Source organism: Agarivorans sp. Z349TD_8 (assembly GCF_050870825.2).
Lineage (GTDB): Bacteria > Pseudomonadota > Gammaproteobacteria > Enterobacterales > Celerinatantimonadaceae > Agarivorans.
The window spans coordinates 3,342,192-3,572,877 of record NZ_CP194037.2; the positions used below are offsets into that span (position 1 = coordinate 3,342,192).

203 protein-coding genes, 12 tRNA genes, 3 pseudogenes and 1 riboswitch (2 of these 219 only partly in view) are annotated in these 230,686 nt (G+C 44.7%); of the genes and pseudogenes, 107 read left to right on the forward strand and 111 right to left on the reverse strand.

Annotated features, from left to right (window positions below; genetic code table 11):
- The 12 genes in view from ACRRS1_RS15045 to ACRRS1_RS15100 are tightly spaced (at most 21 nt apart) and all read left to right on the forward strand, a layout consistent with a single transcriptional unit that may run on beyond the window.
- Positions 1-186 carry the 3' end of a BMC domain-containing protein gene (locus ACRRS1_RS15045; protein WP_432467469.1) on the forward strand. It extends 471 nt beyond the left edge of the window, so 186 of the gene's 657 nt are visible here — the last part of the coding sequence; its start codon lies off the left edge, out of view; it ends in the stop codon at positions 184-186.
- Positions 183-812 carry a phosphate propanoyltransferase gene (locus tag ACRRS1_RS15050; RefSeq protein ID WP_432452373.1) on the forward strand — a complete coding sequence of 210 codons (630 nt, stop codon included), beginning with the start codon at positions 183-185 and terminating at the stop codon, positions 810-812. Before ACRRS1_RS15045 ends, ACRRS1_RS15050 begins: the two co-directional genes overlap by 4 nt.
- Before the next feature lie 14 nt (positions 813-826).
- Positions 827-1,333, forward strand: a complete 507-nt coding sequence (pduM, locus tag ACRRS1_RS15055) for a PduM family microcompartment protein (RefSeq protein WP_432467468.1) — start codon at positions 827-829, stop codon at positions 1,331-1,333.
- A 3-nt stretch (positions 1,334-1,336) separates the two neighbouring features.
- Complete coding sequence (locus tag ACRRS1_RS15060; protein ID WP_432452371.1) at positions 1,337-1,624, forward strand: EutN/CcmL family microcompartment protein; 288 nt, start codon at positions 1,337-1,339, stop codon at positions 1,622-1,624.
- A gap of 6 nt (positions 1,625-1,630) precedes the next feature.
- On the forward strand, positions 1,631-2,668 hold the full coding sequence (locus tag ACRRS1_RS15065; protein WP_432467467.1) for a cob(I)yrinic acid a,c-diamide adenosyltransferase: 1,038 nt from the start codon (positions 1,631-1,633) through the stop codon (positions 2,666-2,668).
- A gap of 2 nt (positions 2,669-2,670) precedes the next feature.
- The gene (locus ACRRS1_RS15070) at positions 2,671-4,071 is read left to right on the forward strand and encodes an aldehyde dehydrogenase family protein (RefSeq protein ID WP_432452369.1); all 1,401 of its coding nucleotides are present in this window, start codon (positions 2,671-2,673) and stop codon (positions 4,069-4,071) included.
- Between the two features lie 21 nt (positions 4,072-4,092).
- Positions 4,093-5,208 (forward strand): 1-propanol dehydrogenase PduQ, encoded by a 1,116-nt coding sequence (locus ACRRS1_RS15075; protein WP_432459775.1) that lies wholly within the window; start codon positions 4,093-4,095, stop codon positions 5,206-5,208.
- Complete coding sequence (locus tag ACRRS1_RS15080) at positions 5,205-6,602, forward strand: 4Fe-4S dicluster domain-containing protein (protein WP_432463606.1); 1,398 nt, start codon at positions 5,205-5,207, stop codon at positions 6,600-6,602. The genes ACRRS1_RS15075 and ACRRS1_RS15080 overlap by 4 nt, the downstream gene beginning before the upstream one ends.
- A gap of 3 nt (positions 6,603-6,605) precedes the next feature.
- Positions 6,606-7,154 (forward strand): BMC domain-containing protein, encoded by a 549-nt coding sequence (locus ACRRS1_RS15085; RefSeq protein ID WP_432459778.1) that lies wholly within the window; start codon positions 6,606-6,608, stop codon positions 7,152-7,154.
- A 19-nt stretch (positions 7,155-7,173) separates the two neighbouring features.
- The gene (gene eutS, locus ACRRS1_RS15090; protein ID WP_432452365.1) at positions 7,174-7,521 is read left to right on the forward strand and encodes an ethanolamine utilization microcompartment protein EutS; all 348 of its coding nucleotides are present in this window, start codon (positions 7,174-7,176) and stop codon (positions 7,519-7,521) included.
- 1 nt (position 7,522) lies between these two features.
- Complete coding sequence (locus ACRRS1_RS15095) at positions 7,523-7,960, forward strand: EutP/PduV family microcompartment system protein (protein ID WP_432452364.1); 438 nt, start codon at positions 7,523-7,525, stop codon at positions 7,958-7,960.
- A gap of 11 nt (positions 7,961-7,971) precedes the next feature.
- Positions 7,972-9,153 carry an acetate/propionate family kinase gene (locus ACRRS1_RS15100; RefSeq protein WP_432463607.1) on the forward strand — a complete coding sequence of 394 codons (1,182 nt, stop codon included), beginning with the start codon at positions 7,972-7,974 and terminating at the stop codon, positions 9,151-9,153.
- Between the two features lie 281 nt (positions 9,154-9,434).
- Here ACRRS1_RS15100 and ACRRS1_RS15105 read toward each other — a convergent pair whose 3' ends face one another.
- The 6 genes from ACRRS1_RS15105 to ACRRS1_RS15130 all read right to left on the reverse strand — a co-directional run bounded on the left by ACRRS1_RS15105 (position 9,435) and on the right by ACRRS1_RS15130 (position 16,314).
- Complete coding sequence (locus tag ACRRS1_RS15105) at positions 9,435-9,959, reverse strand: phosphoribosyltransferase (RefSeq protein WP_432463608.1); 525 nt, start codon at positions 9,957-9,959, stop codon at positions 9,435-9,437.
- A 714-nt stretch (positions 9,960-10,673) separates the two neighbouring features.
- Entirely contained in the window at positions 10,674-11,081 is a 408-nt protein-coding gene (locus ACRRS1_RS15110; RefSeq protein WP_432452361.1) for a GFA family protein, read from the reverse strand.
- 281 nt (positions 11,082-11,362) lie between these two features.
- Positions 11,363-11,989, reverse strand: coding sequence for a DJ-1/PfpI family protein (locus ACRRS1_RS15115; RefSeq protein WP_432463609.1), 627 nt, complete (start codon positions 11,987-11,989; stop codon positions 11,363-11,365).
- A gap of 344 nt (positions 11,990-12,333) precedes the next feature.
- The gene (locus tag ACRRS1_RS15120; protein ID WP_432467466.1) at positions 12,334-13,308 is read right to left on the reverse strand and encodes an alpha/beta hydrolase family protein; all 975 of its coding nucleotides are present in this window, start codon (positions 13,306-13,308) and stop codon (positions 12,334-12,336) included.
- Between the two features lie 1,038 nt (positions 13,309-14,346).
- Positions 14,347-15,339, reverse strand: coding sequence for a transposase (locus ACRRS1_RS15125; protein WP_432467465.1), 993 nt, complete (start codon positions 15,337-15,339; stop codon positions 14,347-14,349).
- 93 nt (positions 15,340-15,432) lie between these two features.
- Positions 15,433-16,314, reverse strand: a complete 882-nt coding sequence (locus tag ACRRS1_RS15130; RefSeq protein WP_432467464.1) for a LysR family transcriptional regulator — start codon at positions 16,312-16,314, stop codon at positions 15,433-15,435.
- 141 nt (positions 16,315-16,455) lie between these two features.
- Between ACRRS1_RS15130 and ACRRS1_RS15135 the strand changes: the two genes are divergently transcribed.
- Positions 16,456-17,715, forward strand: a complete 1,260-nt coding sequence (locus ACRRS1_RS15135; RefSeq protein ID WP_432463612.1) for an adenylosuccinate synthase — start codon at positions 16,456-16,458, stop codon at positions 17,713-17,715.
- A gap of 228 nt (positions 17,716-17,943) precedes the next feature.
- Here ACRRS1_RS15135 and ACRRS1_RS15140 read toward each other — a convergent pair.
- Positions 17,944-19,028 (reverse strand): IS3 family transposase gene (locus ACRRS1_RS15140; protein ID WP_432462919.1). Its coding sequence is split into 2 segments (ribosomal slippage): positions 17,944-18,779 and positions 18,779-19,028, totalling 1,086 coding nucleotides; the frame shifts between segments, so codons are not numbered across the junction.
- A 378-nt stretch (positions 19,029-19,406) separates the two neighbouring features.
- On the opposite strand from ACRRS1_RS15140, the gene ACRRS1_RS15145 reads away from it, so the two are divergent.
- Entirely contained in the window at positions 19,407-19,562 is a 156-nt protein-coding gene (locus ACRRS1_RS15145) for a hypothetical protein (RefSeq protein WP_432467463.1), read from the forward strand.
- 66 nt (positions 19,563-19,628) lie between these two features.
- On the opposite strand, the gene ACRRS1_RS15150 is transcribed toward ACRRS1_RS15145, so the two are convergent.
- The 4 genes and pseudogenes from ACRRS1_RS15150 to ACRRS1_RS15165 all read right to left on the reverse strand — a co-directional run bounded on the left by ACRRS1_RS15150 (position 19,629) and on the right by ACRRS1_RS15165 (position 23,606).
- Positions 19,629-20,081 carry a hypothetical protein gene (locus tag ACRRS1_RS15150; protein ID WP_432467462.1) on the reverse strand — a complete coding sequence of 151 codons (453 nt, stop codon included), beginning with the start codon at positions 20,079-20,081 and terminating at the stop codon, positions 19,629-19,631.
- Positions 20,082-20,208: 127 nt separating this feature from the next.
- A complete protein-coding gene (locus tag ACRRS1_RS15155; RefSeq protein WP_432467461.1) occupies positions 20,209-20,697 on the reverse strand; it encodes a hypothetical protein in 489 nt (162 codons plus the stop codon).
- A 797-nt stretch (positions 20,698-21,494) separates the two neighbouring features.
- Complete coding sequence (locus tag ACRRS1_RS15160) at positions 21,495-22,136, reverse strand: GIY-YIG nuclease family protein (RefSeq protein ID WP_345857423.1); 642 nt, start codon at positions 22,134-22,136, stop codon at positions 21,495-21,497.
- Positions 22,137-22,376: 240 nt separating this feature from the next.
- A pseudogene (locus ACRRS1_RS15165) lies at positions 22,377-23,606 on the reverse strand (ISL3 family transposase).
- A gap of 246 nt (positions 23,607-23,852) precedes the next feature.
- Here ACRRS1_RS15165 and ACRRS1_RS15170 point away from each other — a divergent pair.
- A complete protein-coding gene (locus ACRRS1_RS15170) occupies positions 23,853-24,098 on the forward strand; it encodes a phage integrase N-terminal SAM-like domain-containing protein (protein ID WP_439036016.1) in 246 nt (81 codons plus the stop codon).
- Positions 24,099-24,260: 162 nt separating this feature from the next.
- Here the strand turns inward: ACRRS1_RS15170 and ACRRS1_RS15175 are convergent, their stop codons facing one another.
- Positions 24,261-24,800 carry a hypothetical protein gene (locus ACRRS1_RS15175; RefSeq protein ID WP_432467460.1) on the reverse strand — a complete coding sequence of 180 codons (540 nt, stop codon included), beginning with the start codon at positions 24,798-24,800 and terminating at the stop codon, positions 24,261-24,263.
- On the reverse strand, positions 24,797-25,153 hold the full coding sequence (locus ACRRS1_RS15180) for a DUF805 domain-containing protein (RefSeq protein ID WP_432452348.1): 357 nt from the start codon (positions 25,151-25,153) through the stop codon (positions 24,797-24,799). Before ACRRS1_RS15180 ends, ACRRS1_RS15175 begins: the two co-directional genes overlap by 4 nt.
- A gap of 218 nt (positions 25,154-25,371) precedes the next feature.
- Between ACRRS1_RS15180 and ACRRS1_RS15185 the strand changes: the two genes are divergently transcribed.
- Positions 25,372-26,427, forward strand: coding sequence for a helix-turn-helix domain-containing protein (locus ACRRS1_RS15185; RefSeq protein ID WP_432463617.1), 1,056 nt, complete (start codon positions 25,372-25,374; stop codon positions 26,425-26,427).
- 87 nt (positions 26,428-26,514) lie between these two features.
- Here the strand turns inward: ACRRS1_RS15185 and ACRRS1_RS15190 are convergent, their stop codons facing one another.
- The 4 genes from ACRRS1_RS15190 to ACRRS1_RS15205 form a co-directional block, all read right to left on the reverse strand.
- Entirely contained in the window at positions 26,515-28,008 is a 1,494-nt protein-coding gene (locus ACRRS1_RS15190; RefSeq protein ID WP_432467459.1) for a sensor histidine kinase, read from the reverse strand.
- Positions 27,998-28,699, reverse strand: a complete 702-nt coding sequence (locus tag ACRRS1_RS15195; protein WP_432467457.1) for a response regulator transcription factor — start codon at positions 28,697-28,699, stop codon at positions 27,998-28,000. The genes ACRRS1_RS15190 and ACRRS1_RS15195 overlap by 11 nt, the downstream gene beginning before the upstream one ends.
- Positions 28,700-28,760: 61 nt before the next feature.
- Positions 28,761-29,459 carry a spondin domain-containing protein gene (locus tag ACRRS1_RS15200; RefSeq protein WP_439035998.1) on the reverse strand — a complete coding sequence of 233 codons (699 nt, stop codon included), beginning with the start codon at positions 29,457-29,459 and terminating at the stop codon, positions 28,761-28,763.
- A 9-nt stretch (positions 29,460-29,468) separates the two neighbouring features.
- Positions 29,469-30,167, reverse strand: a complete 699-nt coding sequence (locus ACRRS1_RS15205) for a spondin domain-containing protein (protein WP_432459795.1) — start codon at positions 30,165-30,167, stop codon at positions 29,469-29,471.
- 469 nt (positions 30,168-30,636) lie between these two features.
- Between ACRRS1_RS15205 and ACRRS1_RS15210 the strand changes: the two genes are divergently transcribed.
- The 7 genes from ACRRS1_RS15210 (at position 30,637) to ACRRS1_RS15240 (ending at position 36,041) form a co-directional block, all read left to right on the forward strand.
- The gene (locus tag ACRRS1_RS15210) at positions 30,637-31,422 is read left to right on the forward strand and encodes a transporter substrate-binding domain-containing protein (RefSeq protein WP_432452342.1); all 786 of its coding nucleotides are present in this window, start codon (positions 30,637-30,639) and stop codon (positions 31,420-31,422) included.
- A 13-nt stretch (positions 31,423-31,435) separates the two neighbouring features.
- Positions 31,436-32,104: an amino acid ABC transporter permease gene (locus ACRRS1_RS15215; RefSeq protein WP_432452341.1), complete on the forward strand. Its 669-nt coding sequence runs from the start codon at positions 31,436-31,438 to the stop codon at positions 32,102-32,104.
- Between the two features lie 11 nt (positions 32,105-32,115).
- Positions 32,116-32,766 carry an amino acid ABC transporter permease gene (locus ACRRS1_RS15220; RefSeq protein ID WP_432452340.1) on the forward strand — a complete coding sequence of 217 codons (651 nt, stop codon included), beginning with the start codon at positions 32,116-32,118 and terminating at the stop codon, positions 32,764-32,766.
- Entirely contained in the window at positions 32,759-33,481 is a 723-nt protein-coding gene (locus ACRRS1_RS15225) for an amino acid ABC transporter ATP-binding protein (RefSeq protein WP_432468976.1), read from the forward strand. The genes ACRRS1_RS15220 and ACRRS1_RS15225 overlap by 8 nt, the downstream gene beginning before the upstream one ends.
- A 39-nt stretch (positions 33,482-33,520) precedes the next feature.
- Positions 33,521-34,348: a MurR/RpiR family transcriptional regulator gene (locus ACRRS1_RS15230; RefSeq protein WP_432459796.1), complete on the forward strand. Its 828-nt coding sequence runs from the start codon at positions 33,521-33,523 to the stop codon at positions 34,346-34,348.
- Positions 34,349-34,524: 176 nt separating this feature from the next.
- Positions 34,525-35,529 (forward strand): allantoicase, encoded by a 1,005-nt coding sequence (gene alc / locus ACRRS1_RS15235; protein WP_432467455.1) that lies wholly within the window; start codon positions 34,525-34,527, stop codon positions 35,527-35,529.
- An 8-nt stretch (positions 35,530-35,537) separates the two neighbouring features.
- Complete coding sequence (locus ACRRS1_RS15240; protein WP_432467453.1) at positions 35,538-36,041, forward strand: ureidoglycolate lyase; 504 nt, start codon at positions 35,538-35,540, stop codon at positions 36,039-36,041.
- Positions 36,042-36,098: 57 nt separating this feature from the next.
- Here the strand turns inward: ACRRS1_RS15240 and ACRRS1_RS15245 are convergent, their stop codons facing one another.
- From ACRRS1_RS15245 to ACRRS1_RS15255, 3 genes are all read right to left on the reverse strand, one after another.
- Positions 36,099-36,635 (reverse strand): NUDIX hydrolase, encoded by a 537-nt coding sequence (locus tag ACRRS1_RS15245; RefSeq protein ID WP_432461126.1) that lies wholly within the window; start codon positions 36,633-36,635, stop codon positions 36,099-36,101.
- A 103-nt stretch (positions 36,636-36,738) separates the two neighbouring features.
- On the reverse strand, positions 36,739-37,602 hold the full coding sequence (locus ACRRS1_RS15250; RefSeq protein ID WP_432452336.1) for a hypothetical protein: 864 nt from the start codon (positions 37,600-37,602) through the stop codon (positions 36,739-36,741).
- Between the two features lie 114 nt (positions 37,603-37,716).
- Positions 37,717-38,580, reverse strand: coding sequence for a hypothetical protein (locus ACRRS1_RS15255; protein ID WP_432452335.1), 864 nt, complete (start codon positions 38,578-38,580; stop codon positions 37,717-37,719).
- Between the two features lie 827 nt (positions 38,581-39,407).
- On the opposite strand from ACRRS1_RS15255, the pseudogene ACRRS1_RS15260 reads away from it, so the two are divergent.
- Positions 39,408-39,542: pseudogene (locus ACRRS1_RS15260) on the forward strand (hypothetical protein); the annotation flags it as partial.
- Positions 39,529-40,074, forward strand: a complete 546-nt coding sequence (locus ACRRS1_RS15265) for a nidogen-like domain-containing protein (RefSeq protein ID WP_439035999.1) — start codon at positions 39,529-39,531, stop codon at positions 40,072-40,074. The pseudogene ACRRS1_RS15260 and the gene ACRRS1_RS15265, both read left to right, overlap by 14 nt.
- A gap of 211 nt (positions 40,075-40,285) precedes the next feature.
- Here the strand turns inward: ACRRS1_RS15265 and ACRRS1_RS15270 are convergent, their stop codons facing one another.
- Positions 40,286-40,759 carry a DUF1348 family protein gene (locus ACRRS1_RS15270; RefSeq protein WP_432459799.1) on the reverse strand — a complete coding sequence of 158 codons (474 nt, stop codon included), beginning with the start codon at positions 40,757-40,759 and terminating at the stop codon, positions 40,286-40,288.
- Between the two features lie 362 nt (positions 40,760-41,121).
- Between ACRRS1_RS15270 and ACRRS1_RS15275 the strand changes: the two genes are divergently transcribed.
- The 5 genes from ACRRS1_RS15275 (at position 41,122) to ACRRS1_RS15295 (ending at position 47,691) form a co-directional block, all read left to right on the forward strand.
- Entirely contained in the window at positions 41,122-41,706 is a 585-nt protein-coding gene (locus tag ACRRS1_RS15275; RefSeq protein WP_432459800.1) for a TetR/AcrR family transcriptional regulator, read from the forward strand.
- Between the two features lie 263 nt (positions 41,707-41,969).
- Positions 41,970-44,423 (forward strand): EAL domain-containing protein, encoded by a 2,454-nt coding sequence (locus tag ACRRS1_RS15280; protein WP_432467451.1) that lies wholly within the window; start codon positions 41,970-41,972, stop codon positions 44,421-44,423.
- A gap of 200 nt (positions 44,424-44,623) precedes the next feature.
- Positions 44,624-45,832, forward strand: coding sequence for an IS256 family transposase (locus ACRRS1_RS15285; RefSeq protein WP_432467449.1), 1,209 nt, complete (start codon positions 44,624-44,626; stop codon positions 45,830-45,832).
- 136 nt (positions 45,833-45,968) lie between these two features.
- Positions 45,969-46,670, forward strand: a complete 702-nt coding sequence (locus ACRRS1_RS15290) for a hypothetical protein (protein ID WP_432467448.1) — start codon at positions 45,969-45,971, stop codon at positions 46,668-46,670.
- A gap of 187 nt (positions 46,671-46,857) precedes the next feature.
- Positions 46,858-47,691 (forward strand): N-acetyl-ornithine deacetylase, encoded by an 834-nt coding sequence (locus ACRRS1_RS15295; protein ID WP_432467446.1) that lies wholly within the window; start codon positions 46,858-46,860, stop codon positions 47,689-47,691.
- A 320-nt stretch (positions 47,692-48,011) separates the two neighbouring features.
- Here ACRRS1_RS15295 and ACRRS1_RS15300 read toward each other — a convergent pair whose 3' ends face one another.
- Positions 48,012-50,726 (reverse strand): bifunctional acetate--CoA ligase family protein/GNAT family N-acetyltransferase, encoded by a 2,715-nt coding sequence (locus ACRRS1_RS15300; protein ID WP_432467444.1) that lies wholly within the window; start codon positions 50,724-50,726, stop codon positions 48,012-48,014.
- 519 nt (positions 50,727-51,245) lie between these two features.
- Here ACRRS1_RS15300 and ACRRS1_RS15305 point away from each other — a divergent pair.
- Complete coding sequence (locus tag ACRRS1_RS15305; protein ID WP_432452327.1) at positions 51,246-51,650, forward strand: CBS domain-containing protein; 405 nt, start codon at positions 51,246-51,248, stop codon at positions 51,648-51,650.
- Between the two features lie 68 nt (positions 51,651-51,718).
- Here the strand turns inward: ACRRS1_RS15305 and ACRRS1_RS15310 are convergent, their stop codons facing one another.
- From ACRRS1_RS15310 to pomA, 4 genes are all read right to left on the reverse strand, one after another.
- On the reverse strand, positions 51,719-52,222 hold the full coding sequence (locus ACRRS1_RS15310) for a glycine cleavage system protein R (RefSeq protein WP_432467443.1): 504 nt from the start codon (positions 52,220-52,222) through the stop codon (positions 51,719-51,721).
- A gap of 195 nt (positions 52,223-52,417) precedes the next feature.
- Entirely contained in the window at positions 52,418-53,875 is a 1,458-nt protein-coding gene (gene thiI / locus ACRRS1_RS15315) for a tRNA uracil 4-sulfurtransferase ThiI (protein ID WP_432467442.1), read from the reverse strand.
- A gap of 296 nt (positions 53,876-54,171) precedes the next feature.
- Positions 54,172-55,083, reverse strand: coding sequence for a flagellar motor protein MotB (locus ACRRS1_RS15320; protein ID WP_432452324.1), 912 nt, complete (start codon positions 55,081-55,083; stop codon positions 54,172-54,174).
- Positions 55,084-55,093: 10 nt separating this feature from the next.
- Complete coding sequence (gene pomA / locus ACRRS1_RS15325; RefSeq protein WP_432452323.1) at positions 55,094-55,858, reverse strand: flagellar motor protein PomA; 765 nt, start codon at positions 55,856-55,858, stop codon at positions 55,094-55,096.
- Positions 55,859-56,082: 224 nt separating this feature from the next.
- Here pomA and ACRRS1_RS15330 point away from each other — a divergent pair, with 224 nt between their 5' ends.
- The 3 genes from ACRRS1_RS15330 to dxs are packed head-to-tail and all read left to right on the forward strand — an operon-like array spanning position 56,083 to position 59,123.
- Positions 56,083-56,328: an exodeoxyribonuclease VII small subunit gene (locus ACRRS1_RS15330; RefSeq protein ID WP_432452322.1), complete on the forward strand. Its 246-nt coding sequence runs from the start codon at positions 56,083-56,085 to the stop codon at positions 56,326-56,328.
- Positions 56,325-57,209, forward strand: coding sequence for a (2E,6E)-farnesyl diphosphate synthase (ispA, locus tag ACRRS1_RS15335; protein WP_432459807.1), 885 nt, complete (start codon positions 56,325-56,327; stop codon positions 57,207-57,209). The genes ACRRS1_RS15330 and ispA overlap by 4 nt, the downstream gene beginning before the upstream one ends.
- A gap of 30 nt (positions 57,210-57,239) precedes the next feature.
- The gene (gene dxs / locus ACRRS1_RS15340) at positions 57,240-59,123 is read left to right on the forward strand and encodes a 1-deoxy-D-xylulose-5-phosphate synthase (RefSeq protein ID WP_432467441.1); all 1,884 of its coding nucleotides are present in this window, start codon (positions 57,240-57,242) and stop codon (positions 59,121-59,123) included.
- Positions 59,124-59,199: 76 nt separating this feature from the next.
- On the opposite strand, the gene ACRRS1_RS15345 is transcribed toward dxs, so the two are convergent.
- From ACRRS1_RS15345 to glyA, 15 genes are all read right to left on the reverse strand, one after another.
- Positions 59,200-60,735, reverse strand: coding sequence for an ABC transporter substrate-binding protein (locus tag ACRRS1_RS15345; protein ID WP_432459809.1), 1,536 nt, complete (start codon positions 60,733-60,735; stop codon positions 59,200-59,202).
- Positions 60,736-60,835: 100 nt separating this feature from the next.
- Positions 60,836-61,870, reverse strand: coding sequence for a peptide ABC transporter ATP-binding protein (locus tag ACRRS1_RS15350; protein WP_432467440.1), 1,035 nt, complete (start codon positions 61,868-61,870; stop codon positions 60,836-60,838).
- Positions 61,867-62,847 (reverse strand): dipeptide ABC transporter ATP-binding protein, encoded by a 981-nt coding sequence (gene dppD, locus ACRRS1_RS15355; protein ID WP_432467439.1) that lies wholly within the window; start codon positions 62,845-62,847, stop codon positions 61,867-61,869. The genes ACRRS1_RS15350 and dppD overlap by 4 nt, the downstream gene beginning before the upstream one ends.
- Before the next feature lie 11 nt (positions 62,848-62,858).
- Positions 62,859-63,761, reverse strand: a complete 903-nt coding sequence (gene dppC, locus ACRRS1_RS15360; protein WP_432467438.1) for a dipeptide ABC transporter permease DppC — start codon at positions 63,759-63,761, stop codon at positions 62,859-62,861.
- Between the two features lie 13 nt (positions 63,762-63,774).
- Positions 63,775-64,785 (reverse strand): ABC transporter permease subunit, encoded by a 1,011-nt coding sequence (locus tag ACRRS1_RS15365; protein ID WP_432467437.1) that lies wholly within the window; start codon positions 64,783-64,785, stop codon positions 63,775-63,777.
- Between the two features lie 58 nt (positions 64,786-64,843).
- On the reverse strand, positions 64,844-66,433 hold the full coding sequence (locus tag ACRRS1_RS15370) for an ABC transporter substrate-binding protein (RefSeq protein ID WP_432467436.1): 1,590 nt from the start codon (positions 66,431-66,433) through the stop codon (positions 64,844-64,846).
- Between the two features lie 532 nt (positions 66,434-66,965).
- Positions 66,966-67,445 (reverse strand): phosphatidylglycerophosphatase A family protein, encoded by a 480-nt coding sequence (locus tag ACRRS1_RS15375; RefSeq protein ID WP_432467435.1) that lies wholly within the window; start codon positions 67,443-67,445, stop codon positions 66,966-66,968.
- Between the two features lie 9 nt (positions 67,446-67,454).
- On the reverse strand, positions 67,455-68,444 hold the full coding sequence (gene thiL, locus ACRRS1_RS15380) for a thiamine-phosphate kinase (RefSeq protein ID WP_432467434.1): 990 nt from the start codon (positions 68,442-68,444) through the stop codon (positions 67,455-67,457).
- A gap of 4 nt (positions 68,445-68,448) precedes the next feature.
- Positions 68,449-68,865, reverse strand: coding sequence for a transcription antitermination factor NusB (gene nusB / locus ACRRS1_RS15385; RefSeq protein ID WP_432452311.1), 417 nt, complete (start codon positions 68,863-68,865; stop codon positions 68,449-68,451).
- A 15-nt stretch (positions 68,866-68,880) separates the two neighbouring features.
- Positions 68,881-69,351: a 6,7-dimethyl-8-ribityllumazine synthase gene (gene ribH / locus ACRRS1_RS15390; protein WP_432452310.1), complete on the reverse strand. Its 471-nt coding sequence runs from the start codon at positions 69,349-69,351 to the stop codon at positions 68,881-68,883.
- A gap of 104 nt (positions 69,352-69,455) precedes the next feature.
- A complete protein-coding gene (ribBA, locus tag ACRRS1_RS15395; protein ID WP_432452309.1) occupies positions 69,456-70,568 on the reverse strand; it encodes a bifunctional 3,4-dihydroxy-2-butanone-4-phosphate synthase/GTP cyclohydrolase II in 1,113 nt (370 codons plus the stop codon).
- Positions 70,569-70,636: 68 nt separating this feature from the next.
- Positions 70,637-71,293 (reverse strand): riboflavin synthase, encoded by a 657-nt coding sequence (locus tag ACRRS1_RS15400; RefSeq protein WP_432452308.1) that lies wholly within the window; start codon positions 71,291-71,293, stop codon positions 70,637-70,639.
- A 5-nt stretch (positions 71,294-71,298) separates the two neighbouring features.
- On the reverse strand, positions 71,299-72,426 hold the full coding sequence (gene ribD, locus ACRRS1_RS15405) for a bifunctional diaminohydroxyphosphoribosylaminopyrimidine deaminase/5-amino-6-(5-phosphoribosylamino)uracil reductase RibD (RefSeq protein WP_432467433.1): 1,128 nt from the start codon (positions 72,424-72,426) through the stop codon (positions 71,299-71,301).
- Between the two features lie 3 nt (positions 72,427-72,429).
- On the reverse strand, positions 72,430-72,879 hold the full coding sequence (gene nrdR, locus ACRRS1_RS15410; protein WP_432452306.1) for a transcriptional regulator NrdR: 450 nt from the start codon (positions 72,877-72,879) through the stop codon (positions 72,430-72,432).
- 1,123 nt (positions 72,880-74,002) lie between these two features.
- Entirely contained in the window at positions 74,003-75,256 is a 1,254-nt protein-coding gene (gene glyA, locus ACRRS1_RS15415) for a serine hydroxymethyltransferase (protein ID WP_432452305.1), read from the reverse strand.
- A gap of 928 nt (positions 75,257-76,184) precedes the next feature.
- Here glyA and ACRRS1_RS15420 point away from each other — a divergent pair.
- The gene (locus ACRRS1_RS15420; protein ID WP_432452304.1) at positions 76,185-76,448 is read left to right on the forward strand and encodes an Lpp/OprI family alanine-zipper lipoprotein; all 264 of its coding nucleotides are present in this window, start codon (positions 76,185-76,187) and stop codon (positions 76,446-76,448) included.
- 45 nt (positions 76,449-76,493) lie between these two features.
- Here ACRRS1_RS15420 and ACRRS1_RS15425 read toward each other — a convergent pair whose 3' ends face one another.
- Positions 76,494-77,405: a L,D-transpeptidase family protein gene (locus ACRRS1_RS15425; protein ID WP_432459814.1), complete on the reverse strand. Its 912-nt coding sequence runs from the start codon at positions 77,403-77,405 to the stop codon at positions 76,494-76,496.
- A gap of 262 nt (positions 77,406-77,667) precedes the next feature.
- Here ACRRS1_RS15425 and ettA point away from each other — a divergent pair, with 262 nt between their 5' ends.
- A complete protein-coding gene (gene ettA / locus ACRRS1_RS15430; RefSeq protein ID WP_432452302.1) occupies positions 77,668-79,332 on the forward strand; it encodes an energy-dependent translational throttle protein EttA in 1,665 nt (554 codons plus the stop codon).
- 448 nt (positions 79,333-79,780) lie between these two features.
- Here ettA and ACRRS1_RS15435 read toward each other — a convergent pair whose 3' ends face one another.
- From ACRRS1_RS15435 to ACRRS1_RS15455, 5 genes are all read right to left on the reverse strand, one after another.
- Positions 79,781-82,594 (reverse strand): tetratricopeptide repeat protein, encoded by a 2,814-nt coding sequence (locus ACRRS1_RS15435; protein ID WP_432467431.1) that lies wholly within the window; start codon positions 82,592-82,594, stop codon positions 79,781-79,783.
- Positions 82,595-82,729: 135 nt separating this feature from the next.
- Positions 82,730-83,485, reverse strand: a complete 756-nt coding sequence (gene xdp1 / locus ACRRS1_RS15440) for an exosortase-dependent surface protein XDP1 (protein ID WP_432459816.1) — start codon at positions 83,483-83,485, stop codon at positions 82,730-82,732.
- A 245-nt stretch (positions 83,486-83,730) separates the two neighbouring features.
- The gene (locus tag ACRRS1_RS15445) at positions 83,731-84,468 is read right to left on the reverse strand and encodes a ferredoxin--NADP reductase (protein ID WP_432456159.1); all 738 of its coding nucleotides are present in this window, start codon (positions 84,466-84,468) and stop codon (positions 83,731-83,733) included.
- Between the two features lie 105 nt (positions 84,469-84,573).
- Positions 84,574-85,098, reverse strand: coding sequence for a lipocalin family protein (locus ACRRS1_RS15450; protein WP_432459817.1), 525 nt, complete (start codon positions 85,096-85,098; stop codon positions 84,574-84,576).
- Between the two features lie 15 nt (positions 85,099-85,113).
- A complete protein-coding gene (locus ACRRS1_RS15455) occupies positions 85,114-85,875 on the reverse strand; it encodes a sulfite exporter TauE/SafE family protein (RefSeq protein WP_432467430.1) in 762 nt (253 codons plus the stop codon).
- Between the two features lie 156 nt (positions 85,876-86,031).
- Between ACRRS1_RS15455 and lhgO the strand changes: the two genes are divergently transcribed.
- From lhgO to ACRRS1_RS15480, 5 genes are all read left to right on the forward strand, one after another.
- Positions 86,032-87,228, forward strand: coding sequence for an L-2-hydroxyglutarate oxidase (gene lhgO, locus ACRRS1_RS15460; RefSeq protein ID WP_432467428.1), 1,197 nt, complete (start codon positions 86,032-86,034; stop codon positions 87,226-87,228).
- A gap of 65 nt (positions 87,229-87,293) precedes the next feature.
- A complete protein-coding gene (locus ACRRS1_RS15465; protein ID WP_432467427.1) occupies positions 87,294-88,355 on the forward strand; it encodes a CobW family GTP-binding protein in 1,062 nt (353 codons plus the stop codon).
- A gap of 47 nt (positions 88,356-88,402) precedes the next feature.
- Complete coding sequence (locus ACRRS1_RS15470; protein ID WP_432467426.1) at positions 88,403-88,876, forward strand: peroxiredoxin; 474 nt, start codon at positions 88,403-88,405, stop codon at positions 88,874-88,876.
- Positions 88,877-88,936: 60 nt separating this feature from the next.
- Positions 88,937-89,692, forward strand: a complete 756-nt coding sequence (locus ACRRS1_RS15475) for a S1/P1 nuclease (RefSeq protein ID WP_432467425.1) — start codon at positions 88,937-88,939, stop codon at positions 89,690-89,692.
- Between the two features lie 95 nt (positions 89,693-89,787).
- Positions 89,788-90,747, forward strand: a complete 960-nt coding sequence (locus ACRRS1_RS15480) for a YbgA family protein (protein WP_432452293.1) — start codon at positions 89,788-89,790, stop codon at positions 90,745-90,747.
- A gap of 115 nt (positions 90,748-90,862) precedes the next feature.
- On the opposite strand, the gene pelA is transcribed toward ACRRS1_RS15480, so the two are convergent.
- The 5 genes from pelA to ACRRS1_RS15505 form a co-directional block, all read right to left on the reverse strand.
- A complete protein-coding gene (gene pelA / locus ACRRS1_RS15485; RefSeq protein WP_432467423.1) occupies positions 90,863-92,401 on the reverse strand; it encodes a pectate lyase in 1,539 nt (512 codons plus the stop codon).
- Positions 92,402-93,171: 770 nt separating this feature from the next.
- Positions 93,172-93,300: a hypothetical protein gene (locus ACRRS1_RS15490; RefSeq protein ID WP_432452291.1), complete on the reverse strand. Its 129-nt coding sequence runs from the start codon at positions 93,298-93,300 to the stop codon at positions 93,172-93,174.
- 166 nt (positions 93,301-93,466) lie between these two features.
- On the reverse strand, positions 93,467-93,772 hold the full coding sequence (locus ACRRS1_RS15495; protein WP_432452290.1) for a YkgJ family cysteine cluster protein: 306 nt from the start codon (positions 93,770-93,772) through the stop codon (positions 93,467-93,469).
- A 130-nt stretch (positions 93,773-93,902) separates the two neighbouring features.
- Positions 93,903-94,859 carry an MBL fold metallo-hydrolase gene (locus tag ACRRS1_RS15500; protein WP_432452289.1) on the reverse strand — a complete coding sequence of 319 codons (957 nt, stop codon included), beginning with the start codon at positions 94,857-94,859 and terminating at the stop codon, positions 93,903-93,905.
- 348 nt (positions 94,860-95,207) lie between these two features.
- Positions 95,208-98,387: a diguanylate cyclase gene (locus ACRRS1_RS15505; protein ID WP_432467422.1), complete on the reverse strand. Its 3,180-nt coding sequence runs from the start codon at positions 98,385-98,387 to the stop codon at positions 95,208-95,210.
- Positions 98,388-98,922: 535 nt separating this feature from the next.
- Between ACRRS1_RS15505 and ACRRS1_RS15510 the strand changes: the two genes are divergently transcribed.
- Both ACRRS1_RS15510 and ACRRS1_RS15515 read left to right on the forward strand, forming a co-directional pair.
- Positions 98,923-100,863, forward strand: coding sequence for a TonB-dependent receptor domain-containing protein (locus ACRRS1_RS15510; protein ID WP_432467421.1), 1,941 nt, complete (start codon positions 98,923-98,925; stop codon positions 100,861-100,863).
- Positions 100,864-100,952: 89 nt separating this feature from the next.
- Positions 100,953-102,572, forward strand: coding sequence for an alpha/beta hydrolase (locus ACRRS1_RS15515; RefSeq protein ID WP_432467420.1), 1,620 nt, complete (start codon positions 100,953-100,955; stop codon positions 102,570-102,572).
- Between the two features lie 119 nt (positions 102,573-102,691).
- Here ACRRS1_RS15515 and ACRRS1_RS15520 read toward each other — a convergent pair whose 3' ends face one another.
- The 6 genes from ACRRS1_RS15520 to ACRRS1_RS15545 form a co-directional block, all read right to left on the reverse strand.
- Positions 102,692-104,020, reverse strand: a complete 1,329-nt coding sequence (locus ACRRS1_RS15520) for an anaerobic C4-dicarboxylate transporter (RefSeq protein ID WP_432452285.1) — start codon at positions 104,018-104,020, stop codon at positions 102,692-102,694.
- A gap of 307 nt (positions 104,021-104,327) precedes the next feature.
- Complete coding sequence (oppF, locus tag ACRRS1_RS15525; protein ID WP_432452284.1) at positions 104,328-105,317, reverse strand: murein tripeptide/oligopeptide ABC transporter ATP binding protein OppF; 990 nt, start codon at positions 105,315-105,317, stop codon at positions 104,328-104,330.
- Positions 105,310-106,293 (reverse strand): oligopeptide ABC transporter ATP-binding protein OppD, encoded by a 984-nt coding sequence (oppD, locus tag ACRRS1_RS15530; protein ID WP_432452283.1) that lies wholly within the window; start codon positions 106,291-106,293, stop codon positions 105,310-105,312. The genes oppF and oppD overlap by 8 nt, the downstream gene beginning before the upstream one ends.
- A 15-nt stretch (positions 106,294-106,308) precedes the next feature.
- Positions 106,309-107,217 (reverse strand): oligopeptide ABC transporter permease OppC, encoded by a 909-nt coding sequence (oppC, locus tag ACRRS1_RS15535; RefSeq protein ID WP_432467418.1) that lies wholly within the window; start codon positions 107,215-107,217, stop codon positions 106,309-106,311.
- A gap of 9 nt (positions 107,218-107,226) precedes the next feature.
- Positions 107,227-108,147, reverse strand: a complete 921-nt coding sequence (gene oppB / locus ACRRS1_RS15540) for an oligopeptide ABC transporter permease OppB (protein WP_432452281.1) — start codon at positions 108,145-108,147, stop codon at positions 107,227-107,229.
- A gap of 96 nt (positions 108,148-108,243) precedes the next feature.
- On the reverse strand, positions 108,244-109,872 hold the full coding sequence (locus ACRRS1_RS15545; protein ID WP_432452280.1) for an ABC transporter substrate-binding protein: 1,629 nt from the start codon (positions 109,870-109,872) through the stop codon (positions 108,244-108,246).
- Between the two features lie 551 nt (positions 109,873-110,423).
- Between ACRRS1_RS15545 and adhE the strand changes: the two genes are divergently transcribed.
- Together adhE and ACRRS1_RS15555 are read left to right on the forward strand one after the other, a co-directional pair.
- Complete coding sequence (adhE, locus tag ACRRS1_RS15550; RefSeq protein ID WP_432452279.1) at positions 110,424-113,084, forward strand: bifunctional acetaldehyde-CoA/alcohol dehydrogenase; 2,661 nt, start codon at positions 110,424-110,426, stop codon at positions 113,082-113,084.
- A 293-nt stretch (positions 113,085-113,377) separates the two neighbouring features.
- On the forward strand, positions 113,378-114,109 hold the full coding sequence (locus ACRRS1_RS15555; RefSeq protein WP_432452278.1) for a DUF3108 domain-containing protein: 732 nt from the start codon (positions 113,378-113,380) through the stop codon (positions 114,107-114,109).
- Between the two features lie 24 nt (positions 114,110-114,133).
- On the opposite strand, the gene ACRRS1_RS15560 is transcribed toward ACRRS1_RS15555, so the two are convergent.
- A complete protein-coding gene (locus ACRRS1_RS15560) occupies positions 114,134-115,081 on the reverse strand; it encodes a LysR substrate-binding domain-containing protein (protein WP_432459831.1) in 948 nt (315 codons plus the stop codon).
- Between the two features lie 96 nt (positions 115,082-115,177).
- Between ACRRS1_RS15560 and ACRRS1_RS15565 the strand changes: the two genes are divergently transcribed.
- The 6 genes from ACRRS1_RS15565 (at position 115,178) to ACRRS1_RS15590 (ending at position 120,006) form a co-directional block, all read left to right on the forward strand.
- Positions 115,178-115,417 (forward strand): DUF1127 domain-containing protein, encoded by a 240-nt coding sequence (locus ACRRS1_RS15565; RefSeq protein ID WP_432452276.1) that lies wholly within the window; start codon positions 115,178-115,180, stop codon positions 115,415-115,417.
- A 463-nt stretch (positions 115,418-115,880) separates the two neighbouring features.
- Positions 115,881-116,714 carry an SDR family oxidoreductase gene (locus ACRRS1_RS15570; RefSeq protein WP_432452275.1) on the forward strand — a complete coding sequence of 278 codons (834 nt, stop codon included), beginning with the start codon at positions 115,881-115,883 and terminating at the stop codon, positions 116,712-116,714.
- Between the two features lie 44 nt (positions 116,715-116,758).
- Complete coding sequence (locus ACRRS1_RS15575) at positions 116,759-117,634, forward strand: TraB/GumN family protein (protein ID WP_432452274.1); 876 nt, start codon at positions 116,759-116,761, stop codon at positions 117,632-117,634.
- A 68-nt stretch (positions 117,635-117,702) separates the two neighbouring features.
- A complete protein-coding gene (locus ACRRS1_RS15580) occupies positions 117,703-117,846 on the forward strand; it encodes a DUF3149 domain-containing protein (protein WP_432452273.1) in 144 nt (47 codons plus the stop codon).
- Positions 117,847-117,918: 72 nt separating this feature from the next.
- A complete protein-coding gene (gene smrA, locus ACRRS1_RS15585) occupies positions 117,919-118,494 on the forward strand; it encodes a DNA endonuclease SmrA (protein ID WP_432452272.1) in 576 nt (191 codons plus the stop codon).
- 24 nt (positions 118,495-118,518) lie between these two features.
- Positions 118,519-120,006 carry a carboxypeptidase M32 gene (locus ACRRS1_RS15590; protein ID WP_432452271.1) on the forward strand — a complete coding sequence of 496 codons (1,488 nt, stop codon included), beginning with the start codon at positions 118,519-118,521 and terminating at the stop codon, positions 120,004-120,006.
- A 188-nt stretch (positions 120,007-120,194) separates the two neighbouring features.
- Here ACRRS1_RS15590 and ACRRS1_RS15595 read toward each other — a convergent pair whose 3' ends face one another.
- Positions 120,195-120,524 (reverse strand): hypothetical protein, encoded by a 330-nt coding sequence (locus ACRRS1_RS15595; RefSeq protein WP_432452270.1) that lies wholly within the window; start codon positions 120,522-120,524, stop codon positions 120,195-120,197.
- Between the two features lie 223 nt (positions 120,525-120,747).
- Between ACRRS1_RS15595 and ACRRS1_RS15600 the strand changes: the two genes are divergently transcribed.
- On the forward strand, positions 120,748-121,845 hold the full coding sequence (locus ACRRS1_RS15600; protein WP_432459832.1) for a ketoacyl-ACP synthase III: 1,098 nt from the start codon (positions 120,748-120,750) through the stop codon (positions 121,843-121,845).
- 157 nt (positions 121,846-122,002) lie between these two features.
- On the opposite strand, the gene cobT is transcribed toward ACRRS1_RS15600, so the two are convergent.
- Complete coding sequence (gene cobT / locus ACRRS1_RS15605; RefSeq protein WP_432452268.1) at positions 122,003-123,043, reverse strand: nicotinate-nucleotide--dimethylbenzimidazole phosphoribosyltransferase; 1,041 nt, start codon at positions 123,041-123,043, stop codon at positions 122,003-122,005.
- A 297-nt stretch (positions 123,044-123,340) separates the two neighbouring features.
- On the opposite strand from cobT, the gene ACRRS1_RS15610 reads away from it, so the two are divergent.
- On the forward strand, positions 123,341-123,802 hold the full coding sequence (locus tag ACRRS1_RS15610) for a YchJ family protein (RefSeq protein WP_432452267.1): 462 nt from the start codon (positions 123,341-123,343) through the stop codon (positions 123,800-123,802).
- 28 nt (positions 123,803-123,830) lie between these two features.
- On the forward strand, positions 123,831-124,667 hold the full coding sequence (gene purU, locus ACRRS1_RS15615) for a formyltetrahydrofolate deformylase (protein WP_432452266.1): 837 nt from the start codon (positions 123,831-123,833) through the stop codon (positions 124,665-124,667).
- Here purU and ACRRS1_RS15620 read toward each other — a convergent pair.
- Positions 124,664-125,194: a VC2046/SO_2500 family protein gene (locus tag ACRRS1_RS15620; protein ID WP_432452265.1), complete on the reverse strand. Its 531-nt coding sequence runs from the start codon at positions 125,192-125,194 to the stop codon at positions 124,664-124,666. The genes purU and ACRRS1_RS15620 overlap by 4 nt on opposite strands.
- 164 nt (positions 125,195-125,358) lie before the next feature.
- Here ACRRS1_RS15620 and ACRRS1_RS15625 point away from each other — a divergent pair.
- The 4 genes from ACRRS1_RS15625 to ACRRS1_RS15640 all read left to right on the forward strand — a co-directional run bounded on the left by ACRRS1_RS15625 (position 125,359) and on the right by ACRRS1_RS15640 (position 129,489).
- Positions 125,359-125,442: transfer RNA gene (locus ACRRS1_RS15625), tRNA-Tyr, on the forward strand.
- A 381-nt stretch (positions 125,443-125,823) separates the two neighbouring features.
- Positions 125,824-125,910: riboswitch (cyclic di-GMP riboswitch) on the reverse strand.
- 168 nt (positions 125,911-126,078) lie between these two features.
- A complete protein-coding gene (locus ACRRS1_RS15630) occupies positions 126,079-127,734 on the forward strand; it encodes a response regulator (protein ID WP_432452264.1) in 1,656 nt (551 codons plus the stop codon).
- A 141-nt stretch (positions 127,735-127,875) separates the two neighbouring features.
- Positions 127,876-128,856 (forward strand): ion channel, encoded by a 981-nt coding sequence (locus ACRRS1_RS15635; protein WP_432452263.1) that lies wholly within the window; start codon positions 127,876-127,878, stop codon positions 128,854-128,856.
- A 156-nt stretch (positions 128,857-129,012) separates the two neighbouring features.
- On the forward strand, positions 129,013-129,489 hold the full coding sequence (locus ACRRS1_RS15640) for an FKBP-type peptidyl-prolyl cis-trans isomerase (RefSeq protein WP_432452262.1): 477 nt from the start codon (positions 129,013-129,015) through the stop codon (positions 129,487-129,489).
- Positions 129,490-129,584: 95 nt separating this feature from the next.
- Here ACRRS1_RS15640 and ACRRS1_RS15645 read toward each other — a convergent pair whose 3' ends face one another.
- From ACRRS1_RS15645 to ACRRS1_RS15665, 5 genes are all read right to left on the reverse strand, one after another.
- Complete coding sequence (locus ACRRS1_RS15645) at positions 129,585-130,820, reverse strand: cystathionine gamma-synthase family protein (protein ID WP_432452261.1); 1,236 nt, start codon at positions 130,818-130,820, stop codon at positions 129,585-129,587.
- Positions 130,821-131,753: 933 nt separating this feature from the next.
- Positions 131,754-132,473, reverse strand: a complete 720-nt coding sequence (locus ACRRS1_RS15650) for an ABC transporter permease (RefSeq protein ID WP_432452260.1) — start codon at positions 132,471-132,473, stop codon at positions 131,754-131,756.
- 10 nt (positions 132,474-132,483) lie between these two features.
- The gene (locus ACRRS1_RS15655) at positions 132,484-133,182 is read right to left on the reverse strand and encodes an ABC transporter permease (protein ID WP_432452259.1); all 699 of its coding nucleotides are present in this window, start codon (positions 133,180-133,182) and stop codon (positions 132,484-132,486) included.
- Between the two features lie 55 nt (positions 133,183-133,237).
- The gene (locus tag ACRRS1_RS15660) at positions 133,238-134,002 is read right to left on the reverse strand and encodes a transporter substrate-binding domain-containing protein (protein WP_432452258.1); all 765 of its coding nucleotides are present in this window, start codon (positions 134,000-134,002) and stop codon (positions 133,238-133,240) included.
- A gap of 55 nt (positions 134,003-134,057) precedes the next feature.
- The gene (locus tag ACRRS1_RS15665; protein ID WP_432456158.1) at positions 134,058-134,828 is read right to left on the reverse strand and encodes an ABC transporter ATP-binding protein; all 771 of its coding nucleotides are present in this window, start codon (positions 134,826-134,828) and stop codon (positions 134,058-134,060) included.
- 851 nt (positions 134,829-135,679) lie between these two features.
- Here ACRRS1_RS15665 and ACRRS1_RS15670 point away from each other — a divergent pair.
- The 4 genes from ACRRS1_RS15670 to rlmA all read left to right on the forward strand — a co-directional run bounded on the left by ACRRS1_RS15670 (position 135,680) and on the right by rlmA (position 141,289).
- Positions 135,680-137,221, forward strand: a complete 1,542-nt coding sequence (locus ACRRS1_RS15670) for a DUF3360 family protein (RefSeq protein WP_432452257.1) — start codon at positions 135,680-135,682, stop codon at positions 137,219-137,221.
- Between the two features lie 127 nt (positions 137,222-137,348).
- Positions 137,349-139,631: a formate C-acetyltransferase gene (gene pflB, locus ACRRS1_RS15675; protein WP_432452256.1), complete on the forward strand. Its 2,283-nt coding sequence runs from the start codon at positions 137,349-137,351 to the stop codon at positions 139,629-139,631.
- A gap of 92 nt (positions 139,632-139,723) precedes the next feature.
- Positions 139,724-140,464, forward strand: a complete 741-nt coding sequence (gene pflA, locus ACRRS1_RS15680) for a pyruvate formate lyase 1-activating protein (protein ID WP_432452255.1) — start codon at positions 139,724-139,726, stop codon at positions 140,462-140,464.
- Positions 140,465-140,491: 27 nt separating this feature from the next.
- Positions 140,492-141,289 carry a 23S rRNA (guanine(745)-N(1))-methyltransferase gene (rlmA, locus tag ACRRS1_RS15685; protein WP_432467417.1) on the forward strand — a complete coding sequence of 266 codons (798 nt, stop codon included), beginning with the start codon at positions 140,492-140,494 and terminating at the stop codon, positions 141,287-141,289.
- Here rlmA and yfbV read toward each other — a convergent pair.
- Entirely contained in the window at positions 141,277-141,738 is a 462-nt protein-coding gene (gene yfbV / locus ACRRS1_RS15690; RefSeq protein WP_432452253.1) for a terminus macrodomain insulation protein YfbV, read from the reverse strand. The genes rlmA and yfbV overlap by 13 nt on opposite strands.
- Positions 141,739-142,042: 304 nt before the next feature.
- On the opposite strand from yfbV, the gene ACRRS1_RS15695 reads away from it, so the two are divergent.
- Both ACRRS1_RS15695 and pta read left to right on the forward strand, forming a co-directional pair.
- Entirely contained in the window at positions 142,043-143,242 is a 1,200-nt protein-coding gene (locus ACRRS1_RS15695; protein ID WP_432452252.1) for an acetate kinase, read from the forward strand.
- A gap of 73 nt (positions 143,243-143,315) precedes the next feature.
- Entirely contained in the window at positions 143,316-145,451 is a 2,136-nt protein-coding gene (gene pta / locus ACRRS1_RS15700) for a phosphate acetyltransferase (RefSeq protein ID WP_432452251.1), read from the forward strand.
- Positions 145,452-145,934: 483 nt separating this feature from the next.
- On the opposite strand, the gene ACRRS1_RS15705 is transcribed toward pta, so the two are convergent.
- The 5 genes from ACRRS1_RS15705 to ACRRS1_RS15725 all read right to left on the reverse strand — a co-directional run bounded on the left by ACRRS1_RS15705 (position 145,935) and on the right by ACRRS1_RS15725 (position 149,837).
- Positions 145,935-146,297 carry a P-II family nitrogen regulator gene (locus tag ACRRS1_RS15705; protein ID WP_432452250.1) on the reverse strand — a complete coding sequence of 121 codons (363 nt, stop codon included), beginning with the start codon at positions 146,295-146,297 and terminating at the stop codon, positions 145,935-145,937.
- 1 nt (position 146,298) lies between these two features.
- Positions 146,299-147,069 carry a DUF1538 domain-containing protein gene (locus tag ACRRS1_RS15710; RefSeq protein WP_432467416.1) on the reverse strand — a complete coding sequence of 257 codons (771 nt, stop codon included), beginning with the start codon at positions 147,067-147,069 and terminating at the stop codon, positions 146,299-146,301.
- The gene (locus ACRRS1_RS15715) at positions 147,069-147,803 is read right to left on the reverse strand and encodes a DUF1538 family protein (protein WP_432467415.1); all 735 of its coding nucleotides are present in this window, start codon (positions 147,801-147,803) and stop codon (positions 147,069-147,071) included. The genes ACRRS1_RS15710 and ACRRS1_RS15715 overlap by 1 nt, the downstream gene beginning before the upstream one ends.
- Positions 147,804-147,910: 107 nt before the next feature.
- Positions 147,911-148,795: a class I SAM-dependent methyltransferase gene (locus ACRRS1_RS15720; RefSeq protein WP_432467414.1), complete on the reverse strand. Its 885-nt coding sequence runs from the start codon at positions 148,793-148,795 to the stop codon at positions 147,911-147,913.
- 7 nt (positions 148,796-148,802) lie between these two features.
- Positions 148,803-149,837, reverse strand: a complete 1,035-nt coding sequence (locus ACRRS1_RS15725) for an AI-2E family transporter (RefSeq protein WP_432452246.1) — start codon at positions 149,835-149,837, stop codon at positions 148,803-148,805.
- Positions 149,838-149,936: 99 nt separating this feature from the next.
- Between ACRRS1_RS15725 and ACRRS1_RS15730 the strand changes: the two genes are divergently transcribed.
- Positions 149,937-150,446, forward strand: coding sequence for a 2-amino-4-hydroxy-6-hydroxymethyldihydropteridine diphosphokinase (locus ACRRS1_RS15730; RefSeq protein ID WP_432452245.1), 510 nt, complete (start codon positions 149,937-149,939; stop codon positions 150,444-150,446).
- Here ACRRS1_RS15730 and ACRRS1_RS15735 read toward each other — a convergent pair.
- Positions 150,372-151,085, reverse strand: coding sequence for an SDR family oxidoreductase (locus ACRRS1_RS15735; protein WP_432452244.1), 714 nt, complete (start codon positions 151,083-151,085; stop codon positions 150,372-150,374). The genes ACRRS1_RS15730 and ACRRS1_RS15735 overlap by 75 nt on opposite strands.
- Before the next feature lie 86 nt (positions 151,086-151,171).
- Between ACRRS1_RS15735 and ACRRS1_RS15740 the strand changes: the two genes are divergently transcribed.
- Positions 151,172-152,074, forward strand: coding sequence for a TIGR01777 family oxidoreductase (locus ACRRS1_RS15740; protein ID WP_432467413.1), 903 nt, complete (start codon positions 151,172-151,174; stop codon positions 152,072-152,074).
- A gap of 58 nt (positions 152,075-152,132) precedes the next feature.
- Here ACRRS1_RS15740 and ACRRS1_RS15745 read toward each other — a convergent pair whose 3' ends face one another.
- A complete protein-coding gene (locus ACRRS1_RS15745) occupies positions 152,133-152,819 on the reverse strand; it encodes a DNA-3-methyladenine glycosylase I (protein WP_432452242.1) in 687 nt (228 codons plus the stop codon).
- Between the two features lie 607 nt (positions 152,820-153,426).
- On the opposite strand from ACRRS1_RS15745, the gene ACRRS1_RS15750 reads away from it, so the two are divergent.
- From ACRRS1_RS15750 to ACRRS1_RS15770, 5 genes are all read left to right on the forward strand, one after another.
- Positions 153,427-153,870 carry a MarR family winged helix-turn-helix transcriptional regulator gene (locus ACRRS1_RS15750; protein WP_432452241.1) on the forward strand — a complete coding sequence of 148 codons (444 nt, stop codon included), beginning with the start codon at positions 153,427-153,429 and terminating at the stop codon, positions 153,868-153,870.
- Positions 153,871-153,885: 15 nt separating this feature from the next.
- Complete coding sequence (locus ACRRS1_RS15755; protein ID WP_432452240.1) at positions 153,886-154,974, forward strand: DUF4405 domain-containing protein; 1,089 nt, start codon at positions 153,886-153,888, stop codon at positions 154,972-154,974.
- A 327-nt stretch (positions 154,975-155,301) separates the two neighbouring features.
- Positions 155,302-155,391 (forward strand): hypothetical protein, encoded by a 90-nt coding sequence (locus ACRRS1_RS15760; RefSeq protein WP_439022902.1) that lies wholly within the window; start codon positions 155,302-155,304, stop codon positions 155,389-155,391.
- Between the two features lie 577 nt (positions 155,392-155,968).
- Complete coding sequence (locus tag ACRRS1_RS15765; RefSeq protein ID WP_432452239.1) at positions 155,969-156,949, forward strand: acetylxylan esterase; 981 nt, start codon at positions 155,969-155,971, stop codon at positions 156,947-156,949.
- Positions 156,939-157,667, forward strand: a complete 729-nt coding sequence (locus ACRRS1_RS15770; RefSeq protein ID WP_432463631.1) for an esterase family protein — start codon at positions 156,939-156,941, stop codon at positions 157,665-157,667. Before ACRRS1_RS15765 ends, ACRRS1_RS15770 begins: the two co-directional genes overlap by 11 nt.
- A gap of 3 nt (positions 157,668-157,670) precedes the next feature.
- Here the strand turns inward: ACRRS1_RS15770 and ACRRS1_RS15775 are convergent, their stop codons facing one another.
- Positions 157,671-159,530, reverse strand: coding sequence for a TIGR00341 family protein (locus ACRRS1_RS15775; protein WP_432463632.1), 1,860 nt, complete (start codon positions 159,528-159,530; stop codon positions 157,671-157,673).
- 577 nt (positions 159,531-160,107) lie between these two features.
- Here ACRRS1_RS15775 and ACRRS1_RS15780 point away from each other — a divergent pair.
- From ACRRS1_RS15780 to ACRRS1_RS15795, 4 genes are all read left to right on the forward strand, one after another.
- Positions 160,108-160,902 (forward strand): transporter substrate-binding domain-containing protein, encoded by a 795-nt coding sequence (locus ACRRS1_RS15780; RefSeq protein ID WP_432452236.1) that lies wholly within the window; start codon positions 160,108-160,110, stop codon positions 160,900-160,902.
- A 108-nt stretch (positions 160,903-161,010) separates the two neighbouring features.
- Positions 161,011-161,958, forward strand: coding sequence for an amino acid ABC transporter permease (locus tag ACRRS1_RS15785; protein ID WP_432459837.1), 948 nt, complete (start codon positions 161,011-161,013; stop codon positions 161,956-161,958).
- Between the two features lie 19 nt (positions 161,959-161,977).
- Positions 161,978-162,703, forward strand: a complete 726-nt coding sequence (locus tag ACRRS1_RS15790; RefSeq protein ID WP_432468975.1) for an amino acid ABC transporter ATP-binding protein — start codon at positions 161,978-161,980, stop codon at positions 162,701-162,703.
- A gap of 375 nt (positions 162,704-163,078) precedes the next feature.
- On the forward strand, positions 163,079-163,873 hold the full coding sequence (locus ACRRS1_RS15795) for a transporter substrate-binding domain-containing protein (RefSeq protein ID WP_432452234.1): 795 nt from the start codon (positions 163,079-163,081) through the stop codon (positions 163,871-163,873).
- Between the two features lie 95 nt (positions 163,874-163,968).
- On the opposite strand, the gene ACRRS1_RS15800 is transcribed toward ACRRS1_RS15795, so the two are convergent.
- The 6 genes from ACRRS1_RS15800 to gltX form a co-directional block, all read right to left on the reverse strand.
- A complete protein-coding gene (locus tag ACRRS1_RS15800) occupies positions 163,969-165,423 on the reverse strand; it encodes an HDOD domain-containing protein (protein WP_432452233.1) in 1,455 nt (484 codons plus the stop codon).
- A 241-nt stretch (positions 165,424-165,664) separates the two neighbouring features.
- A tRNA-Ala gene (locus ACRRS1_RS15805) sits at positions 165,665-165,740 on the reverse strand.
- Between the two features lie 21 nt (positions 165,741-165,761).
- Positions 165,762-165,837 (reverse strand) — tRNA-Ala (locus ACRRS1_RS15810).
- 145 nt (positions 165,838-165,982) lie between these two features.
- On the reverse strand, positions 165,983-167,680 hold the full coding sequence (locus ACRRS1_RS15815; protein ID WP_432467411.1) for an ATP-binding SpoIIE family protein phosphatase: 1,698 nt from the start codon (positions 167,678-167,680) through the stop codon (positions 165,983-165,985).
- A complete protein-coding gene (locus ACRRS1_RS15820) occupies positions 167,680-167,991 on the reverse strand; it encodes an STAS domain-containing protein (protein ID WP_432452231.1) in 312 nt (103 codons plus the stop codon). The genes ACRRS1_RS15815 and ACRRS1_RS15820 overlap by 1 nt, the downstream gene beginning before the upstream one ends.
- Positions 167,992-168,613: 622 nt before the next feature.
- On the reverse strand, positions 168,614-170,101 hold the full coding sequence (gene gltX / locus ACRRS1_RS15825; protein WP_432459840.1) for a glutamate--tRNA ligase: 1,488 nt from the start codon (positions 170,099-170,101) through the stop codon (positions 168,614-168,616).
- Between the two features lie 228 nt (positions 170,102-170,329).
- Here gltX and ACRRS1_RS15830 point away from each other — a divergent pair.
- From ACRRS1_RS15830 to ACRRS1_RS15850, 5 genes are all read left to right on the forward strand, one after another.
- Positions 170,330-170,405 (forward strand) — tRNA-Val (locus ACRRS1_RS15830).
- Positions 170,406-170,453: 48 nt separating this feature from the next.
- Positions 170,454-170,529, forward strand: a tRNA-Val gene (locus ACRRS1_RS15835).
- Between the two features lie 48 nt (positions 170,530-170,577).
- Positions 170,578-170,653, forward strand: a tRNA-Val gene (locus ACRRS1_RS15840).
- Positions 170,654-170,701: 48 nt separating this feature from the next.
- Positions 170,702-170,777, forward strand: a tRNA-Val gene (locus ACRRS1_RS15845).
- Between the two features lie 48 nt (positions 170,778-170,825).
- Positions 170,826-170,901: transfer RNA gene (locus ACRRS1_RS15850), tRNA-Val, on the forward strand.
- 377 nt (positions 170,902-171,278) lie between these two features.
- On the opposite strand, the gene ACRRS1_RS15855 is transcribed toward ACRRS1_RS15850, so the two are convergent.
- From ACRRS1_RS15855 to smc, 6 genes are all read right to left on the reverse strand, one after another.
- Positions 171,279-171,770 carry a DUF523 domain-containing protein gene (locus ACRRS1_RS15855; protein WP_432467410.1) on the reverse strand — a complete coding sequence of 164 codons (492 nt, stop codon included), beginning with the start codon at positions 171,768-171,770 and terminating at the stop codon, positions 171,279-171,281.
- Positions 171,771-172,033: 263 nt separating this feature from the next.
- Positions 172,034-173,344: a hypothetical protein gene (locus ACRRS1_RS15860; protein WP_432452228.1), complete on the reverse strand. Its 1,311-nt coding sequence runs from the start codon at positions 173,342-173,344 to the stop codon at positions 172,034-172,036.
- A 261-nt stretch (positions 173,345-173,605) separates the two neighbouring features.
- Entirely contained in the window at positions 173,606-174,445 is an 840-nt protein-coding gene (gene focA / locus ACRRS1_RS15865; RefSeq protein WP_432452227.1) for a formate transporter FocA, read from the reverse strand.
- 124 nt (positions 174,446-174,569) lie between these two features.
- A complete protein-coding gene (gene ligA / locus ACRRS1_RS15870; RefSeq protein ID WP_432467409.1) occupies positions 174,570-176,579 on the reverse strand; it encodes an NAD-dependent DNA ligase LigA in 2,010 nt (669 codons plus the stop codon).
- 71 nt (positions 176,580-176,650) lie between these two features.
- On the reverse strand, positions 176,651-177,616 hold the full coding sequence (gene zipA, locus ACRRS1_RS15875; RefSeq protein ID WP_432467408.1) for a cell division protein ZipA: 966 nt from the start codon (positions 177,614-177,616) through the stop codon (positions 176,651-176,653).
- Between the two features lie 18 nt (positions 177,617-177,634).
- Positions 177,635-181,060: a chromosome segregation protein SMC gene (gene smc / locus ACRRS1_RS15880; protein ID WP_432467407.1), complete on the reverse strand. Its 3,426-nt coding sequence runs from the start codon at positions 181,058-181,060 to the stop codon at positions 177,635-177,637.
- 101 nt (positions 181,061-181,161) lie between these two features.
- Between smc and cysZ the strand changes: the two genes are divergently transcribed.
- Positions 181,162-181,929 carry a sulfate transporter CysZ gene (cysZ, locus tag ACRRS1_RS15885; RefSeq protein WP_432452223.1) on the forward strand — a complete coding sequence of 256 codons (768 nt, stop codon included), beginning with the start codon at positions 181,162-181,164 and terminating at the stop codon, positions 181,927-181,929.
- Positions 181,930-181,948: 19 nt separating this feature from the next.
- On the opposite strand, the gene ACRRS1_RS15890 is transcribed toward cysZ, so the two are convergent.
- Positions 181,949-183,427: an HD domain-containing phosphohydrolase gene (locus tag ACRRS1_RS15890; RefSeq protein ID WP_432467406.1), complete on the reverse strand. Its 1,479-nt coding sequence runs from the start codon at positions 183,425-183,427 to the stop codon at positions 181,949-181,951.
- 390 nt (positions 183,428-183,817) lie between these two features.
- On the opposite strand from ACRRS1_RS15890, the gene cysK reads away from it, so the two are divergent.
- From cysK to ACRRS1_RS15935, 9 genes are all read left to right on the forward strand, one after another.
- Positions 183,818-184,786: a cysteine synthase A gene (cysK, locus tag ACRRS1_RS15895; protein ID WP_432452221.1), complete on the forward strand. Its 969-nt coding sequence runs from the start codon at positions 183,818-183,820 to the stop codon at positions 184,784-184,786.
- Positions 184,787-185,205: 419 nt separating this feature from the next.
- Positions 185,206-185,463, forward strand: a complete 258-nt coding sequence (locus ACRRS1_RS15900) for an HPr family phosphocarrier protein (protein WP_432452220.1) — start codon at positions 185,206-185,208, stop codon at positions 185,461-185,463.
- A gap of 50 nt (positions 185,464-185,513) precedes the next feature.
- The gene (gene ptsI / locus ACRRS1_RS15905) at positions 185,514-187,241 is read left to right on the forward strand and encodes a phosphoenolpyruvate-protein phosphotransferase PtsI (protein WP_432452219.1); all 1,728 of its coding nucleotides are present in this window, start codon (positions 185,514-185,516) and stop codon (positions 187,239-187,241) included.
- Positions 187,242-187,279: 38 nt separating this feature from the next.
- On the forward strand, positions 187,280-187,789 hold the full coding sequence (gene crr, locus ACRRS1_RS15910; protein WP_432452218.1) for a PTS glucose transporter subunit IIA: 510 nt from the start codon (positions 187,280-187,282) through the stop codon (positions 187,787-187,789).
- Between the two features lie 187 nt (positions 187,790-187,976).
- A complete protein-coding gene (locus ACRRS1_RS15915; protein WP_432467405.1) occupies positions 187,977-188,342 on the forward strand; it encodes an ArsC family reductase in 366 nt (121 codons plus the stop codon).
- 5 nt (positions 188,343-188,347) lie between these two features.
- Positions 188,348-189,487 carry a succinyl-diaminopimelate desuccinylase gene (dapE, locus tag ACRRS1_RS15920; protein WP_432452216.1) on the forward strand — a complete coding sequence of 380 codons (1,140 nt, stop codon included), beginning with the start codon at positions 188,348-188,350 and terminating at the stop codon, positions 189,485-189,487.
- Positions 189,484-190,173, forward strand: a complete 690-nt coding sequence (locus ACRRS1_RS15925) for a M15 family metallopeptidase (protein WP_432452215.1) — start codon at positions 189,484-189,486, stop codon at positions 190,171-190,173. The genes dapE and ACRRS1_RS15925 overlap by 4 nt, the downstream gene beginning before the upstream one ends.
- Positions 190,173-190,874 carry a hypothetical protein gene (locus tag ACRRS1_RS15930; RefSeq protein ID WP_432452214.1) on the forward strand — a complete coding sequence of 234 codons (702 nt, stop codon included), beginning with the start codon at positions 190,173-190,175 and terminating at the stop codon, positions 190,872-190,874. Before ACRRS1_RS15925 ends, ACRRS1_RS15930 begins: the two co-directional genes overlap by 1 nt.
- A gap of 16 nt (positions 190,875-190,890) precedes the next feature.
- Entirely contained in the window at positions 190,891-191,061 is a 171-nt protein-coding gene (locus ACRRS1_RS15935; protein WP_432467404.1) for a DUF2897 family protein, read from the forward strand.
- A gap of 281 nt (positions 191,062-191,342) precedes the next feature.
- On the opposite strand, the gene bamC is transcribed toward ACRRS1_RS15935, so the two are convergent.
- Positions 191,343-192,527 carry an outer membrane protein assembly factor BamC gene (gene bamC / locus ACRRS1_RS15940; protein WP_432467403.1) on the reverse strand — a complete coding sequence of 395 codons (1,185 nt, stop codon included), beginning with the start codon at positions 192,525-192,527 and terminating at the stop codon, positions 191,343-191,345.
- Between the two features lie 234 nt (positions 192,528-192,761).
- On the opposite strand from bamC, the pseudogene ACRRS1_RS15945 reads away from it, so the two are divergent.
- Together ACRRS1_RS15945 and bcp are read left to right on the forward strand one after the other, a co-directional pair.
- Positions 192,762-192,923: pseudogene (locus ACRRS1_RS15945) on the forward strand (glycine cleavage system protein R); the annotation flags it as partial.
- A 387-nt stretch (positions 192,924-193,310) separates the two neighbouring features.
- The gene (bcp, locus tag ACRRS1_RS15950; RefSeq protein WP_432456155.1) at positions 193,311-193,775 is read left to right on the forward strand and encodes a thioredoxin-dependent thiol peroxidase; all 465 of its coding nucleotides are present in this window, start codon (positions 193,311-193,313) and stop codon (positions 193,773-193,775) included.
- Positions 193,776-194,047: 272 nt separating this feature from the next.
- Here the strand turns inward: bcp and ACRRS1_RS15955 are convergent, their stop codons facing one another.
- Both ACRRS1_RS15955 and ACRRS1_RS15960 read right to left on the reverse strand, forming a co-directional pair.
- A complete protein-coding gene (locus ACRRS1_RS15955; protein ID WP_432467402.1) occupies positions 194,048-195,124 on the reverse strand; it encodes an AI-2E family transporter in 1,077 nt (358 codons plus the stop codon).
- Positions 195,125-195,134: 10 nt separating this feature from the next.
- Positions 195,135-195,362, reverse strand: a complete 228-nt coding sequence (locus tag ACRRS1_RS15960) for a sulfurtransferase TusA family protein (RefSeq protein ID WP_432452210.1) — start codon at positions 195,360-195,362, stop codon at positions 195,135-195,137.
- Positions 195,363-195,486: 124 nt separating this feature from the next.
- Here ACRRS1_RS15960 and ACRRS1_RS15965 point away from each other — a divergent pair, with 124 nt between their 5' ends.
- Genes ACRRS1_RS15965 through ACRRS1_RS15975 form a run of 3 tightly spaced genes read left to right on the forward strand, consistent with a single transcriptional unit; the run spans position 195,487 to position 197,686 of the window.
- The gene (locus ACRRS1_RS15965; protein WP_432467401.1) at positions 195,487-196,926 is read left to right on the forward strand and encodes a M48 family metalloprotease; all 1,440 of its coding nucleotides are present in this window, start codon (positions 195,487-195,489) and stop codon (positions 196,924-196,926) included.
- A gap of 21 nt (positions 196,927-196,947) precedes the next feature.
- Positions 196,948-197,298 (forward strand): arsenate reductase (glutaredoxin), encoded by a 351-nt coding sequence (arsC, locus tag ACRRS1_RS15970; RefSeq protein ID WP_432467400.1) that lies wholly within the window; start codon positions 196,948-196,950, stop codon positions 197,296-197,298.
- Positions 197,291-197,686 (forward strand): DUF2069 domain-containing protein, encoded by a 396-nt coding sequence (locus ACRRS1_RS15975; RefSeq protein ID WP_432452207.1) that lies wholly within the window; start codon positions 197,291-197,293, stop codon positions 197,684-197,686. Before arsC ends, ACRRS1_RS15975 begins: the two co-directional genes overlap by 8 nt.
- A gap of 275 nt (positions 197,687-197,961) precedes the next feature.
- On the opposite strand, the gene ACRRS1_RS15980 is transcribed toward ACRRS1_RS15975, so the two are convergent.
- From ACRRS1_RS15980 to upp, 4 genes are all read right to left on the reverse strand, one after another.
- A complete protein-coding gene (locus ACRRS1_RS15980) occupies positions 197,962-198,234 on the reverse strand; it encodes a hypothetical protein (protein WP_432452206.1) in 273 nt (90 codons plus the stop codon).
- 398 nt (positions 198,235-198,632) lie between these two features.
- On the reverse strand, positions 198,633-199,337 hold the full coding sequence (gene hda / locus ACRRS1_RS15985; protein ID WP_432467399.1) for a DnaA inactivator Hda: 705 nt from the start codon (positions 199,335-199,337) through the stop codon (positions 198,633-198,635).
- Positions 199,338-199,407: 70 nt separating this feature from the next.
- Positions 199,408-200,403: a DUF2066 domain-containing protein gene (locus ACRRS1_RS15990; RefSeq protein WP_432452204.1), complete on the reverse strand. Its 996-nt coding sequence runs from the start codon at positions 200,401-200,403 to the stop codon at positions 199,408-199,410.
- A 46-nt stretch (positions 200,404-200,449) separates the two neighbouring features.
- Positions 200,450-201,076 carry a uracil phosphoribosyltransferase gene (upp, locus tag ACRRS1_RS15995; RefSeq protein WP_432452203.1) on the reverse strand — a complete coding sequence of 209 codons (627 nt, stop codon included), beginning with the start codon at positions 201,074-201,076 and terminating at the stop codon, positions 200,450-200,452.
- Positions 201,077-201,247: 171 nt separating this feature from the next.
- Between upp and purM the strand changes: the two genes are divergently transcribed.
- Both purM and purN read left to right on the forward strand, forming a co-directional pair.
- Positions 201,248-202,288, forward strand: a complete 1,041-nt coding sequence (gene purM, locus ACRRS1_RS16000; RefSeq protein ID WP_432452202.1) for a phosphoribosylformylglycinamidine cyclo-ligase — start codon at positions 201,248-201,250, stop codon at positions 202,286-202,288.
- Positions 202,289-202,296: 8 nt separating this feature from the next.
- A complete protein-coding gene (gene purN / locus ACRRS1_RS16005; protein ID WP_432463636.1) occupies positions 202,297-202,938 on the forward strand; it encodes a phosphoribosylglycinamide formyltransferase in 642 nt (213 codons plus the stop codon).
- Positions 202,939-202,961: 23 nt separating this feature from the next.
- On the opposite strand, the gene ACRRS1_RS16010 is transcribed toward purN, so the two are convergent.
- Together ACRRS1_RS16010 and lpcA are read right to left on the reverse strand one after the other, a co-directional pair.
- A complete protein-coding gene (locus ACRRS1_RS16010; protein WP_432459855.1) occupies positions 202,962-203,726 on the reverse strand; it encodes a class II glutamine amidotransferase in 765 nt (254 codons plus the stop codon).
- A 33-nt stretch (positions 203,727-203,759) separates the two neighbouring features.
- A complete protein-coding gene (lpcA, locus tag ACRRS1_RS16015) occupies positions 203,760-204,335 on the reverse strand; it encodes a D-sedoheptulose 7-phosphate isomerase (protein WP_432452199.1) in 576 nt (191 codons plus the stop codon).
- Between the two features lie 212 nt (positions 204,336-204,547).
- Between lpcA and fadE the strand changes: the two genes are divergently transcribed.
- Together fadE and ACRRS1_RS16025 are read left to right on the forward strand one after the other, a co-directional pair.
- The gene (gene fadE / locus ACRRS1_RS16020; protein ID WP_432467398.1) at positions 204,548-207,019 is read left to right on the forward strand and encodes an acyl-CoA dehydrogenase FadE; all 2,472 of its coding nucleotides are present in this window, start codon (positions 204,548-204,550) and stop codon (positions 207,017-207,019) included.
- 121 nt (positions 207,020-207,140) lie between these two features.
- Positions 207,141-208,667: a DUF3369 domain-containing protein gene (locus ACRRS1_RS16025; protein WP_432452197.1), complete on the forward strand. Its 1,527-nt coding sequence runs from the start codon at positions 207,141-207,143 to the stop codon at positions 208,665-208,667.
- 184 nt (positions 208,668-208,851) lie between these two features.
- On the opposite strand, the gene ACRRS1_RS16030 is transcribed toward ACRRS1_RS16025, so the two are convergent.
- From ACRRS1_RS16030 to dnaQ, 6 genes are all read right to left on the reverse strand, one after another.
- A tRNA-Asp gene (locus tag ACRRS1_RS16030) sits at positions 208,852-208,928 on the reverse strand.
- A 39-nt stretch (positions 208,929-208,967) separates the two neighbouring features.
- A tRNA-Asp gene (locus tag ACRRS1_RS16035) sits at positions 208,968-209,044 on the reverse strand.
- A gap of 23 nt (positions 209,045-209,067) precedes the next feature.
- Positions 209,068-209,144: transfer RNA gene (locus tag ACRRS1_RS16040), tRNA-Asp, on the reverse strand.
- Between the two features lie 32 nt (positions 209,145-209,176).
- A tRNA-Asp gene (locus ACRRS1_RS16045) sits at positions 209,177-209,253 on the reverse strand.
- A 125-nt stretch (positions 209,254-209,378) separates the two neighbouring features.
- Positions 209,379-210,629, reverse strand: coding sequence for a TIGR03503 family protein (locus ACRRS1_RS16050; RefSeq protein WP_432452196.1), 1,251 nt, complete (start codon positions 210,627-210,629; stop codon positions 209,379-209,381).
- Positions 210,626-211,357, reverse strand: a complete 732-nt coding sequence (gene dnaQ / locus ACRRS1_RS16055; protein ID WP_432456154.1) for a DNA polymerase III subunit epsilon — start codon at positions 211,355-211,357, stop codon at positions 210,626-210,628. Before dnaQ ends, ACRRS1_RS16050 begins: the two co-directional genes overlap by 4 nt.
- Positions 211,358-211,462: 105 nt before the next feature.
- Between dnaQ and rnhA the strand changes: the two genes are divergently transcribed.
- Positions 211,463-211,972 (forward strand): ribonuclease HI, encoded by a 510-nt coding sequence (gene rnhA / locus ACRRS1_RS16060; protein ID WP_432452195.1) that lies wholly within the window; start codon positions 211,463-211,465, stop codon positions 211,970-211,972.
- Here rnhA and ACRRS1_RS16065 read toward each other — a convergent pair.
- Positions 211,932-212,648, reverse strand: a complete 717-nt coding sequence (locus tag ACRRS1_RS16065; RefSeq protein WP_432459858.1) for a class I SAM-dependent methyltransferase — start codon at positions 212,646-212,648, stop codon at positions 211,932-211,934. The two genes, rnhA and ACRRS1_RS16065, sit on opposite strands and share 41 nt — an antisense overlap.
- A gap of 71 nt (positions 212,649-212,719) precedes the next feature.
- Between ACRRS1_RS16065 and gloB the strand changes: the two genes are divergently transcribed.
- Together gloB and ACRRS1_RS16075 are read left to right on the forward strand one after the other, a co-directional pair.
- Positions 212,720-213,490 (forward strand): hydroxyacylglutathione hydrolase, encoded by a 771-nt coding sequence (gene gloB, locus ACRRS1_RS16070; RefSeq protein ID WP_432452193.1) that lies wholly within the window; start codon positions 212,720-212,722, stop codon positions 213,488-213,490.
- Positions 213,491-213,550: 60 nt separating this feature from the next.
- Entirely contained in the window at positions 213,551-215,149 is a 1,599-nt protein-coding gene (locus tag ACRRS1_RS16075) for a LysM peptidoglycan-binding domain-containing protein (RefSeq protein ID WP_432452192.1), read from the forward strand.
- Here the strand turns inward: ACRRS1_RS16075 and ACRRS1_RS16080 are convergent.
- Positions 215,124-216,017 (reverse strand): endonuclease/exonuclease/phosphatase family protein, encoded by an 894-nt coding sequence (locus tag ACRRS1_RS16080; protein ID WP_432467397.1) that lies wholly within the window; start codon positions 216,015-216,017, stop codon positions 215,124-215,126. The two genes, ACRRS1_RS16075 and ACRRS1_RS16080, sit on opposite strands and share 26 nt — an antisense overlap.
- A gap of 111 nt (positions 216,018-216,128) precedes the next feature.
- On the opposite strand from ACRRS1_RS16080, the gene ACRRS1_RS16085 reads away from it, so the two are divergent.
- The 3 genes from ACRRS1_RS16085 to ACRRS1_RS16095 all read left to right on the forward strand — a co-directional run bounded on the left by ACRRS1_RS16085 (position 216,129) and on the right by ACRRS1_RS16095 (position 220,798).
- The gene (locus ACRRS1_RS16085; RefSeq protein ID WP_432452190.1) at positions 216,129-216,998 is read left to right on the forward strand and encodes a patatin-like phospholipase family protein; all 870 of its coding nucleotides are present in this window, start codon (positions 216,129-216,131) and stop codon (positions 216,996-216,998) included.
- A 107-nt stretch (positions 216,999-217,105) separates the two neighbouring features.
- Positions 217,106-218,767, forward strand: coding sequence for a methyl-accepting chemotaxis protein (locus ACRRS1_RS16090; protein WP_432452189.1), 1,662 nt, complete (start codon positions 217,106-217,108; stop codon positions 218,765-218,767).
- Positions 218,768-219,136: 369 nt separating this feature from the next.
- Positions 219,137-220,798, forward strand: a complete 1,662-nt coding sequence (locus ACRRS1_RS16095; RefSeq protein WP_432452188.1) for a methyl-accepting chemotaxis protein — start codon at positions 219,137-219,139, stop codon at positions 220,796-220,798.
- 73 nt (positions 220,799-220,871) lie between these two features.
- Here ACRRS1_RS16095 and purL read toward each other — a convergent pair whose 3' ends face one another.
- Positions 220,872-224,765 (reverse strand): phosphoribosylformylglycinamidine synthase, encoded by a 3,894-nt coding sequence (gene purL / locus ACRRS1_RS16100; RefSeq protein ID WP_432467396.1) that lies wholly within the window; start codon positions 224,763-224,765, stop codon positions 220,872-220,874.
- Positions 224,766-224,945: 180 nt separating this feature from the next.
- Here purL and mltF point away from each other — a divergent pair, with 180 nt between their 5' ends.
- Positions 224,946-226,415, forward strand: a complete 1,470-nt coding sequence (mltF, locus tag ACRRS1_RS16105; protein ID WP_432452186.1) for a membrane-bound lytic murein transglycosylase MltF — start codon at positions 224,946-224,948, stop codon at positions 226,413-226,415.
- Positions 226,416-226,507: 92 nt separating this feature from the next.
- Positions 226,508-226,642: a hypothetical protein gene (locus ACRRS1_RS16110; protein WP_432452185.1), complete on the forward strand. Its 135-nt coding sequence runs from the start codon at positions 226,508-226,510 to the stop codon at positions 226,640-226,642.
- 1 nt (position 226,643) lies between these two features.
- Here ACRRS1_RS16110 and tadA read toward each other — a convergent pair whose 3' ends face one another.
- The 4 genes from tadA to truB form a co-directional block, all read right to left on the reverse strand.
- Positions 226,644-227,132, reverse strand: coding sequence for a tRNA adenosine(34) deaminase TadA (gene tadA, locus ACRRS1_RS16115; RefSeq protein WP_432452184.1), 489 nt, complete (start codon positions 227,130-227,132; stop codon positions 226,644-226,646).
- Positions 227,133-227,505: 373 nt separating this feature from the next.
- Positions 227,506-229,620, reverse strand: coding sequence for a polyribonucleotide nucleotidyltransferase (gene pnp, locus ACRRS1_RS16120; protein ID WP_432452183.1), 2,115 nt, complete (start codon positions 229,618-229,620; stop codon positions 227,506-227,508).
- A gap of 186 nt (positions 229,621-229,806) precedes the next feature.
- Positions 229,807-230,076, reverse strand: a complete 270-nt coding sequence (gene rpsO / locus ACRRS1_RS16125; RefSeq protein WP_432452182.1) for a 30S ribosomal protein S15 — start codon at positions 230,074-230,076, stop codon at positions 229,807-229,809.
- Between the two features lie 101 nt (positions 230,077-230,177).
- Positions 230,178-230,686: the 3' portion of a tRNA pseudouridine(55) synthase TruB gene (gene truB, locus ACRRS1_RS16130; RefSeq protein WP_432467395.1), read on the reverse strand. Its footprint extends 439 nt past the window's final position; 509 of the gene's 948 nt are visible here — the last part of the coding sequence; its start codon lies beyond the right edge, outside the window; the stop codon is at positions 230,178-230,180.

The following is a 230,686-nucleotide window of genomic DNA, read 5'->3' on the forward strand; positions in this document are numbered from 1 at the left end:
GCCGCTACAAACACTGAACAGCCTGAACAAGCGCCAGAATTAGCAGCAACGGAATTCGATGCCGAACAAAATCAACAAACCGAGTCGGCACAAATCGCCAGCTGTAACTTATGTCACGACATCGCTTGTCCAAGAAAAAAAGGCGAGCCAAGACGAGACTGTATTAATGGAGGAAAAGTGAAATGATTGACGAAATACTCGTCAGAAAAACCATTGAAAATGTGATGCTTGAAATGCGCAATCGGCCAATTCCGGTCGGTATTTCTAACCGTCATATTCATCTTGCAGCAGCCGATTTTCAACAACTATTTCCTGGCCGTGATTTAACGGTCAAAAAGATGTTACTGCAACCCGGTCAGTATGCCGCCGAAGAAATCGTCACCCTTTGCGGTCCTAAAGGCTGTATTGAAAGGGTACGAGTACTCGGCCCATTGCGCAGTAAAACTCAAGTGGAATTATCGGCCACCGATGCCCGTAGCATTGGGGTAAAAGCGCCCTTGCGTTTATCTGGGCAGCTCAAAGACACGCCTGGCGTCAAACTGGTCAGTGAATTCGGCGAAGTAATGCTGGAACAAGGTGTCATTGTGGCCCTACGCCACATCCATATGTCGCCAGTCGATGCCCTGCTCTATCAAGTAGAAGACGGCGATTCTGTGAAAATTGCCATTGAAGGCACCCAGCGCAAAGCCATCTTTGATGACGTAGCCATTCGCGTTTCTCCCGATATGAAGCTTGAAATGCATATCGATACCGATGAGGCCAATGCCGCCGATGTTGGCAGTGGTTCCGCCTTCGCGATTTTGCTCAAATAAGCATGGAGTCTAGTGTGAGTACTCAAGCCTTAAACATAAGCCACTTGGTCGATGCCGTGCTGCAACAACTTCAGCAAAGGGAAGGCTCAATCTATCAAGTCGACCTCGATATCTTAGCCAAGGGCCTATCGGCGTCTACTTATGCTTGTCACAGCCATTTAGCCTTGTGCTTAGCCGATTTACAGTTTTTGCAACAACTGGCATCCGCGGGCAAACGCCAAGTGACGCCAGCAGCCGTGATGACTCTGTTAGATGCCTTTGCCTATGGCATCAAACTCAACATCAGCGTGCATCAACAGCTGCTCCCAGCACTGCCGATCCAAGGCTTAAGTGTATTGCCAGTTGCGCTGAGTGATCAGCACGGCGCAACCATTCATCTAGACACTCGGGCACTAATTAGTTACCAGCATGTCGCGCAACTCAACGGAAAATGGCTGGTCACGCCCAAGCTGAGTTTAGTCACGCAGTTAGCCAAGGACTACTTGGTTCAACGTCATATTCAACTGATTAAAACGGAGTAAATCATGCAATTAGCAAAAGTCGTCGGTTCCGTTGTTTCGACTCAAAAATCACCGTCTTTAGTGGGTAAGAAGTTGCTAATCGTACGCCGAGTGAATGGTGACCAACAACAGCGAGCGAATCCCGAATGGTCAGATGAAATCGCCGTGGATTGTGTTGGTGCAGGCGAAGGTGAATTGGTATTTGTCACCCGCAGTTCATCCGCCAGAATGATTGTGGATGGTGCCAACGAAGCGGTTGATTTAGCCGTTTGCGGCATCGTCGACTCCCTCAGTTATCAACAAGGAGCCTAGCCTGCGATGAGTATTTACACCAAACAAGGCGATGCTGGTTCAACTTCATTAGTGGGCGGCGTGCGAGTGCATAAATCAGACATCAGAGTCGATGCCTACGGCACCGTAGACGAACTGAATGCGAGCCTGAGCCTGGCCAGCAAAGCGATGCGAGATGCCAGTAACATCCAGCTGATAGAAGCGATTGAACACCAACTATTTTACTTAGGTGCCGAAGTTGCTAGTGCCGATAACAGTCCAATAAAAGCCAATCAACGCTTGCTGGAGGCCGAACATATCACGGCTATGGAACAAGCCATTGACCGCTGTATGTCTGCCCTCCCCCCAGTCAACAGTTTCGTATTGCCCGGTAGCTCTGAAGCAGGTAGTCGACTTCATGTTAGCCGAACCATTGCACGCCGCGCCGAACGACGTTTGGTTGAGCTTGCCCAATTCACCGAGCTACGACCACTGTTGCTGAAATACATCAATCGCTTGTCTGATCTCTTGTATGCCATCGCTCGCTTCGAAGATCAGCAAGTTTTATACAGTGAAGTGGTTGAACGAGTGATTGCTGAATACCTCAAGGCCAGTACCAACACATCGACCCCCGACACTCTGCCAGAAAATGCATCGGTTAAGCTGGCTGAACATTCTCTAGGATTTGTTACCGTGCATCGCATCATGCAGCAAGCCGTTGCTGCTGCCTTGAAACATCAAGTGCCGATCGTGATTGCCGTTGTGGATCAACACGGCAACATGATTATGAGCTACCGGATGCCTGACGCCCTATTGGTGAGCAGCGAATTGGCACCAAAGAAAGCCTATAGTGCGATCGCCCTAAAAAGCCCAACCCATCAGCTTTCCGCCCTAGTTCAACCGGGCCAAGATTTGTATCAATTGGAAACCATTTGCGATGGCAAAATCGTCACCTTTGGCGGTGGTTTCCCTTTGTATCAAGCACACCAATTAATCGGTGCCATCGGCATTAGCGGTGGCAGCGTCACACAAGACATAGATATCGCTCTCGCAGCGATCCGTGGTTTAGATTTAGAGGATAAATAACAATGGACACAATGGAATTAGAAAACATCGTTCGCAGTATTATCAGCGAAAAATTTGCGCAAGCGCCAAGCCCAGAATCGAACGACAGCGGAAGCATCGCGCTATTTGATGATGTTGACTGTGCCATTCAAGCTACAAGTCAAGCTTACAAGCGCTACCAACAATGCCCGCTAAAAACCCGTAGTGCGATCATCGATGCCTTTCGCAAAGAGCTTGCACCGCTGATCCCTAAACTATCTGCTGATGCGGCGGCCGAAACCGGCATGGGTTGTAGCGAACACAAGATCCTAAAGAATCAAGCAGCCTTAGATAATACCCCAGGGGTGGAAGATTTAACAACTCAAGCGCTCACTGGTGACGGCGGTATGGTGTTATTTGAATACTCACCTTTCGGTGTCATTGGCTCTATTTCTCCCAGTACCAACCCTACCGAAACCATTATCAATAACTGTATTAGCATGCTGGCAGCGGGCAATACCGTGTACTTCTCGCCTCACCCCGGAGCCAAACAAGTATCACTGTGGTTAATTCAAAAAATGGAAGCGATTGCCTTTAAAGCTTGTGGTATTCGCAATCTGGTGGTGACCACCAAACAGCCGAGCATTGAAGCGACTCAAGCCATGATGGCCCACCCCGATATCGCCTTATTAGCAGTCACCGGTGGCCCAGCGATTGTCGCCTCAGCCATGAAAACTGGTAAAAAAGTGATTGGTGCAGGTGCCGGTAACCCTCCTTGTTTGGTAGACGAAACCGCAGAAATTATTAATGCGGCTCAAAGTATCGTAGCGGGCGCTTCTCTGGACTACAACCTGCCTTGTATTGCAGAGAAATCGGTGGTGGTGGTAGACAGTGTTGCCGACCAATTGATCCAACAAATGCAGGCCTTTGGCGCTTACTTGGTGAGCAAGCCTGAAGATATTCAGCGTTTGCACGATACCTGTTTTAAAGGGACCACCGTGAATAAAGCGTTTGTTGGTAAAAGCCCTGCAGCTATTTTGCAGGCTGCCGGTATTCATTGCCCCGAAAAAGAACCAGAACTGGTAATTTTTGAAGCCGAAGCAAATGACTTATTTGTGCTGGAAGAACAGTTAATGCCAGTGATGCCAGTAGTTCGTGTGAAAGACTTTGAAGCGGGCTTAGCGCTTTCTCTGCGCATTGAAAACAACTTACATCATACCGCGATCATGCATTCACAAAATGTCTCTCGCTTAAACAAAGTTGCCCAGATGATGCAAACCTCTATTTTCGTTAAAAATGGTCCTTCTTACGGCGGGATTGGAGTCGGCGCAGAGGGTTTCACCACCTTTACGATTGCCACTCCAACGGGTGAAGGAACCACTTCGGCAAGAAGCTTTGCTCGCAGTCGTCGTTGTGTGTTGCATAACGGATTTTCCATTCGCTAATTGATGTTAAGAGATAGGCTCATGAAAAAGTTTTCGGTTAAAACTCGGGTATACAGTGGCATTGGCAGCCTCGAATATCTAAAGCGTTTCAAAGATAAAAAGATCTGGATTGTCTGTGATGGCTTTTTAGCCACCAGCCCTTTGTATACACGTTTAGCCGGGTTGTTGGAGCAGCATAATCAGCTCTTTCTATTTTCAGAGATCACTGCCGATCCGGATATCTCGACCATCGTCAAGGGGATCGCTGAACTACAGAAAATACAACCTCAAATCATTATTGGCTTTGGTGGCGGCTCGGCGATTGACGCCGCCAAAGCGATCCGCTTTTTTGTGGAACAAAGCCAGAGCCTGCCTTTGGAAGCTTGCATCGCGATCCCAACGACTAGTGGCACGGGCTCGGAGGTGACTTCGGCAACCGTGATTAGCGACAAGCAAAAAGGGATAAAATATCCACTATTTCATCCCAGTATTTTCCCAACCATTGCGATCCTCGATCCCGAATTGGTGCTAACCGTCCCCGCTGAGATCACCGCCAATACCGGCATGGATGTACTCACTCACGCCATTGAAGCCTATGTATCTAAAGATGCCAACGATTTTGCCGATGCCTTGGCTGAGAAAGCAGTACAAACCATCTTTCAATACTTACCAACGGCCTATGTGAACGGCCAATGCATCGCCACTCGGAACAAGGTGCATAACGCCTCTAGCATGGCTGGTATGGCATTTAGTCAGGCCGGACTGGGACTGAACCATGCTATTGCTCACCAATTGGGCGGTCAGTTTAAGCTGGCGCATGGTTTAGCCAACGCAATTTTACTGCCGCATGTGATCCGGCATAACGCCAAGGACATTCGTGCCCGTAAGCGCTACGCCAGACTGGCGAAACATTGCCAACTCAGCCCCAAATCACTGAACGATATGGCAGCCGTCAATCAGTTGATTTTTCATATAAATCAACTTCTTCAACAGCTTAAAATAAAATCGTCGCTGCGCAAGTTGGGGATCTATGAAAGCAAAGTGAAGGAAAAACTAGCCACCATCATTAGTGCCACCCATGCCGATAGTACACTCAGTACTAATCCTTGTGCGGTGAGCGATAAAGACATTCGACATATTGTAGAGGCGATCTTATGAGTAATGCTTCCACTACGATTGCTGAAATGACCGACACCAATCAGCAGATCGTCGAAAAAACGCTTGCTCAAACTAATTCAGAGCAGATGCTAAAACAAGTTCGTCAAGCAGGTATCGTGGGCGCCGGCGGCGCGGGCTTTCCAACTTACGTGAAGCTACAAGCCAAGGCAGAGATCTTCTTAGTGAATGCGGCAGAATGTGAGCCGATGTTAAAAGTAGATCAACAATTAATGGCACAACACCCAGACAAGCTGATCCGAGGCCTGCTCTACGGGATGTTTCTGACTGGCGCCAAACAGGGCATTATCGCTCTCAAACAGAAGTATCAAGCTGCCATTAATGCACTCACACCGCAACTGCCGGACAACATTCGGATCCACATCTTGCCCGATGTTTATCCCGCAGGGGATGAAGTGATTACCATCTGGTTTGCTACCGGACGGCGAGTGCCACCTGCGGCATTGCCAATTAGCGTTGGGGTATTGGTGAATAATGTGCAAACCCTGATGCAAGTCGCGGATGCCTTGGAACAAGATAAAACCGTGACTCAACGTACTTTAACCGTGAATGGCGCCGTAAACAAAGCACTCACGGTGACCGTGCCGATTGGGATTAGTTTGGCCGAAGTGCTCAATTTGGCTGGAGGCACGAGCATCGCCAATCCAGCTTACATTGTTGGCGGCCCAATGATGGGCAAAATGATTGAAGATCTCAATCAACCAGTCACTAAAACCACTGGTGGCCTGCTAGTACTACCGCAAGATCATATTCTCATCCAACGCCAAACCCGGTCTTTAGACGCCATTATGAATATGGCTCGAAATGTATGTGAGCAATGCCGGATGTGTACCGAGCTTTGCCCAAGACACTTGGTGGGCCATGAATTATCACCTAGCGAAATCGTTAAAGCCGTGTGTTATGAAAAAGTGGCGCAACCTTCGGTCTTATTATCTGCATTGACCTGTTCTGAATGTGGTATTTGCGAAGCCTATGCCTGCCCGGTTGAGATTTCACCAATGCGAGTCAATCGGATGCTCAAGCAGCAATTTAGACAACAGGGGATGAAATATGAGGGCGAACTTCACCCAGCAGACCCAATGATTGACTATCGTTTTGTGCCGATTAAACGTTTGGTCTCACGATTAAACTTAGAGGCCTACAATCACGACGCGCCACTGCAGCCTTTAAACTGGCAGCCTAAGCAAGTCATCATCCCAGTGCAACAACATATTGGGCAACCTTCAACCCCCATTGTTCAGGTTGGCGATAGTGTCAGCCAGGGCCAATGCATCGCCATGCCTGATGAGCAAGCCTTAGGCGTCGCCATTCATGCCAGCCTAGCGGGTACCGTTCGTCAGGTTTCGACCAGCAGCATTCACATCGTAGGGGAGTAACACATGTATCACGCAATTGGCTTAGTTGAACTCAGTAGTATCGCCAAAGGCATAGAAGCCAGCGACCTTATGCTAAAAAGTGCCAATGTTGAATTATTGTTGGCCAAAACCATCTGCCCCGGCAAATACATCGTATTGGTGGGCGGGGAAATTGGCGCAGTCAAACAAGCGGTAGAAAACGGCAAACATGCCAGTGGCCATCTTTGTGTCGATAGCTTTGTGATCGCTAACGTACACGCTTCGGTCTTGCCCGCCCTGAGTGGGGTGAGTGAAGTGAATCATAAAAAAGCCGTGGGAGTGGTTGAAACCTACAGTGTTGCAGCCTGTATCACCGCCGCCGACAGTGCGGTGAAATCGGCCAATGTACAACTGGTAAGGATCCATATGGCCTTTGGTATTGGCGGAAAGTGCTACATGGTGCTCAACGGCGAAATTGCCGATGTAAAAACCGCAGTGACCTCGGCTTCCCAAGATGCCGGCAGTCAGGGTTTACTGGTACAAAACTGCGTTATACCTAAGCCCGATAAAGCCCTATGGCAAAGCTTGCTGTAAACGCAAAAGGATTTCCATCATGCAAAACGATAGCAAAGAGCGCGTCATTCAAGAGTATGTACCGGGTAAACAAATCACCCTGGTGCACCTCATCGCGAACCCCAATAAAATGCTTTATAAAAAATTGGGCTTAAACAATCAGTCTAATGCCATTGGTATTATGACCATCACGCCCAGTGAGGCCGCCATTATCGCAGGAGACATCGCCACAAAATCTGGGGCCATCGAGCTCGGCTTTGTCGACCGATTCACCGGTTCGGTGGTGATCACTGGTGATGTCTCATCAGTAGAGTATGCCTTAAAACAAGTCATATACACCCTTGGTGACATGATGAAATTCAGTGCTTGCCAACTCACGCGGACTTAAAATGATGCCGAAACGATTGATGTTAATCGGCCAAAGTGAATGTGGCAAAACCACGTTGATCCAAAGCTTACAGCAACAACCACTGCACTATCAAAAGACTCAAACCTTAGACTTTGTGTCGAGTGCCATCGATACGCCCGGTGAATACTTGGAGAACCCACGCCTCTATAGCGCCTTAATCAATGCTTCTTACGATGCTGATGTGATTGCCTTTGTCCAAAGCGCCAGCAACCCCTACAGTATTTTTGCGCCCCAATTTGCCTCCGCTTTTAATAAGCCGGTGATAGGCGTGGTGACTAAAGTTGACACCTTAGCGACCTCTGCCACTGAAGCAGCCCAACAACAACTGGAAAATGCCGGTGTTAGCTGCCTATTTAAAACATCCTCTTACCAGCATGTTGGTATTCACCAACTTCGCCAATACCTCAACTGGAGTTAACGGAAAGAACCATGAAGCACAACATAATCGCGATTAATGCGGGTAGCTCAACCCTAAAGTTTCAACTTTATTCAATGCCAGAAGAGCGGATCATCGCCAAAGGCATGATTGATAAAATAGGCAAAGAAGATGCGCTATTTGTCATGGAATACCATCAACAAAAACTTGAAGCGAACAATATCCAACTCGACGATGCTCAACAAGCCATCGACTATTTACTGGAACAACTATTAAGTCTCAAAATATTGACCGGTTTAGATGACATTGATGGGGTTGGCCATCGAGTTGCGCATGGCGGAGACCATTTCAAGCAATCGGTACGTATCGATCAAGAAGTAATCGCAAAACTCACTGACTTATGTGAGCTAGCGCCGCTACATAATCCAGTAAACCTTGCTTTTATTAAAGCGATGCGCCTGCGTTTGCCCAATTGTAAACAAGTGGCAGTATTTGATACTTCCTTTCATCAAACCATGGCAAAACCGCAATACTTGTATGCGCTGCCTTATCGCTTCTACCAAGAAGACCAAATCCGCCGCTATGGTTTTCATGGCACCAGCCATCACTACGTGAGCCAAGAGTGTGCCAAACAACTGCAACGCCCAGTTGAGCAACTTAAAATTATCAGCTGTCATTTAGGTAGCGGCGCTAGCATTTGCGCCATCGAAAATGGTCAATCGGTAAATACTTCAATGGGCTTTACACCACTAGCGGGGCTTGCCATGGGGACGCGCTGCGGTGACATAGACCCGTCCATTCTGCTTTATATTGCTAAAAAGCATCAACTTAGTCTGGATGAGGTGAATCACATCATGAATAGTGAGTCCGGCTTATTAGGGATCTCTGGGGTGTCCAATGACTGTCGCAGCGTTCAACAAGCTGGGGCGCAGGGCAATCAACGCGCCCAGCTAGCCATCGATATTTTTGTACAGCGGATCCGTGATTTTATTGGGGCTTACATGATTCAGATGGGGGGCGTGGATGTGATCTTATTTACTGGTGGCATCGGCGAAAACTCGGCATCAATACGCCAAGCCGTGTGTCAAAACCTGCAAGCCCTCGGAATGAAGCTAGACCCAGAAAAAAATGCCAGTAGCCAACGCTTTATCCATCAGGCTGATTCAAAGGTTGCCTTAGCCGTGATCAATACCAATGAAGAACTGATGATGGCGCGACAAACCATGGCCTTATAAGAACCTAAGATCTTAATACCAGCCAGCCTTTTGGGGCTGGCTGCCAACCTTCACACATCGCTTGAGAGTACGTTTGGCGCTCTGACTTTTTTGCTCACAAAACTTCAACAACAGCGTTTAGGTAAACAGGCATACCTTCCAGCGCCTTGGCATAGCGATAAATCGCAAAAATAACCATGGGGTTTTAGCCTGTTTTGATGAAAGCATGGCACTTACGACCCAACCGTCGATTCAGCTCCCAGACATTATCAGCACAGTCCACTAAGCCCTAGCAGATAGCTTTAGTGTCCTTTCACCAACTTGGACAAATAAGGCACATTTCTTAATTTATCTTGCCAAGGCAAGCCGTATCCAACCAGTAAATCATCATTTGGCATTTCATAAGCAAAATATTGCGGCACCGCGATAGTTTCTCGACCCGGTTTAACAAACAGCGTAGCGATGGATAAGGACTTCGCTTTATAGTGATCCGATAAATGCTGGATCAAGCGTTTCATGGTACCGCCAGATTCAATCGCATCATCGATAACAATTACATGCTTGCCTTCAATACGAATATTCTGATGATAAACAATTTTTGAGGCATTACTGCGATCACCGGGTGTATGCGGGCAAGAAATATAATCCATACTCAGCTCAAACATTAACTGCCGCACTAAATCAGCCGTAAATAAAATGCCGCCCGGAACAACGCTGATTATCACCGCATCTTGAAATTGAGCATTGAGTTTACTCGCCACAATTTTAACGCCGTCTTGGATCTGAGCCTCGTTTAATACCAACTCTCCAATATGTTCGCTTTTCATCTGAAGTACGCTCTCTGTTTTGTTAGACAGAACTGCAACAATAGCGTTAGGGTTTAGCCCTATGTTATACCGGTCTAACTCATTATCTGTTGATTATTACTGACCTAAATCAGCGCTAACTGGGTGATGTATCTTGTCATTAGAGCCACTAGTTACAGCACTTCATGCCTCGTTATCTACAGATTTATTCTGCGCAGCAAGTTGATCATATAATGGATCAGATTGCTATTACCTGAGTAAATTGCTGGGTAAATTCAAATCAGCATCATACAGAAGTAGCCCTCCCATTGATTTTGGAATTGAGTGAGCTATTGATTCGAGAACTTCGCAGGTAATCAATGGAATATGCTCACAGCTCAATCCTTTTGAGTCAATCAACTCAGCTAGAATAGCTTGATGCTCGTTAAATATGTTATGGAAATATACGCCTAATAGTAAAACGTGCTGGCAATAGTCTCTGTTAGATGCAAGTTTGCTAGCCTCGGCAAACCGTCGAGTAATATGCGCCAATCCATGCATACTGTCTTTATTATCATAGAAGTCTTTTACAGACTTTGAAGTGCAACTCGATCAAACATGATACTCCTATAAAATTAACGCTCAACGTCAGGTCATCACAAAGGAACAAAGAAAAAGCAGCCATGGTAAGCTGTATCCAAACCGCTCACTTAAGATTGTCTTATGCTAGGTATCGTTAATCTTTTAGCTACATTTTTATGAGAAATAAGCCATTATTTCAGCGGTTGTCATTTCTTTAGTTTCATTTGAAAAACAGTAGTAACTCGGCCGCATATCACTAAAGTACTGCATATCCATTTCCAGCCCTTCCAATTCAGAGAACAAACCTAGTGACATATTGTATTCACCAGTTTCTTTAAATTTGTAGAACAAGTGAGTACCACACTCAGTACAAAAACCCCGAGATGCCCAAGAGGACGACGCATACATTTTTACTTTATCTTCCCCTTCAATTTTAACTTTCGTACCGCACTTAACAGCAAAGAACGGAGCCCCACCCCAAGTTCGGCATGATTGGCAATGACACACCGTGAATTTAGGATTGATTTCCTCCGCGGTAATTTTTACAGCACCACAAAGACAGCTAGTTTCTGAATGCGACATTTTGATATCTCTAATCAACCAAAGAAAAGGCAGTAATATTAGCAGTAATATAAATAACCCACCATTTACGATGACTATATACGCAGCAGTGGCTCACTTTAAAACCAATCGCTCTGCTGCGAGATGTAGGACACCTCAACGTGTTATGTAGACAAAAATGCCACCCTAAAAATATCGCTCAAACTTTTGATCTGTTTTATAAGCGGGCATAAACACCTCATCTTATTTGAATGAGGTGTCTACTCAACCGGAGCTACGACCAAGTCCGAATTAGCCATTTGTTAGTTTTTTCTTAGATATCCGGGCGCTTTTTCGTGGTTCTCAAACCCCCCGTACTTGACCGAAGAGGGGTAATATTCTGCGGCAAACTGTATTTGTCCCGCGGTGGTTTCACCAGCGACATTTGCGATGAAAGCCAGCATTAAATCTGTGCCAGCGGAAACCCCCGCAGAAGACCAGACATTACCGTCTTGCACGTAGCGCTGTTCAACCACGGTAACATCACCAAGTGCCCGTAAACGTTCCAATGATTGCCAATGAGTGGTTGCCTTTTTGCCAGACAAAAGCCCCGCGGCATGCAGCACAAAAGATCCTGTGCAAACCGATAAAACCGCCTTGCAGTTCTTTGCTTGATTGGCAACGAAATCGATTAGCACCGGGTTATCAACTTCAGTTCGTGTACCTTCACCTCCAGGAATAAGTAAATAATCAAGCGGCGGGCAAGATGAAAATGAAGCATGTGGGTTGATCGACAAACCCTTTGCACAAGTAACGGGGTCAAGCGTTTCATTCACAATGATGCAATTTTCTGGACCGTTGGCATTTTTTCGCCACATCGTGAGCATTTCCCACGGTCCGACAAAATCGAGTTCTTCTACCTGATCAAATACAAGAATGCCAAAATTCATAATTATCTCCTATACATCTAGACATAATGCCCGCTCGAGGTGCTAGCCTCCATATTCGGGGGTTTAGTTTGAAGCCAGAGCCATGACTCGTGTGCAAACGACTAATCATGTAGGCAATCTGAACAACGATACCATGATTTTCATAGGCTTAGATACGCGCAAGAGCTTTATTCAAGTTGCCGAATGACTGAAGCATAGCAGTTCACAAGCTCAGATCTTCGACCGTGTTAAATCCAACAAGGCAGGGTTTTAGTCACTACGAAAGTGACGATCACCAGTTAGAAGCTGGGTATTATTTAGTTATATATGCACTTAGAGGGCTTGGTCGTTTTTCCAAACATGAGTTACGGGACTTTAATTAGATTTTTACGAAAAAAATAAATCATATCGGTGTTAAATTTTTTGTGGAAAGCGGCTCGGTCAAAATTTGGTTTGTCTATACAAAGCTCTGGTAATGTTTTAGCTAACTTGGGGGGACATGTGGTCAAAAAAGAGAAATGGCCTGCATTGGGAACAAGATGGAAAGTTGGCTTCATGGGCAGATTATGCGCGATAGCGGGAACATCTTTTGGGGACACACCATGCCCCCCTTCTTGAGATGCCCAGAGCTCGATTGGCTTAGTGATATGTTTCAAACTGTCTGATGTTACAAAGACATTGCTCAAAGGATCGGCAATCACATAAGCCATGATCCGAGGATCGCTGCTGGGGGGTAACATAGGCAATTGCTTTATGTTTGCATGGTCACACGTTGCGCCGGTCCTGTCGGAACATGGAATGAGCAGTTTCTCAAAATCAGGAGCCGCCCCTGCTAGGACAAGACCGGTATAACCACCACGTGAAAAGCCAAAAAAACCAATAGAATTTGGGTTTATTGATGCCACGTCTGGTGATGAGGTTAGCATGAAGTTAATGAGCCGTTTGACATCCATCGGGCGAGTAATCAAAGCTTTAAGATTATGAAATCTTGTTTTATTTGTAGATGTATCATCAGGATGGTTGAGTGACACCACTATAAAGCCTGCATTAGCGAGAGCTGTTGCTGTGTCATGATGGCTGAGGCTCGACCCGCCAAACCCATGTGAAATAATAATGAGAGGCAAGTGTTCTCCAGCAACGGGACAATCACGAACCCCAAGAAGAACAAACGGTCCGGCCAGTATTTCACCTGAGGCGCTAGAGCATGGTGACCATTGCACGGCGTTTATTGCAGGGCCTTTGTTATCAGCAGGAACTACTATTTTTTTTATACCAACGGAATGCGCGATGGATGCTGTAAAACAGAGTACAACAGCGAGGAGCATCATTGTAAATTGCATTGCTCTTTCCTAAAGACGATATCCAACCAAGCGAAGTATGGACATCCAAAAGAGCGAAGTATGGACATCCATGATAAAAACTATAGGACAGTAACAGTATTAGTGAAGTGAACACAACTGCAATCATTTAGTCCTCAGGCGTTAATCATGCTGATTGGTGGCTGAATTCAAGCGAAGCATGAGCAAGCGAAGCATGGACATCCATGATAAAAAACACAAAGACAGTAACAACGTTAATGAACTGAACACCACTGCAATCATTTAGTCCTCAGGCCGTTGTCATGCCAATTAACGGGTAAGTTTGCAAAAATGGCTCATTTCGATGATTTTTGAACCAATGCACGCCTCAGCAAGGCTGATGGAGAATGAATGGTTCGAAAGTAAGCTCGCACTTAAGTGCGATTTAGCAAACGTCTGCAGCAACTTAAACCGGCCGTTCGTTTGTGCCCCATATGCTGATGATATTGCCTGAGCAAGCTTTCTTGACCGACTGCCCCAGAAAAGTGCCGTTCACACGAAGTATGGACATCCATGATAAAAACTACAGGGACAGTAACAGCGTTAGTGAAGTGAACACCACTGCAATCATTTAGTCCTCAGGCTATTGTCATGCCGATTAATGGGTAAATTCACAGTAGGTGACTCAGTTTGGTGATTTCTGGGCCAATGTGCGCCTCAGCAAGGTATCACCACCGATACAATACTGATGATTAAGACATAGTTCGAAAGTAAGCTCGCGCTTAAGCGCGGTTTAGCAAACGTTTGCTGCAACTTAAACCGGCCGTTCGTTGACAAGCGAAGTATGGACAAGCACGAAGTATGGACATCCATGATAAAAATAATAAGACAATAAAACCGTTTGTAAATTAATTCCACCGTAATTATTTAGTCCTCAGGCGATTGTCATGCCGATTAACGGCTAAATTCACACTAGGTGGCTCAGTTTGGTGATTTCTGGGCCAATGTGCGTCTCAGCAAGGCAAGGTATCCCCCCATACAAGGCTGATGATTGAGGGTGGTTCGAAAGTAAGCTCGCGCTTAAGCGCGGTTTAGCAAACGTTTGCTGCAACTTAAACCGGCCGTTCGTTGATGCCCCATATGCCGATGATATTGTCTGAGCAAGCGCTCTTGACCAACAGCCCCAGAAAAGTGCCGTTCAAACTCACCGCTTAAAGTCAGCCACTGCGCTTCATTTATCCCTAAGCGTTGGATGATGGAACTTTCTCCACTGTCGATGTAACCCCGTTTATCTTCTCTTACCATGCGTCCGGTCATATCGACTAACTCAAGGTAGTCTTTCAGCTCAAAGGGTAAGCCTTGGGGCATCGGCTCTCTTGGGTTACCCACAAAGGGAAACAGGTTTGTTGCCTGGGCTTGTTTTAGCTGAGCTGCTTTTGCTCGTCGCTGTACGCTGGTATGGGCCGAGTCCTCTGGTGTACTTGCCATCTTGGCTCTGATGGGGTTTAAGTCTACGTAAGCCATACACGCCATGAGGGCGGCTTCATCCAAAAGCGCTTGGGATTTAAAGCGTCCTTCCCAAAATCGACCGGTACATTGGTCTTCTTGATTGGCGGCTCGCGCAATGTGTTCGTTTAAATGGCGCATAAACCAGCTTAAGTCATACAGGCGAGTCCGATACACTTCGGCGGTGGCGCGAATGGCTTGTAGTTGCACCTCACTCAACTGCGGACGTAACTCAAGGTTGAGATACATCTGAGTCAGTAAGGTGCCCTGATGCAAGCTATGCCAACGCGCTAACACTTCATCCATTGACCAGGCTTCTGCTTGCGGCTGATTAACATGTAGCACGAGGTGGGTATGATTACTCATGACAGCATAAGCACAAACATCAATGGCGAACACCGACGCTAATTTGAGCAGATAATCCTCGACCCACTGGCGGCGGTGCTCATAGCTTTTACCGGTTTGTTGGTCTTCGCCACACAGAAACGCCCGTCGAACACAACGCGAAACACAATGATAGTAGAGTGTATCCGATAAGCTCACCTGCGAGCGTCTTGGCCGAGGCATAATAATAACTCCCCAAATAAACCACTATTGATATTTTAGACTATTAAAAGCGTTTCGTTAGTTGAGGTGGGTGTCATGATTATTCCATAGTTATTAATATTCGTTTCGATTCTCTTGCAACAAGGTAATCCCTTGATTCACCCAATGAAGAAGTTGCTTGATGGCTTTCGATAAAATCTGGTTTTGCCGAACAATGTAACCTAGCTCTGTCGTAGGAAAATCAGCTAAAGGTGTGACTAATGACTTGAGATAACGCGGCGTTGACAGTGCAAACTCTGGAACAATAGCCACTCCGAACCCCGCTTCTGCCCAATCAATTTGCGCATCTACGCTGCCAACCTCCATCACTCTATAATTAGTTAGATTGAGCGTAGGTAATGCGTTATCAATGAGATCTCTGGTACGGGTATCATGACCGAGCAAGATCAAGGTTAACTCTTTGTCTTGCTCTGTATCTCGTTCAAACCCAAAACCTAATGCAACCCACTTTACCTGCTGTAATTCAACAAAATGCAATGGTTGCGTCTGTTTTTGGGAGATAACAAACCCTAGGTCAGCCTCAGCATTTCTAACAAGTTCAGAAGCTTGCGATGACGTGGTATTTAATAACACGATATCGATTCCTGGGTACTCACCTTTAAACAACTTAAACGCTTCAATGAGTAACATACGAGAGATAATGTCGCTGGCCGCGATAGTAATCGTACCTTTATTCAGATCATTGAGAGCATTAAGATCAGCTTGGCAAACCTGTAATTCTTGTAGCGTTCTTTGGCTACTTTCAAGTAAGCGTTCACCCGCTTGAGTTAAGTGGAATGGGCTACGTTCAATGAGCTTAACGCTAGTAGCTTGCTCTAATTGTTTAAGGTGTAAACTGACATTTGGTTGAGTCATATGCAATGCAATTGCAGCTTTGCCAAAATGCTTGCATTCCGCCAACGTAACAAAAGTTTTAAGCCAATGGATATCCAGCATCGTTTCACCTTTTATGTGGGCTAAGCTAAGCGATATGAATATTAATCATATGAAATTATTATCAAGTTAATCACTATAATTAATTTCTCTTATTAGATCGACAAGTTTAAGATGATTTCACAATCAAATCGGAGATATATTATGTCGTCTATTGTCGTTGTGGGTGCCAATTGGGGAGATGAAGGTAAAGGCCGTATTGTTGACTTTTTAGCATCAGATGCTTCTGCCAGTATTCGTTTTCAAGGTGGCAATAATGCCGGACATACCGTTGTTAATGACTTCGGCACGTTCAAACTGCACCAGCTGCCAAGCGGAATTTTCAATCCGAACTGTATTGCTGTTCTTGGCCCTGGCATGGTGATTAGCCCAGCGGCACTAACTGAAGAGATTGAAGAAGTTAAGGCAACGGGAGTGGATGTGAATTTGTGTATCTCCGATCGTGCTACCTTGTGTCTACCTCTACATGCACTTGAAGATACATTAGAAGAACAAAGACTCGGTGATGCAGCCTACGGCTCTACTCGTCAGGGTATTGCACCGGCTTACGGCGATCGTGTAATGAAGAAAGGCATTTTAGTTGGTTGGTTGAATCAGCCAGACGTACTAGAGCAGCGAATTCAATTTATGCTAGATTGGAAAATTCCTCAGTTAAAAGCCTTATACCCAGATTGCGATTACTCGCAAAGTGCAGCAGAACTTACGGCATGGTTATTAGACATAACGAAATCTTGGCGTCCATTTATTTGTAACGTCACCGAGCCTCTTAAAGCACTGCAAGCAACCAAAGCACAGCTATTATTTGAAGCTCAATTGGGTGCTGGCCGTGATCTCGTTTATGGGGAGTACCCTTGGACAACGTCATCAAATGTGACCGCTGCCTATGCCGGTATTGGCAGTGGTTTACCAGCATTGAGGCCAGAGCGTGTTATCGCTGTCGCTAAGTCGTTTAGTTCATCAGTGGGTACAGGAACCTTAGTTACAGCGATGGAAGAACAAGATAACTTCCGAGAAAGTTCGAATGAGTACGGTGCGGTTACAGGCCGCCCACGAGATATGGGGTACTTTGATGCGGTGGCGACTCGAAATGGGGTTGAACTGCAAGCCGCAACTGAGATTGCATTAACTAAAATAGACTGCTTAAGCGGTATGAAGGACCTTAGAATCTGTATTGCTTACAATGGCGAACACAGTGAAAATCCAATTTGGCCTCAAACTGCAGAGCTGCAACCTGTTTATGAAAAAATGCAGGGATGGGATGAAGATATCACCGCTTGCCGTACTTTCGAGAGCCTTCCTCAAAGCGCGCAGGATTATATAACTCGCATCGAGGCGTTAATGGGAGTTCCGATCGTCATGGTTTCGGTTGGACCAGAACGAGAGCAAATGATCGTTCGTAGATAACGGTTTATTTAGCTAAGCCATTCAATAAAAATCTAAGCTAGAACTAGCTATAGTAGCTTAGATTTTTATCTTCTTAGTATTACGACGACTTTAAAACACACTTCTGAATATAAATGAGTTTGGACAGGAACAAATACCGCTAGTTAACGATGGGTGTCTTAGATATAGCACTAATAGCCGTGCACAAACGGTAATCCTCCCATTATTAACCGCATTTATTCGTAGAATTCATGCTGCCGTTTTTAGTGGTGGGAACCCTCCATTTGCAAGGTGTGGTCGTTGATGATTGTAGAACCATAACCATTGGGTCGCCCGATCTTGAACCTCTTCAAGTGTGTCAAACAAATACTTACTCACTAAGCCAAACCTCATAGTACGGTTGAACCTTTCTATATACGCGTTTTGTTGTGGGTTCCCTGGCTGAATATAATCGATTCGAATGTCGTGGTTGTTGGCCCATTTAATAAACGCATGGCTAATGAACTCAGGACCATTGTCGCAGCGGATCGCAACAGGTTTGGTTCGTTGTTCGATGAGCTGCTCTAAGATCCGAGTGACTCGTACTGTGGGCATTGAAAAATCAGGTTCTGACGCCAGACCTTCACGTTTGTAATCATCTATCACATTGAATAAACGGTACTTCCGGCCATCAGATAGCTGATCATGCATAAAGTCCACGGACCAAACTTGGTTTGTTTTAATCGGCTCTTTAAGAGGCTCTGGCGTATGGCGATTCAGGCGTCGTTTTGGCCTAATACGTAAGTTTAGAGCCAATTCGCAGTAGATCCGATAAACCCGCTTATGGTTCCATGTATACCCTTTAACGTTCCGCAAATGGTGAAAACACAGGCCAAAGCCCCAGTCAGAGCAGTCTTCACTGTTGCACAGCGTTACTAACTCTTGAGCTATCAACTCATTCTCAGGTTGAAGCTTCGATTTATAGCGATAGCAGGTCTCGCTGATCCCAAACCAATAGCATGCACTTTTAATGCTGATGTGATAGTTCGCCACCGAACGCTGAGCCATCAATCGACGCTCACAGGGCTTCACCACTTTTTTGCCATCGCCTCTGAGATCACCTCTGCTTTAAGGCGTTCTTCCGCATACATCTTTTTAAGCCGTCGATTTTCATCTTCGAGTTCTTTCATCCGCGCCATAAGGGATGCGTCCATACCACCGTATTTCGAACGCCACTTGTAAAAGGTTGCGTTGCTCATTCCATGCTCACGACAGAGCTCAGGAACAGGTGTACCAGCCTCAGCCTGCTTGAGAATAGATAAGATCTGACTGTCCGTGTAACGTGACTTTTTCATGTTGAATCTCCTGTATTTACTATACGAGAAAATTCTACTTTTGCATGGGATTAATTTTCGGGGGGATTACCAAACTATCAAGCAGTTAAAGATAGTTTTGTCTGGGGATGTCTAATGAATTCTTTATTCTAATCAAATTTTGATTTGATTAAGGCTGCTAATCGAATCACACATGTAGATGAAATCGCACTCCGGTTGGATGTTGTTCAAGTTGATTTCCGCGTAATTTACACACATATAGAAATGATTCATCAGCAAATTGTCTACTGAATGTGTAAACGAGGGGTTGCAACCTGATTGCACTTTGCCTGCGATTTACGCCAAACAGAGCCAGATGCAAGAGCTGATTCTTACAACGATGCTGATTGGCGATGAGCAATGCCGAAACCCAAAGCCGACAACGCCATTGCCGCAGACTTACCAAAAAAGCCAATCGCAACACCCACTTTAAAACAACTGAATTATCTTGGCTGGCAGCTAACGCCCGCTTACAGTGGTGAGCAATGCAATACGATGCTTCCACATACCACCTAAATCACTAAAATCAACGCATGACAAAAATGCCACGCGCTACAGAATCCGTCTTAAAGCGCTTGTTAGCTATAGCCCCAACAGTTGCCACTGACCAACAAACTTACCTTCTAAGTCTTCAAACTTTCGCATAGTGCTATCTTTTCGAGGTGAGCCATCTTTTTTGGTTCCGGATAACCAATTTTGATGACCAACTTTGATTGTTTTAGCCACATGCTCACTCGGTACTACATGATATATAGGAGGCTGATCTGATAATGGTTTGAGCGATACAAAAATGTAAAAATGATTAGCAGAATAGAAGTCTTCAGATTTCCTATTTACTACCCACTTAGCAGAACCATCACTATTTGTTTTTACTTGGACTGTGATTGACTTTGAAGCATTCGAGTTACTCGCCACAATATCAATGCCTCGGCTATTCCTAAGTGTAATTGACGCTATATAACCTCTACGACTCAGTTCGGCAGCAACGTAATACTCTCCTGTAACTCCAACTAAATTAGACTCTAACTTTTCCATCTTACCTCAAATTTTCCTCGCTATAGCTAACGCCTCAAACACCGGCTTGGTGAAGTTGGCGGCTTTTTTGCGCAAGCGAAAAAGGTGACAGCTTTACCAAGTCCGCATGCTTTGACTTAGGAGTATTTTAACTCTTCAGCGCACCTAACCACTCATCAATTATCGGAAGTAAGTATTTTAGTTTGATTTCTTTATTGTTGGACAATGCATACAGGAAGTTTGAAAGTTGATAATGACTAGTTTCTGCGACAGTGGCAACATGTCTTCTTACTTTGGGGTTGGGGTTATTTAATGTATCTAGATCTTTCCACCACTCCGCTTCATGCTTCCAATAATTAGCAGCTGAATCTATTGCCTTAATATAAGAAATGCCTGATTTATGACGAGGACCTAACTTATAAGCTTTATCTTTATCTATACCTGAAAAAGTTGCCGCTTCGGCTAGATATTGTTGAGCTGCGACTAAACCAACACCAACATAATATTCAGACTGGTCGAATAATCCATCTGTATCGGGATCGTTTGATTTATCGATTGCACATTCTATTTCAGTTAGCTTTACATCAAGAATCTCGTAAAGCTCATCCAACCTAGACAAACATTTTAATAGACTCATTATGAATGATGCACTCCATGTTGCGTATGCGCATAACGCCGTGCTCTGCGGCAAATTTGGAGCGCAGCGGAAAATTTGTCCGGTAGCAGCACTTTGTGTACGCCCAGCATGGGCATGAACTAATGAGGTGAAAGTCCTCTGTAGGAAGGTCACCGTTTAATAACACTTTGATTATTAAACGCTAACTACTAGCGAATGGCAAGGGCATAACTGCGAGGGAATGTCTGAAGGAAGCCGGACGCAAACCTGCGAGCTGATGAACTAGAACATCATATGAGGCGTAGGCTGGAGGCGAGTTGGCACAAGACAACGAAGCCATGTGATCTAACGGCCACCGTAAATGATGCAGCAGTGCAGAGACAGTGCATGTTCTTATCTGGGGAGATCTGCTTAACTTGCGATCGTTTAACTCACTAGCTTGGCCGCTAGTTCAACAGGCCCGGCACTTAAGCCTCATCAACTTAAGTGAGCAAACTCGATGAACAACGATAGCGCTAGTTGGGGCAACTCAATTGGTGATTAAGTAGAAGTCAGCAGACGGCATAGTAGCCCAACGCCCATCGTAATGGTTGGGACATGGTGAAGGCCTGAACCTGAAAATCAATGAGGAGCCTGTGCAGCTCATTGTCTCCGTATCCGACCGGACTGAGGAGTCATGGCGCAAAAACAGAAGCCATCATTGGAATGCAAAGGAGCTAATCGGCCGTTGTATTTTAACCGTTTTCAGGAAACGCCCTGTGCGGAGCCGCATGCAGGGTGTTGTGGGGGCTGGAGGTTAGATACCTCCGGCTACCCGATTAGCCACGTTCGTGTCTTTGTGCTATATCAACGCATGCATCATGTGTGAACAAGTCCGTACAGTGAATCATTGAATATTCATCTAATTGATGAACAAATAATCTCGCATTGTCTGTTGGATCTCTGGAAATTTGAAACATATCGTCATCCTCATCAACGATGAAGCTCAAGTCGGTCCGCTCAACAATTTCGTCTTTCAAACCCGCATGTCGATAACGAACGGACTCAAGGTAAACCACTCCACCACTATGTGTAATCTTGATTGAGTGAAAATCAGGTTTTAGATAACTTGGGTATTTTTTCTTAAGATCAGGAAGAATCTCCACACCTCCGTCCGCTCCTACACGAGGAACAATAAACCCAGCAGACTCTTCCATTAAGCCTCGAATGGCTTCTCTAATAGGAATCTGAAAAAACTCTCTGTTTGGCTTATAACGATACTCATCGAATCTTTTGTGAAGTCGTTTTTCAATTAACTCACAATCTGTAAGAAGCTCATCGTAAATAACTATAAAATCGTCTGGAACTCCTGTTCCTCTCAACCCCTTTGTACGTTCATTAGGTGATTTCTTGGTTAATCCGATTTTTACTAGCCCCTGCATTGCTGGGTTGATCATCACATAAACAAAACCTGTACTCATACTATTCCCTGGCTAACGCTAAGTAGGCCGCACGTGCGGTCTATCCCATTCAATGAGCGCGCGTCCTATCACAAAAAACATGATCTTCATCACGTTCGCTCATCAATTTATGATTTGACATTAACCCATTGTCTACCTTAGTTTTTTACTCGGAATCAATCAATCGTCGATCCATTTCTATCATTGATTACTTTGACGAATGACGCAAACGAAACTAAAACACTGTGCAAATACGGCTCTTCACCGTTCTTGGTGGAAAGTCATATCAAGCCCTCCAAAGTGAAATAAAATAGCTCGCTTAAAGCGTTCTTTATTTCTAAAACCCATCGAACGTATTTTTAGGCGCTGAATGTTTCCATTTATCGCTTCTGCCAAGCCATTTGATACCTTATAACGCATCGCATTGATGATGCCCTTTAAGTGCGTTTTCACGGTTTCTGCTGCTGTCATCATCGGCCTGATTTGACTGACCTTTATGAGTGCCAACCAATCATTCCAAGCCGCTTTGGCGTTACCTGCATGGCCATACCAAATGGCCCTTGCTTGCTCTTTGAATATCCAGCTCAAGCCTGTGTTTTGCATCATCTTGGCCAGCGCATTCACTCTTTCTCTCAATGTCCCATGTAGGTGGCTGTTTCGTTTTAACCATCCATACCGTGTTTGGTGGCACTCTCTTTTTAAATGCTGGGGCAACGCCATGAGTTCGCTTTTTCTCACTTCATTCACCGCTTTAGTGAGCACCTTTGCGATATGAAAATGGTCTATGGCTATCATTTGCTTAGCCCGCTCACCGAAGTAGTCATATGCTGCGTTTATATATGCTCTGCTCATGTCCATCGATATGGAACGTGTAACCATTGTTGACTCAGGGGGCAATGCCTTAAAGCAAGCTGATAAGCTCAGGCCTGTTCGACCGTCTTCAACCGATATCACCTGACCATCACGATTGGATAATACCGTGACATAGTCATGGCCTTTCTTAAATGCCGTTTCATCGACCAACAGGTCTTGGTAGTTGATGGTGGTTCTGGCTGTCAGACCGCGTTGAACGGCTCGTGCCATAATACGGTCGATGGCTCCCCAGCTAAGCCGATAGGTTTTACTCACCGCGTATCATGAACTGACTTTAAGCATCTCTATAACGCGAGCCTCAAACAGCTCTGTGTAGCGACTATGACTGGTAGCCCAAGGCACTTGAAGTGTTTGTACCCCATGCTCTGGGCAATCAGCCCTAGGTACTTCAGCCTCAATGCGCGTTTCAAACTGACAGGTATCTAAGTGTCGCCAAGCCCGCCGCCGAGTATCGTGTCGACGAACAGCCTTACCGCAAGAGGGGCAAGCCGTTAATGAAGCTCGGTCATAGTCAACGCGTACGGTGATGGTTTGGGTTGACTCATTGAGTTCAACAGATGAAACAGCCCAAGGATGAGTTAATCCAAGAATGGATTGATAAAGCGTCGTGTCTTGCATAGTCGCGAGGTATTAATGAACGTTTACTTATTATCTCGCTCATTAATGTTTGTTGAAAGTGTTTCCACTACATTCGGTGAAGAGCCATATAATCACAGTATAAAGGTCGACATATGAGCCCATCATATCTCGCGTTTATCGAGGATAAAAATACGTTTAATACGCTTTAGAGAAACAACAATTCGAAGGGACTTAGCATGGATATAGCGCTTTATTTTATTCAACCCAAAACGCCATCCCAAAGACATACACAACCGAGAAGTTGAGCGTTTTTTGAGCGAGCTCGCTAACCAAAGGGAGCTCGCACCACAAAGTCAGGCCCTTGCCTTAAATGCACTGGTATTTTTGAGCCTGTCATTTGCCAGCCAGCTATTGCAAAGCCCATCTATAGCAACGCCCATCTATTGCAACGAGGCTCCGACATTAGAACCATTCAAGCGCAACTGGGGCGTAGCGATATCCGACCCACCCAAATCTATACTCATCTATTAAATACCGGGTCGATGACCTCGCTAGCCCCTGAGACTCGATTTAAATCGGCTTTAGCTCAAATGAAAACGAGCGCAGTCCCGTATGACTGCGCCGATGCGATGCCAACAAACTAAGCCGGTTTATTTGCCAGTCGCCACTGCCGCGGTAAAATGCGCTGCCACCTTACAAATGCGCTGCCGCCTTACAGCTCGCTTGACGCCAACGGCTGCTAAACCACGAGCTCCAAAACTTTCGCGGATGTAAGATAAAACCCTGTTGCAAACTTAGCCCTGACTCGATCCCAATATCGCCTCGCACAGCACTATTGGGCTGGCTCAGGACCCAATCTTCACTAACCACTTGCTCGCCAGCTTTCAAGCGCTCAGATACCGCTTTACTGTAAACCACCAAGCGGATCGGCTTGGCTTTGGCAATCTCGATCCCCTGACCATCAAAGCCACCCGCAATCACTGGAAATGATGGGATCACGCACACTTCGCCGGGCTCGCCTTTGGCCACATAGATCCCTTTGCCACTGATCCCATGCAAGTACAACAACTGTCCTTCGCTGGCATTTTCAACATAAACCACACCCTGTGCGCCAGCAGGAATGCTTAGCAAGTCGACTTCTTTCGCCACAATAAAGGGAATATGCGTTAATAAATAAATCAAGCTGAATAGCAACGATAAGTTCACTCCAACATTCATCAATTTGTGATTCATAAATGGCTCCCTTGTAACGGAAATTGATCAAATGCATGGCGACCCGGTAATCCGGGCTGGGCCAAAAGAAACAATAGCAACAAGGGCCCAACCAGCGGAATCACCATCAATAACAAGTACCATCCCGAACGCCCAGTATCATGTAAACGTCGAACAGTTAGCGCAAGCATCGGGAGAAAACAGCTCAAACTATACACAATATCGACCCAAGCGGGCGTCACTCCAGTGAGCTCCAAAATCAGTACGCTTAGCCCCACCAACAGGTTTACCGCAAAAAACATCCAAAATGCTTCTCTGGAACTTCGCCCACTAAACACCAACGCATATTTCCATGCTTGCCAATACCATTTCATGATTCATTCTCCACAATTAAACGCTAAGCGATACGCAGCAAATGTGCTGCTAAACCACCCTAGAATGCGGTAATTGGGGGAATGAAGCGTCCTAGAACAGGTTCGAGGACGCCCTAAAACGGGTTTAAGGACGCGGGGCGCTTCTCCCCACCGCTGAAGCTAGGTATGCTTGCCTAATGAAAATGACAACTTAGCCTTGAAAGGAAAATGGAATTGTTATGTTGGCTATCCCCTTACCCATGGTGGTATCTCTGTTATTGGTGATGCTGGCGCTGAGCCTGATGGTGCAAAACCCCGAGCAAGCAAAAAATGGTGGCTTATTTTTACTGCTGTGTGCTTTAACCACCGCGGTGGTTGGCTTACGTTGGACAGTTGATGCGACGATTTTGCATTTCCTAGCCCCCATTTTGGCGTCTTTGATCCCGGTTGCCGCTTGGTATTGTTTTAGCAAAGCCCATCACGCCAAAGGTTTATCACGATTACATGCCTTGGGCCCAATACTGGTGACCCTCGCCTGGTTTATTCATAGCTGGCTCCCCCTATTAGATATCGCCTTAACCACACTTTACCTGGCTTATGGGCTTGCATTGCTGCGAAGCTCCCTAGCCAAGGATGAACTGCCGGAACAAGTACAATTATCGGCGATTGAATGGGCAAGAAAGTCAGAGCGCATCGCCGGGCTGATGTTGTTATTTTCGGCGATGATCGATACCAGTATTTCCTTAGATTTTGCCTGGTACCAAGGACAACATGCTCGCTATATTCTGAGCCTTGGGCACGCATTTTTGTTACCGATGCTGTCGTTGGCGGTGGTTTTTGTGAGCCTGAGTACCCGCGCCAGTGACCAGCAAACTGGTGCAGCAGTGCTTAAGCCCAGCGATTTGCAAAGCGCGGCTAAAGACCAAAACGCGCCTCCCTTAAGCCAGCAACAAGCCCAGCAAATAGTGCAACAGCTCGATCAACTGATGCTAAATAAACAAGCCTTTCTCGACCCCGATTTAACCCTTGATCGCTTATCTCGTAAACTGGGGATCCCGGCGCGAAAAATATCGATTGCAGTAAATCAAATATACGGCCGCAACGTGTCCAAGGTGGTTAACGAATACCGTATCACCCAAGCCAAAAACTTAATGGCGAATAGCCATGACACCCTCACTCAAATTTACCTGAATGCCGGTTTTCAAACTAAATCTAACTTTAATCGTGAATTTAAACGGGTGACTGGCCAAAGCCCCAGTCAGTTTCGAGACTCACTCAATCACGCCAAGCCTTAAACCGCTAGTTTCCAAGTCCCCCGCCAAGCTTAACTTTGGGCACCGTGCTTAACAGTGCCAGTGCTTCGCCATCTGGCCGAGCCCCAGTTAAGCCGGTTTATCCAGCGCAAAACTAAATTGGGTTCCCTCACCTAAACAAGAATCAACGGTAATGCTGGCGTGATGCAATTGCACAATCCGCTTCGCAATGGCCAGACCCAGGCCACCGTGAGCGCTGCGATCCTGAGTTCGGTTTTCCGCCCGATAATGGGCATCAAAAATATACGGTAGATCATCGGCGGGAATGCCTGAGCCGGTGTCACTCACCACAATATTGAGTTTGTGTGGCTCTTGGTGTTGCTGAATGCGCACGCTAATTCGATCGCCGATACTGCAATGACGAATGGCGTTTTCCAGCAGGTTAGTAAATACTCGCTCGATCCGTTGAATATCGGCGTTTACCATTAACGATGGGTCCTGGGGCTCTACCTGCATCAGCAGCTGCTTGGCTTGCGCAGCTAAATGTAATTTTTGCATCACATCTTGCGCCAATTCGGCAATCGCCACCGGCTCTTGATTGAGCGTCGCCGATTCGCTGTCCAGATGGGCAAGTTCAAACAGCTGCTCCACCAAGGCACTGGTTTTACGGGCACTACTCAGTGCTACCTGAATCAACTTTTCGCCTTCGTCGATGCTTAAATCGCGATGTTTCAATTGCCAGGTTTCTAGGTAACCCTGCAAGGATGCCAGCGGCGTTCTTAAATCATGCGATACATAAGAGACTAACTCACGGCGCAATTGGTCGGTATCCTTCACCTTTTGATATTGACCTTGAATGGTGGTGGCCATATGACTAAAGGCCGCACCCAGCTTTTGCACCTCGTCGTGGGAGTTATTTTGCCAATGCTCGGCAATGTTGGCGTTTTTCTCTAAACCCTCTTGTTGGAATTGATCGATATCTTTGGCGAGGCGACGCAATGGCTTGGTGAGCAGCCCAAATACCAACACCACCACCAACAAACTAAAGCCCAAAATGAAAAACAAACCAAGCAGGCTGAGCTTCATAATATGACTACTTTGTAAAAGCTCAGCCACACTGTCGTAGATCTCGCCACCAATAATGATATATAGGTAAGCTTTTAGCCCGCTTGCATCGCGTATTTCTGCCGCCGAAAATATTTTACTCCGGCTGTTAGAACGAGGATCTTGACCAACAATTGGCACCACATGCCCCCCTTGGATGAAAGCCCGGATCGGGCTTAAGTCAATTTGGGTGCGTTTAATTTTTTGCGGGTCGGCTGAATAAGTCAGCACCTTACCTTGCGGATCCAGAATATAAAATTCGAAACTTGGCCCCAGGATCATCATCGAATGAAAAGCTGCCTCAATCGCCTTGGAATCGAGCTGACCATCTTGAAACAACTGTTGATCGTTCACCAGGTATTCAGCCAACTTTAGGTGTAACTTCTGCTCGATTTCATTTTGATACTGTTGTGAGCTTTGATGGGCCAAGCCAAGCAGCAAGATCCCCGCCAAGATAAAACAAGCCACAACCGCCAACACTAATTTGCTATAGAAAGAGCTGAGCAAGCTAAACATCATTAAATTTATACCCCACGCCCCATACGGTGAGAACATACTGAGGATGAGAGGGATCGCTTTCCAACTTTGTGCGCAAGCGATTGATGTGCGAATTCACCGTGTGCTCATAGCCGCTGTGTTGATAACCCCACACTTCATCTAATAATTGAGTGCGGCTAAACACTAAACCCGGCGATTTAGCCAGATAATAAAGCAAGTCAAACTCGGTGGAAGTAAGCTCCACCACTTGCTGAGCCACCGATACCTGACGCCGCGCCACGTCGATGCTTAAGTCTTGGTGCTGCATTAACTGCGGTTCGGGGTGATTCTGCGATTGCTGCAACAGGTCAACTCGGCGCAGCATCGCCTTCACCCGCGCCTGTAACTCACGCACACTAAAAGGTTTGGTAAGATAGTCATCGGCTCCCATCTCTAAACCCACCACCCGATCGGCTTCAGAATCCCGTGCGGTCAGCATTAATATCGGGGTATTAATCTGTCGAGCCCGCAATTGCTGGCAAATATCCAGGCCATTCATCCCCGGCAACATCAGATCTAATACAATTAAATCGAAGGCTTGTTGGCTGGCCTGGATAAAACCTTGGCCCCCATGATCACAACTTTCCACCTGATACAGCAGGTCACCGAGGTTCATAACGATTAAATTATTGATATCGTGGTCATCTTCAATCACCAAGATCCGTGCTGACATAAATGCTCCATAGCAGCTTAAATAGGTACGTCCGCAAAGTTGCGGACGTACCCATGGGGGCTTAATCGATGCGAGTGATCACCACCCGCCCGACCTGATTCGATAAACGATGTTGGGGCATTAATACCGATGCTGCATCGTCTGCTTGAGTCACTAGACCGGGATGACGGGAAACTTTATTCATCACATCGTCACGAATTGCCGAAAATCCCTCACCGCCGTCGGCTGGACCGGGAATGGTGCCAGCCGCTTCGCTATTGGCTTCGGTGCCAGCATCATAGGCGGGCAAAGGATAAGTCAGGGTTTCACCCACCATCACCTTGGAGATATCCAAAGCATTCAATCCGCTAAAGGCATCATTGCTGTTCACCAACATACTTGCCAATGACAAGCGCATATCGTGGCGCGCCGCTGCAGTAATCATCAAACTATCTGTGTCGCCGGGGCCAACCGCCCCAGCGCCAAGCATGGCCACATCCTTGCCATTAAACATCGCTACTAAAGCACTTGCATCGCCTCCTTCAGCCAAGGTTTCTAAAGCCAAACTTGCCGGTGCACCAATGCTCCACAGCTGTATCGCGCTATCGTGGATCGCTAACATAACTGGCGATAAAGCCTGCGCTGCGGTATCGTTGTATATGGTAACTTGATAACTTTGCATCGCAGCGCTGCTGCTTACATCGTCAGTGCCGCAGGCGCTTAAGCCTGCTGCCAGCAGCCCGATGGTCAAGGCTCGCTGAGTAAATTTTAAGATAGCCATCATTGCTCCTTACTTCACGGTAACCTGTACTTTAGCTACTGGGTTTAACCAGCGATGAATACGGCTATCTACATCACTGATGCCGCCGCTGGCATCACTATCGCCCACATTACCGGGGTGAATATGAATATTGCTGTTGCTAGAAACAGTCGTCACGCCGCTAGCCCCCGTTCCGCCATGCATTCCCGGATCGGCCGGAATTCCCGGAGTCCCCGGTGCGCCGCCGCCATTAATGATTTCATCGTTAGCTTCGGTTCCCGCATCATAAGCGTTCATATAAAAGGTATAGGTTCCCGCTTCGCTGGGAATTTGCCAGCTGTCGATGCCAACAAAACCATCATTGGTCGGCAACATCATCGCCACAATGCTCAACTGAGTATTGGCACCTGTATCCATATCGCTCAGCATGGCTTGGCTAGTTGGCGCTAATAAACCGCTGGCCGGATTTTGCACCGATACCGCAGCAATACCATCGGCAATGCTAACTAAGCCGGAAATATCTCCGCCTTCGGCCATCGCTTGCAGTGCACTTGAAGCCGCTTGACCCACCTCAAACAGATGGCTATCGGCAGCGTGTGCGGTCACGAGTAATGGGGTGAAGTAAATGCCTTGTGTTAGGTTAGTAATTTTTACATCGAGCATTGCGGCGTGGCTTAAGCTGCTTACCGCAAGCAGTGGCAGTGCCAATAAAGATGACTTGAGATCCATGATTCGCTCCTTTTGTGGTCCTAAATTAACAGTCGCACTCAGCTTAAACAGCAGCTATCCCAAGCAGCTCACGAACTTATCACGTTTTTATCACAGGCCATAAAATCCTTATTTAACAATCAATTAAAGATAAAAGTAATTGACTCACCTCACTTAAAACCTACCCTCTGCCCAATATTAGTCACGCTCAACGCTTCATTAGGCGTTTCGTTAATCGCTTGATGCGCTAACAGAGCTGCACCGAAGTGCAACATTTGCCCTCAAAATGTGCAATTCGTCATACAAACCAAGCTAAAAATCTCCGCGAGCGACCGTTTCCGTCTCATCAACACCGAATTAAGCCCTTGTAATCTATTACGAATTAAAATTTTAAATGGATATTTTGGTGACTGGCTCAGTTGTTGCAAAACCAAACCCACAAGATTCAATCGTTTCAACTTTATTTCAATACACTCGCAAAGGAAGCACTATGTTTAAAATTAAATCTCTACTCGCTGGCGCCGCAATTGCGCTTAGCATGTTCAGCTCAACTTTGGTTCAAGCCAATCAGCTTGACACTTTAACCCAGCGCGGCGTACTAAAAGTGGCGGTTCCACAAGATTTTCCGCCATTTGGCTCGGTAGGTAGTGACCTGCAACCTCAGGGCTATGATATCGATATGGCCAGTTATCTTGCGAAAGAACTGGGGGTGAAATTAGAGCTTGTGCCCGTCACCAGCGCGAACCGCATTCCTTACTTACAAACGCGTAAAGTTGATTTGGTTATTTCGAGTCTGGGTAAAAACCCAGAACGCCAAAAAGCCATCGACTTTAGTGATGCTTATGCGCCATTTTTCTTGGGTGTATTTGGTAGCGAAGACGTGAAAGTGACCAGCGCCGCTGATCTCGCTGGAAAAACCATTGGGGTAACCCGAGGTGCAGTAGAGGATATTGAACTAAGCAAGTTAGTCGATAGCTCGACCACCATTAAGCGCTTTGAAGATAATAACACCACCTTATCGGCCTACTTATCCGGTCAAGTGGAGCTAATCGCTACCGGTAACCTAGTGGCTACCGAAATTGCCAAACGCGTCCCAGATCGTAAACCGATGACCAAATTCATGCTGAAGAATTCGCCTTGTTATGTGGGTGTAATGAAGGGTGAAGACGCCTTAGTTGCCAAGGTGAACAGCCTGATAGCCAAAGCTAAAAGCCAAGGTGAACTAGAAAAACTATCACTAACTTGGTTTAAAACCTCCCTTCCTGCAGGCCTTTAAATCGGAGAGACTAATGAGCTACCAGCTGGATTTTGCGGGCCTAGTGCCCTATTTACCGGAGTTAAGCAAAGGTTTACTCACCACCGCCGAGCTCACCTTATATTCCACTGTTGCCGGTATTTTACTTGGCACCGCTGGGGCTGCTGGCCGTGTGAGTCAGAAACCTTGGCTGCGGTGGCTCATTAGCAGCTACGTTGAAGTAATTCGTAATACTCCATTTATTGTGCAGTTGTTTTTTATTTTCTTTGGTTTGCCCGCACTGGGTTTTAAGCTGAGTGCTTGGCAAGCGGGTTGTTTAGCGATGGTGATCAACCTGGGTGCCTACCTGACCGAAATTATTCGAGCAGGCATAGAAGCCACTCCCAAAGGTCAGTGGGAAGCTGGTAAAACGCTCGGGCTAAGCCATTGGCAAATTTTTAGCCGGGTAGTCTTACCAACGGCTTTTCAACGGATTTATCCGGCGCTGGTCAGCCAATGCATCATTGTGATGTTGGGATCGGCTGTGGTGTCGCAAATCTCGGTTGAAGAACTCACTTTTTCTGCCAACTTTATTCAGTCTCGAAACTTTTTAAGCTTCGAATCGTATTTGGTCACCGCACTGATCTATTTGCTGCTAGCTATTGCAATGCGTCAGTTATTCGAACTCGGTGCTCGACGCATGTTCAAAAACCCAAGCTTATAGGAAGCCCAATAATGACGCAATTTACCGATTGGGACATTTTACGTAACTTATTATTGGCAGCACGCTGGACCCTTTTATTATCGCTAATCGCCTTTGCCAGCGGTGGTTTAGTGGCCCTGCTGCTTACCTTTATGCGGGTCAGCCGTAACCCAGTATTGGGGGCAATTGTAAGAGGCTACGTAGAACTCTTTCAAGGGACGCCTCTGCTGATGCAGTTATTCCTGATCTTTTTTGGTTTGTCCCTAGTCGGGGTCGATGTGAACGCTTGGACGGCGGCCATTATTGGCTTAACCCTGTTTACCAGCGCCTTTTTATGCGAAATATGGCGTGGTTGTATTGAGTCGCTCAACAAAGGTCAGTGGGAAGCGGCTCGCACCCTGGGTTTAAGCTTCTTACAAACCATGCGCTATATTATTCTACCGCAAGCGCTCAAGGTGGCCGTGGCGCCAACCGTTGGCTTCTCGGTACAAGTGGTTAAGGGCACCGCCCTCACTTCCATTATCGGCTTTGTTGAACTGACCAAAGCAGGCACCATGCTGAACAATGCCACCTTTCAACCCTTTAAGGTATTTGCCTTAGTCGCCGCCCTATATTTCCTACTGTGTTTTCCACTGTCGCTGTACAGCAAGTATCTGGAGAAAAAACTCAATGTCGCTGGTTAGTATTGAAAAAATTCATAAATATTACGGTCAACACCACGTTTTAAAAGGCGTCGACTTAAAAGTGAAGGCCGGAGAGGTCATTTCGATCATCGGTCGTAGTGGCTCTGGTAAAAGCACACTATTGCGCTGTATTAATGGCTTGGAGCCTTTTCAAGGTGGCGCTATTATTGTCGACAAACAAGCCGTGGGCGATGATGAAAGACAGCTGCGTTTACTGAGTCGTAGTGTGGGCATGGTGTTCCAAAACTTTAATTTATTCCCCCATATGACTACCGGGGAAAACATCATGTTAGCGCCGAAATTGGTATTAAAGAAAAATGAGGCCGAATGCCGCGCCCTGGCCGAGTCGGTATTAGCCAAAGTTGGCCTGGCCGATAAGTTTGACCAATACCCCACCAGCATGTCGGGTGGTCAGCAACAACGTGTGGCAATTGCCCGCTCGCTGGCAATGTCGCCCAAGGTGCTGTTGTGTGATGAGATCACCTCAGCGCTTGACCCGGAGCTGGTCGGAGAAGTTCTCAAAGTGCTGGAGCAGCTCGCCGCCGAGGGCATGACCCTTATTTTGGTGACCCACGAAATGAACTTTGCCCGTGATGTGGGTGATAGAGTGGTATTTATGCACCAAGGCAAAGTATGGGAAACAGGCGAGAGTAAGGCCGTTTTTGCCAATCCTCAGACCAGCGAATTACAAAGCTTTATTTCGGCGGTGCTGTAATCGCATCAAGCCATAGCGAAACCAAGGAGTGAGTGGCCAATGAGTAAATCGGTTTGTCCGTTTAACCAACGGATTGTAGAGCATTACCAACAGCTATCTGGCACCGCCCGAGTGGTGGCCGATTACTTACAGCACCACCCGGACAAGGTTTTAATTTTATCCACTGCAGAAATTGCTCAGGCCTGTAAAGTTTCAAAAGCCAGCGTTAGTCGATTTTTTCGCCAGCTCGGTTATCAAGACCATCAGCAAGTTTGCGATGAACTGCGCCAGCAGCGCGAATGGGGCCAACCGCTGCTCACCAATCAGCCGGGCAGCCATGGCGATAAAGAGGATATTCAGAGCATCAATCAGCTCTATCAACAACTAGAGCCTCTCGATTTCCATTTACTAGTCGAACAAATTAGTCACGCCAAAGCGGTCACCATTATTGGCTACCGCAATAGCTACCCTTTAGCGATGCACCTGCGCGAACAACTCACCCAATGTCGGCCAAACGTGAATTTGCTACCGCTGCCAGGGCAAAGTATTGGTGAAGATCTCAGCCAGCTTAGGGCTGATGACTTAGTCATCGTGATTGGGATCCGCCGTCGCCCCAAATTGTTCTCCGCGCTAATTGAGCAAATTAGTCACTGTAATAGTGTGCTGATCACTGACCAATCGGGACAACGCTATGCCAAAGACGTAAAACACCTATTAGTTTGTCCGATGAGCAACCATACAGCACTCGACAGTTATGCGGCACCGATGAGTTTATTGGCACACTTAAGTAATAAAATTTACGACTATTTGGGCACTGCTGCGCAGCAACGTAGTGCCGCAATCAGCAAGCAATATCAGTTGCTGGATGAACTAGAGCATTATAACTAAGGCAAGTTTTACTCAATCTAGACATCGGGCCTATGCGCCGATGTCATATTAGTAATCAAACTTGGAACTGCTTAACATCGACCATGAAACGATTGCCTCTAGTTATGCTAAATTAGATGCATTTGACTCAAATCTTGAGTCTGTGAACACAACATACGAGAACGATAAGGACAATCATGAGCCAAGTAATCACCGCCAGCGCCAACACCGATGCGCCAGAGTTTAGCCGTCAATTTATCAACTTAGCCGATCACCGCCTCGGCAGCACTGTGGTTGCAGTCAGTGATGACTTTTTTGCCAAAGCCGACCGCATGCTGAATCACCTACCAGCGGTTTTTTATCCCGACAAGTATGACGATAATGGTAAATGGATGGATGGTTGGGAAAGCCGTCGTCGCCGCGATGCGGGCCATGATTGGAGCATTGTGAAACTGGGCGTAAAAGGTATTGTGAAAGGTGTACAAGTAGATACCCATTTTTTCACCGGCAACTTTGCCCCCGCCGTAAGTTTGGAAGTTTGTCATAGCGAACAGGAACAACCCGACAGCGAAACCCAATGGCAAGCCCTGCTCCCTGCCAGCGCGCTCGCAGGCGACAGTAGCCAGTTTTTTGAAGTGAGCACAACTCAGGCCGTGACCCATATACGAGTGAATATTTTTCCCGATGGCGGGATTGCTCGCTTAAGAGTATTTGGCCTGCCACAAGCCGATATTCAAAGTGGCGAGAAAATCGATTTGGTCGCCTTAGTTAATGGTGGCCGGGTGGTTGGCTTTAACGATGCCCACTACGGTACCCCCAGTAATTTGCTGGCACCAGGCAAAGGCGTCAACATGGGAGATGGCTGGGAAACCCGCCGTCGCCGTGAACCCGGTAACGACTGGTGTATTATCGCCTTGGGTCAAGCTGGCAGCGTTGAAGAAATTGAAATCGCCACCACCCACTTTAAAGGTAACTTCCCCGATAAGTTATCGATTCAAGCGGCGCACATTAGTGACCCGAACGATTTAAGCCTAATTAGCCAGAGTATGTTTTGGCCGGAACTATTGGCAGCTCAGCCACTCAGCGCTGATCATGATCACCACTTCAGCCAAGTAAATCCACTGGGTCCGATCACCCATATTCGAGTTAACATCTATCCCGATGGTGGGATCAGTCGCGTCAGATTGTGGGGTAAGGCATAGGAAGTCATATGGTAAATCACATTGATTTATATCTGGAGCCTCTCAGCCAAAGCGCATTTAGCACCTTTGGCGAGGTGATACAAACCGATGGCAGCGAGCATTTCAGCATCAATGCTGGCAGCACCGAGCGCTATCACAACTTAGCCGACCTACAATGCAGTGGTCGCCACAGCAAAATGATTGCCTCAATCTTCAGAGGGCAAGCCTTTGACTTGCCTCTCAGCATCAAGATGATGGAGCACCATCCTTACGGGAGTCAGTTATTTATGCCCCTGCAACAACGCCCCTATGTGGTGGTGGTTGCCCCCGCAGGCGAGCTAAAAGAAGGGCAAATCAAAGCCTTTTTGGCACAGGGTAATCAAGGGGTGAATTATCACAGCGGTGTATGGCACCATCCGCTGATTAGCCTTGAACAAGTTAGTGACTTTTTAGTGATTGACCGCAGTGGTGAAGAAGCTAATTGTGTCGAACAAAACTTAAGCCAATCCATCAGGCTATTGTTTTCTGAGTAAGCTCTTTGAATTCGGGCGGCAGCGTATCACGGCTGTGCCCGAGTGCAAGCCAACCACTTAAGCGCTAAGGCTGCAAGCACAGACTAACTCATCACGTATTCGCTGTAATAAGTAGCTTTCGCGCTCAATCGACATGCCTGCTTTGGGGTTATTAGCCAGCGTATCCAGATTATGGGCAATCGCTTGTTCGATGTTCACCCAACGCGGCTGCATCCCGTTGTTCACTTCATAATCTTCTAATGATGTTTTGCCAAGCTTTGGATCAATGTTGCAGGTATAGCAATAAGACCGCATATGCAAGTAGTCGGCGTCTTCTTTATACCAGGGGCGGTACTCTTCGTAGCAACCAAAGGGCACAATGTCACGAATGTTTTGCGCACCAGTTTCCTCTCTCAACTCCCGCCGCAATGCCGCAACTAATGTTTCATTAGCGTCGACGCCTCCGCCAGGTAAGCTGTAGTCATGATAACGCTCGGTATACATTAGCAAAATATCATCGCCGTTTAATACAATCGCACGTGCCGCCAAACGCTCGAGGCTACGACCTTCAAGACTGGCAATTTGAGGATGAACGGTAGATTGAAGAAGACGCATCGAAACAGCAAACCAGCAAACTAAAAATGAGGCGGCAAAATTACCAAACAAAATCGCTGTCCGCAAGCGGCAAGCGCTGCTCAACTCGCAGAGACCATGTGCATTAAGGCTGGTAAATATACTGCTGATAGCTAGGGTCGATGCCCTCGATATAGGGATTATCTAGTCGGAATATTTTACGATGTCGAAGATCCACAAAATCGAGACTTTCGCCATAGTATTTTTTCCATAACGCCATTAGAGAGCCATCGTAATAGGCCTTAAGCAAGCCTTGTTTAATTCGATTAGCCGCATCAGCATTTGCTTTATTGGTGAAAAAAAATCGAGGCAAAGGATAATAAAGCGCAATATGTTTATCGTATAGCAGCCCTTCAATGTTTTGGTGTGCTTGATACTCAGCTAAGAGCTCGTTACTACCCCGAGAAAATAAATCAAAGCGCCCTTTGGCGACCATTTTAAATAGCGCTTGATAAGTACCACCAAGCACTACCTTAAAATTATGATATTTTAAGATTTCACTATCAAGCCACCCAGCCCCCTGCCCAATCGTAAACTCTTTTAATTGCTCAATATTATCCACTGCCTGAAGCGCTTGCTGAGATTGAGCAGAAACAAAAAATACACGATAACCCACGATGCCCAAATCAACGGGGAAATCTGCATAACTATATTGCTTAAGATTTTCAGTTGAGACCGACAACTTAGTAAAAAAATTACTAAACAAATTCCCCTCAACGGACTTCAAGGCTCGACTAGAATTCATTCGAGGCACGAGATCTAGTTTATAGCTGCCATGAGAACTCACCGTTTTCTCTAAAGCAAGCCGAAACAAGGCGATACTATATTCACTACGCGTATCATTCACATGCTCTTTTCCCCGATAAGTAAAGGTTGTGAGCGCAAAAGAAGGTAATGATAATATCAGTAAACAAAGGCCAACTAGGCCATTGCGCAAAAAATAGCCCACGCATACTCCTCAATACATATTAACTATGCTTAAGTGTAATGTTTCACTCAGCGTTATCTTTTATCTCTATCGCAAGTTATAAAATTTCTGGGAGCAATAAATTGTATAAATCAATTAGGGTTGATAAATATACTGTTGATAACTGTTATCAATCCCTTGTAAAAATGGATTTTCAATCTGAAAAATCTTTCTATTCTTCAATTCGACCAAGCGAATACTGTCTGCATAATACTGGTTCCAAAGCTTCATCAAAGAGCCATCATCATAAGCCATTAATAATCCTTGTTTGATTCTTTGAGTCGCTTCAACATTCGAATGATGGCTAAAGAAAAATCTTGGCAAGGGGTAATATAGGGCAAGCCGTTTATCAATCAATAAATCGCCTATCGACTGGTGTACCTGATACTCTGCATAGATCTCATTACTACCGCGAGAAAATAGATCGAAACGACCTTTAGCAACCATCTTAAATAAACTCTCATAGGGACTGCCCAGAATCACGCGAAAACCATTGTGTTTAAGAATTTCGCTATCCAGCCAACCAATACCTTGCCCAATCGTAAAAGACTTAAGCTGCTCTATATTTTCGACTTCATCCAATTTATCTTTTGCTTGCGGCGAAACAAAAAATATCCGATAGCCAACAACTCCTAAGTCCACAGGAAAGTCGACATAACTAAGTTGCTCTAAACGCTTCTTTGAGACCGACTGCTTGGTAAAAAAATTAGGCCAAGTATTCGCTAATGCAGCTTTTAATCCTCGAGATGTATTCATGTTAGGAATAATATTTAACTGATATTCACCATGTGTCGAGACGGTTTTATCTAATGCCAGACGAAACAGTGCAATATCGTACTCTGCGCGAATATCATTGGGGCTTTCCTTCCCACGGCAGGTGTAAATGGTGGTCGCTAAGCTAGAAAATGATAAGCCAACAAAGTACAGCGTAAGCACCACATACATAAGTAAAGATTTCACAGCGCCTCCTAGTGCCAGTGAAGCCATTCGCTTATTTGAGTATAAGTCAAAAATACAGATATTATTTTTGCCATATTCTCGCCTGATCGCGGTTCAAACAAAATCGCGCCAGCGCTAAGCTCTAGTGCGCTTTGACGGTCCATTTTTAATCTCGACCCGCACCTTGCCAATCAAAGTGAGAAGCAAATATGGCGCGCCTTTCTTACCGAAGAAAAAGAGTTTTTAGCCGTCTCGCCGCTCGTTCCTTTAAGCTTAGCCAGGCTTAGTCGGTAACTGACACATTGGAACGCTTCGCAACCCTCTTCACTAGATGGGTAGCAAAATGCTACTGAAGGATATCAAGAAGGCCTCAGCAGCTATCAAACCGCAAAGCTGTCGCTGAAATAAAACCTTACAAACTCATCAATTCATCACACCACATTACAAACGAATGTATCAGTAAAGTTTACAAAAAGTAACTCTATTATCAACAGAAATACCTAAGCGAATGATATTAAATGCATTACTACTTAGAGCGTTTTTACTTAAGAACTTGAAAATAATAAGACAGTAACGGAACTCTTCTTTGAGCATATTAAAAGAAATTAACAAGTGAATAAGAAAATTCTGGCCTTGACCGCTATTACAACGATTGTTATCCAAGCGAGTATGTTGACCAGTTTTGGCGGAGACGCTGGTTATGGCGAGCTTGCCATGCCTGCAACGATGATAGCTCGTCTAATCGACTCGACCTTCCCTTCGAGGTTAACTATTTTGGAAATCATGACCAAAGCTTCTTCGTTAATCATAATGGTAAGCTCACCTTCGAAAGCTCACTCGAAGGTTGTACGCCGCAACCCCTTCCGCTTGCGAACCAAGCGATGATTAGGCCATTTTGGGCCGACATAGACAACGTTGTGGCGATTGCGGCTCGGTCTATGTTGGTAGCCCATCCGATGGGTTGTGGCCGTGACCAGGGATAATGTTGGCTACGATGAAAATCATGACAATAAAACCAATAGCTTCCAAGCAGTGCTGATCGACCGATCTGATAAGGGTACAGGCAACTTTAATGTTGAATTTCGCTACGATCACCTAGACTGGACCACTAGTGATGCCTCTGATGGTAGCGGTGATTTTGGTGGAGCACCAGCGCAAGCAGGCGACGATGCAGGAGATGGCAAAAACTACTTTGCCTTATCGAGCTCATTCAGTGCCGAAATTGGTAATTTGGCCACCACTTCCAATACCGATGAAGACAGAGTGTGGCGCTTTGCGATTCGCGAGGGCGCGCTACCCGGAGCCACTCCCGAGAACCCAATTATGCCAGTGGTGGTTGACGGTGGTTGGTCATTTGACTTTAATGTTGGCGTCAATGAACCGATTTTTATCGTTCCAGATGTGGCGGTCGGTCATGACTATATTGTTGACCAAGGCCCTAATATGATGCAACGCTCTGGCCTTCTTAAAAGTTTAGCGAGGCCAGAAGTCTTCGATTTTAGCGCTGTCATCTAAATACCTAGTGCCGAGAGGTTCATCTTGCACTAAATCATATTTTAGAAGTGACCCCCTCCGCCGACCTCAGAGGTTTCAGCGGAGTTCCACAGACAAACCCGCCAAAATTCACTTTGCAGGTAACACTTGTCGGCTGACCAACTCGGCTCGGGATTGTGCATCCTGCTGTTCCTTACTGAATGATCACGCCTCAATTGTCGATACCATAAACCTACAAACCAAGCTCACTTAGCCCGAGATGCTCGTCTGGTCGACGCCCTAAGGGCCAGTGAAACTTTCGTTCCGTTTCATCAATGGCCAAATCATTAATACTGGCAATACGAAGTTGCATCAAACCATGCTCATCAAACTCCCAGTTCTCATTCCCGTAAGCCCGGTACCATTGGCCATCGGCAGCACACCATTCATAAGCAAAACGCACCGCAATTCGATGATCGCTATACGCCCATAGTTCTTTAATCAAACGATATTGCTGTTCTTTCTCCCACTTGCGCTGCAAAAATGCTTCTATCTGTTCTCGGCCCGTCACAAACTCAGCGCGATTACGCCATTGACAATCTTTAGTATAAGCCGAGGCCACCTTAACCGGATCTTGAGAATTCCAGCCATCTTCAGCCATCCGAACCTTTTGTGCTGCGCTCTGCGCGTCAAATGGTGGTAGTGGTAAACGTTGTTCAGTGCTCATTGTCATCCTTCAATATTAGAGATTCATTAGAGTAAAAAATAAATAGCCTGTTGGTGATTTTTCCCTTAGCAAAATTTAAGGCCACGCTTTGATAAGACAAGATCAAGAATAACAACATCAAGCGAACTCGATGGACCTTCTCTCGCAATTCAAAGTCGTACAATTTCAACATGCTTATTTCCCTTGCTGCACCTTTAAGCGCCAGCCAAAGTATACAGATCTGTCTACTTCGAAACTAGTCTAGGAGACAAATCTGTCTACGTCAACTAAATTTTCACGCCACCTAAATGAAAAGAGGTGCTCAAAATCAACTTGTCGAAATGAGAGACAGAACGGTATACTAAAGAAAAACAGGACTTACGATGGCGAGCAGCAAACGAGACCAGCTTATCGATACCGCACAACGACTATTTTACCAACATGGCTTTCGTGCCACTGGTATCGATGCGGTATTAGCTGAGTCGGGGGTCGCAAAAAAAACGCTATACAATCATTTTAAATCTAAAGAAGAGCTAATCATTGCCACCTTAACAAGGCGTGACCAGCAATTTATGGATTTACTACAAGCAGAAGTGAAACGCTTAACGAGCAAGCAAGATTGTGCTCCACAGTTGGCCCCTATCATGGCCTTTTTTGATGGTTTAAATCACTGGATTAATTCTGATAGTTTTTTTGGCTGCATGTTTATTAATGCCTCAGCTGAATATCCACGTCACAATGACCCGGTCCACATCACCTGCGCCACTCACAAAGAACAAGTTATAAACTTCATTGAAGATCTACTCAGCGATTTACAACTCAATCACTCAGCAGCCATCGCTCGCCAGCTCTCAATCCTTGTGGATGGGGCGATTGTTGGCGCGCACACTACTGGTGATTATCATTCGCCACTCGATGCCAAAGCCATTGCTCAAGTGATACTCACTGCTCACCTCCAGTTGGCATAAAAATGCACCTATCACAACACCGACCTGCAAGCCATTTAAAACAACAACCATAGCACTCGATAGCGCAGCGGATAAAATAATAACAAATCGCTTATTTATTCTATTAACCATTTGATAAATTGGTTAAAAATACTTATTTAAACAAGTTTAATCATTTTTATTACGACTAACTGATAAAAACGTTACTTACTTCCATTCAAACATTGTTAAAACTAGCTATAATTTACTTCATTAATACTAATTTGAGCTAAATTCAAAGGAATATGATGGTTGTCGATGATGTTTTATTTCAAAAAGTTAAAGACTTTAGCCCACAGCCTTGGTCAATTGACCTCGATAACCAACGATTAAACTGCTCTCGTCAACTCATGAGCGCTCTGGGTTACCCAAAGCAAAACATGCTCACTTTATCCCAACTTTATGCCGCCTTTGAAACTCAACAGTTACAGCTATTAAAACAACATATCGCTGAAGTTCGAGAAACCGGGATTGGACTGAACCAAACCACCGTCATCAATACATATAAACATCGTTATATCGCCGAAATAATGATTTGCGACATGCCTAAAAACGGAAGTATGGTGAAAGGAAGCATTCAATTTACGCAGTATTTTCTAACCAAACAGCAAGAACTTGAGTTTCTTAAAAAACTATTTTCTAAGTCTAGCGAAGCATTCATGATTGCCGATGCAAACCATAGTATCTTGATTGTGAACCAAGCGTTTTGTGATGTTACTGGCTACGCCGAACATGAGCTGCTTGGCAAGCCAGCATCGATACTCAAAAGTGGTCGCTACACGTTCTCCTTTTATGAAAAACTATGGCAATACGTCGATGAACATAAAATATGGTTTGGTGAACGATTAGCTAAAACCAAACAAGGTGAAATTTTTGCTCATGAGGGCAGAATACAACGCATCGACTTAGAAGACTCTTCCCATGTATATGTCTCGGCGAGCCACAAACTCGATGTATCAACACATATGTGGCAACACGATAATCTCGAAGAAGTCTCTAAGGTTCATATTCCCGATAAACAATCCTTTATTAGCCTACTAGACGAAAGCTTTAAACAGCTGAGTCATGACATGACCATAATTTGCATTACTTTCGACCTTCAAATGCTACAAACACTCAGTAAACTCACACAACACTGGTTGATATCTCAACGCTTTGCTCGCTTAACCTTTACTGGTCACTTAGGCTTAGTCAACGAAAGTATGTATGCAGCCTATTTTGTTGTAAGCAAGCAAGTCGAGCCGATTGACCAAACCCTAAAAAAAGTCATATTCGTCTTAGAAGGCAATGATGAAAGCAATAACATGGGTTTATCAGCCAACATTACCGCTGGAGTATCAGTACTCTATATCGATGCCAAAAGTCCAACTCAGTTACTCAGTCACTCGGTCCAAGCCTTAATCGCCAACAGCCGTCTGGCAAAGTCCTCACTGTATTATTTTGACCGACGCCTAACCAAACGTTTTGATCGGAAAAATACTTTAGCCACCTTGTTAAAGCAGGCCTTAGCAAAAAAAAATATTGCGGTTTACTATCAACCCATTGTCGATATATCTGAGCTTAAAATAGTCAAGTTTGAAGCGTTATTCCGGGCACAATTAGAAACAGACATAAACTATTCCACCCAAGAACTTATCGAAATTGCCGAAGAATTTAATTGGATAGACAAAATTGATGACTTAGTCACAACACAAGCCTTAAAAGTTTTGCCCTTGCTACAAAAACACTACGCGAACGACCAAATAGGCTTGTCGATCAATCGTTCGGTCAACAATGATCGCATTGCTCACTGCTGCTTAGAAGATACGCTTAAGATCTTAGAACAAAGTAAAGTTGATTTAAACCTAGTCACCCTCGAACTCACTGAATCCGCATATTTCGAAGATTCAAACTATCATGCTAAATGGATTAATAAACTAAAAGCTCATGGCGTTTCTATCGCTCTCGATGATTTTGGTACCGGCTTTTCTTCTCTCTCTTATTTACGTCAGCTTCCAGTAAGCATTGTAAAAATAGACCGCTCCTTTGTGTCTGGCCTTACCAAGCAATCCAATGAATATGAAATGATTAATATGTTGTGTAGGCTAACACATAAAATTGGCGGAAAAATTATTGCTGAAGGCGCTGAAACCGAACAAGAGCTTCACCTATTATCCAGCTTAGGGGTTGATATGATCCAAGGTTATATATTTGATAAACCAAAGAGCTTACAGGACATACTCAGTACCCCAACTCATGGAACTTTCCTACAGTTTCAGACGCTACTGTCTCGCGCTAATGCTGAGAATGCACAGGCAATCATGCGGCGTGACTTTCCCAAAATATCCACCGATGACAAACTAAAAAAAGCACTCGAGTCATTTACCAAACACAAGGTAAAGCAGCTCATCGTTATCGAACATAGTCAGTGTCGAGGGATATTACATATCTGTGATGTGAATGCTGCAATTAGCCCTTACCTCAATACCAAAGGAGAGCAACATAGAGATTTAGTCACACTCAATAAAAGAGTTCATCAAGTGATGAGTAAAAACTTTTTAGAAGTTTCGATGGATACCCCAGTTAAACATTTCTATCCTAAACTCATCGAGGATCCTGATATGGTGGTGGTGGTGGTCGGCTCTAGCGGTGTTTGCGTTGGCGTAATTGCACTTAAAGATATATTAATCCAACAAAGTGAAATACTTACATGCATCTAGACTTCAGACCTTATTCAAATATTGGCGTCCACTTTCATACAAATTAACGGATCAATCATCGATTCAATTGAATGGTTATTTTGCCGACAAAGCAACCCCTGCGCAAAACCATATCATTCAACATAGAGTTCAGACCGAGCCTGTAAATTAAATTGTGTAATTGCTTATAATTAGGCCTGAACAGGCTAAGGATAAGCAACATGGATAAGAAAGCTCTCGAAGCATTTGCTCGTGAAGCCGCTAAGTCAATCAAGACCCCTTCAGATCTAGATGACTTTCGTAAAATGTTAACCAAGGTGACTGTTGAGACAGCGTTAAATGCTGAGCTTGATGACCACCTCGGTTATCAGAAACACGCTGAAAAGCCCGATAAGAATAGTCGTAATGGTTATTCATCCAAGACCTTGATCACCGACGATGGTGAGATTGAACTGGATGTACCTCGAGACCGAGATGCCTCGTTTGAACCGAAGCTTGTTCGTAAGCATCAAACTCGATTTCAATCGATGGATGACAAGATATTAAGCCTTTACGCCAAAGGCATGACAACTCGTGAAATCGTCGCTACGTTCAAAGAAATGTACGATGCTGATGTCTCTGCAAGCCTCATATCTAAAGTTACCGACTCAGTTCTAGAGCAGGTTGTTGAATGGCAATCACGGCCACTGGATGTAGTCTATCCCATCGTCTACCTTGATTGCATCGTGGTGAAAATCCGCCAAAACAAACAGGTCGTCAATAAGGCGATTTACTTGGCTCTGGGCGTAAATATCGAAGGTCAGAAAGAACTTTTGGGGATGTGGATATCTGAAACGGAAGGTGCGAAGTTCTGGCTCAGCGTTCTCACTGAACTCCAGACTCGAGGTATCAACGACATTCTTATCGCTTGTGTTGATGGCTTGAAGGGCTTTCCAGATGCTATTAACGCCGTATTCCCAAAAACCCAAATACAGCTCTGTATCGTCCACATGGTGCGCAATTCAATGAAGTATGTCCCTTGGAAAGACTACAAGGCTGTAACGGCAGATCTCAAAGGTATTTACCAGTCGAATACCGAGGAAGAAGCGCTTCTGGCCCTCGAACAATTTGGTGACCAGTGGGATGATAAATACCCACAGATAAGCCGCTCTTGGACAGCGCATTGGGATAATTTAAATACATTGTTCAGCTACCCTCAGGACATTCGTAAAGCCATTTACACGACGAATGCGATAGAGTCCTTGAACAGTGTGATACGCAAAGCGACAAAGAAGCGTAAGCTATTCCCCACGGATGAATCAGCGAGGAAAGTTGTCTATCTTGCAATTATGGATGCATCGAAACGCTGGTCGATGCCAATAAGAAACTGGCGACAGGCTCTCAATCGCTTTATGATTATGTTTGAAGACCGACTTACTGATTACTTGTAACCCAAAGCAGTTACACAGAATTATTTACAGGGTCTTCAGACCTTCAAACAAGCAACTCACCAAACAATAGTTCTTCTTGATAAATAAGTGCTAGAAACCCGAACCTGTATTCTATACTCATGTAATGAAAACAGGATTGAAAATACCTCTTACCATTTTGCTGGTAAGTCTTTTACTCCCTATCGGGCAGGCCTACGCAGAGACAATAATTCAAGTAGGGGTGGTCGACCTCGACCTCGATAATAATAAAGAAGAGCCTCATCTACTTAATCTTAAGCAAGCCGCTAAGACCTTAAACGTACAACTAGAACTAATACAACTCCCCGATGCGCGCTCGCATCATCTGGCAGAAGAAGGTCAATTAGGAGGAGAAGCATTTCCCTACGACCTGCCGAACCGTCAAGCGAGCAGCATGATGAAAGTAAATGTGCCCATCGAAAAAACAGAGCTTTGGGTATGGGTTCACAAAAGTAACTCATGCCTTAGCGATCATCGTCGACTCAACCAACTGAAACCCGTTGGAGTCAATGGGATCCCCTACTTTGAACTGTTTTATCAGCTTTCCAATGTTGGTCATGCAAAAGTACAACATGCAGAGTCAATGCTAGAAATGTTGAACCGTCAACGAGCTGACTACTTTCCAGCATCGAAAAAAGCAGTAGCTTACTTGTTTAACGAAGTGCAACGCACCGATCTTAAAGCTTGTTTTGAACATCCCTATATAGAAATTCAAAGCTACTTCTATTTAAATAAACAATACCAACATCTAATTGAACCATTTGAGCAGCAACTACGAAAAGTCATTCAGCAACATACCGATGATGACACTTTGAAATAACGCCCCCGACCAAGAAATTAACTTGATTTAAGCGGACTAAACGAGCATTGAAATAGAAAAAACTTAATCATGAGACACTAACAGCCGCCTAGCCTAATTAACTAATTTTCTAAAGTTAGTAGTGCCGCAATTCAACTGCTGCTACTGTTATGCTTCAATGATGCAAAACCACAGCAGGAGGATAGGTTTGAGTCGCTCTTCTTTCCAACAATTTCACTGGCATTCGAAACAATTTGCCTTAGCCAGTAATGACATTCATGCTTTTTACCACTTACTCGCCGAACAGATGCAAGGTTTAGCCTTGACCAAAAAGACCCTGGGTCATATTGAAGGCTATCCGCTGGAATTATATCAATCTGCTAATCCTCAACCGAAACTGGCAAATGTTTTGATTAGCGCTGGTTTTCATGGCGAAGAAGCAGCCGGCCCTTGGGGAATGCTCAAGTTTTTATCCACACTTGAACCCAGTATCACTGAGCAACTCAACCTGAGCCTGTTGCCCTTGGTGAATCCCACCGGATTTAAAGCCGGTCATCGTTTTAATCAATTTGGCGAGAACCCTAACCGAGGTTTTCTTGTCGACAAAGGCCGTGCTAAACCAGCAGAAGATTGCTCGCGGGAAGGACAGCTATTAATCGCGCAACAAGCCCTGCTCAAAAACTTAAGCCAAGATGGGATCCTCACTTGTCACGAAGATGTATTACAACATAATTGTTATGTTTACTCTTTTGAGCCGGAGGCCGCAGCAGGTCCATTCAGCTATACCTTACGCGATAGCTTAGCTGAATATTTCCCAGTTGCCGCCGATGAAAGTATCGATGGTTGCAAGCTTGAAGATGGTTTGATCCATAATCATTACGACAGCTCGTTCGAATCCTGTTTAGTTAAGCTAGGAGCCAAACGCGGTGCTTGTAGTGAGACACCAGCCTTAGAAGATTTTGATCAGCGCATCAATGCGAACTGCGCAGTGATGCAGCAATTTGTTAGTGCATCGATCGAATATCACACCAAACAAGTCTGAATATTGCCAGACTGAGGGGGATGAATCGTCGAGGATAAGTGTGGACAATATACTGATGGTGGATGTCTGCCAACCAGCCCCATGAAAGTTCGTCATCGACATAGTTCATGGGGCGAACCCGACTGTAAAACTGCCAGTAACAACAGGATTGCGTCGGCACTTAGATGTCGTAGCTTAGACGCTTATTCTTGCCGACAAAAATTCATCCGGTTCGCTTCCTTAAGTCAGCACCTAGCACTCGCTTCGATGATAAGTACACGTTTATCTCGAACTAAAATAAACCACTAAAATAAACCACGAAAACGCAATAACCGCCACGCTTATTCAGGCTTATTATCAGACTCTGACTGCAAATCAAGATGCATTTCGATGACCCCTTCTTCTAATTCAAATTTAACTCGAAACCCTAGATGTTTAGCCAATCCAGCCATGCCTCGATTTTGCATCATCGTAATACCACTTAAGGTCTGAGTTCCCATACTTTGATAATAACGAATTAATTTTTGTAGCAATTGCTTACCAATTCCCTGCCCCTGTAAATCACTCCTAACCGCCATGGCAAATTCTGCTTCTAGGTTATCGGGATCAATAGAGGCTCGAACCACCCCTAAAATGGCTCGGTTATCACAGGCTTGTTCATCGACAGCAATAAAAGCCATTTCTCTGGCATAATCAATTTGAGTGAGCAAGGCCATTTCTTCGTGGGTCATTTGTCCACGAGCGCCAAAATAGCGTTTATAACGATCCTCTTCACTTAAAGAAGAGTCGAACGCTAAATGATTCGGCTCATCCTCAGGCAAAATAGGCCGCAGCAATACCCGAGTGCCACTCTTTATTTGGCAGTATTCTTCCAGCTCCTTAGGATAAGGACGAATCGCTAAACGTTGTACGCTCGGTTGCTCAGCATTCTGTAAGCGCATATTAACATCGAGTAAAATAATGCTATCTCCAGCAGCAAGAACCGGATTTAAATCTAAACGAGCAATTTCTGGACAATCGATGATCAAATTAGAGAGTCGAGTCAGCATGGTACATAAAGCCTCCATTTTCAGGCCATTGGGCAATTTTCGGTCTCGGATCTTTTGAGTCTTTAAGGCACTAATGACTAAGTAACGCGCCAAGCTCATATTTAATGGTGGCAGTGCTACGGCAGCATCTTTGGTTTCGTCCCATTCCGAGCCGCCTTCGCCTAAGAAAATCGCAGGGCCAAACACCGGATCGGTAATCACCGCAACTCTCAGTTCTTGAGCGCCTGCGGTCAGCGCCATTCGTTGCAAAATCATACCTTCCATTCTGGCGTCAGGAAAAGCCAGCTTCACTCGCGCCAACATCGATTCGGCTGCAATTGCCAACTCCTGTCGATTATTGATATTTAGGCTCACACCATGCACATCCGACTTATGTAGAATGTCCGGTGATTGTATTTTTAAGGCGACAGGGTAACCGATATCGTCAGCACACCGCACCGCTTCTTCAACGTTAGGCACCAACCAGGTATCAATGGTTTGCAAGCCATAAGCTTGTAGTAATTGCTTCGCATCATGAGTTTCCAAGACCATTTTCTGTTGCTCTAAGGCTTGATGCAGTACCGCTTTGGCAGAACCATCGGGATCGAAAATGGGATCGTCCATCGTACTTGGAGTTTCCGATAACAGCTTTTGATTGCGCCTAAATTCGACCATATGCATGAACGCCCCCACGGCACCCTCAGGTGTTCGATAACTTGGGATCCCAGCTTCGCTAAACGCTAAACGACCAGGATAAGCCGTTTTCTCCCCCATCCAATTGGTCAAAATATTAAGCCGTCGAGCGCGGCTATCTTGTTTAATTACCTCGATTAAAGCCGTAGCGGTGGCTTCCGCTCCCGCCAAGGCCGAGGGCGCATACATCAATAACAAAGCATCCGCTTCGCCACTACCAGCAACTATATCTAAGGCCTTCGCGTAACGACTCGGATCTGCATCACCAATAATATCTAAGGGATTTTGCCCAGACCAACCAACAGGTAACACCTTGGCCAAGTGAGCCAGAGTAGCGCTAGAAAACTGAGCGAGCTTTCCCCCCCGCTCCAATAGCGCATCAACCGCTAACACTGCAGGCCCACCACCATTACTAATGATCGCTAAACGTTCACCCTTTAAAGGATTGGCATAAGTTAATGTTTCAACAGCGGCGAACAATTCATGTAAGTCATTGACTCGTAACATCCCCGCGCGCTTAAACGCCGCATCATAAACCGCATCATTCCCCACGGGCCCGCCAGTGTGCAACGCCGCAGCCTGTGCCCCTAATCGACTACGACCAGACTTAATCACCAATATGGCCTTGTTACGCGACGCAGCACGTGCCGCCGACATAAAGCGCTGGGTATCCTTGACCGAATCAATATATAGCATGATCACTTGGGTTTTCGGATCTCGTGAAAGATAATCCAGTAATTCGCCAAAATCGATATCTAAGGCATCTCCCAGAGAGATAAACGATGAAAAGCCGATCCCTTTGTTATTCGCCCAGTCTAAGACCGTGGTACATACCGCAGCAGACTGTGAAACAAACGCAATTTTTCCAGATCGGCAGTAAGTGTGAGCGAAAGAAGCATTTAGCCCGATATTTGGTAACATAATACCAAGGCTATTTGGTCCTAATATTCGCATCCCATAGCGCTGGGCAAACATTCGTAACTGCTCAAGAACTTTTAACTCATTTTCGTCTTCAGCACTGTCCAAAACTCCTGCCGTAATAATTGCGGTTTTGCAGCCAAATTGGCCTAACTTTTCAATCTGCTCTGGAAGTCGCGCGGCATTCACACACAGAATGGCTAAATCGGGGCGTATAGGTAATTTCTCAATACTGGGATAAGCAAGCACCCCGAGCACCGCCTTATATTTTGGCGTCACTGGCATCACGGGTCCATTAAAGCCAGCGCTCATTAAATTTTTCATAACCACATTACCCGAGCGTAAACTTCGATTCGAGGCGCCAATAACCGCTATCGATTGAGGAGAAAACAGATCGTGGAGCTTTCGCTGACTCATTCTTTAATTCTCACATTAAATAATTTAACTAGGGCCTGTTGAACTAATACGATCAATATTAGCTCAAAATAAAACTACGTTAATCGTGTAGAAAGATATAAAACTTGGTTTAATAAGCCATTCCCTTGCAGACTTCCTTTAAAAGAGAAAATTCTAAAAAACCGTTGAGCGCGATTAGCGAAGAATCAATACCCCAGAATCATCCGGAAATCACCTCACCCATTGGCGTAATTAGAACTCTCTTTGTCGTTTGCCAAACTCAAGCCATCCACTAGCGCCATCCAACATTTATAGCTGAAAAATCGAGAAAATTTTAAATTTGCCACTGGCTCAATAGATGCCGCCTGATGAAAATCGAAGCCACCTTGCAACATAGCAACTACAATAAACACAAAACAACTTAAGTTTTTTTAAGTTGAGCTACTTTTTCAAACAAATAACTAGACAAAAAAGTGTTTTTTATTCATACCTAGGGCATGTTGATACAAAACAAACCCTGCAATTTTAAGGAAAAAAAGCATGGCCTTAAGTTCTATGAGAGCAATCGACCACATGACCAAAAATCCGGTAACAGTAAAACCGGCGACCTCACTTTTTGAAGCTATTGATATCATGTTAGCTGCTAAGGTATCGGGTGCAACTGTGCTCAACGAACAGCGTGAAGTCGTAGGGGTAATTTCTGAGATAGACTGTTTACAAGCCATCCTAAAAGGCACCTATCATGGAGAGATCGGTGGCATGGTAAAAGAATTTATGACCGAAGAAGTGGATAGCGTGAGCCCAGATATGGATATCCTCGCCGTTGCCGAAAAACTCATCAACGATAAGCGCCGCAGATTACCAGTCGTAAAAGACGGCAAATTTATTGGTCAGTATAGTATCCGCAGTATTCTGAATGCAGTAAAAGACTTTAATATAAGCTAGCAGCAATTCGCACTTATATACCAATAGGCAGCAAACCGTTGCCTATTGGTGACGTTTAAAGCAAGCTTCTAAGCAGTTTGGTTCACCACCATTTGCTCTTGTAAACCTTCAATCTCAGCAATGATGTTTAGAGTGTTTTCACTATCAGGGATCATCAAGTCAAGCTCTGCGGTAAATACGTTTTCTCCAGCATCTGGCACACTCATACGATGACACTCTAACTTATTGACGCTCACCCCATGCCCCATCAATAAACGGGTTATATCATTAATCAAACCAGGGCGGTCCTCCGCATCAATCACTAAGCTCACCGCATCAGCACGACTAAGGTGGGCAGCCTTACACTCACGAATACTTAATTGTACATCGGGCAGATCTTGAAGGGCTTGTTGCAAGGCTTGATTATTCTTTTGCGGTACTTGCACTTTAAAGATGCACGCAAGCTGGCCATCAAGGTTCACCACTCGACTACTCAACCAAGTTCCTTGGTAGGAGTGGGTCAAATCAGCCAAGTTATTGAGTGTGCCTGGTTTATCTTCACCAATAACAGAAACTAAAAATAGCGCGCTCATACGCCTACCCCTTTTGCTATAAACCTAATTTAAGTCTATACCAAATAGGGGCGAACAGTGTGACCAAAGCCATTTTTTGATGGTGTATCTAGTAAAAGCCTTCAAAAATACCAAATAAGGACAAAATACTTTATTTTTTAATTACTTTTATATTTCACTCACAGAAATAGTTTGTGCTGCTCAAGCACAAAGCGACTATTGTTGGTAGACGCCTACATTGCTAAAACCAGCATCTTGTAAGTACAAAGCTTGCAGTTTACTCATGACGCCACGATCGCAATACAGCAGGTAATGTTTGCTCTGATCTAAGTCGCCAAATTGAGTGGCCAGTCTAAAGAAGGGAAGATGAATCACCGCCACCTTATCCATGGTAAAAGGTTTGAGCTCTTGCTCCTCTGGTGAGCGAATATCTAATACAACCGCTTCTTTGTCATTTTCAAGTTCAACAATATCAACTTGGTGAATTTGCGCATCGGATTCTTTCACAATGTCTCGAATATCGGTGATCCGGCATGCTTCGACAACCTGCTCCAAAATGCCAAAATCGAACTTTTCTTCTTCTGCCAATAATTTTGACTCAACCGCCTTCACGGTCGGTTTATTCGAAATTACCCCACAATACTCTGGCATTGTTTCAGCAAAATCACCGGTGCCAATACGCTTGGCAATATCGATAATATCTTGTTTATCGGTTGCAATCAGTGGCCGCAGGATCAATGTTTCGGAAACTCGGTCAATCATGCCTAAATTCACTAAGGTTTGGCTGGAAACTTGGCCCACAGCTTCACCTGTCACCAAGGCAGGGATATCGAGTTGTTGAGCCACCTTGGAGGCTGCGCGTACCATCATCCGTTTCAGTACCACCCCCATTTGGCCGTTTTCAACTTTTTCCAAGATCTCATTCACCACCGGATCAAAATCAACGGCAACAAATTTAACCCGATGTGAAGAGCCAAAGCGTTTCCAAAGATGATGGGCAACTTGCTTCACGCCTAATTCGTGGGCCCGGCCTCCCAAATTAAAGAAACAATAATGAACCTTCGCCCCTCGCTTAATCAGCTGGTAGCTGGACACACCAGAATCAAAACCACCAGAAATTAAAGATAATACGCTTTCTTGAGTGGCAATTGGAAACCCACCCAAACCTTGATGTTTTGCCTGCACTAGGTAAACACAATCATCGGTTACTTCCAATTTCACGGTCACGTCTGGGTTTTTAAGCCGAACCCCATTACTCTCACAATGTTGATTTAAACCACCACCAACATAACGCTCCACTTCAATCGATGAGAAGTCTTGTTTGCCACTGCGCTTTACTCGCACGCAAAAGGTTTTATCTTTGAGCCGATCTTTCCACACGTCGTAAGTGAGTTCATACAAACTATGTAAATCGGTATAACTTTGCTGAGACACTTCTAAGAAATGGACAATACCGGGGGTCGACGACAGAGCTTCAATCAAGGCCTCTCGGTTTTGTTCGCTATCGTTACGAGAAGTAACAACCATCCGATCCCAATCTAAGCGCACCCGAATCGTTTCATCAATAGGACTGAGTACGTTACGAATATTACTTTGAAGGATCTTACTAAAGCGCTTGCGCACCGGCTTACTCTTCATAGCAATTTCAGGGAATAGTTTAACGATAAACTTCATAACTCAGGGCCTCGACAAATTTGGCCGCGAATTATAACGCGAGTTCAGCCAACGAGCCAATTTTGTTTAATGTAGACCCAAACTTAAACGCGCAGCCAAACAGGGAGATAACATGCAAACAAGAGATGACAAGAAAAAGCCCCCTTAACAGGGAAGACTTCGTTCACCAAGAACGACAGAAAATATGCTTGGAATTGAAAACAGACACTCGCCAAGCGGCAAACAAAACACGATTGCCGCGATTCGTTTCAAGACGAAATTAATCACGGCTATTTACCAAATACGCTATAAAAAGATTATTGCTCGGAGACCGCAATCTCACCCGATTGCGCCGCTTTCCCCTGCATAATACCTATTTCCACTCGACGATTACGTCGACGATTCTCTTCGGTGTTATTTTTAACCAAAGGTTTGGTATCGGCCATACCGCTAACAATCAGACGATTTTCGTCAAACCCTTTCACTTTAATCAATTCATGAGCCACCGAAACCGCTCGCTGGCTAGAGAGATCCCAGTTAGAACGATACAATTCCGACTCAGTTTGTTGATTATCCGTATGCCCAGAGACTGTGACAACCCCGGGGATATCTTTAATCACTTCCCCAACCCGCTGGATCACTGGACGGAACTTAGGTTGTAAGAATGCCGAACCCGAAGGAAAGGCTCCTTTTTCTCGGACCCGAATGATAATCTGTTGGCCCAGAGACTCAACTTCAATCGCCCCGTCTTCAATTTGATCGCGCAGTTGTTGAGCAATCCGCTTAGCCGTTTGATTCTGCTGACTCTGCTGCTGAGCCTGACTTTGTGCAGACTGCGCTTGAGTGGCCGTGGCCCGTCCACCGCTTTGTTCCCCAGTCTTATTTTGGCCCCCGGCATCGGCTTCTTCACCATCATGAAATTCAAGCTTTGCCTGAGTCATATCAATGGTTTGTTGCATAATGGTCTCAATCGGAGTTGGCTCTGGCCGACCAGGGCGAAACTCCTGAGCGATCACCGAAGTCCCTTTGGGAATATCCTTCACTTCAAGTAAGTTTTGTACCCCAAAGGCATATTTCATCGAGCCTGCAATCTGCTTGAACTTCATTACGTCCATTTCAGAGAATGCCAAAAGCAATACAAAGAAACACATTAATAAAGACATTAGATCAGCGAAGGTACCCATCCATGCAGGCAGACCAGGAGGAGGACATTTGCAAGGTTCTTCCATACTCAATCACCTATTCGTCAGTGGTACCCAAAGAACGCTTGCCTTCAGGAAGGTAATTTTTCAGAACACCTTCAATGACCCGCGGGTTTTGGCCATCTTGAATTCCCAAAACCGCATCCAAAATTAAACTACGATTGAGCTTTTCTTCACCCGCTCGTAAGCGCAACTTATCGGCAATCGGTATCGCGACCATGTTAGCTAAAACCGCACCATAAAGCGTGGTTAACAGCGCGACCGCCATCGAAGGTCCAATCGATTTTGGATCATCCATATTGGATAGCATCGCCACCAAACCAATCAGAGTACCAATCATCCCCATCGCTGGCCCTACATCGCCAATGGCCGTAAAAATCCCAGCACCAAACTCATGCCGTTCGGTGGTTAGCGCAATGTCTTTTTCCATGGTAGCGCGCACCACGTCCGCATCATGCCCATCAACTAACATATCGATGCCTTTTTGCATGAAGGGATTGGTAATTTCTGCTTCTTCTAAAGCTAGAAAACCACCTTTACGAGCTGCATCAGCCATCTCCACCGAGCGCTCAATTAAGTCATCAGGCTTATCGGTCTTAAACATAAAAGCCTTTACAGCTATTTTCACAGCCCCCAGAAACTGTCCTAAATTGTATTTCATCAATACAACAAACAAAGAGCCACAAAAAACAATTAATATCGAGGGGACATCGACAAAAATCCCAATCCCGCCCCCCATCACCATCGCCATTACAACGAACGCGAATGCACCAATAATCCCGATCAGCGTTGCTAAATCCACTACTTATTCCTTTTAACCGGTAGCCTGGAAACTCTAATTAAACTAATACTAGTCTACTCTCAAAACAGAATCGAAGGTATTTTTGTGTTCGTTTATCAATATCTTGAAAAAGTCTATCGTTCTTTATTTATCGACCGAAATTAAAATACTTGAATCACAAGTTTGACCTACCTAAACGCCTAGGGTAAGTTTGCGCCAGCAGAAGCATCATGGAGGCCTTAGCAATGGTTGCCAAAAAACCCGAAAAAATGAAGTTTGAAGAGACCTTAGACGAACTCGAAGATATTGTTCAACAACTAGAACAAGGTGAACTGAGCCTTGAAGATTCTCTCAAGCAATTTGAACGCGGCATTAGTCTAGCCAATGCAGGACAAAGTAAGTTGCAGCAGGCTCAACAACAGGTCGAGATTCTCCGCCAACAACACCATGGAGATAGCTTAGAGCCCTTAACACAGGAGCCCACTGAGTGAATCACAAATTGGCTCATGTTCTCGGCCACTATCAAACACAAATCAATACCTATTTAGAACAGGTATTACAGCAGCAGCCCGTCAGTGATCCCCGTTTATTAGCGGCGATGCAGCATGGTCTATTATTAGGTGGAAAAAGGATCCGTCCTCTATTGGTCTATTTAGTGGGCCAACTCAATCAAGCCCCAATGGCGGCATTGAATGCCGCGGCGGCCGCAGTTGAATGTATTCATGCCTATTCCTTAATTCATGACGACTTGCCAGCCATGGATGATGATGCATTACGTCGCGGCCAGCCGACCTGTCATATCAGCTTCGATGAAGCAACCGCCATCTTAGCTGGAGACGCCTTACAAAGCCTCGCGTTCAACTTACTCGCCGAAGCCCCCGTGAATGATGCGCAAAAAGTGGCGATGTTAAAAGTATTGAGCCAAGCGGCAGGTTACAATGGCATGTGTGGCGGACAAGCCTTAGATATTGCGGCGACCGACCAAACGGTTACGCTGGCACAGTTAGAAACCGTGCATAAACATAAGACTGGTGCATTGATTCAGGCAGCGGTCATGATGGGCGCAATTTGTGCCAATATCAGCCATGCTGAACAGCAAGCCTTGCTTCGGTACGCCGACGCGTTAGGCTTGGCATTTCAAGTCCGAGATGACATTTTAGATATTATTAGCGATACCGATACCCTAGGTAAACCACAGGGCTCAGACCAAGCTTTAAATAAAAGTACCTACCCCAGTTTATTGGGTATCGAGGGCGCTATCGCAAAAGCCGAAACTCTTGGTAAAGAAGCACTTCAAGCCTTAGAGACTTTGCCTTACAATGGCGAACAGCTCGCCCTTTTGGCGGATTATGTCGTGCATCGAGACAACTAGTCGCAGACGATAAAAAACGATAAGCATTTTATGACACTGAATATAAAAAATTACCCAACTTTAGCCTTAGCCGATTTGCCAGAACAATTACGTCAACTAGAGCTACAACAGCTTCCTCAGCTGTGTGATGAACTTCGCCAATATTTGCTTAACAGTGTCAGCCAATCGAGTGGCCATTTGGCCTCAGGACTCGGTGCAGTAGAACTCACCGTTGCGCTACATTATGTCTACAATACTCCCTTCGATAAACTGGTATGGGATGTCGGCCATCAGGCTTACCCGCATAAGATCCTCACTGGTCGCCGTGAGCAAATGTCGACCATTCGCCAATTCAAGGGACTACACCCTTTCCCTTGGCGCGAAGAAAGCGAATATGATGTGCTCAGCGTGGGGCATTCCAGCACTTCGATTGGTGCAGCCCTAGGCATCGCCATAGCGGCCGAGAAAGAACAATTAGACCGTAAAGTAGTCGCGGTCATTGGCGACGGCGCAATTACCGCCGGCATGGCCTTTGAAGCCCTCAACCACGCGGGAGCCGCTCACAATGACATGCTGGTGATCTTAAACGACAACGAGATGTCGATTTCTGAAAATGTCGGCGCATTAAACAATTCCTTAGCAAATATTTTATCCGGATCGCTGTATTCTTCACTTCGAGAAGGAGGGAAAAAAGTACTCAGCGGCATGCCACCCATTAAAGAGCTCGCCCGCCGCGCCGAAGAACACCTGAAAGGAATGGTTGTCCCAGGCACCTTATTCGAAGAATTTGGCTTTAACTACATCGGCCCTATCGATGGACACGACGTCAAAGGCTTGGTGAGAACCTTAAGCAATATGCGCGACCTTAAAGGTCCGCAGTTGCTACATATTATGACCAAAAAAGGCAAAGGCTACTTACCCGCAGAGCAGGATCCGATTGGTTATCACGGGGTTCCCAAATTTGACCCGAGCCAAGATAACCTACCTAAAAGCAAGGGCTCTGCCCCCACTTTTTCAAAGGTATTTGGCGACTGGTTATGCGACATGGCGGCAATAGACGATAAGCTGATGGGCATCACTCCTGCCATGCGAGAAGGCTCAGGTATGGTGCGCTTCTCCAAACAATTTCCCGAACAATACTTCGATGTTGCGATTGCAGAACAACACGCGGTAACCTTTGCAGCAGGTTTGGCAATTGCTGGCTACCAGCCTGTGGTCGCCATTTATAGTACCTTTTTACAACGTGCCTATGACCAAGTCATTCATGATGTAGCCATTCAAAACTTACCGGTATTATTTGCTATCGACCGCGCCGGAATTGTTGGTGCTGATGGCCCAACCCATCAAGGAGCCTTCGATCTGAGTTATCTCAGAGCCATTCCAAATTTAGTGATTATGGCTCCAGCCAATGAAAATGAATGCCGACAAATGCTTTATACTGGCTATCAACATCAAGGCCCGGCAGCGGTGCGCTATCCTCGAGGAGGGGCAGATAACAGCCCCATCAACCCAGAGATGCAGGCGCTAGAAATTGGCAAGGCGCGTAGCATCCGAAAAGGTCGCTCGATTGCGATACTGAACTTTGGCAGTTTATTAGCCAAAGCCCTGCCCGTTGCGGAAGCCTTAGACGCCAGTTTAATCGATATGCGTTTTATCAAACCTCTCGACCAAGATTGTATTCGTAGCCTCGTGGGTCAACACCAACTACTGGTCACCTTGGAAGAAAATGCGATTCAGGGCGGTGCCGGTTCAGCGGTCAACGAGTTTTTGTTCGCTGAGCAGCTCAACCAAGTGCAGGTGTTAAATATCGGTTTACCCGATCATTTCATCGAACAAGGCAGCCAAGCAGAAATCTATCAGCTGTTAAAACTAGACAGTGACGGGATCCGTCAACAAATTGAAGCTTTTAGCCTAAAATCTCAAGGCTTTAACTAAGCGCCTTACAAAGTCGACATCAGTGATTGAGTCACTCGCCCCAGCGCGTGTTGCTTAGTCACTTGATGATTGACGATTAATTAAACTGTTCTAGATGTTCAAATAAAGGAACTGGACTCGCAGGATTAATACTTTCAAAGTTAACCTGCTGATTTATTGCCCAAATAGTGCGTTGCCAATAAAGTGGCACAAACACCGCTTCTTGATAAAGTTGTCGCTCTAGAACTTGAACAATCTTCGCCCGTTTCACTTCATCCAACTCTTGTTCGCCAGCTAAGATAAGCTGTTCAACTTTATCACTTTGATAGCTGGCACATCGACTGGGCTCTGCATAGCTTTCAGGATCTTGCAAAAACATCGAGCGAGCGATGCTTAAAACATTTCCTGCATCACTCTGACGACGCGTTAAAATTACATCACTACTGCAGTGCTCAATACTTTGCTGATATTGCTGCTCATCCAGCCATTCCGGCTGCAAATTAATATTGACTCTATCCAGCATCGTCACTAACTGCTGAACCACCTTGGCGTTATCTTCAAAGATCCATTTTGGTACTGCCATACTCAATTGAAAACCTTTTGCATAGCCAGCTTGCTGCAATAATTGATGCGCCAGCTGCAAGTTATAACGTGGCACTAAATTCGAGTTATAACCCAGTTGCCCAGGAATACTGAGTTGAGTGGAAGCCACAGTATAAGGCCCAAGTACCTCCGCTAGATGAACATTATCAATGGCTAGATTAAGCGCTTGGCGCACCACCCGATTGGCCAAAGCGGGATGCCTTTGATTCAGTTCAATAGCCAGCCATTTCAATCCTTCGGTTTGGATCACCCGTAATTGCTTATCTTTATTTAGCATATCGACATAACTATCTGGCACATGATCAACTATATCAACATCACGAGAGAATAGACTCGCCATACGCATTGTTGCCTGCTTGATCGGCACCACTTTAACTTGAGTAATGTTGCCTCGATTCGCCCGCCAATAGTCAGAGTTAAGACTAAACTCCGTCACAATTCCTGGCACATAGCGACTTAACTTAAATGGTCCAGTGCCCGATACAATTGGTAACTGCTCTGATGATTCAGAACCTTCCTCTAAATGGGATAAATAGAACTGTTTATCCGCCGGAAAAATAAAACTAAGCCTTTGTATAAGTTCTGAAAATGGTCGATAGGTGCGAACTTCAAACTGTAATTGGTTAAGCGCAGTGATGCTCTTAATGGGGGCAAATAGTGCTTGTAGGTGGGGCAGATAACGTAATTGTTCAAAGGTCCATGCTACATCCTCTGCGCTTAAGCGGTTTCCAGAATGAAAATCCACATTTTCCCGTAACTGAAATTGGATCTGGGTTGGCGAAATAACTTTCCATTTAGTCACCAAACGCGGGGTTACTCGGCCCTGTTGATCGAGTAAAAAAAGTGGATCAAATAATAGATGATTCATGAAGTTACTATTGGCGTCAACTTCGTCCACGATAGCGCTTGGCCTTGTCTGAAACGCGGTCCCCCAAACTAATAATTTGGCTTCTACCTGAGTCAGCCCAATACAGCTTAACACTAGCATCAAGCCTAAATGCTTTAATCTTGCTTTGTAACGACTACGCAATCGGAGATCCTAATGGCTTTCTTAGCTTTCTGGCTAAGTTACACCGGATTAAGCAATAAAAAAAGCGGGACTCGCCCGCTTGTCATGGTTTTCAAATAACTTAGGCTATTCGCCCCTCTTCTCGAGCAAAACAAGCTACCTGAGCTAGACCATCAACAACCAACGACGGTTGCTCGGCGTAACAACGTTCCTTAGCATAACGACAACGCGCATGGAAAGCGCAGCCCACAGGCGGATTTAGCGGTGAGGGTAATTCCCCTTCCAGCTTTATCTTCTCTCGACGATGCGCCGGGTTTAGCCGCGGTGTACTCGACAACAAAGCCTGAGTATAGGGATGTTTGGGATTGGCAAACAACTCTTCACAACTAGCATATTCAACCGCTTTCCCAAGGTACATCACCATCACTTCATCAGCGATGTGTTCCACTACCGATAAGTCATGAGAAATAAAGATATAACTTAAGCCCATCTCCTCTTGCAGATCCATCATCAGATTAAGTACCTGTGCCTGTACCGACACATCTAAGGCAGAAACTGGCTCATCGGCAACCACCACCTTTGGATCGAGCATTAAACCACGAGCAATCGCGATACGTTGCCGTTGTCCACCCGAGAACATATGCGGGTAACGATCGTAATGCTCGGGACGTAAACCAACTTTAGCAAGCATTGCTTGTGCTTTTTGTTTACGTTCAGACTTGCTCATACTGCTATTAATCAATAACGGTTCTTCTAAGATCGTTCCAACCTTCTTACGCGGATTGAGCGAACCATAGGGATTCTGAAAGATGATTTGGATCTTCTGCCGTAGCGCCTTCGCTGCATCTTTACCTAAGCTTAAGATGTCTTTACCATCAAAACACAACTCACCAGCAGTGGGAGTTTCGATCATGGTCAATACTCGGGCTAAGGTCGACTTACCACAGCCCGACTCTCCCACCACCGCCAAGGTTTTCCCTTTCGCTAATTCAAAGCTTACACCATCGAGGGCTTTCACCGTCGCATCGGGCTTAAACATCCCTGCTTTCACGTGATAATGTTTTTTCACAGCATTCACTGACAACACTGGCTCCAATACTTCACGCTTAGTGTTCACAGTACTCAGTGCTGCGGCTTTCATAATACTGTCACTCATGCACTTGGTCTCCCAGCATCATCTAGGGGGGTGAAACAACGCACCTGACGCTCGCCATCGTGCTGCATCGTCGGTCGTTCATTGCGGCAACGATCGCTCGCATAGGCGCAGCGAGGATTGAGCAAACAGCCAACCGGACGATCAAAGGCACCGGGAACCACTCCGGGTAAGGCATCTAAACGCGCCTTACCAGCAGAGGACTCCGGCAACGAGCGAAGCAAGGCCTGCGTGTATGGGTGTTTAGGATTCGAAAAAATAGCATCGGCAGGACCAGTTTCGACCACTTGCCCTGCATACATCACAATCACCCGATGGGCTGATTCGGCGACTAAAGCAAGATCGTGAGTAATCAACACTAGGCCCATATTTTTTTGTTTCTGTAGATCTAATAACAGATCAACAATTTGCGCCTGAATTGTCACATCTAATGCGGTAGTGGGTTCATCGGCGATTAACAATTTGGGATCACAGGCAATCGCCATCGCAATCATCACTCGTTGGCTCATCCCACCAGAGAGTTGGTGAGGGTAAGTTTTTAAACGTGACTCGGGATCAGGGATCCCCACCTGCTCCAACAGTTCGATTACCCGCTGGCGACGCCACTTCTTATTACCACTTTGGTGAATTTTCAGCGCTTCGCTAATCTGGTATTCAACCGTATAACAAGGGTTGAGACTCGACATTGGCTCTTGAAAGATCATCGCGATCTCAGCCCCGGTAATCGCTCGGCGCTTATTTTCCGATATCGCTAATAAGTCTTGGTCTTCAAACTTCAAGGTATCAGCACTCACTTTTCCTGGGTAATCAATCAGCCCCATGATCGACAAGGAACTAACACTTTTACCGGAACCTGATTCCCCTACAATCCCAACAATTTCACCTTTTTCAACACTGTAACCCACTTGGTCGACCGCACGAAAGGGATTGGGGCCATCACCGAATTCAACAGTGAGGTTGTTCACTTCTAATAAAGACACGGATTTATCTCCTACTGCTTCAGTTTTGGATCGAGGGCATCACGTAAACCATCGCCCATCAGGTTAAAGGCTAACACCGTCAGTAAGATCACCAGTCCCGGGAAGGTCACCACCCACCAGGCCCGCTGCACAAACTGCAAGGCATCCGCCAACATGCTTCCCCACTCTGCCATCGGAGGCTGCGCCCCTAAACCAAGGAAGCCTAAAGCAGCCATGTCTAAAATAGCATTTGAAAAGCCCAACGTTGCTTGCACAATCAACGGTGCCAGGCAATTGGGCAGAATAGTGATAAACATTAAACGAAAAGAGCCTGCGCCCGCAACCCGCGAAGAAATCACATAATCTTTATTGATCTCAGCAATGGTTGAGGCGCGAGTCAAGCGAACATAGTGAGGCATCGAGACAATCGCGATGGCCATCGCCGCATTAAAAATGCTGGGACCTAAGATCGCCACAATCGCAATCGCTAACAATAAACTGGGCATGGCCAGCATGATGTCCACGGCCCGCATGATGATCGTTTCGACAACACCGCGATAGAAACCAGCAATTAAACCAAGTAGTACACCAAAGCCCAAAGAGAGCGTCACCACCAGACCACCAATAAATAACGACAACCGAGCACCGTGAATTAAACGCGATAAAATATCTCGTCCCAACGCATCGGTTCCTAACAGATAAGTGCTATTGCCGCCTTCTGCCCAAGATGGGGGTATTAATAAGGCATCCCGATATTGCTCGATAGGCGAATGGGGAGCAATCAGCGGCGCGAATATCGCAAGCAAGATCATCGAGACAATGAAAATCAAACCAATCACCGCACCGGTATTCTGGCTAAAATAGCTCCAAAATTCCTGTAAGGGGGTTTGTACTTTTGGCCCTGTCACTTCAGGGCGAACAGTTTGTTCAGACATTAACAGTACTCCGCTATTTGCCGTGACGGATCCGTGGGTTTACCACGCCGTAAAGAATGTCGACCAACAAGTTGACCAGAATAATGATCGTCGCCACGATTAGAATGCCCCCTTGAACGACAGGGTAATCACGTCGACCGATCGATTCGATGAGCCATTTTCCAATCCCCGGCCAAGCGAAAATAGTTTCGGTTAAAATCGCTCCTGAGAGTAAGATCCCCACCTGCAAGCCAATCACGGTAATCACCGGAATCAGTGCATTACGTAAAGCATGAACCACGATCACCCGCATCGGTGCCATTCCCTTGGAACGGGCGGTTCGAATATAGTCTTCACCTAATACTTCAAGCATTGACGAGCGAGTCATCCGGGCTATCACCGCCATCGGGATGGTGCCAAGTACAATACTAGGTAAAATTAAATGATGCACAGCAGAAGCAAAAGCCCCCTCTTCACCCGACAACAAGGTATCAATTAACATGAAACCGGTGACTTCATCAATCCAATAGGTCACGTCAAGCCTGCCGGAGACTGGGGTAATGCCGAGGTTAACCGAAAAAACCAGCATTAATAGTAAGGCCCACCAAAAAATCGGCATCGAATAACCGGTTAAGGAAAAGGTCATCACCGAGTGGTCAAATATCGACCCTCGTTTGACCGCCGCTATAATTCCGCAGGGCAGCCCCACAAAAATAGCGAACAAGGCTGCACAAGAAGCTAATTCCACAGTCGCTGGAAACAGCGTAAGAAATTCTTCGGTAACGGGTGTCTTGGTAATTAATGAACGGCCAAGGTCACCACTCGCAATGTTTTTTACATAATCAAAGTATTGGACCAACAAGGGTTGGTCTAAGCCTAATTCGGCACGCAAGGCTGCGTGACGCTCAGGTGACACGCCTCTTTCCCCTGCCATCACTTCGATAGGATCACCAGGTATCATCCGGATCAGCGTGAAAGTAAGAAGAGTAATGCCGATGAAAGTGGGAACCACCAACATCAATTTTTTTATAATAAATTGGAACATAACTACAGCTCTGTGTCTGAAGGAAGGAAAGGGGCTGAATCCAGCCCCTTCGATATGGCTATTTTAGTGACACGCCATAGAAGTAATGACCGCCAAGTGGGTCAACTTTAAAGCCTTGAACTTCTTTACGAATTGGCTTGTAAGCCACCGAGTGGGCGATGGTTAACCACGGCGCCTGCTCTTTGAAGATTTTCTGCGCTTGTTTGTAAAGTTTAGCACGATCCGCTTGAACCGATAGTTGCTTAGCTTTGTTGATTATATCGTCAAAGGGTTTGTAACACCACATGGCACGGTTACTACCGCCAACCGCATCACAGCTTAACAACACACCTAGGAAGTTATCTGGGTCACCATTATCGCCAGTCCAGCCTAGTAAGGCAGTATCATGCTCACCTTGCTTGGTACGCTTGAGGTATTCCCCCCACTCGTAACTAACAATGTCAGCCTTGACACCAATTTTCGCCCAGTCGGCTTGGATAATCTCAGCCATACGACGTGCATTAGGGTTATATGGACGCTGAACAGGCATCGCCCAAATATTAGTTTTTAGATTAGTAACACCTGCTTCCGCCAACAACGCTTTCGCCTTCACAGGATCATATGGATAATCAACGGTGTCTTCGTCATAAGACCACATTGTTGGTGGAATTGGGTTCTTCGCGATTTTACCGCTACCTTGGAAGACCGCATCGATAATCGCTTGTTTGTTCACTGCAAGACTTAGAGCCTGACGAACTTTCACATTATCAAACGGTGCTTTTTGAGTATTAAAGGCCAAGAAACCAATGTTCAAACCTTCCTGACTTAACAGATTAATATCCGGATCTTTCTTCATCTGCTCAACATCAGCAGGGTTAGGATAAGGCATCACATGACACTCACCCGCTTTTAGCTTAGCGTAACGCACTGAGGCATCAGGCGTAATGGAGAAGACTAAACGGTCGATAGCCGGTGCGCCGTTCCAGTATTCTTTATTACCAACGTAACGAATTAACGAGTCTTTTTGATACTGTACTTTTTGGAAAGGACCGGTGCCTACAGGGTCAAGATCCAGTTTTTCTGGCGTTCCCGCCTTCATCAGCGCATCGGCTTGCTCAGCTGAGAAAATTGACGCGAAATCCATCGCAAGGTTAGCGATGAATGGTGCTTCTGGTTTGCTTAGTACAAACTTCACGGTGTAATCATCTACTTTGACGATTTCTTTCACCAATTCTTCCATGCCCATACCGCTGTAATACTCATAAGAGCCACCGGAGACTTTATGGTAAGGATGATTTGGATCATCCTGACGCTCGAAGCTAAAGACCACATCATCAGCGTTAAAATCGCGAGTCGGCTTAAAACCTTTCTTCTGGGTATGGAATTTCACACCTTTGCGTAAATGAAAGGTGTATTCCAAACCATCTTCCGACACATCCCATGATTCAGCCAAAGCAGGGATCACATTGGTTGTACCGTTCTCAAACTCAACCAAACGGTTAAAAATGGTCTTAGACGACGCATCAAACGTAGTTCCTGCAGTATATAAACTGGGGTTAAACCCTTCTGGACTGCCTTCAGAACAGAAGACAAATGTTTGAGCTTGTACGCTCATAGCTACTGCGCCAGCAACTAATGCTAAAGACAGCTTCGCTAATCCTTTCTTCATTATGATTCTCCATGTGACATCATGTCATAGCAGTGACCTTTATGGTCACATTTCAGTGTGTTTGCGAATAGACCAATAATTTTAGTTTTTGTTAAACCTAATCCTTAGCTCACAAAAAAAATTCATTTTATGGTAAGGCTAAGCTTAAACAAGCCCGATCCGCTTTTTTGCCATATTAAACTAGTATTTTTATCTGCCGCTGTAAATAGCATATACAGGATTTTATATAGTAAAAGCTAAAACAAACAGATAAAGTGATTATAGATTCGATATATCATCATATTTATGCAATGCGGAATATAGTTATGCGGTTTTGATATAAAAATAAACTGAATATTGGTTTGGAAAAATTGAAATAAATATGAGATTTTACGAGTGACTTCGCGCCATAGTTATCGAACAACTAACTTCCAAAATAGAGTATATACTCAAATCTTAGGAAGAATGTAGATTTTATGCGCATGCTACTTTACTTGTCTGCTTCGGTTCAACAATCGCGATAGGTGGCACAAGAAGTATGGCTGAAAGCGTATTAAGCGAATACAGGGAGTATAAGTTGTAAACAAATGGCCGCAAAAATACCCGCTAACACATCATCAATCATGATCCCAAAGCCACCGTGTACCTTTTTATCAAGTAGTTTAATCGGCCAAGGTTTCCATATATCGAAGACTCGAAATAGCACAAACCCTAAACCCACCGCCAGCGGAGAAAGTGGTACTGCAGTCATGGTAATCCAGTAGCCGACAAACTCATCCCAAACAATAGCGCCATGATCATGCACGCCCATTGCTTGACTCGCCTTATTGCAACACCAAATACCAAAAATAAACGACAATAACAATACAGCCAAATATAGCCATAACGGTAATTGGGCTAGCAATAGGTAGAAAGGAATCGCCGCCAAGGTACCAAAAGTACCGGGTGCTTTGGGGGCAAGACCACTGCCTAAACCCACCGCACACAAATGTAAGGGGTGACGTAAATTTAATTTAGCAACAGGATTATCCATTAGTACGACTTATTTGTTTTCATGACTAAAATGATCCCAACCCAGCCCTTCCAAATGATAGGGTTGCTCTTGGTAGTGCAGTCTAATTTCACCTGTACCGGGAGCTAATTGGCCAATCACCGTGTAGGGAACACCACTATAGGCTAAAGCGGTTTCTAAGGAGCCCTTGTTAGATTCTGGCACGGTAAAGCATAACTCGTAGTCTTCTCCGCCAGTTAAAGCAAATTGTAAACCCCGATCGACCCCAACCGCTTCGCTAAGCGTTTCTGACATAGGGATATGCTCCAAATTCAAAGTCGCTGAACAGTGACTCTGTCTAAGAATATGTTGCAAGTCATTATATAAACCATCAGAAATATCGATCGCTGCGCTAGCTACATCACGTAAACCATAACCTGCTAATACCCGAGGAAGAGGATAATAATGTCGTTTTAAACTCAACTCTAATTGTTGAGGCGTCAAAGACAATTGCTGCTGTAAATGCGCTAATGCAAGGCCCGAGTCACCCAGACTCCCGGTAACATAAACTCGGTCTCCGGGCTTAGCACCACTGCGATATAAGGCTTTTCCGGCAGGAACAATACCATGAACAGTCACCGTAATACTTAATGGCCCCTTGGTCGTATCACCACCAATTAAACTGACATTAAAGTATTCGGCCAAGTCAAAGAATCCGCTGCAAAACTGCTCTAACCAAGTTTCATCTACACCCGGTAAAGTGATAGCCAGAGTCACCCAACGCGGTTCTGCTCCCATCGCTGCCATATCACTCAAATTCACAGCGAGAGCTTTATGGCCGAGAGCATGCGGAGGAATATCAGAGAAAAAATGTACGCCTTCAACCAAGGTATCGGTTGAGATTGCAATCTGACTGTTTTCTGCGGGTATCACCAGCGCCGCATCGTCGCCAACACCAAGCAATACATCTTGGCGCAACTTACTTTGCTGGAAATACTTTTCGATAATATCAAATTCACCAAGAGGTGACGAAGAACGCATAAAACTATGACTTAAATTGTTGTAAACGAAGTACTTTATCTAATACGCCATTCACAAATTTATGGCTATCTTCGGCAGCAAAAGACTTTGCGAGTTCAATCGCTTCATTGATGACCACTTTGGGTGGAACATCGGTTACCATCAACAACTCATAAACACCAATCAATAAAATTGCGTGTTCAACTAAATCTAACTCTTCTAACTTACGCGATAACGATGAACTCATCGCTGCATCCAGCTTATCACTATTGCCAACAACACCAGCAATTAAAGTAGAAAAATAAGGAACATCGGCTTTACTCATATCCTGTTCGGTTAAGAACTGATGTTCGATAGTAGCAACGCTGTCCTTGGTCACTTGCCATTGATAAATTGCCTGAGTAGCAAATTGCCTAGCTTTACGACGTGCAGCTGGTTTCACAGAGAGATCCTCAATTTAAACTTCTATCTGATTAACTAAGTTAATCATTTCTAAAGCGCTTAGGGCGGCTTCAGTACCTTTATTACCCATTTTAGTACCAGCGCGTTCAATCGCCTGTTCAATAGACTCGGTAGTTAACACTCCAAACGATACCGGAATATCAAACTCCAACATCACTTGAGCCAAGCCCTTATGACATTCATTAGACACCAGTTCAAAGTGGTAAGTACCGCCACGAATCACGGTACCTAAAGCAATAATTGCATCGTACTTTTTAGATGCGGCGATACGCTTGGCTGCTAAAGGAATTTCTACAGCGCCCGGGACGCGAACAACGGTAATATTATCGTCATTCAAACCACCTTGGCGGGTCAATGTGTCCACAGCCCCTGATAACAAATTCTCATTAATAAAGCTGTTAAAACGAGCAATAACAATCGCGACTTTAGCATTCGGAGCCGCTAAATTTGCCTCTATTACTTTCATAAATCTTTTGCCTTTTCTTTGAGTCCATCAAAAAAATCGCGCTATTCTAGCACAACAATAAGGATAGACTGGTAATTTAATTCATTTGCTCAAATTTGTGCGAGCTATTCTTGGTCGATATATTCAACCACCTCAAGGCCAAACCCAGAGAGGGCGTGATAACGCTTAGGTGAACTCAACAAGCGCATTTTACTTACCCCAAGATCAGCTAAAATCTGCGAACCAACGCCCACCATTCGCGAAGCACTTTGAGCTTCTTTTGGGGCTGGTGTTTCACCGATATCTTGCAAAGCAAAAGCTTTCACCTGTTCAAGCAAATTATCACCATTATCGTCGGTACTCAGTAATACTAATATCCCTTTCTCATCGGCGATTTTGGCTAAGGCTTTATCAAGTGGCCAACTCATTTTTCCGGCCCGGTCACTTGCCAGTAAGTCGCTGAAAGGATTATGTAAATGAACTCTCACTAGGCTTGCTTGCTCGGCTTGTACTTCACCCGCTTGCATCACAAAATGAACTTTGTTGTCGATGGTATCTCGGTAGCTAATCAATTTGAAATTACCGTAACGGGTTGGCATTTCACACTCAGCTACTCGCTCAATGGTGGTTTCATGATTGTTACGATATTCGATTAAGTCAGCAATTGTGCCTATTTTTAAACCATGTTGCTGGCAAAAAACTTCTAGATCTGGGCGACGCGCCATGCTGCCATCTTGATTCAAAACCTCAACAATCACTGCTGCTGGTTCTCGCCCGGCTAAACGCGCAAGATCAACCCCCGCTTCAGTATGCCCGGCACGGGTTAGCACCCCACCTTCTTGAGCCATTAAAGGAAAGATATGCCCAGGCATCACGATGTCCGCAGGCCCAGCATTTGCAGCCACGGCGGCTTGTACAGTGCGAGCACGATCGGCGGCTGAAATGCCGGTAGTTACACCTTCTGCCGCTTCAATAGAAACGGTAAAATTAGTTGAAAATTGTTCGGTGTTTACATCTACCATCAGTGGCAATTTGAGTTGCTGACAACGCTGTCTCGTCATGGGTAAACAAATTAGACCGCGACCATGGGTGGCCATGAAATTGATCGCTTCTGGGGTCACCATGTCTGCGGCCATAATAATATCGCCTTCGTTCTCACGATCTTCATCATCCATGAGCACCACCATTTTTCCATGGCGTAAATCTTCAATAATTTCTTCAATACTGCTTAATGACATAACAAACCTTCTAAACTTAATAAGGGGGCCTATTTAGCGTGCTAGCCTTTGGAGCACTAGGCACCGCTTTATTTCACAAAACCATGTTGCGCTAGAAATGCAGCATCGATCTTCGATGATGATTTATTCTCTTCTGCGTAACCAAATAATCGCTCCACATAGCGAGCGATGACATCGACTTCCAAGTTAATTTTTTGACCTACAGACCAATTTGCAATGGTTGTTTGTTCAGCTGTATGCGGAATGATAGTCAGGCGCAACTGTTGCTGATTGACCTCATTAACCGTGAGACTAATGCCATCGACAGTGACCGAACCCTTATGGGCAATATAACGCGCGAGATCCTTGGGGACTTGTAGCCAAATGTTCACCGCACGGGCACTAGGACTAATGCTAAGTACTTCGGCTAAACCATCCACATGTCCACTAACAATATGTCCCCCAAAGCGACTTGTGGCTAACATCGCCTTTTCCAAGTTCACTTTATCACCCTGCTTACAACCAGCTAAAGAAGTTAGACTCAAGGTTTCAGTTGAGACATCTGCACAAAAATATTGTCCGCCATACTCAACCACAGTTAAACAAATCCCGTTAACTGCAATACTATCCCCTAAACAAACATCTTCCATATTTAGCTTGGCGCAGGCAATTCTCAAACGTACATCACCCTGACGATGCTCCAAGCTCTTTATTTCACCGAGAGCTTCAATGATACCAGTAAACATTATTATTACGCTTCCTCATTCTGGGGAACCCAGATGGTTTTTGTGTCTGGACCAATACGACGAATATCTAGGCAACGCCAAGATTGAAGCTGCTTCATCTGTTGGTATCCGTTAAGAGCCACCAAACTTTGAGCATCCGCGCCCATCAGTAGCCCCGCCTGATAAACAATCAACTGGTCAACCAAATTTGCTTTGAGTAAAGCTGCCGCCAAACTGGCCCCAGCTTCGACCCACAAGTCATTAATCTCCGCGGAAGCTAAAGCTGCCATAAGGCGCTCTAACCAATGCTCACCCTTAGCAATTGTGAATTGTTTCGCCACATCAAGTTGGTTTTGCTCAGCAAACCCAGCCAAGCATAGCGATGATGGGTCCTTAAAAATATCCAGTGTTTTTGGCGCAGAGTTCAAGCGTTGCTGACGATCGATAATCACCCTAAGCGGCTGGCGTAAGGTCGATCGATCGAGCTGTTCAGCCAAGCTGCCCAGTTGATGATGACGTACATTTAAACTTGCGTTATCCCGAATGACAGTTGTTGCAGTGGATAATATAGCGTGACTAGCAGCCCGCTCTCGTTGCACATCACTGCGGGCATGAGTCGAGGTAATCCACTGACTTTCACCATTGGCTAATGCCGTTTTAGCATCGATAGAACCCGCTAGCTTTAAGCGTACAAAGGGTCGCTTTCGCTCAACTCGGCTCAAGAAGCCAGGATTTAACGCACGAGCCGCCGATTCCATTAAGCCAAGACGAACCTTAACGCCTGCCTGTTCGAGCATGGCAATTCCCTTGCCCGCCACTTGTGGGTTGGGATCAATCATAGCAATTACCACTTCCGTGATCCCTAGCTCGACGATCATGGCAGCACAAGAACCAGTTCGACCTACATGGCTACAAGGTTCTAAGGTGACATAACAACACGCGCCATCAAGGCTGAAACCGGCTTGTTTTGCATCCGTAACTGCGTTTACCTCAGCGTGTTCTTGACCCGCTTGTCGATGGTAACCTTCACCGATGATACGACCATCTTTAACAATGACACAACCAACGTTAGGATTTGGTGCCGTGGTATATCGGCCCAGCTTCGCTAAGGCTATCGCCCGAGCCATAAATTGACAATCAAGTGCAGAAAACATTCGCTACTTTTCCAACTTAGCAATCTCTTCGCTAAACTCTTTAATGTCTTCAAAAGAATGATAAACCGATGCAAACCGCACATAAGCGACTTTATCCAACATGATCAACTGCTCCATCACCACCTTACCAATCAGTTTGGTCTCGACTTCTCGCTCACCAGTGGCTCGAAGGTGAGACTTTATTTTGTTCACCGCTTGTTCAACCTGATCAACACTCACAGGACGCTTTTCTAGCGCGCGCATCATACCTGAGCGCATTTTCTCTTCATTAAAAGGTTCGCGAATACCGTTGCCTTTGATAACTCGGGGCATCACCAGTTCCGCGACTTCAAATGAGGTAAAACGCTCATGACACTCTAAACATTCTCGACGTCTGCGCACTTGGTGGCCATCAGCAACCAAACGAGAATCAATAACTTTAGTTTCATGAGCGGAACAAAATGGACAGTACATGCGCATAACCTTTAAAAAACCTGCCGTGATTTTATCCGGTTAGGCAACGAAGGTACAGGCTCGCTATAAGCTAAGTGAGGAATATTTTGCAGCTTAAAATCATTCGCACTGATGAATCACACCATACATAGTTTATCAGCTCGTTCCAAAATAGCGCTCATCTACAACAGTAAATACCTATATTTAGCCAAATAATAATGCTCACAACTCAACGATTCCAAGCACAGTATCAACTAACTAGATATATTTAGAATATGCTTACCGCTATTACGAGTATATTTGACTATAAGCTTTGCTCACTCCAGTTCGACCAAAAGTAATCCTCTTATCAAAAGAATCACCAAGGAGGAAGCCAACTTTATTGGAGCTGACTCTGATCGATACTCAAACAGTAGTTGCACACTAAATGGATGATTTACACACTCGTTTGGCAACACCATCACCTTGCTCAATGAATCGGCATTCACGCTCTCGCCCGCCCTGAGAAGGATAAAAATTACATGTTTATAAAGAGCAACAAACTCTGGTAGTAAGGCCATTGGGATAGCGTAGCTTTGCTCACGGCAAAATAATTACCCGGCTAAAAATATCACCGCATGATTAATTCTAAATACGAGGCATTGATACAATGAAGATGCATAGTTTAACCTACGAGACATAAACCTGTAAGGCTCGAACCCGAAGACTGAGAGTTAAAGAGTAGGATAGCGAACGCCGCCGTATGCAAGCAGCTCGACGAAAATAGCTAGACTGCACATATAAAAATGCACGATAGCGGTTTACCTTCGCTAATTAGCAAGCACTAACAACATAAAAGCCCCCCAAATAAACAACTGTAGGATCACCAAACGCTTTGCATTTTTTAAAGTGCTCATATCCATTACATTTCTCTCTCTTAGAATTGACCAACCACGGTAGTAATTTGACTGTTCCTTACTATTTGAGATAACAAGCAAAAATAGCACCAATAATAAAGTAGTATCATTACTGAACTCAACCCACTAGTAATAAATAAAACAATAGTAGTTATTGACAACAAAGTCTATTTTACACACCAATAAAAAAAGGAGGCTCAAAGCCTCCTTTTTTAACACTGTTAGTCCCTAACTATTTCACTGGCTACTTAACCATAGACAGGGAAACGTTGGCAAAGTTCTAACACTTGGCCTTTGACACGCTCAATAACAGTATCATCTTGTAAATTATCCAGTACATCACACATCCAGCCCGCAAGCTCTTTTGCAGCTGCGACATCAATACCGCGACGAGTAATTGCTGGAGTACCAATACGTAAACCACTGGTCACAAAAGGTGAACGAGGATCATTTGGCACCGAGTTTTTGTTCACCGTAATATTGGCGCGACCCAGAGCTGCGTCAGCATCTTTGCCCGTAATATCTTTGTCGATTAAATCGACCAAGAACAAATGGTTTTCAGTACCATTTGACACGATTTTATAACCACGCTCTTGCATCACCGCAACCATCGCTTTAGCGTTATCTAAGACGCGCTGTTGGTATTGCTTGAACTCTGGCTCCATCGCTTCTTTAAAAGCGACCGCTTTAGCAGCGATCACATGCATCAAAGGACCACCTTGACCACCGGGGAATACCGCTGAATTTAGCTTTTTCTCAATGGCTTCGTTAGCACGAGCCAAAATCAAACCACCGCGTGGACCCGCTAAAGTTTTATGCGTTGTGGTTGTCACCACATCAGCAATTGGCACTGGGTTTGGATATAAACCTGCAGCGACCAAACCAGCAATGTGGGCCATATCTACAAATAGGTAAGCACCGACTTGATCCGCGATATCACGGAAGCGTTGCCAATCAACGACCCCTGAATATGCAGAGAAACCAGCTATAATCATTTTAGGTTTATGTTGTTTTGCTAAGCGCTCAACTTCTTCATAATCTAACTCACCAGTTTCTGGATTAATGCCATACTGAACAGCATTATAGATTTTACCAGAGAAGCTAACGCTCGCACCGTGAGTTAAATGACCACCGTGCGCTAAGCTCATTCCTAAAACCGTATCACCCGCATTCAGTAAAGCCATAAAAACAGCTGAGTTTGCTTGTGAACCAGCGTGAGGTTGAACGTTAGCATAATCGGCACCAAACAATTTTTTTGCACGCTCAATCGCGAGCATTTCTGCTTGGTCAACATACTCACAACCACCATAGTAACGCTTACCAGGGTAACCTTCAGCGTACTTGTTAGTGAGGTAAGAGCCTTGTGCTTCCATTACACGTGGGCTGGCATAGTTCTCAGAAGCAATCAATTCGATATGCTCTTCTTGGCGAACTTCTTCTTTCGTAATGGCTTGCCATAGTTCGGCATCGTAATCGGCGATATTCATATCACGCTTTAACATCAGTATCTCCTGACTCTTATATAACATGTTGGTGGGTGATTTTGCGAAGGCGCATTCTAACCTGAGTCCCTTACAGATCACAGTAAAATTTTAGCTTATAAACGGTCACCACAAAGGAGCATTCAAGCCAATACTTCACTCATCTTCACCGAAGTATGATGAGATTTCTAGCGAGAATAAGCAATTTTTTACTCACTTGCTTTAAAGTTTATGAAATTTATTCACCTTTAAAAAACTTCTAACAAAAGCTAATTAGCTATACCCGCTCAGACTATTTAAGGACGATTAAGCATCTGTCATGATGGCATTTAAACAAAGCAGATGATGCAAATCATCGGCATTGTCGATCAATCTACGCACAACGGCAATCAGCCGAAACACGAGTAAACTGCAGTAGCAACCTTTTTACAAGGAACAGCGACCAAGGTTAACGCAAATGAAGCAAGCTACATATCTCCTAGCTCAATAAAAATACACTTAGCTCAACCAGCAAGGGGAACAAGCGGGCATTTCAGTGCCTGCAACTCAGTAGCAGAACGCTTGCGACTTAACTTTTACGCCAATAAACATTTTTCATCTTGCTAAGCACAACGCAGTGCGTGGCTTAGCGAATACTTGATGTCTATGCTTAGAAAGTTGATAAAGCTGCTTAAATAAAGTTGCCAATATTCACACAATCTGAACAATGCGTTTGTATTAACATATTTTTTGAAAGGTTCCACCAACATGTTAATAAGTTGTTACCGAAAGACTTAAATACCTGTATTACACACAATTTTCTTTTGCTTTTATCAACAAAGGCTTGCAGCTTGATATTATTGAGCCATAATCATAGCAGCGGCTCACTGCTCGCAGTGAATGGCTTTGCATAAACAAATCGACGATCTAATATCGATCGCTAGAATTGATAAAAAAGGACGGACTTACCATGAATAAGTTTTTAGTTGCAGGCGCTATTGCTTCTACTATTTTACTAGCGGGTTGTACTAACACCACAGCTCTAGAAAACAACGTACAATCTTTAAGCGACAAAGTAGACGCCTTGTCTAACGAAGTTGCAGCTCTTCGTACTGAGCAAAGCTCTTTAAGTGGCGACATCAAATCAGCTCAAATGAGTGCTGATCAAGCAAAAGCTGAAGCGATGCGTGCCAACGAACGTATTAATAACATCGCATCTTCTTACACTAAGTAAGTAACTGCTGATGTAGTCAAAGGTGATGCTTAGCATCACCTTTTTTTATCCGCGTTTTTCGCCGACCAACAGGGCAATCCCTTGCTGATTTTTCAGCGCTTGATTCACAATGGCACTATCCACGCCAGTTTGCGTCACAAACTTTATATCTTCGCGAGTCAGCTTCAAAGAAGTAGCTTGATGTACTTCTTCTATCGAACGATTTAAAGGTTGGTGTACTTCAAGTAAATATTCGCCATTGGGCTCAGCAGAGTGTTTGATAGATTGATCAATAATCCTGACTGGTGTGTTTAGCGCGACCTGCTTAAATAAATACTCGATATCCTTAGGAAATAAACGAATACAACCTGAGCTCACTCTTAAGCCCACACCAAACTCTTTGTTAGTTCCATGGATTAAATACTCGCCGCTTCCATAGGCAAGCCTTAATGCATATTCACCGAGAGGATTTTCGGGCCCAGCTGGCACCACTTTTGGCAAAATCACCCCTTTCGCTGCATATTCATTACGGATATTTTGGGTTGGAGTCCAGGTTGGTTTTTCACGTTTTTGGCTAACCACGGTTTTCATCTCCGGCGTTTCTCTGCCGATCCGACCGATACCAATAGGAAAAACATCTACTTTGCGCGAATCAGGATGAAAATAGTACAAACGTAATTCAGCCAAGTTAACCACCACCCCTTGATATTCTGCATTCGGTAACAGAATTTGGGTGGGGATCAACAACTTGGTACCCGGTTTGGGGAGAAAGGGATCCACCTTTTTATTGGCAGCCATCATCGCTAAAAAACCGACTTGATAATGTTCGGCAATCATCGCAACAGTTTCACCTTTTTGTACCGTATGCCACTGATTTCCGCCAATCAATCGGCTTCCTTCGTTTGGTAAGTCATAGGTGAGAGCAGCAGCAGAAAATGCTAAGCATAGAGCCAAGCAAGCAAACAGCATTCGTTTCATGAGTAACTTTAGTCTGATAAATGTATGACAAACATAACACTAAATACCGATAAATTGGAACACGCTTTAAATGAATAAAGAAAATGATAAAGCTCAGAACATCGTGAAGGATCCATCATGTCACTTCAAAAACTTAAACAATAAATTATTCTTCCCCTAGTATCCCTTAACGAAGCCAGTATCATAGCGTCCTATGGTATTGAAGCTGTTTATATCTTTACAAAACACAGCAAATTATTAAGACATCTTAAAGGAAAGGCGAATGGCCCAATTTATTTATACGATGAACCGTGTTGGTAAAATCGTTCCCCCTAAAAAGCATATCCTAAAAAATATTTCCTTAAGCTTTTTCCCAGGCGCAAAAATTGGCGTATTAGGTTTAAATGGCGCAGGTAAATCTACCTTGTTACGCATTATGGCTGGGGTCGACACTGAAATTGAAGGTGAAGCCCGTGCTAACCCTGGGACCAAAATTGGCTACCTTCCTCAAGAACCGCAAATGGATTTAAGCAAAACGGTTCGCGAAGTTGTAGAAGAAGCGGTTGCGGTGGTTAAAAACGCCCAAGTTAGACTCGATGAAGTGTACGCAGCTTACGCCGAACCCGACGCTGATTTTGATGCGCTCGCCCAAGAGCAAGGAGAATTGGAGGCTATCTTAGCCACTCATGATGCGCATAGCCTCGACAACCAATTAGAGCGTGCCGCCGACGCATTACGCCTCCCTGATTGGGACGCAAAAATAGCACAACTTTCCGGTGGTGAGCGACGTCGCGTCGCCTTATGTCGACTATTACTAGAAAAACCAGACATGCTGTTACTCGATGAACCAACCAACCACTTGGATGCTGAGTCCGTCGCATGGTTGGAGCGTTTCTTACATGACTATGAAGGCACCGTTGTTGCCGTAACCCACGATCGGTACTTCCTCGACAATGTCGCTGGCTGGATCCTTGAACTCGATCGCGGTGAAGGTATTCCTTGGGAAGGAAATTACTCTTCTTGGCTAGAACAAAAAGAAAACCGCTTAAGCCAAGAAGCATCTCAAGAAAAAGCACGTATGAAATCGATTCAGAAAGAGTTGGAATGGGTTCGCTCTAATGCTAAAGGTCGCCAAAGCAAGAGTAAGTCTCGTATGGCTCGTTTTGAAGAACTAAATAACCAAAGCTTCCAAAGTCGTAATGAAACCAATGAGCTATTCATCCCTGCCGCCCAGCGACTCGGCGACAAGGTGATTGATGTTACCAATCTCAGTAAGTCCTTCGATGGTCGAGTCCTGATTAACGACTTATCGTTTAGCATTCCAAAGGGAGCTATTGTTGGGATCATTGGACCGAATGGTGCAGGTAAGTCGACTCTGTTTAAAATGATTACCGGTGTTGAACAAGCAGATTCTGGGAATATCGAGGTGGGAGATACCGTACAAATTGCCAGTGTTGATCAGTTTCGTGATGACATGGACAATAAAGCAAGCGTTTGGCAAGAGGTCTCTGGAGGCTCCGATATTCTCAAGATCGGTAATATCGAAATCCCAAGCCGAGCCTATGTGGGACGTTTTAACTTCAAAGGCTCCGACCAGCAAAAACGGGTTGGAGAACTCTCTGGTGGTGAGCGCGGGCGTTTACATTTAGCCAAGTTATTACAAGCGGGTGGCAATGTATTGCTGCTCGATGAACCGACCAACGATTTAGACATTGAAACCCTACGTGCGCTGGAGAATGCACTGCTAGAGTTTGCCGGCTGTGCCATGGTAATTTCACATGACCGTTGGTTCCTAGACCGCATTGCTACCCATATTCTCGACTACCGAGATGAGGGACAGGTGAACTTCCATGCTGGTAACTTTACCGAGTATGAAGCGTGGCTCAAAGAAACCATTGGTGAAGCTGCGGCTCAACCGCACCGTATCAAGTACAAACGGATCAACTAGCAACCTCACCAAGCAAGTCATGCCGTTCATAGCTCTTGAACGGCATTTTTATTTCTAGGCCTGCTTCGTTTGGCCGAATCAAATTGTCGATTTACGCCAACCGATCCTTGGGCTGTGCTTATTGGGACTTGCTAAGCCTTTTCCCGTTTAATTTCGAAGAGTAAATGGCATAGCAAAACGGTTTTTCTTGTTATCAAAAACCCGTAGACAAGCGAAAAATCTACTTTTGCGAAGTAAAGCTGAAAAACTTACAGCGTCTTCAACAGACAGATCCCGCGCAACAGGCTGCATATTCGACAGCGCCAAGAATGTACTAAATAGTGCGATTAATGGCCCCACTCGCATGGCGAATATTCACTGTTACGGCAAAGGAGCAGCAATAAAAAATCCGAGAGGGTATTATCTCTCGGATTATGAGTATAAGACGCTCCCAGATGACTTTTGTTTATTAGGCTTTATTCTTTTCTAAATCGCTGAGCAATTGTTTTGCGTCTTCATATTCCGCAAAATTTTGCGCAATAGCCAAAGCCGCTTTCAATTCAATTTTGGCCTCTGTGACACGACCTAGCTTGGCTAAAACATAGGCAAGGTGATAACGAATCGTTGGATCCGAGGAATCGGTGGTATAAGCTTCCCGCAAATACAACAAGGCTTGGTCGAAGTGACTTCGCTGGGCTTCTATCCAACCAATTGTATCCAGCGTCGCTGAACTTTTACTACCTTGTTGAAGGCTAATTTCAATCAAAGCAAAAGCCTTATCTAAATCACTCTTCGCATAAATATTAGCCAAGTTATTAATTAAACTAGGCTCATCTTTTAGGCTTGGGAATTTACGCAAGGCTTCATAGTGCGATTGGGCCTTGGCATAATTTTTTTGCCGCATATAAGTATCGGCTAACAAGCGGCGATGCCAAGCCATTTGCGAACTATTATCAAGTAAACCTTCAAACTGTTCAGTGAACTCATCAACTGCTATATTTTGTTGCGCCAGTTGATATAGATGAATTGCAGCACCTCGATTAAATTTATTTAGAGTCAAGGCTTGGCTATAAGCTTTCTGGGCTGCCAAGGGATCATCTTTAGCGAGAAATATGCCACCTTGCAAAGCATATAATTCGCTGCTTTCACCAAATTGTTCTGTCAATTGGCTCACCACAACTTCAGCACTGGCGATGTTTGCTTGAGCCAAGTCGATTTGCCCTTGCATGAGCAAGGTTGACATATCTTCTGGGGCTAAAGCGCGGGCTTTTGCCAAGCTCGCTTTCGCCCCATCAAGATCCTTCGCTCTTACTTGCAAGCTTGCAAGCAACTTCAGTTTAGGGGCTTGTTCCTTCCATAAACTATCTAACAAACCTAAAGGGTAGGCTGTATCTTGATAGCGCTCTAATTGTATCAAGATCTCGGCATAACGAGTCAGGTAAGCCTCATTTAGAATATATTCTCTATTCAACTTTTCCACTAAAGTTAAGGCTAAAGGCCATTGTTGAGTTTGCATATAAATATCTAATTTCAACTCTTTCGCTACACGATTATCCGGCTCATATATCAATACTTTATCTAGCTGAGCTGTCGCATCAGCATAGGCTTGTTGTTGGAAGTAAATACGGGCGGCAACTAAGTGACTCGGTGAATGCTGAGGTTCAATTTTTAGAATTTGTTGAAAGATGGTCAAGGCTTGGTCAAGATCATTATTCGTTTGAAAAATCAGCGCCTTATTAAACATTGCACTGATATTCTCTGGACTTTTCGCTAATACTTTATTTAGATATTGAAGAGCTAAATCAGCTTGATTCATCTTAATATAATAGGCGGCAATCAAATTTTGGGCCTGAGTCGTTTTCACCTTACGTTTAATCAGGCTATCGATGCTTAGTTTCGCCGCATCTATATCATCAATTTCTAAAGCCAACTCTCCTTTGAGTTGCAACCATTTTAAAGGCGATTGATCATCACTATAAGGCAAAGACGTGAGCTGCAAAAATGCTTGTTGAGGCTCCCCACTCGCGCGTAATAACTCAGCTTCTAAAATACCAATATAATTAGATTTACTATGGTACGCCCGCATCTGTTCAAAAGCTTGTTGCGCCGCCCGAATTCGTCCGGATTCAATATACAAATAGACCAACTGTGCTGATAAACCCAGATCGGGAAGAATGTATTCGAAATTATCTTGTAGCAATAATTGCAACTTATAAGCCTGATCTGAGCGAAGGTAAACCTTGGCCAACATTCGAGTCGCCCCTAAGTCACTCGGTTTTGCCTTTAAATACTGACTCAAATACTGTTGCGCTTTTTCATCATTCTGGCGAATAAACTCCGATGCGCCTTGAATAAACAGCAGCATACTGGGGTCAGTTAACTCACTCCCTTCCGCTGCAGAAATTTTCTGGGATAACTCGGCCAGGCTTTGCTCTGCAAGCTCAAATTCGTCTTGCTTCGCGAGTAAGGTCGCATTGATCAGAATGGCAGTCGGATCATTGGGGGTTTGTTTTTGAATACGCTGTAGGTAATGCTTAGCTTGCTCAAGACGATTCAACTTAAGATTGGTCATCACCAAACTACGCAATATCTTAGGATCCTCTGGATCAATGGAAATAGCATGTTCATAACTCACCAAAGCTTGCTCGAGCATGCCTTGAGCCGCGACCAGATCACCCTTCAACTTCCAGGTTCGTTCATTATTATTGTTAATTGCTAAGGAGTGAGTGACTAATTTATCCGCTAAAAGGTATTCCTTTTGAGCTAAATAAAGGGTTGCCAGCGTATTGATTGCACTCGATTGATTCGGCGCTAACTGCAGTGCTTGTTCAAATTCTAACTTCGCGAGCTCAACTTGTGATTTGCGTAAATAGATGCGTCCACGTAATAGCTTCCATTCAAATTGACTATTTTTTGAAAACTCAGCAGAACGTTGCTCTAGCGCCAACACAGCGTCAATTTTCCCTTGCAGCAATAGCACGTTACCGAGCAAGGGGAGAACCAGATTAATATCCGCACCTAGAGATAAAGCTTCTTCTAACTGCTCCTCTGCTGCAGCTAAGTTATTTGCATTAAAATACACTTTAGCTAATAACAATTTAGAAGAGAGATGTTGTGGATTTGCTTTTAAGGCATTTTTCAAATGAATGAAGGCTTCATTCTCGTCACCTAATTGATAAGCCTTAACTGCCAGTTCATAGTTATTGGTTTGTTCATCGGCAAAGGTAACGTTTCCCATTAACAGCAGCGTGAGAGCAATAATCGTTTTATTCATTCTTAACATGCATTTCCTTTACTTCGCGTGAACAATCAATTGATTCAACAAGCAGTATCTAATGAACAAGCAGCAAAAAAAAGACAAAAAAATACGAAATACAGCGTATTTCGTATTTTTAAACTAAAAAGGAGTTCAGTTAAATTATGCTTGGCGCTTGTTCTTACGTAAAGCAAGTCCAAATAGACCCATGGCTAACAACATCACCGTGCCAGGTTCAGGAACACTGGTTGCTGGTTGTAAAGGATCTTCACCTGGAGTCGCCTTAGCCCCCGCTAATTTAAAGGCATCGTTGTTATCAGACCAACCGAAGCTTCCAAATATCGGATTGTATGCCCCAATCAACCAGTATTTAGAGCTAGCACTGGAGTCAATGGCCTGATAGGCAAATTCATCTGCATCCGCAACTTCCGCTTCGGTGGTCCAACCCAAGCCAGCCAAATCGTCCCAAGTTTGGCCATATAAAACTGGCGTATCACTACCGGAATAGGCGAGAACGCTAACATCGGCACTACTTGATGAACTATAACCGTAGTCTTCATAGGCCCAACCAAGCGTAAAACCAGACAGGTTAACTGACTGATCAAAGCTTAATAGCACCATGTCATGGTCATTACCAAAGCTGTCGATAGCATGGCTCGGTGACCCAGAGCGTTCGTCCTGATTTTTAGACATCAGGCCCCAATAATCGCTATAACTCAATCGAGTATTCGCTAAGGTTTCATCTTCGCGACGAGTCCCGGTATCGGACCAACCTTGAACACTCAAACCATCTAAATCTAGCGTATTGCCATAATTTGTTCCGGACAGAGTTCCATCATCGAAATCCCACACTTGCTCTGCAGCAACAGCCGACAAAGATAAAGCACAACTTGCTACTAACAAAATATGTTTAAACACAACGCCTCCCAACTAGCATCCTGCTATTAAAATTTAATCTTTTACTGCCTCATACAAAGCAAATTTCAAGCCAACTATAATTAATCTATTTAAACAATAACTTACAAACCAAACCTGATATTTTAAACGCTAAGTGTAAAAAAAGCTGACAAATGATTCCTTTGCTTTACATGCCGCAAAACTGAATGCAGCTGTAAACGCAGTGTAATTTTCAAGCGATTCTATCACAATAAAGTCAATCCACACTACCAATAGCGCTCTACGGTGATCTGTCCGGGCTTCCTGCGCAGGTTTTTAATCAAAGCTTTATGCTCTAGCTCTCGCTGTGCATCCGCGATCATCTCAGGATTTCCACAGATGATCACTTGCGAATTGTCTACCTTAAACTCTAAACCAACGGCGCGCTCCAGAGCCCCATTGGCGATCGCCAAAGGAATACGACTCTTGAGTGCATCAGGATAAACTTCGCGAGTCACCATTGCTTGAAAAATAAATTGCTCTGCATATTGAGCTTTATATTTATCAATCAACGGTTGATAGGCGATATCTTGAGCGTAACTGACGGCATAAACTAATACAATTTTTTCAAAGCGCTGCCATACCGCAGCAGTTTCTAACATTGAAAAATATGGACCAATCCCCGTCCCACTGCCGAGCAGCCATAGATGCTTCCCCTCAGGGACTTCATCTAAAACCATAAAGCCTGAGGCTCTGCTGGATACTTCGATACAATCGCCAAGCTGCAGGGAATGTAGATTGGGCGACAATAAACCTTGCTCAACTTTAATGGCTAAAACCTCTAAATAATCACTGTCAGGAGGATTCACCAAAGAATAAGCTCGAGCGATACGTTTTCCATCTCGCATTTCCGATAACTTAATGAACTGGCCGGCAGTGAATGGTTCAATATCGGCTTTTATCCGTAAGCTAAATAATTGTTCATTCCAATCAATACGTTGTATAACCAAACCTTTAGTCCACATCATGGTTCCCTCGTGACTAAATCAAAATATGCAACACTGTTATATTGCTCATAAAGCGCATAACTCTCAGCTCAGGAATAGCACCAAATTTGATTCAACAATGATTTATCGTCGCCGGCGTTGTTCGACAAAAATCAATTGACTGGTATCAAAACCATAGCTTTTGGCTTTCTTTAATAAATCAATTCGAAGCTGAGGGGAGATCTCGGGATTACGCGCCAAAATCCATAAATAATCTCGATTGGGTCCAGCAACCAACGCATATTGATAGTTTTTATCTAATACAAAAACCACATAGGCTCCGTAGAAAGGACCAAAGAAAGAGACTTTTAAATGCGCAACCTTTGGTGAATCGACAAACTTGGCGATGCCCTTCGCCTCAGACCAAGTTTGTTTTTGCTCAGAGAAGCCTTTGTTGAGCACTCTCACTCGGCCATCCCTAGCTAAACTGTAAGTCGCAGTCACTTGGCTTAAGCCTCGCTCAAAGGAATGATCGAGGCGCGCAATTTCGTACCAAGTCCCCAGATAACGAGACAAATCAAAGTTGTCTACAGGCTCTATACCCTCAGGCTTAGCAGTGCAAGCAGACATCAACAGCAGACTAAAGCAAACCAGTAACAAACGATTCATGAGCATGCTTCCAAATTAAAACCAAAGCGCCGCAATACAGCCCACTAAGGTCATCGCAAATAAAAACCACTTCAAAGTTGTGGGGGCAGCCTTAATGGCAAATTTAACCGCATAATGCGCGCCAATGATATAACCCACCGCTAATACGCTCCCTGGTAACCACAACACTTGGTCACGAACAATAAAGATCACCAAGGCAATGCTAGTAAATGCCAAAGTGCAAACTAACTTAAGTGCATTTGCTCTCACTAAATCGTAGCGTAGACTGCCAGCTAAGGCCGCGACCAATATGAAACCGACTCCCGCTTGAACAAAGCCCCCGTAAAAACCAGACAAGGCCAGACTCCATTTGGCGGCGGGCGTCTGCCTTACTTTTTTAGCTTGGGTTCCCGGTTCCGCAGCAACGACACTGGGTTTAATCAGTATCAGTCCAGCCATCGTCAACATCGCACCCAGCAACAAATATTTAATGATCCAGCTGGGAGCATAAGAAGCAGCAACGGCCCCAAATAATCCCCCCACCATGGTTGGCCACAAGATAGGAACCACATCTTCGATATCTAATTGACCATGTTTCTTGAAACCTAAGGCTCCCGTGAGACATTGTAAAAAAATACCAACACGGTTAGTGGCATTGGCGATTTCGGCGGGCATTCCCATGACCATTAAGGCTGGTAGCGTTAAATTTGAGCCGCCCCCCGCTAAAGTATTGATGACCCCTGCTACCAAGCCAACTCCCAACAGCAACAAACCATGCCAAATCGTAAAGTCGATCATTAAACGAAACTCCTCATCGATAAATTCACCTTAGCATTGCCTTAAACAATAATCATTAACATCTTGTATCCTTTAATCTTGCTCACACTAATTTTGTATCAACAGCAGTGCTCGGGCACAATGACAGCATGATGCTCGAAACGGAAAGTAACTAAAATGTACAATTACATCATTATCGGCGGCGGTATTGTTGGACTTTCTACCGCTTGGCAGCTTCAGCAACACCACCCGCAAGCCAAGATCCTGCTAATCGAAAAAGAAACTCAATTGGCGCAGCATCAAACGGGCCATAACAGCGGCGTGATCCATGCGGGTGTGTATTACCAACCGGGCAGCCTGAAAGCCAACTTTTGTAAACAAGGCCACCAGCAAACGCTCGCGTTTTGTAAGCAGCATCATATTCCGGTAGAACAATGTGGAAAACTGTTAGTTGCCAGTAATCCCCTAGAACTCAGTAGAATGCAGGCACTCGAACAACGCTGCCAAGCGAATGGCATTCAAGTTGAACGACTCGATGGCCAGCAGCTCAGGGAATTGGAACCGAACATTTGCGGCTTAGCCGCTCTCAAAGTAGCCGCCACAGGGATTGTCGATTACCAACAAATTTGCCTTAAAATAGCGCAACTATTTCAAGACTTAGGCGGTGAAATAAAGCTCGCTCAGCAAGTAATAAAATTAAACGAAGATCCCCACAGGATCCGCGTTACGACCCAACAAACGAGCATTGATACCCAGTATCTAGTCGTATGTGGTGGTTTAATGGCCGACCGCTTATGCCAAATGTTAGACATAGACATCGATTTTCAAATCATTCCCTATCGCGGTGAGTACTATCAATTGACTGCGCGCCATAATCAACTCATTAAACACCTGATCTACCCGATCCCCGATCCAGAACTTCCATTTTTGGGCGTACATCTGACCAAGATGATCAACGGTTCCATTACGGTGGGGCCTAATGCAGTTCAGGGTTGGTCTCGCGAAGGCTATCAAAAAGGCGCATTTAATCTTTGTGATATCAAGCAAATGCTAGCTTTCAGTGGGTTTTGGAAGGTCGCCAAACAACACTTTCGCAGTGGCTTGAGTGAAACCAAAGACTCATTCTTTAAATCTGGATATTTGCAGCGTGTACGTAAATACTGCCCGAGCCTACAGCGCCATGATCTTGGCCCCTACCCAGCCGGGATCCGCGCCCAAGCTGTACTTCGTGATGGCACCTTAGTACATGACTTTTTATTTGCCCAAAGCGCACGTAGCTTACATGTTTGTAATGCCCCCTCACCTGCGGCAACCTCAGCATTTCCAATTGGCGCGCACATCTGTGATAAATTAGCGGCATTGAGTCAGCCCTAATGAAAGAATAATCGACTAAACGCTGCATTATAAATTGGCGCAGTCGATCTCTAGGTAAAAGTTATATGCAAATCATCACTAAAGCTGTGCCAACCAATCTTATCTCTGGATTTTTAGGTGCAGGAAAAACCACCTTAATTAAACATCTGCTGGCCAACAAGCCTCCAGAGCAACGTTGGGCCGTTTTAAGCAATGAATTTGGCGAAATAGGTCTCGATGCCGACTTCATTTCCGCCGCAGACCCCGACTCAAAGGTATTCATCAAAGAAGTCCCCGGAGGATGCCTATGTTGCGCTGCAGGGGTGCCGTTTCAGGTGGCGCTGACACAACTATTACGAACGGCAAAACCAGACCGTTTATTAATCGAACCGACCGGCCTCGGCCATCCCAAACAAATTCGGCAACGCCTGCAAAGCTTAAGTGCTCAAGCACACTTACAGCTCGCGGCGACACTCACCTTAGTAGATGCTCGAGTAATTACCGACCCCCGCTATACCTCACACCCCAATTTTGCAGCACAGTTGGCAATTGCAGATCTGATCCTTGCCAGCAAAAGCGAAAGCTATCAATCGAAGGACCTAGAAGAACTGCAAGCTTTTCTTCGGCAGCTCGGGCTATCTGCCACCCCCTTACTCGCAATCCGTAGAGGAGAGTTAGCTCTAAACTATTTAGATGTAAACGGGTCTAAAGCAAAGGAACCAGAGCCATTCAGTCTAGGCTCAAATTCACTCGATGGGTCTCTACAAGAGCAAGCGCTCACAGCCGTAAACGATCAACAAGCCCCGCTAACTAAAGCTATCTGCAAGGTTCAGCACCTTGAAGGATATACCAGTATCGGCTGGCATTTGCCTGCACAATATCGTTTTGAAGCGCAACAACTAGCTGCATTTATTAACACATTAGAGTTACTTCGAGCCAAAGTCCTATGCCAATGTGACCAAGGAAGCTTGTTACTGAATCGCCTTGGACAACACACTCACATCGAATACTTACCTGCCAATACCATCAACAAACTAGAACTGATTGGTCAAGACCTGCCCCAACTCGAACAACTTAATCATCAGTTACTGGCCTGCTGTCTCAATCCCAGCCAAGACTTGCTTGCCCAACTCAAGAATAGGCTCTAGTCTTAGCAATCGAGTATTCACCTGATTCAATCTAAAAGGAAGTCTGCATGATCGAAGTTGGACAAAAGTTACCCGAAGCTAGCTTAAGCGAATTAACCGCCGACGGTATGAAAACCCATAAGCTGAATCAATTGTTTGCTGGCAAAAAAGTGGTCTTATTCGCGGTACCCGGTGCTTTTACGCCCACCTGCTCCGAAGCCCATCTACCAGGTTTTGTGATCTTAGCCGATCAAATCAAGGCTAAAGGTGTGGATATTATCGCCTGTGTCGCAGTGAATGACGCTTTTGTAATGCAAGCCTGGGGAACAGCGCAAAATGCTGAGCAAATAATGATGCTAGCCGACGGAGATGCGAGCTTCACCAAGGCGCTAGGTCTAGAAATGGACACCGCTAGTTTTGGCGGTATTCGTTCACAACGCTATGCCTTGATTATCGACGACTTAACGGTCACAACGGTGAATGTTGAACAAGCAAAAAGTTTTGAGCGAAGTAAAGCAGAAACCATTTTAGACTTGCTGTAAATCCTAATCACGCTCGCTAACAGCTTTCGAGTGAACTGTTAGCGACATTGAGGTCGCAACTTGAAACGTTTTCATCTGCTATTGTGCTGTTGCTTGATTTCTTTTCCCTGTTTTGCTTTTGGTCATTTGGGCCATCAGTTAGTGGCTTATATTGCCCAACAGAATTTAACGCCTACCGTCACTCAACGGGTGAGCGATATTCTCGATGGAAAGTCACTGGTCGACGTCGCAAGCTGGGCCGATAAAATTCGTGACCAAAAACAATGGCAACATACCGGACCTTGGCATTACCTGAATATAGACAAGGGGAAAACTCTTGCTCAACAACGGCGCTCAGCAAAAGGTGATGTGCTCAGCCAGCTCGAGTATTTCGAGCGACAACTCGCTCAAGCAGCGAGCCACAACAAACAACAGCAAGCCTTAAAGTTTTATGTACACCTACTCGCCGATCTTCACCAACCCTTACACCTTGGTTATGCCCAAGATCGCGGCGGAAATACCCGCAAAATTAGCTGGTACGGTAAACCCTCAAACCTCCATCGAGTCTGGGATAGTCAGCTATTAAATACCCGCGACGACTCCCCTGAGAACTATGCCAAGTGGCTCATCAAACACTATTCCAAACAAACTTTCGAGATTCATTTAAGTTATCCTCAGTGGATAGCCGAGACTCGTCAACTGGTGCCACAGGCCTATCAATTTTCTAGTCCTCGACTTGGCCAGTCATATGTTAATCGTCACCGGGCAAGCCTAGAATTACAAATCGTCAAAGCTGGCCTCCGGCTCGCAGCCAAACTGAATCAACAACTAGGATAGACAGACACGACCAAAGATCGAATTTTTTTCAGCGTAAAGTGATCGCCCCACGCTCACTTGCGTATTAAGAATGAAGACAACCAGGGGAAAGCATCATGAACCGATTCTCTAGCGACAAAATTTCCGTCGGCATCAGTAGCTGCTTATTAGGCCAAGAAGTTCGTTACGACGGCGGACATAAGCAATCACGCTTCTGTCGTGTCGAGTTGGCTGAGTTTTTTAGCTTCGAGCCCACCTGCCCAGAGATGGCGATTGGCATGGGTAGCCCTCGCAAAGCGATTCGCTTAGTTCAGGATGACCAGCGGATCAGTCTGCAGGCCAGTGATGGCAGCTTCGATGTCACTGAAAAAATGCATGATTATACCGAGCGTCGCTTGCCGCAACTCGGTCATCTTAGCGGTTATATCGTCTGCGCTAAATCACCAAGCTGTGGCATGGAACGAGTCAGTGTTTATCATCCGCAGAAGAACAACGCAACTAAAGATGGCAGCGGCCTATTCACCGCTAAATTAATGCAGGCCTATCCCTTGCTTCCTGTAGAAGAAGATGGCCGGCTGAATGACCCCTTACTTCGGGAAAACTTTATTAACCGAGTGTTTGCTTACCATGAGTGGAAAAGCTTGGCCGACGAGGGCCTGAGTGTCGCGAAAGTACAGCGCTTTCATGCAAAATTCAAGTACCTATTGATGGCCCACCACCCAGAAAAATATCGTCATTTGGGTCCCTTAGTCGCGAATTTAAACGGTAATCATGACCAGAGCGGTTTTAACGCCTACATCGCTCAGTTTATGGCAATTCTTAAACACAATTGCAGCCGTAAAAATCACTGTAATGTATTGCTGCACTTGCAAGGTTATTTCAAACGCGAATTAAATCCGGAACAAAGACAAGAGCTGAGTGAACGGATCCACCAGTACCGTGAAGGCTTACTTCCCTTACTGGTTCCGATTAGTTTAATTCAACACTACTTGCGCGAGCACCCTAATCACTATGTTGCGATGCAGGCTTACCTAAATCCGCATCCAAATCAGCTGAAGTTACGCTATAGCCTTTGAAAATAAGGCCCATCACAGCGCTTTATTTCACAAAAAAAAGCTTTAAGCCTTTCGGCTTAAAGCTTTTACTTAACACAGGAACAAGGATTAAAGAACAGGATTAAGGTCTTTCTATTTACTCAGCTAAAACGTTCACCTTAGGCGAGTATTTCGCTTGCCATTTAGGATAATTATTTTTAATTAATTTACCCGGTGACGTTACCAACCAACTATATTTCACCCGACGCTCGTAGCTTACTTTTTCGTAAGCATCCAAGTGATCGCCTTGGCGATTAGAGAATAGCGGTTGCAGAGTTTCGGTATTGATAAAACGTGGCCATACGGTGCTACCTTGTTTATCAATCACAATTCGGTTGCGACCAAATTCAAGAGTGTCGTCTTTGGTCTTCACTAATTTTTTATCTTTAATGCTCTGAGACTTCAAGAAAGCCACAGAACTATTAATCGCATCAACAACTTCTGATGATGGTTTATCAATGCTCATCAAAAATTTGATCACTTTCACGCTCTCATCACCACTAATTGATGCAAGCTCGTATGAGCGACCGCGTTCACAGGCAAGCGTATCCACATTATATTGGGCACACCATCCGGTCTTCACGCCATTCACGACCACTTGGTTATCGAGAATAAAGCGGATCCCTTTATTCATTGAGGCTTTCGCGCGGGTCGCTAGGTCATCAGAAACAAAAGCAAAATCTTTAGTTTTATTCGCCACTTCTTCTAAAATATTGAGCGTATTAGAAATAGCATTATCATTGAACGTCACATGACGATGATAGCCTCGAGTTTGTGGGAAGAATTGTGGCCAACCCCCGTTGTCATATTGCCCATTAATTAAATACTCAACCCCACGAATGATGCTTTCTTGTAAACGTTGATCTGAATGCTGTTGGTTAATCTTCGCCAACACTTCAATTTGCAAGTTCGTGGCATCGTTATCAATCGTAGATTTCTGACGATAAGTGGGAAAAGTATCACGATCATAAGCAACCGATAAATCATTAGAGCTACCAATCTTAAACCAGCCGCCATCTACATTTTGGTTAGCTAGCATAGCCTCTGCCACATTCTTCGCTTCTTTAGAGGCAAACCACTCTGGTTTTTGTTTGAGAATAGTCTTGGCCGAAATTTTGCCCTTATGCGCTTTAAAGATGGTACCGCTAGGGCGTAGTAGCGTTACTTCGGCAATGTGTCTAGATGAATTCCAAGTATATTTAGCGCCGAGTCCTTCAAATACAAAGCGAAATGGCACATACAAGGCCCCCTCTATGATCTGGGGTGCGGCTGGAGCCTTGACCGTTTTACCATTCACTACAGCATCAGCAGAATCAAGCACCATCGACACAACTTTTTTATTTAAACGATACTCAACCGTCTTACCATCAAAAGACATTTCACCGTTTAATTCATCAAAAATATCGTCTAACGGCGCTATCACCACCTTCTCTTTAGTCATCAGTGGTTTTAGATAATAAGCATCCAGTAGCTCATGATAACTCCCGTCGACTTTCATCATCGGCTCACTCATGATCAATGAAACCGTATGTAAGTCACTATTTTCCCAAGTCACGGCTTGTTCTGCATAAGCCGAACTTGCAGTGCAAGCGGCTGCCAGCATCAGGGCTAAATAAGTTTTTTTAACCAACTTCATTCTGCTTCTCCAAATACTTATGTTTAGTCGTCGACAAGCTTCTCTGCTTTACCACAGCCAATGAAATAATCGACAAATGCTCTGTACAAAATAAAACATCGCTAGCACTTTTACGGTTGGCCATTGAATGACCAATGACGACCCAGTTCAGCTAACTATATCGGTACAGCTTTAAGAAACGATGGTTGTATATTATTAAAAAGCAGTTTTAAAAAAGAAGATCGAAGTCTGGTTTTTCTATATATGATTTGAATTGATTCACAAAAACAAACTTCCGTAGCAAAAAATATCCTTTATTTTAATAAACTTACCCATCATTACTAACTCCCCCAAAAAAGTTGACTCACTCCAGGAACCACAAGCTGGCATAGGGCGGTCGTCATCGAGAACCGATCACTCTAATTAGATAAGCTCTTACTGAGATAAAGGCTTAATTCATATGATGGGCAAAGGTATGGAAACAGCGTTTTAACTCACCGAATGCCACGCCTAAGAGCAAACACTTTGGCTATCGCCTGTTTATAGGGACCACATACGCTAGATTAAGTAAAAATTAGCCCTTGTTGGTGCGACATTACGGGCTATTTGTTCGAGATATTTTTATTGCGCAGCGCTAACCACGCTTGCTCACTTGGCATCTCTTAAATTTGGGTACAGAATCCCCCCAAAAAAATCAGAATTCCAATCAGCTCTTGAGTCAACATAAACATAAGCTGCAACGTCTGCCTTGATCCGTGTGGAGAATAAACCAAGCAGCCCCCAAACGAACTTTAAATCCGATGAAGTATTTGGACCCGAGCTTCCACAACAACGACAAAAATCGCAGGTAACTCTCCAGACAAGATAAATGAGACTTCACTACACAAACAGCTTTCTTTCATTTCATCTCCATACCACATTCACGCTCCATCGCTCGAAGCGAAATGGTGCATCCTGCGGAATGTTTTAACATCATCCTTTGTAACTGAAATGCCGACATAAACTTCGAATGGACTATCCAGCAAGGCTTCTGTCGTGAAATGCTTGATAAAATAAATGAACTTTGTGTTCTAGCTCGATGGGAAATCAAGTGAGCATCGATAGCGCTCTCTCATTTCGACACTGATAGGATCCCATTTCAAATTCGCGACAGATCCAAGGCCGGTTTTCATATATAGAACACAGTAAAGTCTCACGATCCAACGCTGAGCACCAGCCATCATCTAAACGTAGCATGCTTTCACCGCCCCATTCATCAACAACAATATGATGGTCGGGAACCCCTGTGTCGCTAATAATCATAACTTCTAATCGACAACAGCAAGCATGGCAATTAGAACAGCTGACTTCAGTTTCGGATAATATTTTAATATTAATCGCCACATATCTCATCTATTGGAACAGCAGGGGATTTTACCCTAAGAGACGGAAACTCGAAATCAATTTGGATGATTGACTTCGCCCCTCTATAGGGCCACCAGCAGCACACCTAAAATCAAGGCAACAAATCTCGGCAAGCAAATCACTCTCGCTCAAAGACTCGGGTTTCACCAATCGCCATATGGATAAACTGGCTATTATCATCCAATTGCGTTTGAGTCAGTTTATCCAGCAGTTCAGCAGGCTCCATCACTGGTTCGGCAGTCAATGGATAAGTCCCCCAATGCATGCCAATGGATAATTTTGAACGCACATCTTGATGCACTTTTATCGCCTCTGCCACATCAACATGTTGATCTTTCATAAAACCCCTAGGGGAATAGGCCCCAATAGGAATCAAGGCTACGTCAATTTCGCCTGCCCATTGGCCAATCTCTTTAAAATCATAAGGGTTATAACCGGTGTCACCAGCAAACCATAAACGTTTGCCGCCCAGTTCAATTAGCCAACTTGCCCAATGGGTTTTATTTCGATCAAATACCCCCCTTCCAGACCAATGCTGGCTCGGGGTTGCGGTAATACTCGCCGCACCAAAGGTTTGATGGTCCCACCAAGCAAGTTCATTGACTCGCTGAGCATCGATTCCTTGTTTTTCAAACCAGGGTTTTAGGCCTTCAGGCACAAAGTAATTGGTCCGATTCCCCAAATGTTTAATGGTATTTTCATCTAAGTGGTCATAGTGATTATGCGATATCAACACAAAATCAATATTGGGTAGATCTTCTAAATCGAAGGTAAGTGGGACAAGGCGCTTCGGTCCAGCAAAAGACATCGGTGAAACTCGTTCACTAAACACCGGGTCGGTCAAAAAATTCACTCCAGCAACTTGAATCAAAAAACTAGAGTGGCCTAACCAAGTAATTTTGGTCGCCTCATCAACACGATTAATTAATTGGCTATCGACAGACTGGCGCGGTATATCTGCTGCCTGGGCCGCTTGGTCGGCCCACTTGGGTTCACCAAAGTAGCGAACATAGAAGAACTTTAATGGGTTTTTTTCTATCGCTGGAATATGATTATTTTTGAATTGCTTACTCATGCTAACACTACACGCAATGAGCGCTACTGCACCAATTCCAACAAGCAAAGTTTGTACAACTGTCACTGCCACAAGATTCCCTATGTTCAAACACATGAATGGTCGATGACTCACTATCCCCCAAAAGATGAGTAATGACTATCACAAACCTTCATAAAAATAATGAGATAATCAACAGTTTAAAGATGGGCTTAGGCAAATACAAGGTTGGCAGCACCACGCTGTTTGAACAAACTAAGCTTATGTTTCATTTATGGTAAATGAAGCGAGCGATAAGCGACCAATATATTGCCAAACTTTGAGTGGCGTTAGTCCGCAATGAAAGCGTTGCTTATCGCCTAGCCGACTTCATCGACTGATCACTTTCACCCGGCCTTTTCCTTCGGCCTTGGCTTTATACAAAGCTTTATCTGCTTGTTTTAACAACCACGCTTCATTTAAGTCCGTATGCACCATACCACCGCAATCGGTAATCCCGATGGAGCAGGTTAAATCAGGTAGATTCTCCACTAACTCAAGGCTGTCGGCCCACTCAATTAATTGTGGTTTTAAATAATGGTGTAATTGTAAGTTATCTAATAAACGCTCTGCGCTTATCTTCGCTTGGCTGTGACTCACATTTGGGAATACCACCACAAACTCATCCCCGCCCCAACGCGCAACAATATCACTGGCTCGCATCGTTTGAATCAGTATCTCGGCAAACGCACAAAGTACGCGATCCCCCACATCGTGACCAAGCAAATCATTCACAAGTTTAAAGTTGTCTAAATCTATATAGGCTAAAGAGCAATAGTAACTGCCAGATTGCTGCGCACAAATGACTAACTCTTGTTCAAGGCGAGCCAATAGGGCTTGACGATTAAACAAGCCCGTTAAAGGATCGGTGGTCGACATTTTTAACAGATTTTCTCGATGCCTTAGCTGCTGTAATTGACTGCCAAGCTGTCGGCTCACCAATTGCAGGGTATCTTGATCCTGACGATCGAAGTAGCGATTACTATTGACGTTACACAAAGTCATTGCCGCATAAAGGTGCCCATCCACAAAAATAGGTAAACACACCAGCGAGTTATAGGTGGCACGCTTGCCATCTTCTCCCTTAGAGAAGAAACTATTTTCGACCCAAATGTTCTGGTGTTCTTTAATCTTATGAAGATATTGCTGTACCTGAGAGTCTGGCAAACTATGACCGACCTCGGTCCACGCCTGCCACTGGTCAACGTTTAGGTAATGGATCATGCCTCGCTGTACCGTGAAATTACCACAAACTAATTTCAAGCTTTCGTTGACTAGATCCTGACTATTGTCAAAGCGCTCTGGAAGAGATTGCATTCGACTAATCAATTGCATCTCTCGCAAACGCTGTTGCACTTGGCGTAACTGCATCCCTTGCTTCGCATTTCGCACCAAGTCTTCGAGATAAAGCTGTACCGGTAATAAACGGACCGCTTTAATCTGTCGAGAATAAAAGACGTTTCGCTGACTGATAACTTGCTGAATATCGATAAAAATTTGGGAAAAATGAGGTAAGTCTAATAACTCACACATCGCTAAGCTTTGGCTTAATAGCCGTTCACAGCCTAGCCAATCCCCCTGACGACTATACACTTCTAGCAATTCACAGCTACATTGCGGCAATAAACGAGTATCCATATCCACGACGTCCCCCAAAATGGCGGGGGCAGCTTCAAATACTTGCCGAGCTTCATCTAAGCGCTCATCTGCCACATATAAAGCGCCTTGTAGCAAGCTCATTAAAAACTCACCCGTGCTAGAGGGTTTAAACGGTAGCCCCTGCATCCGCTCTAGACATTGCTGAGCTCTTGCTAACTCACCTAACTTCGCATGACAAAAACCTTTCAGACTAAATACATCATAGAGGTTACGAAATGGGAAGTGAGTCATTTGCCTAATCCGACACACCCGAACCAACTGCTCAAGCACGTCACTGGCTTGCTGATAATCTCGAGTACAAAAATACAACCAAGCAAAATTGTAAAGAGTTGCCACCAGCTCTGAATAATCGCCACTATGGCGAATAATATTATAGGCGGCCAAATACTGTTGTTGCGCTTCGGGATACTTCTCAAGCAAGGTGTTAAAATAACCAGTCCCATTATACATTCGCACCCGTTCACTGGCCTCCCCCAATGCTTCCCGGATCCGAGAGCTAATCGCAAAACATCGAAAAGTCGCATGATAACGGCCCACATAGGAATAGATGATCCCCTTACTATGATAACTGGCGGCAATACCTTGATGATGGCCAATTTTACGCGCTAAATTAACCGCTTTCTGAGTAAACTCCAGTGCCAGCGTTGCCTCCAGCTCCTCATAAAAACGTAAATAGGTATAGTAATTACGTAGAGCATATAATCGGGAGCAGTTCATCTGATAACGATGCAATGTTTTATCAAGCAGCTCAAACTGCTTTAGCTGTACAGGTGTCGAAGACTTATCATGGGCGTAATAATTCACAAACCAAGATTGAGCCAATAGCCGCCCATGACCCGCCTGCTCTGCGACTTCGATAGCGGCTTCTGAATACTGCATTGCCTCTTCAAAACGCTGCTGTTGGACTAAACTTAGGCTCAGTAAGTTAAGCTGCTTTACCCTATCATCCGTGCGACAGGGAGACGCTTCAGAAACCGATACTAACTCTAATTCCGTCACCGCCTCATTCAATTCTCCCTGATAAAGTAAGGCTTCAGCAAGTTGTAACTGTAACTGTTCAACAGCCGGGCTTGCTACGTCCCCCGCATCGAGCAACACCCTTGCAGCAGCTTCAGCTTCTGGCCACGCCATACTCTGGATATTCTCTGCCACTAATTGCATCGAGACTTCACCCTGTTCCCGATAGTGCCAAATCGGCTTTAATAAGGCTTGACTCGGAGGAACCCGATACAACAAAGTCATATCATCCAACCAATCAAGAAAACCTTCCCATGCTTCGTCATCTTGGCGATGACTAAGTGCATACTGGGTATCCACCTCTATCATCACCATAATTGGATTTTTCAGTTGATGATTGACTAAGCCGATTAAAGTTTGAATCGCGGAAGCAGAAGCGAAATGCCAACCCGTCATCACCAAAATACAAGGTTCATCCAACAACAATTCGACTAAACGTAAAATAGCCTGCTGTAAAGCTCGCTGCTCAAAATACAAATCATCCATTAACAATAATTCAGTTCGAGGATTAATCTTTCCGGTTAATAGCCCACTTAAGCACTGCTGTAAGGGAACAAAATCAGTTGCAAGCTTCACTAAGGCTGCCACTGAATAATTAGATTGTGGCAACTGATGCATAAACAAGGCAAACAAGGCTCGGTAAGGAGAGTAAATACTTTGCTGATTCAGGCTAATCAGTTTCAACGATAACTGTTGTTGCTCGGCAAATGCAGAAGCCCAACGAGCAAGACTCTCTGCGTCGCTACTTTGATAAAAACTAAAACTCGCTTGACGGCACTGGGCTCTCTTCCATTCGGTCTCGATACGTTGTGAAAAATGATCGACTCGGGGCATGTTGTTTAATCGCCTCCTCAGGCTATTCAAGGTTGAAGATGATGATCCCTTCTGCTTGCATGTTTATCCACGGAAGTTTCGGTGCAGTGCGTGATATCTCAAGAACAAGCAATTCAACCAAACTTTACACTCAAAACGGCTTAAGCAATACCGCAGAGGTTAAGCTCAACTTCTATATTCTTTCGAACAAAATGAACCACGAAACATGAAGCGACCCTAGTCTTCTTCACATTTCATTCTCATGCGAATTGTAAAGTAATGACTAAAATAACTATATTGTCAGCGTCACATAAACTCGTTCAGCCGATTTATTTAAACGGTACGATTAAATAAATCTGGCGAAAATGATCTAAAAACTCCTTTTTTAAGATCCACTACAAATATCAAATAAAAATCATTCTTATTTGTATTCAATATTGATACTATTACGAACACTGAGTAATAGTCTGATTTCATGAATGAATTTTTCAATTGGATGACCTTCCCAAAATCAGCAACAAATTTTAAAACTAAACTTTATGCTACAAGGAGCGTTATGAATAACTCACTTCCCCCGATCCTCTCCCTCACTCAAAGTAAACTGGCATTGCTGGTCGCTGCTGTCTTACTTAATTCTCACAGCAGCATCGCGGCTGATGCCCCGCTTGATAACCCGGTGATGGTGGTGACCGCTTCGTCAACCGAACATACAGTACAAACTGCCCCCGCGTTCACCACCGTAATTACCGCTGAAGATATTAAAGCTTCACCGGTTAACGGTTTACCCGATATCTTGGAAAAATACGCAGGCATTATCAATAACAGCGATAGCAGTGGCCGCAATGCCATTTACATTCGGGGAATGGATCAAGGTTACACCCTTATTTTGGTCAATGGTAAGCGGGTATCCTCTTCTGCTTCACTATGGCGGGGCGGTGATTTTGATTACAGCTCAATCCCCTTAGATGCGATTGCTCAAGTAGAAATTGTTCGTGGCCCGATGTCTGCCCTATATGGCTCCGATGCCATTGGAGGCGTGATCAATATCATCACCAAGGCACCAGGTAAAGTTTGGGGAGGAAGCATTCGTCAAGATAATGTTGTGATGACATCCGGTGACGAAGGCGCTCAGAGCCGAACCAACCTGTACGCTTCAGGACAGCTCAATGATCGGCTCAGCTTATCAATTGCTGGTGAAATCTACGACCGAGATGCTTGGTACTTAGATGAAAATATGGGGACAGAAGCACCCGCCCTAGAAGCCAAAAATAGCCAAAATATTTACACCACTTTGTATTGGGATATCAATAGCCAACAACAAGCAGAATTTGATTTCAACTATAACCATGATGAGCGGCCCTATTCAAGCTATGGCGATATTAGCTCGCTTCGTGCTCAGGCGATTGATCGCATGACCTTTGGCGCAACACACCGCGGGCAATGGGCCTGGGGTAGTTCAACGCTCTACGCAAATTATGAAACCAGTACCATCGATGATTACAACAATCGCTACGACGCCCCGCAACAACGCCAAGTCAAAGAAAATAACTTGCTCATTAACGGCTCTATAAATACCGAGCTCGGATTCAACAACATCACTACAGGTGGAGAGTTACAACAGCAGCAAATCAAAGATCCAGTTGGTTACCAACCCAGCGGAGAAGCCAATACCACCATGTATGCAGTCTACCTGCAAGATGAGCTGAGCTTAGGTGATAAATTAACCCTAACTTTGGGCGGACGCTACGATGATCATGAAGTATTTGGTGGTCATTTTACACCTCGTTCCTACCTGGTTTATCAAGCAAGCAATGCCTTAACTCTAAAAGGTGGGGTAAGCAAGGCCTACAAAGCACCACAAACCTATCAAACCAATCCTGAATATCAGATTATTAGCTGTGGTGGTGGTTGTTCAATCTCAGGAGATCCTGACTTAGCAGCCGAAACCAGTGTCAACTATGAATTAGGTTTTGAGTATCTTCAAGCGTCTTGGGATGTCAGCGTGGCACTTTATCGCAGCGAAGTTGAAAACTTAATTGAAGCACAATATGCGGTCATCAATGGTACGCCAAGCAGATGGTGGGACAACGTTGGCGAAGCAACACTACAAGGTGTCGAACTGTCGGGTGCGGTAGATATCACCCAAGATATTAGTTTATTGGGTAACTACACTTATCTAGATGCTGAAGACAACGCAGGCAACCCATTAAGTAATCGCCCTGAACATGTGGCCAATGCCAATCTAAACTGGTGGGTGAGCGAACGACTCAATAGCATCGTTTCAGCGGTATACACCGGCAAACAATATAATTCGGGCTCCGAGCTGCCCGCTTACACCACCGTGGATTTAGGCCTTGCCTTCCAGGCAACCACTGCGCTAAACCTTAAAGCTGGTGTTAAAAATCTGTTTGATCTTCGTTTAGACGAAAAATCGCAAGACTTTAGCGGTCATGAGTTAGGGCGAAATGTCTACTTAAGTGCTAATTACGACTTCTAAATTAACGCACTTTTAGCCATACCAAAGTCAGTCAAAGGCTTCCTGAAAGCCTTGCTGGCTTTGGTATTCCTTGTCAATTTGGAGCCTTTATGCCTCTTTCTCGAAAAAAAACATCCCGAAAACTCGTGAAACAATTGCCCAGCTTATGTTGCTTATTAAGCTTAAAACTCGCCGCGGCCCCCCTTCCCATCGAGCAAACGATTTCCTTAGATGCACATCAATCCCATTCTTGGTCCATCGCACTTCAGTCTGGGGATTATCTCAGCGGTAAGTTTTCGGCCACCAATAAACTCGAACAAGCCACCCTAGATGACCCAAATGGCAAGCGGATAAAGCAATTATTACTCAGCCCGAGTCAAGGACAAAGTCTTCACTTAGTCGCCCAGCAAAGTGGCAATTATCAGTTAACACTCACCAATGCCGCAGTCCCGAATCAGCTGACCCTAAAATTACGTAAACCTGCTTTAGCGATGAAAACTGCTCAAACCACACTCGCCAGCCAAACCCTGCAAGAGCTGATCGATCAATATGTCAAAGCGGGCAATACCGAATTATTTTGGCAACAGATATCGCATATCGGCAGCCCACTCATCGAAGCCATTGCGCCCCATCGCATCGATGAGCCAAAGGGCAGTTCCTTAGTCACCTTCCTCTGGCGAGGTGCCAAACACAATGTCAAACTGCTCGGCGGACCCGGTCACGAACATCACACCTTCAAGCAAATTGAGGATAGCGACATTTGGTATTTAAGTCTAAGCTTGCCCAACAACAGTCTATTTTCCTATCAAATTGCCCCCGATGTCCCAACCCTTGCTGAAAGTGGCCGAGCACAACGCGTTGCGATTTTAAGTACTGCGCAACGGGACCCCTTCAATCCGAACACTTGGCATTTTTCTGAACGACAAGATAAATATACCAGTAAATCGATATTACGCCTGGCTGCGGCCCCCGCAGAGCCTTGGCTAACACCCGTAGCAACACATCAGGGAACGCTAAGCCAAAGCCAAATAAGCAGCAAAATATTAAACAATAGCCGCGATGTTTATCTATATCGCAGTGCCAATCCCGCTGCTGATTCTAGCCTGCCCTTAGTTATCTTTTTCGATGCCGAGAGTTATCTTCAGCAAGCGCAAACGCCACAACTGCTGGATAACTTAGTCAATGCTAAAAAAATACCGGCGCTGAACGCAGTATTTATCAGTAACCCCAGCGCCCAAAGCCGCGCAACAGAATTAGCCTGCAACCCTCAGTTTTCATCTTTTTTAGCAAAAGAATTACTGCCATGGCTCGCGCAGCAAAACATTACGGCACCTGCAAAACAAACCATTTTAGCAGGTTCTAGCTATGGAGGTTTAACAGCAGCATGCACAGCAACCCTATATCCCGAGTTATTTGGCGGCGTTCTAAGCTTGTCCGGTTCATTTTGGTGGGGGCCAAAGATGGACCCGAGTCGCCAGCATCAACCTGAATGGCTCACTCAACAGCTTGCGCTCAAACCAACCAGCACAGTACGCTGGTATCTTAGTGCTGGCTTGTTTGAAGAAACATGGATATTGCCCCCAAACCGACGTTTAAAAAGCCTGTTAGATGCCAAAGGGTATCAAAGTCAGCTCAGTGAAATAGCTGGCGGTCATGACATGTTGGCTTGGCGAACCCAATTACCGGAAGGACTTATATATTTACTCGACCCGCAACAACCGCAACGCTAAAAGCGGTATCGTTTGCTTTATCGGGCGACTCATCCCCCAAATAATAGGGAGGCTTAAAGCCTCCCTATTATTTTTGGCTTGAACAAGGGTCACTCAAGATGAGCCCCCCAATCAAACCGCTAACCAATAATAATTTGTCCCAGTACGTATCCCAAGCAGCTCGCACCAATCACGCCAATTAAGCCAACCGACATAAACGAGTGATTGAAATACCACTTGCCAATCTTAGTGGTTCCAGACGTATCAAAATTAACCGTTGCAATATCGGATGGATAATTTGGAATAAAGAAATAACCATATACCGCAGGCATTAAACCAATCAGTAATGCCGGTTCTAAGCCCAGACCCAAGCCAACTGGTAACATCATCCGCGCGGTAGCAGCTTGAGAATTCACCACCACAGACACAATAAAGAGCGCCAATGCAAAGGTCCATGGATAATTAGTCACCATCTCCACAATACCACTTCTAAATTGGGGCATGGCGTATTGGAAATAGGTATCCGACATCCAGGCAATCCCAAAAATAGCAATGGCTGCAACCATGCCCGATTTAAATACCACACCATTAGGAACATCACGTGGGTCAGTCTTGGTTGCGAGTAGAATCACCCCACCAAAAGCCAACATCATCATTTGAATAATCACCGACATTTTAATCGGCTTATCACCATCAACGATGGTGCGGATCTCTGGCACCATGGCGATAATCACAATCGTTACAATCGCAGCTAGAAATAACAGAACGGCATTTCTGGCTTTGCTCGGTAAGACCTCATCTAAAGAAGTCGCTGTGGTATTGAGTATTTTTTCACGCCATACCGGATCCTTTAAGCGCGCTTGGTATTCTTCATCCTGATCTAATTCTTTACCGCGTTTTAAGCTATATAAAGACATCAATAGTGTGCCAAACAAGGTTGCCGGTACGGTCACCATCAAGATAGATAGCAACGTAATATCGGCCCGAAGATCAGCTAGCTGAGCCAAATAATAAACCACTGCAGCAGAAATCGGCGATGCGGTAATCGCGATTTGCGAAGCCACCGATGAAGCCGCCATAGGTCGTTCAGGCCGGATCCCATTTTTTAAAGCCACATCACCAATAATCGGCATGATGGAATACACTGCGTGACCCGTGCCTAAAAGAAAAGTCATCGTATAAGTCACAAAAGGGGCAATAAGAGTCACCCGTTTAGGGTTCTTTCTTAACAATTTCTCGGCCACCTGCAACATATACTTTAAGCCGCCGGCAGCTTCCAAAATTGAAGCGCAGGTCACCACCGCCAAGATGATTAACATCACGGTGACTGGCGGTGAGGTTGGTGGCATCTTGAAGAAGAAGACTTCAATCGCCAAACCAATCCCCGAGACAACCCCTAATCCAATCCCACCGTAACGAGAGCCGGTATAGAGCATGAGCAACAGAAATAGAAACTCAAAATACAGCATCAATAGATCCCTTAAAATGATAGCGTTAGCGCTATTTTCCACTGAGTGTCGATGTGGTTATGCCAAATACTTCACACTCTACTAACACAAAATAAGCAGTGACAAATAGTCAGAGTCAGCTCACGCCACACGCCTAAAAAGTAAATAAACTAAACCTAAAATGTAAGTAGCAAGTTAGCTAAGTTGAACAGCTAAGTTAAATTAATAGCTTGCGCCACTCCCCTATTGAAGAGACAGCTTATGAGGGACCTTATCCAATAAAAAAGCTAGGCTTATTAGCCTAGCTTTTGATACCAACCAAGGCGTTTTACACGCTGGTATGAAGACAACTGACCGAGTGCTGGTCATTGCCAAGCAACTGCGGTTTAGTTTTCGCACACTGTTCCGTCGCAATAGGACAGCGAGTGCGGAAAACACAGCCCGAAGGAGGATGAATTGGCGAAGGTAGATCGCCTTCCAATAGTTGAATTGTTTTACTACGCTCCAACTTCGGATCCGGGATTGGTACTGCTGACATCAGGGCTTTGGTATAAGGATGACTTGGCTTATTAAACAAGGCATCGGAGGTGCCTAGTTCAACCGAATTACCTAAATACATTACCAAAACGCGGTCAGAAATATGTTTAACCACTGATAAGTCATGGGCAATAAAAATAAGGCTCAAGCCCATTTCCGCTTGTAACTCTTTCAGCAAGTTAACCACTTGCGCTTGAATAGAAACGTCCAGCGCCGACACTGGCTCATCACAAATAATCATCTTTGGTTCGAGGATCAGCGCGCGCGCAATTCCAATTCGTTGACATTGTCCGCCAGAAAATTCATGTGGATAACGGTTAATCACGTTAGGCAACAAGCCGACCTTCATCATCATTTTTTGAACCCGCTGCTTGACTTCTTGCTTGTTCAATTTGGGATAAAAGGTTTCTAATGGCTCGGCGATGATGTCGCCAATCGTCATCCGCGGGTTAAGCGAGGCCAATGGATCTTGGAAGATCATCTGAATTTCTTTGCGTTTCTCACGCAGCTCTTTATGTGGCAAGCGAGTTAAATCCTGGCCTAACCACACCACTTTGCCTGCTTCGGCCGGAACCAAACCAATCACCGCTCGAGCAAAAGTCGATTTACCACAGCCCGATTCTCCAACCACCCCTAAGGTTTCACCCTGATAGAGTTTTAATGACACACCATCAACCGCTTTCAAGGCAGCTGCGGGAGTCCAAGGCAATGCTTTTGCATCTTTAATGCGGAAGTATACTTTCAAGTCTACGACATCAAGCAACAAGTTTTTTTCACTCATGCGATTGTCCTCCCGATAAATGAAAATCGTTATGACAAGCACGCTGACGTTGTCCACCAAAATGAGTCAGGATCGGACTTTCATCTAAACAGCGTTGACTAACACGATGACAACGCTCTTGGAAAGGACAACCTTGCGGTAAGCGAAGTAAGTTAGGCGGATTCCCAGGAATGGTCGGTAAAATTTCGCCCTCTGTATCTAAACGAGGGATCGCTTTTAGCAGACCTTCGGTATAAGGGTGGCTTGGGCGATAAAATACTTCTTCTGCAGTGCCATATTCCATGGTACGACCGGCATACATCACCAGTACTTTCTCGCATAGACCAGCCACAACCCCTAAATCATGGGTAATCATAATAATGGCGGTATTAAATTCACTTTTCAGCTCATTCAGTAAGGTCATGATTTGCGCCTGCACTGTCACATCTAAGGCGGTGGTAGGTTCATCGGCAATCAATAACTGTGGTCGACAAAGTAGTGCCATTGCAATCATCACCCGTTGACGCATCCCACCAGAAAACTCATGGGGATACATCGCCATACGCTTTTCAGCCTCGGGCATTTTAACCGCATCTAACATTCTCAGCGCTTCAACATGCGCTTCTTTATTATTCATCCCTTTATGCAGGCGTAATACTTCTTTAAGCTGCTCCCCCACCTTCATGTAAGGATTAAGAGAAGTCATCGGATCTTGGAAAATCATCGCGATTTTCTCTGCCCGGATGGCATTCAGCTTTTTCTCTGGCAAGTTCAAAATTTGCTGGCCATTAAATAGCGCTTCACCAGTAATGATGCCATTTTTCGCCAACAACCCCATTAAAGCAAAAGCGGTTTGGCTTTTACCCGAGCCTGACTCACCGACAATCCCTAAGGTCTGCCCTGCTTCCAGTGAAAAGGTTAAATCGTTCACCGCGGTTACACTGCCTTCTGGAGTTGAGAACTCCACCCGAAGGTCTTTCACATCTAATAAACTCATTGTTCTACCCTTGCCTTAACGATCTTTAGGATCTAAGGCATCACGTAAACCGTCGCCTACATAGTTAAAACTAAATAAAGTCACTACCATGAATCCAGCTGGATAAAGCAGCTGCCAAATAGCGATTTCCATGGTTTGTGAACCATCTTGTAATAAGGCGCCCCAAGAAGTCATCGGCTCTTGTACCCCTAAACCAAGGAAGCTTAAAAATGACTCGGTTAAAATCATCTGTGGTACCAATAAAGTGGCGTAAACCGCAACGATACCCAATACATTAGGAACAATGTGGCGAGTAATAATTTTCCACTTAGAGACACCGCAAACTTCAGCAGCTTCGATAAACTCTTTATTTTTTAAACTCAGCGTCTGACCTCGAACAATCCGCGCCATGTCTAACCATGACACCGCACCGATCGCCACAAATACTAAGAAAATATTGCGGCCAAAAAAGGTCACCAGTAAAATCACAAAAAACATGAAGGGGATGCCATAAAGAATTTCCAGCAACCGCATCATGACTCGGTCAACCGTGCCGCCCAAAAAGCCGGAGGTTGCACCATATAAAGTGCCAATTAACACCGCAACAAAAGCGCCCATCACCCCGACTAACAGCGATATTTGCCCCCCAAGTAAAGTCCGAACAAACATGTCTCGACCCAAGGCATCGGTGCCAAAGTAATGGCCGTTTTCAATCGAAGGGCCTTGGTGCATCGCCCCCCAGTCGGTGTCATCAAACACAAAGTCACTGAGGTGAGAGCCAAAAATAACCAATAAGGTAATTACAACTAATATGGTTAAACTAACCATCGCAGCGCGGTTGCGCATAAAGCGTATCCGGGCATCTTGCCATAGGCTACGACCTTCAATTTCCAAATTTTGAGCAAACTCGCTAATTGCGTCGCTATTTTGTTTATTGTCTAACATAACAGCCTCTTAGTAGCGAATTTTAGGATCGATAAAGGCATACAGGATGTCTACGATCGCATTAAATAAAATGGTAAAAGTACCAATCATAATGGTTAAGCCTAATACCAAAGAGTAATCACGATTCAGTGCACCATTTACAAACAACTTGCCAAAACCAGGCAAACCAAAAATGGTCTCAATCACCACCGATCCGGTGATAATTCCCACAAAAGCGGGCCCCATGAAAGAGACCACAGGCAGCAAAGCGGGGCGCAGCGCATGCCGTAATACGATATAACGAAATGGTAAACCCTTCGCTTTGGCCGTACGAATAAAGTTAGAGCTCAAGACTTCAATCATGCTACCGCGCATAATTCGGGCAAAAGATGCCACATACAACAACGACATCCCCAACATTGGTAAAATGATGTACTGGATCGCCCCTCCATTCCAGCCCCCTGCAGGTAACCACTGTAATTTAATTGCAAAGATATAAACTAGGGTTGGCGCAAGCACAAATGAAGGCATCACCACCCCCGCCATTGCGGTGGACATGATACTAAAATCCATCCAGGTATTCTGTTTGAGAGCAGCCAGTGTGCCAACCGACACGCCCATCAACACCGTAAAAACAAAGGCGATGGAACCAATCTTGGCAGAGACAGGCAAAGCTTGTGCAACCAGCTCATTCACTGAGTAATCTTTGTATTTGAATGATGGGCCAAGATCGCCTTGAACTAAATTACCGAGGTAAGTCAAATATTGCTCTAACACCGGTTTATCTAAACCGTACTTCGCCTCAATATTGGCTAAGACTTCAGGCGGGAGTGAGCGCTCACCAGAGAAAGGACTTCCTGGAGCAAAACGCATCATGAAAAAGGTAACGGTGATCAATACCAACAAAGTTGGTATTGATTCTAATATTCTTTTAAAGATGAACTTAATCATACTATTTCCAACTATTAAACTCTGTTGTCGCGACTAAGTTCTAGCCACAACAAAATAAGGCACCTTAAGAAAAGGTGCCTTATTATTAATCATCAATTACTGAGCAATGATGTATAGGTCTTTGCTGTACACTTTGTCTTCTGCGTTGTTCATCGGGTAACCACCAACAGTCGGTTTAACCAAACGCGCATTCACGTAGTGATAGATAGGAGCTAAAGGCATATCTTTTGCCAATTGCGCTTCAGCTTGACGGTAGTTGTCACTCCGTACGGCAGGATCAACCGCTACCATTGCCGCATTCATGAAACCATCATAGGCAGGACTATTATAAAACTGGTCGTTATTACCATTGTTACTTTGCATCAACGACAAGAAAGTAGACGCTTCATTGTAATCACCACACCAACCCGCACGAGTCACGTCGTAATTACCGTTGCGACGGTTATCCAAGAAAGTTTTCCACTCTTGGTTTTCTAAGTTAACTTTTACTCCGAGGGTTTTCTTCCACATCGACGCGACTGCAATTGCAATCTTCTTATGGTTATCACTGGTGTTATATAACAAGCTAAACTCTAGAGGTTTGTCTTTGGTGTAACCCACTTCTTCCAACAAAGCTTTAGCTTTCGCATTGCGCTCTTTTTGAGTCCAGGTTGCATATTCTGGTTTGTCGAAATGTAGGCCAGCGACTTTCTGGTGGGCGAAGTTGTAAGCGGGCAGTTCACCCTTACCGACGATATATTTTGCAACCGCGTCCCGGTCAATGGCGTAAGACAACGCTTTACGAACACGAACATCGTCAAATGGTGCTTTCTTGTTATTAAAACCATAGTAGTAAGAACAGAGGTAAGGCGTCACCTTCAAAGATTCAGGTTGTTCTTTTTGCATCCGTTTAAAGTGTTCGTTAGCCATCTCGTAAGTCATGTCGATTTCACCCGCTAAGAAACGGTTCATATCGGTTACTTGGCTTTCGATAGGTAAATAAGTCACTTTGTTAATCACGGTATGCGCGTTGTCCCAGTAATTTTCATTACGGACCATCACGATTTTTTCGTTCACCACCCACTCAGATACTTTGTAAGCCCCATTACCAACGAAATTCGCAGGTAGTGTCCATTTATCCCCGTATTTTTCAACAGTCGCTTGATGGACTGGCTTCATGGTGGTGTGTGAGGTCATTGCCACAAAATAAGGCAATGCTTCCGTCAGCTGGATCTGTAAAGTGTAATCATCAAGTGCTTTTACTCCTAACTCAGAAGCCGGTTTTTTACCGTCAATGATGTCTGCAGCGTTAACCATAGTGGTCATTTCTAAAAACCACGAATAAGGTGCAGCTGTTTTAGGATCAACTGCACGTTTGAAGCTATATTCAAAATCGTGAGCTGTCACTGGGTCACCATTTGACCACTTAGCATTGTGACGCAAATGAAACACAAATGTTTTGTTGTCTTTTGTTTCCCATGACTCCGCTGCACCTGGCACCAGATTACCCTGACCATCTTGGTTAACTAAACCTTCTAAAAGCTCACGGATCACATTCGATTCAGGGACGCCTTCGGTTTTGTGGGGGTCAAGAGACGCTGGTTCTGAACCATTGCCACGTACTAACTCTTGTACAGGTGCCAATTTTACACCAGCAGGAACATTGGCAGCATAAGTAGTCATGGCGAATGAGCCGAATATGGCCGCGCCAATTAAGCTACCAATAAGGGTTTTAGCAGTTTTCATTTTAATCTCCATCTCCACACGGTGAGCTACAATGAGCCTAACCATGTAATTTCCATTCACTTTTCATGAATATTAAATCAGTATAATGTTCTGAAAAAACGTACAATCACGCAAGATGCTACACCCGAAGAAACAAAACAACAAATAATAAGTTGATTTTTGTGATTGGCTCAAACTAACTATTTACATAATATGTATGAATTAGTTTATCGCTCCAAGCCTAAGAATTAAGGTGGTACCGAATCAATTCAACATGAAAGCATAACTGAAAGACAAACAGAACAAATGAGATGAAAACAGTAAATAAATTACATTATTTGTATTAAATAATACAAATAGGCCACTATATAGGTAAATAAAACGTTATTTATTTACATTTGTAACTTAGTAACACATGATCTGGATCAAGCTAAAGCAACGAATGGCTATTATAATCGCTGGTGAAAGTTAATTACTAAACCACTCAAGCGTCTATTTAGGGTCTATAATGTGGCAGTTTATTTGACCATTTCGGTTTACTAATTAATTTTAGTTTAAATGAGGAGAACAGGATGCCTGTAGGTAATATAGATGAGTTAAACGCAATGGTTGCTCGAGTGAAGGCAGCGCAAGCTATTTTCGCAACATACAGCCAAGAGCAAGTGGATAAAATTTTCCGCGCCGCGTCACTCGCAGCTTCTACAGCCCGTATTGAACTCGCTCGCATGGCCGCTGAAGAGTCTGGCATGGGCATTATGGAAGACAAAGTGATTAAAAACCACTTCGCTTCTGAGTTCATCTACAACAAATATAAAGATACTTTAACTTGTGGTGTCATTGAACGTAATGAAGAAGGTGGTACCATTACCATCGCTGAACCAGTAGGGATCGTTTGTGCTATCGTACCGACTACCAACCCAACCTCTACGGCAATCTTCAAAGCTTTAATCAGCTTGAAAACCCGCAACGGTTGTATTTTCTCTCCACACCCTCGCGCTAAAAACTCAACCAACTTTGCCGCACAGCTGGTACTAGATGCAGCAATTAAAGCTGGTGCACCTAAGGATATCATTGGCTGGATTGATCAACCTTCTGTTGAATTGTCTAACGCACTAATGAAGCACGATGACATCTCTTTAATTCTTGCTACTGGTGGTCCAGGCATGGTTAAAGCAGCTTACTCTTCAGGTAAGCCAGCAATCGGTGTTGGCGCGGGTAATACACCGGTAGTGATCGATGAAACAGCTGACGTGAAGCGTGCTGTTTCTTCAATTCTGATGTCTAAAACCTTTGATAACGGCGTAATCTGTGCCTCTGAGCAAGCAGCAATCATCGTTGAATCAAAGTACGACGAAGTATTGGCGCGGTTCGCTAAATATGGCGCAGCAGTACTGAGCAAGTCAGACGCAGACAAAGTCCGTAAAGTACTAATGATTAACGGCGCTCTTAACGCAAAAATTGTTGGTCAACCTGCTTATAAAATTGCTGAATTAGCCGGTGTAACCGTACCTAAGTCAACTAAAATTCTAATCGGCGAAGGCTTAGAAGCTTCTTTCGATGATGAGTTCGCTCACGAGAAACTATCTCCGACTTTAGGTGTGTTCAAAGCGAAAGACTTTGAAGATGCGGTTCGCCAAGCGGGTATCGTGTTAGATATTGGCGGTGTAGGCCATACTTCTGTTCTTTATACCGACCAAGATGCAAATGCCGAGCGTATTGCTTACTTTGGCGACAAAATGAAGACGGCACGTATTTTAATTAATACCCCTTCTTCACACGGTGGTATTGGTGACCTTTACAACTTTGAACTTGCACCTTCATTGACTCTTGGTTGTGGTTCATGGGGTGGTAACGCGATTTCTGAAAACGTGGGTCCAAAACACCTAATTAATAAGAAAATTGTTGCTAAGCGAGCTGAGAATATGTTGTGGCATAAACTTCCTAAATCAATCTACTTCCGCCGCGGTTCATTACCTGTTGCCATGGACGATTTAGATGGCAAGAAACGCGCAATGATCGTGACTGACAAATTCTTGTTCAACCACGGTTACATCGACGATCTACGCTCAATCCTTAAAGAAAAAGGTATGGAAGTAGAAATATTCCATGACGTAGAAGCAGATCCAACATTAACCATCGTGAAAAAAGGTGCTCAAGCCTGTCACAGCTATCAACCAGATGTAATCTTAGCGGTTGGTGGTGGTTCACCAATGGATGCTGCGAAAATCATGTGGGTAATGTACGAGCACCCAGAAACTGATTTCGAAGATCTATCAATGCGCTTTATGGACATCCGTAAACGTATTTATAAGTTCCCTAAAATGGGGTCAAAAGCTGAACTTGTCTGTATCACTACAACTTCAGGTACTGGTTCAGAAGTCACACCTTTCGCAGTGGTAACCGACGATGCAACGGGTCAAAAATATCCATTAGCTGATTACGAGTTAACACCGAACATGGCTGTAATCGATGCTAACTTAGTGATGGATATGCCTAAGTCACTCTGTGCCTTTGGTGGTTACGATGCGGTAACGCACGCCATGGAAGCTTATGTTTCTGTTTTAGCGAACGAATACTCAGACGGTCAAGCTCTGCAAGCACTTAAGATGCTGAAAGAATACCTACCAAGCTCTTACAAAAATGGTAAGTCTGACCCTATCGCTCGTGAAAAAGTACACAATGCTGCAACCATCGCTGGTATCGCGTTTGCGAACTCTTTCCTAGGTGTGTGTCACTCAATGGCTCACAAATTGGGTGCAGAATTCCACGTACCGCACGGTTTGGCAAATGCTTTGTTGCTTACCAATACCATTCGTTACAATGCAACCAATACACCAACCAAACAAACCGCATTTTCACAATACGACCGTCCGAAAGCACGGGCTCGTTATGCTGAAGTTGCTGAGCACTTGGGCTTCCGCGAAGGGAATACTGAAGACAAGCTTAATGCATTGTTAACTTGGTTAGACGAACTTAAAGTTGAAATCAATATCCCATTATCAATTCAAGCTGCGGGTGTTCCTGAAGCAGAGTTCCTTGCTAAAGTTGACGAGTTAGCGGTTGACGCGTTTGATGACCAATGTACTGGTGCAAACCCACGTTACCCATTAATCGCTGAATTAAAACAAGTGCTACTTGATTCGTACTACGGTCGTCCTTACGTAGAAACCGAAGAACGTGAAGCAGCTGAAAAAAAAGCGCCCGCTAAAAAAGCAAGCAAAGCAAAAGCTTAATTTTATTAAGTTAATTTCAAAGTGATCATAAAGCCCCGCTGATGCGGGGCTTTTTATTTTTGGTTTCACTCGAAGCTTTGTCATACTTAGCTCAGTATAATACCAATTTGATTCATTATATGATCAACCTATTGCGCAGAATAAATCTGCCGATAACTAGGCATGAAGTGCAGTAACGAATGACTCTGATGACACGATACATAACGCAGTTAGCGCAGATTTAGCCCAGCAAGAATCAACAGATAATGAGTTAGATAGGTATAATAAGCATGTCACCCTTTGGATGAATTGTTATGTCGTTATTAAAAACCGTAAGCTTTGCAAGTTTGTTATTGAGTACCACCACCGTGGCACAGATCCTTCCCTTTGAAGCTGAATATGCAGCAAGCTTTAAAGGGATCCCAATCGCTACTGGCTACCGACAGCTCATAAAACTCAATCACAATGTGTTTCAAATAAAAAGCCGTGCCAGTGCTTTAGGCGGGGGATTTTCCTACGATGATACCTCGCGCTTTTCCTATCAACAGGAGCAGGTGCAAACCTTAGGTTTTGTTCATAAGCAAAAAAGTTTATTTAGTCACTTACAAGCAATTGGTCACCCAGACCGTAAAGGTGGATTAATCGTTGAAATTAATGGCAAGAGTCATCACTTTGAAGCGCCCGAAGACGTAAAACAATTAATGGATACCGCTGGCTTTTCGGTGCAACTACAAAATGACCTAAAAAATGGCCTCACCGATATGAATTATCATTACAACGCCATTGATGAAATTGAAAACTACCGCTTCAATGTCATCGGAAAAGAAACGATCAACACCGAACTAGGTGAATTCAAAACGCTTAAGCTTGAACAAAAAAAGCGGGAAGGCCGCAAAACTTGGTTATGGCTTGCACCAGCGCTTGATTATCAACTGGTGAAAGCAGAGATTATTCGTAATGACAAAAGCTGGGCAACCTTAGAAGCCACTCGAATTACGATTGAACAAAGTTCACCACCAGAGCAGCAAACGGCAAAATCGCTGTAAACAATCGAGCACCTCAACGACGAACTAACAGCACTCTTTGGCTTGTACCAGCTTTATATCAGTAGATTTAGCTTGGCTGTCAAACCAAAAACTTTCCACTTCAGCACTGATCCAATGGCTGAATTGGCGCACCTTTTCTCGCTTTAAATAGGGCTCTGGAGCGACTAAGAAATAGCTATAACTGGAACGCACCGCAATATTCCCTAATTGAACTAAAGTCCCCTGCTGAATGTATTTCCAAGCCAGACTATGTCTCACTAAAGCTATCCCTTGCACAGATAAAGCTCCTTCTAACACCACGTGGGCGCCTTGATAGATTAAGTTGGCTTTGGTAGGACTTTGTTTATAACCCGCCAATTGTAACCAATACTGCCAGTTCATATCTGGGCGAGCATCATCTATCACCGTATGTCCACTTAAGTCATCAAGGGATAAACCCGGGTGTTGCTCAAAGTAAAGCGGATGACAAACTGGATAAATATGGTCATCCATTAGCTTTTCGGATGCTAAACCAGGGTATTCCCCCAACCCGTAACGCACACATAGGTCCACAGGCTCTTGGCGAAAATCAATCAAGGTATCTTTCGGCATCAACATCACCGACAAGTCGGGATGTTGCTGACTAAAATCACCCAAGCGTGGCACTAACCAGTGTTGAGCAAATGAAGGTAGTACCGAAATCGATAAAGTATTTGGGTTAGGATCTTGACTCAGCTGCCTAACTCCATCCTGTAAACTCACAAAGGCTTGTTTCGCATAGTGATATAAAGTGACCCCTTCAGCGGTTAACACGACCTTACGATGCTGCCGCTCGAATAACTTAACCTCAAGTCGCTCTTCCAACTGGCGGATCTGTTGACTCATCGCCGCAGCCGTTACATATAGCCTAGCCGCAGCTTGCTTAAAGCTGCCTAATTCAGCCGCCATATAGAAGCAATATAGCCCTTGCAAAGGGGGCAAACGCTCACTCACTTAAGCTCTCCTTAACTCACAGTCTGTTTAAGTCGTTTGTCAGCCTAACCTAAAATCAAATAATGTTTAAGTGCAAACAGCATAGGAGCATCAAAAATGAATAGACACAGTGGAACACATCAGCAAATGAGTCAGTTTAGAGTTAAACCAGACTTACTTTTAATCCAGCGACTCTGGTTTAGCATCAAGTATTTTGCGGCACACTACGAACAGTGTATTGAGCGCGCCAAGCTGCGTAGACAGCTAGCTAGCCTGCCCGATTACCTACTCAGAGACATTGGTGTCAGTCGTAGGCAAGCCAACATTGAAGCGAGTAAATCCTTTTGGAAAAAATAATTTTGCGTCAAAACGCTATAAGTACAAGGTTTGATTTGTAAAGTTCAGGCCTTGTCCACTGAACAAAGTGTTTTTCACCTACATATTCGGTTAAACTCCGACTGTAAGTGAGCATTTCTATGGGTAAATTTGACATTATCTCTAGCGCGATAAATTTGAGCAAAAGATTGCCCCCATCAAGTCAAACGTATCCTCGAAGGCAATCCCTATCGGATTGATTTAAGCCTTATCATGGCCTCTTGGAAATACACAAACCTTACTGAATCTGCCTTTACACCAAGATAAGCCTTACCTATATGTACAAATGAGTAAGCTTCGGTTTGACTCCAAACATGATTTAAAAGTCGACCGAAAGACATTTCATCTTTAGTAGGCGACCAATTGCTCCAAAGCCAAGCTGCCAAGGATCTGCCAATTGTATATCTATCCAAGCGTAAATCTTTCAACAATAAGCAGGCAAGACATGAAACCAGAGCAAGCAAGCATTTTGATTACCGGCTGTAGTAGTGGCATTGGTTTATATTGCGCTCAACAACTACCAAAGCATAACTATCACGTCATCGCATCTTGTCGCTATTTATCCGATGTTATACGACTCCAAGAGATGGGCTTAAACTGTATACAATTAGATTTAGCCTGTCAGCAATCCATCGAACAAGGCTGGCAACAAGCCTTAAAAATGGCTAACGGAAAGATAAGCTACCTGTTTAACAATGGTGCCTACGGACAACCCGGAGCGCTAGAAGATCTGCCCACTGAAGCACTGCGCCAGCAGTTTGAAATCAATTTGTTTGGTTGGCATCATCTGAGCCGCTTAGTGATTGCTCATATGCTTGAGCGACAACAAGGACGAATTATCCAGAATAGCTCGGTGCTAGGGCTCGTAGCAATGAAGTATCGTGGCGCTTACAACGCCAGTAAATTCGCCCTAGAAGGGTACACAGATACCCTGCGCCTAGAATTAGCCGATACGCCAATTAAGATAAGCCTGATCGAACCAGGACCGATTATCAGTTCATTTAGAAAAAATGCCAAAATTGCCTTCGAGCAATCAATCAAACTAGAGCAAAGTCGCCACCAAGCAGCTTACCAACATACCTTAAAACGTCTCGGCCAAGAAGGAGCTAGCTCTCGCTTTACCTTACCTGCTAGCGCTGTATTTAACGCACTACTGCATGCCCTAGAAGCGCCAAGCCCGAAAGTTCGCTACTATGTGACCTCCCCCACTCATCTGTTTGCTTTATTGCGTCGTTGTTTACCAGTCACTTGGCTCGATGCAATACTCAGAAAAAGTTAAGTACGCATGATAAAATGGCTTACCTTTTCAATAACGGATTTATTATGTCAACTTGGATAAAGCGTTTAGGTTCGCTGTTACTAATCCTTTCGAGTACTCAGCTGGCTGCTGAGCCTTCACTCTGGGTGGCCAGTAAAGCACAACAACGCCTCTATTTGTTCGGCTCGATCCATTTAGGTAGCGAGCAGTTTTATCCACTACCTGCAGCATTTATCGATGCCTTTAAGCACAGCCAACAACTGATCATCGAAACTGATATCACAAAGCTAAGCGCGAGTGATCAGCAAATGCTGAACACCAGAACACTGCAACCGGCTAATCGCAGCCTCAACGATGATTTAAGCCCTCATTATCAGCAACTGTTAAAGCAACGTAGCCAACAACTAGGTATTTCCGAAACACTATTTAGCAATATGCGAGCTTGGTATGCCGCCATTGTACTCAGCCAATTGCAAATGCAAGCCTTAGGTTTTAAACCTGAGCTTGGACTTGATCTTCACTTCATCGAACAAGCAAAACAACGATACAAGCCAATTATCGCACTTGAGACTTTTGAACAACAATTGGAAGCTTTAAGCAGCCTTGAGAGTATTCAAATTCCTCTCTTACAGCAAACTCTCGATGAATTCGAACAGGTTCCTCAGATGTTCAATCAACTCGTGGAATACTGGAACAAAGGGGATAACCAACAACTATTTGCGCTGCTTGGTGAAGATCCAATGTTCCAACAAGAAGCCGAAATGGTGATCAATAAATTACTCTACCAGCGAAACCAGCAATGGCTGCAACAACTCACCGAACTCAATAACACCAGTTTTGTCGTCGTTGGTGCCATGCATCTATATGGCGAACAAGGCTTACTCAGTAATTTAGAACAACAAGGTTATGTAATTCGTGAAGTTGATCCAAACACAGATTGATCACTATCAATTTGGCTAATATTCAACCAAGTTATGCTCAGGTGACCTCATAAGAAGGAATCTTTAGCATGGATCTTTGGTTAGACTTACTGTTTGGTAATAGCATTGGTTTAATGTCTATTTCGGTGATCGCGATTACAATTGGTTTGATGATTTTTTATACTTATTATTTCCTAAAAAAAATCAGCCAAAGCGAACCACCACAAAAATAAGCGAACGCAGCGGTTGCGCCGCTGCATGCTCTCATCTATAAAGAAGGGACTTCGTTGTTCAGGAGTTCTTTTATGTCTGAAGAATTTGATCTATTTCAGCAAGAAGTTGCTGGAATCAAGCCCTTAAAGCAAGACGCCATCATCGGCAGTAGTGCAACTTTAGATTCCGCCGCAAAGCAGGCTCGTCAATTAGCAGCCCAACAACAGGCAGCGAGTCATCAAGATTACCTTTCACTGGAACAGGTTAAACTATTACGCCCCGACGATCCCGTCAGTTACAAAAAATCTGGACTACAGCAAGGTGTATTCAAGAAGCTCCGTTTGGGCAAATATGAAATCCAAGCCAAGTTAGATTTACACAAACTTCGCCTTGAGCAAGCGCGTAACGAAATTATAAGTTTCATCAAACAGTGCCAGCAATTAAACATTCGTAGCGCATTAATCATTACCGGCAAAGGCGCAAATAGCCAACCACCAGCATTACTAAAAAGCTACGTGAGTGGCTGGCTACCGCAAATTGAATCGGTATTAGCGATACATAGTGCTCAGGCCATACATGGTGGCAGCGGTGCCATCTACGTACTGCTGAAAAAAAGTGAATTACAAAAACTCGATAACCGCGAACGTCATGCTCGCCGAATCCGTTAAATTCACATCGACCAAGGAATAATTATGACAAAGCCCAACGCTTACCAACAACTCTGCCAGCACTTTCAACATCTATCTAAGCTCGCGCATTTAAATGCTATCTGTAGCTGGGATCAAGCGACAATGATGCCTAATGGTGGAAATCAAGCCCGTGCCGAAGCACTGGCAGAACTCGCCGTATTAATCCATCAAAAGTCCACCCATTCAGCAATGCCAGAATGGCTAGAACAAGCCAAACAACTAAACCTAAATCCGCAACAACAGGCCTCGTTACGAGAAATGAAACGTCATTGGCAACAGCAAACTGCCCTCCCCAGCGATCTCGTCAAAGCAAAATCTTTGGCAACCGCACATTGCGAACACGCTTGGCGTGAACAGCGTGGCAACAACGACTGGAAGGCCTTTCAGATTAACCTACAAGCGGTGATGCAATTAGCCATTGAAGAAGCGCAGATCAGAGCCGATAAAACTGGGTTAAGCCCTTATGATGCGATGCTTGATCTCTACGAACCCGGCATGCAAATGCAGCGTTTGGATAAAATATTTGGTGAGTTACACGCCTGGCTCCCCCAACTGATCCAACAGGTCGTCGAACAACAAAAAAGTTGGCCCGCGCTTCAGCTCAATGCGCCCTTTGCCAGTGATAAACAAAAGCAACTCGGCTTAGCAGTGATGAAGAAGCTGCAATTCGATTTTAATCATGGTCGCCTCGATGTGAGTACTCACCCCTTCTGTGGTGGAGTCCCTCAGGATGTTCGAATTACCACCCGTTACGAAGAACAAGACTTTACTCGCTCGCTGATGGGAATAGTGCATGAGACGGGTCATGCTCGCTATGAGCAAAATCTACCTTTAGATTTCCTCGATCTACCAGTGGGTCAGGCCCGCTCAATGGGCATTCATGAAAGCCAAAGCCTATTCTTTGAAATGCAATTGGGTCGCAGTCAGGCATTTATTGAACAACTACTCCCCTTAGTCAATCAGCATTTGTGCCATCAGCAGCCAATGCGCTTAAGCGAGCTCAAACAACACTACCTTAAGGTACAGCCCGGTTATATTCGAGTTGACGCCGATGAAGTGACCTATCCTGCACACATCATGTTGCGCTACGAATTAGAACGAGACCTGATTACCCAAAAAATTACCGTGGCTGATATCCCGGAGTTATGGGATCTCAAAATGCAACAGTATTTAGGACTATCTACACAAGGCAATTACCAAGATGGCTGCATGCAAGACGTGCATTGGCCTGCTGGTTTAATCGGCTATTTTCCGTCCTACTCACTCGGTGCAATGTATGCTGCACAATTTCACACAGCGCTGGTGAAACAACATCCGGAGGTACCCGCTCAAGTTCAAACCGGTAATTACGATACGGTCTTTGCCTGGTTACAAAAAAACATCTGGTCACAAGCCAGTTTCTACCCAAGCGATGAACTAGTCAGCCGCGCCACTGGCGAAAACTTAAATAGCCAGTATTTTAAACAACACCTTCAAGCTCGTTATTTATAATAGTTGTGACGGCAGCTCGACAATACGGTTCACTGCAAGCTTAATAAATGCAAGCAAGCGATTGTTTACGTGAATGAAATTATTAATAAAACAAAAGCTTGCGAGCATTAACAAGACGACTAGTCGCTCACCATAAGTCGCATCAAGCATATTTATCGTGAGCGTTCCCCCAAACTAGGGCTGAACACTCATGAGTGTCCTACCTCATCCGCATCGAGTAATAACCATTCCTCGCTCCTTAAGGGAACTGGGGCTCTCACTTCGCAAATGTCACTCAATGGCCAAATAAACATCTCAGCGAAAAACACGGCTATATCATCCAGCTCACCATTTACCGCGACTTTTTTAAGTAGCGGCAAGGCCGCTATCTGTTCAGAAGCAAAAGCGAGCCGAGTCAAGGGATCGGCGCAGATATCAATGCTTAGTTCAAAATAGCGAGTAAGGTGATTAAAGCGCGAGCATTCAATTTTATCGTCGTTTGGGAATGCTGACGCGAATTGTTGACCTGTCACCGTCATATAAGACCTCAATCTAGTTATACCAGAGCTTATAAGCTATCCATGAGCCCAAACCAAGCAGTCAATTTGCCTACACTTAAGTCTGAAAAAATAGACTCAAACTGGGATATCTAGCTTAAGTCATAAAACCAACCAGTCAAGCTCAAGAATCAGACAATTTGGCTATTTAGCATGCATCAGGCATAATCCTTGGCACATTATAGTATGAGAGTTTCTAGCCTTTATGTATCACGCCGAAATTACCGGATGGGGCAAATGTATGCCTCCTGCACGTCTATCTAACCACGATTTAAGTACTTTTATCGACACATCCGATGAGTGGATAAGTAGCCGAACAGGTATTAAAGAGCGTTGTATATCGCATGTGGATATCGCCGAACTAGCTGCCAATGCAGGTTTGCAAGCTCTCGCTGCGGCAAACTTAGATGCAGCACAACTCGATGCAATTATCTTGTGTACCTGCACAGCTGGAACAACAGTGCCAAACAGTGCCAGTCGCGTGCAACAGCTACTACATGCCGATCAAGCGGCCGTGTTTGACATGAATGCTGCTTGTAGCGGTTTTGTTTACGGCCTACAAACTGCGGCGGCCTTAATTCAAACAGGAGCAATGCAAAGAATATTGTTAATTGGTGCCGAGCGCCTCAGTCAATTGCTCGATTGGACCAAGCGCGATACTGCTGTGTTATTCGGTGATGGTGCCGGAGCGGTGATCATCGAAGCCAATGATGATCCAGAAAAAGTTGGATTTTTAGCCGCTAAGTTAGGTTGTGACAGTGAAAAACGGGAAATTTTATCAATTGCGGATTTTGGTACCAACCGCAAACGTTTTAGCGGTGTAGATACCCTGTACAACTTCCAGTTTGAAGGGCCCGAAATCTTTAAACGTGCCGTAAAAGGTATGGGAGAAGCTGCCAGCAATGTCTTGGCTCAGGCACAAGTTGCTAATCATGAACTTAACTTCATCGTGCCTCATCAAGCCAATCTACGGATCATCGACGCTCTCGCCAAACGAATTGGCGCCCCCGATGAAAACATCATGATCAACATTGAAAAATACGGAAACACCTCAGCAGCAACGGTTCCTGTCGCCTTATGTGAAGCCTTAGAGCAAGGTCGAATTAAGCCCGGTGACAATGTCTTATTAGCAGCTTTTGGCGCAGGACTCACCTGGGGAGCGGCCGTTATTCGCTGGGGAAAACGAGTGACGCCAATCAAACAATCCACCGCCAGCCTGCCCGCTTGTAATCAAAGCGCCTTAGAACTGCTGGCCCCTGCCATCGAAGGTTGCCAACAGGCAAGGAAAGCACAACTCACTTAACTCAGCGCTTCCAGTGTTGCGGTCGAGCCAAGCCATATCAAGTCGACCGAGGATTGCTTTTCAATATTAACGACTTGCAGCAATGGCCATCGATTGATTTAAACCGATGGCCTAGATGTTCTCTGCATGCAAAATCAAGAATAGCCTTGGACCTTAGCTAGCCCTGCTGTTGGCTCACCCCTGCCGATTCAAATGAGGCCATTTGATTGAGAAAGGCGACAGCGGAACAAACCAAGGGATAAGCTAATACTGCGCCGCTCCCTTCACCTAAACGTAAGGACAATTCTAACAAGGCATGAGCATCCATCGCCTTCAATAAACGCTGATGTGCCTGTTCCGCGCTTTGGTGGCAAAACACCATATATTGTTTCACCAGAGGATTGATTTGATAAGCAACCAACGCTGCAGCTGAACAGATAAAACCATCCACCAAAATCACCATCCGCCGACTCGCGGCTTCAAGCATCGCCCCCACAATGGCCGCTATTTCTAAACCGCCAACCTTCGCCAACCATTGTTCGGCCGTATAATCTCCGCGATGATGGTTCATTGCTTGCTCTAATACCGCAACTTTATGTGCCAAACCTTGGTCATCTAAACCAGTGCCTCGTCCAACACAATCGCTAACCGGGAGTCCCAAACAACCAGCCATCAACGCGGCTGCACTGGCTGTGTTGGCGATCCCCATTTCACCGAAAGCCAATAAATTAGATCCCTCTAAGGCCGCTTGACGAACTCTAGCCACTCCAACCTCCATCGCCTGCTCCGATTGCGCTTGGGTCATCGCGTCTGAACTTAAAAAACTTTTTGTTCCAGCTGCCACTTTACAACACGCAACCCCCTCTTCTGAAAGTAATTGGCTAACACCAACATCAACAATCTCAAAAGCAAAACCGTGCTGGCGACAAAATACATTAACCGCCGCACCCCCTTCCACAAAGTTTTGCACCATTTGCGCCGTCACAGCTTGTGGATAAGCACTCACCCCAGCTAAAGCAATCCCATGGTCGGCGGCAAATACAATCATTTTTGCGCGCTGGATCACAGGTTCAAGGGTCGACTGTATCAGGCCTAACTGACAAGCTAATGACTCCAATTGGCCCAAAGAACCTTGTGGCTTGGTCTTCAAATCAATCTTATTTTGCAGTGCCTCTGCCAAACCAAGCTGCAAAGGCTCAATTACAAATTTAGTACGCAAATTCAATTCCCTAGCAATCATAATACCTCGTTTAAGCTTAACTCGTTTAAGCCTTAGCTTTAACCAAAACATGTATTTATCAAAGATTAACTTGTCCCTAAGCAAGCCAGCCATAGATCGCAGATGAAGGCTTAAAAAAAAACGATTTACAATACAAGTTTTCACTTTCTATTGCTCGACATCTCAAAGTCACCGCCTAAAAGAAAGCCGCTAACGAACGAACTCTAAGCAATTTTCAGCTGTGTTATTGCCAACTTCTTGCTACACTTCGCCCTCAGTCAAATTAGAGGTTCCAGAGTGTTAGTTTGCCCTTGCGGTAGCGGCTTGAACTTTGTTCAATGTTGTCAACCCTATATCAGCGGCTTATCAAGCCCGACTCATTGTGAGCAACTAATGCGTTCCCGCTATAGTGCCTATACTCTGGGTGATGCGAACTACTTATGGCAAAGCCATCATCCGGACTTTCGTCCAAGTGAGCAGCCCTTAGCACTCAACGCCGAGGAAGCGACACAATGGGAGAAACTCGAAATTTTATTTAGTTGCGACCGACTCGATGGCAACAGCGGAATTGTGGAGTTTAAAGCTCATTTTCGCGAGCAAGGCCAACTTAATATTTTGCATGAACGCTCTAATTTCACAAAAATTGCTGAACATTGGTTTTATACCGATGGTGTATTTTCTCCTTCACCCTTGGCTCGCAATGCTGCGTGCCCCTGCGGGAGCGGGAAGAAACTGAAACAGTGCTGTAAAAAATCTTAACTTTAAAGCTGAATAAATCGAAAACACCATGGAAAGAAAAATTCTTTTAACCGAATGCCCAGATGCCAAAGGTTTAATCTCAACCATTACCAACATCTGTGCCAAGCATCAACTCAACATTATTAAAAATAACGAATTTGTCGATAATGAAGTGGGACGTTTCTTCATGCGTACCGAGTTAGAAGGCTATTTTAACGACCAAACTTTGCTCGCTGATTTAGACAATGCACTACCTATTGGCAGCGCCCGTCGTTTAGTCGGGGCCGGACGCAAGCGCATCGTGATCATGGTCACCAAAGAAGCACATTGCTTAGGCGATTTACTCATGAAAGCCGTATACGGTGATATGAATGTTGAAATTGCCGCAGTTGTAGGCAACTACGATATCCTACAAGCGCTCACTGAGAAATTTGACATCCCCTTCCATTACATTAGTCATGAAGGATTAAAACGTGAGCAACATGAACAGCTGATCATTGAAACTGTCCAACAATATCAACCCGACTATGTGGTACTCGCTAAATACATGCGGATCCTCACACCAACATTTGTCGAGGCGTTCAGCAATAAGATCTTAAACATTCATCACTCGTTCTTGCCAGCTTTCATTGGTGCTAAACCTTATAAACAAGCCTACGATAGAGGGGTTAAAATCATTGGCGCTACCGCTCACTTCGTGAATAACGATCTAGATGAAGGTCCTATCGTAGAGCAACACGTGATTCATATTGACCATACCTACAGCGCGCAAGAAATGGCAAAAGCTGGGCGAGATGTAGAAAAGTCGGTATTAAGTCGCGCCATGCAACAAGTGCTCGATGAGAAAGTATTTGTTTACGGGAATCGAACTGTAGTTTTTCGCTAATTATAATATTTAACTTTAAGCGGCTTCGAATAATCGAAGTTGCTTAGTACTTGATAAATTTCACTACCTTTTACTTCTACATCGGGTATGACTTGCAGTGGTTTACTAGCCGCGCCATGTTTTAACCGCGTCAGTAGACTCACGTTATTCATGACCTCTTCACGAACTCCATCGAGCGTATCGTCCGCGCAGGCGGCATAACCATTTAAGGCTTGCTCCAAACGAATCGTATCAATTGAGCCCTTTTGTAAATGCTGACTCCAATTCGCCTGCACTTCGAACTCATCAGCCTGAGCAATTAGAGGGCGAGCTTCACGAAGCTGCAATTGAGCTCGCAGATCTTGCTGTACTTGTTCGGCCGCAGGTTTTTGCATGGAAAATTGAGCCTGATCGCAAACGTTTTGGCTCAACATACTCAATAGCAGATGAAAATGAGCAAGATCACCCTGCTGAGAGCAACGATTAAGCGTATCGCCTAACTGCAACTCATCACACAAACTATGATTTCTTATCTGCTCAACTAACATTGCGCCCCCTTCTACTGATTACCTATATCGGTAGAAAGACACAAAACTTTAGTTCACATTCACGAAATGAACAGATATTAAGCAAACAGTCTTAAGCTATAAAATTTATCGCCTTTTTTACTTTACAGCTTAACAAGTTCTGGTAATATGCCGCTCCACAAGCAGGAGGGGTTCCCGAGTGGCCAAAGGGAACAGATTGTAAATCTGTCGCGAAAGCTTCGGTGGTTCGAATCCACCTCCCTCCACCATCTTGATAAAAAAAGACACTTTAGGTGTCTTTTTTTATGTCTTAAATTTAGCATCATGCTTGATAACCTCTCAGTAATGCCGAGCAAGTAATATGCTCACTAAGTTATGGCGATGCTGCACAACAATCAGGTTAACCTTCATTTTAACCGAACCCAAGTAAACCGCTCATGAATAGATTTTAAAATAAGACAGAAAATCAGTAGTTAGATTTGCAACAGAAGATAGAAGATAGAACGAGAAAATATTTAGGACTAAGCGCCAAACAAATACGCCAAGCTAACTTAGCTTGGCGTTCCAACCAAATACGGAAAGTAATAAACGGTAAATAGACTAACTCACTGAGAGGTTAAACAACAATGTTGTAAATAAAACCACTCAACTAAGGCGGTCCAGCCATCTTAAGAATATAATTCTCAAGATCTGTAACTTTCCGACCTTGGATCACTCCAAGTTTGGCTTTGACTCAGTGTTGACAAGCTAAAAAACTCATCAACGCCTTAATAGTAAATCAAGCACTGCTAGTTTGGCAAGGTTTTATAAATGATAAGCTTAAGCAGCTAGGCCGCTATACTTACACAGCTTCAACCTTGGCAAAGTTGTGCTAGGATATCGAAAAAGGATTAGATAACACGGTAATGGCAACGCAATACAACTATAGCGGAAAAAAAATACTCATCGTTGATGACCAGCGCGCTTTTCAAGTGATGCTTAAAGCCATGCTACAAAACTTTGGAGCAAGCGATGTCTATTTTGCGACAACTGGAGAAGCGGCCGTTAAAGCTTGCCGAAAACGAAAGTTCGACATTCTATTGGTGGATTATAATCTAGGTACAGGTAAAAACGGCGGACAATTACTAGAAGAGTTACGCGTCAGCAAACTACTCGAAGTGGATGCATTATTTTTTATTATTAGTGGTGATAATAATAAGAGTATGGTGCTCAGCGCACTTGAAATGGAACCTGACGAATTTATTACCAAACCATTTTCACAGTTTCAATTACACAATCGCTTAGCCAGAGCCCACCTGAAAAGACAGTCCTTACGTGATATTTATCACGCACTGGCCGATAAAAACTATAGCAAAGTAATTGAGCTATGTGACCAACAAATCGAGAAAGAGAGTCGTTACAGCAACTACTGTAAAAACTTAAAGGTAGAAGCACAAATTGCTTTAGGGGAATATGAAAACGCCAAACTAGCGTTAGAGGCGATCCTAAAAGAGCGAAAACAAACTTGGGCCAAAGCGACCTTAGGCCGGGTATATCTGCTACTCGATGAAAATAAAAAAGCAATTGATACGCTCAGCCGCTCCATCGCAGAAAGCCCACTGTTACTCACCGCATATGACTGGTTAGCTCGAGCCTACCGCGCTGAGGGAAATATCGAAAAAGCCCTGGAAACCGTGCTAAAAGCTTCTAAATTAGCCGTAAACAGCCTTGAACGCCAACAACTATTGGCCTCGCTAGCGATTGATGCTGGAGAACTGAGTTTAGCGAAAGAAACATTCTCAACTATTTTGCAATTGGCACGCCGCTCTATTCATCGGGGGCCACATCATTTATGTAACTATGTACGAAGTTTAATTGATGAAGCCCAAGGCGAAGAAGACCTATACCGTAAAAACCGCTTACTACAAGAAGTAAATTCAGTGCTGTTTCATGCCAGACGAGAAGAAGGCAAAGACGAAGACTTTAATTTCGATGCTTTCGAAGGGATCAGTCAAGCAAGAGTACACGCGACCAAAGGCGAATTAAACAAAGCTAAAAGACTCTTGTTTAGCAGCAATGATGGCCTACTCGACTCTCCGGAAAAAGTTGCGGTTGAGTTACTACCCGATACCTTCCTCACCTTAAATTCAGTGGGAGAGTTTGAATATGCAATGCCCTTTGCTGAAGAGTTAGAAAAACGCGATAATATTGATCCAATATCGCTATCCTCAGCACATAAAGTTTTAAAAGATGAGGACTTTGAACAGAAACTTGGGCTGTTTCGCGAATACAACAAAATGGGCATTGATGCCTACGAAGAACAACGTTATGACGAAGCGACAAGCCACTTTGACAAGGCCCTGCAGGTCGCACCGGGAAACACCGGGGCTATTCTCAATAAAATCCAAGCGATTTTGAAACAAATCAATCTCTCAGATAAGGGCGTCAGTGGGCAATTGCTAAACGATTGTAAAGTTACCATCAAATTACTCGATGGCTTGAAGCTCAACGAAAATCACGCCGAGCGTTACTCAACGCTAAAGAACGAATTTCAGCAGTTTGGTAGTAAAAACAAAAGTTAATATATTGTTTTTATTGAACAACTTTAGCATTTTCTATCAAGGTAGATCTCACAGCTCTAATTTTTGGCTTACACTTAAATAAGCAACCAACACTGGCTTGCTCACGACCTCAGAGCAAACATATCAAAGAAGGCGAATCAGATGGTTCGAAATAACCAATGTTCGTATCAAGATGACTCAGGGCTCCCTTGCCATGAAAAGGCCTTGAGCAATGGATTGTGTTTTTGGCACGATCCCAATGAAAATAAAACTGGCCCCGAAATTAAAGAACAACTAGAACGCTACGCCCAAAATGGCGGATTAATGCGTGGAATATGCCTTAAAAAAGCCCAACTATGCGATATCAATCTAGTCAAATACAACAGTAAACAAGGCTATGATATGACTGGTGCCGATCTTTATCGCTGTAACCTCAAAGCCGCCCACTTGTTTAATATTAACCTTCAGGGTGGCAGTTTAATGAAGGCAGACCTTCGCGACGCTAACCTTAATCACGCAAACCTAACTCAAACCAACCTGCTGGGTGCAAAAATGGAAGGTTGTAAGTGTGATAGCCTTAAGGTTGGAGCGCGTGTCATGCAAGAAAAGTTGGCCCTAACAGCGGAACAAAAGCAAGATATCGAGTTAATGAATGACTATTACCAGCAAGCAGAAGAAGTCTATCGAAGTTTACGTAAAAGTGCTGAGGCTGAAGGGCTGTTTACCACCGCAGGACATTTCTTACGTAAAGAACTCACCATGCGCCGTTATCAAATGCCTAAGTATTCCTATCCAAGAGCCATTTCAAAGCTAGTCGACTTAGTCTGCGGCTATGGTGAATTACCGATGCGAGTTATTTTTACTTCTCTGGCGATTATTTTTAGTAGTGCTCTGGTCTATCTGTTTACCGGCATCCATTTCAACGGCAATATTGTTACCTTTGATCTTAATCAAACAGCAACTCAAAACATGGTCGCCTTCTTTGAATGTTTGTATTACAGCGTCGTGACCTTCACGACTCTAGGTTATGGGGATTTTACCCCTGTAGGATTATCTCGTGTTTTTGCAGCAATAGAAGCCTTTAGCGGTAGCTTTATCATCGCCTTATTTGTTGTAGTATTTGTGAAGAAAATGACTCGCTAGCTCGCCATGAGCAGCATTATTTTCGGTGACTCGTGATGTATTTTAATCAACACTTCAGTTAAAGTTGAAGATTCACCTCAGCGCTATAGCCGTAGGCAGTATCTTTAAACTGGTCGCTATTGCGAACCGCCCCCCTTGATAGAAAAGGATAGTTTTTTGAAATTTATTGTATTAGCAATACTCGCTATTTTGATTGTTGTGTTTTATATTCGCCAGCAGAATCATGCAAAAATAATTAAAAGTAATCAATTACTTGGTCAATATTTTTTGGCTAATAATGCTCAACAACAAGGCGTTGTAAGTACCAGCTCCGGCTTACAATATCTAATTCTTGAAAACAGAGGCAAGTCAGCGAAACCTTCAGCAAGCAGCACCGTGACCGTGCATTACCACGGGAGCCTACTCAATGGCCTAGTATTTGATAGCTCTGTTGAGCGAGCGCAACCGGCGCAATTTCCTTTAGGGCAAGTCATTAGAGGCTGGACCGAAGGCTTACAACTGATGCATGAGGGTGACAAATATCGCTTTTTTATCCCTAGCCACTTAGCCTATGGAGAACGCAGCATCGCCTCAATTCCAGCGGGATCGACCCTTATTTTTGAAGTGGAGTTACTTTCTATTGATACCCCTTAAGCATTCGGCATCTCAAGCCAAATAGATCTAGAAATAACTCATAAAAAGCCCGAGCAACAGTTGCCAAGGCTTTTTAAACACGGTGCTAGCACCATCTAAAACTGCAATAAGGCCTGCTCAAAATCAGTCACTAGGTCGAGCGTATCTTCGATGCCAATCGAACAACGGATCATCGTCTCGCTAATCCCTGAAGCTTGACGTGCTGCTAAACCCATTTCGTAATAAATAGTTTGAGCGACTGGCAGCGCTAAAGTTCGATTGTCGCCCAAATGAGTCGCATTAATCACGATCTGAAGCCTATCTAAAAAGGCAACGCAATCAATCCCTTCAATCAAGTCGAAACTAACTAATGCACCAAAGTGTTTAAACAAACTTTTCGCGCGTTGATGCTGAGGATGGCTCTCCAAGCCGGGATAATACACTTTAGCCACTTTAGGGTGTTTGGTTAATAAACGTGCTAAAGCCATTGCATTGGCACACTGGCGCTCCATCCGTAAGGCCATCGTTTCTGAGCCCACCGATAATAGATGAGCAGCCTGTGAACTTAAGGCACCACCAAAATCACGAAGTCCTTTTTTCTTAATCTGATTAATCCCCCACATTTTAGGATCGCCACTACGGTAGGCCTCAAAAATATTAGGAAACTTCGACCAATCAAATAACCCCGTGTCACTCACCGAGCCACCAAGCGCATTGCCATGACCGCCCACATACTTAGACAAGGAAGTGACAATAAGACTTGCGCCCACGGAAGCTGGCTGAAACAAATAGGAAGAAGTTAAGGTATTATCGACAACATAAACTAATCCGCGCTGCTGACATAACTCACCAATCCCTTGTAAATCGACAATTTGGGTGGCCGGATTAGCAATCGTTTCAACAAACACCATCTTGGTATTGACTTGACAAGCCGCGGCGACCGCTTCTCGATCCGTGGCATCAACCAAGCTTACCTCAATACCATAACCCTTGAGCGTACCAAAAATGCTACTGGTATTACCAAATAGAAAACGGCTCGCGACGATATGATCACCAGCCTTAAGCAAGCTTAGAAATACCGTACCAATTGCAGCCATGCCACTGGCAAACACCAAACTGGCGATGCTTTGGTCAAGCATCGCAATTCGGCCTTGCAAATAATCTAAGGTAGGAGTGGATTGGCGGGCATAAGCGTGGCCGACTTGCTTCCCTTGAAATACATCAAGTAGATCTTGAGTGGCTGCATATCCATAAGGCACCGAGTTGTGGATCGGCGCGTGCACCGCTCCCTCCTCGATCCCAGCTAGGCGGTCACAATGAACCAGCTGAGTCGTAAATCCTTTAAACGTCATAGGGCTACTTCTACTAAAAACCAAGTGACACTATTATGCACTAGGCCTCAATGAAAAACGAGCCAGCAAAATCATCGGCGACAAATAGATTTCCCTTCCCCGACGACCTGCAGATGTCTGAACGATCGCGAGCGAACACAACTAAATCGGCAACATCGCTCCACCCATCGCCCTTTATCTAATAAAACCTGTATCTTGCGATATGTTCACTCATCAGCAAAAGCGCTATCTCCACCAAAGGCTCATCCTCCTTGAGTTCCACACCACACTTGGCTAATAAAAACGAATCAATTCACCACACGATATCTTAATCAACTCTCCTTATGCATTAAACTCAGAGTAAGCTTACATTGGTTCCGTTCCAAAACTGACTTGTTGCCAATCTAAACCGCTATTCAAAATAATCCCTAGAACCTTAGCGCTGCAGACTTCTCCCTGCGCGATAAATCGCGGGCTGATACTCGCCACGAGATCGATGGTACCGCCCTCATTAAGAAATACATATTCGGACAAAGCTTAATGGCAATGGGGAAGAGAAAGCTGAATAATCGCTAGATCTAAATGCTCCTTGTCGGAAACGGCAATGTACCTTTATAAGCAGCGACTGAGTGGAAAATTGAGCTTGCGTCATTACAACACGTAAGGGGGACAAATGATGGCCAGTCTAGGAGCGTTCACCCGAATAACTAGACTGATAGGTATGCCTATTCGTCAGGTCACTAGATAAAGTAAGCGAAGAACTCGGGATAACTGCATCCAGCCCATGGAACAAGTAACAACGCCTGCCAAAGAGCTGTGACGTGTAAATCTGAGCATTTTTTAGCAATGTAATCATTCACTGTCCATCCTATAAAGTGGCCAACAGTAGAAGGTTAAAGATTAACAATGAAAAAAGGGGCAAAGCCCCTTGCTATCGTATGATTAAAACAGGGCTTAACTCAATGGGCGCAAGTGTCTGTGCCAACGCTTTTCCCACTGCTTAAAACCATAGACCAACATAAAAGTAAGCGAAAGATATATCGCAGCTACAAAAGTAAATGCTTCAAATGGTGCATAGTACTTTGCATAAACGTCCCGCGCAGCGCCAGTGAGGTCGATAATAGTGACCACACTCGCAATAGAGCTGGCATGCAACATGAAGATCACTTCATTACTGTACGCTGGTAATGCTCTGCGCAAAGCACTTGGTAAAATAATACGACGCATCGCGCCTAAATTAGACATCCCGTAGGCCTTAGCGGCTTCTATTTCGCCTCGAGGGGTTGCCACGATGGCTCCACGAAATATTTCGGTAGTATAAGCAGCTGTATTCAATACAAAAGCTAATAAACAAGGATAAAATGCTTCACGCACAATCGGCCAGAACATTGAGTCTTGAATGCCCTCGATGTAGGTGACGCCATAATAAATAATATATAACTGAATCAGTAAAGGTGTTCCGCGGAAAAAATATGTAAATATCCATACACTACGGCTTACAAAAAAATTATCAGAAGCCCGCAGTACCGCGAGTGGTATAGCCAACAAAAGGCCGATAATTAGAGACATAAAGGTTAATTGAACAGTCATCACCAGACCATCCCAATAAGTGAGAACGGTGCTTAAGGTGAAGATCTCATTACTCGCCAGTAAGTTCTCGATCATTTCATACATAGTTAAGACCTTACCTGTCGGTACCCACACTAAAACGAATTTCTAAACGCTTTAAGAATATTTCAGAAACACTGGTTAAGGCTAAATAAACGAAAGCCACAGGAATAAAGAATATAAATGGTTCATGCACCGCACCCGCAGCTTCCTTGGCAAGACGAACCATATCGGCCAAACCAATAACCGAAACTAAAGCGGTCGTTTTCACCATGACTAACCAATTATTACCGATCCCAGGGATCGCATGACGCATCATTTGTGGCACCGTAATTCTACGAAATATTTGTAACGCAGTCATACCATAAGCCTTACCCGCTTCAATTTGACCATTATCGACCGCCAAAAATGCGCCACGAAAAGTTTCAGCCATGTAAGCACCAAAAATAAATCCAATGGTGGTCACACCAGCTACAAATTCATTAATGTTGATGTAATATTCAATATCAAAGCGATCGTATACCCAGTCAGAAACAGAATTAACCATGATCTGTGCCCCGAAAAATATTAACAACATCAATACTAAATCGGGTACCCCGCGGATCACCGTGGTATAAATAGTAGCAACAGCATTGGCCAGCCAATGTTTAGATAGACGGGCTACTGCCGCCAACAAACCAAGCACTAAGGCAACCGCCAAAGACAAGAAAGCCACTTCGATGGTGACAATTGCGCCCATAAAAATAGAGGGGCCGTAACCATATAGGTCAAGCATAATCAATCTCTTAAAAATTAACCCGAGTCATACTCGGGTTAATGGTCAGGCAAAGCTACATTTTAATACTGTAATCAAAGTACTTATCGTTGATTTTATCGTAGGTTCCATTGCTCTTGACCGTAGCAAGCGCCTTGTTAAACATCTCGATAAGCGCTTTATCGCGTTTACGAGCAGCAACACCAACGCCATTACCAAGCGGAATAGGCTCACCCACTGACATAAATTTTTTGTCTGCATCGACATCTAAAATCGAGCTTACGCCTACCGGATAATCAATCACCACAAGGTCAATACGTCCGCCTTGAAGATCAACCACTAAATCATCACCAGTGGTATAACGTTTAATATCCGCAACCTTCGAGTAATGCTCAGTTGCGTAGGTATCTTGAATCGTTCCTCGCTGTACCCCTACTCTAAGACCTTTCAATGTTTCAGGCTTAGCAGGATCAACGGTACTTGCTTTAGGACCAAAAAAACCAGTTGGGGTGATATAGTAAGGTTCAGAGAATAGTACTTTCTTCGCACGCTCTTCATTGATAGACATTGAAGAAAAAATCGCATCGTACTTACGCGCAAGTAAACCAGGAATAATGCCATCCCAAGCCTGCACAACCCACTCGCACTTCACCTTCATTTCAGCACAAACCGCATTCCCTAAATCAACTTCAAAACCAGTTAGCGAGCCGTCTGGCGCTTTGTACTCAAAAGGTTCGTAAGGCACATCTACCGCCAAACGCACTACTTTCCAATCTTTGGCCATTAATGGCGTGCTTGCGAGCGCCAAAACACCCATCATCGCGATTACTGTTTTTTTCATTTTAATACTCCATAATGTTTGCATTATCAGCGAATTAACGCCTGTCTTCCATAAACTAATAGTTGGGCGCGAGGAATTGACGCATCCGCTCAGAATCGGGATTTTCGAAAACTTTTTGCGGAGAGCCTTTCTCTTCAACCACGCCTTGATGTAAAAATAGGACTTGGTTTGAAACGTCACGAGCAAAAGCCATTTCGTGAGTAACCACCAGCATAGTGCGGCCTTCTTCCGCCAAACTGCGCATCACCTTAAGTACTTCACCCACTAATTCAGGGTCAAGCGCAGAAGTGGGTTCGTCAAACAACATGACTGCAGGATTCATCGCTAATGCTCGAGCAATCGCAGCGCGCTGTTGCTGACCACCAGACATATGAGCAGGATAATAATCTTTACGATCATGTAAGCCGACTCGCTCCAGCAATGCTTCCGCCTGCTCAGTCGCTTCTTTTCTTGGTACCCCTAAGACGTGAATAGGTGCTTCCACAATATTTTCCAATACGGTCATATGTGACCATAAGTTAAACCCTTGGAATACCATCGATAGGCGGGAGCGAACAAGCTCAACTTGCTTACTGTTTGCAGGGATTCGTTCCCCATTACGCAAATGCTTAAACGCAATTTGCTCGCCATGAACCAAAATCTCCCCTTGAGTAGGGGTTTCTAACAAGTTCATGCAACGTAAAAAGGTACTTTTACCTGAGCCCGAAGAGCCGATGATAGAAATAACATCGCCTTTTCTAGCCGTTAAATCGATCCCTTTAAGAACCTCATTATCCCCAAATACTTTATGGATATTAGAGACATCTAATGCAGCCGCATCATTCATATTATTGTTATTTACCTTGTTAATGGCTGTCAAAACAACCAAGCCCTTATCCCGAGGCACGCATTATTGTTAAATAAATTGTTACACGTTCAACTCAACAAAAAGTATCACCCCAAAAGACAAAACTCAACATTTTATGGGGCGATATCTATTAATGTGATTACAAAACACCCTAAAGCTATATTTTCACAGCATGTTTATATTCACGAAAACTGCATGTCTAAGCTGATAGAAATAAATAACCCGAATTATTTCTCAATACCTAGAATGATAACTCAGTTTTTTGTAAACACTAGCTAATATATTCCATCGCAAAAACAGCCCACTTTAAATGTTAAATCAGTGTAAAATCCTTAGTCTATTAAGATTCAAATAAGGTGAGCTAGATCTCAGTCTAAAGCCCATACTTTTAGTAAGTAAATTACAGAATACCCCATTGACAATCTATTAATTAGCAGAGCGAGCCCCTAAAAAGGTAATAAAATTACAGAAATTATGGCCTTTATTGACTTGGATCAAGTTCTAAATCCAGCTTGCTTTGCTACAATTTTGCTAAGAAAAATATGAGGTAATATGTTGTGAGAGTTAACAACAAAACTGTCGGTTTTTACCCAGATAAATATTTATCTTTAACCGCCTGATTTTTGTTAAATATACGCAATTATCCAATACGAATATCCTCTAAATTTCTTAAACACAAAGCTTGGAGTTATTTCAATAGCTACACTCACAGTCCTTTATGTTGTTCGTCTAGATGAGACGATTATCGCGAGTGAGAGGGAACTCAAGCGAAATACGCTTTTATGAGCACCTGCGATTAACCGATTTACATTTTGTTATTTGAGGAAACTATGTCCAGTAACAACCATCAGTCTCAAGACGAAGAGCTGAGCTACTCAGAAGCACACCGCCCTGCATCTGAATTTGAAACTCGTTCTGACTATTTAGACCATGAACTTCAGATCATGAAGCCACGTCGTTATAGTTTAAATTTACCCGGTCGTGACTTTCGCTTTGAACTGGAAGATTTAGTCCCAGCAATTGCTGGCACCATCGGTATTATCGCAATGTACTCTGCAGTGATGATGGCTTGGGCAGCAGGTCTCTCTGATAAATGGGAGCATGTCAATTTAGGCGTAGAGTTCGCTATTGAAGTTTCACGTGTAGAAATGATCATTCCCGCATTTCTATTCTGTATTTTAGCCTCTGGTTTTGTAAACCCAAGAGCTAACTTGGCCGGTAACCACGGGCCAATGATTCCTATGATTTTCATGATTGCCATGGCTGGGGCTCATCCATTAGCGTTGGCTATTTTAATTGGCGTCTTTGGCTTGATATTGAGCGCAGTTAAAGGCGGTTCCCGTCTGGTTAACTTAACCAGTGAAGGCGTTGCAGGTGGACTATTGGTGTTTTTGGGCTTTACCGGTTCAATAAGCCAAATCAACTCTTTAATTGGCTGGGCCAATGGACTTAGCAGTCAAACCGAAGGCGTAGCAGCAGGCGACATGGGCTATATTGCCTTGATTGTACTAGCAATTACTGTTGTTGTTTACGCCGTATTAGCCAAGCTTGGTAAACGCTGGTTAGCGATCCCTTTATGTGCTGTCACCGGATTTGTGGTGGCCATGCTCGCTGGTGCAGGGTTTGATTTAACCTTTACGACCGAGCCAGGTTTACCAAACTTAAATCCTGCATACTGGTGGGGCTCCACTGAAGAAGGATGGATGTTAGGCTTACCAAACATTGAGCACTTTATTGCTTCATTACCTTTTGCCATCTTAGCGGTCGCGATGTGGTCACCCGACTTCTTAGGTCATCGCATTTTCCAAGAACTGAACTACCCGAAAAAAACTGACAAAGTATTGATGGACGTTGATGACACCATGACCATGTGTTCGATTCGTCAAATGGTTGGTACCGCGGTCGGTGGTGGTAACATCACTTCCAGCTGGGGGACTTATATGATCCCTGCAGCAATTGCCAAGCGTCCAATCCCCGGCGGCGCAATCCTCCTCGGTTCTTTAGTGATGATCATTGCTATTGTTGGCTACCCAATGGATGCCGCTGTATGGCCACCGGTAATGCGTATCGCGTTATTGGTTGGTGTTTCATTGCCGTTGTTAGAAGCTGGCATGCAAATGATTAAAGATTCTAAAGACTCTCAGTCTGCAGGTATTTGTGTGTTTGCTGCGATGGTAACCAACCCGGTATTAGCATGGGCATTAACTATGCTGTTAGACAATAATGGCCTCATTGGCGATAAAGAACGTCCGAAAAAACTAAGTAAATTGGACCGTATCATTATTCCAACTGTCGTCCTAATTGTCTGCGCCGCTGCAATGCTGGCAGTAGGGATGTTGGAAGGGAAATATGGCATTCCAGCATTATTATAGTGAGAAAGACTTTATCGCTTAGAACAAACGCTATACTAGTTCTAGGCTAAAAGGAGTAGCGCTTTGCGCGCTACTTTATACAACGTAATTTATTCATTTGTATACCAACTTATAGGTGGAACAAGAAATGACAGAGAAGAACGAAGTTTTTGCTGAATCATGGGCAGGTTTTAAAACTGGCGAATGGCAAAATGAAGTTAACGTTCGTGACTTTATTCAAACTAACTATACCCCATATGAAGGCGATGAAAGCTTTTTAGCAGGGTCAACCGAAGCAACGGATAAGCTTTGGGCAAAAGTTATGGAAGGCATTAAAGAGGAAAACCGCACTCACTCGCCGGTAGACTTCGATACTTCAGTTATCTCAACCATCACCTCACATGATGCTGGTTACATCAATCAAGATTTAGAAACTATTGTTGGCTTGCAAACTGAAGCACCGTTGAAACGTGCGATCATCCCAAATGGCGGCATTCGGATGATCGAGGGTTCTTGTAAAGCTTACGATCGTGAATTAGACCCTGCGGTTAGCAAGATCTACTCAGAGTACCGTAAAACCCATAACCAAGGTGTATTCGACGTATACACTGGCGCGATCATGAAATGTCGTAAATCAGGCGTATTAACTGGTTTACCTGATGCTTATGGCCGTGGACGTATCATTGGTGACTACCGTCGCGTTGCCTTATACGGCATTGATTTCTTAATGGCCGATAAAGTAAAACAGCATCGTTCGTTAGAAAAAGATCTCATTAAAGGTGACACCTTAGAAGCAACGATTCGCCTTCGTGAAGAAATCAACGAACAGTATCGTGCTTTAGCTCAAATTAAAGAAATGGCAGCCAAATACGGTTGTGATATTTCAGTGCCAGCTAAAACTGCAAAAGAAGCCGTTCAGTGGACTTACTTTGGTTACTTGGCCGCCGTTAAGTCACAAAATGGCGCGGCAATGTCATTTGGCCGTACCACAACTTTCTTAGACGTTTACATCGAGCGCGACATGGCTGCTGGCCTGATCACTGAAAGTGAAGCGCAAGAACTGGTTGACCACTTGGTCATGAAGTTACGTATGGTTCGTTTCCTACGTACTCCTGAGTATGATGACTTGTTCTCTGGTGACCCAATTTGGGCAACTGAGTCAATGGGTGGTATGGGTGTTGATGGTCGAACCCTAGTAAGCCGTACTGCGTTCCGTTTCTTGAACACCCTATACACTATGGGTCCTTCTCCAGAGCCAAACATTACCGTATTATGGTCAGAGAAATTACCGCTTAACTTCAAAAAATACTGTGCCAAAGTATCTATCGATACTTCATCAATTCAATACGAAAATGATGATTTAATGCGCACTGATTTTGATAACGACGATTACGCCATCGCATGTTGTGTATCACCAATGGTTGTTGGTAAACAAATGCAGTTCTTTGGTGCTCGCGCGAACTTAGCAAAAACCCTGCTGTACTCCATGAATGGCGGTATGGATGAGAAACTAAAAATCCAAGTAGGTCCTGTTGGCGAAAAAGTAACCGATGAAGTATTAAATTACGACGACATCATGGCTCGCTTAGACACCTTCATGGATTGGTTAGCAGAGCAATATGTCACCGCTCTAAACTGCATTCACTATATGCATGACAAGTACAGCTACGAAGCATCGTTGATGGCACTTCATGATCGTGACGTATACCGTACCATGGCTTGTGGTATTGCTGGATTATCAGTTGCTGCAGACTCACTATCAGCGATTAAATATGCTGAAGTGAAGCCAATTCGTGACGAAGATGGCATTGCTGTAGATTTTGAAATCAACGGTGATTACCCTAAATTTGGTAACAACGATGATCGTGTAGATAGCATCGCAGTTGACTTGGTTGAGCGCTTCATGAACAAAATCCGTAAGCTTAAAACTTACCGTGATGCTGTTCCGACTCAATCTGTACTTACCATCACTTCTAACGTGGTCTATGGTAAGAAAACAGGTACCACACCAGATGGGCGTAAAGCCGGCGCTCCATTTGCACCGGGAGCAAACCCAATGCATGGTCGTGACGAAAAAGGTGCTGTAGCATCATTAACTTCGGTCGCTAAACTACCATTTGCTAACGCACAAGACGGTATTTCTTATACTTTCTCTATCGTGCCAAACGCTCTAGGTAAAGATGACGATACTCAAAAAACCAACCTGGCTGGTTTGATGGACGGTTACTTCTACCACAACACTGATGTGGAAGGTGGCCAACACCTCAACGTGAACGTGATGAACCGTGAAATGTTAGTTGACGCGATGGAAAATCCTGAGAAATACCCTCAGTTAACCATCCGTGTATCGGGTTACGCAGTGCGTTTTAACTCACTAACAGCTGAGCAGCAACAAGACGTAATCACTCGTACTTTTACGCAAAGCATCTAATCTTAGCTTTAGTAGTTTCTGCTTAGCAGAAACTCCGGTTATAATTGACCTTGCCCTCATTGTTGGGCAAGGTTTTTTTTTGGGAGAAACAAATGTCTAGAATTGGGCGAATTCATTCAACAGAATCGTGCGGTACCGTCGATGGACCAGGGATCAGGTTTATCGTATTTATGCAAGGCTGTTTAATGCGCTGCCAATATTGTCATAATCGCGATACTTGGGACTTACATGACGGTAAAGAAATTTCTGTAGACGATTTAATGAATGACTTAACTCCCTATCGCCGTTTCATGAATGCTAGTGGTGGTGGTGTAACCGCCAGTGGTGGCGAAGCCATCCTACAAGCGGAGTTTGTTCGAGACTTATTTCGAGCCTGTCAGGCTCAAGGGATCCATACCTGCCTCGATACTAATGGTTACGTTCGTAAACATACGGAAGTGATTGACGAACTACTTGATGCTTCCGATCTGGTGATGCTCGACATTAAACAAATCCACGATGAAGTACACCAAGAATTGGTTGGCGTCAGTAATAAACGAACGCTGGATTTTGCTCGTTATCTACACAAAGTAGGCCAAACCACTTGGATCCGCTATGTTGTGGTTCCTGGTTTCACCGATGATGAACAATCGGCTCATGACTTAGGTCAGTTTCTCGCACCTTTCGACAACGTAGAAAAAATTGAATTACTCCCCTACCACGAGCTCGGAAAACACAAATGGACCGCCATGGGAGAAGATTACCCACTCGCTGGCGTAAAACCGCCGAGCAAAGAAACGATGGAAACCATTAAAGGGATCTTGCAACAATACCACAGCAAGGTTATCTACTAGTTTCACGCGATTAAGGCTTATTTTTTGATGATGATATGCCCCATTTGCCAGCTTCGGCTAAGCAAAGTAAACAAACAGTGGTCTTGTGCTAAAGGCCATTGTTTCGACCAAGCAAAAGAAGGCTACACCAACCTACTGGCCGTGCAACATAAGAATTCGAAGCAGCCAGGAGATAGCAAAGCGATGCTGCAAGCACGCCAACATTTTCTCAATCAAGGTCATTTTAATTTCTTAGCGGATGCTATCAATCAACTACTTTCGCTTCACCAAGCAAAATGCATTCTTGATTTAGGCTGTGGAGAAGGTTACTACACGGCAGCCATCCGTCAGGAGCAGGCACAAGCAGACGCAGTGATAGGTGTAGATATAGCAAAAGATGGGATCAGAATGGCAGCTAAACGTCACAAAAGTTGCCAATTTTTTGTGGCTAGTAACCACCGATTACCAATTGCCGATACCAGCATTGATTTTATCGTTCGTGTATTTGCCCCCAGCGATAATCAGGAGTTACTGCGTATCTCACATAACCATAGCTTTTTACTCAAAGTCGTCCCAGGAGCCAGGCATTTACAGCAATTACGACGTTTGATTTACAAGGAGTTGCAAGCGCATCAAGAACAAGCTGAAGAATTAGCTGGCTGGCGACTCACTGAGCAACAAAAAATAAGTCAGTTAGCCATATTAAATCAAGAAGATATGTCTGCCTTAACTAAAATGACGCCATTTGCTTGGAAAAATACCAAACTGCTAGAACAACAGCAATTAGCGCAATCACAATTCGAAATTGACTTTGAATTTGTATTACAATTATATCAACGAGGGTAATCAGTAAAGTCTTCAGCTAACACAAAGCTTTTATCAAAACGCTTGAAGGCTTTCCGCAACAAATCTGCTAATTCTTTATAACGAGGTTTCACCGCCAGAGGTGAAATACGCTCACCAGCCTCGGCCAATTTTTGATGTAGATCACGATACCAGTTAGCTAAGCTGGGCGGTAATAACTGATTTGCTCGACGTCCCAACCAATATAAACCATGTAAAGGCATTAAAAATATCACCGTCGCCATCATCACTGATTGTGGTAATATTTCAGTCAAATTAGCCATATACGGCAGCATAACTGTGACAACCGCTATCGCTGGCATCGTTTTCATCGCTAAAGAAGTCGCAAAAATAACTCGATTCTCAGGAAAAATGGGTGACAGCACACGCTGATTTGGCCAGCGTTTCATATAGTTATGTCCATCATTTAACATTTCAGAGAATTTACCCATGGACACCTCGCGACCAAAAATTGACCTAAACCAATAAATTAGTAATTTTTTTACAAATTCACTTAGTTATTAGTATGACATATATGATTAAAAATCCGTTTCAGGTATCATTGGCAGACAGCCGGTTTCATATAAATCACCTTAATATATTAAGTGTAGCTTGAATGGGACCTTGGCACTAGGTCAAATCAATTTTTGGCGGCGCTTAAGATTGGTTTTCCGGTTCAAACAACGGGTCTTCTAATACTCTACGTTTTTGAGCCACTGTCTATAATTGAACAAATTCAACAACAGGTGTCTATAAATGAGCAATAAGCTGGTACTCGTTCTTAATTGCGGTAGCTCTTCATTAAAATTTGCAGTGCTAAACGCTGTTAGCGGTGACGAGATTCTTTCTGGTTTGGCAGAATGCTTTAACTTAGAAGATGCACGTATCAAATGGAAGTTAAATGGCGAAAAAGGGGATTCAAAGCTAGGTGCCAATGCCGCACACCATGAAGCTATCGAATTTATTGTAAGCAACCTCTTAGAAAAAAATCCTGAAATTTTGAACGATATTGTGGCCGTTGGTCACCGCGTCGTTCATGGCGGAGAAAAGTTCACTCAATCAGCGATTATTGACGAAGCTGTCTTGGCTGGTATCGAAGACTGCGCTAGCTTAGCGCCACTGCATAATCCAGCTGCATTAATCGGCATTCGAGCGGCTCAAGATTGTTTTCCTCAGCAACCACACGTTGCAGTATTTGATACCGCCTTCCACCAAACCATGCCAGAAAGCGCGTTTCTTTATGCCTTACCTTATAAGCTATATAGCGAAAAAGGCATTCGCCGTTATGGTATGCATGGCACGAGTCACCTATTTGTATCTCGTGAAGCATCGGCAACCTTGGGTTTGCCTGTAGAAGAGACCAATGTGATCACCGCTCACCTAGGTAATGGCGCCTCACTCTGTGCCGTGAAGAACGGTAAAAGTGTTGATACCAGCATGGGGCTCACGCCGCTCGAAGGTTTGGTAATGGGCACTCGTTCTGGTGATATCGACCCTGCGATTATTTTCCATTTAGTCGACAATGAAGGCTATACATTAGAGCAAGTCAACAACATGCTTACCAAAGAGTCTGGTTTGATGGGCCTCACGGAAGAAAGCAGTGACTGTCGTTTTGTCGAAGAAGGCTACCAAAAAGGCAGCGACGCCGGGCTTCGTGCGATGAACGTATTCACTTACCGTTTAGCCAAAGCCATTATGTCTTACGCTGCAGCAATGGACGGTAAGCTAGATGCTCTCGTCTTTACTGGTGGCATTGGTGAAAATTCAGCTTTAGTTCGTCAATTAACCGTTGAAAAACTAGCGCTACTTGGTTTTAGTCTAGATGAGCAAGCAAACTTAGCTGCACGTTTTGGTAACTCTGGCAATATCGCCACTAGTACTAGCCGCCCAATTTTAGTGATTCCAACAAATGAAGAAATGGTTATTGCTCAAGATGCTGTCGCATTAACTCAGTAATAAAACATACTTTGTATCTAAGGTTAGATTTTAGTCTAGCCTTATTCTTTCACCTAACTTAAGAGGTACAGCCGTGGCTCGTACAATTATGTTAATCCCTGTTGGCGTTGGTGTTGGTGTAACATCCGTCAGTTTGGGAATGGTTCGCGCGATGGAGCGCAATGGCGTCAACGTTAATTTCTTTAAACCCATTGCCCAACCGAAAAGTCGCGAAAAAGGCGCTGAACGTTCTACAGCGATCATTCGCCAAGCATCAAATATTATTCCCCCAGAACCTTTTACCCAAGCCTATGCAGAAAACCTTATCAGCGCCAATCAAATTGATGATTTGCTTGAAGGCATTGTGGCTCGTTTTAATTCTGGAACATCTGGCGCAGAGATTGTTGTGGTAGAAGGCCTAGTCCCGACCTCTGAATCTCCTTACGCAACCAATGTTAACTATGGTATTGCCAAAGCTTTAGATGCCGATATGGTATTTGTTACCAACCCAGGTAACGATACTTCGCAACAGTTAAAAGAGCGCATGGAAATTGCGTGTAATAACTTTGGCGGTCTAAAAAACAAACGTATTATTGGTTGTATTATCAATAAAGTTGGTGCGCCTATCGACGAGCATGAAATTACTCGTCCAGACCTCACCGAAATGTTTGATAATAAATCAGACCATTCGACTAATCTTGAAGTGCTGCAGATGTTTGGCAAAAGCCCACTGCGTATTTTAGGCTGTATTCCTTGGAATGCGCCGCTGGTTTCACCACGTGCGCGAGATCTGGCGAATCACCTCAATGCTCGAGTGATTAACGAAGGTGACATGGATACTCGTTTAGGACGAGTGACTTTCTGTGCTCGCAGCATCCATAACATGGTCGAACATTTTAATGCGGGTAGCCTGTTAGTGACCTCTGGCGATCGCTCCGATGTGATTGTTTCAGCCTGCTTAGCAGCCATGAACGGTGTTAGAATTGGAGCCTTATTGCTGACTGGTGGTTATCAACCAGAACCTCAAGTTTTAAAACTATGTGAAGGTGCATTTGCCACTGGTTTACCAGTGATGTTGATTGAGTCAAACACTTGGCAAACTTCGTTAGCCTTACAAAGCTTCAATGCTGAAATCCCCGTTGACGATGCCTCACGGATCGAATTGGTACAGGACTACGTTGCTGGCCACATCGACAAACATTGGATAGAGTCATTAACGGCTATTTCTGCCCGTGCGCGTCGCTTGTCGCCACCCGCTTTCCGTTACCAGCTCACCGAAATGGCTCGCAGTGCCAATAAACGTATTGTATTACCAGAAGGTGAAGAACCGCGTACTATTGCAGCAGCTGCTATTTGTGCTGAACGTGGCATCGCTAAACCGGTATTACTTGGCAATCCTGAAGTAATTCATCGTATCGCTGGTCAACAAGGTGTCACTCTGGGTGACAATATTGAAATTTTCAACCCAGTTGAAATTCAAAATAAATATGTTGCGCCAATGGTAGAGTTACGCAAGGGTAAAGGCCTCACCGAAGTCGTTGCCAAAGAGCAACTTGAAGACAACGTGGTTCTGGGAACCATGATGCTAGCCAACGACGAAGTTGACGGCTTGGTTTCTGGTGCGGTCAATACCACAGCGAACACTATTCGCCCACCGCTTCAGTTGATTAAAACGGCACCAGGTTACAACCTAGTTAGCTCGATCTTCTTCATGCTGTTACCGGATCAAGTATTGGTTTATGGTGACTGTGCGATCAATCCAGATCCAAGCGCTGAACAACTTGCAGATATTGCAATTCAATCTGCAGAATCAGCGGTTGCCTTCGGAATTGAACCTCGGGTCGCAATGATCAGTTACTCAACGGGTAGTTCAGGCTCAGGCTCTGACGTTGAGAAAGTACGTGAAGCCACAAAAATTGCCAAGGAACGTCGTCCCGATCTGATCATCGACGGTCCATTGCAATATGATGCGGCTATCATGGAAAACGTTGCCAAGAGTAAAGCACCGAATAGCCCTGTGGCAGGTAAAGCAACGGTATTCATCTTCCCTGATTTGAATACTGGTAATACCACTTACAAAGCAGTACAACGTAGTGCCGACCTAATCAGTATCGGGCCAATGCTACAAGGTATGGCTAAACCAGTGAATGATTTGTCACGTGGTGCTTTAGTTGACGACATCGTCTACACGATCGCTTTAACAGCGATCCAAGCGAGCCAAAGAAAGTAAGCTAAGCGTTTTGCTTTGCAAAAATACCGCTCAATTTAATTGAGCGGTATTTTTATTTATACCGATCGCCAGATAAGCATAAGCGCTAACAATAAAACGCTTCAATCTTGTGCACCTACCTTCACTAACGAATACTGTTTAACCAATGAGTGGCCAAGGAAAAACAGCAAATACCTTTAAAATCGATCTCTTAAAGCAGCACTTGCTAACTTCAAGGGTTTTAAAGCTCTTGTTCTACGTCAACTTAAGTTTAAAAGTCATCTCTGTTTGGCTGATAAACCCACAGCCCCAGCTCGTATCTTAACAATCATAAGTGAACGAATCATTTTTAATCAAACCAAAAAAACCTTAAAAAACATAAATATAGAATCAAAAAACCACTTCATTCACATATTAATCCACAGATTATGTGGATAAGAATTATATAAAATGAGAGTTATACACAGCTCCCGGTATTTATTTGACATAATTCACTATATTTATTCACAACCCACTTAAATCATCATCAGGACCACGATGCGTGAGCGCGTGAATTTGATGTGCAACGCCAACCACGTCTTCCACATCCAGCAGCACCGCAATGCCTTGACCTTCTTCTTGATCAAAATCAGCCACAGCACTAATCGTATTTAAGATAGGTTTCGCCAAATGACTTTCTACCACAAACAATAAGACGTCGCGCTGCGACTCGAGATTCAAACCAAAGAACGTTTTTTTACGATGCACTCCCTCCCCCCGCGCATTATTAATCACAGTCGCACCTGTCGCGCCAGCAGCGCGAGCCGAGTCTAATACCAAACTGGTTTTTTGATCGTCAACAAAAGCTAGAATCAACTTAAATTTCATCTTATTCTCCAGATAAATCAGAATGGGCTAAATAATGAGTAATTTGTGCATAAGCTAATACCGAGATAATTGGAAACAAACTAGCAAAAGCAATCAGACCAAAACCGTCCAAGAGTGGACTACGCCCAGGCACAGCATCAGCCAAACCTAATCCCAATGCAGTCACTAAAGGCACTGTCACTGTCGAAGTGGTCACTCCACCACTATCATAGGCCAAGGGAATGATCGCTTTCGGAGCAAACAAGGTTTGTATTCCAACCAATACGTAACCAAAAATAATGTAATACTGCAGCGGGTCACCTACCACAATTCGGTAAGAACCTAGGGCGAGGCCGAAAGCGACACCTAAAGCAACCGAAATACGTAAACCACCAATCGAAACCACTCCCCCAGAAACGGCATTCGCTTTAATCGCCACGGCCAATAACGACGGTTCTGCAATCGTGGTACTAAAACCGATCGCAGCAGAGAATATGTAAACCCATAGGTAGGCCTGCCAATGACTCCCAGGGGCATCACTCAGCGACACAAAACCTAGATGGGTTAATTGGATCGCCATAGTTTGCCCCAAAGGGAATAAAGCCTGCTCAAGACCCAATAAGAACAATACCATCCCCAGCACGACAAAAAATATCCCCATGAGTAACTGACGAGGCTGATGAAGCGGCTTTTTAATAACCAGATATTGAAAGACTAGAATTGTGAGTACAATCGGAAAAATATCGCCTAGCGTGGAAAACAAGGTCTCGAAAAACTCTAGCCACCAGCGCATCAATAAATAATCCCGTAAAGCATCACAAAAATCATCGGCGTTAACGAGGCTAAAGCAATCAAACCAAACCCATCTAATAAGGGATTTCTTCCTTCAATTGAAGCCGCTAAACCGATCCCAAGTGCAGTAACTAAGGGGACGGTGATTGTCGAGGTGGTGACACCTCCAGAATCATAGGCGATACCGATAATTTCTTCGGGAGCAAATATGGTAAGTATCACAATCAAGCCATAACCCGCGATGATCATCAGATAAAGCGGCCACCCTTGAATAATACGGATCACCCCAATCACAATGGCTAAGCCAACCGCAAAGGCAACACTTAAACGCAAGCCTGCGGCATATTCATCCATGCTCCCCTTATCCGATGAAATATGCTGCGCTTGGGCTGCAACCTCAGCCGCTTCCCTGGTAACAGCGATCAGGGCAGGTTCAGCAATGGTTGTCCCAAATCCCAAACAGAATGCAAAAGCCAATAGCGCAGCCAAGCTTCCCTTATTGGCAAAAGCATGCGCCAGTTGTTCGCCAATCGGAAATAAACCAAGCTCCAAGCCCATCACAAAACAACTTAAACCCACCACGACCATCACCGTACCGCCGAGGATCTGTAGAACATTTGGCAATGAACTGTCTAATACAAACCATTGAAAAAACAGGATCACGAATACAATCGGCGAAATGTCCCGAATACTTTTAAGCAGAGATGAAAAAAAATGTGAGAACCGAAAACCCATACCACGCCTTTGAGCTGAAATAAGCCCTATATCAAGCGTAGCAGAGCAAAATCCAGCTCGAGACAATGACCATAAGGTATCACTCGAACTGTGAGGGCGGTGGCCGTTTAAACTGGATTATTTTTAAAAATGAGTACTTTTAGGCCGTCATCCTCTGACTTCTCCAATACCCTTTCGGGACGTTCAAGCGTCGTCAGCAACGACAGTTGGGGGCACTCACTTTCAACAACATCAATGAGAAACTGACAACCAAGCCAGGGGGCGTTCAAGCAAAGCATCGCCAAGCCCTCCTCCGCTAATAAACTCGGGAGTTGACGAATTATCCGAGGGTAATCTTTTTCGACTAAAAAACTACCTTTTTGCATTGATGGTGGATCAGCGATCACCAAATCATAGGGACCATGTTTACGCAACTTGCCCCAAGATTTAAACAAATCATGACCAAAGAAACGGGCTTTCTTATCATCAAGTTGATTGAGTCTTAGGTTATCCCGGCCAACACTTAGCGCAGCCTTACTCATATCAATATTCACCACCGCTTGCGCACCACCAGCCAACGCAGCAACGGCAAACCCACAGGTGTAAGAAAACAGGTTAAGAACTCGCTTATTATTGGCCTGCTCTCTGACCCAGCGTCGGCCACTGGCCATATCAAGAAATAACCCAAAGTTTTGATGTCGTCCCAGTTCAACCTTATAACGTAAACCCTGCTCCATCACCTCAACAGGTGTCTGTTCACTGCCCCACAAATGGCGAACCGGAGCCATCGGCTGATCTCGCTGTTGTAAAAAAACGCCTTCTACTAAGGACGGTTCACTGAGTTGAGCAACCAATTCGGCTAACAGCTCATCAGCCAATGGCGCGTAAGCAACGATCAGCATCACTGGCGGAAGCCATTCAATATTAAATGCCTCGGCACCAGCGATACAATGCCCTCTACCATGCAGCACTCGCAAGGCTTGCCCATCGAGTGTGGGTAATTCTACTCTCATCTACTACTTAACTCTCTTTTAGGTCGTCTGGGTGGCTTAAGATCCGTGAAAACCAATGGCCGCTATTACTCGACTCAAGGCCAATTTTTACGATCATGGTTAGCGGCACCGATAGTAACATTCCAACACTACCAAATAACCATCCCCAAAAAATCAATGATAACACTACGACCAAGGAGGACAGACCTAAACCTTTACCCATGATACGTGGCTCCACGATATTACCCATCACCAGATTAACCGTTACATATAGCCCAGCCACCGCCAAAGCCTGACTCGGCCCTAACTGAAGTAGCGCTAATAGCACAGCGGGTACGGCAGCAATCAGCGAGCCAACGTTAGGAATATAATTGAGTAAAAAAGCCAAAATGCCCCATAACACGGCATAATCCAGATCGAGCAAACTCAAGACAATGGTGATGGGGATGGCCGTGCCAAGGCTAATCATGGTCTTAACCGCAATATAACTATTGACCGACTTGAGAAATTTGTTCACCTGCGACATGCGAACATCGGGATTATGAATCGCATCATGTACCCGCTGCGGCATCGTATCGGCCTCTAACAACATGAATATCGTCACCAATAAAATGATAAAAATATTAGCAGCTGCACCACTTAAACCAGTTAAGGTATTGGCGAATACCCCCAATATCACCCCAGGATCGAAATAATCAGTGACCACACTCATCGATAGATCAATATCAAACCTTGCGGCGAAGGTAATCAACTTCGCGAGATGAACCAGTAGCTGCTCTCGGTAGGCTGGAATAGACGATCTAAAATCACTAATAGAGCTCCCCACTACACCAGCCAATAACAAAATAACGCTCACGATCAACAGTAACACTGCCATCACAGCAAGTACCCGCGGGATACGAATACGCGTCAAAAAACTCACCACCGGACTGGCAATAATGGCGATGAATAGAGATAACAAAAAAGGGATCAGCACTGGGGTTGCAGCTTTTAATCCAGCCAATACCACAATCAGGGCAGCTGCGGTCACCAAACCATGGCGTATCGAAGTTGGTTGATTCACCGAACACTCCTAAAATATTATTTGATGCTCAGCAGTTTAGCTTGCATCAGCGCTGGCGAAAAGGCTAAATAAAAACCTATCAATCATCTGGGGTCACCAATGTATTACCTTTGTAGTCTGGGGAGCAATATTCAACCGCTGCAACACATACCGCAGGCAGTAAAGCAGCTTTGTATTCGTTTGCACCCCATCACCTTTAGTGCCTTTATACAAACCGCACCCTCACAACTGCAATCAAAACATGATTTCATCAATGGCTTGGCCTGGTTTCATTCCCATCAATCAGCCCCCACGCTAAAACGTTTTTTCAATCAACTAGAAGATTTTCATGGCCGCAATCGCAAAGATCCCCTCTCCAGTGACAAAGACCGCCCCTTAGATATTGATTTAATCGGTGCAGCTAAGCAGCCTCAATTGTTAAGCCTGTTACATCCAGATGAATTTTTAATCCCACTACATCAACAGTTATTTGGTCAAAACGTCGAGCTACAGCAAGTCGTAGAGTTTGAGTTATGCATTGATCATCAGCCAGGTTTACCATTGGGCCAAGGACCGACCACCATCAACTTTGATAGAACAACCGGTCAAATAGTCGTTTTCAATCAATAAAATCATGGTTTGCCAGATGGGTGCGAAGCCCCCCTCTTTCGCCAAAGGCGTCTGTGCCAATACCTGCTGGCGATGCACCTTAGTATGTTCAGTTAGGAATTGCATCGGCCCCGGTTCAATCGCATTCACTCGAACCGCAGGCGCCCAATGGGTCGCATAAGACCGCATTAAATTCGCTAAACCTGCTTTCGACGCACAGTAACTACGAAATGCCGAGTGGGGTTGTTCAGCATAAATATCGGTTAACATCACTACACTGCCCTTTGCCCTAACTAAAGCCGGATGCAAGGCTTCATTCAACAATTTAGGAGCCAACATATGCACGGCATACATCGCGTCAAAAAAATCGGCTTGTTGTTCAAGGCTATGTTGTTGCTCATCTTGGAGAAACAATGAAGCATTATGGACCAGCACATCTAAACGAGTACATTGCTGAGTCACCGCTTGAATAAAGGCCAACAAGGACGAACGTTGACTGAAATCGGCTTGGAATAGACTCACGCCACGTGCGCGTAACTCATCTAACCCGCTTCGCTCACTGCGATATTGGCCTATAACCTGATAACCCAAGTCAAGAAATTGATGTGCAAGAAAAAAACCCAAACGGCGGCCAACCCCGGTGATTAAAACAGTCGTCATGCTCTACCCTTCCTATAAAACTCTGCTATTGTTGACTAAATTAAGGCGTAATATTACAAGCTCTATATAAGGAGTTGTGGTTAACGATGAAAATTTTACTCACAGGCGGAACTGGTTTTATCGGTAGCCGACTGGTAAAACATCTACAGTTTAGTCATGAACTAACCGTTCTATCACGTTCGCCCATTAAAGCCTACCAGAAGCTAGGGCACAATCTATTGGCAATCCCTTCGCTCAAGGATTTAACCGACTTAAATGAGTTTGATGCGGTAATTAACCTAGCCGGAGAGCCGATTGCTAATCGACGCTGGACCAAACATCAAAAACAGCAGATCTGCAACAGTCGGTGGCAAATCACGGAACAACTTCTGCTTTTATTTCAACAAAGCCAACAGCCGCCCCATACCTTTATTAGCGGCAGCGCCATTGGCTATTATGGCACTCAAGGAGAACAGGATCTTGATGAATCGAGCATGATTAAGGATGACTCATTTCCTCATCAAGTATGTAAACAATGGGAAGCAATTGCGCTACAAGCCCAGTCAAGTCATACCCGGGTGTGTTTATTACGCACCGGCGTAGTGATGGGCATCGAAGGTGGCGCATTAGCCAAAATGTTGCCAGCATTTAAACTCGGCTTAGGTGGCCCGATTGCCAATGGTCAACAGATGATGTCATGGATCCATATTAGTGACTTGGTCGATGCCGTGATTTTTTTGTTAAAAAATCAACACTGTCACGGCCCATACAACCTTACAGCCCCCACCCCAGTGAGCAACCAGCTGTTTAGTCAAACCTTAGCCAAACAACTAAAGCGGCCCTGTTTCGTGCGAACTCCGGCTTGGTTACTCAACACGGCTTTAGGCGATATGGCCAGTCTCATCACTGAAGGGCAAAAAGTGCTGCCTGCTCGCCTAAGAGAGGATGGCTTTAGCTTCCGCTATAAAGAAATAAATCATGCACTTAAAGAAATCCTGGCGAAGAATTAACGGCAAGTTCACTAAGACGCCGCCAAGAGCAACTCGAACAAGCACTCTTATATAGTGCTCAATCAAGGTTATTCTCACCCACCGAGTATGCGAGCGTCTGACTAATGGTGGCCAAAGGTAGACCACTTTGCAACTGCCAACGGTTAAACACCTGTTGCACCGTATTTAAACCCTTCACACTAGTCGGCTGCTTATCCACAACACCACGATTCACCAAATAAGCCACCACGTCCTTAGACAAAATAAAGGTATCTTTGCCCATTCTTCGCAAGGCATAGGCCGCTGAATTCCCCCCCAAGCGAGCGCCCTGCTTTTTTAAATATAGCCACAAACCAACAATATCATCGTTGGGCCAATCCGCTATAAATTTAGCAAAACTGCCATGCTCAGCCGCAAGTTTTAAAATCATCTGCGCGTTGACTGGTACTGTGATTATTTTCTGACGATTACGGATAATGCTGGCATCATTAGATAAACGCTCAATATGAGAATCATCCAGCAACAACATTTTTTCAGGCTCAAAATCAAAAAACGCTCGTTCGAAATCGGGCCACTTGTTTTCGACAACTCGCCATACAAAGCCCGACTGAAAAATCACTTTAGTAAACATCGACAACCAACGGTCATCACTCACGGTGGATAAATACTCAGAACTGAATGGCGCAGTTAAGAGATGTTGAAGTGCTGCATCACCACCTTTACGCTCGGCGGCTCTCTGCCAAATTGATGAAAAATCTTCTACCAAACTACAATCCTTAATTCATTGTCAGTTAAGCGCTCACTACGATTTACTTAAAACCAAGATAGTAAATCTTGTGAGTACTTAGATAAGTAAATTCTATCAGGCACTTATATTCAATGCTGTATTTAAAGCTTTATCAAACCAATTTTACCGAGCCAAAGCGTAAAGTACCCGACCTGCTGGTCGAGATTCTATGGGCAAGGGTATATGCCGCCGTCGCCGAAGGCACCTAGCATGAAGACTGCTTCGCTTTGTCGCTGATGTTTTCAGTGAATTTTATTCACCACTGGCTACCAAGAGCTAATGACGCATTCATATAGAGCAAACAATGAACCTGCAGGCTCTAAAAAATGAACCAACTTGATTGCCCAATTAAAATTAGCCTTGTGTCCTTGCCGCAAGCTTATCCATTTGGTGGGTGCAGAAATACACTAGGCGGCGTCACTCATTCGCTAAACGATGTTGATGCATTTTAAAATACTTGCTTTTACTCTCCTTTCTAAATACACTTAAGCACCTTAACCATTAAGATGCTTAAGCATTCTTATTACCCACTGTTAGCAATCAATGCCAATGCTCTATTTTTAACACTTAAAGGCGCTTAACGAATATGGACCATCTACCCCAACTGATTACAGCAACATTTCGAGAAATAGCCATTATTCATGAGCGCATGGAAATTATCTTAAAGGAAAACCTGCCATCTGAACTGCCAACCTCCCAGTTCAAATTACTCAATCACCTTATTTACACAACCAACAGCCAAGAGACCGCCAGCCAGCTAGCGAAAAATTCACATGTGAGCCTGTCTGCGATGAGTCAAATAATTAAGCAATTAAGCAATAAAGGTTATGTTTCCTTACAGATCCGCGACCACGATGCGAGAAAAAAAACAATTTTAATAACCGAACAAGGACGTATCGCTCACCAAAACGCCTTAACGCAGATTGATATTGTCCTTAAATCATTTGCCCCTAATTTTAGCCTGGTCGACATTCAACAACTGTTCAAATTAATCAATCAGTTTCGCCGCGAGTTTGAACAACACACTTAGTTATGGAGAAATATTATGCGTGAACATTCAACACATGCGCGACCTTCGGCTTCTAGGTCAAAAACCAAAAAACGAAATGGTAATAGTCGATCTTGGGTGAGTATTAACCTTGTTGGCGCATTAATGGGCATGGCCGTTACTGGTGTACTTTCTTATGGAATGGCTTATAACGAAATAATAGCAGGTATACATACTTGGTTCGGTATTGCATTCATCCTGTTAATGGCATTCCATTTACGGAACAACTTTAGAGTTATCCTCACTTATTTAACTCAGGATAAAGCTAAGCTTTGGTTAACCACCAGTGTGGTGAGTATATTAAGCCTTACGCTCGGAGTCATATTAGCAGTCCCACCATTTAGTAGCGTATTAAGCTTTGGTCAAGAACTTCGTAAATCAGTGACTCTTAGTGAAGGAAGTTATCAAACATTAACCACCCACATTGGCAGCAATGGTCTTCCAATTTCAATTGAATTGCGTAAAGGGGAGCACTATGAGTCGGAACCACAAGCACTGTTTTTAGGCATGACTTACACCACTGTGCCCCAGGTCGCTTTTTGGATTGAAGATTTGGCCGGTCACTATATTGATACTTTATACGTTACTCAAAAAACCAGTAATGGCGGTTTTATTCCTAACGAGGATCTATTTGGCTTGGTGAGTCGCCCTGAAGCCCTCCCCTATTGGGCACATCAACGTGGAGTAAAGTATAAAAACAACCTCATGGTGCCGGATGCTAATAATACTGATTTAGATGGCGTGACTGGTGCAACTCCCCTCGGAAACTACGATATTAACAGTAAAGTGAACAGCGCTTTGCGACAGTTTAGAGTGATGATGGAAATAAATCGCTCTTATGATTTCAATTCTTATTACACCAAAGACAAATATCCTCAAGACCCTATTTATAGTGGTTCTGGTTCATCTGGACAACCCTCGGTGATCTATGCAGCATCAATCGATTTAGATGATCCACAAAGCACTTATCTAATGAAACCGATAGGTCATGGGCATTATTCTGGGGCTAACGGTATTCTATATACAAACATGACAGGTATCGACACCGCCTTGCAATTGGTTCAACGTGTCATTATCGATATCTAAGATGCGAATCTTCGTTTAAAAGTCCTATAACCCTGGAATAATGGCCAATATCTCTCGTGAAAACAGCCGCAATGCATCGAGAGTTTTGGCCTTTATACAAACCTTTGGTCAATGCTTGGGAGCGGCCTTTATCGGCATCATCCTTGATATTCTGAAGTTCAGGCGAAACAAGTTTAAAATTGGTGCATAAACACAATGACCAAATTAACAAGGGATCAACTTCATGTCCTCAAACACCGAGCACAATTACGGCGCCTATAATATTGACTCCAAAAGCTGTCCCGCAAGGGCTTTTTCGATAGCTTCGCAGACAGTTGGATACAACTTATCTTAGAGCTACTCGCAAAAGGTTCACGCCGCTTCAATAGGATAAAAAGTGAGGTGAAAGGCATTTCCCAGAAAATACGGTTCTGGTGACTGTTGAGTATCAGCCCTCCCTTGGAGAGTCCTTTTCCAAAACGATAAAAAACTTTGCGCGTTGGACTGAGCAAAACACTTATCAGGTAAAACTGGCTCAAACTTCCTATGATGCTAGTCATCCGGGCAAATAATGTCGCAAAAAGTAAAAGCCTCAGGGATCTTACTGAGGCTTTTTATATACTAAACATGCTTGTTAGCTTCGCTCCGTTATCCAGCTTCGTTTTCCACTGCGACCAGCAAAAATGTCGAGTTAAATATTTACCGTCCACACTTGACACTAACTGCGTAATATTTTTTGCATTATCCCCGCTCCAGATGGATCGGTAATATTACAACGCGACCAAAGCCACCTTCCGAGACGGTGACGACTGGAGTCTGGCATTCAAAACCGGCCCTTGGCTTGTCTTACTGCTGCAACCCGCTCACTGCAACTATCAAACGCCAGCCTCACTACCGCAATGAATCGCGAGGACCAGTTGTTGATTTTTTTAATATTAAATACAAGCATTGTCTGGAAAAACGTCATATAAACGGTTTATAGTTTTCATGAGTTGATTGCCGAGACCTGCCTATCATGCCAAGCAAACTAAAGCATCCTTTTGAGTTTGAGCCCGATTATGGCTTTAGTTTGCCCGAACTAGATGCACTTCAGCCAAATGACGCACCTGAAGATTTTCAGTCGTTTTGGCAACAAAAGTATCGACAAGCCTTAGCGGTTGCGCCCTATCTTTCGCTACAAGATACTCAGCAGGTTCGTGGTTCCTGGCGCATTTTCGATTGTTATTACAACTCTACCAAGCAAGTCCGTTGCGGTGGCTGGTTACTACTGCCAAAGTCTGGCCACATTAACGCAGCCATAATTAGTGCGCATGGTTATGGTGGCATTCGTGAGCTTAACTCAAGGCTCTCGCTCAAACATACTGCGATCTTAATGCCTTGTGTTCGCGGCATTGGCCGCAGTGCCAAAGCGCCGATATCTGATAACCCAATGTGGCACGTATTACATAATATCCAAGACAAACAACGTTATATCATCGGCGGATGTGTACAAGATTTGTGGTGCGCAGCGACTGCTCTAATCCGTTTATTTCCACAAGTGACTAACAACCTGGGATTTATGGGGAGTAGCTTTGGTGGGGGGCTTGGCATTTTTGCCTGCGCCTTTGATAAGCGAATTCAGCGGGCGCATTTCCATGTCCCCACTTTTGGTAATGTACCACTCCGCTTAAAATTACCCACCCTCGGCAGCGGCGCAGCCTTGCAGCAATTTTATAACGCTGAGCCTCAGTTGGCGCTGTCGACCCTACGTTACTTTGATTCAGCAACCGCCGCCCGTTATCTCAGCATTCCCAGCCATTGGGCCTTAGCCTTATTCGATCCCTGTGTTGCCCCCCCCGGTCAATTCTCTGCCTACAACCAAGCGCCGCAGCCAAAGCAACGCTTTTTGCTTAGGGCTGGTCATTTTGATTACCCCACAAAACAACAGCAACGCCAACAGTTAGAGCAAGAGCTGGAACTTTTTTTTGAACCTTTGAGTGAACCTTATGAATCGTGAATATCATCGATGGTGGAGTCCCAACCTCAACCGAGACATGGAACTGCTTATATTTGGCCACGCAGGCGCAAAAGTATTAGTTTTCCCAACCCGTGGCGGCCGCTTTTATGAATATGAAAACCTGGGCTTAGTGAATGCTATTGCCCCCAAAATAAACCAAGGCCAATTACAACTGTATTGCGTAGATAGCATCGACGCCGAAAGCATGTATTGTTTTTGGGCGCACCCTTCGGGGCGAATTACCCGCCACCAGCAATACGAAAATTACATATTACGTGAGGTGCTTCCGCTGATGGCCGCAAAAAATGAACATCCCTGCACAATTTCTCATGGCTGTTCACTGGGCGCTTTTCATGCCGCGAATATCGTGTTTCGCCATCCTCATCTATTTAATAAATTGGCAGCCTTTTCCGGGCGCTTTGACCTGACTTGGCAAGTAGAGTCGTTTACTGATTTATTTGATGGTTTCTACGATGAAAATATTTATTTTCATACACCGACCCATTATTTGGTAAACATGAATTGCCCAGAACGGCTCTCAGAGCTGGCCAATACCGAACTGGTCTTTACCATTGGCAACCAAGATCCCTTCCTGCAAAACAATCATGTGCTCAGTCACATTCTACATCACAAAGGGATTAAGCATCATCTGGTTGAATGGGAGGGGCGAGCTCACCGTGGCCGTTACTGGCGACAAATGACCCCGCTATATTTGTAAATTCTAGCGCCTCACGATCACTGTCGCTTCCAGCTGCAAAGGCTTGCCTAATTGTTGGATGATTTGATCTTTTAGTTGATCTAACTGAGCATCGTTCACCGCATGAGATGACACAAGTTGCAAACTTAAGACCAGCGGCTCAACACTTTGCACACGCACCGAACGAACCAATAAAAACTCAAAGCTTTGCCCTTGCAAGCGCTGCACGATATGCGCTTCTTCAGACCAACGCATAAAACTAAAAGCCAAAGGAATACTAACCACCGTCACCGCAAGCAAGGCAATTGCTAAACCTTTCTTCGCTCGCGTAAAAGGAGCAAAACCCAGTGCTAAAAAAGTTAAAGCCGCAGAAAAGACAATTCCCGCAAAGTTAGTTAGAAATAATAAAAATGCACCGCCCGCAACATTCAGATCAAACCAGCCAAGACCGATCCCGGTGACCGCCAGTGGTGGAACCAAAGCCACCGCAATAGCAACCCCCGCCAAGCTTTTGGCCGCATCAACACGTGCATGCGCATAGGCACCAGCAATGCCGGAGATAATAGCGACCGCCAGATCCAGTAAATTGGGACTCAATCGAGCAGCAATTTCAGAAGTGACAACTTCCATAGGCATAATGAAGCTGGCCAAGGCAGCAAACCCCAAAGCAACAAACAAACCAGTCGTTAAGCTTGCGATGCTTTTAGTCATCAAGCTAGAGTCTTGTCGAGTTAAGGCCATTGATAAAGAAATAATAGGCGCCATCATCGGTGCCAATATCATTGCCCCAATAATCACCGGTGCAGAATTTGCAAACAAACCAATACTCGCCAATAAAGTAGACAAAATCATTAACATCAAAAAGGCTGACGAGGTGGTAGCATTGTCACGTAGCAATTGGTAAAGCTCTTTAAACTCTTCAGTTGCAGCATGCGCGATTAAAGGCAGTGGATGTGCGGCCATTGCGGCAATAGCCTCTCCCCGAGGAAGTTTGCCAATCTTACGATTCTCTTTGACTGCCGTGACATTATCTAGATAAACAAAATCGGCAGAAGGAAGCAGCCGTAATTGCCGATGACAGCATTCAACATGCAGCCGTTGACTGGATGCTTTGACACCATCGAGCCAATAGTCAAACTGATGATTCGCTTCAATTTCAATCGATTTAGATTTGATCAAACTAAGAAAGCTCGGTTTTTTTACCACCCGACCAAACATGGCTAACAATAAAAAACGTAACATTTCCATGATGCTACGTGGCGCTATCAACATACTTTGCAACATACCGTCATTAGCGTGGGTGTCCTGTAAAATTTGCTTCGATAACATCGAGCCATGAGCATGTTCAAGTATCACTACGCCGACTACGGTGGTGTCTAAAATTGTCTCACTGGCGGTCGTTAAACGCAGTCGTTGAGGCATGATCTTTGAGACTTTAAGAAGGTTACGCCAAGTTTGCAGCACCCGTTGACGCCATGGCGCGTTATGACCACCAGGACGCAAATTAAAACTATGCCCAACCACCAGATGATTCAACACAACCAGCCCATTACAACGTAATACGTCTACGTTGATAGTGGGTGCCGTCTGTAAATGATTTATCGACTTTTCAAGATCAGAGCTTAAAGCAAAACCCCGTTTCGCATGACTCGCAAGAGGGTGTGGCAAGATGGCAAGAGTCCATCCTTGTTCAAGCGCTAAAGCAATTGCCAATGACAATTGCGCGTCACTTAAATAGCAATACACGAGGCTATCCGCTTCAAATATTGGCGGCTGTTGTGGATCCCATCCCTTGGGTAGTACCACCTGAGTAAATAGTGGTAAAATTTTATTGCTGACCAAGTCATGCTCAAGCGGATCAAATAATAAGAAACTATCAGCCATTCGCCTATCCATATCTAGCATACAGCCTCCCAGGATCTGTTGAGGCGACTTCATTAACCTACAACAAACTAAGCCAATCACCCAGTCATTGCAACACGACTAATAAGCTATTGCATGATTAAAAAACTCAATGGAAATCGTCAAAAATAGTAATGTAAACCGAATAAAGGCGAGCTTAGCACCAATTTATATCACTTTGCATAAGGCGTTATTGGAGAGCCTAGACAACTTCGGTATCTTCAAGCGCACGCGGTTATTTACTCCAAAAAAAACATTGCCGAATAACATTTAACCATCAATTCGCTGTGATTTAATCATATCTAAGATTTTCCAACTAGTTCAGCCGATGACAAGCATTTATCATAAATCTAAAAATAAGCCTATTTAACCAACTAAATGGCTGTTTACTTAATAATTATTCTACTTTTATGCTTTTTTACCCCAAAGCCGATACTACCTTTTGTTAGTATATTCTGCTATAACATCCCTAAAAGACGATGGCGTATCACTGTTTTGAACGGATTAGACAGAACATGGCCACAATAAAAATAACTACGAAAACACAACAAGGACAACTATGAAACGTGTCATTCAATCGGCTATTGCCACTCTCACACTACTCTCTAGTGCCGCATTTGCGCAACCAAGCTTATTACAAGAAATTTCTCAGTCAGGAGAACTTCGCACCTGTTTTGATGCTGGTTATATGCCTTTCGAAATGAAAGCCAAAAATGGTCAATTCATTGGTTTTGATGTCGACTTAGGTAAGCAAATGGCACGAGCGATGGGCGTAAAATATGTGCCAGTCAACACTGCTTGGGATGGTATTATTCCCACCTTGTTGACAGGTAAATGTCATCTCATTATGGGCGGTATGACAATTACGCCACAACGTAACATGCAAGTTAACTTTGCCGACCCTTATGTGGTGATAGGTCAATCTATTCTGCTTAGCCCTAGCTTAAAAGGAAAGGTAAGCAGCTATCGGGATCTAAATGATGCCAAATACACCGTCGTAACCAAACTTGGTACCACAGGCGAAGGCGCAGTGAAACGCTACCTCCCAAAAGCCAAAAGCAACTTATTTGAAAATCAATCGGATGCTGTACTCGAAGTCACCAACGGCAAGGCGGATGCTTTCGTCTACGACTTACCTTTTAACGCCATCTATGCCGCCCAGCATCAAGGTCAATTGGAGCACCTAGACCAACCCTTCACCTACGAACCCCTCGGTTGGGCAATCCGCCAAGGCGATCCAGATTTTCTAAACTTTTTGAACGGCTACCTACGCCAAATCAAAGGTGATGGCACTTACCAACGGATCTACGACAAGTGGTTTAAAGATGACGCTTGGTTAAAACAAGTACAATAGATAGATCTCGGTGGCTGGCTTATCCAGCCACTTTCTTTATGTAACGAGGGGATAAACCTCAAAGTTACGCAAAGTTATGCCATATATAAAGAAAAATAAGAGCTTCAGATGAAAACTCTAACAAAAAATATTCTCTGGAATGGTCTATTTGCTGCCATTCTCATCAGCCTGTGTGTACTGATTTATCTTTCCGGTAAAAAAATTGACTACAACTGGAATTGGCAACGGGTTGTTCCCTACATAATCAATACCGAAGCATCTAGTATTACCGCACCGCAAGATGGAAGTATTCACAGCGATGCCTCGGGAAAACTAGCACTAGTATCAGATAGCGGTGATATCCTGGTAAAACTCAGCGATTACCAAAATGTAACCGTATATGAAGGCGACCTAGTATTCGAAGGTGATCAGCTCGCATCCTCAGAATCCTGGCGAATGGGTCCGTTAGCGGAAGGTCTAATTGTGACGATCAAGATCTCCATCTGGTCGCTATTCTTCGCAATTATCATCGGGCTAATGGTGGGTTTAATGCGTATCGCTGCCAATCCAACGTTGGCGAAACTAGCGGTTACCTATATTGAGATCATTCGCGGCACACCGTTATTGGTACAAATTTTTATCGTCTACTTCTTTATCGGCACCGTGTTTGATATTGAACGCTTTACTGCTGGAGTCATCGCTCTGTCGGTGTTTACCGCCGCCTACGTAGCGGAAATAATCCGTTCGGGGATCCAATCGATTCCCAAAGGACAAATGGAAGCGGCTCGTTCTCTAGGTATGAATTATGCCCAAGCGATGATTAATGTCATTTTGCCACAGGCCTTTAAACGTACCCTGCCCCCAATGGCAGGCCAATTCATTAACCTAATTAAAGATTCTTCCTTAGTCTCGGTGATCTCAATTACCGACTTAACCAAAGCAGGCCGAGAAGTGGTCAGTGGTAGTTTCGCCCCTTTCGAAGTTTGGTTTACTGTTGCCTTGCTCTACTTAGTACTCACCAGCAGTTTATCTTGGGCAATTCAACGCTTAGAAAAGAGGTTAGCAGCCAGTGACTAAAGATTATCAAGGCGATGAAATGATCGTCGCAAAAAAAATCAATAAAATTTACCCCAATGGCTGTCACGCTCTAAAAGACGTTTCAGCAACCGTGTCTCGCGGTGAGGTGGTGGTAATCGTGGGCCCTTCAGGTTCGGGTAAATCAACCTTCTTACGTACCCTCAACCAACTGGAAACAATTAGCAGCGGAAGCATCAGCATTGATGGAACCGACATGTACGCCAAGGGAACCAATATTAATAGCTTACGCGAAGAAGTTGGCATGGTTTTTCAAAACTTCAACTTGTTCCCGCATAAATCTGCTTTAGGCAATGTGATGTTAGCGCCGCTCAAAGTCGCTAAACGACCTAAAAAACAAGTAGAAGATGAAGCTAAAGCCTTAATGCTTAAAGTCGGTCTCTCGGAACGTATGAATAACTATCCATCGCACTTGTCTGGCGGGCAACAGCAACGAGTCGCTATCGCTCGTGCTTTAGCGATGCAGCCCAACATTATGTTATTTGACGAACCAACCTCAGCGCTTGATCCAGAGATGGTGGGGGAAGTTCTGGATGTAATGAAAGGCCTGGCCGCTAACGGCATGACTATGGTGGTGGTCACCCACGAAATGGGCTTTGCCCGTGAAGTGGCAGACCGAGTACTGTTTATGGAGGACGGTGAATTGCTCGTTGAAGATTCACCTGAAAAGTTCTTCGACCAACCCGCTCACCCACGACTACGACAATTTTTGTCAATGGTGTTATAGACCCACAGCGGCCCAGCAAACTTGGCTTTGCTGGGCCGCCGATGCCCGATGCCTCACCTAGAAATACTCTTAAAACCAACAAAAACCAATAAGTACAAAAAAATATATCCAACTAGCAATCAGCCCTCATAAAGACATAAATCAAACAATTTCTCAGTTCAATGCACCTGCCCTGGCAATTTCATCTAGTAATAACGATAAAAGCCTTGATGAATTAAAAATATCTAGGGTTTAAATGAACAGGCGATGACTATCACTAATCAGTTTATTCTGCTATAAAGATGTAGGATAAATTGGATTTATCTCTACATTGACAAACAAAACAGCATATAAAATCCAAAATAAGCCAAACATAACCACACAACAAGGACGACTATGAAACGCGTTATTCACTCGGCGCTTGCCGCCATCACCTTACTATCCAGCTCTGTATTTGCGCAACAAACCCTATTACAAGAGATAACTGAAGCAGGTGAACTACGGGTCTGTTTTGAGGCCGGTTATATGCCTTTTGAAATCAAAGCTAAAAATGGTCAATTTATCGGTTTTGATATCGATTTAGGCAAACAAATGGCTCGCGCTATGGGCGTTAAATATGTGCCAGTTAATACTGCTTGGGATGGTATTATTCCAACACTACTCACGGGTAAATGCCACATTATTACTGGCGGAATGACCATTACGCCACAACGTAACATGCAAGTAAACTTCTCAGACCCTTACGTAGTCGTTGGTCAGTCGGTATTGTTAAATCCAAAACTGAAAGGCAAAGTAAGCAGTTACCGAGACCTAAATAGCGACCAATACACCGTTGTGACCATGCTCGGTACCACCGGTGAAAGCGCCATTAAACGTTACCTGCCAAAAGCTAAAGTTAACTTATTTGAGTCTCAAGCTGACGCCGTATTGGAAATAGCCAATGGCAAAGCAGATGCCTTTATTTACGACTTACCCTACAATGCAATTTATAGTTCGCAACACCAAACTCAAGTCATTCATCTTGACCAACCCTTCACCTATGAGCCTCTCGGTTGGGCCATACGCCAGGGCGATCCTGATTTTCTAAACTTTTTAAATGGCTACTTACGCCAAATTAAAGGGGACGGAACCTATGATCGAATCTATAACAAGTGGTTTAAAGACGATACCTGGTTGAAACAAGTTCAATAATCACGCCGTTGTTAATCACACCAAGGAGGCTGAACATACTCAGCCGCCTTGATTTATGATTTTAATATCAAAACCATATCGCGACAGTAAGCATCCTATTTTAAAATGACTGACAAACATAAATTAGTTTGCTTGGCAAAGTGTACAAAACTGTCGAAGTCCTCCTTATTGAGCGGCTCAGCACCCGATCCCACAAGCCTATCGGCATAAATCATCGCGATACAGCGTCCTTCAATAATTAACGGTGCTAGAAAGAATGGGCCCGCTTGAGTGATTCGACGGATCTGATTATTTAGCAAGCCTTCAAAACGCGAACCAGTCGCATTATTCATCCAGATATTACGTTTATCTCGATAGGCTTGAATAAATACCGTATCAGCCCCTTTTAAGCTCAATTGAAAATCAATTTTGTCTTGCTCTGGCTGTGGGCTTGCCACGAAACGAAGCTTTAGCGCGTCATGTGCCGGATTCACCATCAGAACCATCACTCGGTTCATCTCAATCCCCCGCTGGATCCCTTCCATCGCAGTATGGATCACTAAGTTTAAATCAGGATTTTCAGTGGTGACTAGCGTAAGTTCACGCAATAACTGCAATTGTAAATGTTGTTTAGATAAGACATCACTTGCCGTTGCATCTGAAAGGTCATCCAATTCCAGAGGTGGCGAGTCACCAAAGTTTAAGTAGGGTTTAAGTACAATTGCACCATACGAGACGGCCAATTGTCTGGTTTCCTCAGAACAATGATTGACCATTTCAATCAACTTAGGCATCGGCAACTTCATTTGTTCTGAGATCAACTTAAAAACTTGCTGGCGAGCAGCTAGATCTTGCTCAATCATCGCTTTACTAAACTGGTGAGCCAAATGAATACAACGAAACTCAGGCGAGCGACGCTCCGGCTCGGCCAATGACTTCACTAACATCGGCCCCATATTCCAATGACTCGCCAAACCAATACTCAGTTGAGTAAAATTAGTCCCTAGTAGCTTTGAGACTAACTGCTGTTCTGGTTCTTCATTTTGCTGTAACTGCTGTTCCAGCTGTTCGGTAATGCTGCCCCCCATACTCCAGAATGCGACCTCACCTAGGTTATGCAGCAATGCCGCAATATACACCTCTTCCTGCGTATCTTCGGCATAATCCGCCAACATCATCTTCGCCAGCATCGCCGCATGAAAAGAGCAGGCCATTAGCTTTAACACTCGCTGGTATACCGCCTCGCTAATACCTCGACTAGACAATAACCCATCAATCATCCGAGCAGTAATGCAAATATGCTTCAGCCGATCATAGCCTAGGATCACCGCCGCGCGACTTACGGTGGTGATTTGAGTTCTCCCTCGATTATAACTGATGCTATTCACAACCCGCAGAATACGTGAAGTTAGCCCATGATCATGTAATACCGATTGTCCCAATACAGCCAGAGAGGAAGTGTCATCTTTTGCGAGTTTTTCCAATAGGCGCACTGTAGCCGCAAGTGCGGGTAACTCATGCTCGCTGATCCTTTCTACCCATTGTTGAGTACCGAAGGTGTGTTTATGCATACTCTGAATTCTTATTTATAGAACCTAGAGTATGGCTGGCAAACCCCAAAATTAGCCAGTTACTTGGTCATTTTTGTTATATAAGTCAATCTATTAATAACAAAATAGATATTAATTGCAGGGAATACTCAAGGAAAAGACCATCGCTCAGAACAAACCACAAAACGGCTGAAATCGTTACGTCACTGATTCAAGGTTTAATTGAAGCCAAGCAAAATAACGAGCCGAACAGTAATAGAATTGGTGGAGCTACGCGGGATCGAACCGCGGACCTCTTGCATGCCATGCAAGCGCTCTCCCAGCTGAGCTATAGCCCCGAAAAACGGTAGGGTGTGAATTGGTGGAGCTACGCGGGATCGAACCGCGGACCTCTTGCATGCCATGCAAGCGCTCTCCCAGCTGAGCTATAGCCCCAAGTCACATCACTTTCTTAAGGCGTTTAAACCTGAAAGCGAGCAGAATTCTAAGCAGCAGAGGTTTGAGTGTCAACCGCTTTTTAGTGGAATCATGCCAGTTGCTCATTTAGTCAACGATTTACACGTAATTACTTTCATCTCGTTCAATATTGACAACGATACACGGCTCTAGCAAAAGATCCCTGTTTAGAAAATTCAAGTGATTCGCATAGCGATGCGACCAGCGCCAAACCACGACCAGAATAAGGCCATTGCTCGCAAAGTTGCGACACCTGTGTCTCATCAAAACCAAGTCCACTGTCCTCAACCTCGATGATAAACTCACGACTTTCATCAGCTTGGTACTCAATCGAGATATTAACCCACCCCTGTTCAAGCTGAACCGCCCGTTGTTTTCGCATTTGATAATACTCAGCGAAACCATCCGTGGAGTTTTTTAGAGACGAGTCTAACGCTAATACCCCATGTTCAAAGGCATTGTTATATAACTCGCTAACAATACAAAAAAGTATATTTCGATCAGTTTCATTCACCGACAATTCTTGTAATGTCGTCATCAACAACGGAATAGGAGTTATTCTTTGTAAACGCTGCGCATCTAAACTAAGTTGCCAACGCCATCGACCTTCCGCTCGAGGAGTTGCAGGGTAGGCATTTTCAGCGTACAGACCAGCACGACTCAATAAATCAGGGATCTCCACCATACTAATATCATCCAATTGACTCTCTCCACCACAAAACTGGTCTAAATGTTGCTGAATACTGGCAATAAACGAGGGTTGTTGCTGCGGGTCCATAATCGCCTGTTCGACGCCTTGCAGACCAAACATTTGTTGCTTAGAGTTAAGCGCCTCGGTCACACCATCACTAAACAGCAACACATGATCCCCCTTTAGCCATTGAATAACGTTTAAATTAAACTCAACATTTTTATCAATTCCTAAGGGAATATTATTAGAACTGATCTGTTCACGGATCTGCTGTTGCTGTGAATTAAAAATTAATAAATCAGGCATTCCAGCATTCCATATTATCAGCGACTGCTGCTGCACCGAAGTTTCAACGAAGGTGGCAGCCATAAACATCCCGGTAGGCAGCAACCGATAGAGCCGTTGATTAATTTGTTTTAGAATAACCTCTGCTGAATATCCTTTACGAGTCATGCTATAAAAGATGTCAGCCACTGGCATCGCGCCAATCGCAGCCCGTAAGCCATGTCCGGTAAAGTCACCAAGTAATACATGAATATCACCATTTGGACGATACTCTGCAAAAATCACATCCCCAGAAAACCTTGAAGCACTACTCAAAAAAATTAATAGTTCATGATCTGCACAACTAGAACTAGACACCGCATTGCTAAATATTCGCTCAGCAAATTCTTCTTCCTCATGAAATTGTCTATTTAATTGATTTATTTCGTTATAGATAGCTTTACTGCGCTCAAACCCCAACGCTTTTGCTTTCAAAATAGATTGATGTACAGGCTTAAGTAACACGTCGTCTCCGCCACAAGCGATGCACTTTACCAAAACATCAACTTCTGTTTGAGCGGTTACAAATAGCACCGGAGTATAGCGCTGGCCACTAAGCAGCTTTATTTGCTCGGTTGCCAAGTAACCATCCAACAGTGGCATAAACACATCGATAAACACGATATCGATGTGTTGTTGTTCAAACGCAGCCAGCGCCTGAACACCGTCTTCTGCATAAACCACTTGATAGCCGATTTCACTGAGCGCTTTTCCTAACAATAGGCGATCGATACGAGCACTATCCACAACCAGCGCATTACCTTTCACTTCACGCTGAAGAAAACTCAAGTGATGACTATCTGCCACTAGTTTTCAATCTTGAGTAATTTATCAAAGTTTGCGACCTCTAAAATTTTTAAGATAGCAGCGGAAGGTTTGCGAATCGTAAAGGCTTGAGCGTTACTTTTCTCCGCATGTTCTTTCAGTAATAACATCATCCCAAGTGCCGAACTATCCATATATTCAGCCTGACTTAAATCCAGAACTAACCGAAGGCCTTCAACCGAAACATGCTCATAACAAGCGCGGAATTCTCGATGTAGAGAATAATCGAAGCGACCAGATACACAAATAATTAATAGGTCAAGCTCTTGACTTAATTGGCTCGTAATAGACATACCCACTCCTTTGAGGTCATTATTTTAAGTAAATGGCACCTTACTCGATAAACCGATAAAACCTGTCAGGCACCGTTCTCTTATTCGTACAACTCGCTGTTTTATTTCATAAAACAAAGCGTAACTACGATTTAGTATTACCCACCATAGCAAATATTCAATTAAAAACTTTGAACCACGCACATTATTAACAAAAAGGATATTTAACTCTTCGTTCGACCTAGGCTCAACACAAACGGTTCAAGTAACAGTGTTACTTTTGACACCATTCCCCAACAAATCAACAACAAGGTGCAAAATTGATGAGACCTAGATGTGATTTTGTTAACTCAAAACACACTCAAGAAACAAACTGTGAAGTGTTTCATGGTTTTAACTAGTCCGCTTGTTGCAAGATGAACCATCTACTGATGCATTTTAAAGGAACACGATGAGTATCAAACTTCAATTGCAGTTTCTGCTAGCGCTAGGTTTATTGGTTACAGCCTGCGGCAGTGTATTATTGGTATAAGAAGATTTTAGAAAGGAAAGCCAACTCATCGAGTTGGCTTTTTTATAGCGATTTGAATAAATATTTTGTCACAACGGTCTCTAAAACCAATTCGGGACTTATTTTGCAGATCTAACAACTTGCTTTATAGGCACGATAGGCTTTGTCTAGCGACTTAGCTTGCTTCTTACTCACACCAATATGACTGAGCGCAAAACGTAAGCGTGCGCGACTCATATCCGAGCCCAGTATCGCCATCGCGTCAACCACCGAGCTTGAACTGGTTTTACCGGTAATCGCGACAAATACAGGCTCTAGGAAATCACGAATTTTCACATCAAGATAAGCAGACAACTGTTTCGCCACCGCAAATACAATGTCTTTATTCCACTGTCGCTGTTCTTCTAATTGCCAAATGAACATTTGTAAAAGACGACGAACTTGTTCTTCTTCAAGTTTACCCGCAGTTAACAGTTCTGGCGCATATTCAGGCATGCCGGCAACAAAGTGACCCGCTAATGGTGCTAAATCACTCATCACCTCTAGGCGCGCTTTAGCTTGTGGAATAATTTCCATTAAGGTGTTTTGATTGTAGGCCCACTCAATCAATCGTTCTGCCAATTGTTGATCGCTTAACTCTTCACGGATCCACAAGCCATTAAGCCACTTCAACTTATCAACATCAAATACCGGCCCACCTAATGAAACACGTTTCATATCAAAATGTTCAATCATCTCTGCCAAAGTGAACTTTTCACGCTCATCAGGCATCGACCAGCCCATACGCCCTAAATAATTGAGTAAGGCCTCAGGTAAAAAGCCCATTTTACGGTAATAGTTAATGCTGGTTGGGTTCTTACGCTTACTTAATTTACTCTTATCAGGATTACGTAATAACGGCATATGCCCTAGAATCGGCGCTTCCCAAGCTAAATCTTGATATAACTTGAGTAACTTAGGCGCTGAGTTCAGCCATTCTTCACCCCGAAAAACATGTGTGATCCCCATTAAATGATCATCAACCACGTTGGCTAAAAAGTATGTGGGTAAGCCATCTGCCTTAAGCAGCACTTGCATATCCACTTGCTCCCATGGGATCTCGACTTCACCTCGAAGATAATCATTAAAACTGAAGCTACCTGACTCAGGGATTTTCATGCGCACCACGTAGGGTTTCCCTTCAGCCAAATAAGCAGCAACCTGTTCAGCGCTTAAATGTAAACCACGACCGTCGTACTTAGGCTGTAAGCCTTCAGCCATTTGTTGCTGACGCATTTCATTAAGCTCGTCTGCAGTTGCAAAGCAATAAAATGCTTTACCTTCATCAACTAATTGCTGTGCATATTGCTTATAGATATCACTGCGTTCACTTTGACGATAAGGACCAACAGCACCGCCGCAGTCAGGACCTTCATCCCAACTTAAGCCAAGCCAGCTTAAACTATCATATATCGCTTGTTCCGACTCTGTAGAGCTACGAGCTTGATCTGTATCTTCAATACGTAAAATAAATTCACCACCGTGCTTCTTAGCAAAACAGTAATTAAATAAGGCAATGTAGGCGGTCCCTACATGTGGGTCACCAGTTGGTGAAGGCGCAACACGAGTGCGAACTGTCATGAGTATTCTCTAAGTCAATAATTAAGCAATATGAATGGCGCGAATTTTAACACACTAGCAAGAATTCGCTAGATAAGAGCAGCCTCTGCGAGACTAAATCCAGTGGAAACTTTGTATCTGCTTGCCGTGAAAGCAATCAATTTGATGAGATTTTGCACAAGCAGTCAGTTTCCTTAAAATTTGCGTTGACACACTCGTAGACCACCCTATAATACGCCTCCACAAGATGGTCGCTTAGCTCAGTTGGGAGAGCATCGCCCTTACAAGGCGAGGGTCACTGGTTCAAGCCCAGTAGCGACCACCATATTCAAGCAAATGGTTGAACAAACGATTTGCCAGTAACAAGTAATTCGGTCGCTTAGCTCAGTTGGGAGAGCATCGCCCTTACAAGGCGAGGGTCACTGGTTCAAGCCCAGTAGCGACCACCATATTTAAGCAAATGGTTGAACAAACGATTTGCCAGTAACAAGTAATTCGGTCGCTTAGCTCAGTTGGGAGAGCATCGCCCTTACAAGGCGAGGGTCACTGGTTCAAGCCCAGTAGCGACCACCATATTTAAGCAAATGGTTGAACAAACGATTTGCCAGTAACAAGTAATTCGGTCGCTTAGCTCAGTTGGGAGAGCATCGCCCTTACAAGGCGAGGGTCACTGGTTCAAGCCCAGTAGCGACCACCATATTTAAGCAAATGGTTGAACAAACGATTTGCCAGTAACAAGTAATTCGGTCGCTTAGCTCAGTTGGGAGAGCATCGCCCTTACAAGGCGAGGGTCACTGGTTCAAGCCCAGTAGCGACCACCACTTCTAAAGCCTGCATCATTGCAGGCTTTTTTTTACCCGATAATCACGGCTTCAAGCCCCCACACGAGCAAGTACGCCTTCAAAGGCCTGCATTATTCGCTGAGCAATGCGGCCCCTTGGCTTGCTGTCACGTAATGTTTTGGGGATAAATGGACTGAATATCAAAGCGCATCATACCAATCTGATGAATGATATGATCAACTTATAGTGCAGAATAAATCTGCCGACACCAGGTATGAAGAGCAGTAATTAGTGGCTCTAATTACAAAATACATAATGCAGTTAGCGCTAATTTAGCGCCAGCAAGAATCAACAGATAATGAGTGAGATTGGTATGATATGGCGAGCTCTATGATTCAAGCCCTCCATTCAAAGGTCTATTCAGCTAAAGCAAGCAACTTAGATTTGAGCGCACTCGCCTGATGCTGATTATAAACCATGATGCCGTGTTCATTCAGTAACGCAGCAGTGACGCCTTTACCTGGCTTCTTATAACCTTGAAAACGTCCATCGTAGATGGTTTGACTACCACAGGATGGGCTCGACTCGCTAAGTACCGCAAATTTTATCTGGTGCTTTTGACACTGCTTCAGAGCTAATTCCGCTGCTAACACAAATTCATCACTCAGATTTGTTCCATCTTGGCCCACCACTTTAGCATCTCCGCGTAACACATCTTCCCCACCCCCCAACTGGATCTCCGCGGGTGTTCTTGGCGTCGGTAAACCAGCAGCGACCTCCGGACAAAACGAAATGATTTGATGATGTGCAATCAGCCAATCTACATCTTGATTTTCTGACTTTAAATCTTGACCGTTATAACGTACTTTGCACCCAAGTAAACAAGCACTAAACAAAATCTTAGCCACAAATATCGTCCTCTATTTAAACTCATCCCACACTATGACGAAATAATTTAACACGCCAAGTAATCCATCATATCAGCAGTACCAATCGTGGCAAATTCCATCCTCGATATTGACCAATAAACGTTTTTCGCTTATTCCATTCAAAAGGATCTGAATGGTTCATTGATATTCGTGATAAAACTATCTTAATTGTGACTGCTTGCAATACAACAACAAAAGGCCTGCATTATGGCAGGCCTTATTTTTGTTACGCCCTAAAAGAGTTAAGACTCGATCTGCTTTCTAAAAAACTGGATCATCTCATCACGGGTTTTACGGTGATTCAGATGAAAAATATCCATCGGGAACAACAGTTCAATCACCCCTGTATCAAACATTCGTTTTACCTCATACTCATTATGTGCCACATCCTGCTGATAACGATAGTTCAGCCAAGTGCGGTTGGTATGAATGATAAACTCCACTCGCATCCCTCCTAAACGAGCAAAAAATTTCATCATCGGAGTTTTATCGCTAGAACCAACCGCACGACTTCGATACACCGACTTATCTGTGAGTGAATCAGAAATATCTTCTAATACCATCAAGGAATTGGCCCTCGAAGCACTGCGAGTGAGATGTTTTTGAAAGGCCTTGATATCACTGACTGAATCCAATACCGCCATGAGCCCAAGTTCGTCGTCCACCGCCACCGCCGGATTTTTTTGATTCTTACGCAATAGCTTAAGAACCTTGGCTTCAGGTGGCTTCTTACGGATAGACACATAGATGGGAACCCGCCGCTCACCAACCGTAAAACTGCGTCGCTTAAGTAAGGTTAACTTCTCTCGAGGCTGATCTTGGATAAGCTTTGCCTGCTGGGGGGTTAACACACTCACTTCGCTACAAGCATAGTCTTCCGCCTGATGTTTAGAGTGCAGGTACACTGGCTCTAACTCACCAATTTTCAGCTCCGAACTCCAAACATAGCCATTCAAAAAAGCTAAAAAAGTAGAAAATTTATCCTCTATTTCGGTCTCTCTTTCTCGCTGCTCAATGCTACCAGCGAGAGTCATTAAAATCAGTTTACGACGAGCCTCAAAGCGAGCTTTCTTGTGATATTGATTATTGAACATAATCAATAATAGTTCGACAGGGTTATTGGTAACTTCTATTTCATTGGTATTTTCAATGTGTGAGGCATAAGGGGCGAGAATTTTGCCTTTGATAGAATGAATCACCGCATCAGCGGTACGCGCATACTCATCAACCCGATTAGAGATTTCGTTAAGGTTACCATTTAAGCCAAACATATTACCGAGTAATTTGAGTGCGCGTTCGCTGCGCTCTTTGCGTAGTTTAGAACTATCAATCAAACTTTGAATTTGAGAAAAGTCATCAATTTCAAGGAACTCGAATATTTGACTCCGCAAGGCGCGATACTTAGAAACGTTATTGCCATCTTGTTGCAATCGTTTTACCCACTGCCGCACCGAAGGAGAAAAACGATGAGCGACCACCGCATCACGAGTCAGTGCAAATGGTCCCTCTTGTTGTAAAGACGTAAACACACTATTTGGAGATAAAACCGACATAAACCACCTAAAAATCCAACAACAGCAAATACTTGCTAGACTACTCGAAGCAAAATATACACCAAAGCAGACAATTCCTCGGTCCAGCCTACAAATAGTCCTCTCTTGGCTTGAGACTTCTTAAATAAGAGCACCAATAAACCGCTGCAGAAAGCGAATGAAGCAATAACGCACCAACTTAGCGCGCAAATAAACGTCCTTGCTTAAACAACGAGTGATATCCCTCTGGCTTATTCGAAGGTTTATACGCCCCTACGAATACTAAGGTTTACGCAAGTAAATCAGCCAATATCCTAGACCAACAAACACCCCACCACCAAGGATGTTGCCTAAGGTCACCGGGATCAAATTATGAAAAATAAAATTGGAGAAGGTCAAGTCAGCAAAATCAGCAGGGCTGAGTCCCGTCGCAGCCCAAAACTCCGGACTGGCTAAATATCTAATACCAATCGCCATCGGTACCTGAAACATATTCGCGATACAGTGCTCAAAACCTGCTGCCACAAACATCGCCACTGGGAGTATAGTAACCAGCACCTTATCGGTAAGACTGCGGGCACTGAAGGTCATCCACACTGCGACACACACTAATACATTACACATAATCCCGAGTGCAACAGCTTGACTAAAGTCATGGTGCAGCTTGTGTTGGGCGATCCGCATGGTATTAATTCCAACCTCACCAGCAGCAAAAGTGTATTGTTTGCTGACCAACATCAGGATCACCAATAGGCTAGCCCCAACCAAATTGCCTAAATAAACCAAGGACCAATTCATTGCCAACCGAGGCCATGAAATCTTACCACTGGCTTTGGCGACCAAAGTTAATACCGAACTGGTAAACAGTTCACCACCGGTAATAATCACTAAGATCAAACCGAGGCTAAACGCCAAACCACCAATCAGATGAGTAAACCCCCAAGGCATATCACCCGCCCCGGTGGTAACCGTGGTGTAAAACACAAAGGCGATCCCAATATGCACGCCTGCGGTCAGCGCCAACATAAAGGCTTTAAAAGGATCTTTGGTGGCTTTGCTCTCACCCACTTCAGCGGCTTTCTCAGCCATTTGTGGGGGCAGTAAGGAATCAAACTGGCTCATATTATTCACTTTATTTAATTAAATTTAGTTAACATCCTTTAGCACATCAACTCACGGGAAGGTGTACTAAAGTAACTAGGTTTAAGGGCTAGCAGCCCTTAAGCAGGACAACCGTATGCAAGCTTCAACTTTGCAGTAAATCCACTAACTGCTGCTCATCCCAAATTTCGATGCCTAAGTCTTGAGCCTTCATCAGCTTAGACCCTGCGGCTTCCCCGGCAATCACGATATCGGTTTTCTTGGAAACACTCCCCGTAACCTTAGCTCCCAAACCTTGTAAGGCCTGTTTCGCTTCACTGCGCCCCAACTGACTGAGGGTACCAGTCAGTACCACCACCTTACCGCCTAAGACCAGATCTTCGACAACAACAGACTCAATTGCAGGCCAAGTCAATTCATTGGCTAAAGCTTCAACTAATAAAGCATTTTGCTGCTGGGTGAAAAAGAATCGAAGATGTTTTGCAACAATCTCACCGACATCTGGCACGTCTTGTAGCTGCTCTAGGCTGGCGGCAATAATCGCGTCCAGTTGCTTAAAATGTAAAGCTAGATTATTAGCGGTCGCTTCACCCACTTCGCGGATCCCCAAAGAATAGATAAAACGTGGCAAACTGGTATTTCTCGCAGCATCGATCCCCTCCAGCAGTTTATTCACCGACTTTTCACCCATTCGCTCCAATCCCATGAGCGCGTCTTGCTTATCCGCGAGATGGAACAAATCGAGTGGTGTTTCTAGCAAATGCGCATCGACCAGCTGTTCCACCAACTTATCGCCAATACCATCAATATCTAAGGCCTTACGTGAGACAAAGTGCTTTAAAGCTTCTTTACGTTGTGCGCCGCAACGTAAGCCTGCAACACAACGAGCCACTGCTTCCCCTTCGATACGTTCAATTTCGCTATCGCATACTGGACAAGTCATCGGGAAGACGATCTCTTTAGCATCTTCTGGACGGCGCTCTAACAATACCCCTGCAATTTGAGGGATCACATCACCAGCGCGGCGTACCACCACACTATCGCCAATTTTTACCGCCAATCGCTCGATTTCATCCGCATTGTGTAAGGTTGCATTACTTACCGTCACCCCCCCCACAAATACTGGCTCAAGCCGAGCTACGGGAGTAATCGCACCAGTACGCCCAACCTGAAACTCGACATCTCGCAGCACCGTGATCTCTTCTTGTGCAGGATATTTATGAGCCGTCGCCCAACGCGGCGCTCGCGCAACAAACCCCAGTTGTTGCTGTAAAGCGAGGGCGTCAACTTTATACACCACACCGTCGATTTCATAAGCTAAATCATTACGACGTTCGCCGATTTCCTGATAATAATCAAAGCAAGCTTGATGGCCACTCACCGTTCGAACCTCAGGACAAACTGGCAGCCCAAAATCTTTTAATTTCTGCAAATTCTGGTAATGACTCTGACTCAAAGGCTCACTCACCACACCAAGCGAATAAGCATAAAAGGCTAATGGACGGGTGGCGGTAATTTTCGAATCGAGCTGGCGTAAACTTCCAGCGGCAGCATTACGTGGGTTAGCGAAACCTTTTTCACCCTTTTCTTTAGCGAGTAAATTGAGCCGCTCAAAACCTTGTTTCAGCATGAACACTTCACCCCGAACCTCTAAACGAGCCGGCCATTGTTCTCCACGCAACCGCAAAGGGATCGAACGAATGGTTTTGACGTTCTCGGTCACATTTTCGCCAGTACTCCCATCACCACGCGTTGCCGCTTGCACCAACATACCATCCACATACAATAAACTTATCGCTAAGCCATCGAGTTTGGGTTCTACACAATATTCAATGGCTTCAGTGCGCTGTAAACGCTCTGAGATTCGCTTGTTAAATGCGCTTAATTCAGCTTCGCTAAACACATTATCGAGAGACAACATCGGCATTTCATGCTGAACCTGCTCAAATACCGACAAAGGCACTCCGCTGACTCGTTGAGTCGGAGAATCCTTGCTTAGCAGCTCAGGATGGTTTTTTTCTAAACCCTGTAGCTGACGAAATATTCGGTCATACTCGGCATCGGGAACCAAAGGCTGGTCAAGCACGTAGTAATGGTAATTATATTGCTCAAGCAGGGAGATCAGTTGCTTAATTTGTTGTTCTGGCTTGTCCATCGTCGACCTTAAAAAAATAAAAAGCCTTTCCAAAATAACCGATTGGAAAGGCTTCTAAAAACATAATAACTTTAGTTTACGAGAAGTTGCTTACGCTCATATTCACGTACTCGCTGCTCGTAATGGTTCACCGTTTGCCGAGTCAAAGGGTTGCGTTGATCATCCAAAATAATCGCATCCAAATCTTTGGCTAAGCTTGTCGCCGCATTATGCATCAATGCAAAATTTTTAGTGGGTTCACCTTTACACGGCACCGTCATAAACAAAGTGACGCCACGAGTTTCCAACTGCTCAATTTTATCTAAATCGAAGGTGCCAGGATTGAGCATATTCGCCAGACTAAAAATAATCGGGCCACTGCCACGATTATCTAAATGGCGATGAAAAATATCCATATCCCCATAGCGCAACCCAATTTTATCAAGACTGGCGAGTAACGCAGGGCCCTTAAGATAACGGCCAGATTGAGCCATTATATTCAGAATGAATACATCATCAGGTGCATTTGGATCTTGAGTCGGCTCAGTTTTAGGCTGCGGCTCAGGCTCATTATCTTCATCCATATCATAAACAAACGTGGGCTCAACTTCCGGAGCTGACTCTACATCCACAGTCGATAAGCTTGCCTCGGCCTCTGTTTTAACGGTTTTGACTAAGCCATCTAAACCCTGAACATCACTTACCTCTGGCGCACTATCAACGGCAGAAAAATGAAATGCAGGCTCTTTGCGTTGCTCTCGCTCTGCCTCTGGCTCTAGTTCTGGCTCAACACTTGAAGGATGAAGCACCGGTTTCTCTGCCGCATCAAGGTTAGAAATAGCGTCGTCAATCGGATCACCAATCACCCGAGCTTGGCCCACCCCCAAATCGTCGAAACCCGAATCATCTCTGGTCGATATAGGTGCCTTACTCGCTGACACTTTAGGACTAAGCAATTTTTCTGGTCGTTGTTTGCGGCTGCTCCAAAAACCGTGCGCTAATAACGCGACAATCAAAATAACACCAACAACGATAAGTACGATGCGTAATTCCTGCATTTAACTATTCTCTACCTATTATTCCACCATGGCTATCGCTTCTGCGATGTCCACCGCCACCAGACGCGATACGCCTGGCTCCTGCATTGTAACCCCAGCAAGTTGCGAGGCCTTCTCCATGGTCACTTTATTGTGACTTATAAATATAAACTGTACCGAATCGGACATACTATGCACTAAATCAGCAAAACGTCCCACATTTACTTCATCTAAGGGTGCATCCACTTCATCAAGCATACAAAACGGTGCCGGATTTAAGCGAAATATCGCAAATACTAAGGCTAATGCGGTAAGGGCCTTTTCCCCTCCCGATAATAAGCTAATGCTAGCATTTTTTTTCCCCGGAGGACGAGCCATAATCGTCACGCCGGTCTCCAGTAAATCGTCAGACGAAAGTTCTAACCAGGCTTTACCGCCACCAAACACTTTCGGGAACAATAGCTGTAAGTCCGCATCTACTTTAGCAAATGTTTCACTAAATTTAGAACGGGTTTGTCGATCAATTTTCATAATCGCAGCTCTCAAGACCTCAATCGCAGATTCTAAATCTAATAATTGGGCCGACAACTCTTGATAACGGCTATTCTGTTGATCATATTCTTCTTCGGCAGCTAAGTTTACCGCACCCAAACGTTTCAAACGTTGATCAAGCTGTGCTAATTCAGTGGCGTAGTCGTCTTCCAGACTCGCCTCGGGTAAAGACAACTCTAGATGCTTCAGGTTCTCACCCTGTTCCGCTAACTGCTCCAATAGTAAGCTTCGCCTTGCCAATAAATTCTGCTGCTGAATACGTCGCTCGGTGCCGGCTTCAACGAGCTGTTTCAAGGTAAGCTGAGTCTGCTTGATAGTTTGTTGTAACTGTTGTTGCTCTGCAATACTTTGTTGATACGCGCTGGCGACAACGCTCTGCTGGTCTTCGATAACTAAGCTTTGCTCTAGCAATTGTTCGATTTGCTCCGCCAAAATTTCGAGTTGCTCACTAGATACTTCCGGTTGCGTCAACAGTTGCTCAGCCAACTCCTGCAACCGTTGCTGCTGATAGTGCTGCTGCTGTTGCTGATTCGCATATTGCGCCTGCTGCTTCTGGATAGCCAGTTGCAACTCATGCAGCCGAGTTTGTTGCTGCTGAGTATGATGGCCAAGCTGCTTGACCGAGTCTGCGGCGGTATCATTTTGCTGTTGCAGTTGTGTCAGCTTAAACTGCGCTTCATCTAGCTCAGCTTGCTGCAACTCTAATTGCTCTTCTAACAGCAGTTGGCTTTCTTGATCTTGTTCTAATTGAACATTTAATTCATCAACTTGTTGGCTCAACTGTTGCCGTTGTTGCTGCGAAAACAACTGTTGCTGCTCTAATAAAGCAAAACGACTGCGACAATCGGCTTGCTCGATGATTAAAGTATCTAAGGCGAACTGCTCATGTTGTTGCTGCTGTTGTAAGCGCTCAATATTTTGGCTTTGTTGCTTAAGTTGTTGTTCTAAGCGCTCATCTTGTTGTTTAATTTCCGCTAAACGCTGTTGCAGATGCTGCCGTTCCTGCTGCCAGCTAAGCACCGAGAGCTGCTGATGAGGAACCTTAAGGCGCTGCCAATATTTACCTAACCACTCTCCTTGTGGCGTAATCAAAGACTGATGAGGGCTTAAATACTCTCGAAGCTCAAACGCCTGGGTCAACGACTCCACCAGCAACACCGATTCACACAAATAACTCAGCTCGACATTTTCTAAATGTTCGGCCAAGCTAGCTAAACCTTGCAATTGAGGCGCCCGAGGCAATTTTAAAGGCGCTGCAACCGCACTTAAGGCCAAAGGATAATCTGAGTCAAGCTGTTCACACCATTCAGCTTGCAACCATCCAGCTAAAACCACATCCGCTGCACGCTGCCAACCTTCACTCACCCCAAGAACATCCATTAGCGGACGCTTGGCCTTGCTATCAACCTGCGCCAACAATTTGTTCACTCCCTGCAAACGGGTCTGCTCCGCAGTATAAGTTAATTGAAGTTGTTGCTGTTGCAACTTGAGTTGCTCAAGTTCAGCTCGCTGCTGTTGTAAATCGTTGCTCACTTGAGTGAACTGCTGCTGCAATTGCTCCTGCTGCGCTTCCCCCTGTTGTAATTGTTGTTGCAGTAAAGCGATTTGCTCAACATCAACAGCAACTAAAGTTGATAATTGATGTTGTAGTTGCGAAATTTGCTGCTGATGACGTTGCTGCATCTGCTGGCAATGCCCCAACTGAGACTCGGTTTGCCGAAGCTGCTGTTGAACTTGCTGCTGCTGAGCGCTCGCTAAGCCTTGTTCAGCCTCTAACTGACGATGCCGCTGCTCAGCGGCTTCCAGTTGCGGCATCATTTCCAGCATCAGCTGTTGTTGTAAGTCCATTTCAGCTTCAAGCTGTTGCAGGTTCAGCTGCTCCTGTACCCGCTGAGTTTCAAGTAAAGCTAAGTTTTGTTCGAGCGCTTGCTGCTGTTCAATATTCTGCTGTTGAGCTTGCTGACTCAGACTTTGCTGTTGCTTGGTATGCAGTTGCTGCTGCTCCAACTTCGCCAACTGTGTTCTCAGTTCGAAATGCTGCTGTTGCAAATTTTGTTGTAATTGTTGTTGTTCAAGGATTTGATTCGCTAGCAAGGTTGATTGGTTTTCACATTGGCTAAGCAGATGCTCTTCGGCACGCTGTTTTTGCTCGGCATCAGCATGGTATTGCTCGCCACCATCAATACTATTGTCTAACTTCCGTAACTCCTGTAAACATAACAAGGCCTTAAGCTCTCGATGACGAGCCCGGTATTGGCGATAACGTTTTGCTGCCTGTGCTTGCGTTTTAAGCTTATTCACCTGCTGGGCCAATTCCGACTCAATATCGCGTAAACGCAAAATATTTTCGTCAGTATGTTTAATCCGCAGCTCGGTTTCACGACGACGTTCTTTATATTTAGAGACACCCGCCGCTTCTTCGATAAATACCCGTAATTCCTGCGGTTTGGATTCAATGAGCCGACTAATCATGCCTTGTTCGATAATCGCATAACTACGCGGCCCTAAGCCCGTCCCCAAAAACAAATCGGTAATATCGCGCTTACGGCACTTGCTACCATTTAACAGGTAGTGATTCTGCCCATCTCGACTCACCTCCCGGCGAACCGCAATTTCAGCATAACTAGCAAACTCTCCACCGATCCGCCCTTGGCTATTATCAAAGATCAACTCTACCATCGCCTTCGACACCGCCGCCCGTTTGGTAGAACCATTAAAGATCACATCGGTCATCGCGCCACCACGCAGGTGGCGAGCGTTACTTTCACCCAGTACCCAACGCACCGCATCGATCACGTTAGATTTACCACAACCATTCGGCCCGACAATCGCGGTCATGTCGGTCGGGAAGGGAATTGTTGTTCGGTCAACAAAAGACTTAAATCCGGCTAGGCGAATTTGTTTCAAACGCATACACTAGTTTGCTTATCGATTTATATTATTAGCCGAGACTTTACCAGAGCGGCCAACGCTTTGTAATATGACGGTCTATAAACTATTCAAGGATCACAATAATGGCGCACACCTCGCTAGCTTCTCGTAGCGGTATTTCTTATATTGCCCAGGGTTTTCAGCTTATCAGTCAACCTGGACTAAGACTGTTTGTGATGATCCCACTACTCGCTAATATCATTTTATTTAGCGCGGCCTTTATTGTTTTATACCAACAACTCGGGGGCTGGGTTCAGCAAATCCTCGACTACCTCCCCAGCTGGCTGGATTGGCTAAGCTGGTTCATTTGGCCCAGTGCCATCGTTGCAATTATGCTGGTCTTTGGCTTTACCTTTAGCATCATCGGCAATTGGATAGCGGCACCATTTAACGGCTTACTGGCAGAGAAAGTTGAGCAACACCTCTGTGGTGAAAAAATTGCCGACACTTCACTGCTCGAATTAGTAAAAGACTTACCGCGAATTTTTTCGCGAGAATGGCAAAAATTATGGTATTGGTTACCTAAAGCGCTGGGCCTGCTACTATTGTTTTTAATTCCGGCAATCGGCCAAACCATCGCCCCCGTACTGTGGTTTCTATTTACCGCTTGGATGATGAGCATTCAATATATCGATTACCCCTTTGATAATCATCGAATTCCCTTCTCCACGATGCGCGACCAATTAAAACAACATCGCTTAAGAAACAGTGGCTTTGGTGCAATCGTGTTATTTTGTAGCACGCTACCGCTATTAAATCTTATTATTATGCCAGTCGCCGTGTGCGGTGCGACCGCTATTTGGGTCGATATCTACCGCAAACCATTGCTTAAACAAAAACAGCAACAATAATCCCTTAGCCGCGGCTGAACTAAGCCACTGCTTGTGGCTCTTTATCTTGATAGCGAGCTGCAATATCTAAAAATTGCGACTCGCTTTGACAAAATGCTTCAACCACCGCTGGATCAAAATGTTTTCCCTTCCCCTCAAGAATGATCTGCTTAGCTTTTTCGTGACTGAACGCAGGCTTATAGACTCGTTTACTAATCAAGGCATCATAAACATCAGCCAGGGCCATTAAGCGCGCACTCAAGGGGATCGCCGCCCCAGATAAACCTTGCGGGTAACCCGAGCCATCCCATTTTTCATGGTGAGATAAAGCGATTTGTTTTGCATATTGTAAAAATGCGGTGTCTTCACTAGGGAATTGCAGCTCAGCCGCAGCTAAAGCATTTGCTCCAATTTGTGGGTGCTGACGCATCGTATCCCACTGTTCTGTATCCAACTGACCTGGTTTCAATAAAATAGCATCCGGGATCCCAACCTTACCGATATCGTGCAGTGGCGCAGATTTATACATCAAATCGATGGTTTGATCGCTGAGTTGCTCGGCAAAATCAGGCTGTTCACGTAAAGCCTCAGCCAAGGCTTTCACATAATATTTTGTCCGTAGGATGTGTGCTCCGGTCTCGTTATCCCGAGTCTCAGCAAGGCTCGCGAGACTATGGATGGTGATATCTCGGGTTTGTTGCAAGGCCCGGGTGCTGTGTTGCAAACTACTAATCATGGCATTGGTTCGCTGGGCCATCAGTCCAAACTCATCATTACTACTAATCGTAACTTGGGTATCGAATTGTCCCAGCTGTACCTTCGCTAAGGTTTGATTCTCATTTTCCAATAACAGTTGTAAATTTTTCGAATAACTCATGATCACCCGCAACACATAGGACATCACCACCAACAACACAAAGGAGACCTCAATAACAATGTATCTTTGGGCCGTAGCCAATGGGTAACGTTCACTTCCTACATTCACTAACCAATCAAGATCCTTGTTAATCACTAAAAAAATCACCCCCGCCAATATAAGGGTGCTAATCGCCGCAAATGCAGAAAACTTCTGACTCACCGATAACGCTTTATTATTTAAAGGTAGATGTAGCTGATGACGACTTAATTGCTTCGCAATATCCCATTCTTTCGCCAGCGCTAAATCACTAGCGACATAAAAACCAAGCGCCGTCAGGCCAAGTATAACTTTTAGGTGTGACTCCCAGGGCGGATCAAAAAAATAACTGTTATAGCCAACAATCATCAACGCAGCCAAAATAAAGAGTATAAAGTCCAACTTGAATTGAAGCCGCACTTGCCGCGCCAACTCTGAGTTTTCGATAAATTGCATCGCAATAATTCGAACGCTAGAGGTAACAATAAAACTAATGACAATCGGAAGTAACAACTGAAATACCGTTTGAGCTTCTAAAAAAGGGCATACTTGAATCCCATAAACGGCAAATAACAGCATCGCCAACAGCCAATGTTTAATCGCTAAGCCACTCACTCTATTCATACCAATTGTTCCTTAACTCAGCGCAATTAACGCTTTACTCCCGCCTCCACTATAGCCTGCTTCAGTATGACTAGCTAAAAAAGCTAAACTCAAAATAGGCACTTTAATATCTTCAGTAAATGGATGCATCACGTCCCGCCAGTTAAACCTCGCACTTACAATATTGATAGGCTGCTGTTGGGGTTCAATCTATAGACCGACTATCGTAGAGAAAACTTTGCCCTTCAGACACTAAAACTCATATCAATTTATCTCTTAATTACATAACGTTATAAATAAACGTTACTTCACCTTACAAATAAGCACGCTATGCTAGTACTACGATTTATGTTGCTGAGTGCCATTGACCACTGATTGTAGCAACCGTCATTAGCCCATAAGGAAGTTTCAATGAGTAAAATTTATGAAGATAACTCGCTAACCATTGGCCGTACGCCATTAGTTCGTCTTAATCGAGTCAACAAAGGCAACATTCTTGCGAAGGTGGAAAGCCGCAACCCAAGCTTCAGTGTGAAGTGTCGTATTGGTGCCAACTTAGTTTGGGATGCAGAGAAAAAAGGTTTGCTTGGTCCTGGAAAAGAAATCATTGAACCCACCAGTGGTAATACCGGCATTGCTTTAGCCTTTGTGGCAGCCTCTCGTGGCTATCCAATTACACTAACGATGCCTAATACCATGAGCCTAGAACGTCGTAAATTACTCAAAGCTTTAGGAGCAAATCTAGTCTTAACCGAAGGTGCTAAAGGCATGAAAGGGGCAATTACCAAGGCGGAAGAAATCCGCGATAGTAGCCCAGAAAAATACATTTTACTTGGCCAGTTTGACAATCCTGCCAACCCAGAAATTCATGAAAAAACCACTGGGCCTGAGATTTGGGAAGATACCGACGGCGAAGTTGATGTCATTGTCGCAGGCGTTGGTACTGGCGGAACCATCACCGGTGTGAGCCGCTACATCAAGCAACAACAAGGAAAAAGTATTACTTCCGTTGCGGTTGAACCCGTAGATTCTCCAGTGATCACTCAAGCCAAAGCGGGTGAAGAACTTACTCCTGGACCACACAAGATCCAAGGGATTGGCGCAGGCTTTATTCCTGGTAACCTTGACTTAGATTTAGTCGATCTGGTCGAACAAGTGAGCAATGAAGATGCGATTGCGATGGCTCAGCGCTTAATGGAGGAAGAAGGTATTCTTGCAGGGATCTCCTCTGGTGCAGCAGTGGTCGCAGCGAACCGGATTGCTGAAAAAGCAGAGTACGCGGATAAAACCATCGTCGTGATATTACCTAGCTCTGGCGAACGCTACTTATCAAGTGCATTATTTGCAGATACATTTACTGAACAAGAAAACGTTCAATAAATCAATCAATAGCTCAATAGCTCTATATTAAGACGACGAATTTTCAGTCGTCTTTTTTTTGGTCAAACAGCTTTATTCTCAAAGAAAATTAACTCTCTGGTCTTGTGCTATAATTTTGCAAAAACTATACTCCCCCGCGCCAAATGTTAGCGTTTTCAATGTATCGTTTTGTAACAGAGGTATCAAAACGGATACATTGTTTACGTCGATAAATTAATACAAGTAATTAAAAATCAATAACTTAAATTGAATTTAACGATGTAATATTAAGTAACAGTGTACAACTAAGCCTAAAAACTTGACATAGATTAAACTTCGACGTCATTTTTTACGTTATTTTTTGGCGGAAATATTTTACTTATAAACGTCTAAGCTTAACTGAATATTTAGACAACAAAACAAAATTAAGGAATGTATGTATGTTTGAGAAAAGTGTTGTAATTACCGCAGAGAATGGCCTTCATACTCGTCCCGCCGCTCAATTTGTTAAAGAAGCCAAAGCATTCGCAAGTGATATCACTGTTGAAAGTAACGGCAAATCGGCCAGTGCCAAAAGCCTATTTAAGTTACAAACCCTAGGCTTAACCAAAGGCACTAGTGTCGTTATCCGCGCTGAAGGCGCAGATGAAACCGCAGCAGTTACAAAATTAGTCGCGCTAATGGATGAACTAGAATAATACGGTCGCTTTTTATCCATTAACGAGTTTCAACTAAATAGGTGTAGGTTATGATTTCAGGTATTCTGGCGTCTCCAGGAATTTCATTTGGTAAAGTACTGCTACTTGCAGAGCAAGAAGTAGTGATTAACCAAGCTCATATCGAAGCAGCGCAAGTAGAAAACGAAATTCAACGTTTTTTCGATGCACGTAATGCAACGTCTGCTCAACTCGAAGAAATTAAAATAATGGCAGGCAAGACTTTCGGCGAAGAAAAAGAAGCCATCTTCGAAGGTCACATCATGCTATTAGAAGATGAAGAGCTTGAAGAAGAAATTCTAGCCTGCATCAAAGACAACTTAGTGACTGCAGACAAAGCGGCTCATACTATTATTGAGCAAAATGCCCAAATGCTAGCTGAGTTAGATGACCCCTATTTAAAAGAGCGAGCCACCGATTTTCGCGATATCGGCTCGCGCTTAGTTAAAAATATTCTAGGCATTGAGATCATTTCACTTAGCACTATTACTGAAGAAGTCGTGTTAGTTGCGAATGATCTTACCCCCTCAGAAACTGCACAAATCAACTTAGATAAAGTGCTCGGTTTTGTAACCGATATCGGCGGTAGAACTTCACATACTTCAATTATGGCGCGTTCTTTAGAGCTCCCGGCGATCGTTGGCACCAATGACATCACTCAACGCGTAAGCAATGGCGATATCATCGCTCTAGACGCAATTAACAATGAAGTGATAATCAACCCAAGTGCAGAACAGTTAGCCGTTTATCGCCAACGTCAACAAACTTACTTAGACGAAAAACTAGAACTAGCCAAACTGAAAGACTTACCTGCTGTGTCTCTAGATGGTCATCAAGTCGAAGTCTGCGCCAACATTGGTACGATTAAAGATGTTGATGGCGCTCACCGCAATGGTGCAGAGGGTGTGGGTCTTTACCGTACTGAATTCCTATTTATGGACCGCGATCAACTGCCAACAGAAGATGAGCAGTTTGAAGCGTATAAAGCAGTCGTTGAATCGATGCAAGGTCACCCAGTGATTATCCGTACCATGGATATCGGCGGTGATAAAGATTTGCCTTATTTAGACCTTCCTAAAGAAATGAATCCTTTCTTGGGTTGGCGTGCAATCCGTATTTTCTTTGATCGTGAAGAAATCATGCATGCTCAGCTGCGCGCTTTGCTCCGAGCGTCAGCCTTCGGTAAAGTTCGCATCATGTTCCCGATGATTATTGCGGTCGAAGAAATCCGCAAGTTAAAATCAGTATTAGAGAGCCTAAAAGCGGATCTACGAGCGAACGATATCGCCTTTGATGAAGACGTTGAAATTGGCGTAATGGTGGAAACACCTGCCGCCGCTGCAATTGCACATCATTTAATTAAAGAAGTTGACTTCTTTAGTATTGGAACTAATGATTTAACCCAGTACACTTTAGCAGTTGATCGTGGTAACGAATTGATTTCAGCATTATATAACCCAATGTCACCTGCGGTATTAACCCTCATTAAGCAAGTGATAGATGCCTCACATGCGGAAGGTAAGTGGACGGGTATGTGTGGTGAATTAGCCGGTGATGAGTCAGCAACCTTATTACTAATGGGTATGGGCCTTGATGAATTCTCAATGAGTTCCATTTCTATACCTCGGATCAAAAAACTAATCCGTAATTCGAATTATGCTGAAGTGAAGAAATTAGCCGATCAAGCTCTTTCGTTACCAACAGCGGCAGAAATTGAAACGTTAGTTGATACTTTTGTTAAACAAAATACCATCTGTTAAGATAGCAGTAATAAACATAAGAATTCAGGAGCTCTATAATGGGTCTATTCGACAAATTCAAAAAAATGGTTTCAGATGACAGTGCAACTAAAAGCGGTATTGATATTATCGCCCCACTATCTGGCGAAATTGTTCCAATTGAAGAAGTGCCAGATGTGGTGTTTGCCGAGAAAATCGTAGGTGACGGAATTGCCATTAAACCGAGCGGTAACAAAATGGTTGCCCCTTGCGACGGCACCATTGGTAAGATCTTTGAGACTAACCATGCGTTTTCTCTAGAATCAACCGACGGCATCGAGTTATTTGTTCACTTTGGTATTGATACTGTTGAGTTAAAAGGCGAAGGCTTTACCCGCATCGCTTCCGAAGGCCAAGAAGTAAAACAAGGTGATGTGATCATCGAATTCGATCTGGCGGTATTGGAAGAAAAAGCTAAATCAACCCTAACTCCTGTCGTCATTTCAAATATGGATGAAATTAAAGAGCTAGTTAAGATGTCTGGCCCTGTCACCATTAGCGAAACACCAGTATTACGCATCATCAAATAATACTGAATGACTCTCTAAAACCACGCTATATGCGTGGTTTTTTTTGTCCCCAATTTACCCATGAGCAATACCATTGCTCTAAGTTGTCACTCTGTTTAAGAATAAATCAATACCATAAAGCGTAAATCCCCAATGAGCTTTCAGCCCAGCTCTGGTATTCTTAGCAAAAATATAACAGGAAACTTACATGTCTATAAGCAAGATTGTCATGTTTGGCATACCCAACTGCGACACCATTAAAAAAGCCCGTCGTTGGCTCAATGAACACAACTTAGAATTTACTTTCCATGATTATCGTAAAGATGGTTTGGATAGTCAGCAACTGCAGGCATGGGCTCAACAACTCGGTTGGCAAGCTTTACTCAATAAACGTGGCACCACCTTTCGTCAACTCAGTGATCAACAAAAGGCGAATTTAGATGAAGATACCGCACTTGCACTGTTAGAACAGTATCCTGCGATGATCAAACGGCCATTGTTACAAATCGATCAGCAATTTACACTTGGCTTTAAAGCCGAGCTTTACCAACAACTCTTTTTTTCGGAAAGCTAAATTCAATGTCAGACAGCCCAGTTTTAAAACTCGCAAAAGATCTCATCAGCCGCCCTTCGGTTACACCAGAAGACTGTGATTGCCAAAAACTCATGGCCCAACACCTCAGCGACGTCGGTTTTGCTATCGAAGAGATGATATTTGAGGATACCACTAACATGTGGGCCCGTAAGGGGCAACAAGCCCCCTTATTTTGTTTTGCCGGTCATACCGATGTGGTCCCACCGGGCCCAGCAGAACAGTGGCATACGCCCCCTTTTGAGCCGACAGTGATCGACGGAGTACTACACGGCCGTGGCGCCGCAGATATGAAAGGTTCATTGGCCGCAATGGTTATTGCAACCGAACGCTTTGTCGCAGCGCACCCTAATCATCAAGGATCGATTGCCTTCCTTATCACCTCAGACGAAGAAGGCCCATTCATTAATGGTACCACTCGTGTCGTTGATACCCTCATTGCCCGCAATGAGCTAATTGATATGTGTCTGGTAGGCGAACCCTCTTCGACGCATCATGTAGGTGATGTCGTTAAAAATGGTCGACGAGGCTCACTCACTGGCGATCTTCATGTACACGGAATGCAAGGCCATGTCGCCTACCCTCATTTAGCGAAAAACCCTATCCATGAAGTTGCACCAGCTCTGGCCGAGCTAGCCGCCATGCACTGGGACAATGGAAATCAGTTTTTCCCACCAACCAGCTTTCAAATCGCGAATATCCACGGCGGCACTGGCGCGTCGAATGTCATTCCTGGCGAATTACAGGTTCAATTTAACTTCCGCTACTCCACCGAAGTCACCGATCAACAGCTGGTTCAGCGGGTGCATAATATATTTGACAGTCATGGCTTAGATTACCAACTCGACTGGACCTACAATGGCCAACCTTTCTTAACCGAAGAAGGTGATTTTTTAAATTCGGTGAGCCAAGCGGTCACCAAGGTCACCAAAAAAGCCCCTGAGCTACTGACCACAGGCGGCACGTCAGATGGACGTTTTATTGCCAAAATGGGCACCCAAGTAGTTGAATTAGGTCCCATAAATGCAACGATTCATAAAGTGAACGAATCTGTTAAAGTTGCTGACTTAGAGCAGCTCGCTGACATGTACTTTGAACTATTAGTGAACGTATTAGGACCCAAATGAACACATCCAATCACCAGGCAGGCCTATATGGACTAAACCAACAAGGTTTAGTTAACAGTGCTGATTTTGCTTGGATACATCCGGGTGTGTTAGAGGATTTACGCGGCTTAGCAAGCGCGGCCACGCAAGCTGGTTTCCAGCTTGCTGTATATAGTGGCTATCGCGACTTCCATCGCCAAAGCCTCATCTGGAACCATAAATGGCAGGGCTTACGCCCCATATTAGATCAACACAGCCATCCCATCAGCCTAGCTGAGCTAAGTGATGAACAAAAAATGCATGCCATTTTACGCTGGTCGGCCCTGCCAGGCACCAGTCGCCACCACTGGGGAACCGACTTCGATCTCTATGATCCCCAGTTACTCCCCGCCGGCAGCTCGCTAGCACTGATTCCTCAAGAATATGCAGCAGGGGGCTGCCAACATTCCTTTGCTTGCTGGTTAGAACAACATGCAAAATCTTATGGCTTCTTTTTTCCTTATCAGCGCTTTCAGGGCGGGGTCGAATTTGAACCTTGGCATCTGAGCCACTTAGCCTGCAGCCAAATCAAGCTAAGTGGACTCGAAACCGACACACTCCTAAGCCACTTACGTGAAGCACAAGTGGCAGGGTTCACCACCATCGAGCAACATATTGAGCAAATATTTGAGCAATATGTTCGTAATATATGTTTACCGGAGAGCTAATGCCAAGCGTCTATTCAACCCTATTCTTCAGTTTAATTAGTTGCGCTAGTCTAGCCTTTCTACTACTCATGCTCGTACTTTACAAAGGCCAACTGTGCCCCGGTCAAACAGGCCGTATTCAGCGTCAATTAGGCACCCTTGTCAGTCTCATCACCCTAGCGGCTTTGTCTAGCATAGAAAGCCAACAAAGTAGCTGGCTAAGCGCTCTGATCCTAGTCGCTGCATTTGCGGGCTGGGCCTTACTATTTCAACTAAATAAACTGAAGCATAAACGCAGCCTCAAACTCAAGTTATGGTGGTTCATGGGGATCCCAATGCTGGCAGCAGGGCTCGTCGTATTAAATCAACAGCCGCTATTTTTATTTACATACCTAGTCTGTGCAACTGCTTTGGCGCACTGGTTAATGGTGAAAGCCAAGCACCGCTTAAGTCAGTTTGACAAAGTACTACCTTGCTTAGGTATCGTCAGTGCCATGTTAAGCATACTCTGTTTATGCGTCTATTTACTGGCGATGCCCCAACTGAGCCAAGATCCTCAACAAATAAAACAATTCGTTATTGTCGCCATACTATTAACCTTAGCGGTTCTGCTTTGGTTAGCCCCTCAATTTAAAAAACAATCTCCCCCCGCCAGCTTACTACTCGTTGTGGTTGTACTAAGCTTTACTTCAAGTCTTGCAATGCAAGGCCTCGCGACCTAGCGGCTAAGGAGATGCCATGAGTAGCGGATACGTGATCCTTATCATTGTCTTAATATTAGGTTTTATTGTCGGAAATTTAATGATGTTAAGGCATATAGGAAAATTTAATATTAGCGCTGAGTTGCGTAAAACTATTGAGCAAAACAATCTTAGAGCCGACCAGCAAGCGCAGGATGAAAAACAATAGTTAGCCGCTCCTCGATCAAGTATTTGCTCATATCAAACTGGATGAAAATAACGATCCCCTGTACATGCCTTGAAGCCCTTCAAGGTTCTCATGTCGCCTATTTCGCAGGCCGCTCCCCCGATTGCTGCCATTAGTAATTTCGATTGGCAATAATCGCTTTCTCATCAGCCTAAATTCAAGCCTAAAGCTCTGTTAACTGAATCTTTAAATACCATTCGTCGCAAGGCGCTAAGACTAAAAAGGCCCCATTTGGGGCCTTTTATTTGAAACATTCACAAGAACTAGTGCGATAAGCTATTCGTCGTATCCAGTCCCATTTTCATCAAAATCGCCAAATAAGGATACAACTTGCTCACTTCCCTAGGTTTAAGCACCTTACCCTCATCATCTGCTAAGGTGATTTGGGTAATATTATCATTAGAGCCAACAGTGAAAATATAATCTTTCTCTTCAAACTGCATCCCGGATAAACCATGTTTTTCCAAGAGCTCACTATCTGGACGCTTATAGGTAAGATACAAGCTACCCGAAGTCTCGATATAATCGGTAATCGTAAAACCAGCGATCGGCAGAGCCATACGCAAACGCTTCATGGTTTTATCCATATTAGCCCGTGCCTTGTAGTAAGCCGTTCCACCATCATTAACCAATAACAAACTAACCGAAGGATCGTTTAAGCGTGCTTTTTCTGCCGCACTCATGCTAGCCAAACGCGCTTGTTCACGTTTCTCTGCCAACTGCGCTTCCAACTCTTCTCGACGATCATTCACATAGCCAATTAATCGGTTTAGCTCAATAATCTCTAAACGTCGTCGATCAAAACTATCCAGATCAACGACCACATCATTATCATTTCGGTATAGCTCTGCATCCACTAATTTAACTGTTAAACCAACGGTTCTTCCATGAGGCTTAACCTGTAGCTGATAACTAAATTTCTGCCGTTGCTCCACAGCCTTATCGCTGATGAAAAACCAGCCACTGTCGACCATTTCTCGGTCCACTAACCAATTTGACTCAACAATCCGCTGCTGTTCGTCTAAACGTGCAATCGATGACTGACGAAAACCAATATAGTCTCGAATCAGGTTTAGTACCGTTTGGCTGGTTTCTTCGGCAGATTGCGCGAGCAAGATATCAAACCAAAAAATTAAACCTGCATCGCTACTCTCTGTTCGGCTTCCCGCGATCAACGGAATCACCTGCATCGGTGACCGCACATCAACTCGTGATCCGAGTATCGGCTCACCTTTAGGCTGGGCATTGAGGATCACAAAATCTTTGCTTTGCTGTGGTGGAGAGACACCTTCAGGAATAAACAAAGGCTCGATCTGAGTCGCCTTCAAATAATCAAAATTACGCTCAGCTTGACGTAACTGCTCACCACCGCTTGAACACGCCACCAAGCTAGTCACGAGAGTCGCTGATAACACGATTTTTATCGCTGAAAAAGAAACTAGTTGCATATTCCACTACATCAACAAACTAATAATTTGACTGGTATTTGTCTTCGACAGGCGAAAACAATCCAGAGTAAGGGCGCTATACTACTTAGCCACTTTCATAAACACAAGATGAAAACTATCAGTGTTTGATAGAAACGGTGCATTTACAGCCCGCTATTTTTTTATCCGCTAGAAATCCCTTGTTTAAGCAAGTATCCTGAACTCATCTATCTAGCGATACAAACAAAATAGAATATGAGCCAATACCTTGTAGTCACCGCGGTGGGTACCAACCGCCCCGGCATCGTAAATCAACTAACTCAACTGGTATCAACTTGCGGTTGCAACATCGTGGATAGCCGAATGGCACTATTTGGCTCTGAATTTACCCTTATTATGTTAGTCTCGGGCACACATAATGCGATCATTCAAATCGAAACTCGACTGCCGGTCACCGCACAAGAATTACAGCTATTAAGTGTCTTAAAAAAAACTTCACGACATGAACGGATCAACTATTCACATGCGGCCATACTGCAGCTAACGTTGCCCGATGCCACTGGGGTAATTAGTCAAGTAACTCAGTTTATTAGCGATCATGATATGAATATGGTGAGCTTGAAGTCCAATCTATTTAGCCAGGCAGAAGTAGAAATGTTACACGCTTCTTTCGAGGTCAAGCTGAATCAGCAACACCAAACAGAAATCATTGAACAGCAATTTGCCAAACTTTGCCAAACACTCGGTAGTCACGATTTTAGCCTACAGTTTTTATCTAATGAAGCGAGACAAAAGGAATCAGCAATGAATACGCTTACCGCCGGCAATGCCGCACCACAATTCGATTTAGCCAACCAAGATGAAAAGCGGATCAAGCTCAGTGATTACGCAGGAAAAAAGGTGTTGGTGTATTTTTACCCTAAAGCCTTAACACCCGGTTGTACCACTCAAGCTTGTGGCTTAAGAGACAGTATTCAGCAATTATCCGATGCCAATACCGTGGTTTTTGGCATAAGCCCTGACCCAGTGAAACGTTTACCGAAGTTTATTGAAAAACACCAATTGAATTTTGATCTCTTGTCTGATGAAGATCATCAAGTTGCCGAACAGTTTGGTGTCTGGGGACTGAAGAAATTCATGGGAAAAGAATACGACGGCATCCACCGCATTAGCTTCTTGATCGACGAGCAAGGTATCATCGAACATGTATTTGACAAATTTAAAACCAAAGAGCACCACCAAGTTGTACTCGACTATTTAGCAGGCTAGTCAGATAAGACTCGCGTATATGGATTTTTGCCGACCCATTTAGGCTTTCGTCACCGCGAGTCATATTGATACCCAGCTAACTCATTATCTGTTGATCTTGCTGGCTTAAATCACCGCCTACAGCCTGATGTATCTTGTAATTAAAGCTTTCAGTCAAAGTTGTTTATCAATGCAGCGTTGCTCATGATTCATAGCGACTACATTTGATATGTTCAGCAATCCCTAAATCAAGCATAAACGATCACAGCAGCACCAGGAGAGAACGACCGCCGCTAGGATGAAGGCTGATCAACTTCAGCTTTTTCGGCATGTGGCCAAGCATTCATCACTGCTTTGACGAGAGTTGCTAACGGAATAGCAAAAAATACTCCCCAAAATCCCCACAGACCGCCAAACACTAATACCGCAACAATTATCGCTAAGGGATGCAAGTTAACGGCCTCTGAGAATAAAATCGGCACTAACACATTGCCATCTAATAGTTGAATGATGCCATAACCCAGAATCAAGTAGCCAAACTGAGGACTCACTCCCCATTGAAATAAACCGACCATCGCCACTGGTAAGGTAACCGCAAAAGCTCCGATAAATGGAATTAACACCGACAAACCAACTAAGACACTGAGCAAAGCTGAATACCGTAAATCCATTAGCGCAAATACAATATAACTCACACCGCCAACCACCAATATTTCAATGGCTTTACCACGAATATAATTAATCACCTGACCATTCATTTCCATCCAAACTTGTGCGAGCAAACGACGGTCATTCGGGAGAAAACGAGTCACGCTTCGCATTAACACTTGTTTATCACTCAACATAAAAAATACCATCAAAGGCACTAATACGCTGTACACCATCACAGTGGCCAGGTTGATGATCGATGAGACGGAAGATTGAAGTAACTGCTCACCGACCCCCATCAGACGGGTTCTGACATTATCCACGACAGTCTGCACTAATGCCCCATCAATAAACTCTGGATAACGCTCAGGAAGCGACTCCAACCAACGTTGACTGCTATTCAGCATCACCGGATACTCGGTCAACAGATTCATCCCTTGTCCCCAGACCGTCGGAAGCACACGTAATACAATAAAGGTCGCAATCAGAAAAAATACCAGTAGAACCAGCGACGTTGCGATCCCACGGCGAAAACCATGACTTGCTAAAAAACTCACCGGCCAATCTAATAAGTAAGCCAATACCAAGGCGATTAATAAAGGGGCGAGTAAATTACCAAAAAAGTAAAGCATGACAAAACCGATGACAAACACCAAGGCCATTGCCACAGCTTCCGGATCTGAAAACATCCGGTTATACCAAAGAGATATGACTTTAAACATAGTTACTGCGTTAATCCTTAAGCATATGAACGGTGATTGTGACACAAAACTGCTGGGAATTTTGCTCGATTTTAACCTCATGGCCTAAACCTTGAAAATACTTAGGAATATCCCGACATGACCCCGGATCGGCCAGCCATAACTTTAACTGCTCCCCCTGCTGCGCTTGCTTTAACCACAATTTACTTTGCAGCAGAGGAATTGGACAAATTTGATCTTCAAAGTTAAGACAACGCATGCATCTTACCCATAGCAACAATGAAATGATCATAGTTTATCATCAAGAATGGCATTTATAGCTTTTGAATAACAAACAAAATCAGAGTATTCTCGCCGATAAGAAAAATAGATAGTGGAAACTAATGATCCGTCTTTTGCAGCTTATTTTTGTCGGTATATTGTTTGTATATACGCCCTTCATATCTGCCAATAACCAATTGCCTGAAATAGGTACGGCTGGGGCGTCGGCATTATCCATCGACAAAGAGGTTATTTACGGCAAAGCCTACATGCGACTGATTCGAGCAAGTCACCGCATGACCAATGATCCTGTACTCTCAGAATATGTCAGCGAACTCGGAAATCACTTAGTCGCCAAAGCGGAGCAAGTTCGCACACCATTTCATTTTTTCTTAGTGTCCGACAATGAAATTAACGCGGCTGCCTTTCTCGGCGGTTATGTGAAGATCCACACCGGCTTATTTCTATATGCCAATACCGAGAGTGAATTTGCCTCGGTGATTGCCCACGAGATCGCCCACGTTACCCAACGACATATTGCGCGTAGTATCGAAAACCAAGCCGCTGCGCAAAACCTAACCCTCGCAGGTATGTTAGGTTCAGTGCTATTAGGGATCGCGAATCCAGTTGCAGGTATAGCAGCGCTGCAGGCGTCGATGGCAGCCAACATCCAAAATTCGATTAACTATACTCGGGCAAACGAATTTGAAGCCGACCGTATCGGTTTACAAACCCTCGTCAGAGCGGGTTACGATCCCGCTGGCATGGGTAGTTTTTTCGGTAAACTTGCCGAAAAATATCGTTATGCTAGCAAACCACCACAAATGCTCATTACCCACCCCTTACCAGAAACTAGGGTGAGTGAGGCGCGTGCCAGAGCCAATCAATACCCACAGCACTTTATTGCGCCCTCATTAGCATTCCAGTTTGCCAAAGCCCGGATCATCGTCCGTCATGGTACTTTAGACGCTAAAGCCGCCTTAGACTATTATCAACAACAACTGCAACGTAAAGAATATCGTATCAAAGACGCAGCCTTATATGGTAAAGCACTTGCCCTATTTGGCTTAGGCCAATATCCGGAGTCTAAAACTATCATTGATGAGCTCGCCAAACGTCATCCCGATAACTTATTTATGATCGATACCCTGAGTGATATTGACCTCGCTCAACAACACTTCGAATCAGCGATTGCTCGTCTACAGAGTGCTCAATCTCGTTACCCCGATAATCAAGTCATCATATTAAATTTATCTCACGCCTATAGTGAAAAAGGCGAATTTACCAAGGCCGCTAAGCTGCTCGACCGTTATTTACGCCATCACCCAGATGATAGTTTGGCCTGGGGGGAGCTTAGCCGAGCACAAGGGCGGCTAAATAATTTACTGGAAAGCCATATCGCTCAAGCCGAGTATTTATCATTACATTCAGATTATCGACGTGCCATTGATGAATTGCATAGTGCCTATAACTTAACTAAAAATCAGCTCGAGCTGGCACGGATTGAGGCGAGAATCAAACAGTTTGAAGCTGCTGAAAAACAATTAGAAGAACTGAACTAATCTGAGGTTTAAGGAAATACCATGTCTGAAATAAAAATACTGCATAACCCGCGTTGCTCGAAGAGCCGCCAAACACTACAACTGCTTCGCGACCAAGGCATTGAGCCAGAAATTATCTTGTACTTAGAGACGCCTCCCAGCGAACAGCAACTAGACCTTATTTTAAACATGCTGAGCATTGAGCCTCGCCAATTGATGCGTACTAAAGACGAGCTATATAAACAACTTAACTTAGCAGACGAGTCTCTCAATAGAGCACAATTGATTGCCGCAATGCACACCAACCCTAAATTGATTGAACGCCCCATCGTCATCAATCAACAGCAGGCACGGATCGGTCGACCTCCTCAACAGGTATTAGAGATTGTCTAGATTCACCAGTCCACAACTGCTATTACTGGCCAAAACCAGTTACCTTGGTCTACTCGCCTGGGTCTGTTTATGGCACCTATGGTTGTCACCGCCAGTAGACATCAGTATCGGTTTAATGCTGCTATTCTGGGTACTTCCCCTACTTTTCCCCTTAAGAGGGATTTTGGCTGGCAAACCCTACACCTATGCCTGGAGCTGCTTTGTATTGCTGTTATATGTGTTGCACAGCACCACACTTTTAGCCACCTCAAACAACGAACGCGGCATGGCTGCTGTCGAGTTGCTATTGGTACTCACCGCCTTTATTTCTAGCCTTAGCTACGCCAAACAACGCGGCAAAGAACTTGGTATCGGTTTAAAGAAACTCAAAGATAAATCACCCGATTGATCAATGAGGCCCATGGCAAGTGATGTGATAGGTGGCTTACCTATACTCGATAAAAAGTTCGGGAATAATGGTAGCAAATGTAGGCCGAAAGGAGGAGTAGCTAGATAAAATCTAGCCTATCTTGAGCAAGCAAAACCATAATTCACAAACCACGAATAGCAACTCCCCCCGATTTAAGCATTATTCGCCAGTTGGGGAGCGTGTATCGCAAGTAACACATAAGTTTTAATAGATTGGAAAGCCAAGCAATCTTGATTGTGCTTGGCTTTTACGACTCAGAAATCAAGACGTTGAATATGCGTGATCCCTACATGACCTTGTAAGTCACTAAACATATGAACCATGGCAGGGTAAGGTTGTGCACCAGGATAAACAACTTCAGCATTACAGAAAAATGCATAATTACAACCTGCAACCACCTGAGTCGCAACCACCAGAGGTTTATAACTCACACCAACAAACCCTTCCATCCCATGCACAAATACTTGGTTATCTTCGTCTGATAGTTCATGAAAAGGACTCCAACCACCCGCGAGTTGATTAGCCATATCAGTTTCCTTTTTCTTAAGCTCTCGTTATTGAGCAAATTAACTATAGTTAATTTTATGGTTTGTGCAAATATTCAAACAAAAGACACTACAAATCAGCTGCTGACAGACACACGACCAGAAGAGCAAACCAGACATGGCTCATTCACTGTTAGCATTCGGTCATATGGCGTAAATTATCTGGCAGCATTTGCTACAGAACTGCGTATTACCGAACAAATGGAAATCAATGGGTAGCAAAAGCTAGAGAAATTGGGATTTGTTCAATGTAGTGACTTGAACGCCCGTCCCATGGCTCTAAGAAACGGTTGCTCTCGAAGACGCTTGATTCACGCGATTTGAAATAAAAGTTTCCTCAAAGCTTAAGCGAATTAAGCCACACAGAAGCCCTCTATCTGCTAAATTTCGAGAATTTCCTTCACAAAAGGAACTGTAAGTTTGCGTTGCGCGGTGATCGAAGCTTGATCTAATACATCAAGTTTCTTCAATAAGGTCGGCATGTCTCTCGACAAACGTTTAAGTAAAAAACGAGCTACCTCTAAGGGCATTTTCAAACCGCGTAATTCAGCACGTAACTGCAAGGCGCTCAGTTTCTGCTCATCATCAAGCTCATGCAGTTTATAAGTGACCCCCCAATTTAAACGGGATTGCAGATCAGCTAAAGCAAAAGAGAGTTGTGGCGCAGGTGCATTAGCGGTCACAATTAGCCGAGTCGTTGAGGCTAACTCTTTACGACGATTGTAAAAATCGAAAATTGCTTCTTCCCATGCCTGAATACCGACAATGGCATCGATATTATCTAAACACACCAAAGCCATGGTTTCCAAACCTTCAAGCATTTGCGGTGACATCGCTGCATGTAAATCTAGCGGCAAATAAGCGCTTGCGGCCCCCATATCAGCCATCTCAGTACAACTGGCATGCAGCAGGTGGGTTCGACCAGAGCCTTCCGCGCCCCACAAATACAACATTCTCTCCCCCTTATCTAAGGCAAGATTACGTAAGGCACTCAACAACTGCTGATTATCTCCCGGGTAAAAACTCACCAAGGTTTCATCATCAGGTAAATGCACAGGAAGTGATAATTGTGGGGAAAAACTCAAAGTAACAAATCAAAGCCGATACAAAACTTGCGCCATTGTATCAGCTAGGCCTTAAGATTAGAAATTTTTGCTATTGGAAATAGTATAGCTTATCGCGAATATCATCGGCTTGTAGGCGCGGGGAGATATCTAGGGACGATTTTAAATCCTGCCAAGGACTTAATAACTGAACCCGAAAAGTAAAGGTATCATGGTTAACTTGTTCCAGAGTGACACTTGCCACACTAGGCTGCTGATTCAAAAAACGTTCTAAATCCACATATTTATTCATGCCGGTAATATTAGCAAAACTGAGTACGATAGCTTCATCGGTGCTTTCACCCAATGCCACCCCAAAACGCTCCGCCAAGCTAGCGCTTACCGCGTCCATGGCCGCGGCAGCGACTTCCTCAAGAGGTGCTTGCACCTGACCGCTGGCTAACTGAACTTGGTTAGCACTATCGAGTAAACGCCACTGTATCTGCCAATTCTGTCCTTGTGGATATTGGCGAAAGCTCAAGATGAGAGGCGTATTATATCGAGCACTAGCGGTGTATAGAGGGCCATCGAAGCCCCCCCAAACATCATTGACGCTAAGAGCCATACTATCGCTCAAATCCATCACTGGTAGGCGGATCGGTAAGGCTAATAACTGCGCCTGCTGTCGCCCATGCACAAACCAACTTTGCTCAGCACTATCGGCCATCAATTGGCGATTGAAATTTTGCTCAGACGCATACCACAATAGAATATCAGGCCGTTGCTTCCCCCAAAGACGTAGCTGGGCTTGGGTCAATAATTGATTCACTTTGGCTTCGTTAAATAGCACAGATATGTGCTGTTCAGCAAAACTAAACTGCTGAATATATGGAGTTATATTCTTCTTAGCCTTCACCACCAAGGGATTGGAATGACTCGCCGAATCCCCCGTTAAACGCCGTAATAATAATTCAAAAGCTTGCTGTTGATCTTGCTTATTATCGCCACTGGCGACAGCTTCAACCCGGTATAAGTCGTTTTGTTGGGACGCTTCAACCGGCAAAAATACCAAGGCCAAACTCAATACCAACCAGCACTGTTTTATCACTACGTTCTCCCAGAGAAACTCATCAACGATCCTGACCCGCTACCGTTTATTTAGTACCGAAGATCTTATCACCCGCATCGCCTAATCCCGGAAGGATATAACCATGCTCATTTAATTTTTCATCAATCGATGCAGTATACAAGACCAAATCAGGATGTGCAGCTTCCAAGGCTTTTAAACCTTCTGGTGCAGCGACCAATACTAATACCACAATATTCTTACAGCCTTGTTCTTTGAGCAAATCGATGGTCGCGATCATCGATCCACCAGTCGCTAGCATCGGATCAACAACAATGGCTAAACGCTCTTCTATTTGCCCCACCAATTTATGGAAATACGGCACAGGCTCTAAAGTTTCTTCGTTCCGATAAATCCCTACCACACTGGTTTTTGCTGAAGGCATATGCTCTAACACACCATCCATCATGCCAAGTCCAGCGCGCAAAATGGGGACCACTGTGGCTTTTTTACCTTTAATTTGCTCAATGGTCACCGGACCATTCCAACCATTAATTGTGACCTCTTCCAACTCCAAATTAGCCGTTGCTTCATAAGTGAGCAAAGTAGAGACTTCACGCGCTAACTCACGAAAACGCTTAGTACTAATATCGGCTTCGCGCATTAAGCCAATTTTATGACGAACCAGTGGGTGCTTTACTTCAACAACTTTCATGTTTATTCCTATAATTTAGCGAATTGTGAGCCGCCAGTGTAAACCAAGCTCAATCAAGATATGTTAGCAAATATCAACAAAATGTTTTAGTTCTCGTTTACTACTGTTCCAGCGCAGCTAACACTGCTAAAATGTCGCCAAATTTTTCTCAGTTCGCTGCAAGGTAATCCTGTGACCAAACAAAACACCCCTCTGAGCTATAAAGATGCTGGCGTTGATATCGAAGCTGGTAATGCATTAGTTGAACGAATCAAGAGCGTGAGTAAACGCACCCAACGTCCGGAAGTGATGGGCGGACTCGGAGGCTTTGGTGCCTTATGTCAATTACCTTCCGGTTACAATGAACCGGTATTGGTTGCAGGCACCGATGGTGTAGGTACTAAACTTCGTCTTGCTTTAGACTTAGAAAAACACGATACCGTCGGGATTGATTTAGTCGCCATGTGTGTCAACGACTTAATTGTTCAAGGGGCTGAGCCACTATTCTTCTTAGATTACTATGCCACCGGCAAGCTCGATGTCGATACCGCTGCCGACGTAGTGAAAGGGATAGGTCATGGTTGTGAGTTATCCGGTTGCGCTCTAATCGGTGGTGAAACCGCGGAAATGCCTGGCATGTATCACGGTGACGACTACGACATCGCAGGCTTCTGTGTTGGAGTTGTAGAAAAAGCCGAAATCATTGATGGGACTAAAGTGGTTGCCGGGGATGCGCTGATTGCACTCGCTTCAAGCGGCCCTCACTCAAACGGCTATTCATTGATTCGTAAAATTCTTGAAGTCTCGAATGCCGATCCGAAGCAAATGTTAGGTGAGAAAACGTTGGGTGAAGCGCTGTTAACCCCAACCAAAATCTACGTGAAGTCGGTACTTGCCTTGCTCAAGCAATGTGAAGTACATGCCCTATCGCATATCACTGGTGGTGGCTTCTGGGAAAATATTCCTCGGGTATTACCTGCAGGTGCAAAAGCTGTGGTAGATGAGAATAGCTGGCAGTGGCCTGAAGTATTCAACTGGCTACAAGAACACGGTAACGTTGCTCGTGAAGAAATGTACCGCACCTTTAACTGTGGGGTTGGTATGGTGATTGCGCTTCCTGAAGCAGAAGTAGAGGCGGCCTTAGCTCTGTTAGCAGAACACGGCGAGAGCGCTTGGAAAATTGGTCACATTGAAGATGTAGCCACTGACGAGAATCAAGTCGAGTTCAAATAGGATACATAATGGCTGGCAACATTGTTGTATTAATTTCAGGTTCAGGGACTAACCTGCAAGCCATTATCGATGCCTGTAATGAGGGGCGTGTCAACGCCTCCATTTGCACAGTAATAAGCAATAAAGCGGAAGCTTATGGCTTAGAACGAGCAGCGCAAGCAGGCATTCATACGGTGGTACTCGACCCCAAACCGTATACTGATCGCGAAACTTATGATCAAGCCTTAGGCGATATCATTGAACAGCAGCAAGCTGATCTGATCGTAATGGCTGGCTTTATGCGGATCTTAAGTGAACCATTTGTGCAACGTTTTAGCGGAAAAATGCTGAATATTCACCCTTCGTTATTGCCAAAATATCAAGGTTTACATACTCATCAACGCGCTATCGATGCTGGCGATCAAGAACACGGTTGCAGCGTCCACTTTGTGACGCCGGAATTAGATGGCGGACCGGTGATCTTACAAGCCAAGGTGCCAGTATTTAGCGAAGACAATGCCAATCAACTTGCTGCCAGAGTGCAAGTTCAGGAGCATGCTATCTATCCGGTGGTGGTGAACTGGTTTGTGGAACAACGACTGCTGATGCAACAAGGTAAAGCGGTACTCGACGGTCATATCCTACCAAGTGGTGGTTACGCCAATAATTAAAAAAGCGCCAACCAGGCGCTTTTTTATTGCACTTCGCCTTCCTTAAACAACACATACTCACCAATGGCGATTTTTTGCCACTGTTCATTATTGGTTAAAGGTTGAGTCGCAATCATCGTGACCACATCATTGGGTGTGGTTTCTTTACAAAAATCGATGGTGACATCGGCATCGGCTAATTGTGCTTCACCAAAGGGGGCTCGACGAGTAATCCAGTGTAAGTTCGTGGAACAATAAGCCATCACATATTCACCATTGCTCAGTAACATGTTAAACACGCCCCGCGACCTGAGTTGCTCCGCCAAGCTTGCCACAAACTTAAACATGGCTTGCATATTGTTGGGTTTACGCGGGTATTTCAGGCGTAATTGCTCTAATAACCAACAAAAAGCATGTTCGCTATCGGTGGCCCCTACCGGGCGAAAAAAACCGGTGTCGAGCTGTTTATAGCCTTTTAGCTGGCCGTTATGCGCGTAGGTCCAATTTTGTCCCCACAATTCTCGGGTAAAAGGGTGGGTATTCTCCAAAGAAACACACCCCCGGTTGGCTTGGCGAATATGGCCAATCACCGCCTTACTCTTAATCGGAAAAGCCTGCACTAACTCAGCTATTTTAGACTCACTGCTTGGGGCTGGGTCTTTAAAACTACGACAGCCCTTGCCTTCGTAGAAGGTAATCCCCCAGCCATCCACATGCGGGCCAGTCACCCCACCACGCTGCACTAATCCAGTAAAAGAAAAACAAATGTCGGTGGGTACATTTGCACTCATTCCCAATAACTCACACATATTACCGCTCGCTCAATACGCTATTTGAATGGCTTATTGAGCCATATGCTTTTCAATTAATTGGATCAAAATGTGGATCACTTTAATATGAATTTCTTGGATACGATCAGCAAAACCAAAATGTGGTACCCGAATTTCAATATCCGCTTGACCAGCCATTTTCCCGCCATCTTTACCCGATAGAATAATCACCTTCATTCCTTTCGCTTTGGCCGCTTCAATTGCTTTAATAATATTACCTGAATTACCACTGGTACTAATCCCAAACAACACATCGCCCTTCTGGCCCAAGCCCTCGATATAACGCGAGAAAACAAATTCATAGCCATAATCGTTACTCACACAAGAGAGGTGACTGGGATCAGAAATCGCGATCGCAGGCAACGCAGGACGATTTTCACGGTAACGACCCGTGAGTTCTTCAGCAAAGTGCATGGCATCGCAATGCGAGCCACCATTGCCACAGGCAAGCACCTTACCTTGCTGCTTAAAGCTATCCGCAAGTAGCTGAGCCGCATTATCGATGGCGTCAATATTATTTTGATCCGTGATAAAAGCATTCAACACGTTTGCGGCTTCTTGTAACTCTTCAACTATCAGACTTTTCATTAAAACTATCTCATTTTATGCAAGCTATCAGGCTGACACTATAACGTTTTTTAATAGGATATTCAGCGCTCAAAACGAGCCTAATGCTCATTTTGTTAAACAGATATTACGCCACCAACATGTTGAGCAAATGTAAATTACTTGCGATCTTTTAACCTTTGAGTTACAAATAGCAAGAGGTCAGACCTCTTAACGAGACCAAGGAGATATTCATGCTAAGTTATTCACCGCTATTTGCCATTGTTGGTATTGGCCTACTCATCTGTGGGCTAGCCTACTTTAGGGCTTCGTTATTAGCCTTTAGCCTCGCCGTTACTGCCGCTTTAGTGGCTTACAGCGCCATCACACCATTAAGTGAAATCTTTTGGCTCGGCTTTTTAGTTGTAGTCGGAGGGATTAATTTTAAACCTTTAAGGCAACAGCTCATTTCCAAACCACTATTTAAAATCTTTAAAAAGATCATGCCAGAGATGTCACGAACAGAGAAAGAAGCAATTGATGCGGGCAGCACCTGGTGGGAAGGTGAATTATTTCGTGGGGATCCGAATTGGAAAGTGCTACACAGTTACCCCGCACCCCGTCTCAGCCCGGAAGAACAGGCTTTTATCGATGGTCCTGTAGAGCAGGTCTGCGCCATGACCAATGATTGGCAAATCACTCACGAACTCGCTGACTTACCTCCGGAAATTTGGGACTTTCTTAAAACCCATAAATTCTTCGCGATGATCATCAAGAAACAATATGGTGGCCTCGAATTTTCAGCCTACGCACAGTCCTGTGTATTACAAAAACTAGCCAGTATCTCTGCCGTACTATCAAGTACCGTCGGAGTCCCCAACTCCTTAGGTCCCGGTGAATTGCTACAACACTATGGCACCAAACAACAGCAAGACTATTACTTGCCACGCTTAGCCGAAGGGAAAGAAATTCCTTGTTTTGCACTCACCAGTCCAGAAGCTGGGTCCGACGCGGGCTCAATCCCCGACTCAGGCATTGTATGCATGGGTGACTGGCAAGGTGAACAAGTACTGGGGATGCAACTTACCTGGAATAAACGCTATATCACCCTCGCGCCTGTAGCAACCATTCTTGGGCTGGCTTTCAAACTCTCGGATCCCGAGGGATTACTGGGCGATCAAAAAGAGCTTGGGATTACCTGCGCACTAATCCCCACCGATATTGAAGGCGTTGAGGTCGGTCGTCGCCATTTCCCGCTGAATATCCCTTTTATGAATGGCCCTACAACCGCTAACCAACTATTTGTTCCTATCGATTACATTATCGGCGGCCAAGCCATGGCTGGCCAAGGTTGGCGAATGCTGGTCGAGTGCCTATCGGTCGGTCGCGGCATCACCCTGCCCTCAAGTGCAACTGGCAGTATTAAAAATGCAGCTTTAGCGACTGGCGCCTATGCCCGTATACGTCGCCAATTTAAACTGCCCATTGGTAAGATGGAAGGGATTGAAGAGCCATTGGCTCGTCTCGCCGGTAACGCTTATATGATGGGCGCGGCATCGGATCTAACCGTGACTGCCATCGATTTAGGTGAAAAACCCTCGGTGGTATCAGCTATCGTTAAATACCATTTAACCCATCGAGGACAACGCGCCAGCATCGATGCCATGGATATCGTCGGCGGCAAGGGGATTTGCCTTGGGCCAAAAAACTTCCTCGCCCGAGCTTATCAAGGTGCACCGATTGCCATTACCGTTGAAGGTGCGAATATCCTCACCCGCAGTATGATTATCTATGGACAAGGGGCCATTCGTTGCCACCCCTATGTGCTCGCTGAAATGGAAGCAGCGCAGCATCCAGACTTTCATCAAGGCCTTCAACAGTTCGATAGCGCCTTATTCAGTCATTTAGGTTTTGCGGTGAGTAACTTTATTCGTAGTTTTTGGTTTGGCCTGAGTGGAAATACGCTGCTAAAAGCGCCCTATTCCGATCAAACAGCAATCTACTATAAACAACTGACTCGCTTTAGTAGCAACTTAGCCTTGCTCTCTGATGTGGCCATGGGCACCCTCGGCGGAAGTCTGAAACGAAAAGAACGTGTTTCTGCACGCTTAGGCGACATTCTTAGTCAGCTTTATCTTTGTTCAGCAACACTGAAGCGCTATGCTGACGATGGCCGAAAACAAGAAGATCTCCCCCTGCTACACTGGAGCATGCAAGAAGCTTTATTCCAGTTACAAACCGCTCTAGATGAACTCCTTCGCAACTTCCCAAACAAATGGGTAGGCAAATTCATGCGACTCGTGGTGTTCCCGCTAGGCAAGCCATTACATGCGCCTAGCGACCAGTTGGATCATCAACTAGCCCAGATGTTACAACAACCAAGTGAAACCCGAGAGCGACTTGGTCAAGGTCGTTTTGCCAGTCGAGTCGCTGGTAATGTTTATGGCGAATTAGAGCAAACCTTAGAAGACGTGCTCGCCTGTGAAGGCCTGCATGACAAAATTTGCAAGGCGATCGGTGAAAAGCGTCCGTTCACCCAGCTCGACAAACTTGCCCTTGAAGGCCTCACGCTAGAAGTCATCACTCAAGCTGAAGCCGAATTAATGCGGCGCACCGAGCAAGGCCGTTTAAACGCAATTAACGTCGATGATTTTGCGCATCAACAATTAGAGAACAGCACCCAGCCTGCACAAGACCAAAGGTCTAGATTAGGGTCGGTCGCTTAAATGGCAAACTCAAACCAAAGCGAGCCTAGCTCGCTTTTTTTATATCGATAAAATCAATCATTAAATTGAATTTACGCCGAGAATATCCTTTACTTAATCAAAAGTATAAGTTTGGATTGTAATGGAAGATGACTTCTTTGTTTTAGCTGACAGTGCTCCTGATGATATTATTCCACGGGCCCAATGGAAGCTATTGGTGGTAGATGATGAGCCCGAAGTTCATCACATTACCACGATGGCCTTGTCTCAGTTTATTTTCGATAATAAAACCCTTCACTTCTTACATGCCAACTCAGCAAAAGAAGCCAAAGAAGTTTTCAATGCTCATTCCGATATCGCTTTAGTTCTACTCGATGTGGTCATGGAAACCGACGATGCAGGCTTACGCTTAGTCCACTACATTCGCCAACAGTTAAACAATAAGAGCGTCCGTATTGTGTTACGAACCGGGCAGCCAGGGCAAGCGCCAGAAGATGAAGTGGTAGAAAACTATGACATCAATGACTATAAAGATAAAACCGAGTTAACCTCACAAAAGCTGCGCACCCTGATCCGCGCCAGCTTACGCTCATATCGAGATATATGCGCCTTAGAAAGACATAAGTTAGGCCTAGAAAAAGTCGTTAAGGCCTCCCGCGGCATATTTGAAAAACACGCGCTTTTCGCCTTTGTTGAAGGTGCTCTCGAACAATTATCCGCCATCCTAAATATTGAAGATAGCTGTATCTACCAAGTGGAACAGTTTGCTTATCAAGTACATTCAACCCAGCTACAACTCCTAGCTTATCAAGGCAAGCACCGCCCTCAAGTTGAGAACTTGTCAATTAATGATTTTTCGGATCCCCCACAACGACTCCTAAAACAAGCCATTGAAAGCAAACTCAACGTTTTTGAAGATCAAGCGTTGGTCATTTACTGTGAAAACTCAGCCAATAGCTTATTGTTCTTAATCACCCGTAATCAGGCCTTCAATGAGGATGAACAGCATTTCATTAACTTGCTAAGTGACAATATCATCGCAGCGTTAGAAAACATTCGACTCAATGAACTCATTAGCAGCAATCAAAAAGAAGTTCTTTATCGGCTCGGTGAGATTGTCGAAACACGCTCGAGGGAGTCAGGTAAGCATGTGCGTCGAGTCGCTCTATATACAGCTTTATTGGCCCAACAAATTGGCTTACCACCAGAGAAAGTCGATCAACTTAAATTGGCCTCGCCACTACACGATGTAGGAAAAGTCGCCATTCCCGATGCTATCTTACACAAACCTGGAAAGCTGAACTCAGAAGAATGGGAACAGATGAAGACTCATGCGCTTATTGGTAAGAAGATGCTCAGTGGCTCTAGTATTGAAATTATGCGACTAGCCGCAGAGATTGCTGGCGCCCATCATGAGTACTGGGATGGTAGTGGCTACCCAGAGGGTTTAAAAGGAGAACAAATACCTCTCTGTGGCCGTTTAACAGCATTGGCAGATGTATTTGATGCACTGGGAAGCGTTCGCTGTTACAAGCAGCGCTGGGAAGATGAAGAAATCATTGACTATCTACAACAACAAAGCGGGCGGCAATTTGAACCACGGCTAATCGGTGTATTACTCGATAATTTCGAAAAATTTCAAGCGATCCGCGACAAATATCAAGACTAGTGCTCAAGTTTTGTAAGCCTTATTTCACGATCAAATAATTCGTTTAAACCAAGGCTAATAAATCAAGCTACAGGATTGATGGCCCTCATCGATGATTGTGATGACTGCACGATCCACAATCTGAGCATGCACTGAAATAACAGACAAAAAAAAACCTCATCTAGATGAGGCTCTTGTTTAGTAGTGGCGGAGTGGACGGGACTCGAACCCGCGACCCCCGGCGTGACAGGCCGGTATTCTAACCAACTGAACTACCACTCCGCATATACTAAAAGTCACATGGTATTACTCATTCAATGCTGGCGGAGTGGACGGGACTCGAACCCGCGACCCCCGGCGTGACAGGCCGGTATTCTAACCAACTGAACTACCACTCCTACGCATTAAATTGTTTCGTCGTTGGCGGAGTGGACGGGACTCGAACCCGCGACCCCCGGCGTGACAGGCCGGTATTCTAACCAACTGAACTACCACTCCGCAACATCGAAACATGCACACAGAAACAGACTTGGCGGAGTGGACGGGACTCGAACCCGCGACCCCCGGCGTGACAGGCCGGTATTCTAACCAACTGAACTACCACTCCGCAGAACCATCTCGTCTGGTGCGGCGCAGATAATACGGTTATGGCTATGGTGAGTCAACAAAGAATTGTCTTATTTCTTTAAAAACCCACTTAAGCGCCGATGTTTTAGCCAATGCACTCAAAAATCACTCAGAAGGTATCTTTAAATCACTTGAGTCTTCCATTTTAGGCTCTACTTCAGGTGTTGCTGGCGGCGCATCTCGCGCTTGTTTTAAGGCTGCAGCAAATGCCTTACGTTTACGCCACCAAATTACCAGGAAGATGACCCCTGCGAAAAGTGCAAAACCTAATATGCCTAACAAGATAATCAACCACAAAGGCGTTGGTGGTTCAGGAATCACTACTTTTTCAACCACTGGCGGTGGCGGCGGTGGCGGCGGTGGCAAAATTACAAAATCTTCTTCCGGTAACTCAATCACCAGTTCCCGGTTTTGTAAAGTCGTTGCCAACAAAGTTCCACTGACTCGATAACGGCCCTGCGACGCAGGGGTCGGTAAATCGATGGTGAATTCGTGAGTATCGGCATAAGCCTGAAAGTCTTGCTGCCAACCAACGTTATTAAATACCTTTCCTGTAATCACCACAGTTTCTGGTCTCAATTCATCGGCATCTATCACTAAGGCCATACGAGCCTGACGCTGCTCATCTTTAGGTGAAAGGACTCGAATCGCTACCGGGTTTGGATAAATCAACACTGATGTGGATTGTGCTCGAGTAAAAATTTGGTTTAAAGTACTGACGATCATTTGGTATTTGCCAGGCTGGGTATCTAAACTCACATAAGTCGTAAATACGCCATCATTGGCAACCTCATCATAGTTTTTACCATCATCGGCAAACTTACCCAAACTTTCCTGCCTAACCTGTAGGGTTTGATCATCCAATAGCTGTTCATGGCTTAAAGCCACATCAAGGATCGCATCTTTAAGCATCACCCCCAAATCGATCCGCTCTCCTTTATTCATTAAGCGAGAACGGATCCGTAAACGTTCACCGCGATAAAGCTGATGAGGAATGGGGTCAGTCACCATCTCTACATCACTGAGAATACGAACTCGGTTACGGCCTTTATTTTCAGCTACTGCCTGCCATGGCCCGCGCATTGGCTTTTCGATGGTGACAATGTCTAATTCATCGGTTTCTAACCAGCTCACATTGCTCGGTAATTGCCAAGCGTAAATTTTACTACCATCGGGCCGGACCAAGATCGCCGCAGGTGAGCCTGGTGAGCGATAAAGCAAAAAGGTCACCTTATCGATGCTTTCATCGAGCCGAAAACGATTATCGATTAACGGAATATCTCGATTCTCAAAAATCGTACTGGCCTGTAAGGGTAAAACTAGCCAAAGCAATAACCACAAAAATTTTTTTATCATTGAGATGAGTCGCGCCAGCGGCACTGACCTCCTTTCTTTTCGACTAAGTCTAATCGTTGTTGGTGACTCTGCAGCTCTTGTTCAGTCGCGAATACAACTTTTAAGGGCGTGCGCTCTGCGCTAATGGGCCTCACGCCCAAACCATCACCGCTCCCCTTTTGTTTCAAGTTCAGCTTATTTTGCCCACCGGTCATCTTTAAGAAGACATCGGCTAACAATTCCGCATCCAGTAAAGCGCCGTGATAAGTTCGTGACGAGCGATCGACCCCATAGTAATCACTCAAGGAATCCAAGTTCTTTCGTGATGGAAGTGGCTTATTGCCAGCTAACTGGATCTCACGTTTATTGTATTCTCCACGACGAGCCACCAACAATGAATCGGTGATAGTACAAATATCGGCACAATTTGGCAGCGCTTTAATCAAGCCTCGAGACATCATGGAAAACTCATGATCAAGGAAGCTTATATCGAAGTTTGCGTTGTGCGCCACCAACTCAGCACCGCGAATAAATTCAATAAAATCTGCAGCGATCTCGCGAAACAAAGGCTTATCGGCAACAAACTCATCAGTGATGCCGTGAACCTGAATCGCTTCAGGATCGATCAGCTGCTCAGGATTGATATAAACATGGAATGTATTTCCGGTAAATTTTCGGTCAATCACTTCCACACAACCAATTTCAATCACTCGATGGCCCTGATAAATAGGACCGCCACTATCATTCATCCCAGTGGTTTCTGTATCAAATATAACTAAGCGATGGTTCTTCGATTGGTTCACAACAGCTCCTATGCGACACTAAGCAGATATATATTCTAGTTTAACAAAGATATGGTAAAAGAAGTTCACTTGTTTACCGATGGCTCCTGCTTAGGTAATCCAGGCCCTGGCGGCTATGCCGCGCTATTGATTTATCAACAGCATCAAAAAGAATTAAGCCAAGGTTATCGGCTTACCACCAATAATCGCATGGAAATGCTCGCAGCCATTGTCGGTTTAGAAAGTCTACGGCAGAGTTGCAAGGTGATACTAACCACCGATAGCCAATATCTGCGCCAAGGCATTACACAATGGATCCATCATTGGAAAAAGCGCGGCTGGAAGACGGCAAGCCAACAAGCGGTCAAAAATGTCGACCTATGGCAACGCTTAGATAAAGTCAGCCAAATCCACCAGATAGAGTGGCGCTGGGTGAAAGGGCATGCAGGGCATATTGAAAATGAACGAGTCGACCAACTCGCGCGCAGTGCTGCCACTGCACAAACGCTACAAATAGATTGCGACTACGAACAATCACAGCCTATCCCCCCACCGACGAAGTCACCGGGATCCGTCGTTTAACTCGCCAAGCTTTTTTAATCGGTGTTAAGGGGGCCCGACGTTTTCGAGCGACAATGAAATAGGCCGATGCTGTGGCACGAAAATAGCGTTTTCCCCAGCGCTCAAACCATTGCGGTGCAGGTCTGCTATTCACAAAAGAAGTATACCCAAAACGCTCATCATTAAGCACTTCAAAACCCAGTAAATTAAGCCAATCTTTTACCCTTGCTGGTGTAAACATACGGCACGACCAAGGGAGTCCTCGCCGCCTAAACGGAAAGTAACGCCTTAGCCCCAATAAACTAAAAGGATTAAATCCACTAATAATCAGATAGCCATCGGCAGTTAAGACTCGCTCAACTTCACGTAATACTTGGTGGGGATCTTTCGAAAAATCGAGGCTGTGGGCCAACAAGCAAAGATCTAAACTGCTTTCTTGAAAAGGCAACTGTTCAGGCTCTGCCCTCAAACCAATTAAATGACCGCGTTTTGCCACATTCAGTTGATGGCGGATCATCGAAGCATGACAGTTAAGTTGCGCGCTCAGATTTCCTAATTTTAGTAGATGATAGCCAAATACCGCAGGTAAATATTGATCAAGCAAACTTTGCTGTTGATCCATCAACCAATCACCTAAGGGCAGTTCCTGCCAAAAGTCGGGGCTGTCAATTACGTCACGAATTTTCGCGGGCTTCATCAATTCCTCATACCAATCTACTGCAGTTAAGGCAATAATGCGTCATCGACTTTAACGACAGAGATAGCATAATGCAAATCATCCATATTCCAGCATTCAGCGATAACTATATTTGGTTAATCAAAGAACCCAATAGTGATGCCTGTACGGTTGTCGACCCAGGCGATGCGGAACCAGTACTGCAACGTTTAGCGGAAATAAATGGCCGCCTGAGTAACATCCTCATTACCCATCATCATCATGATCATATTGGCGGCGTCAATCAACTTCTCAAGCATTTCCCAGAAGCACAAGTATTTGCACCGAATAACGCCAAATATCAATTTGCTCACACCATCGTCACAGATGCCATGACAATCCACCCCACAGGCTTGTCGCAGTCATTCACGGTTGTTGAATTACCAGGCCATACTTTAGACCACGTAGCCTACCAATGTAATCAGCATATTTTTGTTGGAGACACTTTATTTTCAGCCGGTTGCGGTCGATTGTTTGAAGGCAGCGCCGAACAAATGCATCACTCACTAAATAAATTAAAAGCTTTGGATCCGCAAACCTTATTGTATGCCGCCCATGAATACACCCAAGCCAATTTGCAGTTTGCTTTAAAGGTTGAACCCGATAATAAGCGATTAATCACATACCAACAAGAAGTTAGTAAACAGCGACAAATGGGCTTACCAACCCTGCCCACAACGCTTGAACAACAACTAGCGATCAACCCTTTTCTACGCTGTGAGCAAACTAGCATTAGCAGCGCCGTAAGCTTAGCGCAGATGCAAGCACTCACCAATGAAGTGGCGGTGTTTACCAGTTTAAGATCATGGAAAGATCGCTTCTGACTTGCTAATTCATCTAGACCTAAATACCATTGTCAGCTATTTGAAACGAACGGATCACTCATGAAAGCGCTCATCATTAGCCTTTTTTCTTTATTATTGGGCGCTTGCCAACTTATTACACCTAGTTCCGACAACGGTATAGCACAGCAACCAGGCGCTGATACTCGGTCCGAATCAACTTCGCAAGCGTCAGAAATTGATAGGCCTTCGAGTGAAAGCTTAATCGCACCACAAATCGCAGCAGCGGCTGAACCAGTGGTACCGATAGTATATGATGATTTATGGCAACGAATTGAACAACAATTCGAGCTTCCACTACCACAAAAAAATAAGCGCCTACAAGCCCAGCTCAATTGGTTTTTAAAACACCCAGATTACATGGCTCGGGTATCCAAACGTGCAGCCCCTTACCTGTACTTCATTGTAGAAGAAATCGAACGCCGAGACATGCCGCTAGAATTAGCGCTATTACCCATTGTCGAGAGCGCATTTCAGCCCTTCGCATACTCGCATGGCCGCGCTTCTGGTATTTGGCAAATTATTCCCGGCACCGGGACTCGCTTTGGCCTTGAGCAAAATTGGTGGTATGACGGACGGCGAGATATTTATGCCTCAACCCGTGCCGCGCTTGATTATCTCGAGTATTTAAACAAGTTTTTTGATGGTGATTGGCTACATGCTTTAGCGGCATATAACTCCGGTGAAGGTCGAGTACAGCGGGCGATTAGAGCCAATAAAAAGAAAGGCAAACCAACCGACTTTTGGTCTTTAGACTTACCCAGAGAAACCCGTGCTTACGTTCCAAAATTATTAGCACTGAGTCAACTATTACAACATCGTATCGAGTATAAGATAGACGTGCCCGCCATCAGCAATAAACCCTACTTCAGCCAAGTCGATACCCACAGTCAAATTGATCTCGCACTCGCCGCCGAGTTAGCAGATATCAAACTGCAACAACTTCACCAACTCAATCCAGCATTTAATCGCTGGGCCACAGCACCTAATGGCCCACACTATTTATTAATACCAAAAAAGAAAGCGGCTAATTTTGAATTCGCGCTTGCCTCTTTAACCAAACAAGACCGCATGCAATGGGCTCGCTACAAGGTTAAATCTGGCGACAGTTTGAGTGTCATCGCTAAACGTTATAATACGACGAGCAAACAGATCAAAGAATTAAACAAACTCAGCAGCAATAAGATCAAAACGGGTCAGCACCTATTAGTCCCGGTATCATCACGTAAACAAAGCGCTTATACACTCAGTCAAACGCAACGCTTAGCCAGTAAACAAAAAACACCGCATGGCGATATCAAACTAAGCTATCGCGTAAAATCAGGTGACAGTTTTTGGAGTATTGCCAAAGCCCACCAAGTCAACCATCGTGACATCGCGAGCTGGAATGGTATGGCCCCTAGCGATATGCTAAAACCAGGTCAAAAACTGATAATTTGGCAAAAAACTAAACTAAGTGACCAACGGATCCAAACCATCACCTATCAAGTGCGAAACGGTGATTCCTTATCACGGATCGCCCAAAAATTTAAGGTCTCGGTATCAGACTTGCTCAAGTGGAATAAACTCAACAAAAATAATTATTTAAAGCCAGGGCAAAAACTAAAGTTATATATTAACGTAGCTGAAGTGAGTGCTTAGTAAAACTAAACTTTGCCCATAATGCGTTGTGATCAGAAGCATCGCTCACGATACTTTTACTCTGATCAAGCTTAAGCCCTCGGTAAAAGATATGATCTAAGGCCTGACCATAAAAGCGACTCCGCTGATCGGGCCTAAAAATTACTTCATTCAACTGATATTGATGCGCGAGTTGCTTCAGCAGGGTTAAACGTTCGGAACTCCAAGTATTAAAGTCTCCGGCTAAAATCATTGGCCCCTCATAGCTGGCTAACCAAATATTAAGTTGTTGTAATTGTTCACGGTAATCCTGTTCGCCCCAAGTAAAATTAATGCTATGGATATTCACTAACAGCAAATCTTTGCCCTGCCAATGATAATGCTGAATCAAAGCAGATTTCGGTACTCTTATCCATGGCTCAGCTCTCAGTACAACACAACTATCTAAGCTCGCCTGCTTGGCTAGGTTCATGACACCAAACCCATCGCCGAGCCACTCAAAGGCGATTGCCTGATAACGATACCACTGTTGCCGATCGGGCCAAAGCCTCATTTGTTTACGGCTCGCTTCCTGTAATAAGATGAAATCCGCTTGCTGACTCAGCTGACTCAGCGTAGCCAACCAGGAGTGCTGCTGCCCTTTATAACTATTCCAAACCAATAAATAAAATGACGTTTTATTGGGAGGCCTTGGCGCAAATTCAGCGGAAGCAGCTGTATATTCTAAGCTTTGATTTTCACAGCCAGTCCATAAGGCTTGAGCTTCGATAGAGCAGAACAGCAAAATCACAGTAAAACACCGAATCACGGTAGCAAACCAGAAAGTCTTCAATTTGTTCGGCGATTTGTGCAGCATAACTTCTTTGTTGAGTTCATCATTGGTGGTCATATAATGCCCTTGAATTCCATCAAACTTGTGGGCCTTTACGCTAAAAAGAAAGTCTAGCGATATCAGAAATATGCGACATACTTTAGCTATCATCTGCCAAGGAAGATCCGAATGCAATCAGCAAAACCGAAGATCTTAGTCCCAATATTTGCCGGAGGTGGGACTCGCTTACCCGCCCATATTGGCATTCTGGCGGCCCTAAAAGAACTGAATGTCCAGTTTTCGCATATTGTCGGAGTATCAGGCGGCAGTATCATCAGCGCCTTATTTGCCAGCGGCATGACAATTGAACAGATTAAGGCTATCGCACTAGACACCGATTTTGAACAATTTAAGGGATTCTCACTACTGAGCTTATTACGTAACGGTGGATTGTGCTCAGGAGACAAATTTGAAGCTTGGATAGATGATTTACTCGGCGGAGTCACCTTTGAGGAGCTCCCCGTGAAACTACACGTGGTAGCCACCGATGTTCGTTCCGGTTCACCGGTCGTGTTCGACGCGATTCAAACTCCCAAAGAAAAAGTATCTCGAGCGGTGCGATTTTCTATGTCGATCCCCCTTATCTTCTCTTTTAAGCCCTATCGAGAACACCTAATGGTCGATGGAAGTATCCTATCCGAAGACGCTTTACATCAAGACTGGGCGACCGACGGGACGCCAGTGATCTGTTTTCGCTTACGTGGAGACAATGACATCAAACCCCTGCAAACCAACGGTATATTTCCTCTAGCGGCTTATATTTCACTGCTTATTCGAACCTTCATGACCACCATTTCCCGCGAATATGTCAATGAGAAATTTTGGCATCGAACTATCGTAGTCAATACCGGAAATACCTCACCAGTAGACTTTCACCTTACCGATGAAGCCAAACTCAAGCTATTTGATAGTGGCTATCAAACTGCAATTCAAATCGTACCGACCAAGATTTGGCATCAACAATGCCCACTCCCCCAAACCCAACATAACCACGACTAGCTCAAACTTTCCAAAAAAATACACTTTATTAACATTCACTTAACTTTGGCTGTAATCTAAAAGCTACACTAGAATACAAAGTTGTATCAACAAAAGAGAGCAGCATTATGTCACTCACCATCAAACATCGGTTAATATTCTTAGCCCTCGCGCCAGTGCTTATCTTGGCCACCAGCATGCTCGCGTTGACCATTTCTGAAACGCAAAAACTCAGTCTCGCTCAATCGGTTGCCACTAAACAAAGTATGCTGCAAATGAAAAAAGCTGAGCTCAAGTCCTATATGGATATGAGTTATTCTGCCATCGCCGAAATATACGAAAATGGAGGAACGCTCGAACAGGCTTTACCAATCCTGAAACGCCTTGAATATAGTAACAGTGGTTATATTTTCGGCTATACCAACCAAGGTGTTCGCGTGTTCATGGGCGGGGTGGATAAAGGGATCGGGGATAACTTTTGGGATCTGCAAGACAAACAAGGACAATACTTAATTCAAGGCCTGATTAAAGCATCAAAAAAAGGCGAGTTTTATACTTACTATTTTCCCAAACCGGGAAGTGATATCGCCCAGCCCAAACTAAGCTACGCCATTTATCTTGAGCGTTGGCAATTAATGCTTGGTACCGGTTTTTATACCGATGATGTTGATGCGGTTGTTTCCCAATTACAACAACAAGCAGAACAAAGCCTAAAATCTTCCATTACTTTTATAACAATTACTGCATTGATCTTATTAGGTCTAGCGCTACTGATTGGCTATCTTGTCAATCGGAGCATCATGACCCCACTACAAGACCTCAATCACTCCTTTAAAAAACTCGCCAGTGGCGATGCCGACTTAAGTGCTCGCCTGGAAACACACTACGTGCATGAGTTTGGTCAATTAGCAACCAACTTCAACGCTTTCATGTCTTTATTACATGAAATTATTAACATGGTTGGCAAAGTCGCCCGTGATGTCGCAGGAGAAACAACCTCTATGTCCAAGCGTGCAAATTCCGTTGACCAATTGTTAACAGAGCAGCGTGAAGAAACTGAACAAGTGGCCACTGCAATGACCGAAATGACCGCTTCTGCACACGATGTCTCAGACAATGCCACCCAGGCGGCAAGCTCAGCCCATCAAGCGGATGTTAACGCAGAGCAAGCAATGAACACGGTTGGTAGTGCGGTAGTAACGGTAAAAGACCTGGCAGAAGAAATTGCCCAAGCCAGTGAGGTCATCAGTAAACTCGAAGGTGATGTACAAAATATTTCTTCAGCCTTAAGCGTAATTCAAGCGATTGCCGAACAAACCAACCTACTCGCTCTCAATGCAGCGATTGAAGCCGCGCGAGCTGGCGAACAAGGCCGAGGGTTTGCCGTTGTTGCCGATGAAGTCCGCCAGCTTGCCAGTCGCACCCAACAAAGCACCGGCGAGATCCACACCATGATCGAACGTTTAAAAAATGGCTCTGATGCCGCGGTTACGGCCATGGACACGAGCCAACAACGTAGTACTGAAGCCGTCACTGGTGCCGATGCTGCCAATAATGCATTACTCTTGATTAAACAATCCATTCAACACATCATGGATATGAATGCATTGATCGCAACTGCCACCGATGAACAAAGCCACGTAGGGCAAGAAATATCACAACGCATCGTACATATCGCCGATAAATCCAGCCAGTCGACAGCACTCGCTCAAGAAAACCGCAGTGGTAGCAGCAAATTAAAACAACGAGCGGAACAATTAGAAACCTTAGTAAATCGCTTCACCTTATAAAAACTACAAACCCATATGTTTAACCCTAAAGATTGAGGAACGAAGCTAAGCACAACAGAACTAGAGACTTTCCAAGGCCAATATATCGACCTTGGAAAACTCATCTCATAAATAGCCAAATAGAGCTATGAACTCCATTTGGCTATCCATGAGATGAAAATAAACACAAGTTATCGATCCCCCCAAGAAAACTCAGAGTCATGCCATCATCTAGCAACAGTTAATTATAAAACAAACAGTAAATATATCCGTTATTTATACTACAAAAGCCTAACATAGCTGCCGATAAATCGATTATGCTGGCATTAATCCGTAATCTAAATAACTCATCATTAAAACATCAAGTTGAGAACCAGGAAGGATCCACGTATGTCTCTAACTATCCGCCAACGTTTATCGGTGTTAGCTCTAGCGCCGGTGTTACTCTTAGCTGCGAGTATGTTGTTACTCACTTATCACGAAACCCAGAAACTAAACCAATCTCAAAGCATTGAAACCGAGGCCAGCTTAATTGAGATGAAAAAGGAAGAGCTCAAAGCCTACCTCGATCTCAGCTACTCAGCAATCGTTCACATCTACGAACAGGGGGGGAGCTTGGAGCAAGCCGCGCCTATCCTAAGAAATATAAAATTTGGCAAAAACGGCTACTTATTTGCCTACGATTCAAAAGGCAAGCGCTGGGTACTCGGACAGAGTGATAAAGGACTCGGTGATAACTTTTGGAACTTGCAAGATAAAAAGGGCCAATACTTCATCCAAGGTCTAATAAAAGCTGCCAGACGTGGCGAGTTCTATACCTATTACTTTCCAAAGCCTGGTAGTGATGTTGCTCAACCGAAGCTTAGCTATGCCATCTACCTTGAGCGCTGGGATCTAACCATCGGAACTGGTTTTTATACGGATGATGTGGATACGCTCATCTCAAGCTTAAAAGAACACTCCGAACAAAGCCTACAATCATCGATGTTATTTATCAGCTTAATCGGCCTGGCCTTGCTGATCGTTGCGACAGTAATTGGGTATGTAATCAACCAAAGTATCATGGCACCTTTACAAGCCTTAAATCAGTCCTTCGCTAAGTTAGCCAGTGGTGACGCCGACCTAAGTGCTCGCCTAGAAACCGATTACGTCCACGAATTTGGTCAATTGGCAACGAACTTCAATTCCTTTATCGCGTTATTGCATGAGATTATCGGCATGGTTGGAAAGGTCGCGCATGATGTCGCCACAGAGACCGCCTCAATGTCTCAACGAGCCAGCTCAGTTGACCAACTACTAGTTGAACAGCGTGAAGAAACCGAACAAGTCGCTACCGCGATGACCGAAATGACAGCCTCAGCCCATGATGTCTCCGATAACGCAAACCAAGCGGCACACTCAGCTCAAGAAGTCGACAGCAATGCCGAACAGGCGATGAACACCGTTGGTAGTGCCGTCACCACCGTACAGTCACTCGCCGATGAAATCGCCCAAGCCAGTGAGGTGATTAGTAAACTCGAAGGTGATGTACAAAATATTTCTTCGGCCTTAAGCGTAATTCAAGGGATCGCCGAACAAACCAACTTACTCGCCTTAAATGCAGCGATTGAAGCCGCGCGAGCCGGTGAGCAAGGCCGAGGATTTGCGGTGGTTGCCGATGAAGTCCGCCAGCTTGCCAGCCGCACTCAACAAAGCACTGGCGAGATCCACACCATGATCGAACGTTTAAAAAATGGCTCCGATGCCGCAGTTTCTGCCATGGACAGTAGCCAACAACGCAGTACTGAAGCGGTGAGTGGTGCCAATGCTGCCAGCGATGCACTGCAATTAATTAAACAATCGATCCAGCACATCATGGATATGAATGCACTTATCGCAACCGCCACCGATCAACAGAGTCATGTCGGACACGAAATATCACAACGGGTCGTGCAAATTGCCGACCAATCCAGCGAGTCTGCTACTTTGGCCCAAGAAAATCGCAGCAGCGGTCTCAACCTGAAACAACGCGCCGAAGAACTCGAAGCACTCGTGAAACGCTTTACTTTATAAGCCACTCGCTTAAGGCAAGCCAATCGCGACATAAAAAAGCCACCTTACGGTGGCTATTTTATCAACGAGCGCTTTAACCTACGTTAACCCGTGCGTTGCGGAAGATCCGCATCCAAGGACTATCTTCACGCCAATCATCCGGGTGCCAGGAGTTGGCAACCGTCCGGAACACCCGCTCTGGGTGAGGCATCATAATCGTCACTCGACCATCGGCAGTAGACAGCCCGGTAATACCTAAAGGCGAACCATTCGGGTTGGCTGGGTATTGCATGGTCGCATCACCATAGTTGTCCACATAACGCAGTGCAACCGTACCACTTTGCGCCAGTGCGTCGAGGTGAGCTTGGTCACGCACTTCCATCCGCCCTTCACCATGCGATACAGCGATGGGCATTTGTGAACCCGCCATCCCATTCAAAAAGATTGATGGCGATTGCTGAACTTCCACTAGACTAAAGCGAGCCTCAAAACGCTCTGATTCGTTGCGCACGAAACGTGGCCACAAATCAGCGCCTGGAATTAATTCACTTAGATTAGACAGCATTTGACAGCCGTTACAAACCCCCAAAGCGAAGGAATCATTGCGTTGGAAGAATTGACTAAATTGCTCACGAGCCCGCGAATTAAACAGGATGGACTTCGCCCAACCTTCACCCGCGCCCAAAACATCACCATAAGAAAAACCGCCACAGGCCACTAAACCTGCAAATTTATCTAAGCTGACGCGCCCTGCCAGTATGTCACTCATGTGCACATCCACCGCAGCGAAGCCCGCCCGGTCAAAGGCGGCGGCCATTTCGTGATGCGAGTTCACTCCTTGCTCACGCAAGATAGCCATTTCTGGTTTTAAACCTTTAAGGATATAAGGCGCAGCAACGTCTTCATGGATGTCGAAGCTTAAGCCCACATTTAAACCAGGGTCGGCAGCATCTAGCTTGGCATCAAATTCTTGCTTGGCACACTCAGGGTTGTCACGTAAGGCTTGCATCTGATGGGTGGTTTCCGCCCAAATGCTCCGATAATGAGTGCGAGTATTGGCAAGCACCACTTCCCCATTGCGAGTAAAGCGGATCGCATCATCGCTATTGAGTGAGCCAATCACATGACTACAGCTGGCTAAACCATGACCAGCCAAGATATTAAGTACCGCTTCTTTGTGTTCAGTTTTCACCTGAATCAAAGCGCCTAACTCTTCACTAAATAATACATCAACCACTTCACCTGCTAACAAATCAAGCGCGATATCCACGCCACAGTGACCAGCAAAAGCCATCTCTGCAACCGTGGTAAACAAGCCACCATCACTCCGGTCATGATAGGCTAGCAATTTCTGTTCTGCGGTTAATACCTGAATCGCATTAAAGAAACCTTTTAATAACTCTGGCGAATCCACATCAGGAACTTGATTACCCAGCTGCTTATAAACCTGAGCCAAACAGGATGCGCCCATGCGGTTTTTACCCTGACCTAAATCAATCAAGATCAAGTCGCTATCGCCTTGGTCATTACGCAACTGCGGCGTGACCGTTAAACGAATATCGTCAACTTTAGCAAAAGCACTAATAATCAGTGAAAGTGGTGCCGTAACCGACTTCTCTTGGCCATCTTCTTGCCAAGCAGTCTTCATCGACATCGAGTCTTTGCCCACCGGAATAGTAAGCCCTAGCGCTGGACATAACTCTTCGCCCACCGCTTTGACTGCTGCATAAAGTCCCGCGTCTTCGCCGGGGTGGCCAGCAGCCGACATCCAGTTAGCCGATAACTTGATATGATTCAGTGAACCAATGTTTGTAGCTGCAATATTGGTTAAGGCTTCGGCGACCGCTAAACGCGCCGAGGCGGCATGATCAATCAAGGCCGCAGGGGTACGCTCGCCCACAGACATCGCTTCACCATGATAGCTATCGTAACTGGCGGCCGTTACGGCGCAGTTGGCAACCGGCACCTGCCAAGGGCCAACCATTTGATCTCGCGCCACCAGTCCAGTCACACTGCGATCACCAATGGTAATCAGAAAGGTTTTCTCAGCAATCGTTGGCAAACGCAATAAGCGTTCAGCCGCTTCACCTAGCTCAATTTTTGCGGTATCAAAAGCGGGACCGTTAAAGCGAGCGCTTTGCACATCGCGATGCATCTTCGGCGCTTTACCCAGTAAAACTTCCAAGGGCATACGGATCGGATCATTGGCAAAGTGCGAATCATGCAAAATAAGGTCACGCTCTTCGGTCGCCACGCCAATCACTGCGTAAAGTGCCCGCTCACGCTTACAAATCGCGTCAAATACCTCGAGATGTTCCGGAGCAACCGCTAACATATAGCGCTCTTGTGATTCGTTACACCATATCTCTAAAGGTGACATGCCTGGCTCATCATTCGGAACCGCGCGCAAATCAAACACACCGCCACGGCCACCGTCATCGACCAGCTCAGGACAAGCATTGGATAGGCCACCAGCACCAATATCGTGAATGAAGGCAATGGGATTATCGTCCCCCATTTGCCAACAACGATCGATCACTTCCTGACAACGACGTTCCATTTCTGGATTTTCTCGTTGCACCGAAGCAAAATCGAGATCTTCGCTGGATTGGCCAGAGGCCATCGAAGAGGCTGCACCGCCGCCAAGTCCAATATTCATAGCTGGGCCACCCAGCACGATGATTTTGGCTCCGACTGGAATTTCGCCTTTTTCTACGTGATCTTCGCGAATATTCCCCAAACCACCAGCCAACATAATGGGCTTGTGATAACCGCGAACTTCTTGACCGTTAAAACTTTCCACTTGTTCTTCGTAAGTACGGAAGTAACCTAAAATATTCGGTCGACCGAACTCATTGTTAAAGGCCGCGCCACCTAATGGCCCTTCAATCATAATTTCTAAGGCGTCAACGATGCGGCTTGGCTTACCAAAATCACTTTCCCAGGCTTGTTCAAAACCAGGAATACGCAGATTACTGACGGTAAAACCAACCATACCAGATTTAGGTTTTGACCCTCTGCCAGTTGCCCCTTCATCACGAATTTCACCACCAGAACCGGTTGCGGCACCAGGATAGGGAGAAATCGCCGTGGGATGGTTATGAGTTTCAACCTTCATCAAAATATGGATTGCTTCTTGATGGTAGTTATATTGTTTAGTTTCACTATTCGGGAAAAAACGCCCAGCCACCGAACCAGTCATTACCGCGGCGTTATCTTTGTAGGCAGATAACACATAATCACTATTCAACTCATAGGTATTTTTGATCATTTTGAACAAAGACTTAGGCTGTTTCACCCCGTCAATCGTCCAATCTGCATTAAAGATCTTATGGCGACAGTGTTCCGAGTTTGCTTGCGCAAACATCATCAACTCGACGTCATTCGGATTACGCTTCATCTTCTCGAAATTTTCCACTAAGTAGTCAATCTCGTCATCCGCAAGCGCCAAGCCCAAGGCTTGGTTGGCTTGCTCTAAAGCAGCCTTACCGCCACCAAGAATATCGACCGATGCAAAAGGCGCTGGGCTAGCATGTTCAAATAAAGCCGCCACCGACTCCATTTCAGCAAATACAACTTCCATCATGCGATCATGAATTAAAGCCTTCACTTGGCTCAACTGAGCTTCGTTTAAAGTCTCAGTTGACTCAATATAATAAGCTATCCCGCGTTCTAAACGTTGCACATTGCTTAAACCACAATTGTGCGCAATATCGCTCGCTTTTGAGGACCAAGGAGAAATAGTGCCTGGGCGAGGAGTGACTAATAGTAATTGCCCTGCAGGTTGATGTTCCGCAATAGTCGGACCATAGGTCAACAGCTTATCCAATATTTGCTGCTCGACATCGCTTAAATCATTAGCAATATCAGCAAAATGCATAAACTCAGCATAAATAGAACTAATGTTCAGATCTTGCTCTGCGCAACGTTTTAGCAATTGCGCAACTCGAAACTCAGACAGTGCAGGTGCACCACGTAGTACCAACATATTAATGTGCTCGCTTTTCCAGATGGAGGTGGGAGGGGGAAAATTGCGCGTATTATAGATAAAAACCGCCACAATGGTAAACAAAACGTTAGCTTAACGAGGAAAAGCAAGCTTAATGCTAGACAGCTAGCCAGATATCCATAAAATCAAAGCTAATTATAGAAATAGGAAGCACATTAAATGATGAAACAGCAGCGCTCAGCAATCTTATTAGCGTTGCTTGCCTTATTGTTTTTACAAGGCTGTGACCCAAAACCCTTTAGTTCTGAGCTGGAGCAGATCCGTCAACGTGGTAAACTGCGAGTCGGCACCTTATATAATCAGCAGGTATTTTATTACGATCAGCATGAACAACCTGCTGGTATGGAATATGAGCTGCTGGAAGGTTTTGCTACCTACTTAGGTGTCGAGTTACAGATGGTGCCACTCTATAATCAAACCGAACTGTATCGTGGATTACAGCATCAACAGGTCGACTTACTGGGCGCTGCGCTTTCCCCAACACCGGCACTCGCCGAAAACTTTCGCTTCTCACCAGAAATTTACCAAGTAGATGCCAAGGTGGTTTATAAAAAGAACACCTTTAGACCACGAGATATTAGCCAGGTGGATGCGCCCATATGGATCACCGCGGGAAGTTACCATCAACCCTTGTTAAACGCTTATAAAAAGGACAATCCCGAACTAGAAATTGAAGTCACTGATCGTCTGGATAGCAGCGAATTACTAAAAAGCATCGTCGATGAAGAGATCCGTTTTGCCTTGGTCGACAATACGACCCTCTCCCTACATCAACGCTTTTATCCGGATTTAGCCGAAGCCTTTACCCTTCATCAGGGCGCTCCCGTGGTATGGATGGTGAAACGCTTCAGTGATGACAGCCTCTATAGCGCGTTAATCGAATACATCGGTCAAAAGCACGCAAACGGCGATATTACTCAACTCTATGAACGCTATTTAGGCCATATTCAGCGATTTGACTATGTCGATACCCGAGCCTTTTTACGAGCAACAGCATCTCGCCTACCTAAATATAATAATTGGTTTAAACAATATGCGGGACAGCTAGATTGGCGTTTGTTAGCCTCTGTCTCCTATCAAGAGTCTCATTGGCGACCTCAGGCTAAATCATTTACCGGCGTGCGTGGTATGATGATGCTCACCCTCCCCACAGCAAAATCGGTGGGTGTGACCAATCGACTCGACCCCGAACAAAGTATTCGCGGAGGTGCGCAATACTTAGAAAAGCTGATTGAAAAAGTTCCAGATAGTGTTCATAACGAAGATCGGATCTGGTTTGCTTTAGTGGCCTATAATATTGGTTTTGGTCATATGCTGGATGCCCGCAGAATCACTCGCATCCAAGGGGGCGACCCAAATGCGTGGGTAGATGTCAAAGAAAGTCTACCCTTGTTAATGCGCAAGAAGTGGTACCAACAAACCCGCTACGGCTATGCACGAGGACAAGAAGCCTATAACTACGTGAATAATATTCGGCAATATTACCAAAGCTTGTTATGGCTAGAAGCGCAGAAAAAAGAAGAACAGCGCCAACAGCAATTAATACAAAATATGCAGCCCCCCTTAGACGATAACTTCGAAGATGAGCATAATATTCCGAACAAAATAGAGGTAAGCACCAAAGATTAGAGAATCATCTTGACGAAATGTCATAATTTTGTCATGTTTTACACTTAATCTTGCTTAAGATTAAAATGTAAAAGCGTCCTAGAGAGGATAGTATGATAAGAAGAAAACGTGTTACCCTTCATTCGCCACGTCGCCGTATTCAATTGGCTCGTCAGCATCGTAAGGTTTTATTAAGACAACGCTCTTATGCCTTGTCAGAGATGGAGTTCGTCAGTTACGCTGAATAACTCACTTTAACTGTTGTTTTTTTCGCAACTTATGTTGTTCACGACGACCGCGAAAAAAACGACTAAGTTTCTCACTACAACACTCCGCTAATATCCCTCTTTCAATCTCAACACGATGATTTAACTGTTCTGTGTCGACAATATTAAACACACTACCAGCAGCCCCCGTTTTTAAATCCTGAGCACCAAATACCAGGCGTTTTATTCGGGCATGAACCATTGCACCAGCACACATCGTACAAGGCTCGAGAGTGACGTACAGGGTTGTATCAAGCAGCCGGTAATTCCCAATTTTTTTTCCCGCTTCACGTAGCGCCAATATTTCAGCGTGAGCCGTGGCATCATTCAGAGTAATGGTTTGATTCCAACCCTCTCCAACCACTTTCCCTTGATGCACGACCACAGCCCCCACTGGCACTTCACCTTGCTGTTCAGCTCTATCGGCTAAAGCCAAGGCATGCTTCATCCAGTCTATATCTGTCGTATCCAAAGGCTTTCTCAGCTTCAACAAAATCGGGTCGCTATTGTAAACCTGAACCACTATAAGTTGAAAGACACTCTGCCCTTTGTTTTTATAGCAGGAGATTAATATCAATTTGATGAATAATATGATCAACTTATTGCACAGAATAAATCGGCCAGCCACGAGGTATAAAGTGCTGTCATTGGTCGCTCTAAGGCGTATAACGCTACTACGGCGATTTAGGCTCGCAAAAATGAACAGATAATTCGTCATACCGAAAGCCATTAAAGCTCAACGAACAGCGCATCCTCATGCCAACTAGGCACACTTACTCTATAACTTGATTTTTTGGCAATAAAAAAGCCGACCAAGGTCGGCTTTTTTCGTTCAGTAAACCCGCTTATTCAGCAGGGGTTTCCACGGCGGCTTCAGCTGGTGCTGCAGCTTCTTTAATGCTCAAGCGAACGCGACCCTGGCGGTCTACTTCCAACACCTTAACTTTAACGATATCGCCAACAGTCAAGTGGTCAGAAACGTTAGCAACTCGCTCTTGAGAAATTTGCGAGATGTGAACTAAACCATCTTTACCAGGAAGAATTTCAACGAATGCACCGAAGTCTGCAAGACGAACCACTTTACCTTCGTAGAATTGACCCGCTTCAACTTCTGCGGTGAGCTGCTGAATACGCTTAATCGCTTCTTGCGCTTGCGCGTTGTCAGTTGCGGCAACTTTCACGGTACCGTCATCTTCAATTTCAATAGTGGTGCCGGTTTCATCGGTCAATGCACGAATAGTTGCGCCGCCTTTACCGATCACATCTTTGATCTTCTCTGGGCTGATCTTAATGGTGTGGATACGTGGTGCAAATTCGGAGATCTCTTCACGAGAAGTACCAATCGCTTGGTCCATCACACCCAAAATATGTAAACGCGCGCCTTGTGCTTGACGTAGGGCGATTTCCATAATTTCTTTGGTGATACCTTCAATTTTGATATCCATCTGCAATGCAGAGATACCTTCAGAAGAACCCGCTACTTTAAAGTCCATGTCGCCTAGGTGATCTTCATCACCTAAAATGTCAGAAAGCACAACAAAGTTATCGCCTTCTTTCACCAGACCCATTGCGATACCCGCAACCGAAGCTTTAATTGGAACACCAGCATCCATCAATGCCAATGAGCTACCACAAACCGAAGCCATTGAGCTTGAACCGTTTGATTCAGTAATTTCTGAAACTACACGTACTGTATACGGAAACTCCTCAGAACTTGGCATTACCGCAGCAACACCACGTTTTGCCAGGCGACCATGACCAATTTCACGACGTTTAGGTGAGCCAATAAAGCCAGTTTCACCAACACAGTAAGGAGGGAAGTTGTAGTGCAACATAAAGCGAGAGGTTTGCAAGCCAGCCAATGAATCAATCATCTGAGCATCACGTTCGGTACCTAAAGTACAAGTCACTAAGGCCTGAGTTTCACCACGAGTAAAGACCGCACTACCGTGAGTCCGCGGTAATACACCAGTCATCACGTCCAGCGCGCGGATCATATCAGGTTCGCGACCATCGATACGAGGCTCGCCAGCAATAATGCGTGAACGCACTACATTTTTCTCTAATTTACCGAGTTCATCGCCAATATCTTGTGAGTCAAGTTCAACATCTTCGGCACTAATGGCTTCGATTACTTCTTTCTTGATTTCGCCAACTTTCGCATAACGCTCAGCTTTATCGGTAATTTGATAAGCGGCAGTTAATTTTGCTTCAGCAAGTACCGCGACTTTATCTTTAAGTTCAACGTTAACTGCCGGCGCTTGCCAATCCCATGCGGGTTTAGCTGCTTCTTCACATAGTTCTTTAATCGCAGTAATGACTGCATTCGATTGCTCATGACCGTAGACTACCGCGCCTAACATCACTTCTTCAGATAATAGCTCAGCTTCAGACTCAACCATCAATACTGCACTTTCAGTGCCCGCAACAACTAAATCTAGTTTGCTTTCTGGTAGTTCTTCGGTGGTTGGGTTAAGAATGTAATTACCATCAATGTAACCCACTCGAGCCGCGCCAATCGGGCCATTGAATGGAATACCAGAAAGGCTTAACGCTGCAGAAGTACCAATCAAAGCCACAATATCAGGCTGCACTTGTGGGTTGACAGACACCACGGTCGCAACAACTTGAACTTCGTTGACGAAGCCTTCAGGGAACAGTGGACGGATTGGACGGTCAATCAAACGTGCGATTAAGGTTTCATCTTCTGAAGGGCGACCTTCGCGTTTGAAGAAACCGCCAGGAATTTTACCTGCTGCGTAAGTACGTTCTTGGTAGTTCACAGTCAACGGGAAGAAATCTTGGCCAGGCGTAGCGGTTTTCTTACCCACTACCGATACAAATACTGTTGTATCATCCATAGTTACCATTACAGCAGCGGTTGCTTGGCGAGCGATTGCGCCAGTTTCGATGGTGACTGTATTCTCACCGTATTTAAACGTTTTTACGATAGGATTCACGTGAATTTCCTTTAATTTATGTGCTCTTTTAATTCGCGCTAAAGTATAAAACAATGCTATGCCAAAAGATAACTTTATCCTTACTAAAACCGTTGTTATCGGGCTGGTTTTATGAATTTTATTAAGCGAACGAAAAAGGGAGCCATTAGGCTCCCTTTAGATATTCTGTTTTGCTAAGGTCTATGATTAGCGACGTAGACCTAATTTAGCGATCAATTCAACATAGCTCGCTTGATTTTTACGCTTCAAATAGTCAAGCAATTTACGACGTTGGCTAACCATACGTAGTAGACCACGACGACTGTGGTGATCGTGAATGTGCTTCTTGAAGTGACCTTGCAAATGGTTGATTTGTGCAGTTAACAAAGCAACTTGAACTTCAGAAGAACCAGTGTCTCCTGCTTCACGCGCGTATTCTGCAACGATTGCTGCTTTTTCTGTGCTACTTAGTGACATACTAACTCCTAAAAATTTAAATTTACTCATCGCCAATCACTAACTCAGCGATGAAGGACGCGCATTATATAGCGCTAAATTTGTAGTTGCAAGCGAAACACTTAACTATCGACGCTCTGAATTAAGCGCTTCGGTGCGACCAAACCATCATCATTCAGCTGGCCTATTCCCACAAAACGAGCAGGCTCACCAATGGTGATTCTAAATACATCATTCAGCGGCGCACCGGCAACTTGTAGTGCTTGTCCCTGCATTAAGTAGCCGCCTAAGTCTTCAGGAATGTTTACCTCAGCTAAATGCGCAACCGCCGAATCCATCGGCAACAATAGCGGGTCTAACAATTCTTTAGGTGCAATCTCGCTTTGATTCGCTTGCTCTAACAGCGCATCAAGCTGCTCGGGAGTCACCATCCGCTCACTTGGGTAATCAGCCACCTGTGAGCGATGTAATTTCACCACATGCGCACCACAGCCAAGCATCTCACCTAAATCATCAATAATGGTGCGAATATAGGTACCTTTACTGCAATGAACATCCAGAGTCAGCATATCCCCATCAAGCGCAATTAAATTATTCTCGTAAACCGTAATCGGTCGAGCCTCGCGCTCAA

What these genes read in the sequence shown, in the direction of transcription:
- ACRRS1_RS16025 (WP_432452197.1), top strand. Translation starts at nt 207,141, where the DNA reads ATGGAAGATGACTTCTTTGTTTTAGCTGACAGTGCTCCTGATGATATT.
- ACRRS1_RS15785 (WP_432459837.1), top strand. Translation starts at nt 161,011, where the DNA reads ATGAAAACTCTAACAAAAAATATTCTCTGGAATGGTCTATTTGCTGCC.
- ACRRS1_RS15480 (WP_432452293.1), top strand. Translation starts at nt 89,788, where the DNA reads ATGAACCGATTCTCTAGCGACAAAATTTCCGTCGGCATCAGTAGCTGC.
- dppC (WP_432467438.1), bottom strand. Translation starts at nt 63,761, where the DNA reads ATGTCTGAACAAACTGTTCGCCCTGAAGTGACAGGGCCAAAAGTACAA.
- ligA (WP_432467409.1), bottom strand. Translation starts at nt 176,579, where the DNA reads ATGGACAAGCCAGAACAACAAATTAAGCAACTGATCTCCCTGCTTGAG.
- oppC (WP_432467418.1), bottom strand. Translation starts at nt 107,217, where the DNA reads ATGTTAGACAATAAACAAAATAGCGACGCAATTAGCGAGTTTGCTCAA.
- ptsI (WP_432452219.1), top strand. Translation starts at nt 185,514, where the DNA reads ATGATTTCAGGTATTCTGGCGTCTCCAGGAATTTCATTTGGTAAAGTA.
- ACRRS1_RS15375 (WP_432467435.1), bottom strand. Translation starts at nt 67,445, where the DNA reads ATGGATAATCCTGTTGCTAAATTAAATTTACGTCACCCCTTACATTTG.
- cysK (WP_432452221.1), top strand. Translation starts at nt 183,818, where the DNA reads ATGAGTAAAATTTATGAAGATAACTCGCTAACCATTGGCCGTACGCCA.
- purU (WP_432452266.1), top strand. Translation starts at nt 123,831, where the DNA reads ATGGAAAGAAAAATTCTTTTAACCGAATGCCCAGATGCCAAAGGTTTA.
- ACRRS1_RS15860 (WP_432452228.1), bottom strand. Translation starts at nt 173,344, where the DNA reads ATGTCGGTTTTATCTCCAAATAGTGTGTTTACGTCTTTACAACAAGAG.
- ACRRS1_RS15080 (WP_432463606.1), top strand. Translation starts at nt 5,205, where the DNA reads ATGAGTAATGCTTCCACTACGATTGCTGAAATGACCGACACCAATCAG.
- ettA (WP_432452302.1), top strand. Translation starts at nt 77,668, where the DNA reads ATGGCCCAATTTATTTATACGATGAACCGTGTTGGTAAAATCGTTCCC.
- nrdR (WP_432452306.1), bottom strand. Translation starts at nt 72,879, where the DNA reads ATGTACTGTCCATTTTGTTCCGCTCATGAAACTAAAGTTATTGATTCT.
- ACRRS1_RS15400 (WP_432452308.1), bottom strand. Translation starts at nt 71,293, where the DNA reads ATGTTTACTGGTATCATTGAAGCTCTCGGTGAAATAAAGAGCTTGGAG.
- bcp (WP_432456155.1), top strand. Translation starts at nt 193,311, where the DNA reads ATGAATACGCTTACCGCCGGCAATGCCGCACCACAATTCGATTTAGCC.
- lhgO (WP_432467428.1), top strand. Translation starts at nt 86,032, where the DNA reads ATGTACAATTACATCATTATCGGCGGCGGTATTGTTGGACTTTCTACC.
- ACRRS1_RS15705 (WP_432452250.1), bottom strand. Translation starts at nt 146,297, where the DNA reads ATGAAATTTAAGTTGATTCTAGCTTTTGTTGACGATCAAAAAACCAGT.
- ACRRS1_RS15770 (WP_432463631.1), top strand. Translation starts at nt 156,939, where the DNA reads ATGAATCGTGAATATCATCGATGGTGGAGTCCCAACCTCAACCGAGAC.
- upp (WP_432452203.1), bottom strand. Translation starts at nt 201,076, where the DNA reads ATGAAAGTTGTTGAAGTAAAGCACCCACTGGTTCGTCATAAAATTGGC.
- ACRRS1_RS15280 (WP_432467451.1), top strand. Translation starts at nt 41,970, where the DNA reads ATGATGGTTGTCGATGATGTTTTATTTCAAAAAGTTAAAGACTTTAGC.
- ACRRS1_RS15305 (WP_432452327.1), top strand. Translation starts at nt 51,246, where the DNA reads ATGGCCTTAAGTTCTATGAGAGCAATCGACCACATGACCAAAAATCCG.
- oppF (WP_432452284.1), bottom strand. Translation starts at nt 105,317, where the DNA reads ATGAGTGAAAAAAACTTGTTGCTTGATGTCGTAGACTTGAAAGTATAC.
- ACRRS1_RS15185 (WP_432463617.1), top strand. Translation starts at nt 25,372, where the DNA reads ATGTTGGCTATCCCCTTACCCATGGTGGTATCTCTGTTATTGGTGATG.
- ACRRS1_RS15645 (WP_432452261.1), bottom strand. Translation starts at nt 130,820, where the DNA reads ATGACGTTTAAAGGATTTACGACTCAGCTGGTTCATTGTGACCGCCTA.
- arsC (WP_432467400.1), top strand. Translation starts at nt 196,948, where the DNA reads ATGTCTGAAATAAAAATACTGCATAACCCGCGTTGCTCGAAGAGCCGC.
- ACRRS1_RS15600 (WP_432459832.1), top strand. Translation starts at nt 120,748, where the DNA reads ATGTATCACGCCGAAATTACCGGATGGGGCAAATGTATGCCTCCTGCA.
- gloB (WP_432452193.1), top strand. Translation starts at nt 212,720, where the DNA reads ATGCAAATCATCCATATTCCAGCATTCAGCGATAACTATATTTGGTTA.
- purL (WP_432467396.1), bottom strand. Translation starts at nt 224,765, where the DNA reads ATGTTGGTACTACGTGGTGCACCTGCACTGTCTGAGTTTCGAGTTGCG.
- ribD (WP_432467433.1), bottom strand. Translation starts at nt 72,426, where the DNA reads ATGTTTTCTGCACTTGATTGTCAATTTATGGCTCGGGCGATAGCCTTA.
- ACRRS1_RS15465 (WP_432467427.1), top strand. Translation starts at nt 87,294, where the DNA reads ATGCAAATCATCACTAAAGCTGTGCCAACCAATCTTATCTCTGGATTT.
- ACRRS1_RS16095 (WP_432452188.1), top strand. Translation starts at nt 219,137, where the DNA reads ATGTCTCTAACTATCCGCCAACGTTTATCGGTGTTAGCTCTAGCGCCG.
- ACRRS1_RS15595 (WP_432452270.1), bottom strand. Translation starts at nt 120,524, where the DNA reads ATGACGGTGACAGGTCAACAATTCGCGTCAGCATTCCCAAACGACGAT.
- ACRRS1_RS15100 (WP_432463607.1), top strand. Translation starts at nt 7,972, where the DNA reads ATGAAGCACAACATAATCGCGATTAATGCGGGTAGCTCAACCCTAAAG.
- ACRRS1_RS15205 (WP_432459795.1), bottom strand. Translation starts at nt 30,167, where the DNA reads ATGGATCTCAAGTCATCTTTATTGGCACTGCCACTGCTTGCGGTAAGC.
- ACRRS1_RS16085 (WP_432452190.1), top strand. Translation starts at nt 216,129, where the DNA reads ATGCAATCAGCAAAACCGAAGATCTTAGTCCCAATATTTGCCGGAGGT.
- ACRRS1_RS15715 (WP_432467415.1), bottom strand. Translation starts at nt 147,803, where the DNA reads ATGGGTTTTCGGTTCTCACATTTTTTTTCATCTCTGCTTAAAAGTATT.
- ACRRS1_RS15330 (WP_432452322.1), top strand. Translation starts at nt 56,083, where the DNA reads ATGGTTGCCAAAAAACCCGAAAAAATGAAGTTTGAAGAGACCTTAGAC.
- ACRRS1_RS15150 (WP_432467462.1), bottom strand. Translation starts at nt 20,081, where the DNA reads ATGGAAAAGTTAGAGTCTAATTTAGTTGGAGTTACAGGAGAGTATTAC.
- ACRRS1_RS15955 (WP_432467402.1), bottom strand. Translation starts at nt 195,124, where the DNA reads ATGTTTAAAGTCATATCTCTTTGGTATAACCGGATGTTTTCAGATCCG.
- ACRRS1_RS15795 (WP_432452234.1), top strand. Translation starts at nt 163,079, where the DNA reads ATGAAACGCGTTATTCACTCGGCGCTTGCCGCCATCACCTTACTATCC.
- ACRRS1_RS15160 (WP_345857423.1), bottom strand. Translation starts at nt 22,136, where the DNA reads ATGAGTACAGGTTTTGTTTATGTGATGATCAACCCAGCAATGCAGGGG.
- ACRRS1_RS15455 (WP_432467430.1), bottom strand. Translation starts at nt 85,875, where the DNA reads ATGATCGACTTTACGATTTGGCATGGTTTGTTGCTGTTGGGAGTTGGC.
- ACRRS1_RS16075 (WP_432452192.1), top strand. Translation starts at nt 213,551, where the DNA reads ATGAAAGCGCTCATCATTAGCCTTTTTTCTTTATTATTGGGCGCTTGC.
- ACRRS1_RS15820 (WP_432452231.1), bottom strand. Translation starts at nt 167,991, where the DNA reads ATGTCTATTACGAGCCAATTAAGTCAAGAGCTTGACCTATTAATTATT.
- ACRRS1_RS15890 (WP_432467406.1), bottom strand. Translation starts at nt 183,427, where the DNA reads ATGAATAGAGTGAGTGGCTTAGCGATTAAACATTGGCTGTTGGCGATG.
- ACRRS1_RS15580 (WP_432452273.1), top strand. Translation starts at nt 117,703, where the DNA reads ATGGATCTTTGGTTAGACTTACTGTTTGGTAATAGCATTGGTTTAATG.
- ACRRS1_RS16080 (WP_432467397.1), bottom strand. Translation starts at nt 216,017, where the DNA reads ATGACCACCAATGATGAACTCAACAAAGAAGTTATGCTGCACAAATCG.
- ACRRS1_RS15735 (WP_432452244.1), bottom strand. Translation starts at nt 151,085, where the DNA reads ATGACGACTGTTTTAATCACCGGGGTTGGCCGCCGTTTGGGTTTTTTT.
- ACRRS1_RS15650 (WP_432452260.1), bottom strand. Translation starts at nt 132,473, where the DNA reads ATGTATGAAATGATCGAGAACTTACTGGCGAGTAATGAGATCTTCACC.
- ACRRS1_RS15180 (WP_432452348.1), bottom strand. Translation starts at nt 25,153, where the DNA reads ATGAAATGGTATTGGCAAGCATGGAAATATGCGTTGGTGTTTAGTGGG.
- rlmA (WP_432467417.1), top strand. Translation starts at nt 140,492, where the DNA reads ATGATGATATGCCCCATTTGCCAGCTTCGGCTAAGCAAAGTAAACAAA.
- ACRRS1_RS15660 (WP_432452258.1), bottom strand. Translation starts at nt 134,002, where the DNA reads ATGAAAAAAACAGTAATCGCGATGATGGGTGTTTTGGCGCTCGCAAGC.
- ACRRS1_RS15555 (WP_432452278.1), top strand. Translation starts at nt 113,378, where the DNA reads ATGTCGTTATTAAAAACCGTAAGCTTTGCAAGTTTGTTATTGAGTACC.
- ACRRS1_RS15590 (WP_432452271.1), top strand. Translation starts at nt 118,519, where the DNA reads ATGACAAAGCCCAACGCTTACCAACAACTCTGCCAGCACTTTCAACAT.
- ACRRS1_RS15285 (WP_432467449.1), top strand. Translation starts at nt 44,624, where the DNA reads ATGGATAAGAAAGCTCTCGAAGCATTTGCTCGTGAAGCCGCTAAGTCA.
- ACRRS1_RS15095 (WP_432452364.1), top strand. Translation starts at nt 7,523, where the DNA reads ATGATGCCGAAACGATTGATGTTAATCGGCCAAAGTGAATGTGGCAAA.
- ACRRS1_RS15520 (WP_432452285.1), bottom strand. Translation starts at nt 104,020, where the DNA reads ATGCTGTATTTTGAGTTTCTATTTCTGTTGCTCATGCTCTATACCGGC.
- ACRRS1_RS15445 (WP_432456159.1), bottom strand. Translation starts at nt 84,468, where the DNA reads ATGTGGACTAAAGGTTTGGTTATACAACGTATTGATTGGAATGAACAA.
- ACRRS1_RS15145 (WP_432467463.1), top strand. Translation starts at nt 19,407, where the DNA reads ATGCCGAAACCCAAAGCCGACAACGCCATTGCCGCAGACTTACCAAAA.
- ACRRS1_RS15175 (WP_432467460.1), bottom strand. Translation starts at nt 24,800, where the DNA reads ATGAATCACAAATTGATGAATGTTGGAGTGAACTTATCGTTGCTATTC.
- pelA (WP_432467423.1), bottom strand. Translation starts at nt 92,401, where the DNA reads ATGAAGTTGGTTAAAAAAACTTATTTAGCCCTGATGCTGGCAGCCGCT.
- ACRRS1_RS15980 (WP_432452206.1), bottom strand. Translation starts at nt 198,234, where the DNA reads ATGGCTAATCAACTCGCGGGTGGTTGGAGTCCTTTTCATGAACTATCA.
- ACRRS1_RS15515 (WP_432467420.1), top strand. Translation starts at nt 100,953, where the DNA reads ATGCCTCTTTCTCGAAAAAAAACATCCCGAAAACTCGTGAAACAATTG.
- ACRRS1_RS16090 (WP_432452189.1), top strand. Translation starts at nt 217,106, where the DNA reads ATGTCACTCACCATCAAACATCGGTTAATATTCTTAGCCCTCGCGCCA.
- ACRRS1_RS15230 (WP_432459796.1), top strand. Translation starts at nt 33,521, where the DNA reads ATGAGTAAATCGGTTTGTCCGTTTAACCAACGGATTGTAGAGCATTAC.
- ACRRS1_RS15565 (WP_432452276.1), top strand. Translation starts at nt 115,178, where the DNA reads ATGAATAGACACAGTGGAACACATCAGCAAATGAGTCAGTTTAGAGTT.
- ribBA (WP_432452309.1), bottom strand. Translation starts at nt 70,568, where the DNA reads ATGTCATTAAGCAGTATTGAAGAAATTATTGAAGATTTACGCCATGGA.
- fadE (WP_432467398.1), top strand. Translation starts at nt 204,548, where the DNA reads ATGCTAAGTTATTCACCGCTATTTGCCATTGTTGGTATTGGCCTACTC.
- ACRRS1_RS15960 (WP_432452210.1), bottom strand. Translation starts at nt 195,362, where the DNA reads ATGCGTTGTCTTAACTTTGAAGATCAAATTTGTCCAATTCCTCTGCTG.
- ACRRS1_RS15435 (WP_432467431.1), bottom strand. Translation starts at nt 82,594, where the DNA reads ATGTTAAGAATGAATAAAACGATTATTGCTCTCACGCTGCTGTTAATG.
- ACRRS1_RS15900 (WP_432452220.1), top strand. Translation starts at nt 185,206, where the DNA reads ATGTTTGAGAAAAGTGTTGTAATTACCGCAGAGAATGGCCTTCATACT.
- ACRRS1_RS15050 (WP_432452373.1), top strand. Translation starts at nt 183, where the DNA reads ATGATTGACGAAATACTCGTCAGAAAAACCATTGAAAATGTGATGCTT.
- ACRRS1_RS15780 (WP_432452236.1), top strand. Translation starts at nt 160,108, where the DNA reads ATGAAACGTGTCATTCAATCGGCTATTGCCACTCTCACACTACTCTCT.
- ACRRS1_RS15105 (WP_432463608.1), bottom strand. Translation starts at nt 9,959, where the DNA reads ATGAAAAGCGAACATATTGGAGAGTTGGTATTAAACGAGGCTCAGATC.
- ACRRS1_RS15630 (WP_432452264.1), top strand. Translation starts at nt 126,079, where the DNA reads ATGGCAACGCAATACAACTATAGCGGAAAAAAAATACTCATCGTTGAT.
- ACRRS1_RS15220 (WP_432452340.1), top strand. Translation starts at nt 32,116, where the DNA reads ATGACGCAATTTACCGATTGGGACATTTTACGTAACTTATTATTGGCA.
- focA (WP_432452227.1), bottom strand. Translation starts at nt 174,445, where the DNA reads ATGAGCCAGTTTGATTCCTTACTGCCCCCACAAATGGCTGAGAAAGCC.
- ACRRS1_RS15300 (WP_432467444.1), bottom strand. Translation starts at nt 50,726, where the DNA reads ATGAGTCAGCGAAAGCTCCACGATCTGTTTTCTCCTCAATCGATAGCG.
- ACRRS1_RS15575 (WP_432452274.1), top strand. Translation starts at nt 116,759, where the DNA reads ATGTCAACTTGGATAAAGCGTTTAGGTTCGCTGTTACTAATCCTTTCG.
- eutS (WP_432452365.1), top strand. Translation starts at nt 7,174, where the DNA reads ATGCAAAACGATAGCAAAGAGCGCGTCATTCAAGAGTATGTACCGGGT.
- oppD (WP_432452283.1), bottom strand. Translation starts at nt 106,293, where the DNA reads ATGAGTTTATTAGATGTGAAAGACCTTCGGGTGGAGTTCTCAACTCCA.
- ACRRS1_RS15510 (WP_432467421.1), top strand. Translation starts at nt 98,923, where the DNA reads ATGAATAACTCACTTCCCCCGATCCTCTCCCTCACTCAAAGTAAACTG.
- cysZ (WP_432452223.1), top strand. Translation starts at nt 181,162, where the DNA reads ATGGCGCACACCTCGCTAGCTTCTCGTAGCGGTATTTCTTATATTGCC.
- ACRRS1_RS15635 (WP_432452263.1), top strand. Translation starts at nt 127,876, where the DNA reads ATGGTTCGAAATAACCAATGTTCGTATCAAGATGACTCAGGGCTCCCT.
- ACRRS1_RS15545 (WP_432452280.1), bottom strand. Translation starts at nt 109,872, where the DNA reads ATGAAAACTGCTAAAACCCTTATTGGTAGCTTAATTGGCGCGGCCATA.
- ACRRS1_RS15350 (WP_432467440.1), bottom strand. Translation starts at nt 61,870, where the DNA reads ATGAGTGACAGTATTATGAAAGCCGCAGCACTGAGTACTGTGAACACT.
- ACRRS1_RS15665 (WP_432456158.1), bottom strand. Translation starts at nt 134,828, where the DNA reads ATGAATGATGCGGCTGCATTAGATGTCTCTAATATCCATAAAGTATTT.
- ACRRS1_RS15925 (WP_432452215.1), top strand. Translation starts at nt 189,484, where the DNA reads ATGAACACATCCAATCACCAGGCAGGCCTATATGGACTAAACCAACAA.
- dapE (WP_432452216.1), top strand. Translation starts at nt 188,348, where the DNA reads ATGTCAGACAGCCCAGTTTTAAAACTCGCAAAAGATCTCATCAGCCGC.
- thiI (WP_432467442.1), bottom strand. Translation starts at nt 53,875, where the DNA reads ATGAAGTTTATCGTTAAACTATTCCCTGAAATTGCTATGAAGAGTAAG.
- ACRRS1_RS15420 (WP_432452304.1), top strand. Translation starts at nt 76,185, where the DNA reads ATGAATAAGTTTTTAGTTGCAGGCGCTATTGCTTCTACTATTTTACTA.
- ACRRS1_RS15495 (WP_432452290.1), bottom strand. Translation starts at nt 93,772, where the DNA reads ATGAGATATGTGGCGATTAATATTAAAATATTATCCGAAACTGAAGTC.
- thiL (WP_432467434.1), bottom strand. Translation starts at nt 68,444, where the DNA reads ATGCGTTCTTCGTCACCTCTTGGTGAATTTGATATTATCGAAAAGTAT.
- ACRRS1_RS15200 (WP_439035998.1), bottom strand. Translation starts at nt 29,459, where the DNA reads ATGGCTATCTTAAAATTTACTCAGCGAGCCTTGACCATCGGGCTGCTG.
- oppB (WP_432452281.1), bottom strand. Translation starts at nt 108,147, where the DNA reads ATGATTAAGTTCATCTTTAAAAGAATATTAGAATCAATACCAACTTTG.
- rnhA (WP_432452195.1), top strand. Translation starts at nt 211,463, where the DNA reads ATGGTAAAAGAAGTTCACTTGTTTACCGATGGCTCCTGCTTAGGTAAT.
- dnaQ (WP_432456154.1), bottom strand. Translation starts at nt 211,357, where the DNA reads ATGAATGATAGTGGCGGTCCTATTTATCAGGGCCATCGAGTGATTGAA.
- ACRRS1_RS15065 (WP_432467467.1), top strand. Translation starts at nt 1,631, where the DNA reads ATGAGTATTTACACCAAACAAGGCGATGCTGGTTCAACTTCATTAGTG.
- ACRRS1_RS15930 (WP_432452214.1), top strand. Translation starts at nt 190,173, where the DNA reads ATGCCAAGCGTCTATTCAACCCTATTCTTCAGTTTAATTAGTTGCGCT.
- pflB (WP_432452256.1), top strand. Translation starts at nt 137,349, where the DNA reads ATGACAGAGAAGAACGAAGTTTTTGCTGAATCATGGGCAGGTTTTAAA.
- ACRRS1_RS15310 (WP_432467443.1), bottom strand. Translation starts at nt 52,222, where the DNA reads ATGAGCGCGCTATTTTTAGTTTCTGTTATTGGTGAAGATAAACCAGGC.
- ACRRS1_RS15215 (WP_432452341.1), top strand. Translation starts at nt 31,436, where the DNA reads ATGAGCTACCAGCTGGATTTTGCGGGCCTAGTGCCCTATTTACCGGAG.
- ACRRS1_RS15620 (WP_432452265.1), bottom strand. Translation starts at nt 125,194, where the DNA reads ATGTTAGTTGAGCAGATAAGAAATCATAGTTTGTGTGATGAGTTGCAG.
- ACRRS1_RS15320 (WP_432452324.1), bottom strand. Translation starts at nt 55,083, where the DNA reads ATGGAAGAACCTTGCAAATGTCCTCCTCCTGGTCTGCCTGCATGGATG.
- ACRRS1_RS15075 (WP_432459775.1), top strand. Translation starts at nt 4,093, where the DNA reads ATGAAAAAGTTTTCGGTTAAAACTCGGGTATACAGTGGCATTGGCAGC.
- purN (WP_432463636.1), top strand. Translation starts at nt 202,297, where the DNA reads ATGGCTGGCAACATTGTTGTATTAATTTCAGGTTCAGGGACTAACCTG.
- ACRRS1_RS15240 (WP_432467453.1), top strand. Translation starts at nt 35,538, where the DNA reads ATGGTAAATCACATTGATTTATATCTGGAGCCTCTCAGCCAAAGCGCA.
- ACRRS1_RS15060 (WP_432452371.1), top strand. Translation starts at nt 1,337, where the DNA reads ATGCAATTAGCAAAAGTCGTCGGTTCCGTTGTTTCGACTCAAAAATCA.
- ACRRS1_RS15470 (WP_432467426.1), top strand. Translation starts at nt 88,403, where the DNA reads ATGATCGAAGTTGGACAAAAGTTACCCGAAGCTAGCTTAAGCGAATTA.
- mltF (WP_432452186.1), top strand. Translation starts at nt 224,946, where the DNA reads ATGATGAAACAGCAGCGCTCAGCAATCTTATTAGCGTTGCTTGCCTTA.
- ACRRS1_RS15935 (WP_432467404.1), top strand. Translation starts at nt 190,891, where the DNA reads ATGAGTAGCGGATACGTGATCCTTATCATTGTCTTAATATTAGGTTTT.
- ACRRS1_RS15730 (WP_432452245.1), top strand. Translation starts at nt 149,937, where the DNA reads ATGTATTACCTTTGTAGTCTGGGGAGCAATATTCAACCGCTGCAACAC.
- ACRRS1_RS15155 (WP_432467461.1), bottom strand. Translation starts at nt 20,697, where the DNA reads ATGAGTCTATTAAAATGTTTGTCTAGGTTGGATGAGCTTTACGAGATT.
- ribH (WP_432452310.1), bottom strand. Translation starts at nt 69,351, where the DNA reads ATGAAAGTAATAGAGGCAAATTTAGCGGCTCCGAATGCTAAAGTCGCG.
- ACRRS1_RS15670 (WP_432452257.1), top strand. Translation starts at nt 135,680, where the DNA reads ATGTCCAGTAACAACCATCAGTCTCAAGACGAAGAGCTGAGCTACTCA.
- ACRRS1_RS15245 (WP_432461126.1), bottom strand. Translation starts at nt 36,635, where the DNA reads ATGCGTCTTCTTCAATCTACCGTTCATCCTCAAATTGCCAGTCTTGAA.
- ACRRS1_RS15965 (WP_432467401.1), top strand. Translation starts at nt 195,487, where the DNA reads ATGATCCGTCTTTTGCAGCTTATTTTTGTCGGTATATTGTTTGTATAT.
- ACRRS1_RS16010 (WP_432459855.1), bottom strand. Translation starts at nt 203,726, where the DNA reads ATGTGTGAGTTATTGGGAATGAGTGCAAATGTACCCACCGACATTTGT.
- ACRRS1_RS15750 (WP_432452241.1), top strand. Translation starts at nt 153,427, where the DNA reads ATGGACCATCTACCCCAACTGATTACAGCAACATTTCGAGAAATAGCC.
- ACRRS1_RS15425 (WP_432459814.1), bottom strand. Translation starts at nt 77,405, where the DNA reads ATGAAACGAATGCTGTTTGCTTGCTTGGCTCTATGCTTAGCATTTTCT.
- ACRRS1_RS15195 (WP_432467457.1), bottom strand. Translation starts at nt 28,699, where the DNA reads ATGTCAGCACGGATCTTGGTGATTGAAGATGACCACGATATCAATAAT.
- ACRRS1_RS15120 (WP_432467466.1), bottom strand. Translation starts at nt 13,308, where the DNA reads ATGCAATTTACAATGATGCTCCTCGCTGTTGTACTCTGTTTTACAGCA.
- ACRRS1_RS15570 (WP_432452275.1), top strand. Translation starts at nt 115,881, where the DNA reads ATGAAACCAGAGCAAGCAAGCATTTTGATTACCGGCTGTAGTAGTGGC.
- pflA (WP_432452255.1), top strand. Translation starts at nt 139,724, where the DNA reads ATGTCTAGAATTGGGCGAATTCATTCAACAGAATCGTGCGGTACCGTC.
- ACRRS1_RS15070 (WP_432452369.1), top strand. Translation starts at nt 2,671, where the DNA reads ATGGACACAATGGAATTAGAAAACATCGTTCGCAGTATTATCAGCGAA.
- smc (WP_432467407.1), bottom strand. Translation starts at nt 181,060, where the DNA reads ATGCGTTTGAAACAAATTCGCCTAGCCGGATTTAAGTCTTTTGTTGAC.
- ACRRS1_RS15270 (WP_432459799.1), bottom strand. Translation starts at nt 40,759, where the DNA reads ATGAGCACTGAACAACGTTTACCACTACCACCATTTGACGCGCAGAGC.
- ACRRS1_RS16050 (WP_432452196.1), bottom strand. Translation starts at nt 210,629, where the DNA reads ATGATAAAAAAATTTTTGTGGTTATTGCTTTGGCTAGTTTTACCCTTA.
- ACRRS1_RS15115 (WP_432463609.1), bottom strand. Translation starts at nt 11,989, where the DNA reads ATGAATTTTGGCATTCTTGTATTTGATCAGGTAGAAGAACTCGATTTT.
- ACRRS1_RS15190 (WP_432467459.1), bottom strand. Translation starts at nt 28,008, where the DNA reads ATGATGTTTAGCTTGCTCAGCTCTTTCTATAGCAAATTAGTGTTGGCG.
- glyA (WP_432452305.1), bottom strand. Translation starts at nt 75,256, where the DNA reads ATGTTAAAGCGTGATATGAATATCGCCGATTACGATGCCGAACTATGG.
- lpcA (WP_432452199.1), bottom strand. Translation starts at nt 204,335, where the DNA reads ATGAAAAGTCTGATAGTTGAAGAGTTACAAGAAGCCGCAAACGTGTTG.
- ACRRS1_RS15710 (WP_432467416.1), bottom strand. Translation starts at nt 147,069, where the DNA reads ATGCGCTGGTGGCTAGAGTTTTTCGAGACCTTGTTTTCCACGCTAGGC.
- ACRRS1_RS15210 (WP_432452342.1), top strand. Translation starts at nt 30,637, where the DNA reads ATGTTTAAAATTAAATCTCTACTCGCTGGCGCCGCAATTGCGCTTAGC.
- dxs (WP_432467441.1), top strand. Translation starts at nt 57,240, where the DNA reads ATGACACTGAATATAAAAAATTACCCAACTTTAGCCTTAGCCGATTTG.
- ACRRS1_RS15500 (WP_432452289.1), bottom strand. Translation starts at nt 94,859, where the DNA reads ATGAGTAAGCAATTCAAAAATAATCATATTCCAGCGATAGAAAAAAAC.
- bamC (WP_432467403.1), bottom strand. Translation starts at nt 192,527, where the DNA reads ATGCAACTAGTTTCTTTTTCAGCGATAAAAATCGTGTTATCAGCGACT.
- smrA (WP_432452272.1), top strand. Translation starts at nt 117,919, where the DNA reads ATGTCTGAAGAATTTGATCTATTTCAGCAAGAAGTTGCTGGAATCAAG.
- ACRRS1_RS15125 (WP_432467465.1), bottom strand. Translation starts at nt 15,339, where the DNA reads ATGCCTCGGCCAAGACGCTCGCAGGTGAGCTTATCGGATACACTCTAC.
- ACRRS1_RS16065 (WP_432459858.1), bottom strand. Translation starts at nt 212,648, where the DNA reads ATGAAGCCCGCGAAAATTCGTGACGTAATTGACAGCCCCGACTTTTGG.
- ACRRS1_RS15740 (WP_432467413.1), top strand. Translation starts at nt 151,172, where the DNA reads ATGAAAATTTTACTCACAGGCGGAACTGGTTTTATCGGTAGCCGACTG.
- ACRRS1_RS15765 (WP_432452239.1), top strand. Translation starts at nt 155,969, where the DNA reads ATGCCAAGCAAACTAAAGCATCCTTTTGAGTTTGAGCCCGATTATGGC.
- ACRRS1_RS15755 (WP_432452240.1), top strand. Translation starts at nt 153,886, where the DNA reads ATGCGTGAACATTCAACACATGCGCGACCTTCGGCTTCTAGGTCAAAA.
- adhE (WP_432452279.1), top strand. Translation starts at nt 110,424, where the DNA reads ATGCCTGTAGGTAATATAGATGAGTTAAACGCAATGGTTGCTCGAGTG.
- ACRRS1_RS15085 (WP_432459778.1), top strand. Translation starts at nt 6,606, where the DNA reads ATGTATCACGCAATTGGCTTAGTTGAACTCAGTAGTATCGCCAAAGGC.
- zipA (WP_432467408.1), bottom strand. Translation starts at nt 177,616, where the DNA reads ATGCAGGAATTACGCATCGTACTTATCGTTGTTGGTGTTATTTTGATT.
- ACRRS1_RS15655 (WP_432452259.1), bottom strand. Translation starts at nt 133,182, where the DNA reads ATGCTTGACCTATATGGTTACGGCCCCTCTATTTTTATGGGCGCAATT.
- ACRRS1_RS15275 (WP_432459800.1), top strand. Translation starts at nt 41,122, where the DNA reads ATGGCGAGCAGCAAACGAGACCAGCTTATCGATACCGCACAACGACTA.
- yfbV (WP_432452253.1), bottom strand. Translation starts at nt 141,738, where the DNA reads ATGGGTAAATTCTCTGAAATGTTAAATGATGGACATAACTATATGAAA.
- ACRRS1_RS15720 (WP_432467414.1), bottom strand. Translation starts at nt 148,795, where the DNA reads ATGAGAGTAGAATTACCCACACTCGATGGGCAAGCCTTGCGAGTGCTG.
- ACRRS1_RS15365 (WP_432467437.1), bottom strand. Translation starts at nt 64,785, where the DNA reads ATGTTCCAATTTATTATAAAAAAATTGATGTTGGTGGTTCCCACTTTC.
- ACRRS1_RS15135 (WP_432463612.1), top strand. Translation starts at nt 16,456, where the DNA reads ATGTCGTCTATTGTCGTTGTGGGTGCCAATTGGGGAGATGAAGGTAAA.
- ACRRS1_RS15790 (WP_432468975.1), top strand. Translation starts at nt 161,978, where the DNA reads ATGATCGTCGCAAAAAAAATCAATAAAATTTACCCCAATGGCTGTCAC.
- ACRRS1_RS15915 (WP_432467405.1), top strand. Translation starts at nt 187,977, where the DNA reads ATGTCTATAAGCAAGATTGTCATGTTTGGCATACCCAACTGCGACACC.
- gltX (WP_432459840.1), bottom strand. Translation starts at nt 170,101, where the DNA reads ATGACAGTTCGCACTCGTGTTGCGCCTTCACCAACTGGTGACCCACAT.
- ACRRS1_RS15695 (WP_432452252.1), top strand. Translation starts at nt 142,043, where the DNA reads ATGAGCAATAAGCTGGTACTCGTTCTTAATTGCGGTAGCTCTTCATTA.
- rpsO (WP_432452182.1), bottom strand. Translation starts at nt 230,076, where the DNA reads ATGTCACTAAGTAGCACAGAAAAAGCAGCAATCGTTGCAGAATACGCG.
- ACRRS1_RS15775 (WP_432463632.1), bottom strand. Translation starts at nt 159,530, where the DNA reads ATGGCTGATAGTTTCTTATTATTTGATCCGCTTGAGCATGACTTGGTC.
- crr (WP_432452218.1), top strand. Translation starts at nt 187,280, where the DNA reads ATGGGTCTATTCGACAAATTCAAAAAAATGGTTTCAGATGACAGTGCA.
- ACRRS1_RS15450 (WP_432459817.1), bottom strand. Translation starts at nt 85,098, where the DNA reads ATGAATCGTTTGTTACTGGTTTGCTTTAGTCTGCTGTTGATGTCTGCT.
- ACRRS1_RS15110 (WP_432452361.1), bottom strand. Translation starts at nt 11,081, where the DNA reads ATGTCGCATTCAGAAACTAGCTGTCTTTGTGGTGCTGTAAAAATTACC.
- ACRRS1_RS15130 (WP_432467464.1), bottom strand. Translation starts at nt 16,314, where the DNA reads ATGCTGGATATCCATTGGCTTAAAACTTTTGTTACGTTGGCGGAATGC.
- alc (WP_432467455.1), top strand. Translation starts at nt 34,525, where the DNA reads ATGAGCCAAGTAATCACCGCCAGCGCCAACACCGATGCGCCAGAGTTT.
- ACRRS1_RS15490 (WP_432452291.1), bottom strand. Translation starts at nt 93,300, where the DNA reads ATGTGGTATGGAGATGAAATGAAAGAAAGCTGTTTGTGTAGTGAAGTC.
- ACRRS1_RS15505 (WP_432467422.1), bottom strand. Translation starts at nt 98,387, where the DNA reads ATGCCCCGAGTCGATCATTTTTCACAACGTATCGAGACCGAATGGAAG.
- ACRRS1_RS16110 (WP_432452185.1), top strand. Translation starts at nt 226,508, where the DNA reads ATGATAAGAAGAAAACGTGTTACCCTTCATTCGCCACGTCGCCGTATT.
- ACRRS1_RS15370 (WP_432467436.1), bottom strand. Translation starts at nt 66,433, where the DNA reads ATGAAGAAAGGATTAGCGAAGCTGTCTTTAGCATTAGTTGCTGGCGCA.
- ACRRS1_RS15800 (WP_432452233.1), bottom strand. Translation starts at nt 165,423, where the DNA reads ATGCATAAACACACCTTCGGTACTCAACAATGGGTAGAAAGGATCAGC.